Source organism: Flammeovirga sp. MY04, assembly GCF_001682195.2.
Taxonomy (GTDB): Bacteria; Bacteroidota; Bacteroidia; order Cytophagales; family Flammeovirgaceae; genus Flammeovirga; species Flammeovirga yaeyamensis.
Genome location: NZ_CP003560.2, coordinates 576715 through 807400 on the forward strand (window position 1 = coordinate 576715; position 230686 = coordinate 807400).

Here is a 230686-nt window from a genome sequence, read left to right on the forward strand (position 1 = left end):
TAGCTGACTAATATATGACCCCAATCTAAACACATTTAGAAAGTATTGCTCTCTGATAGTTCTTGAACTACTCCGTGTATCCAGTCTGTGTAACCGGTCTGTGTACCGAGGGGCTAAGGCCACCTCGTAGAAGACAAGGATGTCCCAAAGATCTATGGTAGCTTTAGAGACTTCACCTTCCCTCTTACCTTTTACTTCTTACCTTCAAAGCCTCCACGGGAATAAATTCCTGGGCTTTCGATACGGTTTCATTATTAACGAAGTAGCTTTCCTTAGTTCCTTAGTTAACAACCGAGGTCAGGAGACCTCTAACGTTTTTAGGCACAAATGACGCTAGCGCTTAACATTTGCGCCAGTTTTACCTCTTCCCTCTTACTTCTTACTTAAAACCGAGCGTTAACTTTGCTACCTGCTACCTGCTACCTGCTACCTGCTACCTGCTACCTGCTACCTACTACCTACTACCTAACTTCCTTCCCCATCACCTTATTCTTCACCTTCATCATCACCTCAAACGCCTTCGGTCCCAAAAGCTTTCTCGGAATATTCACTAGTTTTTCATAGCGAATTAGTTTGGAGTAGAATGCATCTACTTCCGGAGATGAATTATGTTCTTTAACGATGGCCCAAGTTTCCAATTTACTCGGAACTGAACTTGTCTCACTCAATCCACCAGCAGCATATTTGGCTACATTAATGGGAATATGTTGGAAAGAACATCCATCGATAAAACGGTTATAGATGAAATGGAAGTCGGCAGAGATTTTCCAGTTGTTCCAATCGAAAGGATGGTCGAGCAGCAATTGTCTTTTTACGAATATTGCTTGATGACTACAAATCATGCCCTTCCAAAGGTCTTCTGGTTTTCCCCCTTTTTTAATTTTCACAAAATGATCGTAGACCACTTCATGATCACCGTAGACTAAGTCGGGTTGATCAGTTACTTTTTCGAAGAAGTGGGATAACGTTTGAGGATCATAAAACTGATCGCCTGCATTCATGAATATCACATACTCTCCCGAAGCTAACTGAGTACCCTTGTTCATGGCATCATAGATTCCTTTATCAGGTTCTGATACCAAAATATCAATATCATTTTTATACGTATTGATGATAGAGAGGGTATTGTCTTTCGAATTTCCATCGACAACAACATACTCTTTATCAACAAAATCTTGTGCGACCACGCTTTGTAAAGTCTTTTCGATTTCGTCGGCACAATTCCAAGAAATGGTGATGATACTTACTTTTGTCATGCTGCAAAGATAGGAGAAAGATGTAAGTTGAAAGTAAAATTGATATATATTAAATAGGGAAATGTCGAAAATAGGCATCAGAAATTAAAAACTTCCCTCATTATTTTTATTTTTGCAGGTTGTCGATTGGACAAGAATATATTTATCAAAATTTAGAATGGAGCAACTTATCATAAATGGTATTGCAGAAGCGGTAAAATCACTTTACGGAGTAGAATTAGAAGCTTCACGCATTGCACTTCAACCTACAAAAAAAGAATTTGAAGGATCACTTACGTTTGTCACTTTTGGTTTGACAAAGCAGTTAGGTAAAAATCCTGTAGAAATTGGAGAGGCTATCGGTAATTATTTGAAAGAGAATGTAGATGCTGTAGCTGATTTCAATATCGTGAAAGGATTCTTGAACTTAGTTATTTCTGACTCAGTTTGGGTGTCTACTTTGGCACAATTAGTAGCTGATGAAAATTATGGTAGGGTAGCTCGTAATGGTGAGAAAGTGATGGTGGAATATTCTTCGCCAAACACGAACAAGCCTTTGCACTTGGGGCACTTGAGAAACAATTTCTTGGGTCACTCGGTATCTTTAATTTTAGATGCTGCCGGTTACGATGTTCAGAAAGTGAACTTGGTAAACGATAGAGGTATTCACATTTGTAAGTCGATGTTGGCTTATGTGAAATTCGGTAACGGAGAGGAGCCTTCTGCAACTTTAAAAGGTGATAAATTGGTAGGTAACTACTATGTTGCTTTCGATAAAGCATATAAGCAAGAAATCGCTCAATTAATCTCTGAAAAACAAGCTGATTATGCTTCTTTGGCAGGTGTAGAAGATGTGAAAGCATTGAAAAAGTCTATCGAAGCTAAGGGTGCCTCTAAAAAGAACAAAATTCCTTTAACTGATGAGGAAAAAGTTCAGATTAAAGATATCAAAGCATTATTAGAGTATGCTGAGAAAAATGCTCCTTTACTATTAGAAGCACAAGAAATGCTTCGTAAGTGGGAAGCAGGAGACGAAGAAACTGTTGCACTTTGGGAAAAGATGAACGGTTGGGTATACGATGGATTCGCTCAGTCATACAAAATGATGGGAGTGGAGTTCGATAATGTATATTACGAGTCTCAAACTTACCTTTTAGGTAAAGATATCGTTCAAGAAGGTTTAGACAGTGGCGTATTCTTTAAGAAAGAAAACGATTCTGTTTGGATCGATTTGAAAAAAGAGAAATTAGACGAAAAATTGGTATTGAGAGGTGACGGTACTGCTGTGTATATGACACAAGATATGGGTACTGCCGACTTAAAATACAAAGATTTCGGAATGAATAAATCAGTATATGTGGTTGGTAACGAGCAAGATTACCACTTCAAAGTACTGAAAGCAATCATGAAGCATTTAGGTAGATCGTATGCTGATGGTATCTATCACTTATCTTACGGTATGGTTGAATTGCCAGAAGGTAAGATGAAATCAAGAGAGGGTACTGTGGTCGATGCAGACGATTTGATCCAAGAAATGATTGATACAGCCGAAGAGCGTACAAAAGAATCAGGTAAAATCGACGGATTCTCTGATGATGAAGCCAAAGTATTGTTCAAGCAATTGGCATTAGGTGCATTGAAATACTACTTATTGAAAGTAGACCCTAAGAAAACAATGCTTTTCAATCCTCAAGAATCAATTGATTTCCAAGGAGACACAGGTGTGTATATCCAATACAACCACGCGAAGATCCAAGCGTTATTACGTAGAGCTGATAAAGACGGAATCGATTACTCAACATCCGCTTTTGATGGTCTTTCTGAGTTATCAAACGCTGAATCAGATCTAGTCGCTCTTCTTGGTAAAATGAACGATAAGATCACCGAAGCAGCGGATGCTTACGCTCCATCAATTATTGCAAACTACGCATTCGATGTAGCAAAACAATACTCTAAAGTGTACTCAGAATCGCCAATCTTCAACGAAGAGGACGATGCGAAGAAAGCCTTTAGAATTGCATTGTCGGCTCAATCTGCGAAAGCAATTAACAATGCATTGGCGTTGATTGGAGTGCAGTCACCTGAAAGAATGTAGAATTAGTTAGGAGGGAGGAGATAGGAATTAGGAGTTTTCTGATTTTACGCTCGTTTTTTAACTAATAACTTATAAGGAATAACTAAGGGCTAGTTTTTTGAATAAATTGGTTCTTTATATGAATGGCAATGTCAGTGATGATGTTGCCATTTTTTTTGTGGCTATTCCATGCCCTCAACTCCTAACTCCTAGTTCCTATCTCCTCACTGATAGTCTGTGTAAGCAGTCTGTGTATCCGGTCCGTGTAACGAGGGGCCAAGGCCACCATCGTTGAAGACGGAGTAGCTAATTGGTTTATACATATTAGATATTATGGTGAAGGCCGATAGTTTAGAGTATGCCCGTCTGTGGCTTTTATGGCAATAGTGGTAAATAGCATAGATCTCTAATCTTACATAGAAGTAATAAATAACTCGGTCTCCAACGAGGTGGCCTTGGCCCCTCGTTTACGAGCCGTGAGCACAACGAACTGCAAATTTGTCTTTAACTATTAATATTGAGTGGGTGCTCGAAGAATAATGTAAGAAAAGAGATATATCCCACTAACTACGTTTTTCATTTTTAACTTTTAATTTTTCATTTCAATTAACATTTATTAAAAATTCGTATATTTGTCAAACACACGTGCGATAAAAACTTACACTTTAATACTATGGAACAACAAACACCTAAAGGAGATTTGCTCCTAAGAACACTTGCTATGCCTGCAGACACCAATGCCAATGGAGATATTTTTGGCGGTTGGATCATGTCTCAGATGGATATTGCTGGAGGAATTCTAGCAAAGGAAACAGCTATGGGTAGAACTGTAACAGTGGCTGTGGATGGTATGACCTTCCATAAACCTGTGGCTGTAGGCGATGCTGTTTGTATTTATGGAGAAGTAGTGAAAATGGGGAAAACCTCGATGAAAATTCACTTAGAAGTATGGGCGAAACCTTTGTTGAAAGGACATAATGATCTTTCCAATTATGTGGTTACAGAAGGTATGTTTGTTTATGTAAGTATAGACGATAATAAAAAGCCAAAACCTATTGAGGTAAGAAATTAATTATTCGTTATGAGGTATCTCAATGTTCAATATAATTGATTGTTGTATCTTACAACCTATTTTTGATAACACTTTAGTGTTGTCAAAAACAACCTATCACCAGCCCACGATCTTCAGTCGTGGGTTTTTTTGTTCATTTTATTGTGGTTTTTTTGTACAGTTGTCTTAGGTATTTTTGTTCAATCTGTCTTGAGGTTTTCATGAAATTGGATCTTTAACTGTGAGAATTTTTCGTCATTTTTTATCGCTTACCTTTAGTAATTTCATGCAGTCGTATCTTTGGCTATGGACTTTCTTCCCATAATTATATCCTTTTTTACAGTTACAATATCACCCTCTCAATACCCTCGAACCATTAGGGTATTTTTTTTGTGTTAATGTTAGGCTAGAACTGTCTCCATAAAAATGCTTTTTAACTCACTGGAATTTGCCATATTCATTCCTATAGTGTTTTTCTTGTATTGGTTTGTCTTCCAGAAAAACATTAAATATCAGAATATATTTTTGGTGTTGAGTAGTTATGTCTTTTATGGTTGGTGGGATGTACGTTTTTTAAGTCTAATCTTTTTAAGTACCGTTTCAGATTTTATCATTGGTAAAAAAATAGGGGAGGTAAGAACAAAGAAGGAGAAACGAAATTGGCTGTACCTTAGTTTAGGTGTGAATCTAGGTGTTTTAGGTTTCTTCAAGTACTTTAATTTCTTTTCAAAATCATTTTCTGAGGCGATCACATTTATTGGACAAACGCCTTCTGATCCCATTTTTCTTGATATAATATTACCTGTTGGTATCAGTTTTTATACTTTCCAAACATTAAGTTACTCTCTTGATGTATATAAAGAGAAGATAAAGCCTACCCGAGATTTTGTGTCCTTTATGGCATATGTCAGCTTTTTTCCACAATTGGTGGCAGGGCCTATTGAGAGAGCCAATCACTTACTGCCTCAGTTTCTGAAACGCAGATCTTTTTCCTATGATAAATCGACCGACGGAATGCGACAGGTTTTATGGGGCTTATTCAAAAAGGTGGTAATAGCTGATAATTGTGCAGAATATGCCAATTTAATGTTTAGTAATTATCAAGATTTTAGTGCATCTGCCCTTTGGTTGGGAGTGATATTCTTCGCTTTTCAGATATACGGTGACTTTTCGGGATATTCTGATATTGCAATTGGGTTATCAAGATTATTTGGTTTTGAGCTGATGCAGAACTTTGCGACTCCCTACTTCTCTAGAGATATTGCAGAATTTTGGAGGAGATGGCACATCAGTCTGTCAAGTTGGTTTCGAGACTATTTATATATCCCTTTAGGAGGTAGTAAAGGAGGGACAAGTCAGAAAATCAGAAATATCTTTATCATATTTATAGTAAGTGGTTTTTGGCATGGAGCCTCTTGGAACTTTATCGTTTGGGGAGCCTTAAATGCATTGTTTTTCCTGCCGCTACTCATCACGAATAAGAATAGGAATCATTTGGATATTGTAGCTCAAGGGAAAGTCATTCCTTCTGTAAAAGAAGTCTATCAAATTGCTTTTACGTTTCTTTTAACATTGATAGCATGGGTCTTTTTTAGAGCAGAAACACTACCTCAAGCCATCGACTATTTAATAGGAATGTTTTCCATCGATTGGTCATTTTTCTTGTCTTTAGATCAATTTGATGTTGCATCCATACCTTATAAAAGGTTACTCACCATTCTTATGTTCTTTTTGATAATGGAATGGGTGAATAGAGAAAAACGTCACACTCTAGAAAAATTTGGAGTGAAATGGCCTCGAATTATCCGCTTTGGTTTTTATTACGGTCTACTCGTTTTCATCTTCTTATTCAGCGGAGAGGAACAACCATTTATTTATTTTCAGTTCTAACCTATGAAAAAATACTTAATACATAGTAGCATTTTTGTAGGCTTATCACTATTATTTTTTCTGCCTGCATTCGTTCTTTTAATTGTTACAAAAGAAGCTTTTGTGAATGTAGATAAGTACATTAAAAGCGATGAGCCTTATTTAATAGGTTATGGAATGAACGAAGAGAATTATAAATACCTAAAATGGCAATCGATTATCAAAAAGCCGCAAAATGAAGTGATGGCATTGGGCTCTTCAAGGGTGCTTCAATTTAGAAAAGAGATGTTTACTTCTTCCTTTTACAATGCGGGCTTCACTATCCAAAAGATGAAAGACTTTTTACCCTTCATCAAAAAGATTCCAAAAGAGAAAAGACCTAAAATACTTATTATCGGTTTAGATCAATGGATGTTTAATCCCAATACCAATCAAGTCCCAAGCCATTATATATCTAAACCTCATTGGGAAAGTAAATTCATCTATTTTCCAACAATGAATAATATATCTAAGGCATGGCGATATATTGTAGAGGAAAGAAATATGTTGTTCTTAAGACATAAAGGTCCCTTAAAAAGGGTAGGAATTAACGCAAGTGTTTATAATACTGGCTTTAGAAATGATGGAAGTAAATATCATGGCTATCAAATTTATCATTTACTAAATGAAGATAATGAAGTCTATGACTTTCAGTTTGAGGAAACCATCAAGAAGATCAAAGCAGGTAATCAAAATTTTGAATATTCTTCTGAACTTGATTTTGATGCCTACAATCAGCTTTATACTTTCCTGACATTTTGTAAAGAAAATAAGATTCATGTAATCGGTATTCTTCCTCCTTTTGCCGAAAAGGTAAATAAAGAAATGTGTGATTATAACTATGCATACATTTCAAAGATATTCCCTCGAATACAACCTATGTTTGATCAATTGGGGTTTGAAAGTTATGACTTTACCAGCATGGCGAAACATCAATCTAACGATCTTGAAATGCTAGATGGCTATCATGGTGGCGAAAAACAATACCTTCGACTGCTTTTGATAATGCTAAGAGAGAAGTCTATCTTAACAAAACACTGTAATGCAGATCAACTTGAAAATGACTTGGAGAATGCGGTGAATGATTTGAAAGTCTATTTAAATTAGCTAATAGGTATATAACATAGAATATGTGTATCAAAAGCCCGGGAATTTATTCCAGAGGAGGGTTTTGAAGGTAAGAGGGAAATGGAAACTTCTCAATCTAAATGAAAATATCAACATCCCCGTCTTCAACGAGGTGGCCTTGGCCCCTCGAGAGCTATCGGTGAATGATATAGCATGGTAGATAGGTGACGTAAATGTATCAATAAGATGAGAGTCGTAATAACTAATCTACAATACGAATATATCGTCTAAATGAAACCATCCACACCCCCGTCTTCAACGAGGTGGCCTTGGCCCCTCGAGGACTATCGATGTATAATACAGCAAGGTAGGTATATAAAGTGTGGTTCAATATAGTATCGATCAAGATACAGATATACTAATTATTTGAAGCCAACAGTTTTAAGATCAAACCAACTATTTGACAATATTATACTCATTTGAAAATGAATCGATTATTAAAAAATCATTAAAACAAGATCTTTTATAATAAAATGTTTATTCTACCAATTATTATGCTTACCTTTCGGAAGAGATTTGATAACAAACTTGATTTTTAGTTTAAAAGTTAGTCCGACTGGTTTTTTAATTGTTCTCACTTTTGATATTTCATCTCATGTTTTTATTATTTTTATTATTTGTAAGATGAATATCTTTGTAGCAAAATTAAATTACGAGACTCAAGAAGAAACTTTGAGAAACTTGTTCGAAGGTTTTGGTGAAGTTGCTTCCGCTAAAATCATTATTGATCGTGAAACTAACAGATCTAAAGGATTTGGTTTCGTAGAAATGCCAAACCAAGAGGAAGGCATGAACGCTATTAACCAATTGAACGAGTCTGAACTAGACGAACGTACAATCGTAGTAAAAGAGGCTAGACCAAGAGAGCAAAACTCAAGAGGTGGTGGCTTCAACCGTGGCGGTGGCGGATACAACCGTGGCGGTGGATACAACCAAGGCGGCGGTTACAACCGTGGCGGCGGATACGGAAACGATTATTAATCACTATCTAGTATAGTTGATCTATATAAATTATTCGTGACAAGAACGTGATACGTAAAGTATCACGTTTTTTTTGTGTCTAATTTTTTTTAAATTGTTGTGATACAGACCCTTTAGAACCCATAATGAGAACTTACATCACAATACTATTTCTGCTTTCTACCATTCCTTTATTCGCCCAAAATTCAAAAACGGAGGCACAAGTGTATAAGGAAATCCAGAGTTTAATTGTTGCCGATTCTGTATATAGAAACTACTTAAGATCACAAATTGACCGTTTGGATTCTCTTGTGAAAGGGGATCACAAAGCATTACCGAAGAATTTTGATAAAGGAGTGCCCGTCATCCCTTTTAATGATACCATCTTTTATGTGCATAGTAAAGGACATATGTCAGCCTATAAAAGGGCACATGCTATAGCCGATACCATTAGAAATATCACAGAACATTCACTTTTTGCATTAGATACCGTAGAGTTAAGTGAATTCGAGGATCATTATCAATTAGTCTTTGATGGCAGAGTAATCCACTCTATAGATTCTTTGGATGCCTTAAAAATGGGAACATCCAGAGAAAAGTTGGCGAAAACACGTCAGCAAAAAATTAATAAAACGGTTCATGATAAAATTTATGGGCAGGGGAAAAAGGCAGGGATATATGCACTTGTAGGGTTGATCGTCTTGGTATTTCTCATCAAATTGATCAATAGAATATACCGATACTCTTTAACTAAAGTCGTTCAGAAAAACTGGTTCAAGAATATATGGGTGAAGAATGTACGGATCTTAACAGAAGAAAATCAATTGAGGTTTCTCCGTTACATCATGCTTTTTATCCGATTCTCTATCATTCTATCATTAATCTATTTATACCTTCCGATTGTAGGTCAGTTTTCTCCACCCCTTCAAGATATATCAGATAAATTATTAGGGTATGTAATTGATCCTATAAAAGATATTTTTAGATCAGCTTTCGCCTTCTTACCCAACTTATTGAAGATCTTTATTATCATTGGCTTCTTCCATTATTTAATCGAACTGATAAAAATCTTTGCAGAAGCGATACGAACAGAACGTTTAAAGGTGCCCGGTTTTTATCCTGATTGGGTACAGCCGACCATGAAAATTATTCGTTTTGTATTGTACACCTTTATGGTGATCATGATTTTTCCTCTATTACCAGGAGCAGAATCTAACGAATTTAAAGGGATATCGGTATTTGTAGGTGTGCTGCTGTCTATTGGCTCTACTTCTGTCATTACCAACGCCATCTCAGGGATTGTCATCACTTACATGAGGCGATTTAAAATTGGCGATTGGATTAAGGTGGGTGATGTGATGGGAGAGGTGGTGGAACGCTCCATGTTTGTAACGCGTTTGAGATCACCTAAAAATGAAATCATCACCTTGCCCAACAGTAAAATATCCGATTCTCAGACCATCAATTATTCTCAACCTATAAATAGGTACAAATTAATTATTCATACCACGGTAACGATTGGTTATGATGTTCCTTGGCGTAAAGTTCACGAAATGCTGAAAGAATCCGCGGAGATGACCGATGGATTAATTGCAGGAGAAATTCCTTTCGTTTTACAAACATCTTTAGACGATTACTACGTATCTTATCAATTAAATGCGTATACTAAGCAGCCCGAGAAATTGGGTAGAATTTACTCTCGATTGCATCAGAATATTCAAGATGTATTTAGTCGAGAGGGAGTGGAAATTATGTCGCCTCATTATAGAGCCAATCGGGAAGATAACGAAATTACCACTCCGCCATTCGAATTGATGAAAGACGAAGAAAAACCGAAAAGTGTTCAGCAACCTCAGAAAGACGATAAAGAAGACGACGAGCCAGGCATCAACGATGCAGCCTCAGAACAACCTCCAGAGCCAGAAAAGTAAACGTAGCATTTTACAAAATGTGATTGTATTACCTCATATTATTTATCTGTTTATTGTTGGGTTAATCAAACAAAAACAGTTTATAAAAAGGTATATCCGTCCTTTCCTTCAGAAATATGATAATAATGATGGAACGTTAACCACTAAAGACTTTAAGAAAATCACCCATTATTATGGTTTGGCAGTTACAGGTGTCTTTGGTGAATCAATAGCTTTATTACGTCATCAAAAAATTACTTACCAAGAAAGGTATACGAGTACTTTTCAAGCAGCCATCACAGGTTTAATCGATGATTATTTTGATGAATATGGAATGACTCAAGAAAGAATGAAATCGTTTTATATTCAACCAAACGACTTCAAAACACAAAATGATGCTGAAAAATTAGGGATAGAGTTATATAAAGAAAGCGTCAAATACAACAAAGATTTCGATACCTTATTGACGTTAATGGACGACGTAAATCAGGCACAAACGGATAGTCTTCAGCAGGAAAAAGGAACCCTCTCATGGGATCAATTGATAGAGCTAACTATTTATAAAGGAGGAAGTTCGTTCTTATATTTCAGATCAGCGTTTCAACATCAAATGACCAAAGAGGAAGAAAAAGCCTTGTATTTATTAGGAGGAATAACCCAATTTAGTAATGATATTTTTGATGTCTACAAAGACAGAGAAAATCAAGTTCAAACCTTATTGACCTCCACAAATTCAATCAAAAAAGTAAGAGAAATCTACCTTCAGCTCATCTCCAACTTTCAAACTTTATTATTTGATTTACCTTATAATACATCATCAAAACATAAGTTCTTCCTGATGTATTCTTTAGGTGTTTTTTCTAGATGTTTAGTTTGTTTGGATCAGTATGAAAAGCTAGAGGCCAAAACAGGAGTGGAGTTTAGACTAAATGACTACTCCAGAAAGGAATTAATTTGTGATATGGAAAAGTGGGGTAACTTTTGGAGATCGGTGAGGTATAGTGTGGGGGGATGGGGCTTTGTTTGATAGGTTATAACCTTCGACCGAATACTGTGGTCCGTGTGCGATGGGTTACACCCATCGTTGTGTAGGATGAGTAGATTTAGGGTTTTGTGAATAAGTGGTCTTTTGGTAAGATAAGGCTTGGTATTCTAATAGTTCGTGTGCGATGGGTTACACCCATCGTTGTAGAGGATGAGTAGATTTAGAGTTTGGTGAAGAAGGAATTTTGGGAAAGGCTTGAGTGTATATACTACCCCAAGGAGGCGGCGCAGCCCCTCAGCACTCTCGATTAAAACACTAGTCTAAACCAACACACTACCTAAAAAATGAAACTTATCATCTACTCACCCTCCCCAAGGAGGGGTGTAACCCCTCCGTATACGGAGCGACAGTCATATGCTCTAAAAATATATAGTATGTCTACAATAAAATATCCAGAATACACCCCCACAAAAAATCCCTATGAATTACTAAGTCCATAGGGATATACAATAATGTAAGGTACAACTCCTTACTCCGCATGCTTAATCAAAGGATACGAGCTAACCGTAGCTGTCACCATAATAATTAAAGCAGCTGCTGCTAAAATCTGACTAGATGTGTTGTCTGCATGTACTACAGATTGGATAATCATGTAATCCAAAACCAATAAAGCAGCTGGGATGGCTATTAATAAGAATTTTTTCATGATAATGATATTTGAAGTTTGTAATTATTATAATTTATTTATAGAATCGTTCGTCCTTAATTCATGTGTTTGTTAACTTATTGAAATTTATATATTTATAAACGTATATTAATAGGAGTTGAGCGAAGATATTAACAAATGATAAGGATATTAACGTGTAAAGAGGATTTATTACTCTTGAATTTTAGATATTGAAACAATAACTTCGACCGAAACAATAAATATATTTTATGCTGACTAGAAGACCACGTAGAAATAGAAAATCGGCGGTTATCCGTGCCATGGTACAGGAAAACCAAGTGACCGTAAATGATTTTATCTTCCCTCTTTTCATGATTGAAGGCGAAAATAAAAAAGAAGAAATTGCATCTATGCCAGGCATCTATAGATATACTGTAGACTTGTTGGTAGAAGAAATCGGAGAGTGTCTTGATCTTGGTATCAAAACATTTTGCCTATTCCCAAGTGTAAGCGAGGACAAAAAAGACAGCACAGCCACAGAAGGCCATAATCCTGAAGGATTATATCAAGTAGCACTACGCACTATTAAAGCAAAATACCCTGAAGCTATTCTAATGACCGATGTTGCCATGGACCCATACAGTTCAGATGGTCATGATGGTATCGTACGTAATGGAGAAATCCTTAACGACGAAACATTAGAAGTGCTAGGTAAAATGGCTTTAGCACAAGCAGAAGCAGGAGCAGACATCATTGGACCATCCGATATGATGGACGGTCGTATTGGCTACATCAGAGAAGTACTAGACGATGCCGGTTACACCAATGTATCTATCATGTCTTACTCTGCTAAATACGCTTCAGCATTCTACGGTCCATTTAGAGACGCTCTAGATTCAGCACCTAAATTTGGAGATAAAAAGACCTACCAAATGGATCCTGCTAACGTAAAAGAATGCCTTGTCGAAGCAGAATTAGATTTCGTAGAAGGAGCAGACTTCTTGATGGTCAAGCCAGGATTACCTTACTTAGACATCATCAAAACATTATCAGAAAACTTCGATATTCCAATCACAGCCTACAACGTTTCTGGCGAATACGCTATGCTTAAAGCAGCCGCTCAAAACGGCTGGCTAGAAAACGATAAAGCCATGATGGAAATGTTGCTTTCGTTTAAGCGTGCAGGAGCGTCGGCGATTTTGACGTACTTTGCGAAAGAAGCAGCGGTTTTGCTAAAGTAAAAAATGAAAAGTTAAAAGTTAAAAATGAAAAACGTAGTTAGTTAAATGGTGCGTGTTCATTTTTAGTACGGACGTTGCACTGCAACGTCCTCTAGTTTATATTTCAAATAGACAGCTTTTCATAATAATTAAAAGTTAAGAATGAAAAATGAAAAACGTAGTTAGTTAAATAGTACGTGCTCGTTTTGTACGGACGTTGCACTGCAACGTCCCTACGCATACATACTACAAAAACTACCTAACATTTCACGTTTTTCATTTTTAACTTTTCATTTTTAATTCCAAAAATTCTCCACAACCATGAACTACTCCATCTCCCAAAACCTCCATTTCCTAAACATAAAAGTTTCCTACACCGTAAAAACCTCCAACTTATTAAAGTTACCTCTATGGCGCCCAGGAAGGTATCAGGTGCAGAATTTTGCGAAGAATATTCGTGGGATGAAAGCATTTAGGAGGAAAGAGGAATTGAGGGTGATGACTGTGGGTAGAAACCTTTGGAAGGTGGTTGGTGCCGAGAAGGGGGATAATCTGACCGTGACTTTTGAGTATTATGCTCAACACAAAGATGCTGGAGGTACTTGGGTGAGCGATGATTTTTGGTTGATCAATGGTATTGGGTGTGGTGTATTGCCTGAAGGATTAGAGGAGGAAGAAATTCAGTTGAAGATCAAGTATCCTAAGGATTTTGAGGTGGCTACCAATGCGAAGAAGAAAGGAGGGAAGTATCATTTCGAAAACTTTGAGGATTGGACAGAATCGCCTTTGATGTTAGGGCGACATATGCATTATAAAAAGTTTGAGATGGATAAAGTGAATTTCCATATTTGGATTCACGGTAAAGTACAGCCTGATTGGACTAAATTGGTGGATGACTTTAAGAAATTTACCCGAGTGCAATTAGATATTTTTGGAGATTTCCCTCACGATGAGTTTCATTATCTGATTTTAGTACCCGATTTTAAACATTATCATGGGGTAGAACACCATAAGAATACTGTAATTACTTTAGGACCTGCTGTAGATTTTCATTCTGAAGTGTTTTATAATAATCTACTTGGTGTAAGCTGTCATGAACTGTTTCATGTGTGGAATATCAAACAGATTCGTCCTATAGAAATGATGCCTTATAATCTGTTTGAAGAAGCGTATTTTGATACAGGTTATGTAGCAGAAGGGGTGACGACTTACTTCGGAGATGAGATATTATTCCGCTCAAAAGCTTTTGATACCCAACAATACATCAAAGAGTTAAACACATTATTGACCCGTCACTTTGAGAATTTAGGTCGACATCAATTGTCGGTGGCTGATTCATCTTTGGAGTTATGGTTAGATGGGTATGAAAAGGGTATTCCTCAACGTAAAACATCGATTTATGTGAAAGGGGCAATTGCGGCCTTAATCTTAGATGCAAAAATCAAAAAGAAATTTGCTGGGGAGAAATCTTTAGATGATGTGATGCGTTTGATGTGGACGCGTTTTGGGAAGAAGGGCAAAGGATATACTTCAAGTGATTATCAAAAAGTAGCAGAAGAAGTATATGGTGAGGATTTGACGCAATATTTTGAAGAGGTGATTTATGGGACGAAATCATTAGAAAATCAAGTGAAAAAGGCCTTGTCAGTTTTAGGATTTAAATCAGATGTACATTATAACAAGCAGAATGATCTTCAAACCAAATTTGGAATTAAAATAGATCAAAATGGGAAAGTTACCGATGTTGAAAATATAAAATCGGGAATTACAGAAGGAGATAAAATTATTGCTATTAATGATATTCAGGGAGATAGTAAACAACTCATTGCACTCACTAAAGGACTAGATAAAATTCAGATTTCCTTTGAAAGAGAGCATAAATTGCACAAAAACGAGTTAGATAAGAAGAATAAATTGTACTTTAAGAAGATTTATGTCACTAAATGGAACGATTAGACGTAAATGAACATCAACAAGTTTAAATAAACGATAATAACTACTAAATTTGTCTTGGGTGCGGAATCGTGTATCGGTTCCATTAGCAAACATGACAAACTCTAAGATCTACTTACCTATGCGTAAACTTCTTCTATTACTCTTCACATTTTTGTGTTCACTTGCTGTTGCACAAGAAAGGAATGCGGTCGACTTATTTTTTAAGAATGCTGAAAAATTTAGAGCAGCAAAGGATTATGACCGTGCTATTTTAGAATATTCCCAAGCCATTTCTATTGCCGATTCCACTGCGAAAGTGCGTTATTGGAAAGGAGTGTGTTATCTTTTAACAAAGGATAGTGCCAATGCGATAAAGGATTGGAATAGAGCTTTGGAGTTAGATAACAACTATATCCCAGCTTACCTTGGTCTTTCGAGTATTTACGAAAACCAAAAGGATTTCGATAATTACAAGAAAGTGAAATCCATGTGGTTAGAACATGAGAAAGATCCTATCAAAAAGATCAAATTATGTCTAGAGACCACCAAATTCTTTTTCGATAAAGAAATGTATGATGATGCCCGTATCTACACTAAAGCAGGTATAGAGTTATCACCAAACGACATAGATATTTTATTCCTTGATGCTAAAATTGCCAACAAAATTGGAAAAAATCAGGAAGCCATCTTAACGATTGATAAGATCCTAGGAATGTATCCAAGCTATGCGAAACCACAACAGTTGGCAAAGTACAAATACGAAAAAGGATTGGCGTTCTACTTATTGGAAGATTACGATAGAGCAATGCCTATTTTAGAGGAGGCGAACATGGGACCGTATCAATCATTGGTGGCCAAGTTAAAGCCAGATTACTATTTCTCTGTAGCAAAAGCATACGAAGACATCTACGAGTTTGAAAGATCAAAAGATCTATTACATATAGCGATGAAGGTGGATAAAACCTACATCAAAGCCAACATCCTTCTAGCAGATATCATCGTCAAACAAGAGAACCACCACAAAGGGATTCATTATTTCGAATTAGGCCTGAAAGATTATCAAGGAAACGATAAAATCTACCTTCACGCCTATAACGAATTTATCGATATCTTAATTTGCTCAAAGAAATATGAAGAAGCTTTAGAATACTCTAACAAGGCACTAGCCAACTTCAAAAGAACTCGTAGCCTTTTATTCTTCAAAACAGTAGCTCTTTTCAAACTAAACAAAAGAGAAGAAGCGATCAACACTGGATTAGAATTGTTGAGCGATACCAACATCACTCCACAAGAGTTTGTAAAAGCCTCATTATTAATGGGACATATCTACGGTATGCAAGATCCACTAAAGTGTAAACAGTCGCTACAAGCAGCTAGAAAAGGGCCTTACTATCACGTAGCGTCTTATTCATTAGACCACTATACAATGATGTCATTGAATAAGCAGGCGTTGTAATAATAAAGAATATATCCAACTCTATATTTCTCATAAATAGAAAAGGCAACCTGATGGTTGCCTTTTTTTATTTCTTTGTTTTTTGTCTTAACCGAATCATATAAAGTAATCAGTCTGTGTAGGTGGTCCGTGTATCCGGTCCGTAGCGAGTAGCCAAGGCCGACTCGTTGAAGACGGAGATGTAACGGTTTTGTCAAAGCCTGAAACTCCTAACTCCTAGTTCCTGTCTCCTCACTAATAGTCTGTGTATCGAGGGGCCAAGGCCACCTCTCTAAGCTTCCCTATTACTTATTACCTATTACCTATTACTTAAAAAACGAGCGTTAACTTCGCCCCTAAGCTTTCCTCTCCACCACAAACTCACTCTTCGTCATCCTCTGTTTCTTTGCCTTCAACTTCAACAACTTCCCTTCCTTATGGTGTCTAAAGTAGTTGACACGCAGTTTTAAGATGAGAGGAACGAAGTATAATGAAGTGAAAATACACGTGAGGAGCATCAAGTCGTTCATAAAGAAACTAGTAATAAATACAGATGTTATAAAAACGACATTGAAAATAAGAATGAAAGTACTTGCTAAAGCATGAGTGATACCTGTTCTTATTAATATATGGTGTATATGTTTTTTATCTGGACTAAATGGAGATCTACCATTCAATATACGAATAGTGAAGATTCGTAATGTATCTATGAACGGGTAAATAAATAATGCAATAGCACAACTTATTGGAGCAGTGATTTTGTAAGCGTGATCACTTGGTAAGTGGTGATCTACATTCACAAATAGTATTAATGAACTTGATATAAAGAACCCTAAAACTAATGCTCCTGTATCTCCCATGAAGATACTTGCTTTTCCCCAATTGTAATAGAGAAAACCAATGCAACCACCTGCCATGGCGATCATCATGATGGAGTACATTTGTTCTCCTACAAGGAAGAACCAAACTCCTAAAATAAAAGTTATGAGTGCAGCAATTACACCTGATAAGCCATTAATACCATCAATTAAATTGAAAGCATTGGTAAGTGCAATAATGACAAATACACTTAAGGTATAACTAATACCAATGGGGAGTTGAATATCAGGGTATAATGTATATAAAGATTCAATGTGAATGTCTCCAAATACAACAACCGTAGAGGCTGCCATTAATTGGATAATTAACTTATTTCTTGGACTCATGGCCAACATGTCGTCTCTTACTCCCATAAAGAAGACAAGCATCAACCCAAAAAATAGGAAGTTGAGATCGTACATTCCTTCTTTTGGTAACCATAAACAGGTCGAAAGGAAAAAAGCTAGGAAAATACCCACACCACCCATACTCGGGATGAGGTCTGTATGTACTTTACGTCCACCAGGGAGATCAAATACATTATTCTTAATAATTACCTTTCTAACTTCAGGAACAGCGATCAATGCAATACTTAAAGAGGTCAGAAACGTTAGTGCTATTCTTAACATACGACAGTTGAAATAATTTTATAGTAACGGGTATTTAAAGAATAAAGTGTTAATTAATTCATTGGATTTTTAAAATCTCAACAAAAATTGAAAATAATTTTAAGATAACCTAAAAATTAGGATAAATGTTTATAAACAAAAAGCCTAAGACTTAAATCCTAGGCTTTTGTTTTAAGTTTATATTAATAATTACTTAATTAATTAGATTAAATAGTAGAAATTAAATAAAACTATTATTAATCTTTAACGTTCTGCAAGCTCTGAATAATGCTCCTTAAAATCTGCATACGTCAACTCAATCCCTTCTCTCAAATCCACTTGATGTTTCCATCCTGCTTCATGAAGATTAGATACATCCATTAGTTTTCTTGGAGTACCATCAGGTTTCGAACTATCCCAAACTAATTTACCTTCAAAGCCAACTACATCTTTAATGGTTTCGGCTAATTCTTTAATGCTTAAATCTACTCCAGTACCCACATTTACAAACTGCTTTTCATCATAATTTTGCATAAGGTAATAACAAGCCTCAGCCAAATCATCTACAAACATAAATTCACGTAGGGGAGACCCTGAACCCCAAACTTCAACTGTTGGGAGATTATTCACTTTAGCTTCATGAAATTTTCTTAAAAGGGCAGGGAGTACATGCGAGTTCTTTGGATGATAGTTGTCGTTATACCCGTATAAATTCGTAGGCATTGCAGATATGAAATTACATCCATATTGATCACGATATGCCTCACACATTTTAATACCTGAGATCTTAGCAATCGCATAAGGCTCATTGGTTGGCTCTAAGGTATCTGTCAATAAATACTCCTCTTTTAAAGGTTGAGGAGCCATTTTAGGATAGATACATGAAGAACCCAAGAACATTAATTTCTTGACACCTTGTACATAACTCTGATGAATTACATTGTTTTGAATCATCAAGTTTTCATACAAGAACTGTCCTCTGTAAATGTTATTCGCTAAGATACCACCTACCTTGGCTGCTGCAAGAAAAACATATTCTGGTTTTTCTTCTTCAAAGAATTGAGTAACGGCTACTTGACTGGTAAGATCTAATTCTTTAGAAGTTCTAGTAATAATATTACTATACCCTTCTTTCTCTAATTTTCTTACAATGGCTGAGCCTACCATGCCACGGTGCCCAGCTACATATATTTTTGATGTTTTTTGCATTCTATATCAATAATGCCCATGACTGAAATCATGGGCTAGTAATAATAGTTTTAGCAACATTAAAGTGTTACTAAATAATGAAATAGTTTATGTATTCAGTCTGTGTAAGGTGGTCTGTGTACCGAGTGGCCAAGGCCGACTCGTTGAAGACGGAGATGGAATGAGAGTATAATAGCCTTCAACTCCTAACTCATAATTACTATCTACAAACTAATAGTCCGTGTATCGAGGGGTCAAGACCGCCTCTCTAGATATGTAGTCGTAGGTATTGTTGTATAGAATTCTAGAGTTAAATTTGCTACCTGCTACCTGCTACCTGCTACCTGCTACCTGCTACTACCTATCATTCATATTGATTCAACACATCATGCCCACCATCTTTTAAATACTTGTCTTTTTTAAACAACTTAAGATCAGACTGCATCATGTCTTTCACCAAACCATCTAGATCATATTCCAATTCCCAACCTAACTTTTCTTTTGATTTAGTAGGGTCACCAATTAATAAATCAACTTCTGTAGGACGGAAGTATTGAGGGTCTACTTTTAAGACTACCTGACCAATTTCTACTTGATATTCTGGGTTGCTACAAGATTTAATTTTTGCAATTTCATCAACACCTTCACCTTCAAAATCTAACTCAATACCCACTTCTGCAAATGACATTTTTACAAAATCACGAATTGTAGTAGTTACTCCAGTGGCAATAACAAAATCTTCTGCTTTATCTTGTTGAAGGATTAACCACATTGCTTTAACATAATCCTTAGCATGTCCCCAATCTCTTTTTGAGTTAAGGTTACCAAGATATAATGTGTCTTGTAATCCTAAAGCAATTTTTGATACCGCTCTTGTTATTTTACGAGTAACAAAAGTTTCTCCACGAATTGGAGATTCATGATTAAATAAAATACCATTACATGCGTACATATTGTAGGCTTCACGGTAGTTTACTGTAATCCAATAACCGTATAGTTTAGCAACAGCATATGGAGAACGTGGATAAAAAGGAGTTGTTTCCTTTTGAGGTACTTCTTGTACTAATCCGTATAACTCAGAAGTTGAAGCTTGGTAGATTCTAGTTTTTTCAGTTAAACCTAATAATCTAACTGCTTCAAGAATTCTAAGTGTACCTAATCCGTCTACATTACCTACATATTCAGGAGTATCAAAACTTACTCTTACATGAGACATTGCACCAAGATTGTAAATCTCATCTGGTTGAACCTCTTGAATGATTCTAGTAAGGTTCATAGAATCTGTGAGGTCTCCATAATGAAGTTTTAATCTTACATTTGTTTCATGTGGGTCTTGGTACAAGTGATCAATTCTATCTGTATTGAAAAGTGAAGAACGACGTTTTATACCATGAACTTCATAACCTTTTTCAAGTAATAGTTCAGTTAAGTATGCACCATCTTGACCAGTGATACCTGTTATTAAAGCCTTTTTCATTTATATTTAAAAAGTTATTTTAAAAATTGTGTAAGTTTAGATAAATTTTTAATTGCTAAGGTATAAAAACCTCCAATATTATTTTCTTTTAATGCCCAATAATCTTCTTTCATCTTCTTTTTAATGGCTTTTAAACCATTGTTACTTGCTCCACCCATTCGCATTTTTACTATTGTTTTTGGAAGATACGCTGATGTAATACGGTTTTTACCAAAGTAACGCAAAATCAATTCATAATCAGCAGCAATACGTAATTTTGTATTATATAAGCCAAACTTCTTATAACAATCATTTTTTATGTATAAAGTGGGATGGGGGGGCATCCAACCTCTTTTTAATTTATCTTCAGAAAAAGAGCTACTTACCCAGTTTCTAACTATTTTGTTAGGATCTTTTTCTGAAACATAATGTAAATCTCCATAAACTGCATCAACATTATTCTTTTGAAAAGTTTTTACTATTTCAGAAATAATTGTGTTTGAAGCAAAGAAATCATCAGAATGCATAAAACCGACAACATCCCCTGTTGCCATTTTTACTCCTTTGTTTAAAGCATCATAAATACCATTGTCCGGTTCAGATATAAATTGATGAATATATTTTCCATAAGACTGTACCATCTGAACTGTACCATCTAGCGATCCACCATCAACAATGATATATTCAATATTATTGTAATCTTGAGCTAAAACAGAGGAGATAGTTTGTTGTAAAGTTTTTTTGTTATTATAAGAAGCAGTTATTATTGAGATTTTCATTTTATATGTCTTTTTCTAATTTTTACAGCAGGATTTCCCTGATATATGGAATATTTTTCTAGATTTTTTGTTGCTACTGATTGTACAGCTAAAATACTATGACTTTCTAAAATTACATTGGGGCAAACAACACTTTTAGCACCTACCCAACTTCCGGCTTTAAGAGTAATAGGTCCTGTAATTAGATCAAAAGTGATTCTTGTATAGTCATGGTTACCACACAATAAAAGTGCACCTTGTGAAATACATACATTGTCTTCTATTTTTACTTGATCTAGGTTGTCTATCCAAACATTTTCACCTATCCAAACATCATTACCTATGGTTAATTTCCAAGGAAATTTGATATTGACAGAGGGTTTAATAAGTACTCTCGATCCAATTTTAGCTCCGAATAAGCGTAAAACAAATACTTTTGAGAATGAAATAGGATTGTATGGATTTTTTAAGAATAATAAATTACAAAAGTACCAAAGTACTTCGGTAAATATATTTTTACCTCGGTTGAAGTTTGTATTTTGGAAGTGTTTTATTTCTACTTTATTCATATATTTAATTTAATAAACCTTGATAAAATCTAAACTCCAAATTGATTAATATGAATTATTGAAATAGTTTGTAATATTCATCAATTGGGTTATTAGTGTCTAAATATTTTTGACTAAACACGGAACATCCATTACTTTTTTCTATGTAATCACTTTCATGTTCAGTACAAAGTGTTTCAATGACATGAAACCATTTATCTTCATTAAGCTCAATATTGTTTCCAACATTAAACTCCTTTAACTGATCCCATGGGGAATGAGGAGAGGTAATGACTGGAGTACCTGCTATTAGTGACTCAAAAATTACATGACCAAAATTCTCTCCCAATGTGGGAAAGACAAAATAGTCGTAGTTATTAAAAGCTTTAGAGACTTCTGAAGGAGCTACTTCCCCTTTGTATTGTATTCTATTATCTTGTTGTATTCGTGCTTGGCATTTTTCCCAATAAAAGTGATCTTTTATAGGACCTATTATATCTAGAGTTATAGGTAATGTTTTATTTTTAAGTAGTATGTTTAAGAGAAATAAAAGGTTCTTCTTTTCTGTAATTAATGAAAGGAAAACCAAGCGTAAATTTCCCTGACTATCCTTGTATTTGTTTTTTTTTAGATAGTTGGGTTTTGTATTTGGTGTGTCTTTGATTAGAGCACAACGAGCTGAGGGGAAATATTGGGTTATATCCTTTTGTTCCTGTAGATCAGTAGCGTGCCATTTGAGATTTTTTAACAATCTTAACCCTTTTATAATCCATAAATATATACGCTTTTTTGTAGTTTTTACCTGAAGTGCACCAGCGTGTAACATTCCTCTTGGGGCAATGATTATTTTTGACCTATAGTTATTTAATTGGAGTAAGGGGTTAAGGAAAAACTTATATCCGTAAATGCCATTGATATATATGGTTGTTGGTTGAATATCTTTAACTAAAGTGACGATTTTTTGCTTATCCTCATTATTTGAATAATACACCTTGGTATACTTATTATAGCTTTGCCATATGTTATTTTCAACTTCTAATAAACTTCCGTCTAAGTCATAGGCTGAAGTATATATATATAACTCAGTATTATTTAAGTTTGCTACTAAGTTATTGAGGGAACTTACGATACCTCCTGCTTTTTGAGCAGGGGAAAAATATGGATATATAATTAAAATCTTTGGACTCATTTTTTAGTCAGTATGTTTTGATATAGACGTTCATAGGCTTTAGCTTGAAAGCATTGAACGTTAATTAAACCATTTTCAATCAGTTTTTTTCTTATTCCATCTTTTTTATGATTGTTTCTAGGCTCTTTTTTATAGATGATACATCATAAGGATCAATCAATAGTGCACCATTACCTGCAACTTCTAACATAGAGCTTATATTGGAAGTTAATACAGGGCGACCAATGCTTTGAGCTTCTAAAATAGGTAAGCCAAAGCCTTCATTGAGGGAGTAAAAGCACATCATATCACACAATTGGTATTGCTCTTTGATAGCAGCATCTGATATTTGAAAATGGTTTTCTTAGTGTATATTGTATTTTTTGAAGCCTTGCTCAATGGACTCATTGAGTTTGCCAATAATTACCAATATACAACTTAGACCACTTAAAGCTTCTAAAAGAACATGAGAGCAAGTAGATGCCCCCCTTGCGAAGCTAACATATAAGGTATTGTTTGTAGTATTTTCATTTTTTATGCTTTTGAACAAGGTCCTACATGAATAGAAGTTTCTTGATCATTTTGAATATCTTTTATTAATGTAAGCAAACATTCTGCAGCATTTTTTGGGTTCCATAGGTTAACCATATCCAGATAACCTTGTTCTGCCATCATTATACGCTCGGCAGGATGGTCTAAAAGATACTTTACCTGTTGGTATAGTGCATCTGTTGATTTACTTTTGAACACCATTCCATTAAAGCCTTCCTTAACCAAATAAGGAACTGCACCAATTTCATCTGAACCAACAAGACAACATTTATTACTCATAGCCTCGTTAGCGACTGCACCCCAACCTTCTTTTTTATCAGAAGTAAATAAGAAAATATCATGTCTAGACATTGCTTGTTGAATCTGCTCGTTTGGCACAACACCTTTTAAGTGTACACTGTCAGCAAGCCCAAAATCTTTTATCAGCTTCATTGTAGTAGATTTCATCACACCTGTACCGTACATGTTAAGTTTAAAGTTATAGCCATCAACTTGTAATCTCTTTGCCAATTCCACTGCCATTTCTGGATGCTTCCAGTCAATGAAACGTGAGCACCACATGAGATAGAATGGTTCATCAAGCCTCATAAAGTTATGTGTCTCATCTTCAAGCTCATTTACTTCGGTGAAATAACCCCATTTATAGCATTTACCCTCAAACATTTTTAATTTATATTGATCACTAGCAGCAAAAGCACTACAGCAAAGCTTATATAAAGGTTTCTTACTCCAACCGCCAAAATGATAAGCTAACACCATCTTTAATATTCTGGGAGATAAAAGATTTAACCATCCACGTTTAAGCATACGCTCGCCCATATCAAAAGATAACAACCCCTTCTTCATTCGAACTTTCTCGAATGGCAAAGCTTCATGACCACCGAAAACACAAACCTCAGCATTTAATGCTAAAAACATAGCTTTTTCGTACTCTTGTTTCGATTTCCAAGAACTTATTAGATAGGGTCGTTGGGAATAATCTTCTGTAGAACCTTTTTTTTCAATACATTTTGCAGTTTCCACAAAGATATAATCATCCCCTAATATTTTATAGAATTCATCGGCTAGACAAGCCTGATGGTGATTAAGCACTAATGAATAAAATACAAGTTTCATTAATTGTTATTTTCAATATCTGCCATAATCTTATTCCAAACTTTTGTACTAAACATTTCTTGTACATCTTCAGTTTGATTGGCATATTGGAGTTGCTCTTCAGTTGGTAAATTACAAATGTTTTCAATTTGTTTTTTAAATAGTTCTGAACTTGAATCTACTTTGAAGTATTTAATTCCATCTAGTTGTTTGTATGCTATTGTTGAAATCACAATTCTATTATGAAGTAATGTTTCAATAATTTTGGAAGGAAAATTACACTGATTTTCAGGGTAGCTTTCATCACGTGTACTTAATTGGTATGTCACATTATGCATGATGTTCAAGTAACATTTAAAAGATACTGAACCATGATAATTGATATTTGGAAACTTTGCTGCATACTCCTTGATCAGTTCTTCACCCTCAAGTACATTACCAGTAATATGCAAAACACAATCTGGCAACTCAGAAAACGCCTCTAACACCATAGGAGTTGACGCAATTACAGGTGAGATAACACCAGAAAGTAAAAATTCTTTATTGGGATTGTCTATCTTAGGATTTTCTTCACTTGTGGGAGGAACAACCCCAGGAAGTAAAGCACTATTCTTAACTCTAAACAAAGGAGAATCGGCTAAACAAATTAATCCATCTGCTTTATTTATCAACTTTAAGTACCAATAATTTTGCTTCCTCCAATTATTTGCAGGAGTAAAGTCTAAAACAATGATATTCAATTTTACTGATGTTTTGAACAACTTGATCAAAACAAACAAGAGGGCATTTATAATGTTTAGATTGTAAAGCCATAAAGAATCCTTCTTTTTTATTTGCTTGAAAATATACCACTGCTCCTGAAAAATAGCAAATCTTGACAAGATGCTTCCCTTCTTTCTCCAATTTGAATAAACAACTTCATAAGCATCATCTGTTAGCCGTGGCAATTCATCTTTTACAGTCAAAGGCATTAAGGAATACAACTTATCAAAACCGCCACCACTTTTTAGATTTCGAGAGAAATTTGCAGCAGCAAAAGACAATTTGTATTTAGCTACTAATTCATCTGGCAGTAAAAAAGTTTGTAATATACGCATTATAATATTTTTATTTTAGCCATTTTATTTATTCTATATTTAGTATATTATTAACACAATAAGAGTCAGTTAGAGAACAGTATATTTGATAATTGTGTTTAATGAGAAATACTCATTAAGCAACATAATTATTATCTGTGAGAAAGCAACAATCAGGTAAGTTTCTATTCCTACTTTTTGAAACATAACAGACATATATTTAAGATGTTTGTCAATCCTCGATGACACCATAAAAATTATGAATGTACCACTTAACGCTCCTATTATCAAGGGTACTAGGGGTAAAACAGAATTAAAGCATAAATCCAGCCTCCAAAAGTATGAAATACCTGCAGTTACAAAGAATAAAATCAACATAAGCCAAAAGTTTTGAATCTGCTATTACAGAGTTGAGTCGTTTCAACTCAGCACCCATTACAATTATGAATGTAGCGAATGGTGTAGAAGACATTGTCGATGTAAACTGAATTTTATAGAAACTTAAAACACCACTAATTGTTGCAAACATAAAGGCACAACCAAATAAAAGATATCTGTTTTTTATATTATTAATTAGTTTTGCAAAAAGAGACGCAAGAAAAAGTACAGGAATAAACCATTTAGCGTAAGCACCCCATCCATTACGAATCCAAAGGTTGAAATCAACCCATCCTTTAGGTACATCTATCAATAACACAACTAATGAATACCAAAAAAGGGGAGTAATAGTGTTCGTAATTTTCTTTTAGTAAAGGTTATAAAATCTGTCTTTTGCCAGTTTGTAGTCCAACCTGATGCAATGAAAAATAAGGGCATGTGAAAAGCCCAGATGAATTTAGACAAAGCAGATGGTATTGATGTATGTCCTAATACCATTAATAGAATACCTATTCCTTTGGAAACATCCAATCATTTAAGTCGATTACTTTCCATTTGTTTGTTATTGATTTCTATACTTATTTTCTAATTGGTTGGTAGATACTGTTATTTACATCTAAATATGCAAATAACAGTAAGGTATATAATGTAAGTGGATATAACAATTGAGTGTCTGTATAGGGGCGCTGCAAATATCCTAAAAATATAATTAGAACAGCATATTTGTATTGGCGTTTGCGTTGTCCAATTATCAATAGCAATAAAAGGGGCATATATGTTACTACAACTCCGATAATACCATCAGATGCCCAATTTGTAAAAAAATTAGCACCTACAAAGCCTTCTTTGGCTGAAACAACTGTAGCCAAATTGGTAGCGCCTACGCCTGTGACTGGAGAGGTTTTGAAAATCCTCCAACATCTTTCCATTAGTTCAGATCTATTATCGCCAGCAAAGGTTCCTGTTTCTTCATTTACTGTAAAACGTCCAAAAATCGCACTATCTAATCCCTCATTAAATGAAGCTAAACCTTTTAGCACAAGAATAAAAAGAATTAATGGTAAGAGAATTTTCTTCCGTTGTTTTTTATAAAACAAAAAGAGGTATATAGTAACTTGTATAAAAAAAGCCATAGAAAGCGTAGAAATCAAACCAAAGAGCAAAAGAAATTCTATTTTTTTATTATTGATAAATAACTTATTGAGAAGCAAGGCAAAAACACCCCAAAATGCCAATGCCCCTGGTTCATCATAAAATCCAGCATTACGACTAAAACCTTCAAAAGCTGCATTCGTGGTAAACAAACCAAAAAAATATCCTGTTCGACCATCCATCTCGATAAATACTGATATAGGCTTTAACAAGCCAAATATAACAAGTATAAAACCTATAGAACCAGCAATAGCTTGGAAGGCTAACCAGTAATTATAAACGTTAATAAATTCAAATTTATTTTTATAATTTAATTGTAAGCCTAAAATACTAAATGTAATTATTAGCAGAAAAACTCTAGTAAGATAGGATGAATCTATATGAAACAAAGAATAAAAGGTCCATACTAATATTTGAAGTAAAATAATAAATGTTATTATCTTCGGTACAAATCGAAAAGTAAATTTGGATAATGTAACTACACCTGTCAGTACAAAGAGTAAAATATAATTTGTTTTATAAAACGGTAGCCAGCCCATTAAATAAAAAACACATGGCCAACCTGCTACCAATGCAAAGAAATATAGAAAGTACCTGAGTTTTAAATATGGTATTATAGCTTTGAACATCAGTTTATTAAATTACAATATTTCTATATATTTCAACAAGACGGTTGGCATTTGCCTCTCTATCATGACGAGCAAGTGCGGCTTGTCTTTCATTGGACGACAATTCAGCGAAGTCTTTCTGCTCATATAAACGCATAATGGTTTGTGACAGCATTTCTATTTCCTCGTAGCGGTACATATACCCTGTTTTACCTTCTTCAATCAAAGCTGGGGTGCCTCCACAATAAGATGCTACCGTTGGCACACCAAGAATCTGAGCTTCACAAAGACTGTTAGGTGAATTTTCAATGGCAGAGGGCATCACATAAACATTCGCATCTAAGAATGCTTGTTTCATTTCAGATTCTGTCAAATTTCCTAGAAAATTGACATTCTTTTCCAATCCAAGTTTCTTTACTAATTTGCGAAGGTAAAGGTTATAACCCTGAAAGCGAAGTAAACTTTTAAAATCTGAATTCAAAACACTAAAACCACAAAAGTTAACTTCAGTTTCAGGATAAGACCTTATGACGATAGCCAATGCCTTTAAGACCTGATGAGCTCCTTTTAAGGGGGCACCACTATTGCTTACAAATACAGTATGTTTCTTACAGTGTTCAAGCCTCCAGATAGGTTCCTCGTAAAAGGAATCCCTAAGCGTTTCATTCATAAAATGGTAATTGAGTTTTGGGTTGATTGTCATCACATGATCATGATCCCACTGAGTACGCCCGACTATATCAGTAATTTGTGTAATAACATAGTTTTCACATGCTGCACGATGTCTAAAATTTCGCTTTGTATTTAAAAGAAAAGTGTTTCTATAAAAATCAAGAGGGGTAATATTGGCAAGTTTATCCCAAAATGAAAGTCCACCTTCTGCATAGCGAGTATACGGACCTGCTAATCCTTGAATGTTTGCCAATGTTTTCACTTTAGCCTCGTTTGCCATACATACCGCTTTAGCAAGTGAGTGTTCGGTTCCATGTATATGAATCAAGTCTGGTTGAAAAAGGCTCAGTGCTTCTTTACAACCAACCCACTGTTGCTTATCTATTTTTGACATGTTTTTAGATGGCACCAAATAGTAAGTGATACCATCAATATGATATTCCTCAAATTTGCTACCGTAGGAATACACTATCACGCCCAACTGTAGGCCTGGCATATTTTTTAATAGAGCCTTCGCTGAAGAATACAACCAACCACAATGTGCAGGTACTTCTTCACCAAGGTAAGTACACAATGGAGGAAACTTTACCAAGGAAACCCATAAAGTTCTCATATTATACTCTTAACTTTTATAATTACTGACAAACTCCTGACAACTATGCTTAAGATTCTTTGCAAGTTCTCTCCAAGTATTTTTATTAGGAGGAATATTAGAAGCCGTAATTGGTAATGTAGTTTCAAATTGTGGAACCAATACTCCTTTATCCACTTTTACCACATTAAACAAACTCTTTATCCCATCTAACCTACACTTACTCTCTTCAGTATCTTGACCTTTTTCTAAATAAATAACTGGTGTCTCCATTCCAAGACTTGGAAGAGCACAATGTATACGTGACGTTATAACTAAGGAAGCTTCAGCATACTGCTTAACAAGGCGTTCCGCTTCGTTAAGGCGATCTAAATCAGTCTTAAAATGTGTCTTGTAAAAATCATTTTCTTGATTTACATATATGGACTCCATAACAACCTTTCGGCTGAATATTCTTGAGTACTCTTTAAAGTAAAGGGCTGTTTTTAAGGCTCTTAATATTAAGTTCCTCCCATTATGTAGTGAAAGTTGCTTATTACGATAAAGCGTCAATATGTCCAGAGGATTTTGTATAATCGTAGAAATAGCTTTGATCTTGTTATCCCAACTCATCTCTACATTGATATGAGGATCTACTATGTATGATTTGTTTCCCCTCTTTGATGAACGGTATTTTTCTCCAAGAGTTAAAGTAAGACAACCAGAAAAATAAGCCTCTACGCCTTTACTATTTAACATCTCCATGGTATTAAAATCACGACACCCTATTGGTTGATGACTTTTAAAAAAATCTATGCTTACAGGAGAAAGCATTTCTTCTTTAACAACACTGTTCAAATGGAAAGAAATTAATAAAGGGTCTATTAGTTTAGAAGGTGGCCATTTTTCTGGACTGTGCATGTACCAACCGTTCATAATCATTTTACATGGATCTCCATCATAATCTTTTAGTTCTTCGTCTCTATCTATAAAACCATCTATTTGAGGTATAAATTGAGATCCTGCAAGTGCTTGAACATAATCTCCAATATTTACACCTGAATTACCAGTAAATTTAGAAACGGCTAATAATTTATAGTTCATTTTCTGAATATTCATTGTTTATTATTTTTAGGCTTTGTTTAGTACCTTGTTATATACGTTCAATATCTTGACACCATAGTTATCAATAGAGAAATTTTCTTGCGCAAATTGCTGGGCGTTATGGATTATATCTTGTTGGTCTATTTCGACAGCATTTTGCATTGCTGCGACGCACTCATCTATGTCGTTAAACAACAATCCAGTTTTGCCATCAAACACGAAATCTTTAGTCCCTCCAGAGTTGCGACCAATAACTAAGCAGCCATAAAACATGGCTTCTATGGATACACGTCCTAAACCTTCATTTTCAGAACACATCAAGAAAGCAGTTGCGAGGCTCATATATTCCTTTACTTTGTCATTTCGACCTAGAAATTCCACAGCATCTGATAACCCTTCGTGCCCCACGATTTGGTTTAATTTTGACAAATATTTAGGATGAGCTTCGCCGATTATTTTCAATTTAAAACCATTGGATGCTAGTCCCGACTTTGCAAAGGCAGAAATGGCAAAGCCACACCCTTTTTGTTCTGTCAAGTATCCAGCACAAAACAGAAAATATTTTTCCTTTGGCATCACAAGACATGAATCATCTTTGCTCCTTACGGCATCCGATATAACATAAGCATTCTTGCGTTCCAAAGAAACATAATGTTCAAGAACAGGCTTAGAAATGCCAATTACAGCATCGGTTTGTTTTAGCGTATTATAATATTTTTTCCATCCTCTTAAGGGCATCCAGCCCAAGGCCAAGTCCATAAAGCCCCGAAGATGCCAGACAGATTTAGCTTTAAGTATCTTGGCTATATTATAATTAACCGACATAACTGTATTGTTGGCATGAACGATGTCTATCTTCCTTCCTTTCAAGATTTGTTCAATATTTTCTGCACATTTTCGGTTTTTACGATAGAAAGTCAACTGGTTTGGAATAAATTGTACAACATATTTGATATATTGATGGAATTTTACAGGTTTTCCTACCAAGTCTTCTTTAAAGTCAGACACGATACATTCTACACCATTTTCGGTAAAGTAATCATACACAACGCCTTCTTCTCCAACCATGACAATAGGATGGACGTATTCCTGAACTGATTTAATCAAGTCCATGAGTGAATAAGTTGCACCATCAAAATTTTTGGAAGCGAATGTTACGTATAAAACATTTATCATCTTTCTACTCATATCGTTTTGTGATTTATTTTTCGGTTAGTAATTCCCACCACATTTCCGCTATGCGTCTCTTTGAGAATCGTTCTGTAGATATGATAGCTTGCTTTGCCATACGATCCAAAAGTTTCTTATCACTCATCAATGTTTTCATTCGGTTTACGTAATCGTCAATATCACCTTCCTCTATAATTACACCATTCTCGTTATTAGTAATAATATCGTGTAATGATGCGTAGCTATCAAAAGCAATGGGTACTGTACCCATCTGTTGTGCCTCGGTTAGGGTCAACCCCCAAGATTCACTCCTTGAAGTCATCATAAAGATGGATGCTTCTTTATAGTAGGGAATGGGATCTTGCCTACCTTCAAGACTTACATCAGGGATATGCTCATCTTGGATTATGCGTTCATACAGGTCTCGATCATTACCATCGCCTACAATTTTGAGTGTCCAATCATTTGCAATTGGGTTTTGTTTCACACGTTTCCAAATTCGAAGCGCCAATGATAGTCTTTTTGATGGTTCATCGAAACGCGCTACAATAAGTACCTCTTTTTGTTTTGAGAGCTCATCAAAGCTAGATTTAACATCAAAAGATAATGCGTTAGGAATAACCGTATAATTTGAGTGGTCATGTATACCTGCAAATTCACCATAAGACTTAATGAAATTATGACAAAGTAACACCACACGGTCCGCAGACTCATAAGCAATTCTATAGGCTGAGGAAAGTTGTTTTTCCTTACGGATCGTTGTTAATGGGTACATTAGTATACTTTTAATCCATCGGGCAAAATCAATAAAAGAACCCGGTTTATATTTAATGATATCACCAAAACGCCCAAACACAAGTTCCCATCGTGGCTCAAAATGATGTGCAAAAACAACTTTACATGCTGTGCCCTCTACAGCAGCTTTGAATCTAGATACATGAATAAATGCCCCTTGTACAATAACGCAATCTATACGGTTTTCATCTATAATATTCCTAAGTGCTTGGATATTCTTTGACAATTCCTTTTGAGGTTTCCAAAGGAACTCTTTAACGAAACAATCCTCTTTGGGGGTATCAGCAGGTTTTTCATAAATAGAAAAGCATTTCGCACCATACTGTTTTGTTAAAACACTAGCTACAGTAACGGTAGTTCGCTCTGTGCCTCCTTTGAAAGAGTGTACTTTTCCGTATGTTTGGTAGAGGATGTTCATTTATTAAACTTATAGTAAATTAATTGGAAACGGTGCAGAATCAATGAGGGGTTGTAAATCGATATATCCTGGCTGCCAAGACAAAAGCTCTTTTTGAATATCTTTCAAAGGAAATTCATAATTATCGATAATAAAAGGAGTTTCTCTATCTCTTCTTATTGAGAGAAAGAAATCATGAAACTTAAAATGACCGCCAATAAGAGGCTTACCAAACTCAACCCATACATTAGGTATTTTATAAGCTTCAGCCATTATCAATCCATGAAGTGAAGCTGAAATAATATTTTCACAACTACATATCTGATCAATTATATCTGTCCATTTCTTATAATTAGATAAATCAATCACTAGTATATCTTGTCGTTCTGATATTTGTACACCATCAATTGTAAAATCATCTATTCTTTCTAGATTAGAACGATGGGGTATAAAACCTATTGAATATTCTTTTTTAACACTAGGCTTGTAATGAAGTGGTATCAATAATGCTGGGTCACCATATACCTCTGGGCATTTAACACCTTGCTCCAATAACTTTTTTCGTGTTAATGGTCCTCGAACAGCATACACTTTGTTAGGTTTAATGCTTAACACATTCTTTTCATCAATGATCCCTGCTCCCCAAATCTCAGTATTCTTTCTACTGAGCATGTCTATAACTGAACCTATTACAAGATAGTTCTTAAGATTTAGGCGGTACGCCAAAGAATATTGGTTGAATACAGTAATCGGTCGCTTGATAATTTCGCGAAGGAAAAAATAGTTAATATCATCTCCCCAATTTTCGCTTATCACCTTTCCTTTTTTATGGTATACAAAGGCATTAACTAGTACTGGTCGTTGTAATAACTTTAAATTTTCTTTTATTTTTATTAAGATTTGAATCATTTAGGACTATTATATTTATTCTTATAAATTTGTAAAAACTTTCCACCTACTTTCATTAAGGTATTCCTCATAAATAATTTTTCATTATTATTCATTCCTATGTAATAAAAAGTAGTTATACAACTACTGCACGTAGTTATGACTACTAAACTCAACCGGATTAAACTAGGGCGCATGATTAACGATAATGTCATTGGAATCATCAATGACATAATTATCACGGCAACATTTCTGACTAAAACCTCATGTATAAATTGACCAACCTTAAACTCTGGAATTAATTTTTTGATAAAAATCAACCGAAATATTAAGGCCAAACTAGCACAACTGACACTCACTATGAAAGTAAATTCCGCTGGTAAACCGATCGTAAATAAAAGATAAGTAATTGGCAAAATTAATAACGAAAATCCTCCAATTACGAATTGATACAATTTTATTTTACCAGTAGCAGATACTGCAGCCATCAAAGACCCCGAAATCGATTGTATTAATGCCTCTATTAAAATAAGTTTTATAAAAATCACGGAATGTTCAGGTACTTTTTTTAGCCAAAGTTGTAGTATATATTCTGTTTCCATAAATACAGGAAGCATCAATATAAAAAGCAAAATAAATGAGAATTTTGAAGTGCGAATCACCAAATTAGACATATACTCTTTGTGATTTGTAGCATATGATTTAATAATCTGTGGATTGCTTGCCATCTGAAAATTACTCACAAAAGACGTAATTGTACCAGAAACTTGGTTGGCAACTCCCAAAGCTGAATTTACAATAACACCGAAAAAAATATTTAATATTATACTTACTCCCTGTGTTTTTGCGACTAAAGAAATCGCTCCAAATAAATTCCAAAGAGAATAACTAGATAACTTTTTATATAATGCCTTGTCATTTACAATTAAGAACTTTGTTTCTTCAAAATATATCCTCGAATAAATACGATAAATAGCAGCTATGGCTACGCTAACACCAAAAATTAAAAGAGCGTAGAGTTCTAGTTTATCAAATGTAATGTACGACAGAAAAAACACAGTGCACAATTTTAGCAAAACATCCGTAATGCTTAAATATGCAAAAACACTCATCTTCTCGTGAGCTATAATAAGTGCACTATATGGAGCTTGGATTATTGTAATTGCAAATGACAAAACGGAACAATGATATACCCAAAGGGCTGCTTCAAGCCTTACTTCCGGCAAATTTAACTTAAAAGTGACAAACCATAATCCTATGGTTTCAGCAAATATTACAACTGAAATAGCTATACAAATGTGAATGATTTGTGCAGCATTAAATGTTTTACGTAGTTGAACATGATTATTTTCACCAATGTCATATGTTAAAAAGCGTTGTGTTGCAGAGTTCATAGCACCGCTTAAGAACCCAAACGTAATTACTACCCCACCCACAACATTATATATACCATAATCTTCAATACCTAGTACATTTATGACCACACGAGATGTATACAGTGATACGAACATAGTGAGTATCATACGTAAATACAGCATTATAGTATTACTAGCGATACGTTTATTATTTTTACTAGAGTCCATTTTATAGATAAAATTTCCTACTAATTAATTTACTGAATAACTATTGATTTTATTTCTTCCACTTTTAATAGGTTCTGATTTAACTCAAAAAACTTCAAATTCCTTTTAATTTTATCATCATTCCAATTCCACCATTTTAATTCAAGTAAATATTCAATAATTTTATCATCAAAACGTTTTTTATTTTTCTTGCTGGTATCCCACTTACAATAGAATATGGTTCAACATCTTTTGTAACTATGCAACCATTAGCTAGTATAGCACCACTTCCAATTTTTACCCCAGATAAAATTGTTACGTTATGCCCAATCCAAACATCATGTCCTATTTCAACACCTCCTTTTGTTCGCTCTTTGTTTGGAGGATCTTTAAGTGTTCCTGGGTGTTCTTTCCCAAAAAAGTGACGATAGAAAGTATACTGCATAACAGGATAATTATAATCATGATTTTCTGTGATAATATTTATATTTTCCCCAAATGCACAAAACGATCCTATTTTAACTTCTTGTGAGCCTTGTATAGTAAATTTCCCATTATGATAGCTCATTTTTCCAGCAGTAACACGCTTTGTACTTTCTATTAGGTAAGGTGCGGTATCTGCCTTAGATGATATTTTTATGATTTTCTTCAATACTTTCAACATAGAAATATATTTTTAATTTAAAAAACTAGGGTTTTAACAGCGTTTACTTTTGTATAGAGTAACTCCTTTTCGTGGTTCCTTTTATTAAATTGACATATTGTCCAGCGTTAAATTGAAAATTAACTGTAGGAGGTAAACGTAATTCTATAGCAATAACATCATCTGTGAGTTTTTCAATTTTATTTATTTTAGAAGGATAAATTTTGGAGTCGTAAATTGTGATATCTCCAAGATCTTCAATATCTAATTTAAGGTTAGATTTAGGTTTTGTATTACAAGAAAGAATGTGATTGTTTTCTTTTTCTTCGTCTGTTAGAATAAGATCCTCTTCAATTCTTTCGGTATTTCCATCTAAAAACTTTAACCTTACAAGCACTACATCTAGCTTTTAAACAGCTATGTTCCAAATGTATATTATTTCTTTTTACAGCATCAAATATTGTTTCATTTGAAGCACAATCGAATTATTTATTATTTTTTATGAAACAGTGTGTACATATTAAATTCTATCTACATTTTTCTTTTCAACAACCACTTTCAAACCAATTTCCAAAAGAATTAATTCAATCGTACCATTCTTATGCGTTCGAATCACATCACCTTCTTTCCCCATAAACGCTCCTTTTCGCATTAGCACTCGATCACCATCAGAAATTTCAGCATTAAAGATTTGATCTTCTTCTTCAATTTCACCCATAAAGCGCTTGAATGCATGGATATGAATATCTTTAATTATTGCGGGTTTACCTTGCCAGAAAACATAACGAACTGCTCCAGGATCTTGAAGTGCCTCCCAACGTTTATTCTCTTCAATTTTAATAAAGCAATAAGAAGGCATGGCTGGGATAGTTACCTTTTTTTTACGATCACTCCATTGTCGGAGAGTGGTGTACATAGGACAATAGACTTCGAAGCCCGCTTTTTCCAAACGATCTGCAACTTTTTTTTCGTTGCGTGGTTTGGTGTAGATGGCCATCCATTGTTTTTTGTTTTCTGTCAATATTATATAATTATTATCCCCAGGAATGAATACTTGGGCTTTTGATACGGTTATTTGTAAAAACTAGCCCTAATGTTGTCAGTGGCTCTATTCAAATAATTTATTAACGATTCATTTTATTTTTAAAATCTAAAAATAAATTATAATGTATAGTTCTTATATCTTGAATAATATCATTGGCAATTTCATTATCAAAAGCCTGAGAAGTGAGATTTCTGCTTTTATGCATTTTCATCCAATCAGTCCCATTACTTATAATATTGTCTTGAAAGCTTTGTTTAATAACAGGGTTTGGTCCACTGATATCAACATAGCCTTTTACTTCTTTTAAATAATCTTGAAGGACTTTCCATGATAACTCATAAGTATATTCAAAAGCCTTTATTAGACCTTGTGCCTCCATCTCATTCAGATTAGGATGCTGCATGAACCTCTCAAGTTGAGCAAAAGCTCTTTTGAAATTTTCAAACCGTTGTTGATATCTTAATTGTTCCATAGGTATATTTTACATCCCCAGGAATGAATTTCTGGGCTTTTGAAACTTTTTTATTTAAAAACAACGTCTAATATAAATTCTTGTTTCTACCTAATTACTATATGTTCACACATAATATGTGTAGACAGTCCCTGAAACCGGTATGTGTATCTAGGGCATGTAACCAGCCTGTGTAAGCAGCTCGTGTACCGAGGGGCCAAGGCCACCTCGTTGGAGACGGAGTTGTAGCCTACAATTATTTAAGATTAGAGGTATGTTTATTTAGATGTCTTTTCAATAAAATCTATTGAGAAATTATATTATTCTATCTAATTTCTTCTTTCAATATTAGGATCAAGTTCATCTATAAAATAACTTACCTGCTACCTGCTACCTGCTACCTGCTACCTGCTACCTGCTACCTGCTACCTGCTACCTGCTACCTGCTACCTGCTACCTGCTACCTGCTACCTGCTACCTGCTACCTGCTACCTACTACCTACACTCCATATCTTCAACATATTAGAAGAGTCCTTTCCATCCACCTCATCCACTCTTGTGTATGAAATAGACTTTTCAATAGTATTTTCCATTTTTAGGATCAATTGATCGAGATATACTAAATCAATATCTCCCACAAGGATTAATTCAATCTTATCGGTTTCTTTACCTAGAGCAAGATCTCCGATTAGATAGACTTCTTGTAGATTTCCTAAACGGTTTAATACGTTTTCTATAATAGTATCAATCCCTATGTATTTTTTTATGATTGCCTGTATGTCGACAAACAAGGGATGTGAGGTATTTACCTTAAAAAATTTCTTGTTTCCTTCAAAAAATGACTCGAGCATTTGTGCTTGCTCTAGTCGGTTCAATTCCACTCTTACACTGTTGGTGGATTCGGAAAACTCTGTGGCTAATCCTCTTAAATAGGAAGTGTTAGCGGGGTTTAGAAAGAATTTTAGAAGGAGTTTTAGTCTGGTTTTGGAGGTAATTAAGGCGTCGATCATACTAGGTAGTAGGTAGTAGGTAGTAGGTAGTAGGTTTTCGCTTTTTTACATAAATAAATTAACATTACCTCTTACTTCTTACCTTTTACCAATATCGTAGTTGTTTTAAAATACTAGAAATCTGATGTTTATAGAGATGTGTGGGAACTAAAAAGTGAATTTTTCCCACGGCTTCGCCCCGTCAGTCACATCTTTGTTTTTCCGTGACTGCTTCAATAAGGCAAGCCAAAAATGATAGCAATGAATGTTAATGTCAAATTTTCATGAGTATTTTTTTTACTCGAAATCGTAAATGTAATAAAATGAAACAGTTAGAGCGTTTTAAGATAAATTAAGATGTTAAAATTGATTGGATTTTACTGTTATTTTTTTGTTTTATGAGAAGAAAAGGTGTGGAGGGTACGTTTAATAACTTGGTTTTGATTTTGGACTTTAGTGTGGTTTGAGGTTATTTTAGGTAGCAGGTAGCAGGTAGCAGGTAGCAGGTAGCAGGTAGCAGGTAGCAGGTAGCAGGTAGCAGGTAGTAGGTAGCAGGTAGCAGGTTGTACTTCCCTAAATAGGGTTGACCGTTTTGGTGATAATTGAATTATATATAGTATTTTTTGTACAAATGATTGAAATTTAGTGTTTTGATGTTTACATGCTTTAAAAAATAAAGGAAATGTTTGTGTTGGGTATTTAATCATGTTAACATTGTGTCAAATAATTTTTCAATCTAGTGTAAAAAATGAGCTAACGATTTCATTACACTGACTTAACAGATTTCAAACATGCCTTTAGAAACAGACAAATTAGCACTCTTTGCAAGAGTACTTTCTACTTCTTGTACAACACAAGAGGATACTCAAAAAACGTATGATGGTATTCATCAGGAATACATTTACCACAATTCTTCAAGCGTATTGAAGGAAATCTCTTCTGAGAAAAAGAGAACTCGTTTCGAAAGTAGAACTTCGGAATTGAATGAAAAAAGAAATCAATTAACGTATGTCGAAAATGAATTATCGACTATGGATGTTTCTCATTCTAAGTACAAAGAGAAAGTGGTAGAGAAAAATAAATTGGTGGCCGATATTAGCGAACTAGAGCTAAAATTGGAGCAGAATGATGGAATGGAAGTGTATTTCCAAGAAATCGACAACATTATGTTGGATACAGAAACTACTTTATTACACGAACTTCTACACCAAATTAAAGATCATGCTGCAACAAACGCATGGACTTTAAACGATCATCAGATCAAAGAACTAGAAGTAGTCGTTTAATCTATCTATTTATAAAGAACAGTGAGTTAGCCACTGTTCTTTTCTTGTTTAAACCAATAAAACTATGTCTCAACTTAATCTATCTCAAAGAAAACAACTGGAATACCTTCTTCAACATGGTGGTGCTAAAAAACGCATCGCCCAAATCTTGGGTATTCATTTGTCTACTTTATATAGAGAGATCAAGAGAAATAGTGTGGATGGAAAATATGTAGCAGAAAAGGCCAATACTTTGGCTGTAGCTAGAAAGAAAGTGGTAGGGAGCCTACCAAAAATCAAAAGAGCCAAAACAATTAAAAGAACAAACCGATACGAACTATATGCGGATCGTAGACATATTTATTGGCATTCAGATACACCTTGGACTAGGAAAACATACTTTTTTATACGTTGGCATTTTGGAGGTAAATATCACAGATATAAAATTCGTTTAGGCTGGGAAAAGATCTATCATTATAAAAACGATATTCCTGTTCTAAAAGAATTGATGGTGCTTATGTTGAAAACAAGAAAGCCCAATAAATATGTGTCTTTTAAGGTAGAAAGAAGAGGAGAGAAATCAAAAAATGATATGATGGGTAAGTATTTGAGGGTGATGTTTTATAAATATGCTAGAGGAGCTTGAAAATCTTTTATTGAAGATGAGATTTTCTATGCTAATATAATTTTGGGCTTATACGATAAGCCCGCACAAGACGAAGCAATGAATTTCGCATTTTAATAATTCCCTCTTAAAAATCTCAAAAGAATTATCTTAAATGATAATTTAAAGGCTAAGGAAATTAAGCAAACTCAAATTTTCTTAGCCTTTCTTTTCATTAAATTAATCAATTCGCATTTGCTCACGATTTATCAATCATCTCCCTTTTCTTTTGTTGAAATAATCAGACCTGTAAATTGAGACATTTGATAAATTGATTATTCTATTTCACAAAGAATAAATTTAATCTTAAATGAAGGTTTATTTGCTGATTATGAGTCAAGTTAAATTTGTAGTTTTCCCTTACCTCTTACTTATTACCTTTTACTTCATATAATTCAATCTTAAATCGTCAAATACTATTACCAAACTCCTAACTCCTAATTCCTAATTCCTACCTCCTCCCTAAACTATCACCTTTCCAACCCATTACATAAATAATCTCATCAAAAAAGTTATTTCTTTGCATAAAACGTTAAACTCATTTAATTTCGAGTTTTCAAAAATGTAATTCATAGAATGAAAGAAGTAAAAAATATCTGCTGTATCGGTGCAGGGTATGTTGGTGGGCCGACAATGGCAGTGATTGCTTTAAAAAACCCACATATTAAAGTAAATATTGTAGATATCAATGAGCAACGAATTGCTGATTGGAATGATGCTGATTTAGATAAATTACCTATATATGAACCTGGCTTAAAAGAAGTGGTTGCAGAAACTCGTGGACGTAATCTGTTCTTTTCAACAAATGTTGATCAAGGGATTCAGGATGCGGATATGATCTTTATTTCTGTAAATACGCCAACAAAGACGTATGGAAAGGGTAAAGGTCAGGCTGCAGATTTAAAATATATTGAGCTTTGTGCTAGACAAATTGCTCGAGTAGCTAAACGAGATAAAATTGTTGTTGAGAAATCAACGCTTCCAGTAAGAACTGCGGAAGCATTAAAAGATATTTTATCCAACTCTGAAAGTGGGTTTAACTTTGAAATCCTATCTAACCCAGAATTCTTAGCTGAAGGAACGGCAATAGATGACTTAATGGCTCCCGACCGTGTATTGATTGGCGGTGATGATACTCCTTCTGGACAAGAGGCTAAAGATACTTTATCGGCTATTTATGAGGCTTGGGTGCCTAAGGAACAGGTACTACAAACAAATGTTTGGTCTTCAGAATTGTCTAAATTAACGGCCAATGCTTTCTTAGCACAAAGAATTTCATCTATTAACGCAATGTCTGCTTTATGTGAAGAAACAGAAGCAGATGTAGATGAGATTGCAAGAGCGATAGGTATGGATTCTCGTATCGGTCCAAAATTCTTAAAATCGTCAGTAGGTTTTGGAGGTTCTTGTTTCCAAAAAGACGTATTGAACTTAGTATATATAGCTAAATCTTACGGTTTAACTGAGGTAGCTGAATATTGGGATCAAGTGATCCAATTGAACGATTACCAAAAACGTCGTTTTGCGGATAAAATCATCAAGAAATCATACAATACAGTCAACGATAAAAAGATTGCGTTCTTGGGTTGGGCGTTTAAAAAAGATACAAACGATACCCGTGAGTCAGCAGCAATCTATGTAGCAGATCATTTATTGGATGAAAACGCTCAAGTGGTTGTATATGATCCAAAAGTGCCAGCTGAACAAGTATATGCCGATTTGGAATACTTGAATACTCATGATCCTGAAGAAATTCGTAAAAGAGTAAAAATTGTAAACGATCCGTATGAAGCGACTTCTGAAGCCCATGCTATTGCAGTATTGACAGAATGGGATGAGTTTAAGGAGTATGATTGGAATAAGATCTTTGCTTCAACGCTTAAGCCGGCGAATGTTTTTGATGGAAGGAACATACTTGATAAAAAGGCTTTGGAGGAGATTGGGTTTAATGTATATAATATTGGGAAATAGTTTTTCTCGATTTATGAAATTATAATAAATAGAGTCATTGGGGTAGCCTGATGGCTCTTTTTTTTAAGTGAGGAGATAGGAATTAGGAGGTAGGAGTTGCTGAATTAACGCTCGTTTTTTATGTGATGAATAAACGAGGTCGGGAGACCTCGGAAATTTGTGGGTCCGAGTGTCGCTGCGCTAAACACTCGAACCAGGGGGGATATGATTCTATCGTATTTAGTAATTCTCTCCTGAGAGGTGGTGAAACCCCTCTTTAACGTAATAACTTAGATGTATTTTCGTTAATTTTCATCTTGATTTTTTGTGATTTGTATTTATCACATTCTCCAACGAGGCGGTGTAACCCCTCGTTACAACGTATTGCTTATAATACTACCTGGTTCATATTAAAACAACGCCGTCAAATTCACAGTGCCTATATGGTTCACATTAGTATTTTCTGATTTTCTCCCATCATATTGCACTCTTAATTGAAGACCATCGAATAATGTCTGCGTCCAGGCAACATTCCAACGAAAGTTGGTGCCTGTGGAGAGTGCGTTGAGCATTTCGTAGGCGATGGCGGTGTTGGTGTCTCCTTGGAATTCTTGGATAATGGCAGAGGCTTTAGTAGTAATGGTAAATAAGTTGGCTTTGCTCCATTTAGTTTCTAATGATATCTCATGGAAATTTCCGTTTTCTTGGTTGTTTTCTGATTGAGTGAAGAGTTCTCCTAATTTTTGGGTGTAGGTGTAACTTGTGGAGAAACGGGTGAATATGTTGGGTTGGTAGGAGAGGGATGGTGTAATGCCTTGTTCTAATATGGTGTAGTTTCTGTCGTCTAAATAATCTGATCCGGAGAGGATGTTGCGTTGGGTGACTTCGGTTTTGAAGGTGAATTTTCTGCCTAAGTTTAATCTGCCTGAAACGGAATAACGATTGTCTGATCTGTTTTCTCGACCTTGGGTGAGGAGTTGTTGGTTTTCTAATAGTATAATTCTAAAGTCAGCGCCATAAATGGGGTTGGAGCGGTTGAAGAATAAGGTGTTTCTGAGGGCGTATTTGTAAGCTAATAAGTCATCTTCTGAAGTGGAGGATAAGATAGGGAGATATCTACCTTGAATGTCTTCTGAAGTGGACTTTTTATCAATTAAAAATGAAGAGGTGTTGGAGAATCTAGAAATGAAATGGGGTAATCCACTGCTTTTTTTCCATTGTCTTGGGGCGTTTAAGTTGGCTCTAAGGTTAATACTTGATCGGAAAGCGGGGATGTATTCGTTGGTGGGGGTATAAAAACGTGCATACTGTCGTTCATCTGGGTTTTGTGCTAAGAAAAACTCGTTGAGGTCTTTGATACCATCTCCATTTAAATCTCTCCAGGTATGTGTGCCTCTACCATCAGCTACTCTTACGTAAACAAATTCTCTTTGTAGTTCTCTACTACTTGAGATAGTATATGTACCACTAATTTTACCCACTCCTTTACCTAAAATCAAGTTGCCATTGATTCTACCCTGTAAACTCTCTTCGTTTTGAGGTGTAGTTCCAAGATAATCCGTCCATTTTCTATAGATGATATTGGTGTTGATTCCTCCCTTTTTGCCCTTTTTCCCAATAGTGAGTTGATAGGTATCCATTTTTGTACGAGGCGTCATTTGACCATTGATTGGGGTCTGGTCTTCTCTATAACTATAATCCAATTGATAATTCCATTGCAAACTATCTCCTTTCTTTAAGTAGGCTTTATGTTCTGTGAAATTCATCCATGAGTTGGTGATAGAGTCCGTTTCTGTAAGCGTAGTTTGTTGTTGGTCGACCTGATAAATATAGCCAGGAATAATTCCATTAAACTTATAAAACGTTTCTGCTTTCAATTGCTGCCATTGAGAGTGTTCTTTTGAGGCCAGTAAATCAGCATTCATCATAAAGGCATTTACAATGATGTGCCAATTACGTATGTGATATTTAATATCAGTTTGATGTTGCTGTCCTTGAATACTTTGTTCTTTATCTCGAATAGCGATTTGATAGGCAAAACTTTTTCCGGTGGTATCTTCAAATGCTATTTGAGATTGTATAAACTTTTCTTCAGTTTGAGGGAGACTGTCATAAGGTAAGGTCCAATTACGGTCAAATTCAATGTTTCTAAAACGATCAATAGGAAGGAAATCTTCATTGATGTACATCAACTCAGTATCAAAAAGTAACTTCCAATTACTATTTATGGGTCGATCTTTAGAAGTGAACTTCAATGACAAGGCATGTCCTTGATTGTTCTCATTATTGATATCAGAAAATAAGTTTTGATCTTGATTAGAAAAGGCACCTTCCAATCGAATAGTCTCGTGTTGATTGAATTTATAGGTGCCGTGAGCAGTGATCATCTGTTTTTGATTTGGGGCTTGAAGTTGCCTTACAGGTAAATAATCACCTTGTGATTGTCCATTGATAGGAGAGACCCATGCGTATACTCTTCCAAAAGGAGTAATTTCCTTTAATATATAATCACCTCTTTGATTCCCAACTTGACTAAAACCAGCACTATAAAGTGGAGAATCATTCGATCCCGCCCTTCTTAAACATTGAGCAGGAGTACCATTATCTGTTAAAGTATCAATTATAGTGTATAATACTCGATTCTCATCATAATTCTCTACAGAGTCGATAGCAGGAGCATAGGCATATTGCAAACTATCACCAATAGAAGCCAATACCATTTTATCAGCATCCGACAAACTATAAAACAAGCTAGAGTTTCTATCGTCTTTTTCTTGATAAACCTGAAAACCCGCTTCCCACTTTTTGGAAGAAAATTGTTGGCTGGCCTCTACAATTGTTCGACTGTAATATTGAACCGCAAATTCATAATCAATACGAATTCGAGTATATTGAGTGATCAGAATTTTTTCATTAAATGTCACTTCAGCCAGATTGTAATCGATGACATAATCGGCATCAAAACCTCTTTCTAATAACACACCATCAATATAAACCTTTTCAGACCCAGCTATCACCACAATATTGGCTTCATTATTAGGACCTGTCAAACGATAAGGTCCAAGTACTCCATCAATAGGAGTAATATTGGCAGAATAAAATTGCCCTTTGGCAATAGAAACACCTCCCGTAGTCAATGATTTTACTTTACTACTTTCATTCCCAACCATCACTTTAGCCTGAGCCCCCTGAGCATTTTTATTGTATTTTAAAAAAGTACTTTCCCGATTACGCATCACAATATCCCCCGCATTAAGCACTGCATTTTTATGAGCAATTTCAATCAATACTCTATCAAAATCCTGAATCTGCTGTGTATTCCCTTCCGGTTGAAAAGGAACATCTTGATCAGTCAATGTTGCTGTAAGTCGTACATCCTCTGTAATATTTCCTTGCAATTGCAAATTCATGGCTGAATTCACAAATACATCCTGACTATTACCCATAGACAGCCCTCGAGTCAAAGAACCCGTCTTTTCAATATTAGGAGCATAAAACAGTTCTTTCTTTTTCTGTTTCTCCTCTACTTCTATCACAAAACTTTCATTACGTTGCTCAAAACCATATCCACCCGAACGATAAATTTCTTGAGATCGCCTCTGAGTAATTTGTTCATCTTCTAACTTAATACAACGATAACGAATACGAATAATCTCATCACCTGTTACAGTATCCCCCTGAACATCCATGAAGAAAAACATACCATGACTTATTCCCACCTCATACTCCTGACCACTCAGTATCTCAATACTGCTGGGTACAATCACTTCATTCCCTACTTTTTGCCCATAAACACCCACCCACTTTTCTTTCTGTAAAAGCGTCTGAGCATTGCCAACGAAAGTGATGAAACAAAAAAAGAGGAATAGGAGTCTCAAAAAATGATTGATGTGTGATGAACGATGATATAATATAGATGTTATATATAAAGGTAGCAAAAACAATAGAACAACGGAACTAAGAAACTAAGAAACTAAGGAACGAAGGAGTGACTAAGTCTAGTCTCAAGAACTTTTATGTAAAAGATATCAGAAACATCATATCTCACATCTTACACAGACGTACTATATAACTCCGTCTTCAACGAGGCGGCCTTGGCCCCTCGGTACACGAGTCGGGTGCACAGACCGGGTACGCAGATCGGGTATGTATACTAATAGCCCGAAGGCTAATAGTCCATAGCAACGAGGCGGCCATGGCCCCTCGGTACACGAGCCGGGTACACAGGCCGGGTACGTATCATAAGCCCATGATTTCAATCATGGGGATTATGATGCCACATGATATTACCCCCAAAAATCCCCACCCCAAACTTTGTAATTACAAAAAAAAACACCTTAATTTGCCCAATGTGCTGATGCATTTCTAGATTATCTTGATCGACTAAACTTAAAAACAAAGTAATCTTCATATTATCAGCAATTTGAGAGAATAATCATTCAATAACTATTTTTTAAATTGAAATACTCTAAATTATTATACATACTTTTTTTTACCTATCTATTTAGCAGCTGTGTTTCCAACAAGAAGCTGACTTACCTAAAACATGAGGGGGAGTTGAAAGAAGAAGTGACCTACGATTCAGTGTATAGAAGTACCAAAGCGGTTCCTTTGGCTTTGAATACCTTAAGACCTTTTGATCAGATTTTAGTGGAAGTAAAAACAGTTACTCCTCCCGAGTATAATCCCTTCGCTTATGTAGAAAATGTTGCAGGAAGTACGGTGGCAAATGTGCAAAACCCAGAAAATGGTAGTTTGTTAGGCTATAATATTGATGAAGAAGGTAACGTAGATTTACCTTTAATCGGACGAGTACAATTAGGAGGTTTGACTTATTCTCAAGCTGAGGAAAAATTAAGGTCGATTCTAAAAGATATGATGGATCAACCTGCAGTAAGAGTAAAACTATTGAATTTTCGTTTTACAGTGATGGGAGAAGTGGGAAGACCTGGGATGTATGGAACTTTTTCAAGAGAAATATCTGTTTTAGAGGGTTTAGCAAAAGCTGGTGGAGCTAAGGAATTTGGAGATCGTGCAAAAATCAAATTATTAAGAAAAAATGGTGATTATGTTGAAACCATTTATTTGAATCTTAATTCTGAAGAGTTTATGCATAGTCCGTATTATTATCTTCAGCAAGAAGATGTTCTGGTAGTGCTTCCATTAAAACGTAGACCTACCTTGGAATATGTACAAAGAAATGTATCTATTATCGCTTCAATAACGGCAGCTGTTGTATCTATTGTCACTTTAATTACGGTAAATCGCTAAATGGAAAATCAAATTCAACAAAATCAACAGCAATTTCAGCAAGACCCTGAAGATAAAGCAATCAAAGACTTTAAAAAATGGTTTTATCTCTGTTTAGAGAATTGGAAGTGGATTGTATTGTCTATTGTTTTGGGATTAGGAATTTCTATCGTGGTGAGTTTATACCAAACCAACCGTTGGGAAATTTCTACAGAATTAGTGAAAAAATCTACTAAAGGTAAAGGTGGTGCTTCCGCTGATTTTATGTCGATGTTACCCATTGATGCGATGGGAGCAGAGTATAGTAAAATCAACTTAGAGTACGAAAAACGCTATTTTACATCTAGAGAAGTGTTGATGGAGCTAGTGGAGGAAATGGACTTAAATATTCATTATTATGATAAAAAGTGGATAAAATCTGTTGAGTTGTATAAACACCGTCCTTACACATTATTCTACGACAAAGAAAAATCTACTTGGGGGCCTTTTAGTGGAACTTTAGAGGTGAAAGAAATTAATCAAAATCAATTTCAATTATTGGCCTCTGAAGATACCATAGAACATTACTTTTTAGATAAAACGTTTACTTTTGGAAAAGTAGCTAATGTTCACGGTTTTCAATTTAAAATTAAAAAAGAAGGTATACCGTCTGCCTTTTTTACATCTCCCTACTTACAGCTGAATTCTATACTTGGAGAAGCTAAAAGTATTCGTCGTCGTTTAAATTTCGGTATTTTAGGGGAAAAAAATACAGATCTTCCATTAATACAGATTAAAATAGTAGGAAGTATCCCAAATAAAGAAGTGGATGTCCTTTCAAAATTAGTAGAAACAATAAAAAATAAGGATATTTTAGATAAAAACTTTGCTACAAAACAATCTGCACAGTTTATTCAAGATCAATTACAAATTATTTCGGATTCTATGCAGTTAATTGCCTCAGAGGTATATAAACTGAAGACATCGAATACGGAGCTTTCTGGTGGAGCGGAATTGGTTTTTGAAAAAATCTATAAATTAGATGAGAAACGTAATGAGTTAGAGTTGAGTATCCGTTATTGTGATTACCTTTTACAAGAAATGGAAGGAGACAATATGGATGAAGAGGTCTTAATGCCAGAAGCTTATGGTATTTCAGGATCTCAATTGACGGAGATATTGAGCAAATATTCTGAATTGAAGTTGGAAGATGCTTTATCTAATCAACGACTTAAAAAATCAATTTTGTATCAAGAAGAGGCGGTAGAGAGACAAAAAGCCTTAGGGTCACTTCAACAAAAAATTGCAGAAGCAGTAGCGAGTACGAAAAAAGCATTGAAAATTCAGTTGGATGAATTAAATAAAGAACTTAAAAAATCAATTCGTTCAACCAATACTTTATTATCAGAAGAAAAAACATTATCGGATTATCAACGATTGTTTGAAACACATGAGCAGTTATATAAACTATTGTTGGAAAAACAAGCAGAATACAATATTAGAGCAGCGAGTACAATTTCAGATTATACAATGATGTCTGTGCCTGAACCATCAGAATTTCCGATTTTCCCCAAGAGGAAGTTGAATGTATTAATTGGTTTTATTTTAGGATTATCCTTACCTATAGGGATAATGTATGTAATGGTACTTTTTGATACAAAAGTAAGGGAAGAAGAAGATATCAATGATATTGTTGATCAACCCTTCTTAGGAAACATTGCTTCTTTAGAAAATCCTAGAGAATTGATGAACCCTTTGACGAGGTCAGTAGCAGCGGAAAGTTATAGAAATAAAAGAACCAATTTGCAATTCTTGATTGGGGAGAAAGAAAAGTTTTCAATTGTATTTACTTCCTCAATTTCAGGGGAAGGGAAATCTGTGACTTCCGCTAATATGGCACAGTTCTATACTGTTTTGGATAAAAAGGTGTTGTTGGTGGGGGCCGATCTAAGAAAGCCAGTATTGGATAACTTTTACCCTCGTTTGAATAAAAATTTAGGGATGTCGAATTATTTAAGTTCAGGTAATGATATCAAAGAGTACATTCAAAAGACCGATAATGAACAATTGGATGTCCTTTTATCTGGTACTATTCCTCCTAACCCTACGGAATTATTGCAAGGGAAAAAAATGAAAGAATTGTATGATGAATTGCAAACGATGTACGATATCATTATTTATGATTCAGCTCCTATTGGTATTGTATCCGATTCTAGAAATTTAATGCGTTATGCTGATTTAGTTTGTTTTGCAGTTCGACAAGGGTACACGCCAAAAGCACAATTAGAGAAAACTATTTTACCTGTTACTCAAATGCAAGATGTAAAATTGGCATTGTTTATGACGGATGTTAAGATGCATAAGAAGGGTGGTTATCAATACTCTTATTATGGAAAAGATTACATTTCTTACCTAGAAAAGTAGTCTGATTTAATGATTTTTTATTATTTTTTTTTAATTTTAGGAAAAATTTCAAACAACGCCGATTTTAATTAACTACATGAAAAATAGGGTGTTGCTTAAACAATAAATGCGGTCATGAAAAAAATACTTTTATTATTACCAATACTGTTTTGTTTTCAAACAATCTTTGCTCAAAGTCATAGGACGCTAAACTTAATCGAAAAAACTAATTATACGTTATTTGGAGGTAGTATAGGTGGAGCATATTATTCAGGTACATACGCTAACCAAAGTTTTAATCATTTAGATTTCGGTAGTATCAAGCCAAACTTCAATTTATTTATTCAGCACAAATTTGCTAGAAAATGGCATGTGAAGTTTCAAGCTGGATATATAAGTTTAGGATCAAAAGATAATTATGAACAAAGAGTACAAGGAGAAGCAAATCCTTTCTACAATGAAAAAGCTTTTTCAACGAATTTATTTGAAGTACTTCCAATGTTTATTTTAGATTTAGGTGTAGATAGAAAATCTAAGTCAAGAGGAGCATATAAAGGTAAAAAAGCGAATCATTGGAATTGGTATTTGCAAGCTGGTTTAGGTACTTTCATTGCGGACGTAAACAACTATGTTGTAAATGATGGAGCAGGAAGCTCTTACACTAAACCAGGTGGACTTTTTGCAGGTGGATTAGGTGTAAGATATGCATTAAAAGAAAAATTAGTCTTTAACTTAGATGCATTATTAAGAGTTTCTTCAACTTCTATGCTAGATGGTTCAAGAAGTCAAGCTCTTCCTACAGATATGTATGGTACACTTAATTTTGGTGTGGCTTACAGATTGCCTGGTAGAAGATTCTTGCGATAGAAACTTAGTTATGTAAAAATATTGAAGCCCTTGCAGAGATGTGAGGGTTTTTTTGGGTTTGATAGTTTTTGTAATTGGTGAGTGTGTCTTGTTTATTAATCTATACAAGTGATAATAAGATGGTATGAAGGTTAGTACGTGTCGTGTATCTGATGCATACATATAGTCCTGGTACATGTGTATCTAGTCTGTGTACTTTGTCTATGTATGCGGTCTACCTATTTAGTCTGTGTGGCCTGCCTGTATATACAGTCCGTGAACTCGGTCTGCGTATCTAGTCTGTGTATCCGGTCTGCATATCCAGTCCATGTACTCTGTCTGTATATCAGTCTGTGTACCCTGTCTGCGTATCCGGTCCGTGGTCGAGGGGCCAAGGCCACCTCGTTGAAGACGGAGTAGCTAATTAGTCTATTAATATTAGATATATTACTGTTTTACGGTTGTTTTTTGGTCTCCCCTCTGTTGCTTTTATGGCAATAGTGACAAAAATCATGTTTCTATCATCTTGAGTTGGTGTAGTAGACGTCTCGGTCTCCAACGATGGTGGCCTTGGCCCCTCGTTTACGAGCCGGGAGTACAACGTATTGGGTGTTTGTGTCATGCTTGTATATAGTCTGTGTACCCGGTCTATATATCTAGTCTGTGTATAATACAGTCTGCATATCCATCAGTATGCTTGATATGTATATCTGTCTGAGTATGCAGTCTGCATATCTAGTCCGTGTACTCGGTCTGTATATCAGTCTGTATACCCTGTCTGTGTATCCGGTTCGTGTACCGAGGGGCCAAGTCCACCTCGTTGAAGACGTAGTAGCTAATTAGTCTATTCATATTAGATATATTGTTGTTTTACGGTAGTTTATTGGTTTTCCCTCAGTGGTTTTTTATGGCAATAGTGACAAAAATCATATTTCTATCATCTTGAAGAGAGTTAGTAGACATCACGGTCTCCAACGACGGTGGCCTTGGCCCCTCGTTTACGAGCCGGGAGTACAACGTATTGGGTGGTTGTGTATCCGGATTGTGCATCCTATCCCTCGTTTACGTACCGGGGGTACAACGTAATGAGTGTTTGTAAATTAAATTATTTTGATTTTTTTCAAAAAAAAATCGAACATTAAAATAATTGTACTATTCTAATATTTTAAATTCTATATGTTAAATGTACACTTATCGTGATAAAGTGCAATTAGGTAGTTATACGTAACGATTATTTGTATAATATTTAATTTTTTAGATAATCATACCTATTGTATATGATTAATGTGCTTGAAATTTCATTGAGAAAAGCAAGGTTAATTTATTGAAAATAAATAGATAATAATTTGTAAATAAAACTAAACAGGGTTATACTTGCATAGTTATTTCGGTAACAGCGAACTAAAATATGTTCTTTAAACAAACTTTTAGAGAATTAATTAATAAAACCAAAAATTAAAATCTATGCTCTACAAAGATTACGACTAATTAAAAACAAATTTTAAAAATGAAGACTTTAAAACTATTAAGTATTGAAATATAAATTCTAAATACTGTCAACTGTTTGATTCATAAGCTTGGTAATAATGTATTTTTATTGTTGTTTCATACAAATTGTTTGATTGACTAATTACTGTATTGTTATTTGTAATTGTGTTGATATTTAGACACTTATTGTTGTTTTAATATTAATTTCATTTACAAAATCATGATCTATTCCAATTTCATAAAATATTTATTCTAAATACAGATTTGACCGTATAAGGTCAAACACTAATTAGCGATTCTATCGCTTCATTTTGAAGCACAAATTGGTATTGCGGGGGTATTTTATATCCCTGCAAACTTACCAATGATACAATTAGTGAATAAATTATAGAAAGCGTTACTAAAAGTATGGTATATACTTAGTTAAGGCTATTTGAATGGATAATAAAAACACATTTAATTTACTGGTGTACAAGATTATTAATACAACTGTTTAACGATCAGATTGAGAAATCCATAGCAAGCAATTCTAATATTGCTTGTTGGATTTTCTCATAATAATCGAATACTAAGCGTTTATATGTAGTTGTTATTTGTATTTAGGTTATATATAATCTATCCTCATCTAATTTGATATTTAATAATGTAATTCGAAAATAATATTAATAATTATATGCTTTTATAAATATTGCAAAATCCAATGAAAGTTACATTGGTGAATTTTCAAGTAAATTAACTAAAAATTAAATCCCCAAAATGTCACTTAATCAAGATTTGAGAAAGAATATTAATGTAGAGAAATTTACTTCTGTTTTAAAATTCAATATGAAAAATGTTCCTAAGTATTTATGGAAGGCTGTATACTGGAATATTCAAGAACCTTGGGCTCGAACATTATTTAATAATGGATTCAGGATCTCTTTTATTGATGATACCTTAAGTGTTTTTAAACCGACTACAACTATTAATTTAGATTTCTCTACGATTTGTACTTTCAATTTATATATCAAAAGGGATTTTCATATTTTCTTAGATGAATTTGAGAAAAACATATTCAGAGAATATTCTTTGATGGAGGAAGATATATGGGAGGAAAAGGAAATATTACTTCGGAAAAATAAAACAGGAACAAATTCTAATAATTTAGTTTACTCATTCAAAATACCTATTCAGAGATTAATGGGAAATCCATTCTCTTTTGATATAAGAATGAATGAAAGACCGATTTTCTTATTTTTAAAGTTTAAAGAATATCCATGTGTTAACATGACTTATGATTTAGATAAATGGAGTAAGATTAGACATGACCTTTATAAAAGTACTAGACCAATAATATATAGCGAACACTGGAAATATTTAATGAATGATCAATTCCTCGATGAAAATTCAGGTAAAATGTATCAATACCTTCATTTATTAAAGCATGATGGATTACATGTTTGGAAAAAGCAATTTGGATTAACTTATCCTTTGTTATATTGAGTTAATTATTATTTATGTAATACACATAAATAATAATTAACTTTTTTTTATTGTTGTTTCAAAATTTATTAATTAGGCGCTTTTATAATTTTGATTCTTAATTTTTATAAAATTGTCTCAAAAAAAAGAAACACTTAAAATATTAAGTGTTTCTAAACAACATTATCGTCAAATGAATAGAGTGTATATAAAATTTTTTGTTTCTTTTGCGTGTTTCCGTATTTATGACAATCATAAATTTGGGTTGGACAAAAAAATGATAGAAAATTTTAAAAATATTTGAGAATGAGTGGAATTTATTTTCATATACCTTTTTGTAAGCAGGCATGTCATTATTGTGATTTTCACTTCAGTACATCGTTAAAGCTTAAAAATGATGTGGTGAAGGGCATGTTGTGGGAGTTGGATAAGCAAAAGGAATACATTAATGAAAATATTGAAACTATATATTTCGGAGGGGGAACACCTTCCATTCTATCCATTGATGAATTATCGGTCTTATTAGAAAAAGTTCATCATAACTTTAATACGAGTGGGGTGAAGGAAGTGACTCTTGAAGCCAACCCAGATGATATCACCAAAGAGAAGCTAGCATTTTGGAAAAAATTAGGCATTACCAGACTATCCATTGGCTTACAATCTTTTTATGGTCCACATTTAGAACTCATGAATAGGGCTCATAATGCGGAAGAAAGTCTGAATGCAGTGAAAATGGCACAAGATGCAGGGTTTGACAATTTGACCATTGACCTTATTTATGGTATTCCATTTCAAGATCATTCGGTATGGTACAAAGATTTAGAGACTGCTTTATCACTCAATGTACCTCACATTTCTTCTTATTGTCTGACAGTAGAAGAGAAAACTGCCTTGGGGGCTTGGACTAAAAAAGGAAAATTTAAACCCGCAGAAGATGAGTATTCGGCTGAACAGTTTGAACATTTGGTCAAGACACTTTCTCAAAATGGATACGATCATTATGAGATTTCAAACTTTGCCAAACCAGGTTTTTATAGTCAACATAATAGTGCCTATTGGAAAGGGAAACCTTATTTAGGTATAGGTCCGGGGGCGCATTCATTTAATGGTAGTGATTCAAGACAATATAATGTGAGCAATAATGCGAAATATGTAAAGTCCATTGTCCAGGAAAATATCTTGATGTTCGATAAAGAAATGTTGACTAGAGCCGATGGAATAAACGAATATATATTGACCACTTTACGCACTATATGGGGCTGTGACCTTCAATTTCTACTTGATAATTATCAATTTGATTTATTAAAAGAGATGAAGGAAGAAGTGGATCGTTTTTATGTTTCCGATTGGATTAAAGTCAAGAACAATCATTTGATTTTAACCGAAAAAGGAAAGTTGTTTGCCGATAAAATATCGAGTGAATTATTTGTTTAACATTCTGATAAAATAAATTTCAAGTTAATCCTAGATCAAATTTTACCCTGTTTGGATTCGTTTGTTGAAAAAAATGGGTTGTTTGTTGAAAATACTACTTATTCACATTATTCCTTTTCAAATTTGATGATATCAATAACAACAAGCTATTTGTTCTATTGATAAAACAAAACCATAGAATTCATCAATAAAATAGGGTAATCACTAAAGTGAACCACTAAATCAAACAACTTTACTAAGGCAATGAGATATTTAATCTTCCTAACTTCATTCATACTAATTCAAACTTCAGCTTTTGCACAACGGCCAACCGATACCGGTAAAAGAGGAGGAGCAAGACCAAAAATTGGAGTGGTCACAGCAAAAGTAACCGATGCTGATTCTAAAGAACCATTAGAATTTGTCACTGTCGCTTTATTTTCAGCCAAAGATTCCAGTTTTCTAACAGGAGGAGCCACAGATCAGCAAGGTAGAGTGAAAATTTCTGAAGTTCAGGTGGGTAGAATGTTTGCTAAATTAACCTTTATCGGATACGATGAAACCATTACAACCCCTTTTATCATCAAACCTGATGCTCCTGAAAAGTTTCTAGGAAATTTAGTCATGACGGCTTCAGCAAAAGCTTTAGATGAAGTGACAGTCACTGCAGAGCGTGATATGATGGAATTAGGGATTGATAAACGAACGTTTAATGTTGCTCAAGATTTAACAACTGTAGGTGGTTCGATGACCGATGCATTAAATAATATTCCATCTATTGATGTAGATCAGGACGGATCGGTTAGTTTAAGAGGTTCATCAAATGTGACTATTTTTATTGATGGCAAGCCTTCTAATTTAACAAGCGAATCAACAGCTGATATTTTAGATCAGATTCCTGCTAGTTCTATTGAAAGAGTAGAGGTAATTACTAATCCATCTGCCAAATATGATCCTGAGGGGACGAGTGGTATCATCAATATTGTATTGAAGAAAGATAGAAAAGGTGGAGTGAATGGAAATGCGAGTGTTACCGTGGGTAACAATAATAAATACAATGCTAATGTTGGTGTGAACGCTAGAGTAGGGAAACTGAATGTTTTTGGTAATTATTCAGGTAGATACAACGAAAGGTGGCAAGAAAGAACGCAAACTCAAAAAAATTACGATAGGGAAACGAATGCCTTTACAGGATCAAATGTTCAAAATACGAAGCGTGATGATGAAAGACTCTCTCATTTATTTAAAACAGGGTTGGATTATGATTTCAATGACTACAACAATGTGTATGTCAACGCCACTTTCAACACTGGAGAAGGGACAAATAATGAGAAGCTACTAGTCAATTATTATGATCAGAATGATGATGCTTACGATTTATTCTTAAGAGATAATGTATCGACAAGAGAGAATCAGACACAAGAATATAATTTTGGCTGGCATAGAACATTTGTCAACCCCAATCAAGTACTTGATGTATCTGGACAAATCTCTACTTCGAATCGAGTATCCAATGGTAATTTTGATGAATATGGATACGACGGCAACGGTGGTTTAGTATCATCACCATCATTCCAACAGCGTAACCGAAATGATGGACCGAGTGAATTGTATATTGCACAAATTGATTATACACATCCGTTGAGCGAAAAATCAACATTAGAAGTTGGAGCTAAATCTACCCTAAGAAGAATTGGAGCAGATTTTACCTCGGAAAGTTTACAAGGAGGAAATTGGGTATCAGATGATTCTCTGAATAACAACTTTAATTATAACGAAGATGTGCATGCTGCTTACGCCATGTTCCGACATGAAGCAGGTAAATTTGGGTATCAATTAGGGGTTAGAGCGGAACAGGCTTACACCACGTCTATATTGGACGAAAATGCAATAACAGATCGTCAGGAAGTACAAAATAATTACTTTGCACTTTATCCAACCGTGCATGTATCTTATAAATTTGCTCAACAAAGAGAGGTGTCTTTTGGATATAGTAGAAGAGTGAATCGACCAAGAGGAAGAACTTTAAATCCCTTCCCAGATTATTCCAATCCACAATCACTTAGAAAAGGTAATCCTTATTTAAAGCCGGAATTTATAGATGCTTTAGAGGTGACTTACCAACATGGTTGGGACGATATTACCTTAACTGGTTCGGTGTATTATCGTTATACTCATGATGCGATGCAAAGAGTAACAAGTGCCACTCCAGAAGGGGTAACGATTTTATCTTGGGATAATATGGATAATAAACAGAGTTATGGTTTTGAAGGGATTGCTACCTACAATATGACAAAATGGTGGAAATTCACAGGAAGTACAAATATATATAACCTTCAAATTAATGGTAATTCTGGTGATCTGGACTTATCCAATCAGGCTTGGACAATGAATGCTAAATTGATGTCCTCGACCAATTTAACCAAGACCACAACCTTACAGTTATCAGGTCGTTTTAGTTCAAGACGTGCGACGGCACAAGGACATATCGATCCAATGGGTGGACTTGATGTTGCCGTATCACAAAGGTTATTCAAAGGAAAAGGTACACTTCAAGCCAGAGTATCTGATGTATTAAACACTTATCAATTCAATGTACATAGTGAAGGCGTTGGATTTACTTCGGATATGACAGCAGATTGGGAATCGAGAGTTGCTTATCTTACTTTCTCATATCGATTCGGTCAGATGAATAAAGGAAGTAAAAAGAAACGTAAAAAATCAGATAGCAGTGGAGGAGGAGATGACATGATGGATATGATGTAAAAAATAAAATGATAGTCTGGGTGAGCACAAATTGTTTATGTGCAACTCAGACTATTTCTTTTTTTAGAGTCATAACACCGTGCAAACTAATTTTTGTGGTAGTTTATTGATAATATTACATCAATGTGTTGATTATGAGCAATTTTTTTTAAATTATGTTACGCTTGAAATACAATACATACAATATATGACTCAAGAACTACTTAACTACTATGATAATTCCCCATTAGGCGTAACTATTTACAAACGATTAGCACCACATAAATTTGAAATATATTATTATAATGAAGCTGGTCGGGAAATGGATGGATTATCAGAGAATGAAACCAAGGGAAAGTTGTTGGAAACTGTTTTCCCTAATTGTGAGGAGATAGGATTATCTCAATTGTTGGAAAAAGTATATCTAGATGGGAAAACTCAGGTGATCCCCTTCATGGGTTTTAAATCAGATAATACGAAAACTATTCATAGAACGAATAGAGTACAGAAATTGGAAGAACCTTACGTTGTAAGTGTTTTCTCCGATGAGTCTCAAACGTATTCTTATATACGTCAGATCGAAAAGGATAATAGAAAATTAAATCATGCCTTAGATTACACCTCACATCACTTAAGAGGGAATTTATCAACTTCTTTAGGAATTTTGGAGCTATTTGAAGCTACCGATGTATCTCGGGAAGAAAAACAGTTTTTACTAAATGTGATTAAGAAGAATCTTGAAAACATTGATTCTAAAATGCATCACTTGGTAGATTTACTGTATAAAGAAGTGAAAGAAGATGAGAAAATATTGAAAAAGCATAAGTTTAAAACTTTCCATTTAAAGAACTCAAGAGTATCATAAAACAAAAGGCTGTCTCTAATGAAAGAAACAGCCTTTTGTATATGTTTACTCTACCGATGATTTCGATTACATCATACCTGGCATACCACCACCCATTGGAGGCATAGCAGGAGCTGCAGCACCAGCTTCTTCTTTCTCGTTAGAAACTACACAGTCCGTAGTTAACAACAATGAAGCTACTGAAGCAGCGTGCTCAAGTGCAAGACGAGTTACTTTAGTTGGGTCGATTACACCAGCCTCAACTAAGTCTTGGTACTCCTCTGTACGCGCATTGAAACCGAAGTTACCTTCGCCTTCTAAGATTTTATTTACGATAACTGATGCCTCTAAACCAGCGTTACCCAAGATAGTTCTCAATGGAGCTTGGATAGCAGTTTTAACGATTTGAACACCAATTTCTTCGTCTGGGTGAGCTGTATCAACAGAATCAAGAACAGATGAAGCTCTCAATAGGGCAGTACCTCCACCAACTACGATACCTTCTTCAACCGCTGCTCTTGTTGCTGCTAAAGCATCATCCACACGGTCTTTCTTTTCTTTCATTTCTGTTTCAGTAGCTGCACCGATATAGATAATTGCAACACCGCCAGCCAATTTAGCCAATCGTTCTTGTAATTTTTCTTTATCGTAATCAGAAGTTGTGTTTTCGATTTGAACACGGATCTCAGCAACACGAGCAGCAACAGCGTCAGCATTACCTGCACCGTTAACAACAACAGTGTTGTCTTTGTCGATGATCATTTTCTCCGCAGTACCTAACATATCGATAGTTGCATCTTCTAACTTCATACCTGTTTCGTCAGAGATTACAGTACCACCTGTAAGTACAGCGATGTCTTGTAACATTGCTTTACGACGGTCACCAAAACCAGGAGCTTTAACAGCAGCTACTTTTAATGCACCACGGATTTTGTTTACTACTAATGTAGCCAATGCTTCAGAATCAACATCCTCAGCGATGATTACTAGAGGCTTGCCAGTTTGAGCTACTTGCTCTAATACTGGAAGCAATTCTTTCATTGTAGAAACTTTCTTGTCGTAGATCAAGATGTATGGAGATTCCATATCTGCTTCCATTTTCTCTGTGTTTGTCACAAAGTATGGAGAAAGGTATCCACGGTCGAATTGCATACCTTCTACAGTTTTCACTTCTGTTTCAGTACCTTTTGCTTCTTCAACAGTGATTACACCATCTTTACCTACTTTTTCCATTGCTTCAGCGATCATTTTACCGATCTCAGCGTCGTTGTTCGCAGAAATTGTTGCTACTTGCTCAACTTCTTTGTTTGTTTCAACAGTCTTTGAAGAGTTTTTCAACTCAGCAACGATCGCTTTTACTGCTTTGTCGATACCACGCTTCAAGTCCATTGGGTTAGCACCTGCCACTACGTTTTTGATACCTGTAGTGAAGATAGCTTGAGTAAGAACAGTGGCTGTAGTTGTACCATCACCTGCCTCATCAGCAGTTTTAGAAGCTACTTCTTTTACCAACTGAGCACCCATGTTTTCGATAGGCTCTGCTAATTCGATTTCTTTAGCTACTGATACACCATCTTTAGTAACGTGTGGTGATCCGAATGATTTTTCTAAAATAACGTTACGACCTTTTGGTCCTAAAGTAACTTTAACTGCGTTTGCCAATGCATCAACGCCTTTTTTTAATCCTTCGATTGCTTCTGTATCGAAATGAAGATTTTTTGCCATAATATTTTTAAGATTAAATGCTGATGTTCTCAGCGAAATAATGTTGTGTTAAATGTAATGTTGAAGTTTCCTTCTAAAATTTGAGTATAAATTAAACGATCGCCAAGATGTCCGCCTCACGCATCATCAAGTAATCTGTACCGTCTAAGTTTAATTCTGTACCAGAATATTTACCATAAATTACAGTGTCTCCAACTTTAACTGTCAAAGGTTCGTCTTTTGTTCCGTTTCCTACTGCTACAACAGTACCTTTTTGAGGCTTCTCTTTCGCATTGTCAGGAATAAATAGACCTGATGCAGTTTTTGTTTCAGCTGCTGCAGGTTCGATAAGTACTCTGTCCGCTAAAGGTTTAATGTTCACTTGTGACATTGGAATCTATTGTTTTAAAAGTTATTAATCATTCAAAAAATAAAGTCTCCCACTTTTCGGGATACTGACACTCGTTTTGCCAAGAGTGTGCCAATAGACTTTTTGATAAAAATTGTCAGTGAAATGTGTCAAAATGGCCGAGATGTTTTTGCGACAGGAATATTTCGATTTAAGATGTAGATAGGTGGGGTCAAAATGACACTGTTTTTTTAGGTAGGAGTTAGTAGGTAGGAAATAGGAGTTGCTAAATTAACGCTCGTTTTTATAAAACTGGCGCAAATGTTAAGCGCTAGCGACATTTGTGCCTAAAGAACGTTAGAGGTCTCCCGACCTCGTATTGTAAATAATGAACTAAGGGGAAAGGGTATACTATGGGATTCGTGTATCAAAAGCCCAGGAATTTATTCCTGTGGATGTTTAATAAAGTAAGAAGTAAAAGGTAAGAAGTAAGGGATAAAAATAAAAAAATGAAGAGAGGCGGTGAAACCCCTCGATTTCCCAAAGCAATAATTACCTTTTATTCAAGGCTATTTTTTCATGAAACTTTCGATTTACTCACCTTCCCTAGCGAGGTGGCGTAGCCCCTCGTTCCCCGATCTATTAGCCGTGATGTATTAGGAAACGAACTATGATTATTAATAATTACCTTTTAAACAAATCTATTTTTTCATGAAGCTATCGATCAACTCATCCTCCCCAGCGAGGCGGCGCAGCCCCTCGTCCCACGACCTATTAGCCATGATCTACTATCAAACACTCATTTTTTCGTCAAAATCTATCGAATTACTCGGATAAATGGGGTGTAGAAATAATCCCTAACTAATTTCAAATTATGTGATTTATGTTACACAACATTTCAAAATGAAAAGCAATATTGCAGCATAAAGTTACACTCGAATGCAAAAAAGTACCATTATACCTTCTTGGTTGAAGGGATATAAAAAGGAGTTTTTATCTGGCGATTTATCGGCAGGGATCACTGTGGGAATTATGTTGATTCCACAGGGTATGGCTTATGCTAGTTTGGCAGGGCTACCTCCTGTGTATGGTTTATATGCAGCCATGATCCCTCAGTTGATCTATGCTTTCTTGGGTACTTCGAGACAAGTGTCGGTAGGGCCTGTGGCTATTGATTCTATGTTGATCGCAGCTACGGTGGGTTCTATTGCCTCTGTTGGTCCTGATAATTATTTATCGGCTATTTTACTCCTAACATTGATCATTGGGGTGTTTCAAGTGGTTTTTGGTTGGATTGGATTTGGCTTTTTAGTCAATTTTCTGAGCAAACCTGTGATTAGTGGTTTTACATCGGCGGCTGCTTTTGTGATTGGATTGGATCAGCTTAAAAATATTTTTGGGATTGATATTGAAAGGGGGAAGTCAACTTTTGGAGTGATTAAAGAGATTATTTATCAATTCGATGTATTTAATTATTCGGCTTTGGTTGTCGGTTTAATTGGTATCTTCTTGATTAGGTTGACAAAAAAATGGAGTAAAAAAATTCCAGGTTCTTTGGTGGCCGTTTTGGCAGGATTAGGAGTGATGTTTTTTATTCCTTTGGATATTCAGGTTTTAGGAGCTATTCCTCAGGGGATGCCTACTTTTCAATTGCCGGTATTTGATATTGAATTGATAAAACATCTTTTGCCGTCTGCTTTGGCGATTTCTCTAATTGCTTATATGGAATCGATTTCTGTGAGTAAGGCACTACAAATGAAGCATAAGGGAGAATATCAAATTGATAACAATAGAGAGTTTATTGCCTTAGGGATGGCAGATATTGTGGGTTCCTTTTTTGGTGCTTTTCATACTACAGGAGGTTTCAGTAGATCAGCTGTGAATGATCAGGCAGGTGCCAATACGAACTTGGCGAATATCATAAGTAGTGGTATTTTATTCATCACTTTATTGTTCCTAACGCCTATTTTCGAATCACTTCCTAAAGCTATCATCGCCTCTATCATTTTAGTGGCAGTGTATGGCTTAGTCGATACCAAATATCCAAAATTCTTATGGAAAACGAAGAGAGAAGACTTTTATATGTTGTTGATCACTTTTGTGATTACGTTCTTTCTGGGGATACAAGAGGGGATTTTATTGGGGATGATTTTAAGCTTATTGTTGTTAGTGAAAAGAACAGCAAAACCACATATTGCTGTCTTGGCCAAATTAAAAGGATCATCAGAATATAGAAATACCAAACGATTTGATGATATCGAAGAGCGAAAAGATATACTGATAATCAGGCAGGATGCCCAGCTCTATTTTGCCAATTGCAATTACTTTTGCGACAAGGTAAAATGTGAGGTAGAAAAGAAGGAAAAAGTAAAACTTTTAGTATTGCATTTTGGTAGCGTTTCGAACATAGATTCTACTGCTCTAAGTGCATTAGAAGATCTTGTATATGATCTCAAACAGGAAGGAATTAGAACATATTTTTCGGATATGATCGGTCCTGTCCGTGACTTTCTCACTAGAGTTGGTCTGATGCATCGTTTGGGAAAAGATCATTTCTTTTTAGACGTACAATCTGCCATTGATTTTTACGATAAAAAGGGGAATCAAATAGAAATAAGACGTAACTTTGAAAGAGCGATTCAGAGTAACGATTTTGAAGAAAGAAAAATTTAAACACATTATTTAAACATATTCATCGAATACAAACATTATGAAAATCGAACAAATTTACACTGGTTGTTTAGCTCAAGGAGCCTATTACATCGAATCGGAAGGAGAAGCTGTAATTATTGACCCACTTAGAGAAACAAAACCTTATTTAGAAAAAGCAGAAAAAGAAGGAGCAAAAATTAAATATATTTTTGAAACGCATTTCCATGCTGATTTCGTATCTGGACATGTGTCTCTTGCAGAAGCAACGGGAGCAACAATCGTTTTTGGTCCAACTGCACAAACATCCTATGAGGCACATATTGCCAAAGACGAAGAGGTTTTCCAATTAGGTAAAGTTACCATTACTGTTTTACATACCCCTGGACATACACAAGAGTCATCAACATTTTTATTAAAAGATGAAAATGGTAAGGATGTCGCTATTTTCTCAGGTGATACTTTATTTATTGGAGATGTTGGACGTCCTGATTTAGCCGTGAAATCGGATCTAACAAGAGAGGACCTTGCAGGTTTATTATTCGATTCTCTTAGAAATAAAATTATGCCGTTGGCTGACGAAGTAATGGTCTACCCAGCCCATGGAGCGGGTTCTGCTTGTGGTAAGAACATGAGTAAGGAAACTTTTGATACGCTCGGAAATCAGAAAGCAACCAATTATGCTTTGAGAGACGATATGAGCAAAGAAGAATTTATCAAAGAAGTGACTACTGGTTTGGCGACACCTCCTCAATATTTTCCTAAAAACGTGAAAATGAACAAAGAGGGATATGAGCATATCGATCAGATTTTAGCCAATGGTAATACACCAATGAATCCTCAACTTTTTGAAGAGGTAGTAAATGCAGAAGGTGCTTTGATGTTGGATACTCGTTCACCTCAAACATTTAAAGATGGATTTATTCCTAATTCAATCAACATCGGTCTAAAAGGTGGGTTTGCTCCTTGGGTAGGTGCTTTGATTGTCGATCTACATCAACCCATCGTTTTGATTGCAGATGAAGGTACGGAAGAAGAAGTGATCACTCGTTTGTCAAGAGTAGGATATGATAATACTTTAGGTTTCCTTGAAGGAGGAATTGAAGCTTGGAAGGCTGCAGGCAAAGAGATCGATCAGATTGAATCGATTACTGCCGAGGAACTAAAAGAGAGATTATCAAAAGATATCCAAGTTATTGATGCTAGAAAAAAATCAGAGTATGTATCAGAGCATATCAATAACGATAAAGTAGTTAATAAACCTTTGGATTTCATCAACTCAGAATGGAATGATTTAGCAAAAGATGGTACCTACCACATTCACTGTGCAGGTGGCTATCGTTCGATGATTGCGTCATCAATTCTTAAATCAAGAGGATTTGATCACATCATTGATGTAAAAGGAGGTTTTAAAGCGATTAAAGAGGCGGGTATTGATGTGACAAATTATGTTTGTCCTTCTACAATGCTGTAGATTAGGTAGTAGGTAGTAGGTTTTGAAGTTTCTTCTTTTAGAAAGTAACTAAAACGGAATTGGATACCTGATATCTAAGATATTATCTATAAAAAATAAAGGTTAGCAATTTTCTAATTTGAATTGCTAACCTTTTTTATTAACCTGGCATTTCTACATTATAAGATTTGACATGAGAGATATTGGAAAAGATGTTTAGCCAACTTTTGTTTTTGACTCTGTATTTACTTAACAGTTTTACGATATCTAGAGTACCTATAGTATAAGATGGATTGAATTTCCCTTTGAAATCACCGTTATAGATAATCGTTTGATCCTCTTTTTCTAGAATGAGTGTTTTCTCACTATCAGAGATATAAATATTTTTGTAAACACTCGAATTTAAATTTAGTCTTTGATGCTTTGATTTAAAGCCTTTCATGTTTTTAAACATAATTGTTTTAGTTTAATTCCATTTAATTTTTGTAAACAAAAAATCCCAATTCTACGCTTTAGAAGTGGGAAAGAATAAATGGATAGTTTATTGATATTTAGCTGGTTTGTATTGAAAAGAAAGAATTTTTGTCGTATTTATTTGTAGTTGGTTTTTCTTTTCATTTACCAAAATATATGATTAATTTCATATAATACTGTTGATCCCAAATATAAGAAGAATATGTAATACATTATTATTAATCTAATCTAAAAACCATTAATTATTATAAAATTTGGGATCATGTTTTGGTAAAAAAATAAAAAAAGCTATCTCAATAAATCAAGATAGCTTCATAAATATCATAAAGTAGTTGTTACCAAACCTGATAGGTTAAACCAATCTTTCCGTATAAATTAAAAAGATTTGGATCCACTGTTTCATATCCACGAGGGAAAATTCCGTTGAATCCCCAAGCAATTTGAGCGTCGAAATTAAATCGGTTCACTTGTTTTTGAATACCGAATTGGGCACCCCAATCAAAATTAACCAAATCATGACTGTAATCATAAGGTGTATCTCGCCCGATTGGGCTTACCGTTCCAGCAACATCTTCGATTGTTCCTCCTTGATAAAGAATACCATCAAATGTTCCTTCAATCATTACTGCCAGATAAAGACCTGCAAGTACATTCCATCCGTTATCATTCTTACCTAAATTGGTTCTAAACTGAATAGGAAGTTCGATGTAGTTGAGTGAGATATTTGTCTTGACATCTCCTGTAACATATCCCAAATAGGCATCACTTACTTTAAAGTATTGATTTTTAACTGTCGCTTCTGTTGAGTTTCCTTTGTGAGTATAAGTAAGCTCCAAGTGAAGGTGATTTCTATCTCCTTTGATCGGAATATTTACATATCCACCTATTGAGGGATTAAAAGTAGTGGAGAAAGAAAATCGTTCGGGCATATTTTGAAAGTACATAGGAACTGATGCTCCAATGTTGAAACTTGCTCTCGCACCCCATTCCAATTTTTCTTCCTCTTGTCCGAAGACGGAGATACTGAAAAGGGTAGCAAAGAACATTACTACCCCAATTTTTTTATAATTCATGAAATTAGTATTCAATAGAAATTTCGTCAACAAATAAAGTACTTCCGATTGCTCCTCTGAAGAAATCGCCAGCACTTGTTGAAGTAAATACAACAATAATGTGAGTAGGAGTAGTATCTGCTGCTGCCCATCCAGTTTCTTCTTCACGAAGTTTAAAACCAGCTACAGGGTTTTCAATTTCACCATAAGTCACATCTAATGTACGTTTTGTCCATTCGGTTACAGTATCCGAATTTTGCATAGCTGCGGTACCTACACGAAGAATTTGATCACCTTCTCTTTTTTGTAAATACATATACACTAAACAAGAATCGACACCTTCAATTGTTGTTCCTAATGCACCGTCATATTGTTCATAAATAGCTCCAGGAGTATATTTATAGTTAAACGACATAGATACTGGTCGTTTTGTATAAGGAACTCCTAATTGAGCACTTTTAGCAGGATCTGAAAGGTTTAGTTCAAACTTACCAGTGTAAATTGTTGCCGCTGCAATACCTGTCAAGCCAATACCTTTAGTTTCTAACTTTGCAGCACTGCCATTAATTACATCTTCTTTTTCTTCATAAGCATTTACCACGCCTAAAAAAGTAGTTCCAGGGTTAGATGTTTCCCATCCCTTAGGGTTACCGTACTCACCTTGAGAATATTCGGTGTATTCCCAAGTATCTAAGCTTAAATTCTCTTCGAAGTCAGCAGATATTTCTTCAGTGGGGTTATTATCATCATCGGAGCAGGAGAACAAAGTAGTCCCTAAAAATGCTAAAACTATTAGTCCGTTGGTTAATTTCATTTTTTAAAAAGATTGAAGATGGTTAAGATTCAAAGGAATCATAAATAACCAATAATTAAAAAGAGATTGAAATATACATCTAAATATAGGAAAAATTGAGAAATATAAATTGTACTCCTCAAAATTATTCAAGCTGATTTAAAATGCGTTTCATTGCTTCCTCTAAAACTGATTTAGGATAAGCCGTATTCAAACGCATAAATCCATCTCCGGCTTTACCAAACATTAATCCATCTTGCACTCCCACTTTGGCCTTTTTAAAGAAAAATTCTTTGATTTGATCCTGAGTACCAAGTGCCCGGCAATCTAACCAAATAAGGTAAGTGGCATCAGGTTTCATTGCCTTAATAGGGGTTTTATCAAATTGTTCTACTATATAGTCGATATTGCCTTGAATATGTTTTAGTAAATCTTGATACCAATTTTCTCCCTGGTTATAGGCTGCTTTCATTGATTCTGTGGCCATCAATCCTCCAAAATCGAGATGCATATGTTTTACTCTGTTGACATATTTATCTTGTAATTTCTTGTTCTTAAAAATCAGATAGGCACAGTTTAAACCGGCTAAATTGAATGTTTTTGAAGGAGCCATGCAGGTAACCACCCTTTTTTCGGCTACATCAGATAATGAGGCGAATGGGATGTGTTTATGTCCATAGAACATAAGGTCAGCATGTATTTCATCAGAGATGATATTGCAATCGTATTGATCACACAATTGAAGAATTTTCTCCAGTTCTTCTTTACTCCAAACTCGTCCGGAAGGGTTGTGTGGATGGCAAAAGATCAATAATTTCAATCCATTTTTAAGTTCCTCTTCAAAAAGGTCAAAATCAATGAAATAACGATTGTCTGTATTGATGAAAGGGACTTCGACCAGCGTTCTGTCATTGCCAACGATATTGTCTCTGAACGGAGGATAAACAGGAGAGAAGATGCCTACTTTTTCTTTAGGCTGAGTGAATGCTTCTACCAAAAATCCCAATGCCGGAACAATGCCCGCTACAAAAACAAAATCTTTGCGATGCACTTTCCATTGATGTCTTTTATCAATCCAGTCGATAGCCGACTGCCAAAAAGAATCGTCCTGTAACGTATATCCATAGATGGGATGCTCCAATCTTTTGATTAAAGCTTCTGTAATTTCGGGAGCAGTAGGTAGATCCATATCTGCTACCCATAATGGAATAATATCTTCTGTTCCGAAGAGTACTTTTCGGAGATCGTACTTTACAGTGGAGAAAGGAGTGCGATCTATGTTTTTGGTGAAGTGGTTTTGCATAAATGAAAAAGACAGATTTTTATTCAAAGATAAAAATCTGTCTTGATAAAACTAATATTTAATTATCTACTGAGTAAGTTGATATTAATTAGGGTCTACACCATCTGGAAGTGTACAACCGAAATAAATATTATCTACAGCGAAATCATTACCATGCCACTTATCAGATGTTTCTTGAATACCAATTTCTACAACACCACTTTGTGAAGCAGTAAACTCGTATAATAAACCTGTCCATACTACATTGTTAGGATTTGTTTCAGGAAGGATATAATCTGAAGAATATTCTGTATTTACATTCAAGAAACCAATATTATAGGTGACATACATTCTAAGGTTAGGGTCATTGGTATCTCTGTTTGACGGTATAACATTTAATGCATCTGCGCTGAAGTAATAAGTTTCTCCTGCTAATACCGGTATATATGTTTTGAAGAACGTTTTAGAAAGAGGAGCATTTTCATCATAAGAGCTTCTAGTTTGATGATCATTTTGAGCTGCATTTACTACTAATACATTAGAACCTAAATCAACATCTATAAAAGCATTGTGAACTGATTTTGGATTATTTGTTACGGCTGCTAGCCCTTCATGATCACCTTGATCTAAACGAGGAGCCTCAGTGTAAGTACTGTAATAATCAAAATACATAGAATTGTCTCCTTCGAAATCACCGTAAGCAAAGTTTTCACAATAATCTGCGTACGCTGATACAAAATTAACATCAAATCCATCAAAAGTTCCACTACCATTATCCACTATTTTTACCCATTGGATTGGAGTGCCATTATCTATTCCTGTGCCCGCATAATCGAAAATATTCTCAGAAATATATGCATCACCCACTTCAATCCATTGACCTCCAGAACCACCTACTATCCAAGAGTCATTTACATAACGAGGTTGATTGTATGGATCGTCTGCTAACCAAACATATACTTTTGCTTTTTCATTATAAGAGCGTAATGCTTCAGCAACATAATTTGTTATACCATAGGTATCTTTATAATTTGCTAATCTATTCCAAGTAGTTTCAACTACTTGTAATCTAGAAGAAGGAGTAACTACTGTTGGTGCTCTAAACCTCATAACAGCATATCCACCTTGTCCTAATGCAGTAAATTTGTATGCTTTACTTCTTAGATCAGCGATGTCAGCATTTGCAGAGTTTTGTCTAGCCTCTGTATCCATATTAGGATTATTTGCTTCGTCTATAGTAGCTCCTGAAACCTTTGTGATTGTACCTGGTCTGTAAAGTTTCATTTCGGCTAAATTCCAATGCTCTTTTTTCCAAGGATCGGTTCTATCACCTTCAATAACTCTTCCACTGAAGTTACCATAATCTCCTTCACTTTCACCGAGATCAAATTCTTGAGTAGAAGCCATGTCACCCCAATTATGACCTTTGCCGTTATCTCCCATCCATGGGTTTCCATCGAGGTATAAAATTGGAGTATCTACTAATTCTCCATCAAGAGTCCATAAATTAATGTGTTTCTTAAAGTGGTGAGAAGTAAATACCATGTTATCACCACTTAAAGCAGCACCGGTAACTCTTCCGGTCCCTTTATATCTTCCTGGACGGTTTGGATTAGGTACTCTTAGTCTAAATACTTCAGCAGCATTGTAAGTTATTGTTGGAGTGCCACTACCATTCCAATCCCAATTTAAATCTAAAGCAATTGCTCTTTGTTTCCATTGAGTAAATGATATTAATCTTTGGCTTTCGAATCCACCTGTTTCACTATTATTTTGAGTGAATAAAATATCTCCACCCCAGAAATTAACTTCTCCAGAAATTGGATCTGTTTCAAGATCCGCTAATTCATCAAAGTAGGATTCAGGTAGATCAATTTCTTCATCATCAACATTTTCCATTTCATATTGTCCTCCATATTCATAAGCAACAACATGAGCCCAAATTTCATCTTCATAAGCAGTTCCATTCAACGAATTATCTACATCTGTCCAAATATCATTTCCATTATTGTCTGTGGGGTCGTCAGAGCCTCCTCTTCCGTTGTCTTTAATTACTCTAAAGAAACCAGATTTACCTGCTAAGAACAAGAACCCTTCTTGATCCACATCCACTTGAGTGATTTTTCCTCTAAATCTGTTTTCATAATGAGTAGCAATATCAATACCATCAGGATCATAAGTAAATAGTTTAATCTCACGTACTGTTAGGTCACTCAATTTTACTAGATAAATAGTGCTTCTGCTACTAATAACTACTGTGATGTAGTCATTATTAGGAGAGATACACATGTGACCACCACGTGGTAATTCCCATGGATCTCCATCTTTGGTGAGTTCTAGTTTGGTCATCTCAGCTATTGAATTACCATCGCCATCAGTGAGGTTGGTACCTAATCCTTGGAAATCATATTTCAATTCATAGATTGTTCCTATACCATTGTCATTGTTTAGAAGGAAGAGCCTTTGATTAAATGGCATCCTTAAGTTAGAAGCATCAGGGTCTTGATCATCATAGATCTGACTAGGCTCTTGTAGCTTGTTCGTACAAGCAAAGCCAATGAGAAGTAGCACGGCGAGCAAGCCGATTTTGGATAAAGTTTTCATAGTTTAATGAAAGGTAAAAGTTAGAAAATTTATTTAGATTTTGGATATATTAATGTGCCTTTGGATTATAAGAAATAGCAATGATGACATCAAAAAGTCGGATAAAAACTACCGCAAAATGCGGTAGTTTTTGTTCTTCTTTTTTGATAAACTAACTACTAATAATCTTTGGGTTATAATCACTTTGTACTATTTAGTTGGTATAACACTTCTTTAACTGTGTTTCTAGAGTATTCACTACCTCCAGTAAACCAGAAGCTGCAGATACTTTTCGAATATATTTTTCTTCCACCAAACTCATTAGGATGTTCCAAATGTATATCGATGTAATTCATTTTTTTATTTAAACTTTGAGGTTGAATATAGCCTGCATTGTCCATTTTATTATGGAAAGTTACCACTACACGACCTCCTTTATACGGGGCTTCTTTCCAGGCTTTTACTCTTTCATCTAGAAGATCTATTATGCCATCTCTGTTTTTATCTCTTTTATAGCTAACGGTTTCTTCTTTAATGATATCTTCCACCCAAAACTCTAACCCTTGAATGTTATTTTGGTAATATTTAGGCCAGCTAATTCTAATGCCACCGTTAATTGGGTAGTAAGTGAGGTAATGATCTGTGGTGGTACAATTAATGGTTTCGAAGGCCGCAATAAAGTTGAGATCAAATCCACCATTTTTACCTGCTTTTGTATCTAAATCGGTGGTATCGACAATTTTTACCCATTGTATCTCATGTCCCCTTAATTCTTTTAGTTTAGAGAGATCAAAGAAATTGTTATTGTTTACAGCGTGTTCAATACCAGTATGGTGATACTTATGTGCTTTATTTAAAGCAATCCAATTTCCTTTCTCAATCAATTCCTTATTGAGGAAGTCGTCTTTAGCATGTTTTCCAATGAGTACAAAAACTTGTGCCTGTTCGTACCAACCATTGTTTTTGGCTACAGATATTGAGGTGTATTCTTTGCTTTTGTCCCAGCTTGTTTCAGCGACTTGTAATGTGTGATTGGATGTTATAGGTTCATCAAATTTTAAAATTCCTACTCCTCCAGATAAATTGACAAACTTCATAGGTTTTTCATTGTCTCCTCTATAATCGGCAATATTGGCATTTTCTGAATTAAACCGTGCAGTAAGATTCACATTGTCTTCAATAGGGTCAAAACGTTGCATTTCATGTTTTTCAATCGCTGGCTTGAAATACTTTATGTTAGCATATTGACTATTGTCTTGTCTAAGATCTATCCAATCTCCTCTAATCTCTCTTTTGGTAATATCCTCAAAATAATGGTCAAATTGATTATTGTAATTCAAAATTTGCGTAGATGTGATTTCTCCCCATCGGTTTGTTCCTTTGAATGATTTTTTTCCTTGATACATCTTTGGGGAACTGATTAAATTACCTTGATGATCCCATAAAGATAGTTTTGAAGAATGATGATGAGTGATTAGTAATCGATTATTATCAATTAAAGTTAGACCTCTTGCATTTTTTAATTTAGGTTGAGAATAAAAATGCTCCTCAACAAAAGACTTTTTGATGTAATTTTCGGGTACATCTTTTTCAGTTACTTTTTGAAGTAGAGCAACATCGATATTTTTTCCCCATAGGTGATTGTTTCTTTTCGTGGATTCATCAAGAGTGTTCACCACACGGTAAGTGTGATGATCATTTCCAATTAGGAAATACCCCTGATTATCAACTTCCACGTGTGTGATTTTTTCTCGAAAGTCGGATAAGTTAGTCGAATTATCTTGATCGTATTGTAAAGGGAGAGAAGCTGTTTGATATACATTATTTCTTAGAGGCTGTTCAATATTGATGACATACATCTTTGAAAGTTCTCCAAAAAATAGGATTAAATATTGGTTAGAAGGATCAATGATCATTTTTCCGCCTTTGGGTAAAATGATTTCTTCTCCGTTATTTTCTAATTGAATAGGAGAGAGGTGTGCTTTATGCATATCTCTTTTGGCATCAAATTCAATTTCATACAAATCACTGTTGTGATTAACGGTGTTTAATATAAAATGACGTTGAGCAAAAGGCATTGATAAGCCTGTAGGGTCTTTGTCGAGCGGATTAAATAAGCCGGGTTCATCAAATGTTTGATTACAGCTTAGAAGTCCCACAATTACTAATAGTAGTAATGTAGAAGTTTTAATCATGGTAAAGAAGAAAGAATTATTGGGTAGTAAAGAAATAGTAAGAGTGAAAAATAGTCGTACGACTACGTTATTCTTGATGTTTTGTGGTTGAAAAGAAGCATAGTTACAGAGTTAAATTTGTGTGGTAAAGAATATTATTATTTATATATGCAAATATAAAATTTTGTTAATCCGCAAACAAATAATAACATCACCTTTTTAAGATTTGATTGTAAAATACCTAAAAAGGGTGATAATGAATGAGTTAAACAAAAAAGGGCCACTCCAAAGAGCAACCCTTAATTTTGAGATATTATATTCTATTGAACCACATCGCAAGCATCTTTGGTAAGTGTAACAGAAGAAGATTTCGTTAATACACTTCCATCAATGTATAATTTGAATGTTGGATTGCCTCCAGAATAAGGAATTGTAAAGAATAACTCTTTATTTGCTGAAACAGTTCCTTGGAAAACAACACCATTACCATAAGATTCCACATAAAAATCTTGATTACTAGCAGTGTGGTTTTTGACTCTTAATTGTCTAAACACATCGCCATTCGGAGCTTCAATTAATTGTTGTTGAGTAGTGAAACCATATTTATCTCCATAGTAATCTACTTCAACTTCTCCAATGACATCATGTGCTGAACAAACTATGTGTTGTTTAGGTCCACCATACCACATTTGCTTGTAGAATACTTTAGTGAAAGGAAGAATAAATTCACCAACACCTTCTACTTCGTACAACATGTTATAATCCCATCCATTTTTAGTGATTAAGCCAATCCAATTGTACTTGTATCCATCACTTACTGCATAAGATGAAGAGTTATTTTTCTTAGGTTGAGATATCAGAGATTGATTTTTCATCGCTGTTCCACCTGCACCCCACGATTGGTGTCTGATACCTTTTACAGTACAATCTGATTTTACTTCATAGGCATGTAATCTATTATTAATCTTAGCGATTAACATACCAATCAAGTTGCCTTGGAATTGTGCTTTCTGAGCTGCATCAAATACGATAACGTCGATAATCTGACCTGGTTTTGGTACAAGGAATGCATTTACTCTATCAAAGCTTTGTGCTTTTGTAGGAGGAGTGAATTTATCATAGGTGATATCACAAGTGAAATCGCCTGATGGTAAAATCATGTTATAAATGGCATTCTTATAACGAATACGACCTTCTTGTTTAGTTGCAAAAGGAACTCTTACAGTTTCACCATTTAAGTCATAAATAATATCTAGACCATCCCATTCAACAAATGAAGTAGTGATACCTGCCATTTCAGAAGTTGAATATTTACTTGGAGAATTTGGTAATGCTACGAAAGAAGTGTTCTTTCTTGCTCCACCCCATTCGAAGTGTCTTATGCCTTTAACAGAACAGTCATCATGAATTTCATATGCGTGAAGTTTTCCGTCAATTTCTGCCACAAAAGCACCAATGATTGCACTTCTTCCTGATACTCTACCAAAGTAATCTTTTTGTTCTTGAGATAACTCGATAATACTCGATTTGATCACTTGATCTGCTGTAGGGATTTTATACATTGCTTCACCTAAAATCACAGCGTTAGATGGATTGTCATCACCCGTTCTGATCGCATAACTATCTGCAGTAATACCATCACATGGTAACCAAGGGGCGTCGTCTGTAGAGATAATAGTATTACTTTCACCTTCGAAAATTGAAACAAAGTTGATATCAAAACCATCAGGAGTTTTTGAAGCGTTGTCAATGATTTTAATCCATTGTACAGTTGAGCCTTCCAAATCACCTAAGTTGAATTCGTTGTTTGCAATTGAAGCATCTCCAACTTCTACCCAAGTTTCTGATAATAAACCTTCGCTGAAATATCTAGCATTATTATTCGGAAGTACCATTACAGATGCTTGTTCAGGATACGCTACAAAAGCATCTGCAATTTCAGAATATTCTGATGCTTTGTTCCATGAAGTTTCAACAACTTGTAAAGTAGTATTTTTTGTTACTGTTACTGATGTTGGAAGTTTGAATATTGCATATCCACCACCTAATGAAACAAACTTGCTCGCATTTTTATTATAATCTGCAATATCTGCGTTCGCAGAATTTCTTCTTGATTCTTTAGATACGTTGTGGTTGTCTTCAGATAAATCTAGTACATCATATTTGTCAGCACCAATACCTGGACGGTATAGCTTAATTTCAGCATACTGATGACTTTCATAATCACCTCTGTACCAATCTACATAATAGGCACCGTCAATTTCTTTATTTGATAACTGATCATCATTAGAAGTATTTACATCGAATGATTGAGTAGATGCCATATCACCCCAATTATGAACTGTAAATCCATCGGCAGGGTTGCTAAATGTCATTTCAATAGTGCCATTCACGATTTCACATCCAATGTTCTTAATTGTAAGAATTTCGATTTGTGATGCGATGTCAATACCATATTGTCTCCAGTAAGTGCTGCACCTGTTACTTTACCTGCACTTCTGCTGCTTGTGTTTGCTTTCTCTGTTTCGTCTTGTAATTTATTCAAATCACCGAATACTTTACCGGCATCAAATGTGATGGTTTCAGAAGCATAATCCCAATGTAAATCAAGATAAATAGCAGTACCTCCTTTCCATTGTGAGAATGAAATTAAACGTTGACTCTCAAAACCGTCGGTTTCAGTAGAGTTTTGAGTGAATAAAATGTCGCCACCTTGGAATTTTACTTTTTTTGGATTGAAATTCTGATCGACATCAAAATATTCTTCTCCATCTTCAGTAGATTCCACTTGTAAGTTGTTAGCAAACTTATAATGGATGGCATGCACCCAATTTGTACCATATTTATCGGTATCTACACCGTTGTTCTCTAGATAATTTTGATCTTGTTGTTCCCAGATTTCAGACCAAATGTCACTCTTATATCCCACGTCAGAAGGATCTTGATTGCCATTTCCTCTATCTGCTACAACTCTAAAGAAGCCAGCCTTACCTGCGATAAATAAGTAGCCTTCTTGATCAACATCCACTTGAGTAATCCCGCCTACTTTTTTACCTTTTTCGTTTTTATAATTACTCATCAAGTAATTTGAAGGATTGTCAGTCACCTGATCAATAGAAACTTTATTAGGATTGTAAGCCATTAAAGTAGCTGACTTTACTTGACCTGTTGCAATTTCTACTAAATAGATTTTGTTCTTTTTAGCAACTACAACGGTTAAGAAACGGTTATCCGGAGAAACACACATGTGACCACCTTTTGGCAAGGTTTCTGAAGTGTTTACTTTTGTAAGCGTTGCACCGCCAGTTAAACCTTGGAAATCGTAATCGATTTCATAAATAACAGACGAATTGCCTGCTGAGTTTAATAAGAATACTCTTTGATTAAAAGGCATTCTCTTGTTAGATTCTTCAGAAGTCTCTTCTGAGGTGAAAACAGTTGGGTCCTCCAATCGGTTTTGACATGAAAAACCAATCAATAGCAATAGTAGCACCCAAGGGCTGATAGCTTGTTCATAAAAGAAATGTTTTAAGTAAAGAATAAGTGTTACAGTAAATGATAATTACTTAGAAAATTAAATATTTTTTGGGTAATGTATTACGTGTGCAAATGAACATATATCATGTGCGAAATGCAAATATTATATAAAATTACGCAAATAAATTTTAATCTATGAATGGGTTATAGCTTGTTAATAATCAGATAGTTTTTAAAAATAAAAAAGCTATCCCAATTTGAGATAGCCTTTCGTTTTTTGATAAACTAACTACTAATAATATTTTTAAGTACCACATAATAAATTATGTAATTTAAAAACCATAAAATAGGGGGATTTGCAATAAATTGGATTTGATTTTGTGGTTATTAATTTATCTGTGGTAAAGATTTTTTATAGTCTAATATTAATTTGCTACTAATATAGAGGTCTTGTTGTAAAATTCAAAGAATAATTGAAAAAAAATAAGAATCTCTTTAAGAATTATTGCTTATAGGAACTTTTTAGAGGCAAAAACAAAGAATTTACGCCATTAGATGATATTTTTAATCTGATTTACATTAACTATTAGTATCCCAAAAACTAGTAAAAAATATATGGTAACCCGTTTATATATTCCTTGGAAAAGACTTTTTAAAGACCTTTGGTTTTCTGTGTTGTTGATTGTTATATATATGCTTTTCTTATCAATTTTAGATGATGAACACTTATTGAGTCAACTAAGCTTACCATTAAGTATTATCTCCGTACCAGGTACAGCCATTTCCTTACTTTTGGCCTTTCGCACAAATTCATCTTATCAAAGATGGTGGGAAGCAAGAAAAGTTTGGGGAGCCATCGTAAATGACTCTAGAAGTTGGGCAAGACAACTTATTACTTATTTGCCTCAAAATGAAAATTCAAATGAAATTATCGAAGATATGTCCTTAAGACAAGCAGCTTGGTGTTTTGCTTTGGCAAGAAATTTAAGAAAGCAAGATCCGACAGCAGATGCTAAATATTTACTTAAGGCCGACGAGATAGAAGTGTTGAAGGGAAGTAAAAATGTTCCCAATTCATTACTATATACACAAGGGAAGTTATTAAAAGAGTTATTTAAGAATGGATACATAGATACATTTCAGTTGGTACAAATGGATACCACCTTGGTAAAGCTTACTGACTCTATGGGGAAGTGTGAAAGAATAAAGAATACAGTATTTCCAAGTATGTACACTTTATTGTTAGAGATATTGATCTATTTCTTCATATTTTTTCTTCCTTATGGTTTAGTAGAAACGAATGGGATGATATTGTTGGTGACAAGTGTGACACTAGCATTAGCGTTCTTAATTATTGAGAGAATTGCCACCTACTTACAAGATCCATTTGAAAACTCATCATCAGATACACCAATGCTCACTCTTTCCAGAACTATTGAAATCAATATCAAGCAAGAAATTAAATATAAAGATCTCCCAGATGCATGGAAGCCAGAAAGACCGTATGTTTTAATGTAGATCATCCATCTATAATTCTAAATTGTTTTTCTTTTCTATATTTGTAATCCCATATAAAATTTAGAAACTAATGGACTTAGAAAAACTATCGAATGATTGTATGAGTATTGCAATTGATGCAGGCCATGCAATTATGGAAATTTACAATAAAGAGGATTTAGGAGTTGAGATAAAAGATGATAACTCACCTCTTACTTTGGCTGATAAAGCTTCTCATGAAGTAATTATGAAAGGTTTATCAGAGTTTGATTACCCAATTTTGTCAGAAGAAGGGAAATCAATAGAATATGCTGAAAGAAAAGATTGGTCAACTTATTGGTGCGTTGATCCTTTGGACGGTACAAAAGAGTTTATCAATAGAAATGGTGAGTTTACCGTAAATATTGCTTTGATAAAAGATAAAAAACCTGTTCTTGGAGTGATCTATGTACCAGTTAAAGAAGTAATTTATATTGGTATTGTTGGAGAGGGCGCTAAAAAAGGAGAAGCAGGTATCTTAGATCCAATTCAGGTACAATGGAAAGACGGCGATCGTGTAGCAGTGCGTTCTAAATCACACGCTAATCCAGCCGAAGAAGAAATTATCTCAAAATATGAAGCAACAGAATCTATCTCAGTTGGTTCATCTTTGAAATTCTGTATGGTAGCTGAAGGAAAAGCTGATTTATATTACAGACATGGACCAACAATGGAGTGGGATACAGCAGCGGGACAAGCTGTTGTCGAAGCTGCAGGAGGTAAAGTGTATGTAGGAAATACAGAAGAAACAGAATTCGAATACAATAAAGAAAATTTATTGAACGGAAGCTTCCTAGTTCTAGGAAAATAATCTTCTCATAAATCAAAAAAAGGATTAAAACTTAGGGTGATTCCCAAAAGTTTTAATCCTTTTTTATATACTTTAGTTCCAAAGATTCTATCTGAATACACGGAATTATTTTTATAGCGTTTGAGTAGATTCCTCAAATTTGTAATTTTCCTTAGTTCCTTAGCTCCTTAGTAAAAAACGAGGTCGGGAGACCTCTAACGTTTATGGGCACAAATGACGCTTTCGCTTAACATTTGCGCCAGTTTTACTTCTTACCTCTTACTTCTTACCTAAAACGAGCGTTAACTTTGCTACCTGCTACCTGCTACCTGCTACCTGCTACCTGCTAAAACGCTTCCGTCATATTAAAGTAAATCAAATTCTGTCCAGCTAAAGGATCGCGACCTAAATCGACTCTAAAGTTCATTCTAGGTTGAACCTCTACTCTTAAACCAGCACCAAAGTTGGGTAATACTCCTCCAGGGTTCCATAAATCAGGACCAACCATACCTACACCACCCCAAGCGGCAAAGCCTAACCTAGATAGTAATTTAGATTTAGAGTTAATCATATGTCTATATTCCGCCATCATAAATGCAGAAGTTTTATCTCTATATTGACCTAGATAGTATCCTCTTAAATCAAAAGGAGACCCTATAAGTGACATATCGGTAAAAGGAACATCTCCATAGGAAGACCTTATTTTGGCAGTCCATGCTAATACTCTTCTTTCCCCCATAAAAGGGAGTAATTTGTATTGTCGGTATTCGGCACTAATAAATCCCCATTGACTATCTGAACCTAGCCATGTATCATAATACCTAGCATTGATATCGAAGAAAACTCCACTCCATGCATTGGCAGGAATGTCTCTTGTATCGTATGAGACTTCAAATCCTAAACCGATATTAAAAAAGTCCATTCCTTCAGGTTTACCACCTTGTTCAATATAAACAGAGTCAGTGGCCATCAATGGAGAAATTTCACTTAAATTTCTGTAAGTAACTTCGAAGGAAGGTCCTAAGAAAAAGTCAGATTCACCCAATCGGAAAAGTACCGAACCAAAGTTCACTATGGAGTTTTGGAAGAACTGTGTGGTGGAATCACTTCTTGGAATATTTTGATTGGTGTCGAAACCTACACCATAATAATTATCATAGTTATTTCTGTATTGTACTTGTCCGAAATATCGAATTTTATCGTCTTTGAAAAATAACTGAGGTTTAGCAATTAAGTTAAATCCACCAGAAGAAAGCCATGCACCTGCAATGGGCACGACAGACCTATTTAAATCAGGATCTGTTGTATCGATCTTAAAAGTGAATAACATACTTACCCCTAAAAGGAATCCGTAATCTGGAGTATACCCTGGTCCACCTAAAACACTAAAACGGAGATTTTTTTTCTTTTTCTCCTTTTTGATGTTCTCTTGAGCAGTGGAATCAGTTAATGCAGTAGTACTTTGTGCAGACACAACCTGAACTGATAAGGATAATAGTAGAATAAAAAATAAGGTCTTTTTTATTTTTCTTAGTTTCATAAAATGAAAGTTATTGACTTTTAGTCGTCAAACATTTGATAGATGATTGTCGGACGAAATTAATGAAAACATTTTAGACTTGATTCTATTTTTATGAAAATACAATAAAAAAAGGTCTTCACATGATGAAGACCTTTTCTATTTCCTTTAATAACCCAAAAACTATTTCTTATTGCTGTTTTCATAGGCTAATTAAAAGAAATAATTTTAATATTCCAATAAAAAAATGTAGAAAATACATTTTTATTTTACTCAAAGTTAAAAATGATATGTTTTATGAAATTCAAAATTCGTATAACTAAAAAAGGTCATCACAAAATGATGACCTTTTTTTTCCTTTAATAACCCAAAAACTATTTCTTATTGCTGTTTTCATTGACTAATTAAAGGAAATAATTTCATTATTACAATAATTCTTGATAAAAAAATACAACTTTATCCATTATTGTTCGTATTTCTTTAAATAATGAAAAAATAGAAAAGGCCATCACATAATGATGGCCTTTTCTTTTCCTTTAATAACCCAAAAACTATTTCTTATTGCTGTTTTCATTAACAATTAAGGAAATAATAATTAATAATCAAAGAAAAAATATAACTCTTCGTAGAATTTCTAACTATTTAGAATGATTATAAATAAAAATTTAGTGAAAACTTTTTACTAATTATTCTTCTTCAGTTTGAAGTTCAAGACATTTTTTTAACCCCAAAGTCCCTAATTGAGACACTAACTGATATACTTTTTCAAGCTCTTCTGTCTTGATGGTATAATTTGTCAGTATATATAATGTATTACCTAAAGGCCTTAGCAAAATATTATTTGATAAAGCCCAATTATATAACTCGTTTCTGATAGAATTAAAATAGGATGTTTCAGCCTCATTAATATAATCGAACGCAAGAATACTTCCCGTCACCCTAACATTAGAAAAATAGGGGAGAGTAGTTAATTTTTCTGCCATCATTTTCTGACTATTACAAAGCGTTTTTATTTGTTCTTGTCTTTCATCACCTATGAGCATTTCTAAACTTTTTAACGCTAAAGCACAAGTAATAGGATTTCCGGTAAATGAGTGTCCATGAAAAAATGTTTTCATCATGTCATCTACGAGATAAGCACTATAGACTTCTTGAGTACAAATGGTTAATCCCATTGGTAAAATTCCTGCCGTCAACGCCTTTGAACAACATAAAATATCAGGGGCATGATCAGTTAGATAATTGGTGGCAAATAACTTCCCAGTTCGGTAAAATCCTGTCATCACTTCATCGGCGATACTTAGCGTACCATAGCTTTGAGCAATACCAATTAAGTGGTCGAGTGTCTTAGCGGAGTACATTCTCATTCCGCTTGCTCCTTGTACTAGTGGCTCAAAAATAAACGCACAAACCTCTTCTGATGCACAATATTCTTCCATTAATTGATGTACTTCCTCTTCATTTTCTTCTGTTGGAAAAGGTAAATACAAAACATCAAACAAGTAATCGTCGAAAGGAGCAGAGAAAGGTGTACGTGCGGCCATTGATAGTGCCCCAAATGTATCTCCATGATAAGCACCTTCTAATGCAATTACCTTTTTTCTTTTGGTATCTCCTTTATTCCAAAAATATTGGATGGCCATTTTTAAAGCGACTTCAGTAGCTGTAGACCCATTATCAGAAAAGAAGAAACGGTGTAATTCTCCAGGTAATAGTGGTTGAAGTTTTTCTGCTAAAGCCACCGAGGGTTGATGTGCAAAGCCAGCAAAGATTATATGGTCCAAATCCAAAACTTGCTGCTTGATTACCTCAGCCAATTCTTCATTACCATGTCCATGAATATTGACCCACCAAGAAGCAATAGCATCAATAATTTCTCTTCCATCTTCCAAAGTAAGCAAGGAACCTTTTGCCGATGTCACAGGCAAAGGTGGAGGGGTGAGTGTTTGGGCAGTAAAAGGATGCCAAATGTATTCTTTATCCTTTTCTAATAATGATTTATTCATGATAATGAGTGATGTTTTTTATTAGGTTTTCTCTGACATTATTCGCCACTTCCTGAACAGTTTCTTTATTTACACTCTCTAATTGAGGTAAATGAAATAATTCAGGACAATCAGCATGTTTCAAAATTATTGATTTAGTAGCTTGGTTATTCTCTCCATTAAACACAATTCCCATCAAATTCAACCCTCTTTTTTTCAATTCATTAATGGATAATAATGTATGGTTGATGTTACCCAAATAAATATTACTCACCAAAATAACGGGCATTTGATGTTTCTGTGGGATATCAATCACCATATCTTTATCGTTAAGTGGTACCATAATTCCACCAGCACCTTCCACAATGAGTATCTCATTTTTATACTCCGGAACAATTATTTGATCTAAATCGATAGTAATTCCTTCTAATTCAGCAGCTGCATGAGGCGACATAGGATATTTTAATAAATACCCTTCTTTAATTTTTTCTTTTTGAGTAGGCAATAAACTATGAACACCTTCTGTATCTGTGGGAAATCCCGCTTGTACTGGTTTCCAGTAATCGGCATTTAATGCTTCGGTTAATATGGCAGAAACTACCGATTTTCCACTGTCTGTGCCTATGGCAGTAACAAATATTTCCATGATTATTTCTTTTTGGCGATGATAAAAATAGGGTGATAGGTTAAAGGAACTTTACCTGAAGTTTGATAGAAATTATAAGCTTCATTAAATTTTAATAGCTTATTTCTATTCCAAACACTTTTTTCAGAACTCATTCCATTTACCCCAGTCTTTTTGATGTGTCTTAAGACATCCGTTCCTTTATCAAATAGCAAGTCTTTCTTCCATTCCCACGATTTAATGACCTCAAATTGATGTTTTTCTAATAGAAATTCCCAATGTGTCAATTCATGATACTCCAAGCCATTCCCCGTAATTTCCTTGATCTGCTTAAAATTATCCGGCCCAAATGTGCTGAACATAAAATAGCCATCAGGTAAAAGACTTTGATTGACTTTTTCGATAAGTACATCCAAATCTGTCATCCATTGCAAAGCCGAAGCAGAACAGATCAAATTTAATTCAGAAGGAAAAGAAATTGATTCAGCATCTCCTTCTCTAAATTTTAAATGATCATGTTTGTCAAGAAGTTGATGCGTACAATTTCTATGTAAATCATTTACCTCATATTGCCTTACATGATCGATCAAAAGATCTGTAAGGAAACCACATCCACAACCAATTTCAAAGGCGTTATTAAATGTGATTTCATGAGTGATTATTTCATCATACAATTCATCACAAATTTCCTTTTGAATACTTGCCTCATATACATAGCTTTCCACATTCTTCCCAAATCGATGTTGTACTTGAGATTTATCTAACGGAATCATAAGCATTTGAATTAGTTTTAAACTTGGAAAGGAAAGTGATTTTATCAAAAGGGAAATGTGCACCATCGATAACGGTATGCTCACTCGATTCCCAAGCGTTTATTTGATTTTGATAGGGGAAAATTCTATCCGAATTAGAAATGAAAGCTTGTTGATAAAGCGTATGATCTTCAATGCTATTTACTTCACCTAAAAACTTTAATTCCTTTTTTAATTGATCGATAGAACGATGCGGCATTTCTAAAAACTGAGAAGCCATTGTCCTGTCTGGGAAAATTCTAAAAATAAACTTTTTCCAGTTGGTCTCAGACAATCCATCCAATGTTCCCTTAAAAATGGCAGGGGGAATTCCGAACGTATAATCAACAGGAGAGAGCGTACCATTAATGGCAATTCGTTCTCCATTTATATCATTTTGTAGTAAGAAATGAGCTCCCACCAAAACACCAAATGACCAAGAAATACAATTCACGTTATTGTAAGCATTACATAAGGAATTGATCTCGGAAAAATCAAGCGATTGATAATCATAAAGCATCAACACATCAGCATCATCTAACTGAAAATCTTGAAAATATGCTGGAGTCTGTCCCCAACCACTAAAAAATAAAGTAATTGAAGCACTATTTTCTTTTTTAAGCCATTTGTACTGCATGGGATTCTTGTTTTAATAGTGATGAAACTTCCTTACAGAGTGTTTGAATCTGGTCGAAACTATGCATACTTGTGATGGATAATCGTAACCTACTTGCGTTTTTAGGCACTGTAGGGTAACGAATCGGACTGCATACCATATCTTTATCCAATAGATTATCTGATATAGTTATTGTCTTCTGATTATCACCAATAAGAATAGGTTGAATACAGCTTCTAGAAACAACATCAAAACCGCCTTTTTGTCTCAAAAGATTATAGTATTGGATGTTTTCTTCAAGCTTCTGACGTTCATTCTCAAAACTTGGTAATCTATCCCAAACAAAACTCATCCAAGCGGCATTGATACTAGGCAATGCTGTGGTAAAAATAAATGCCCTACATTTATTGATCAGGTATTCTTTCACTACCTGACTACTCACCACCAAAGCACCCACACCACCTAATGCTTTACCACAAGGCATGATATGAATATCAATTTGATTGGCTAAATCTAAAGAGGAAGCATAACCTAATCCTTTTTGGAAAAGACCGATGCTATGTGCTTCATCAAGAATAAAATAGGTGTTGTATCTATTCTTTAAATCAACCAATTGTTGTAGGTCAGCATAATCTCCATCCATAGAAAATAAGGATTCAGAAATAATATAGACATGATTGTAATCCTTCCTTTTTTTCTTTAGGATATCCTCTAAATGATCATAGTCTTTATGACGGAAACGCTCAAATTGAGCATTCGATAACCGAATACCATCGACTATACTTGCGTGATTTAGTTTATCAGAAATTATTAAATCACCTTTTTGAGGTATACAGCTTAATATTCCAGTATTGGCGTGCCATCCACTGTTCATGAACAAGCAGCCTCCTTTCTGAAAAGATGAGGCTACTTTTTGTTCTAATTCATTAAACACTTGATGATTTCCCTCTAATAATCTAGAGGAAGCACTTCCAAAACTTAAGCTTTGTTGTTTGTCTAATTCCTTAAGAAAATCGCTTTTTAAAGAAGCATTTGATGCAATCCCTAAATAATCGTTCGAAATAAAAGAAGTCATGATCTTATTGTTTCTAAGCACATTACTTTCTGTTAATCGATTGGATTCTTTTAAAGATCTATATTGATGCGACTCTTGAAGAACTGACAGTTCGTGTTCAAGATGTTGCATGTTATACGACTACTTCTTTTTGTTTTTCATTTAAGAATGATTCGCGAGGGGTTAAACCTAATAGGTTGAACATCAATTTATCTTGATCTTCTTCTGGATTCGGAGTCGTTAATAATTGGTCCCCCGCAAAAATAGAGTTAGCACCTGCCATAAAACACAATGCTTGTGCCTCAGTACTCATTTCTGTTCTACCAGCTGATAATCGAACCATTGCTTTAGGCATTAATATTCTAGAAGTGGCAATCATTCTGATCATCTCCCAAGTAGATACCATTTTGTTATTCTCCATAGGAGTTCCTTCTACCGGAACTAATGCGTTAACAGGCACAGATTCAGGGTGAATAGGTAATGTAGATAACGTATGCAACATACTGATACGGTCTTTATCTGTTTCACCTAAACCGATAATACCACCTGAACAAACAGAAATTTTTGCTTTTTGAACGTTAGCAATTGTGTCTAAACGGTCATCAAAAGTTCTTGTTGTAATTACTTTGTCGTAGTATTCTCTACTTGTATCAAGGTTATGATTATAGGCGTAAAGACCTGCATCTTTAAGTTGTTCTGCCTGCTTTTCGTCTAACATTCCAAGAGTAGCACAAACTTCCATACCCATGTCATTAATTTCAGAAACCATACCCAGTACACTTTCGAAATCACGGTTTGTTCTTGCTTCTCTCCATGCCGCACCCATACAGAAACGAGTAGATCCGTTTTCTTTTGCTTGTTTTGCTTTTTCGATCACATCCTCTTTTTGCATAAGCTTATGTGCTTTTACATGAGTATTGTGTTTCGCAGATTGGGAACAGTAACCACAATCTTCTTTACAGCCTCCGGTTTTTACAGATAATAGCGTACATACTTGTACTTCTCCAGTTTTTTGAAATGCTCTATGGATTGTTGATGATTTATACATCAATTCCATAAGTGGCATGTTATAGATTTCAGCCACTTCTTCTCTCGACCAATTGTTTCTAATTTCAGTCTGCATAATAGTTTTGTATTGATTTATGAATAGGACATAGTGATTCTACACGATATAGAATACCGTTATATATTTCCGATAAATTAGGGGGGATGCGAAATAGTTTGTTAAGTAAATCGTAGAATGTAAAGCAGTGAGTGTCCTTATCAAAATCAATAATTGGGGGTAAACTACTACTGCTTACATCAGATAAACTATGGTTGGCCTCCGTAAGTAATAAAAGGTCGACTTCTTTGAGGTCGTCGTCGTCATCGTCTTGATCAAAAAGTTGTTGAACAGACGAAGTTTCTACTTTTAATACTGGGGCATTTAGATGCATGGAAACGTTAAGTACAGCGATTTTGATCTCTCTTTTCAGGGAGTTAAAAATTGCATATCCTGTACGTGACCATCTTTTAAAAATTGCCATAATTGAATATTAAAATATTATTCTCTTGGCAATATTATCATTCTTTTTTTAGATTAAAAGAATATTATAGTTTTTTGAGGGTAGGGAGTAGTAGTTTAGAATTGTTATGAATCAGGGAGCTTAATTTTGGTTCAACGGCTTATTGTCTTCATTCTTATAATAACGTTGCGTTACTAAAATTACTGATGCACCGAACATTAATATCATGAATAAATATTCATAAAAATTATTGAAAAGACTTAAGTCTTCTTTGTCTAGGAAAAATACATTTCCTATACCTAATATAACAGTCAATATTACTAGAAACCACCTGTAAGCATTCATAAGTAAAACAGTTAATTTGTTAGACATTTAAGGTTAATCGTATGGCTTTAACTAATATACTTAAGGATATAGTGAGTGACAAAAGTAGACTGTTAATGATATTAATTCATAGGATTGTTATATCTTTTATTTGGTTTTATTTGGAATTAAGGAGTTAATCATCGCCTTCTCCTAATTCATAGGTGTTGCCCCCAAATAGACCTTTAGGTAAGACTTTTTTCATAAAAGATTGTTCACCTTCTTCTATGCTTTTTACATCTTCTTTAGCTTCTTTAAAGGCATCTTGCCAAGCTGGACCAAATCCCATCATATTACTATTTAATTTATCAATAGCTATTTGAAAAGCATGGTAGGTCATCATTTCTTGGCGTCCAGGTTTATTCATTAATGCTTTATTGGTTACTCTTAGGTTTTCGTTTTCTCTTTTTAAACGTTCAATTTCACCCTTTTTACTGCTCATTGCCTCAGCATCTATCTCCATTTTGTCATGCAAATGAGACTTTAAACGTTTAATCTCTTTGTTTTGATAGGCCTGTTTAAACCAACCTTTAACTTGTACTACCAATGCAACGGCAAGGCCGGCTAATAAACCAAAAAATAAGGATTGTATATCGAATGTTTCCCACATAGTATTTTCTTTTTAACCTAAAATCGTTCTAAAATATAAATCAGAAAATGATGAGTTAATTTACGATTTTATCTTTCAGAGGTTGAGTTCTATTACAATAAACTAAAGATAACTTATAAAGTTATAACAAAACAATAGTTAGAAAGCTTCACCTATTCTAAAATAAATGCCCCAATCATCTCTACCGACAGCAGCATCAAGACCAACATTCATATGGTTTTTAGGAAATACAGTATATCTATAACCTACACCTGCTCCAGGTAATAAAATTCCATTTTGGGATGATTCGTTGGCTCCAGAAACCGTAGCCAAACCTCCAAAGAAGTTAAGTGCCATTTTTTTATGGAAATTCCATCGATATTCTGCTTGCAGGTTATACATCGCATTTCCTCTATATTTTGCCTGAGTATATCCCCTAATATCGGTGTCTCCAACAATAAATTGTTGATTAAAAGTCAGGTCACCAATACCAAAACCTATATAGGCTCTAGCTGCTAAAACATCTCGTCCTTCTTTAAACGCAAAAAACTTATTGAATGCTAAAGTGACTTTAGTATTGGTTTGCTCATTACCTAGAAAGTTAGGGTTGAAATCAATATTGATATCGGCAATTTGACCTTTTGTAGGGTAGTAGACATTATCCCTTTGATCGTAGGATACTATAAACCCTAAAGTTTGTAGTTCTGTGACAAATGTGGTGTCAGTACCAATATCAAATTGATTCTCGAAGTCGGTATACATATAGTTGATTCCCAAATATAAATGGTTGACAATTTTTCGTTGAATTTCACCTTTGGCAAAATTTACTCCTGTGTTATACTGTATAAATCCATTGATTGGTAGTCCTACAAAAGTCTGAAAATTGAAATTTCCCGTTCCGGCAGCAACGGTTACCCTATATTTATCTTCATTAAAATAGAACTTGGAGAAACCTAAGACAAACCAAGATTCGTTGGTGGTGTACATGCCAAGTAGACCCGATACTGATGATGGAGAAATCGTATCCTTTTCACTAAGGTTGTACATCGCCATGGGTAATGCACCTACAGATAAACCAAGTGTTCTATCATAATTGATGTAGGGGATAGGCATGAATTGAAATTTCTTATCGCTTCTTTCACCACCGCCACCTGTATCAAACGATTGTCCAAATGTTGAATGAAAAGAGCAAATAAACAGTAGAAAAGTGAAAAGGTACTTTTGCATAAGAGTAATTTGGTTGTAAATCCATAGTGAAGTTAGCATAAAAAAAAACCTCTACAAAAAGATGCAGAGGTTTCCCATTGGTTTTTAGTTTTTCATCGAAGTTGTTAAAGATCAAAATATGAAGCCAATTCCTAGTTCTAGTAAATTGTCTTCTTTTGCGGCATAGGGACCAGTTGCTCGATTATTTCTGAATTGATAATCGACTTTGAATGCAATTTCTTCCCTAGGTTTGAAGTTCACACCTACAGTAATGATGTCTGAGTTAAAATGAACCATATTGGCATTAGACTCAGCTAGTAACTTCTCATTATAATTTTTGTGAGTGTCGATATACTCGTATCTCACGAAGAATGGTACTTTGACCTCATGCGGGTCAATCATAAAGTTCTTCTTGCGAAGAAAGTTTCGGTTATTGAAAAGCGATAGAAGGTCAAAGCTTCCCTCTACCAAATAACCAATATTTTGCTTGGCCATCACTTCACCAACACCACCATTTGCTTGAGCAGTCATCTGATAAATGTCGGCTGTATTCGACATATAACCAGTAGTGGCAAGTGCAATGAATTCCCAATTTTTCTGTACATAACGAGCATAAGCCGAATAGATTTGTACTACTGATTCTGCTCTACGTACATTATTATTACTATCTGTGATTTCTTGATTATCGCCTGCTTGACCGATATAAGCAGATCCACTGAATGTCCAGTCTTTTAATCCCACATAATTGATTTGTGGGTTGACAGAGAAAGTAGTGAAAGCATTTCCATCAAAGCGAGGTTCTCTACCTGAACGTACAAAAGTTCCACTTCTAAAGGCACTACCATCAAGTCCTTGAGCGAAGCCTAATGTATAATTAAAACTAGGGGACATGATGCCATAGAAACTGACACCCATACCCATCCAAGTACTTGGAATAATGATACGTTCAACATCCGATCTGTTCACAGATCCGAACATTACAGGTTCATCGTTATTATTGATATATCCAAGGCTTAAAGGATATAAACCTGTTCTTACATTAAATGATTTATGAATAGAAAAGTCCATAAAAGCTTCTAGAATAAACTCAAAATGAGAGTTTCCATTGGGATCCATCAAGTATTCTACTAGAACTTCAGAGTTCCAGATAATCTTATCTGTAAAACGGTATCCAAAAAAGGTAGAGAAACGGTATAAATTGTTGTAAGATAATTCGATATCGTCTTCCATTCCTAGGGGTACATCATTACGATTTACCATAGAAATTTCTCCAAATCCTGATACGCTCCATGGTTTTTCTGAGAAAAATACTTTAGAAGCTGCTTTTGCCAATCCTGGCTGTTGTTTAAATTTTGTTTCGTGTTCCTCTTCTTCCTGAACCTCTTGCGCAAACACTGTATTGTTAAAAGAGATTAGAGAGAATAGAATAACTAATAAATATAGGTTTTTCATATATCTCTACGTTTGTGCATTAAGAATTTATTTCTTAAAAAAGTAGAGCACAGCGTATTAGCCGTACTGCTATTTAGCACGCACGCGGAGGGGGAGGAACAATGCCTTGAATAGGCGTAGGGTAGTTACGGTCTAGGTAAAAATGCTGTTGTGTAGTTTTTGTCTCAATAGGTTTAGCCTCATCAACTATTTTAGGTATTGATGGGTAATAACATACTATTGGAGAGAAACTTTTTGATTCATTATGAGAAAACGGATTGTCTTCGAAATCATCGAAGTTGTCTTCAAAAATGATCACAACAAAAAATTCTACGATACTTTCGATTTTATCTTCCTGTTGTAATAGATACTCAGGACTGTAGTTTGCATGAGATACAATGACAGCATCAATGTCCACACTATAGTTCAATGTGTGGAGTGCAACCCATATCGTAAAGATTGAGCGAGCAATTTTCTTATATGATAGCTGTGTATTCAATTAGATAATAAAAGCGTAGAACAATTATATTCAATACAAAGTAACGTATTTACTATAAAAGGTGATGCACTAAAAAATGTGAAAAATGTTTTTAGATCTTAATAGCTTGTATAAAAAGTAATAAAACGCCTTTTAAAAGTAAATATTACGCAATAAATGTAAAATAATTTTATTACAACTCTTATAATTAATTAGTGAATAAATTATGTATTATTTGTTAACATTGGCACTGATTATGTAGTGAATAATATGTTTTTAATTTACTTTACTTAAAGGATTTTTTTATCATGAAAAAAGTACTCTTAATCTTTCTTCTAGGCTTATTCGCAATGTCATGTTCAGAAGACGAAGAGCCAGCTCCGTGTGATACACAACAAACAATCACAGATCTTACAGCTATATATGACAAGATTGAAAGCATTCCAACAGATGCAACTTGTGAGGAAACAAAAGCGGTATTCCAAGAAGCAGTAGATTTTCATAATAACAATGAAAGCTGTATCAATGAGGCACTAGAGGAATCATTAGCAGATGACCCAGAAGCTTTAGAAGAAGCAAAAAATGAATTAGAGTCAACAGTTGAACTTTTGGAGTGGTTCTTACTTGCTCCTTGTGATCAATAAAAATTACTAATTTTTAATTTAAGGTTGTTTTCAGTATAATGAAAACAACCTTTTTTTGTATCTATTATCAATGATAACTTCAAGATTATTATAACTTTGTTGTTCAATAAATAGTATTTACACATGTCTTTACATTATCAAGAAGAAATTAATAAACTAAATCAATTCATTAGCTCGTTAGAGAAAAAATCAAATCAATATTCTTTTTTGAGACTCATCTATGTTGTTGCATCAATAGGTTTGTCATTTATAGTTTATAACTATTTGAGCGATTTTCTTTGGATATCTATTTTAGTTGAGTTTTTAGGTTTTGCCGTTGTTGTTCGTCTTCATCAAAAAATATTATCTCGATTATCAGAGTATAAAGTCAAATATCAATTGATAGAAAATGAGTTGAATACTATTAAAGGCGAAGCAAATATTTATAGTAACGGAGAAGAGTTTATCAACCCTCAGCATCATTTTGCTAATGATTTAGATATTTTTGGTGAGTTTGGATTGTTCCATTTTATCAACAGAGCTAAAACTAGATTAGGAAAAACAAAGCTTGCCTCTTTCTTTCAAGAAGTTGCTGATGTGAAATTTGATAAAATATTGGAAAGAAGAGGGGCCGTAAATGAATTATCAGATAAGAAAGAGTTTTCAAATCAATTTCAATACTTACTTTTTGATAATGAAAATGAGAAAGGATTTAAACCTGTAAATACTGATGAGATTTCTAAGTTCGAATTAAAAAATGAGAAAATTTATCTTTATTACTCTTATTTGGTTCTTGTTTTATGGTGTGTAGTTGTTTACGGTTTGGTGACCACTCAAGAATGGGTGGGTAGTTTAGGTATTGGATTAGTTATCGCTAATTTCTTTGTGATGAGTAAAGTAGGAAAAGGAGTGGCTGCTTTTATGGAATTGATTAGTAATAGTGCCGAAACTTTAGAAAAGCTTTCGCAATTGATCAAATTAATTGGTGAGGCATCTTTTACTTCCAAATTATTACAATCAGAGGTGGCAAAAATCGGAAATGGAGAAACATTTCTAAAACCATTGAAAGATTTATCCTATATGATTCAACAATTGGATATCAGAAGAAACCTAGTGGGGTTGGTAATGTTATACGCTTTTTTTCCTTTTGATATTCGATTAGTAAAAAACATAAGAAATTGGTTCAATCAATACCCCCAATTATTTGATGATTTATATGATGTGATTGGTCAGCTAGAAGCAATAAATAGTTTGGCAATTCTTCAAAGAAATAAACCTGAATGGGTAGAGGTGGAGTATACTGATAAAGAATATGTATTTGAAGGTGTAGAAATGGGACACCCCTTAATATTTGAAGGTATTTCTGGAACTCAAAATGAAGGAGTAGCCAATTCTTATCATTTAAAAAATGATAATAGAGTAAGCATTATTACCGGTTCTAATATGTCTGGTAAAAGTACTTTCTTAAGGGTGGCCGGTATTAATTTGGTGTTATCTTATATTGGCAGTGTTGTTTGTGCTAAACAGTTTTCAGTTGGTAAGCCAGTGAAATTGATTACCTCTATGCGTATATCAGATAACTTAAGATTAAGTGAATCTACTTTTAAAGCCGAGTTGGAACGCATCAAATTAATTGTAGAAGCGATTAATTCTAATCAGCGCTATTTATTCTTGGTTGACGAAATGCTGAGAGGAACGAATTCGGTCGATAAACTAAAAGGATCCTTTGCTCTTCTTGAGAAATTAAAAGAAAATAAAGATGCTTTCATTTTAGTCGCTACCCATGACCTTCAGCTTTCTGAATTTGAATCGGATAATTCGGAGATGACAAAGAATTATCATTTTGATTTTGATTATCATCAAGGAGGATTTGAATTTGATTATAAAATTAAATCAGGGGTTTGTGAAAAATTTAATGCTAGTCTCTTAATGAAAGAATTGGGCCTAAATACTTAAGAGTATTTATCAAAAAATATGTACGGACGTTGCATTGCAACGTCCTTATTATAAGTGAGATTTATGCTTTAGTAATCAAAGCAACGGCATGAACAGCCATTCCTTCTTCTCTGCCCACAAAACCCATTTTTTCAGAAGTTGTCGCTTTCAATGAAATGTCTTCCTCTTCAACTCCCATTACTTCTGCTAAACATGTTTTCATAGCAGGGATATGAGGATTAATTTTTGGCCTTTCAGCAACGATCGTACAATCTACATTGCCTAATTCCCAACCTTCTTTTCTGACAATCTTCATTACATCAGCCAAAAGGATTTTACTATCTATTCCCTTAAATTGAGGGTCTGTATCTGCAAAATGGAAACCAATGTCTCTCATATTGGCAGCACCAAGAATAGCATCACAGATCGCATGGATCAAAACATCAGCATCAGAGTGTCCTATTAAACCGTGAGTATGCTCAAATTTGATTCCTCCAAGCCATAATTCTTCTCCTTCACCCTGACGGTGCACATCATATCCTTGTCCTACTCTAATTTTCATATACAAATACTGATTTTAAATTGGTGATGATCAAATTTTGGGTACAAATATAAAGGTTAATATGAATATGTTTGAAGACTGAGGTGAGATCTTAGAAAGAAACTCCAAAAGCGACATATACCCCAAAATTATTTGATGTTGGTGTATGGTAAGTCGTTCTCCAAATAGTGTAGACTCTCAAGACCTTAAAAATATTTTCTACACCAGTACCTATCTCAACGTAAGGAGTACTAGGGTCCAAGGCTTTAGCTTCTCTGTTAGGATCATATTGTTCACCATCAAGAAGTTGGGGCCTCACCGCCTGATTGGCATTTTTACTACTCAAATCACCATACATAATATTACAAATACCTACTGTACGCCATCCTAGTTTTTTGATCAGTGGAATTCGGTTGAGGATATTTCCATCAAATCTGTGCATCAATTGCAGAGATGCCCATCTGTCACCTACAAACTCACCTAAATCCATTAAATTGAAGGCATATCGGTTATAGAGTAGAGGTACGTTATTACCAAAAGGCATGGCTAAAAATGGAAAAGGGGCCTCGGTTAGGATAAAACCACCCTGAAGCACATAACTAGATGTTCCGAATTTTCCAATATTTGCCTTCTGATCCAAACCTAAACGAATTTGTTGGTACGAATAATTACTATTTAAAACATTCGGAATGCCAATAGTATAATCAAATGATATCCTTGGGCGATTGTCTTGAGCGACTAATTTTCTATAATTGGCTCTATTGGTGACATATCGATGACCTAAACCATAAGTAAGTTTCACATAAGCTTCCGTCCCCACTAACTGATCATATACCGGAGTATTGTTTTCAAAATCGCCTTCTTGTTTGTACGGAAATAAAGGATCAATAATACGATGGGTCAATTTAGTCATTACATTGAAACCTCTTGTAATATCTTTCTCATACCAAATAGATGCGTTTTTTTCCATGTAAGGATATCGCATATCGCCCCATCTTAATGCCGCTAAGAACAATGGTCGGCTATTGAAGTTGGCTTGGTTAACACTCACCCTTCTTAAATCATTATAATAAGAAGCCCCAATTAATGCCCAATGTTTTCTATTAATAATATATCTAGCCTGTCCACCATACTTGAATTCTTTGTCCTTGGTGCCGTAGGCTAAAAATCCATTAAACGACCATTTCTTAGAAAATTCGTTATTGGTTTGGAAACCTAGTTGGAATCGATGGTCTTCCACACTATTAAAAGCATATAAGAAAGGTATAGGGCCTAATTCTATAGGACCAAATTTCTTATGTCCACTTGTAATCATATCACCCACCGAAGAAATAATCTTAACCCTTGGGGTAGATTCTGCCGAGTCGATCATACTAAAAATTTGTTGATCTTTTGTGGTGAGTTGTTCAGGGCGTTGGGTTTCCCAATATTTTTCATCATTTACTCCATTCAACGCATCTGGATCCATGATTACTGGCTGATCATAAAATTTTCTTGCCTTAGGTTGATTGACGATGAAGTCACTATTTCTGATTTTTATATTCAGTTTTACCTTCGCCCATTTATCAGCAATTTTACCAATACTGATTATAAAGTCTTGTTTCTTTGGTAGCCATCCAGTTTTCTGATTTTCCTTTAATATAGGCTCATATACCTGCATTAAATGTACAGAATCAATAAAATTGATATTGGCCTCTTTGTTTAGTTTTGCATCCCACTTCACCAAAGCAAACTGATGGGCAGAATCGGCAATATACATTGTGCCAGTAAAGGCTAAATCTTCTTCTCTTCTTGGTTCAAAGTCGATTTTATGACAATCAATACCATCAATACTAATCTTTTTTGGTTGAAGTGTATAATCATAATAATTACGCCATTCAGAAGTAATAGGAGAGATAAATTGTTTGCCAAAAAATATGAATGAGTTTTGGTAAAGGTTGAAGTCAATAAATGATGATCCTACAATCTGAGAAATCATTTCACTATCGTCAGGCCCTACACTTCGAATTCTAGATTTTTCTATTAATTCTGTCTTTGCATCAGGATTTTTGATGTAATAAATAGTGGACGAGACCTCAGAACTAAAAATTGGTATCACCGGCTGTCCTCTTTCGTCGGTTATAGGCTCAAAGTCTTCAAAGGAATCAAGAATATCAGAAACTACTTTTTTCTTTTTGAAGTTTTCGTTCACATTACCTACCCAAATATCCGATTTCGTGTAGCTTTTATATTCGTAGGATTTTAAATCTCTTGTATCGTTATCATCTTTATGCTTTTGAACGTTTCTGAGGATTTCCCAAGCAGGGTTTTCCCATTTCTTCGACTTAATGACAACCTCCTCTAATTCCGTAGAGCTTTCCTTCAGTTTGAGGATAATCTTTTTATTGTAATTCGAATTGTTTAGTTTCTTTGTACAATGCTCATATCCAGTAAATTTAGCCACCAATGTCTTTCCTTTGTAATCATCTATTGTGATGGAAAAAAGACCATTATTATTGGTTAAGGTACCAATGGTTGTTCCCTCAAAATAGACACTAGCAAAAGGAACGGGAAGATTACTTCCTTGTTCTACGACTTGGCCTTTTATAGTAAATTGTGCATGTACAGAAGCAGATAGTAGTGTTAGGCAAGTTGAAAAAAGTAAGATGAGTAGCTTCTTAATTGTTTTACTCATTAAAAGTATATGATGAATTAATTATAAGATTATCAAAAACATATTCTGTAGTCGATTTTAAAAAATGTAATCAACAAGTTTACTGATAATACTTCAAATTAGAAAAAAAAAGATGGATTAACTAAAAATCATTTGTTTGAAATGGTTTCTGCTAATTAATATGAAAGGTAAACCTTGAAATATTAATAATTATGCAAAAAAATAATACGAACGTTAATAAAATTGCGAATAAACTACTGTTTGATGAATATTATCTTGATCAATTAATTAAATTGCAACTTGAAAATCTGAGCAATCGAACAAACTGTAAGCGTACACCCGAGTTGTTCTTTATAATCAGAATAATTTTTTAGTCAGATACAAACTATGCTAGCACTTGTTTTATATCTTCCATTTCTTTTAGTATTTGCCATTTTGGGAATCTACGTAGAGCGTAAAGTTTCTGCTTGGATGCAAGACCGAATGGGACCTGTAAATGTGGGTCCAAGAGGTTTATTGCAAACATTTGCAGATATACTAAAGCTATTAACAAAGGAAGATATTATTCCAAAAGCGGTAGACAGAACAATTTTTAAATACGCACCAATAGTCATTTTTATGCCTGTATTTGCAGGCTTTGCTGTACTGCCATTTACCAATGGTATTTACGGTTCTCAGTCGATGATTGGTGTTTTTTATATTTTAGCGATTTTATCGTTAGAAGTTTTAGGCATTATAGCAGCAGGATGGAGTTCGAATAATAAATACGCTCTATATGGAGCCATGAGATCAGCTTCTCAAATGGTTTCATATGAAGTGCCAATGGGCCTGGCAGTGCTGTGTGTTGTGATGACTGCTCAAACCTTGAATACAGAGATTATTTCTACTCAACAAGGGCTTTTATCAGCAGATGTGAATTATTTATTTGGCTTAAAATCTTTAGGAATAGACGTAACTGATATGGGCGGAATTCTAACTTGGAATATTCTTAGAAATCCGTTTTTAATCCTAGCATTCATCATATTTTATATCTCATCTTTAGCTGAAGCAAATAGAGCACCTTTCGATTTACCTGAAGCAGAGACAGAACTGATTGCTGGATATCATATTGAATATTCAGGAATGAGGTTTGCCTTTATGATGCTTGCTGAATATGGTGTAATGTTATTAGGTTGTGTATTTGCCTCTGTATTATTTTTAGGCTCTTGGAACACACCATTCATTAATATTGGATCGCTACGATTGGCCGATTGGACTACAGGTGCAACTGGAGAATTATCGGGTTATGTATGGGGATTTGTTTGGTTAATGAGTAAGACATTATTCCTTGTATTTGTACAAATGTGGATACGTTGGTCTTACCCAAGGTTAAGGGTGGATCAGTTAATGACTTTGTGTTGGAAATACCTTACACCTGCAGGTTTATTGCTTGTATTTATTACAGGTGTATGGAGGTTGATGATGATCTAAATTATAAATCAAATAGTGTTTTAAGCGATAACCAAAGATCTTTTTTCTTTTCGGTATCAAATAATAGTTTTGAAAGACTGTCAGCAGCTACTGCTGGGCAATCATCAATTTCAGTAGGAACGTATTTAGGTACTTTCTGACTAGAAATTGGGCTTTCATCCCCATTAATAAAATATAGTAAGTGTTTTGGCTCAAGTTTTTTCATTAGTTGATCTAATTGATCTTTTTGTTCCAAAACATTTACCACAGCCACTTCTTGTAAGGAAAGTTGTAGGGCTCCAATAATTTTTAGCAATAACTGAAATTCTTTACTTCTATAGATATCAACACCACTGTGTTCGATAAGAATCACGATATGACGTTTGTTCTCACCGTAATAATCAGTGGGTAAAGTTTTATTGATTGATTTTTTAGGAACAGCTTTTTGTTCTTTCACCTCATTTTTAGGTGATTCCTCTTTCTTCTCAATCTGATCTCCGTTGATTTTTGCCAATTCTTCCTCTGGAATCTCAATGTCTTCTAGCTCTTCAGGGAAGAGGTATAATGTATCAAACATTTGAGATAAAAAGCCTAATTCGTTTTCCATAGATGCAAAGATAAAATCATTTTAGATAACCTGATAAGAAAATTGATCGAAAACAGTATTGAAATGCTAATAATATCTTTCACCTTGGTTTAATACAATAGAATTTAAAGATTTAGCGGTATTTTTTTTTGATATATAATATTTACAATTATTTTTGGTCTGAATTTTTTTTAAAGAACCTAATCGAAATAAGATTATGACTTTTAGTGCTAAATATAAAAATTTAGGTAAAATTGCTATCGCTTGTGGTTTAGCTACAACTATGATCGCTTGTGGTGGATCGGCTGATTCTTCAAACAACGATGAGACAAAGAAGGAAATCGCAGCAGTGAAAGAAGCATCAGTAGATTTTAATATAATCTTAAATAATGCTCCTGACCCAACTTCAATCCCTGTATTGTTAGAAAGAAGTGGAGCTGAGTTTGACGCTTCATTACTAAACTCGAAAGACAAAGCAGAATCATATGTATTAAAAGATGCGTCATCTGCATTAAACTTTGGTGTATATATTTCTGATATCGCTTATTTATCTGCTTCAAACAAGCCTCAAGAAGCTATCAATTACTTCTCGACTGCTAAGAAATTATCAGATAAGCTAGGTATCTCTGATGCTATGGGTAGCGATCTTAGTGATAAACTTGAAACAGCCCTTTCTGATAAAGAGGCAATGTTGAAAGTGATCTCTGAATCAGAAAGCAAAGTAAAAGCTTTCCTTAATACAAATTCTCAGTACGACGTTGCGGCTTTGATCGTAACAGGTACAACTTTAGAAGCTTTACATATCTCTTTAGGTCTAGTTCAAAATGCTCCTAAAGATTTGCCTGCTGAAGCTAGAAATGCAGTATTAGTAGATCTAATGACTGCAGTAGCTAAGCAAGAATCTTCTATCGATGCAATCGTAGAAATCTTGAAGCCTCTAGAAGGAACAAACGCAGATACTAAAAAGTATTATGCAGAATTCGTGAAATTACAAGGTCAGTTTGATGCTTTGAAATTTGACGAGAAGTTGAAAGAAAATAAAGGTGGTTACCAGTTGAAAGCAGAAGATCTTAAAGATATTACTGCTACTGTGGAAGCACTAAGAAAAGTGACTGTAAGCATGTAATTTAAATCTTGCAGACATTCAAGGGTCCTGTGTTTTGAACACAGGACTTTTTTTGTTTAATTAGAGATGTTTTAATTACTATAAACCTGTTTTCATTGAAAGTAGGTGATAATAAGAGCTGTCGATAAACCCTTGATGTCAATCATATATCAACATCTCTAGTCAACATTAACTATAACATCTTATCGAGTGATCGTATAGAACTCCGCGATCGCCAAATGACCTAACTTATGAACGAAAAAGTCTTAAAATCTCTAACGAAACTGTTTGCTATTATGGCTACAGCCGATGGTTCTATTGATGAAGCCATTGAGATTTTAGAAGATTACTTAACTTTTACACTCCACGAAAGCAATATCAATAAATATATTGAACTCTTTGAACATCAAGCTAGAAGAAATGCTTCTAACGATGAGATTAGAGAAATTGCAACAATGGCTGCTGAAGAGTTAACGTTAAGACAGCGTATTGTAACAATTATTGAATTGTTAGAATTGGCTTATTCCAATGATGTGTTCTCTGAAGAAGAACAACGCATCATGAAGATTATTTGTGAATCCTATAATATAGAATTCGATAGGCTTCATAGAATGCAACAGTTTCTTACAACAAATAAAATTGAGGAATTAGCCAAGATACATAACTGTTTAACGATATCGAATGATGAAGAGGGTTATGGTGGTAAACGACATTTATATAAGAGTAACATAAAAACACCACTTTCAGTATTATACATGCCTTTGGCTAGAATGTATTTTGTGAAAGTTTGTAATCAAGATCAAGTATACGTACTGAACGGTGAGAAAATGACCTTGAACCGCTGTTATGCGTTGGATGTTGGAGGTGTGATTAGAATTGGTGGTAAAGTAGGTAGTAATCTATATCACTCAGAAGTCTCATCAGTTTTTGTGGGGATTCAGAATGTTGATCCAATCTCATTTGAAGCGAATAACATCAATTATTTCTTTGGTAAAAAACATGGACTACATGATATCAATATTGCCGAAGAAGGAGGGAACATGGTGGCGCTTATGGGGGCTTCAGGTTCTGGTAAATCAACTTTATTGAATGTATTGAATGGTACGTATAAGCCCAAAATGGGTGAAGTACTTATCAATGGTATCGATATTCATAAAGAACCCGAAAAAGTGAAAGGGGTCATAGGTTATGTTCCTCAGGACGACTTATTAATTGAAGAACTTACAGTATACGAAAACCTTTATTTTGCTGCTAAACTAAGTTTTGCAAAGTCCACACCCGAAGAGGTGGAAAAGATCATTATGCGTACCATAGAAAACCTTGGTTTGTATAGTGTAAAAGATTTAAAGGTGGGTAATCCGTTAGAGAAAACGATTAGTGGAGGCCAAAGAAAACGATTAAATATAGGTTTAGAGTTACTAAGAGAACCTTCGGTGATGTTTGTAGATGAACCTACTTCTGGTTTATCATCACAAGATTCTGAAAACGTTATTGACCTATTAAGACAGTTGACTTATAGTGGAAAGCTGATCTTTGTGGTCATTCATCAACCTTCATCAGATATCTATAAAATGTTTGATAAACTTGTGGTGTTGGATGTAGGAGGGTATCCTGTTTACTATGGTAATCCAATTACTGCAGTGTCATATTTCAAAGGAGAGGCAAATTACGCAGATATTCAAAGTGAGTGTCAAAAATGTGGAAATGTTGACTCAGAGCAAGTTTTCGAAATTTTGGAATCCAAAGTACTCGATGAATATGGTCGACGTACTCGAAAAAGAAAATGGAAGCCTGAATTATGGTGGAAAAAGTTTAAAGAATCGATTAAACTTCCTCAAGTGGAGAGAATAACTTCTCCACCAAAGAATGTTTTAGAAATTCCTTCTAAAATAAATCAGTTTAAAATATTTGTATTGAGAGACCTTAATACAAAATTCAATAATAAACAGTACATGATGGTGAACTTGATTCAAGCACCATTCTTAGCCTTAATGCTATCCTTAATTGTTTATTTTTATCATTTTGACGAACTGATTTACCAAGCAGATTATGTTTTTAGAGAAAACATGAATATGCCTTCCTACATATTTATGTCGGTGATTGTGGCCCTCTTTTTAGGACTCATGATTAGTGCAGAGGAACTGATAAAAGACCGGAAAATACGGAAAAGGGAAGTGTATTTATCATTAAGTAATCAATCGTATTTATACTCAAAAGTGGCCATATTATCTGGGATGTCTGCAGTACAAGTATTGGTTTTTGTATTGATAGGGAACACTATAATGGGTATTAGAGGGCTCTATTTGGAGTATTTCTTGATGTTGTTCTCCACTGCTTGCGTAGCCAATATGATTGGTTTGAATGTATCTAGTGCCTTTAAGAATGTCGTTACAGTATATATTTTAATCCCAATTTTATTAATACCACAGCTTTTATTGGGAGGAGTAGTAGTACAGTATGACAATATCAATCCAATCTTTAAAAATAAACAGGGAAAAGTCCCTATGGTAGGAGAATTTATGGCCTCTCGTTGGGCATTCGAAGGTTTGATGGTGGAGCAATTTGCTGATAATCAATTCGAGAAAAACTTCTTCCCAATCGATATGGAAATTTATCGATCAGATTATATGCGAACGTATTATTTTCCCACCTTATTAAGTAAGCTGGAAGAAATGAAAGTGATTCTTCATAACAAGAAAGCAGACGTTTCAGAGGAAGAAAGAAAAGTAGCCATGAAACGTTTTGATGAGAATTTCCTGCTTTTGAGAAACGAATTGCACCATAATGTGGATTGGGATGAACTGGATCAAACACCAAATGTATCTTTAGATAACTTATCTTCTGAAAACTTTACATTAGCTATTGCAGATCAAATCTACGAAACGATTACACAAGGTAGACAACACTTTAATATGAGTTATATCTACTGGAAGAAGAAAAGGGAGGAGAAGGTGACTGAACTTTTAGATAAGTTTGGGAAGGAAAAGTACTTAAAGTATAAGGACAACTATACAAATAATAGAATTTCGGAATTTGTTACCAATGTGATGGCCGAGAAACGTATTGTAGAATATGGTCATCAACTGATTCAAAAGATTTATCCTGTTTATAATTTACCAACTGAGAGTAGTAATACTCTTGATTTTAGAACACACTTTTTTGCACCTAAGAAATTATTCCTTGGTCAGTATTTTAATACTTTCTGGTTTAATATCATAGTATTATGGGTGATGTTTGCTTTCATGTTTGTGGCACTTTATTTCAGATGGTTGGCTAAGTTTATTTATTGGATCGAGATTAAATTCGCTAATAAGGATACAATAAGAACATAATATTCTCGTTACTGAATAAACATTCACAAATCAAAATTTGTTATATTTCAAGTTTAAAATTGGCTTTTTGTTATAAAAAGCTGATTTTGTGAAAATCGTATGTAAATCAACTTACTTATTAACAATGAAAAAACTGTTTTATACTTTACTAGTATCAGTATTATCTTTCTCAGCGTTACAAGCGCAGACAACGACCATCGGAGACGTCGAACTAAAAAACACAGTGACTGTTGATGGTTCATCTCTTCAGTTAAATGGAGCAGGTATTCGTTCAAAATACTTCTTATCTTTGTATGTAGGTTCATTGTATGTCCCTTCAAAGATTTCTGATGCAAAGCAAGTGCTTTCAACAGATCAAAAAATGATTCAATTGGATATTATCTCTAGCTTAATCAGCAAAGAGAAGATGGAAGATACAATCAAAGAGGGTTTCAGTAATTCTATGAATGGTAATACAGCACCTTTGCAAAAAGAAATTGATAGCTTTATTGCTGTATTTAGCGAAGAAGTGGAAGTAGGTGATATTTTCCAATTCATCACAAATGGTTCTAAGTTGAAAGCTTTGAAAAATGGTAAAGAGCTAACTTCTGTAGATAACGAAGAGTTCAATAAAGTACTATTCGGTATTTGGTTAGGAGATAAGCCAGCTGATAAGAAATTGAAATCGAAAATGTTGGGTAAGTAATTTATCCATATATTGAATAAAAAAATGGCCGCTTCATTCATGAATGAAGCGGCCATTTTTTTATGCTGTTTTTACATTATCCTGTTCGATAAACTGATTTAACACATTGGGACTGTCAAAGAACTTTACTTGATGTTCTATTGAATAGTTGTTTCCAATTTGTTCATGGTTTTTCAGCAAAACGGCATTTTGTTTTTTTGCGGGGTCCAATACAATTACATTAGAAAATAAAGACGATAATTGAATTTGATATAAATGAAATGCGTACCATTCTATATAACCTGACCATAAAAAGGAAAGATTGGATCGATCAGAGATATAATGTGCTAGTTCATTAGCTTCCTGCAATTCAGTTACGGCCAAAACGACTTCTTTTATTTCATCAAAACTAGGGTTGTCTTTCCAATGACAAATGATTGCATTTTGGTTTAAAGACCACTGAACATCAGCGGCATTATTCTTAAAAATAATCATGTTGAAAGTATGGGTATAAATTATAGTTGGAAAATAAATTTATAAGCATTTAAAAAAGCTTTTATGATAATGTTAAAATTGACGATATACTTAATTTCTTAAGCTGTTGATAATATTCTCATTTAAAAACTCAGTTTAAAGTGTTGCAAATTTTGATTTAATAATGATCATGAATAATTATAAATCATTCAACAATATAGTTTAAAACTTTGTTAATTAGTAACTTACGGTGCTATAAAATGTAAAATTCAATTTTTTTGACATTCAAAGGGAAAATCAGAAACTTCAAAATGTACACCTCTGTACGAATAATGCCACCATTCTGTACTTGTTGGACCAAACCCGTATTTAAACATTGTCTTAGCTAATAATTTTCTATTTTCCAGCACCTCTTTTGGTAATTTTTGATAGGAAGGCCAGGCCTCTTTCCCGAAATAATCATAATGTGTGCCCATATCTAATTGTTTACCCTCTAAAGTACACAATGTAAGGTCTATAGCGAGGCCTCTGTTATGCCAAGATCCTTTGTTAGGATCTGCTACATATCGACGGTCTGGATAGGCTTTCCACATTCTCCATTGGGTCGTTAAAGGTCTGTAAGCATCAAAAATTTTAATACGATAACCTTGTTTAACAAGTTCTTGTTGTACCTTTACTAGCTGAAGGGCCACTATTTTTCTCAAAAGAGCTTTTGGACAGTCGTAAAGTACTTTTTTTGTGAAATTATTAGTCGTTGCGTATCGAATATCTAGAATAAACATACTATCCAATTGTTCAAGGTCAACAAACGAACTATCATCGAGAGACTCGATGGATTCCCAATATTTTTGTTGAGCCAATTCCTGATCAATCATAGCATGTATTTTATGATCAATAGATGAATGTTTTGTATCAATAGTTCCTTCGAATATCAAGGGCTTATTACTTTGAGGAGTAGTACAGGCCATCAGTGATATCAATAAAATAAAAATCGGTAGTTTAATCATGTTTTAATATGAGTTTTCATAAAGGAGAGGAAATTTTTTTAGGGAAGCAACTTTTAGGAGAATTGTACACATGTTCTTCAACCTATTTGAATGATCCTGAAGCGATGAAATCTATTATGGAAGAAGCTGCAAATTATGCCAACGCTACCATAGTACAATCGGTGTTTCATCATTTCTCCCCACACGGTGTAAGTGGAGTAGTGGTGATTCAAGAGAGTCATTTTGCAGTGCATACTTGGCCAGAACATCAATTTGTCTCTGTAGACTTCTATACTTGTGGTGCAACGGCATTTCCAGAAAAGGCAATGGAGTTTTTGGTAGATAAGCTAAACGCAAAACAATTTGATGTCAAAGAGGTGGACAGAGGACATCTGTCTAAAATCCAAGAATTTGGAAATATCAATAAATAAGAAGAATCATTACCTAAACTTTTTATTTCTTTTCATGTTTCTATAACGATGGGAAATAAAACATCACAAAAAAATGTTACTTTTGTGATAATGTAAAAGAACCAAACTTACAAAAAAATGGAAGTTACAATAGATCAAAAATCTGGATACTGCTTTGGAGTAGAATTCGCTATTCAAATGGCGGAAGAAGAAATGGAGGAGTCTGGAAAGCTGTATTGCTTAGGTGATATTGTACATAATAGTATGGAAGTAAAAAGGCTGAGAGAAAAAGGCCTTGTAGTTATAGATAAAGAAGATTTAAAAGATCTTCGCGATTGTAAAGTTTTGATTAGAGCACATGGTGAACCACCTGAAACCTACAAAACTGCAATCGAAAATAACATCGAATTAATTGATGCTTCTTGTCCTGTTGTATTAAAACTGCAGAACAGAGTCAAAAACGCCTACGATAAGTCGGAAGAACAAAAAGGACAATTAGTGATCTACGGTAAGCCAGGACATGCTGAAGTCATTGGTTTGACAGGTCAGACAGGTGACGATTGTATTATTGTATCATCGATTGATGATTTGGTGAAAGTTGATTTCAATAGACCAGTCACCTTATATTCTCAGACAACAAAAAGCACCAAAGGATTCTACGAGCTAAAAGCAGAAATAGAAAAACGAATTGATGCTGCTCAAGGAGAAGACATGCACAAAGAATCATTTAACGCAAATGATAGTATATGTCGTCAAGTATCCAATAGAGAACCACAAATGGTGAAGTTTTCTAGCGAGAATGATGTTATCGTATTCGTAAGTGGTAAAAAATCATCCAATGGAAAAGCATTGTATAATGTGTGTCTTAAAAATAATCCAAGAAGTTATTTCGTGGAAAATGAGGATGAAATTGATCTAAATTGGATAGAAGTCGGTGATAAAGTCGGCATATCTGGAGCTACATCGACACCAATGTGGTTAATGGAGCAGGTAAAAGAATATATCGAAAATCAGTTTTCAGTAGTGAACTAGAAACTACTATTTGATTTAAACACCTTATATACAAGACGGTATTTGTTAAAAAATGCCGTCTTTTTTTATGCGTATTTATGACAATATCAATACTTGTTTGCGTGTTTAGATTTATTTAATAAATATTTGAAACATAAATTTGCACGTTTATGCGTGTTCGTGTATGTTTGTGTGTGTAAAGGTAACACTTAAAACAATCTGACTTATTATCTATGTTAAAAGAAGAAAGACATCAATTTATTTTAAATGAAATCAGAGCTAATAATAAAGTACTTTCTTCAGAGTTAAGTACCCGATTAAATGTATCTGAAGATACGATCCGAAGAGACTTGAGAGAATTATCAGATCTTGGAAGTATCCGCAGAGTACATGGTGGTGCTGTAAAAAATAACAATGAAATAAATCTAGAAGAACATTCTGACTCTTCGGCTTACATTCCTTTTAGTTACGAAGATCGTGAAGTGTATAGCAAGGCTAAAAAAGAAGTGATTGCTAAAAAAGCAGTTTCCTTGTTAAGAGACGATAATGTTATTCTAATTGACGGTGGAACAACAAACCTTGAGTTGGTAAAAGCTATTCCAATGGATTACAAAGGAACAGTAATTACAAACTGTCTTCCTATTGCCACAAAATTAGTAGAACATAGGTTTGTGGAAGTATATTTCTTGGGAGGTAGAATTTTACCTAATGCCTTGGTTACCGTTGGTCATTCTGTTATTCAAGAATTAAAGGAAATAAGAGCAGATATTTGTTTTCTTGGAACTCGATCTATTGATGTTCAAAGAGGTATTACCGATATAGATAGAGAAGAAGTAGAAGTAAAAAATGCAATGAGTCAATCAGCTGTGAACGTAGTTTCAGTGGCTTCATCAGATAAGTTGTATACTACTCAGCCATTCTTATGTGTATCTTCTAAATCTGTTACAACACTTATTACTGAGTTAGATCCAAACGAAGTAACCCTAAGACCTTTTGTAGAAATAGGGGTAAAAGTACTGTAAGTACTAAAGTGCTGTAACTAACAAACGAAATGAAATAAATATTGAATTACTAAATAACATAGTTTTAAACATTTATCAAGACTTTACTAAATAACATTTAAACAATTTATCAAGACTTTATTTAATAAATCAATCTAAAATTTAATAGTAGACCACTGATTGAAAAGTAAGCGCATAACTTTATTTTAGTCGTCTAAGTGCCAATTATTTATAAATAAACAAGCTTCTAAATAGTATTGGCCTCTTTAATTTAATTAAATCTAATTTCTATTCATTAATCAAATCATGAACAAACACTTACTTTTGTTTTTGAGCATACTATTCAGTGTGTTTAATACATTGTATGCTCAAGATCGTGTCGTAACGGGTACTGTCGTTGATGCAGATGACAATTCTCCGATTCCAGGAGTAAACGTACTAATCAAAGGAACCACACACGGTAGTGTGACCAATTTAGATGGTAAATTCTCAATTTCAGTAGCTGAAAATCAAACACTTGTATTTTCTTATGTTGGTTACCAATCAACTGAAGTTAATGTTGCAAACGCTACAAATTTGAATGTTTCCTTAAATGTGGATGCAGAACAATTAGATGAGGTAGTGGTTACAGCTTTAGGTATTGAGCGTTCAGAACGTTCGTTAGGTTATGCTGTACAAGGAGTTAGTGCAGACGATATGGCGGATGCAGCAACAGCAACAGGTAACATGATGAACTCTTTAGCAGGTCAAGTTGCTGGTGTTCAGATTGCTCCATCAAACGGTGCAGGTTCTTCTTCAAGAGTTGTTATCCGTGGTACTTCAGTTTTAAGTGGTAATAACCAGCCGTTATATGTAATTGACGGTGTTCCAATGTCTAACTCTACGTTTAAAGATGGTGGTGATGGTTATGATGGAGATGTATCTTCAGGTGATGGTCTATCTTCTTTAAACCCTGATGATATTGAAAACATCAGTGTACTTAAAGGTGGTTCAGCAACGGCATTGTATGGTTCACGTGCAATCAACGGTGTGATTTTGATCACAACAAAATCAGGAAAAGATTCAAAAACAGGAGTTGATTTCTCACAATCAATTTCATTGGATGTTTTGGGTATTACTCCAGATGAGCAAAAAATGTATGGTCAAGGTACTTTAGGCGATATTACTGGTGATGCTAAAAACGCGACAGGAATGTGGGGTCCAAAAATCATGGGCCAAGATAGTAGATTTTATTACTTCAACTCTGGTGTGCCAGAAGCTGATCAAATCACAAAGCAATTAAGACACTACAATAACTACCAAGATTTTTATAGAACAGGTATTACATCAAATACTTCAGTAAGTGCTTTTGCTTCAAACGATAAATCAAATATCCGTTTGTCTTATTCAAATATGGATAACCAAGCAATGGTTGAGACATCAACTTTCAAAAGAAATACATTCTCGATCAAAGGTAGTACTGAAATCTTGAACAAATTAACTGCAGAAGGCAGAGTTAGTTATTCAAATACTCAAGGTTATAACCGTTTGATTAACGGTGGTGGTTACGGTTCTACAATGAACTTCTTAATGGGCTTGCCATCTACAACTTCAGTAAAATGGTTAAGCGATAAGCATAAAGATGAAAATGGTAGATCTTATGGTTATGACGATAGAGGACAAAACATCTACTTTAACCTAAGAGAAGGTTATAACAAAGATAATTTGGACAGAGTTAACGGTATGACTTCATTGACTTATAAGATTACTGATGATTTGAAAATCTTAGGTCGTGCTGGTATTGATTATAACAATTATACTCAAGATGTTTTAGACCCTTGGGGTGCAGCTTTAAACAGTGATGGTCGTGCTTTCAAAAGAAACTACGCTGAAATGGAGCAAAACTATGACTTCTTAGTTTCATACAATAAGAAAATAGGTAAGTTTGATGTTAATGTAAATGCTGGTGGTTCTAAAATGCACATTCTTAGAAACTCTCAAGATGTTGGATCGTCAACATTTGCTTCTCCAGATTTCCAAAACCCTACAGCAGGTCAGTCGGTATTGATGGACATGAGTACATATGAAAAAGCTATTAACTCGCTTTATGCTACTGCATCAGTTGGTTTCCAAGGATATTTATTCTTAGATGCATCAGTAAGAAATGACTGGTCTTCTACACTTCCATTAAACAACAACTCTTTCCTTTATCCATCGATCTCAGGTACTTGGATTTTCTCAGACATGGATTGGGATACGCCAGAATGGTTGACGTTTGGTAAAATTAGAGCAAACTATGCACAAGTAGGTTCTGATACGGATCCATATCAATTGGCTCAGCAATATCAAATTCACCGTTTCAATATGCCAGGAAACTTGATTTATGGTGAGATTGGAAACAATGTGATCCCTAACGCTAACTTGAGACCATCTATCCAAACATCTACAGAATTTGGTATCGACTTGAGAATGTTCAACGATCGTTTAGGTATTGATGTAGCTCGTTATAAATCAGTTTCTGTAGATCAGATTCTTCCAGTGAACATTTCACAGTCATCTGGTTATGCTCAAGTAATGATCAACGCTGGAGAGATCCTTAACGAAGGTTGGGAGATGGCATTGAACTATAAGATTTTAGATAAGTCAAACTTCAACTGGACAGCTACTTTAAATGCTGCTTATAACTATAACGAAGTAGTTTCATTAACTGAAGGTGTTGAATTCTTCTCTCTAAATGAATCGGGTAGTATTCAAGCAATTCCAGGTCAAGCATACGGTGCAATTGTAGCTAGAAAAACACTAAGAGATGATAATGGTAATATCGTTGTAAACCAAGAAGGTATTATTCAAGCAGAAGATACTCCTTCAATTATTGGTAACGGTGTTCAACCTTGGATGGCCGGTATCAGAAACACATTTACTTACAAAAACCTTTCATTAACAGTATTGATTGATGGTAAGTTTGGTGGTGATATCTACTCATCTACTAACTCATCAATGTACTCAAATGGTAAGCATAAAGATACAGTTGTTGGTAGAGATGAGTGGAACAAAGGAGACGGTCACTGGAATCCTGGTGGTTTAGTAACTCCTAAAACAGACGATAGTGGAAACGCAATTAGCGATGAAAATGGTAACCCTATTTATGAAGGATTTAATGGAAATGTAAATCCAGAATTATTCTACGGTTCAGCAAAAGCAGACCATTTCGTTTACGATGCGTCGTTTATTAAACTAAGAGAAGTATCTATTAATTATAGATTACCTCAAGAATGGATGCAAAACATCTTCATCAAAAATGTAAATGTATCAGCATCTGCCTTTAACGTAGGTTACTTATGGAAAAACAGTGAAAACTTCGATCCTGAAGCTTCATTCTCAACAGGTAACGCACAAGGTCTTGAGAATTCTACAATGGCATTGCCTAGAACTTTCACTTTCAAATTAAACGCTAATTTCTAAGAAATAATGAAACTTAAAAATATATTAATTGCCGCTTCACTAAGTGCAGCTACAATGTTTGGAACTGGGTGTACTCATAAATTTGAGGAAATGAATGACAACCCATGGACAAGTAACGATTTAAATATCAAACACATGTTGCCATTTACGCAGACTAAAGCGTATTCTAATGGTCATGAGGGTTGGAGAACATCAATTATTATGACTGGACCTATGTCTGGCATCTCTTCAACGTACATCACTACTGGATCAGGATTTGGCGAAAATGGTGAGTATACAGGTGCCTTTTTTGAGAACTTGTATAGAGATATGATCCGTAATATTGAAGATTCTAAGTTCCGTCTTAAAAAAGATGGTTCTGATGAAGCAATGGCTGATTATGGTAGATTCTCTGTAGTCAACGTGATCAACCAATTACGTGCCACTCAGTTATACGGTGATATCCCTTACTCTACAGCAGGTAAAGGCTATACAGAAGGTATTTACTACCCAGCATACGACCGTCAGGAAGATGTTCTTGAGCTAATGGTAAAAGACCTTGATGAAGCGGCAATTTTAATTTCTAAAGTAGATGAATTATCAAATTATGATGCTTACAGAGTAGGTATCCCTTACAGAGATCTATATTTGAAAATCATCAACTCATTGTACATCAAAATTGGTGTAATGATGTCTGAAAGTAACCCATCTAGAGGTGCTGAAATTTTCGCTAAAGGTTACGGTTCTAAAAACTTCATCACAGCATGGAGTGAAGCACCGGTAATTCACCACACCATGGAAGGTGGTGCTTGGGGGCACACAGTGAATGGTTATGGTGTAGCAAATAACTCTTTAGTGGGTGGTTTCTCAGGTAACTATTTTTCTCCTGAGTTATTAGAATACATGCAATCGCACCACGATCCACGTATTTTCCGTTTAGCTTGTCACTTGGATTATTCTAACTCTAGAACTGAAGCTTTCACAGATGTTTCTGTATACAAAGACTTCGATCCATTCAAACAAGCACATACAAACACACCAAATACGTTTGAAAAAGTTCACTTTAGAGGTCTTCGTTTAGGTTCTACATCTGAAGGTTCAAGATCTATCTATAAAGTCGACGGTGCAGAAGGTAATCAACAAATTGATTTCTGGGCAAACAGAACACTTGATATTGCTGAAAATGGTCAATATATTACTTTGGCTGGTATTTCTCCTGAAGTATTTAACGCAACTGCTCCTACTATTATCTTAGGTGCAGACGAAGTAAACTTCTTTATTGCTGAAGCTGCATTATTGCCAGGTTACGGTGTAAGTGAAGCAGAAGGTCAAACTTACTTGAGAAACGCAGTAACATTAGCATTATCTAAATATGATGCAGTTGGATTCGGTGGTGGATCTTTAGAAGAAGCATTTGTTGATATCTACAAGAAACAAACTGATCCAGATTATAATCATCCGGCTAACAAATCTGCTTATGTTGATGACGTGATTCAAAGATACAATGCAGCAGATAGCCAAGGTAAGAGAGAAGTAGTGGTAACTGAACACTGGGCTTCTCTAACTGGCGATTGTATTAATGCTTTTGCTTTGGTGAATAGAACAGGTTTACCTTCGTTCATCAACAGAAACCTTACAGAGACTCAAAGAAATTTCGATTTACCTGTATATGATAAAGACCCGTTGGCTAACGACGATGCAACTATCATTGGTGAAAATGAAGTTTTACTACATACTGGTGGTTCAACTGGTGGTATTCGTCCTTACCGTTTCCCTTACCCAGGTTCTGAGTTAAATGCAAACAGTGCAAACGCAGAAGAAGCAATTAACAGACAAAGAGCAGAGACTGGAGTTGGTGGAGGTACACACTTTATCGCAGTTCCACAATGGAGTAACAAGAGATAATTTTAAATAATATCTTATATAAAAAGCGAAGTTCTTCTTTCGAGGAACTTCGCTTTTTTTTGTTAAAAAAATACCAAGAATGCTTGTGAAGCGGAGACATTCTTTTCTGTATATCAATTAATAATCTCTTGCAGAACGGAATACTAACTTAATTATCAAGAAGTAAGGTTTTTAGTTTTTATAGAAAAAGATAGTCAACTATTGTAAAATATCATGTTTTTATAGCATCAAATATGGAAAAAAGAACTTTTACTAAATGCTTAATTTATTTTAGTTAAAATTAAATTTAGACTTAAATTTTAAAGTAATCCTGTTAAATAAATGCTCTCTAAATAATAGCTAGAATAACATCAATTACTTTAATTCTAAAGTAAAACCCAAAACTTAAATTCATCTGTTTATCCATAAATTATATCTAATCTAAATACACTATCTGTTTACTTAAATAGATACACACACATAATCTAAATTCTATTCATTTTTCAAATTATGAAAAAACACTTACTTCTGTTATTGAGTGTACTCCTTTGTATACTTAGTAGCTCGTATGCACAAGACCGTAAAGTAACTGGTACGGTGAAAGATGCGGCAGACAACTCTCCGCTCCCCGGTGTAAACGTTTTAATCAAGGGTACTTCAAATGGTACTGTAACTGACTTAGATGGTAACTTTTCTCTCACATTAACTGAAGGTCAGAATGCTCTGGTTTTCTCTTTTGTAGGCTACAAATCAATGGAAATGGATGCGTCTAATGCCTCTAATTTAAATGTTGCATTAGAGGTAGATGCGGAACAACTTGATGAGGTGGTAGTTACTGCCTTGGGTATTGAAAGGTCAGAAAGATCATTATCATATGCTGCTTCAGAAGTGAAGGCAGACGAACTTGGAGATGGTTCAGCAACGGGTAATGTGATGAATACTTTATCTGGTAAAGTGGCTGGTGTTCAAATTGCTCCAATTGGTGGTGCAGGTTCTTCTTCAAGAGTAGTTATTCGTGGTAACGCAGTACTAGGACGTAACAATCAACCACTCTATGTAGTAGATGGTGTTCCTATCCTTAATGAAACGGTAAAGGACGCCGGTAATAATTCCGATGGAGGAGATGTAAACACAGGCGACGGTCTTTCATCCATCAACCCAGATGATATTGAGTCAATGTCAGTATTAAAAGGTGGTTCGGCAACTGCTCTTTATGGTTCAAGAGCCATTAATGGTGTGATCTTAATTACCACAAAATCGGGAAAAGGAGGAGCCTCAGGAATTGATTTAAGTACTGGCGCTTCTTTTGATTTCGTTGGAATTACTCCACAAGATCAAACGAGATATGCCATGGGTACTTTAGGTAATGAACCTACCAATCCAAAAGCCCAAACCTCTATGTGGGGTCCAAGAATTGTGGGGCAAAGATCTTCTGCTTATTACGATGGTCAAGAAAGAACAGTTTCGGCTTTCGATAATAACTATAAAGATTTCTTTAGAACAGGGGTGACTTGGAACACGAATGTTTCAGCTTATAGGTCCAACGAAAATTCTAATGTTCGATTCTCTTACTCGAACATGGACAATAAAGGAATGGTGGATAATTCTACTTATAAAAGGAATACTTTCAATCTAAGAGGATCCACTACAGTCGTAAAGAAATTAAAAATTGACGGCAAGTTGACCTATGTCAATCAAAAGGCCCTTAACCGTATGGAAATGGGTAATTCAGTGAATAACTACATGGGTATGATGGTGGCTTTACCTACTACAATTGATCATAATTGGCTGAAAAACTATAAATCTGCAGATGGTCGTCCAATTGGTTATGACGATAAAGAAACCAACCCTTATTGGACCATGAACGAAGTGGTCAATGAAGACGAATTAAATAGGGTGATTGGTATGGCTACTGCCACGTACGAATTCACAGATTGGATAAAACTGATGGGTAGAACAGGGGTGGATTACAACTCTTTCCGTCAAGATGTGCTGCAACCATTATACACTCCTTGGTTTGAGCAAGGTAGAGCGTATCAGAGAACCAACCTTTCTATGGAGACCAATTCAGATTTCCTTATCATGTTCCACAAACAATTTGGAGATTTTGATGTTACCGCTAACGCTGGTGGAGCCTATTACAGAACTATTAATAAATATACTGATACGGGTTCCTCACAATTTAATTCTCCAGATTTCCAAAACCCTGGGGCAGGTTCACAAGTATTCCAATCGTATTCTTCTACAGAAAAAGCAATGTCTTCATTATATGCTATGGCATCAATTGGATACAAAGGTTATTTATTCTTAGACTTAACAGCACGTAATGACTGGTCTTCTACATTGCCATTAAACAATAATTCATTCTTTTATCCATCTGCTTCTGTATCTTGGATATTCTCTGATATGGACTGGACTATACCTGATTGGATGTCGTTTGGTAAAGTCAGAGCGAACATTGCACAGGTGGGTTCAGATACCGATCCATATCAACTAGCATTACAATACTCTTTAGACCCTTGGAACCATAATGGAATCAACATTGGTAGAATTGAGGGGAATAATATACCAAATAGAACATTAAGACCATCAATTCAAACTTCTTATGAGTTTGGAGTTGATTTAAGATTCTTCGAAGATCGTTTCCATTTGGATGTAGCTTATTACAGCAATTCATCTATTGATCAAATTTTACCAGTTGATATTTCAAAAGGATCAGGTTATGAGAGAGCAATCATCAATGCCGGACAAATTGATAATAAAGGTTGGGAATTCATGTTTGGTTACAAACCGATTATGAAAGAGAACTTTGTTTGGGATATGACTATCACAGCTGCATACAATCAAAACGAAGTAGTTTCTTTAACTGAGGGAGTAGAATTTTTTGAATTATTAGGTGTAAACGGAGTTTCTGTTCAAGCAATTCCGGGCCAACCTTACGGAACAATCGTTGGTTCAAAAGCATTACGAGATGCTAACGGCAACTTAGTTGTTGATGATAATGGCCGTATTCAAAAACAAGATGGTAACCACGAAATTGGTAATGGTGTTCAACCTTGGATGACAGGTTTTAGAAACACATTTACTTATAAAAATATATCCTTATCGATATTGTTAGATGGTAAGTTTGGTGGGGATATTTACTCATCAACAGAATCAAGTCTACATTCTTTAGGTAAGCATGAGAATACTTTGGTAGGTAGAGACGAATTCTATGCGAATAGAGATCAAGGAACTGGGGATGGATGGAATCCAGGTAACTTAGTTCAAGTGGATGAAAATGGAGTTTCTACACCATATACTAAATCAGTAGATCCAGAATTATATTATCCTTCTTATGCTGGTATTCACGAATTCCACATGTATGATGCTTCATTTATCAAATTAAGAGAGATCTCTTTAACCTACAGATTCTCCCAAACATTAATGGATCAAACTCCTTTCAAAAATATATCGATAACCGCTAACGCATTTAACGTGGGTTATTTGTGGAGAAATACAGACAATATAGATCCAGAAGCTTCATTTACAGCAGGGAATGGTCAAGGTGTTGAGGTATCTAACCTTGCCTTACCAAGAACATTCGGTTTTAAATTAAATATGAACTTCTAATTAATTTAAGAAAAATGAACTTAAAGAAATATATATTTAGTATCGCTATAGCTGTAATTGCATTAAATGGCTGTACGAATGACTTCGAGGAAATCAATACAAATCCTTGGACGTCGAATAACCTTGATGTACAACATTTAATGACTTTTAGTCAGTTAAAAATGTATTCAAGTGGCGCAGAAGCGTGGAGGGGAAATTTAATTGTCAGTGGGCCATTAGCTCAAAATACAGCTTGTCTATATTCAACAGGTATTGGTTTTGGTGTGGATGACGGTCACACATCACCAACCTTTGATTTAATTTATGGTGATGTTTTCCGAAATCTTACAGACGGTATTAATCGTTTAGAAGCAGAAGGAGGTAAAGAAGGGCAAGTTGCTCAATTTGAAATCATCCGAGTAGTAAACACACTTAGAGTCACTCAGTTATATGGAGATGTTCCCTATTCTGAAGCTGGTAAAGGTTTTTCTGAATTACTTTATTATCCTAAGTACGATACTCAGGAGGAAGTACTGACTAGCATGGTAGAGGATTTGAAAAAAGCAAGAACCGCATTAGAAGGAGTAAATGATAATAATTTGATTAACTATGATTTATATACTTCTGGAACTTCAGGTACCGCTAAATACATCAAGTTGGCCAACTCTTTATTAATGAAAATTGGTTTGATGATGTCAGAAGCTGACCCAACGAAAGGTGCAGAAGTCTTTAAAGAAGGTTTTAACAATGCAGGTGGATATATTTCCAATTGGTCTGAAGCTGTTTATGTACAGCACGTTTCTGAAGGTGGACCTTGGGGTGATCACGTTAACGGTACTGGTATTGCTGTTGAAGGACAAGTAGGTGGTTTCTCTTATCCTTACATTTCTGAAATAGCGATGAAATCGATGCAGGATAATCAAGATCCACGAATCTTCCGTTTGGTTTCTCAATTTGATAACTCGGGTGGTGTTAATAAAGCTATGACAGATACCACTCAATACACTAATTTCGATCCTTTCTTAAAAGCTGGAGACGAAGGCTTTTTTGTAAAAGCACACTATAGAGGGGTACGTTTAGGTGATAACGGAGACGGTAACCGTGGAGTGTTTTTCAACGAAGCAAAAGGTGGAGCACAACAAGCCGCTTATTGGGTTGATCAAAATGTGCCGGGCGATGCTGAAGATGATCCGAACCATCCATATTGGTTTAGAAATGAAGGTCAGTTTATTACCATCGCAGGTTTAAATGCAGCAACTTTTAACCAATTATCACCATCTATAGTGATTGGAGCAGATGAAGTACAATTTTGGATTGCAGAAGCAAATGAAATTCCAGCATATGGTATTTCTGATGCAGGTGCTTTCCAGAGAGGGGTTGAATTTGCTTTAGAAAAATATGATGCCGTGAAATTCCCGGGTGAAGATATTAGAGATTTGTATATCGATTTATACAAACGTCAGACGAATGCAGCCTATGATTTCGCCACTGCTAAAACAGATTATGTAACTGCTGCAGTAAATCGATATAATAGTGCTGCAGATAAACGAGATGTTGTTGTTTATGAACATTGGATCGCATTAACTGGAAATGGTTATGATTCTTACGCACTTTGGAACAGAACGCACTTACCATCTATGGTACCTGCAGTTGTTCCAGCAGCAGATAGAAACTACGATCTTCCTAAATATGCAGATGATCCATTGTTAGACAATTCTCAAGTTAAAAATGGGGTTCAGGAAGTACCTTTACACCGAGGTGGTGTAACGAACTGGGTGCGTCCTTCTCGTTTCCCATATCCAAACAGAGAGTTAAATGTAAATGCGACGAATTCAAATGATGCAATTACACGCCAAAGAGCGGGAGTAGGTGAAAGCACCAACTTTATTGCGATTAAACAGTGGTACTCAAATAAAGGAAACTAAGTTTTACTTAGATTTAAATACAGCGAAGCTCTTCTTTAAGAAGGGCTTTGCTTTTTTAAGGCAAAAAGTTGCACGTTTACAATAATTAAGATAATTCATGCGTGTTTATGCCGATTTAAGTGCTTGTTTTAGACTGATATTACTTATTTTTGCCGTATAAGAAACACTTAAAGTGTTCGACGATCAACCTAAATAATTGCAACGTGTTTTTAAAAAGCCATATAAAATCAATCACAACATGGGTATGTTTGGGCGCATCTTTGATGTCGTGTTCAACATCTACTCAAGAACAAACAACAACAACTGATCTACACTTAGTTGATTACGTAAATCCTTTTATTGGAACAGGAGAACATGGTCATACTTTCCCAGGTGCAACATTACCTTATGGTGGTGTACAATGTAGCCCGGTGAACGGTGTGAGCGGATGGGACTGGGTTTCTGGTTACCATATTTCTGATTCTTTGGTGGTTGGTTTCGGCCATCAGCACCTGAGTGGTACAGGTATCGGCGATTTGAACGATATTATTATCATTCCGACTGCTGAAAAGAAAACACTTAACGCAAAAGAACAAGATAGAACTAAACTGTCTTACACAGAAAAATATTCTCATGAGTCAGAATTAGCTACACCAGGATACTATGGTGTTACACTAGAAAATTCTGGTATACGTGCAGAAATGACTACTGGTTTGCATACAGGTTTCCATAGATGGACATATCCTGCTACAGCAACAATGCCATCCATGATTATCAACTTAGGTTTCGCTGTCAACTGGGATGGAGTAACGAAAACAGATTTAAAGAAAGTTGACGATTATACAGTAGAAGGTTATCGCTTTTCTGCAGGATGGGCACCTGATCAAAGAGTTTATTTCCAAATGAAATTTTCTCAAAAGATTGTGGATATCCGTACGCAGAAAGCAGGCGCACGTTTAGTGGCTCAAATTGCATTTGATAAAACAGACGGACAAGGTCAGATTACTGCAGCTGTTGGTATTTCTTCAGCGTCACAAAAAGGAGCAGCTATGGCTGTAAAGAAAGAAGGTAAAGGATTTGACTTTGACCAGAAAAGAATTGCAGCATCAAATATTTGGGAGGAAGCATTAGAGCAAATCAAAATCAAGACAACAGATAAAAAAGCAAGAGAAATTTTCTACACTGCTTTATATCACTCTAAAATTGCTCCTGTAACTCATTCAGACATAGAAGGAAATTACTGGTCAGCAGATCAAAAAGTAGAGAAAGCAGAAGGATATACTTATTACAGTACATTCTCACTTTGGGATACTTTTAGAGCAGTGCATCCACTTTCGACGATTATTGAATCGGAAAAAAGAAATGCAGATTTCATCAATACCATGCTAGAGCATTTTGATGCTACAGGAACACTTCCAATTTGGGTGTTAGCCGGACAAGAAAACAATTGTATGACGGGTTATCACTCTATGCCAATCTTGGCGGATGCTGTTTTAAAAGATATCAAAGGAATTGATGCTGAAAAGGTATTGCATGCAATGAAAGTTACATCAATGCAAGATCAAAGAGACTTAAAAGCATACAAAGAATACGGATTTATTCCTTTTGATAAAGGAGAAGAATCAGTAACAAAAACATTAGAGTATGCCTATGACGATTGGTGTATTGCTCAAGTCGCTAAAAAAGTAGGTGATGAAAAAGCATACAAAACCTACATGAAGAGATCTGAAGGGTATAAGCCTTTATTCGATAAAGAAACTCAGTTTATGAGAGGTTTAAATACAAAAGGTGAGTACCGCACGCCGTTTGACCCTGCAGAAGCCAATCATAGAGAAGATACGGATTACACTGAAGGAAATGCTTACCAACACTCTTGGTTTGTATTACAAGATGTACAAGGTTTAATCGATTTGTACCCATCTAAAGAAGCATTTGTAGCCAAGTTGGATGAATTGTTTACTGCTTCATCAGAATTAACAGGAGCGAATGTTTCTCCAGATATCACTGGATTAATTGGTCAGTATGCTCACGGTAACGAGCCGTCACATCATATTGCCTACATGTACAATTATGCTGGAACACCTTGGAAAACCCAAGAGAAAGTTCGTGAGATTATGGAAACTCAATACGATAACACTCCAGAAGGTATTGCCGGAAACGAAGATTGTGGACAAATCTCTGCATGGTACGTATTCAGTGCTTTAGGTTTCTATCCTGTAAACCCTGCTCAAGGAGTATATGTTATCGGATCGCCATTATTTGATGAAGCAGAAATTGAAACATCAAATGGTAATACTTTTACTGTAATAGCGAAAAACACTTCAAAAGAGAATATCTACATCGATTCAATTACTCTCAACGGAGAGAAATTAGATCGTTTATATATTAACCATAAAGAAATCATGGCCGGTGGAACATTAGAATTAGTAATGTCAAATACCCCAAACAGAACACTAGGTGTAAATACACCACCGCCATCGAATAAATTATAAATAAGAAGCGAGGACTTTTAAATGAGGGTAGTTGCAAAATCCATGAACTCAGACGGAGTGAAGTTGGGTTTGCAACAACCCAACTATTGAGAACAAAAATGAAAACGACGTTAGAAATTTGTGCATACACTGTAGATTCAGCAATTAACGCCCAAAAAGGAGGAGCAGACCGTGTGGAATTATGTGGAGGTAGATTAGAAGGTGGCACGACACCAAGCAAAGGCACAATGAAAGTGGCTAGAGAAAAAGTAACTATTGATATTTTTCCAATTATTCGCCCAAGAGGTGGAGATTTCTTTTTTACTGATTTAGAGTTTGAAGAAATGTTGGAAGACGTAAAGCTAGCAAAAGAATTAGGTATGAATGGTGTTGTTATTGGAGCACTCACAGCAGATGGAGAAATTGATGTTGAGAGATGTCAACCACTTGTAGATGCAGCAAAACCAATGCAAGTCACTTTTCACAGAGCTTTTGATATGACTAAAGATACCAATAGATCATTAGAAGATTTAATTGCTTTAGGTGTGGATAGAGTACTAACTTCTGGTCAAAGAATGACTGCTCCAGAAGGGATGAAGATATTAAAAGAATTGGTTGATCTAGCTGATGGCCGTATTGAAATCATGGCAGGGTCGGGTGTATTACCAACCAATGTAAAAGAGATAGTAGAAAAAACAGGGGTTACAGCTGTTCATTCTTCGGCATCAAAAGTAATTGATAGTGCGATGAAGTTTAAGAATGAGAATGTAGCAATGAGTAAAGAAAACCTTGATTCGGAATACCAAAGAAGTATTACATGTGAGCAAGTGGTTTCTAATCTCAGAAATGAATTAACTAAATAGACTTGATCAAATAGCATCAAAATGAAACTTAAATTTATTACCTCTTTAATTTTAGCAGCTTTTGTAATGAGCTGTGGGCCAAAAGAAATTCCATCTATTGGCAGTAAAACGTATCATGTATTTGATAACGAACATCTATTCTTCAGTCCTGATTTAAATAAAGATGGGATTAAAGAAAGTGATACTGATGCATTTTATATCGAATCGGGTAGAATTATGCTGAAAAAGCTAACGATACCAAAATTCGAAAGAGAAACGAAGGTAACTATTGTAGTAGAAGAAACTTCTGCTGGCGATCGTTGGGATAAATCAGGTTCAGTCTTTGTGATGCCCGCAAAAGGAGCCAATCTTCTTTCGGTAGTTAAAGGTGAATTTAAGTTAGCACATACAGACGATGCAGACGAAACAGATGAGTTTCCTGGAATTATTGCAGAAGGTGATTACCAACCTGCAGTAGAGTTGATGCGTTTCATGACTCCTTTTGGAGTTGGTTTCTATTCTGAAGATACTGTAACATATCCTCATAGAATGCCTTCTTATGTTGATGGATGGGCAAAGAAAGCCGTTTGGAAACAAGATATCACTCAATTGATTCCTTTATTAGAAGGAGAAATTATTGTAGGTGTACATATTGATACTTGGACCAAAGAAGGGTACAATGTAGATGTAAAACTTCATTTTGATGAGTCAGAAAATGCTTATGAACCTGCTAAGAAACGTTGGGTTTCTCCTGTTTTAAACACTGTGAGATATATTCCTCCTCAAAAAGGATGTGATAAATTCCAAAGAGCAGACGTAGGAACAACTGTCAATATTCCATCAAATACTAAAAATGTAAACCTAGCCTATATTACAACAGGTCATGGTGGACATAGTGGTGGTGACGAGTTTGTTCAGACAGAAAATATCATCAAATTAGACGATCAGAAGTTATATAGCTTTGTACCTTGGAGAACGGATTGCGCAACATTCCGTCGATTCAACCCAACAACAGGGGTTTGGTTAAACAAGAGAAAAGCATCCTACATCAATTGGGAAAAAGGAAAATATGAGGAAAAGATGGTGGAAGAACCTATTGCTTCATCCGATTATTCTAGATCAAATTGGTGTCCAGGTTCTGATGTTCCTCCAACGATTATCCCAGTTGAAAATATCTCTGGCGATCATAAGCTGACGGTATCTATGCCAACAGCTCAAAAATTGGAAGGAGATCACCAAAACTTCTGGTTTGTATCGGCTTATTTCTTTGGTGAATTGAATTAGTCAATACTAATCCGAGAATATTAAATTTAAAGGTTGTCAACCATTAAAATATACTTTATCGTAAACCCAGGAATTTATTCTTGGGCCTGCGATAAAGTACTATTGAAAAATGAGACAACCTCAACGCATATAAAAGGGTTTCTAAACAAACGGAGTTAAATGATAACCAAATGAATAAAATTACTACAATACTAGCTTTCCTCACCCTGTTACTTACAGGTTGTTCAGACAATTGGAAAGAGAACGAACTAACAAAAAAAAGCTATCCTTTAGCTTCGGATTGGACTTTCCAACAAGTAGGAAAACAAACAAAATACCCTGCTACAGTTCCAGGCACAGTACATACCGATTTATTCGATAACAAATTAATCGAAGACCCTTTCTATCGTGAAAACGAAAAGAAACTTCAGTGGATAGAAGAAGAAGATTGGACGTATGAAACGACGTTTGATGCTCCAGAAAATATCAGCAATAATAATTTTGCATTACAATTTGAAGGTTTAGATACTTATGCAGAAGTCCTATTGAACGGAGAGAAAATTTTATCTTCAGACAATATGTTTGTGGGCTATGAAACAGATATTTCTTCTTTGATCAAACAAAAAGGAAATACACTAAAAGTTTATTTTCATTCGCCCATTAAAGTAACAAAACCACTTAGAGATCAGGCGGGTTTTGAATATCCTGCAGATAATGATGCAAGAGCAGAGAAATTCTCTATTTATTCTCGTAAAGCACCTTATTCTTTTGGATGGGATTGGGGTCCAAGATTTGTGACTTCAGGTATTTGGAGACCTATCAATATCATTACTTGGAACAAAGCGAAGATCGAAGACATTCATATTCAGCAAACATCGCTAAATGATGATTTGGCTGAATTAAACACTACTGTAACAATTCAATCAGCAAAAGCAGGTAAAGCTAAAGTAAGACTAATTGCAGATAATGAACATTTCACTTCAGAAGTAAAAGAAATTGAACTGAAAGAAGGAGAAAATAAAGTTGATTTATCATCAAGTATTACCCAACCAGAAAGATGGTGGCCGAATGGATTGGGCGATCAAAAAAGATATAATATCACTACTCAAGTACTTGTTGATGGAAAATTGGTAGATCAACAATTAAATAAAGTAGGTTTGAGAACTGTTGAATTGATTAATGAGCCCGACAGCTTAGGAGAGAGTTTCTATGTGAAAGTCAATGGTCAGCCGGTATTCATGAAAGGGGTAAATTACATTCCACAAGATAGCTTCTTGCCATCGGTTACTCAAGATCGTTATGATTGGATGATCAAAAGTATGCTTGATGCCCATATGAATATGGTGAGAATTTGGGGTGGAGGTATCTACGAAAGCGATTACTTCTATGATCAATGCGACGAAAAAGGATTATTAGTATGGCAAGATTTTATGTTTGCTTGCACGATGTATCCTGGCGATAAAGATTTCTTGAGAAAAGTAGAAGAAGAAGCGACTTACAATATCAAGCGTTTGAGAAACAGACCATCGTTGGCACTTTGGTGTGGTAACAACGAAGTTGGTGTGGCTTGGGACAACTGGGGATGGCAAGATTCTTACGGTTGGAGTCAAGAAGTGCAAGACAAGCTAACAGATGACTACGATAAATTATTCAATAAATTATTACCGAAAGTAGTAGGAGAGTTAGATCCAAACCGTTTCTACTATCCATCATCACCCATTTCCAATTGGGGAGATATTAAAGATTTCTCTATTGGGGATAATCACTTCTGGGGAGTATGGCACGGAAAGTATCCTTTCGAAAGCTTTAAGGAATATGTTCCTCGTTTTATGAGTGAGTACGGTTTCCAATCGTTCCCATCTTTTGAGTCGATTAAGAAATTTACGATCGAGGAGGACTGGGGATTGGAAACAGATGTGATGAATACCCACCAAAAGAGTTATACTGGAAATGGTCTAATTAAAGTCTACATGGAAAGAGACTTTAATGTACCTACCAATTTCGAAGACTTTGTGTATGTGGGAATGTTGCTTCAAGCTGACGGAATGCGTCAGGGTTTTGAGGCTCACCGAAGCAATATGCCTTACTGTATGGGTACATTGTATTGGCAATTAGACGATTGCTGGCCAGCTGCTTCTTGGTCATCTATCGATTATTATGGCGAATGGAAAGCCTTGCATTACTCAGTACAAAGATCTTTCAGACCACAATTGATTGTCACGGATTTATCAGATAATAAGATCGAAGTGAAGTTGGTGAACGATGAGTGGAAAGAAATCCCAGTCACTTTAGAAGTAGAATGGAAAAACTTTAAAGGTGATGTCATCGCTCAAAAAGAAGTGAAAACAACTTTGGAAAGTAATGGAGTGATCACATCAATTGATGAAAAAGTATCAAAATACTTTGGTAAGATTCCATCGAATTCATTAAAAAGAGGAAGCTATTTATATCTAAAAGTGAAAGATCAGAAAGGTCAATTACTTACTGATAACTATGCTTTCTTTGTGAAACCAAAAGTACAAAAGTTACTTCCTGCAACGGTATCTACTAAAGTGATGAAAGAGGGAGATCAACTTATCGTAGAGGTTTCATCAGATGTGTTTGCAGAAAGTGTGGCATTAAGCATCGAAGGAAAAGAGGTGATCCACTTTACAGATAATTACTTCCATCTTCAGGCGGGTGAATCAAGAAAAATTGTTGTTGAAAGAACAGACTTTACTGTAAAACAATTAGAAGAGAAATTGTTAGTGAAGTGCTTAAATAACATCAAATAGATGAAGGAGTGTCACCTTAGCATGTGAAATTGTGTCATATGCTAAGGTGAGACATCGTCACTCGGTAAGGTGAAACATTGTCACTTGTTAAGGTGGAATACATCCACTCGTACACCCGGTAAATTACACTACGGACGAAACGATATAGTCGATCTTACTGCCCGGGAAATAAATCCTCATATAAAGGGTTAAAAAAGCCCTTTTTTTGAGTTAAATTAACATTGTTATAAAAGTTATTTAAAACTCCTAATAATTTAAAATCCACAATGTTATTCACTATGAACTAGCTATCTTGTTCTCCTAAATAAAGCGAATCGATTTTTTAACTGTCGATTGACTAATACGGAGAAAATACTAACGCTTGAATCAATATTAACTGCATTAAATCAATTTACTTAAATATTATTACTTATTGTTTTCCAGTACCAGAAACTGAGAAAACAACAAATTAAAATGAGATGCGAAGAAGAGATTTTATTAAAACTACAGGATTGTTATCTACAGGTATGGCATTTTCAGGAAGTCAAGCTGTAGCATCTACACTATTCACTAAAGAATTTAAATCACAAAGACCGGCAGTATCAGAAAGAAATTTTACTTCTGAAGCTGTGGAAAAAGTAATCAAGAAAGTAGCGAAGAAAATTGTCGATCCAGAATTACGCTGGATGTTCGAGAATTGCTATCCAAATACTTTAGATACCACCATTGAATTTACAGAAAAAAATGGGAGACCAGATACGTTTGTTATTACAGGCGATATCCCTGCCATGTGGTTGAGAGATTCTACTGCTCAGGTTTGGCCTTACCTTCCTCTAGCAAACGACGATAAAAACCTGAAGACAATGATCAAAGGTTTAGTGAATCGTCAAGCTGACTGTATTCAACTAGATCCTTACGCCAACTCATTTGAAAAAGACGAAACAGTGATGTCGAAATGGTCTAAGACAGATCATACAGATATGAAACCAGGAACCCACGAGCGTAAATGGGAAATTGACTCATTATGTTATGCGGTTCGTTTAGCTAATGGCTACTGGAAAACAACTGGCGATGCTTCAATTTTTGATGAAAACTGGCAAAAGTCAGCAAAGTTGATCTTAAAGACCTTCAAGGAACAACAACGTAAAGATGGAGTAGGGCCTTATACATTCTTCAGAACAACAAGTAAGCACGAAGATACTTTGGCCAATTGGGGAGCTGGAGCTTCTATCAAGCCATGTGGACTAATCGTTTCTTCTTTCAGACCTTCTGATGATTCTACAGTATTCCCTTTCCTAATTCCTTCCAATTACTTTGCAGTAGCATCTTTAAATCAGTTAGTAGATATTTATACTAACGTAATTGGGGATACTTCTTTTGCAAAAGAGTGTGCTGATTTAGCAATGGAAGTTAAAGCTGCTTTGGCTAAATATGCGGTAAAAGACCATTTGGATTACGGTAAAATGATTCCATTTGAGGTAGACGGTTACGGTAATCAATATTGTATGGACGATGCCAATGTTCCAAGTTTATTGGCCTTACCTTACCTAGATTGTATTGACGCCGATGATCCACTTTATATCGCTACAAGAAAGTTTGTATGGAGTGAAGACAATCCTTATTTCTTTAAAGGAAAATTCGAAGGCATAGGTGGACCTCACGTTGGTTTGGATTATGTATGGCCAATGTCGATCATACAGAAAGGGTTAACATCAAATGATGCGGAGGAAATTAAGTGGTGCCTTTCTAAATTGAAAGAAACACATGGTGGAACTGGATTTATGCATGAGTCATTCCATAAAGATAATCCAGAGAAATTTACACGATCTTGGTTTGCTTGGGCCAATACATTATTCGGAGAATTAGTATTTAAAACCTATCAGGAGCACCCTGAGGTATTGAAATCAAAAATATAAATTAAAGGTATCATTAGCCCACGATTAAATTCGTGGGTTGGTGATAGTTGACTTTCTAAACATTAAAGTGATTAGAAAAAAATTACCATCAACTACCAATTGAATAAATGAGATTTAATAAAGTTTTTTTGTCCCTAACACTTGTCTTTCTTTATGTTCAGTCATTTGGACAAGTTTTGCCTACACCTAAAAGTTACCTATGCTATCAAGCGAACCAACCTATTAATGTAGATGGAGCAATTGATGAGGCAGATTGGGAAAAAGCAGAGTGGACGGATTTATATGTAGACATTGAAGGGGATCATATGCCTAAGCCCAAGTACGCTACAAGAACAAAAATGCTTTGGGACGATAACTATCTATATATTGCAGCCGAAATGGAAGAGCCACATTTGTGGAGTACACTAACTACTCGCGATACGGTCATCTATTTGGACAATGATTTTGAGGTGTTTATTAACCCTATTCCAACATCACCTATTTATTATGAATTCGAAATGAACCTTCTAAATACGGTTTGGGATATGATGATGCCTAAGCCTTATAGAGATGGTGGAGGGAACATGAATTCATGGCACATCAAAGGATTAAAAACAGGTGTAAAAATGTTCGGTACACTCAACGATCCAACTGATGTTGATGAGAAGTGGACATTAGAAATTGCCTTTCCATTAGATGTATTGTCTCAAGAAAAATATCACCTTATATATCCTGAAGAAGGTAAACGTTGGAGAATAAATTTCTCAAGAGTAGAATGGCAACATGAAGTGAAAGATGGACAATATGTAAAGAAAATCAATCCAGAAACAGGTCGCCCTTATCCAGAATACAATTGGGTATGGTCTCCTCAAGGAAAGATAAACATGCATATGCCGGAACAGTGGGGTTACTTGGAGTTTACTAAAAATAAGGTAGGACAAGTAAAAGATACGGAAATTAAAGAAACAGAAGTAGAGCGTTTATACAGACAATTATATGATGTATATAGAGCACAAAGAGAGTTTAAAAAGGACAATAAGAAGTATGCTAAAAGCATAAAAGAACTTAAGTTTACAGATGCATTTACTTTTAATGGGAAAACAGTTACACCTAAAATTATCTCTATTCCACATGGATATTATGTGGTTTTAGAATTGCCTCAAGAAAAAACAACATTGATGGTAAATCAAGATAGTAAAGGAAGCATAATTAAAGAATAAATTACTTTTTCTGGTAAGAATGAAATGTCCACTTTTCTTATCAAGAAGAAACTTAACCATACTACAGAAATGAATAAAAGAGAATTTTTAAAACTAGCAGGGCTAACAACGACAGGGGTCATGATGGGGTTACCTGTCATGGGAAAATCAACTAAATTACCTAAACGTTGGATGTGGTTACATGCACACGACAATTGGACAGATGCTCAGTGGGAAGAAAAATTAGATAAGTTAGTAGAAATAGATATTGAAGCCGTTCTATTAGGAGGTAATGAAAATACCTTCAAGCGTATGTATCCTTTATTGAAAAAAAGAAATATTGAGATGCACGCTTGGATGTGGACCTTAAATAGAAATGGTGATAAAGAAGCAAAAAAACATCCCGATTGGTACACTGTAAGTGGTGATGGAAGATCGTGTTACGATTATCACCCATATGTAGATTATTACCAATGGGTATGTCCTTCGAAAGAAGAAGTCCAAGAACACATTATCAAACAAGCCGTTTCTTTAGCTAAAATTGAAGGAGTTAAAGGGGTACATTTAGATTATGTTAGATATTCTGATGTTATTCTAGCATCGTCTTTACAACCTCTTTATGGAATTGTTCAAGACAAAGAATATCCTGAATATGACTTCTGTTATTGTGATACTTGCCGTGATAAATTCTTAAATGAATCGGGTCAGGATATCAGAAAAATGGAAGATCCGACACAATCAGAAGAATGGAGACAATTTAGATACGATTCTGTAACTCACTTAGTAAATAGAATCTATGATGAGGTACACAAAGAAGGTAAGTTATTATCGGCAGCTGTGTTCCCATATCCAGAATTAGCAAGAAAAATTTGTCGCCAATCTTGGGACGATTTCAAACTAGATATGGTATTCCCAATGGTCTATAATGGTTTCTACGAAGAACCAATAGAATGGGTGAAGTTTGCCACAGAACAAGGTGTGAAATCATCTAAGCAGAAAATTAATAAACCTGTGATCACAGGTCTTTATACTCCAGATTTAAAGAGTGTAGAAGATACTAAGAAAGCCATAAAATTGGCCAAAAAGGGAGGATCTAAAGGTTTTGCCATTTTTGATCTTGGCGGAATGAAAGCACCACATTGGAAAGCGTTAAAAGACTAAATAATCAAATGAAAAAGTTACTAACAACAATTCTATTCTTTTGTACAGTTTTGAGTGGGTTTGCTCAAAACAATAGCCTAAAGTATATGTCGTTTAATATTCGATATAATACACCTCATGATAAAGAAAATGCTTGGCCTAATAGAAAAGATTGGGTGGCAGATATCGTAAAATTCTATGAAGTAGATGTATTCGGTGCACAAGAGGTGCTAGAAGGACAGTTAAATGATCTAAAGGATAGGTTACCACAAATGACACAAGTTGGTGTGGGTCGTGATGATGGAAAAAAGGCAGGTGAATTTTCTCCTATTTTCTTCAATACAAAAGAATTTAAATTATTGGATAGTGGGACCTTTTGGTTATCAGAAACTCCTGACGAACCTTCTAGTGGTTGGGATGCAGCATTACCAAGAATTTGTACTTGGGCGAAGCTGAAAAGTAAGTCGACAAAACGTACTATTTTAGTTATGAATTGTCACTATGATCACGAAGGAGATGAGGCAAGAGTTAATTCTTCTAAACTTTTAATTAAGAAGTCTCAAGAACTTTCAGAACAAGGAAAATATCCCGTAGTTTTAATGGGAGATTTTAATACGGAACCTCAAGCAGAACCGATTAAAATCTTAAGTGATTATTATCAGAATACTCGTGAGATTTCACTAACTAACCCACTTGGACCTGTGGGTACGTGGCAAGGTTTCGATTACAACAGTCCACTGGATTCTCATATTGATTTTGTCTTTACTTATGGCTATTTTAAAGTATTGAGATATGCACATATCACAGAGGCAAAAAATCAAAGATTCCCTTCTGATCACTTACCTGTTTTTGTTGAGCTACAATAAATTATAAATAAATAATGATGCGTTTAAAGTTATCTGTATTACTCATTTTAACTATCTTATCTTTCTCCTGCACACCAAATTATTTAGTGGTGACCTCGCCGGATGAAAAGTTAGCAGTAGAAGTTTCCACAAACTCTGATGGTGAAGCTTGGTATCAAGTGACCTGGGCAGGGGAACCGATAATAAAAAAGTCTTACCTAGGCTTCGAACTGAAAGATCAGCCTGCATTGGATAAAAACTTTAAGATTGTTGGAGAGTTGAGAACCACTTTCAATGAAACTTGGCAACAACCGTGGGGTGAAAATAAAACAGTGAAAGATCATCATAATGAACTAAGAGTGAAGCTACAGGAAAAAGACGGCTTGGAAAGACGTTTAGATGTAGTTTTCAGAGTATTTGATGATGGAGTTGGTTTCCGTTATGAGTTCCCAGAACAAAAGAACTTAAATGATTTTGTGATCATGAACGAGAAGACTCAGTTCCAACTTTCAGGAAATCATGATACATGGTGGATTTGGGCTGATTATGATACTTACGAAAAATTATACAATCATACTGATGTTGATTCAGCTTCTTGGGTAGCTACTCCAGTTACTTTCAAGACAAAAGAAAATTACTATATCAGTCTTCATGAGGCAGCATTGACAGATTATGCTGGTATGACATTGAAGCTAGATGAGAAACAAAAATATACATACGAATCGGTATTAGTTCCTTGGGCAAATGGTGATAAAGTAAGGACATCAGCTCCTTCGGTAACACCTTGGAGGACGATTCAAGTGGGTAGACAAGCACAAGATCTTGTGAATTCAAACTTGATTATCAACCTAAATGAACCGAACAAAATTGAAGATACTTCTTGGATTAAACCTATGCAATACTTAGGTATTTGGTGGGAATTCCATATTGGTACAAAAGAATGGAAGGAAGGTCCAAGACAAGGAGCTACAACAGAAGCAGCGAAGAAATATATTGATTTTGCCGCTAACCATAACATCGGTGGTGTAGTGGTTGAAGGTTGGAACTCAGGTTGGGATAAATGGGGTCAGAAAGATGCTTTTGATCACATTACTCCAGCAAAAGGTTACGACCTAAATGAAGTAGCAAAATACGCTAAAGACAATGGGGTAGCTTTAATTATGCATAACGAAACAGGTGGTGATATCCCATCATATGAAAAGTATATGGATGAAGCATTTAATCTTTATGAGGATTTAGGTATCAATGCTTTGAAAACAGGTTATGCGGGTGGTATCTTCCCAAGAGGCGAGCATCACCATGGTCAGTTTATGGTGAACCACTACCGTAGAGTAGTCGAAAAAGCTGCCAAGCATAAAATTATGTTGGATGCTCACGAACCAATCAAACCAACAGGTATCCGTAGAACATGGCCAAACATGATGACACGTGAAGGTGTTAGAGGTATGGAATGGAACGGATGGTCAGATGGTAACCCTCCTAAGCACACATTAATCTTACCTTTCACTAGAATGTTAGGTGGACCAATTGATTATACTCCAGGTATTTTTGATGTGAAATACGAGAATTCACCAAATAGAGTAGCTTGGAATACAACGGCAGAAATCATGAACGAAGCTAGAGTGCACACCACTTTAGTGAAACAAATGGCATTATCAATTATTCTTTACAGCCCATTACAAATGGCTGCAGATTTGGTTGAGAATTATGAAAAAGACTTAGCGGCTTTCAAATTCTTAGAAACATCAACAGCAGATTGGGATGAAAGTAAAATGCTTTCTGGTCAAATTGGTGAATATGCAATTACTGCTAGAAGAGCAGGTGATGAATGGTTTATTGGTGCTGCTACTGACGAAACAGGTAGAGCTGTGAGCGTAAGTTTGGACTTCTTAGAGCCGAATAAATTATATAAAGCCACTATCTACACGGATGCGCAAGGTACCACTTACTTGAACAATCCGAAGAAATATGAGATTCTAGAAAAGAACGTGACTTCTGAAGAAGCACTTCTTATTCAGATGAACTCGGGTGGTGGTCAAGCAATACATTTCAAGCAGTTACAATAAGTCAATTGTTTATCAAGAAGAAAGGGGAAGCTATTTGTTTCCCCTTTTTTTTATGTCTTTTTTGTATTGCATTAAAGTAAGGAAAGCTAAACTTTTAAATGGAGCCCATTTTTCACCTATCAATTTCAACTCTTTTTTACCTACTTTTTCTCTTTCAGGATAATAGAGTTTTTGCATCATATTTTTGAGATGGAAATCGTCATAAGAAAGGATATTAGACCGCTCTAGAGAATACAATAAAATCATGTCTATTGTCCAAACACCAATACCTTTAATTGATTTTAGATGAATTCTTACCTCGTTATCATCAAGTGATAACCAATCTATTGAATGTTCTGTAAAGAAGGTGACCGTATGATGTATTGTCTCGAACTTCCTTTCTGATAACTTGATTTGGCTTAAAGCCTGTTCTTCAAAAATGGGAAAGTTATCTAGTGTAAGAAGAGTAATATCAGCATTAGCTAGTAAGTTCTTAAATATATTTTTAGTACTTCTATAATGAATTTGCTGTTCGATAACACAACTCATTAAATCATGAAATATAGAATGAGTATTTTCGATAGGCTCTAATTCGACCTTATGGAGTATATTCGATAATATGGGATCAACTTCCGATAAGTGCTTATGTGCTTCTTTATTCATGGATATATAACTCGGCTTTGCTTAAAAAGTTATACTGCAAACTAAATCAAAGAACCCTAGAAAAAGGATTAATGTAAATTGTTACTAAAGTGTTAATTAATTCATTATATATCTAATAATGTATTATATTACGTACATAATTAAATACATGATTACATGCTTATTACTTCAATAACCAATTTCAGAAATAACGCAAAAGAGTGGTTAGATAAGATAACTAATAACTCTGAAGAACTTGCTATAACCACAAAAAAAGGTAATTACATTATTGTAGAAGAGGCTGAATATAGATCTTGGAAAGAAACATCGTATATTCTCAGTGACAAAGATATTGTTGATGAAATTAAACAGTCTGATCGTGATCGTAAAGAAGGCCGTTCAAAGAGTTTTGATAATGTCGATGATCTTTTTAACCACCTAGATGAACTTTAAAACTACAGCTACTTTTGATAAAGGATATAAAACCCTTAAAAAGAAAAATAGAAAATCGGATATGGATAAGATCAAGGAACTTATCCAAGACATCAGTATTAATGGTCTACTTTGTTGTAAAGGAAGTCCCGAAGCTCTGAAGAATAATTTATCTGGTTATTATTCAAGGAGAATCAATAAAAAAGATCGTCTTGTATATTATGTAGATGGTGATGACATCTATTTGTATAGTTGCTTTGAGCATTATTAAATTAAACAATAAAAAACCCATGACTTCAATCATGGGCTAATTAAAACGACCAAGAAGTTTCTTCCAACTTAGTCAAATGTATTTCCTTAAAAAGAAGCAGGAAGTACTTCCTCGTCTTCATTTCTTTTTCTCTTCCAACGCTTGTGCGTCCATAACCAATAGGGAGGATTTTCTTGAATTACTTTCTCTAAGAATCTATTATGACGTTCAGTAATAGCACCATGAGGTTCGTTTAATGGATCTTCAGTCACCACATCGAAAGTTAACTTATAATAGCCTCTTTTCACTTTAATCGTTTTAGTGAAAATAACCACCATATTGTTTTCTTTTGCATATTTCTCAGGCCCAAAGAAGCAAGCAGTTTCTTGATTCAGGAAATCAGTCCATATTACATTCTTACTGTAAGTGGGCGATTGGTCAGCTCCAAAAATAACAGCAAAAGGCTTTTCATGTTTTTTGCTAAAGAATTCTTTCGCTTCATTTTTTTCGATAAATACAGTACCGAATTGACTTCTAGATTCCTTCATACGCTTGTTGAAGAAATCGTTTGATAATTTAGAGAAAAGTGCATGGACTTCTCGTCCAACAGCCTTGGTAGCTGAAGTTGCGGCAAATTCAAAATTATTGAAGTGAGTACCAATAACACATAAGTTCCTGTCCTTATATTTATCGATCAGACCATTGTCATCATACTCAATATGCTGAAAGAACTCATCTTCCTTAATACTATAAACCTTAAATGATTCTACGATTAAATCACATAAATGCACATAAAACTCTTTTTCAATCTCAATGATTTCATCATGTGATTTTTCTGGGAATGAGTTCTTAAGGTTCGTTCTCACCACACTTGTTCTATACTTTAAGATCCTGTATAAAACAAAATAAAGGAAATCAGAAATCTTGAATAAGATACTGAAAGGTAACAATGTGATTGGTTTAATAAATATGCCGTAAATAATCTTGGTGATCATTATAAAGTATAATTGTTATGGTTGATTTCACTGAAACGGTTCGAAAGGTAATCAATAAAATCCAAATCTTAATTTATTGTTACCAAGTATTATACAATGAAATAGGATAACTCTTTGAAGTCTAGTGATAAAACTCACTAATATTTGATAATGAAAATGGAAAAAAGAGACTCGAATACGTTAACTTTACAAGTGAATCTAAAATAAAAATTACTTATTAATTATAATGACAAATTATCAATTAGGCATCTTCAACGAAGAAGCAAACGTATTTAACGTTTCAGAATTCAAGGTTACATCAAGTGATATCCCTTCGATCAAAAAGGCAATTAAAAAAGCGATTAAAACAGAAGACGAAGGGATAGAAGTAGTTGTATCTTTCGGGAAAGATGTATTAGATAAAATATCACCAGCACATCTACCAGAAAAGCTAAATTCATTTAAGACGTTGGAAGGTAAGAATGGATATTCAATGCCATCTACACAAGCGGATATTTATTTTAGAATTGTAGGTGTTGATACATCTGCAGTGTTAGATCAGACATTAAAGATTCAAGAATCGTTAACTGATGTTGCCGAAGTGGTATTATCAGAAAATGGATTTGTATATAAAGACCATAGAGACTTAACAGGTTTTGTAGATGGATCTGCCAATCCTAAAGAAGAAAAGAAATATGCTGCTGCTTTAATTCCAGCAGGTGAAAAAGGAGAAGGTGGATCTTTTGTTTTTCATCAGAAATGGGTTCATGATCTACAGAAGTTTAACGAGCTTCCCGTAAGTGTTCAAGAAAAAATTATTGGAAGAACAAAAGTAGATTCAATAGAATTAGAGGGTGATGATATGCCTGTAGATTCTCACGTATCTAGAACAGATGCGAAGCATGATGGAGTGGCTATGAAAATATGGAGAAGATCTTTCCCATTTGGATCAGCTAAGGAAAGAGGATTAATGTTTATCTCATACACATGTGATCCTTTCCGTGTAGACATTCAATTAGATAGAATGTTGGGCAATACAGAGGATGGACACTCAGATCAAATTATGAATTATTCTACTGCTGTTACGGGTGCTTATTCTTTTGCACCATCGACTAACGATCTTGCAGAAATATTGGATTAGAAATATATTATTTAAAAAAAGCCGTCTAAAACATAGTATAATGATTTAGACGGCTTTTTTATTATATATGTTTTATCACTTTGCAAGGGTTGCCTACAGCAACAGTATTAGAAGGGATGTCTTTTGTGACGACACTTCCTGCTCCGATAGTGACATTGTCCCCAATAGTCACCCCAGGTAGAATAACTACATTTCCTCCAATCCAAACTCGGTTTCCAATTTTGATAGGTTTACCAAATTCAACACCATTACTTCTTTCAATAGGATCAACGGGATGTCCAGCAGTCGCAATTAGTACATTAGGTGCGATAAAAACATGATAACCGATTTCAACAGGAGCAACATCCAAGATGGTAAGGTTGAAATTACTATAAAAGCTATGGCCAATTTTTATGTTATATCCATAATCAACTCTAAATGGAGCTTCGATATGTGCATTAAATTCTTGTCCGAATAATTCATCCAAGACCTCTTTTTTAAGATCTACAGGAGAATCATTGTATTCTTTCATTAATTTTTTCGCTCTTTTTCTATCCGCTACTAAAGAAGGTTCATCCGCATTATAGGGTAAACCATTGATCATTTTTTCTTTTTCAGTCATATTGATAACGTTAGTTTGTGTTTAAACTAAATATACGAGTTGTTGATTTTAAGTCGATTAAGATTGTTGGTGTTTTAATAATACTTAACATAATGAATAAATATTCATTTATACACCACTTAAGGTGTTAAAAAACCGTAAAATATAAAGCATCAAATAACTTATGAAATTATGAAACTCACAAAAATCTTAGTAGCTGTTGCTTTTTCCTCAGCATTATTTAGCTGTGATAATACAAATAAAATAGAACCAGAAAATATTCAACCTCAAACTGAAAGTCCAAATCAAACACCTGATGGACAAAGTGCGACCACAAATTTTGATAAAATTACATTGGGAACTCCAACAGTGGAAGATTCGAAAGATATACAATTAGTTGAAAGTAATTCATTTGCTGTCGATCGTCAGATTAACGATATGGTAGTGAATGGTAATAAAATATATGTAGTAGATGGGGGTGCTTTTGATAATCAAGTAGTGGCTATGGATATTGCAAATGGTCAGAAGACATCATCATTTAAAACGGGTAATTATTCTACTGTTACCTATAACAAGGCAGGTTTGGTAGTTGTAGAAGCTGGTGAGGATATCATACAATTGGGTTTGGATGATCAAGGAGATATCACCACTGAAACCATGAAAAAAGATAATCCATATGGTACAATGTTCTTAAACTATGTCTTAGTGGATGGTAATCATACGTATTGGTTTGACCCATCTGAAAAAATTAAAGATTATACACTTGATAATGGAGTCTTAAAAGATAATGGAACACTAGACTTTACATTAAGCTTTGGTATGAATGCTACTCAAGATGCTAATTATATTTATGCATACAGTGGGGATAAAGTGGCTATTATTAACAAGGAAACAGGCGATTTATTTAAAACTTTGTCAGGTTTAAAAGGTAAAGTAACTCTTGCTGTGAATAGTAATTATTTATTTGTTGCAGAAAGAGATGACAATACCCTAACTGTTTACCATAAAACATCATTAAAAGAAATGGCTTTAATAAAATTGAATGATATATCTGAAATTGGAGCAAATGAAGACAAAGTAGTTGCTTACTCGAAAGATGATAAAAAAGTAACTGTCTTTGATATTCAATAAAGAATTTATTTGTACTGTACTATCGATTCTAAAGAAGCCGACGAATTTCGTTGGCTTTCTTTTTATGTGATAAATGTTACAATCGACAAATAATCAATCTGTTACATTTGTATTGTACTAAAATAAACATGATATGAACTATAAAGAATTAATACAAAACGGTGCAACATTAATTGATGTACGTTCTGAAATGGAGTTTGATGAAGGACATATTGAAAATGCCATTAATATCCCAGTAAACGATATTCAAGCAAGAATACAAGAGGTAAAGGACATTAGTTCACCAATTGTTTTATGCTGTTTGTCTGGAGGTAGAGCAGGTGTTGCAAAAGCATTAATTGAGGCAGCAGGCGTTAAAGAAGTTTATAACGCTGGAGGCTGGCAAAGTTTATTATAATTAATATCGGATATAGATGAGTTAAAGCATATGTTGTTTTCAGCATATGCTTTTTTTTATATTTGTGTATTGTATCGTGATACACATTAAATTTTTTAAAATTACACCTGCACTGTTTGGACGAATGAAAGTATATTTTATTCGTTTAGCTTAGGAATACATGAATAACTTTTTGATATAATGAAGAAGACACAGTTTGTTTGGGAACAGAGGAAAATGATCGGAATGATTACGAGGATATTTTTCAAAACGATTTTTCCGTTTTTAGAATCTTCTAATAAAAAGGATATTCCAGTTCTTGAAAAAACGCTAAAACAACCAACAGATAAACTTATTGAAGCTTACTCATTATGGTCAGGTACAGACGTATCTAAATATTCAGATAGCGTCCCTCCTCATATGTTTAGTCAATTTGCACTTCACTTAGGAATGTCTTTATTGTGCATGGTGCCTTATAAAATCTCAAAAATCATTAATCAAGGTGTGAATTTAAAGGTGTACGGTAAGCTAAGTAGAGATAAGACACTTTTTGCAAAAACAGAAATTATAGGTATAACTGAAGATAATGGTAGAGCAAGAGTCAAGCAGAAATTATATGTGGGTCATCAAAAAGAGGAAACTATTATAGAAGTGACTTTATTCTCTGCTTTTATTATCGGAAAGAAAAAGAAGACCACCACTTTTGATCGTACGGAGATAGAAATGACCACCGTTGGAGAATGGTCAGTTTTAGAAGAAGCAGGATATGAGTTTGCACAGTTAACAGGAGATTTTAATCCAATACACTGGGTAGATTTTATTGCACAGAAAACACCATTTAAGAAAAAAATTCTTCATGGTTTAGGTCAATTAGCAAAAACATTTGAATCTGTGGAAAAAGAAAAAGGCCCGATAAAAGAAATTGAGTTAAAATTTATCAAGCCTGTTGTATTACCAAATAATAAAGTAGAGGTATCAATTTCTACTAATTATATCGAAAAGGACATCAATAAGTTAGTATTGAGCGATACTAATGGTAAAAATTTATCCGTAGGTCATATATCATTTATTTAAACTAAATGATATACTTTTTTGTATAATATATCTTTTACCATTTCAAATCCTGTATCTTCAATTAAGATAGGCCATGACATAAGATTCATTGGCACAGCATTGCCATCATCTGTTAAAGGTGGTTGTTCAAAATTATTGTTGTTGAATTTGAAACCAGATTTCTCGTAGAATTTAATACGTTTCTGACTCACTTCTGATGTAGGTTTTTCTACTTCTAAGACAATACAATAGTGTCTAAATTGCTGAGTAAAGAAGTTTAGAAATCTAGTGCCAAGGCCTAAACCACGTGATTCTTTTGCCATAGCATAGTACTCGATATAAATAAAATTATCAAGCTGTCTATAGGCAATTAAACCATAGAGTGTATCGTGTTCGTAAATGCCTTTGAAATGCAATTCCCCTTCATGCATTAGCTGAAGGATGTCTTCTTTACTTCTTTGTTCGTCTTCGGGAAAAGAATAGGAGTAAATATTCCATAGTTCTTCAAAGTTCCCATCAATTATTTGTATCATTTTCATTATAGTTTAGAATAATCAATAGTACGATTATAAATCGCCATTGTTATTGGGGTTTAGCATTAGTCACAATAATTTACAAAATTTCTCATCTAAAAACGTATTTTATTAAACATATTTTAAGGATGAGGTGATATAATTTAAAAATCCGAATATATAATACAAGGTATAGGGAAGGGTGTTAAATTTGAAACATCCAAAAAGTTGAAAAGTATTTAAAATGAAAAATAAAAGACATAATTACCTTATCGAAATTCAATATTGTGGATATCGTTTTCACGGATGGATGATACAGCCAGGTTTTAAAACTGTTCAAGGAATGATTAATAAAACCATCAACTTTGTTTTAGGTGGTGAAGTGAAGTTTAAAACATTGGGGACATCTAGAACAGATACTTATGTTTCGGCCAATCATTCTGCTTTTGAATTATTTGTCTGGCAAGAATTAGATGAATCAGAATTTTTTGATTTGTTCAATAAGAATCTTCCACAGGATATTAAAGGACTCTCGATTCGAAAGGTAGACGATAAATTCAACATCATTCAGGATAGTAAAACAAAAGAATATCAATACTTATTTACTTTTGGTGAGAAGATACATCCTTTCTGTTCTCCTTATATGATAAGCATCCAACATGATTTGGATATTGAATTAATGAAAGAGGGAGCAAAGTTATACGAAGGTACTCATTACTTTGGTCGCTTTTGTAAGCAACCCAAAGAAGGAGTGAGTCTTGAAAGGACAATAGATTATTGTGAGATTAAAGAGAACACAGAAATTCAAGCAACTTTCTTTCCTAAAAAATCATATATCTTTTATGTACATGGTAAAGGTTTTATGCGTCATCAAGTACGTATGATGATCGGTACTTTATTTATGCTTGGAAAAGGGGAATTATCACTTGATGATATTAGAGAAGCATTATTACCTAATGATAATCGAACACAATTAGGCTATGTAGCACCAGCTTCGGCACTAAACCTTCATAAAATCACTTTTGATAAAGATTTTGATGAAGTATAAACAAAAACAAGTCATATCCAGTGGATATGACTTGTAAATTCCTTTAATAACCCAAAAACTATTTCTTATTGCTGCTTTATGAGTATAAATATAAGACGAAAAATTTGTAATCTCCAAAGTGATATTTGGTTAAATTTAACAACACCTTAGTGTGTACAATGTTAAGTGACTGATGTGAAAATATGTTAATTGACTGATTCAAATGTAATTATTTAAAGAAATAACATGATTATATAAATATGTCTTTTAAAGTATCAAAATATTATTTGGAAAAATAAACATAATTCAAAATCGTATATAGATTCGTTAGTAGAATTATTAGTGTTGTGTTATGAAAAGTTAAAATTAATTTTTCTCATTGAATCTCTTATTTTTACATCATTAATTTTGGAAACATTTTTGAGACTAACTTTTTTAAAACAAACACTTATTTTTTATGAAAAAGGGATTACTAATCGTATTTCTATTATTTTTTGTTGGTGGTGGAGCAGCTATATTTTATTTCTTTTATGCCGGGGAAATCAAGAATACACTACAATTTGATGATAGTAGGTTTGTGAGCATTCAAGGTTTTCTAAAACAAGGAAAACTAGAAAGTTTACAACAAGCCAAGCTTCAGTTATCTTTATTGTCAAGTGATTACAAAAAGGATAGTGTAATAATTCTGAAGAATCAGTTGAATGAGACAGCCATGACTCAAGCTAAACTAAGTTTGAAGAAAGGTTGGTATGGATCAGCAGAAAAATTCTTAAGCCTCATTTCAAATGATTATAAGAAAGAGGAAGTGGATCGATTAAGATATAAATTATCTACAGCGACTTTAGAAGAGAATATCAATAAGACCAAAGTATATATTAAAGAGCGAAATGTAGATAAAGCTAGAGTATATTACGCTAAAATTGATACGTCTTATTCTAAAAAGAAAAGAGATCTATTATTATCAAAAATAGATGATTTAGACAACGAGCTAAAAATAGAAAAGGTAGAAAAACTCATGGCAGAAAAAGAATTTGATGATGCCCGAGATCTACTTGCTGAAGTTGATCAGAATTTTGATACAAAGAAAATCACAAGTTTATCTGATCAAATAAATGAAAAAGAAAAAATTGCTTCATTACTCGACGATGAAGGAGCGATTATCGCCGTAGTAGAGGAGGTGAAGAAAAATATGAACGACCCTGAGTCTTTTGAACACGTAGAAACAACAGTATACGAGAAGGGAAGAAGTCTACAAGCATCCATGAGGTATAGAGAAATAAATACTTATGGGGCCAAAGAATTAAAAGAAATTCAGGTGAAATTAAGTAAGGACGGAAACATTAAAAAGATATCAAACAAATGATAAGTTGGGACGACTTTTCTAAGATTGATATGAGAGTAGGGACCATTATTCATGCTGAAGTGTTTGAAGAGGTTAGGAATCCTGCTTATAAATTAAAAATTGATTTTGGTGAGGATATTGGTGTCAAAAAATCGTCTGCTCAAATCACTAAAGTATATCAACCCAAAGAACTTGTTGGAAAGCAGGTGGTCGCCGTGGTGAATTTCCCACCTAAACAAATTGCCAATTTTATGTCGGAATGTTTGGTGATGGGAGCTATAGGAGAAGACAAAGAAGTGAACTTAATCACAATGGACAATCCTGTGGCGAATGGTCAAAAAATTGGGTAACAAAAAAGGACACATTTTAAAATGTGTCCTTTTTTGTTATTGTGGCTCTTGGTTTGTCATTCCAAAATTCATTGGAAATTTTGGAGCCTCTTCAGTTTTACCAATTGGTCCAAACTGAGCTTCATATTTTTTTAGGTTATCCTGAAGTGCCATATACAATCTCTTTGCATGTTCCGGTGTAAGGATAATTCTTGATTTTACTTTCGCTTTAGGTAAGCCGGGCATCATACGAATAAAATCGATCACAAACTCAGAATTAGAGTGAGCAATCATAGCTAAGTTCGCATAAGTACCTTCAGCTACATCATCAGTAAGTTCAATATTGATTTGATTTTCTGGTTTCTTTTCTTGATCCATGATATCTTAACTTTTATCTTCTTTTGCTAATAAATATGCTCCAGCATGAAGCATTTCATAAATTACATAATAATAACCACCTAGAGGGTGGTCTTCATCATATTTATCACTTTCTGCAAGCATTTCAAAAGCAGCCTCTATCACTCTTTCTCTAAATTTACCAGAGACAAATTCTTTCGTGATTTTAGCAGCAGCTTCATGTTCAGACTCTTTAGAAAGGTCTTTATATTTTTTGATTAATACCGCGATTTGTTCATTCATACGGCAATTTAGTTTATTAGAAACTTATATGGAGAATTTGAAGGGAAAAACTTGTAATAAGGATCTAAATCAATTAGTTTGATTTAAAATTCAACTTAACGATTCATAGAGTTGAATAATTTTTCATTGTTCAATAAAAACTAACTTATGTTATCTTCTTCTAATCAAGATATACCATCAAAGTATATTCATCCATTTACTGATTTTGGGTTTAAAAAGATTTTTGGCGAGGAAGCCAATAAAGATTTATTAATTGACTTTTTAAATCAGTTATTACCAATCAAAGACCAAATAAAAACTCTCAATTACAAGACAACTGAACATCTCCCTAATAATATCACAGATCGAAAAGCTGTATTTGATCTTTATTGTGAGAATGAAAAGGGAGAAAAGTTTATTGTTGAATTACAAAGAATGAGACAAAGGTACTTTAAAGACAGATCGATTTATTATTCCACATTTCCTATTCAAGAGCAGGCAATTAAAGGAAACATTGAAAGACAAGCTTGGGATTATCAATTAAAATCAGTTTATGTTATTTCTCTAATGGACTTTTCTTTTGATAATCACTTTGATTTACTAAGGCATGTAAAGCTTATGGAGACATCTACGAAAGAGATTTTCTATGAAAAACTTACATACGTGTATTTAGAAATGCCCAAATTCAAAAAGAATGAAAATGAATTAGTTACACATTTTGATAAATGGTTATATTTGTTGAATAACTTAAATTCCTTTTTAGAACAACCAAAAGTTTTTCAAGAAGCAATATTTAGAAGAGTATTTAAGATCGCTGAATATACAGGCCTTATGAAAGAAGATAAAAAATTATATCACGATTCTTTAAAAACATATAGAGATTATATGAATACGTTGGACTATCTTCAAGAAGAAAGTTTTAACGATGGGTTTAAAAAAGGCAATAAAGAAGGTTTAGAAGAAGGAAAAAAAACTAAAGCAATAGAAGTGGCCAAAAATGCCCTAAAAATGGGACTTTCTAAAGAACAAGTATCCAAATTAAGTGGTTTATCTATAGAAGAAGTAGCAACATTATCTATTTAATCGTTTTATTCAAAACTATTTATATCTCAAATTTTTATACTTTAACACAAAATCCTACTTTTGCACCTACATTGAAAATCTCATAATATATAATGATTACAGTTTCAAACTTAGGCGTACAATTTGGTAAGCGTGTGCTTTTCCAAGATGTCAATCTTAAATTTACTGAAGGTAACTGCTATGGTATCATCGGTGCTAATGGTGCAGGTAAATCTACATTCATGAAAACACTTTATGGTGCACAAGATCCTACTAGAGGTAGTGTATCCATTGGTAAAGGAGAAAGACTTTCTGTTTTAAAGCAAGATCACCACGAATTTGACGAATCTACAGTATTGGATACTGTAATGATGGGTCACGATGAACTATGGGCTATAAAAAAAGAGCAAGAAGATCTTTATGCTAAAGAGGACTTCAACGAGCAAGATGGTATCCGTATTTCTGAATTGACAGAGCGTTTTGAAGATCTAGACGGATGGAATGCTGAGTCGGATGCAGCCAACTTATTAAGTGGTCTTCACATCTCTGAAGATTTGCATTACTCTACAATGGCCAACTTAAGTGGTAAGCAAAAAGTACGTGTGTTATTGGCACAAGCTTTATTTGGTAAGCCAGATAACTTATTACTTGATGAGCCTACCAACGACTTGGACCAAGAGACGATCTCATGGTTGGAAGATTACTTGGCTAACTTCGATAGAACGGTATTGGTAATTTCTCACGACCGTCACTTCTTAGACTCAATTTGTACTCAGATTGTAGATATCGATTTCCAAAAGATTTCTTTATTCTCTGGTAACTACTCATTCTGGTACCAATCAAGTCAGTTAGCTTCACGTCAGCAAGCACAACAAAACAAGAAAGCTGAGGAGAAAATCAAAGAATTGAAAGAATTCATTGCTCGTTTCTCTGCTAACGCTGCAAAGTCGAAACAAACCACTTCTCGTAAGAAGATGTTGGAGAAATTGAATGTGGAAGAAATTCAGCCTTCATCAAGAAAGTACCCAGGTATTATCTTTACTCCAGAAAGACAAGCAGGTAACAATATCCTTGAGGTAGAAGGTTTAACTAAATCTATCGACGGGGAAACGATCTTTAAGAATGTTGAATTCAACATGCAAAAAGACGATAAAATCGTATTCATTTCAAGAGACCCAAGAGCCATGACTGCGCTTTTCGAAATCTTGAATGAAAAAGACACAGATTTTGAAGGTGAGTTCAAATGGGGTGTAACTATCACAACAGCTTATTTACCTTTGGAACACGGTGAGTTCTTCCAAAACGATCTAAACCTTGTAGATTGGTTAGGTCAATATTCTCATGATACTTCTGAAGCATTTATTAGAGGTTACTTGGGTAAAATGTTGTTCTCTGGTGAAGAGATCTTTAAGCAATCATCTGTACTATCAGGAGGTGAAAAAATGCGTTGTATGATGTCTAAAATGATGTTGACTGATGCGAACTGTTTGATCTTGGATACTCCAACTAACCACTTGGACTTGGAATCTATCCAATCATTAAACAACTCATTGATTAATTTCCCTGGTAACATCTTGATGTCATCTCATGACCACGAGGTAATCCAAACAGTATGTAACCGTGTAATCGAATTAACTCCTAACGGAATTATCGACCGTCATATGCCATACGATGAGTATATCTCAAGTGAACAAATCAAAGAATTGAGAGAAAAGTTATATGCTAAATAGTAGATAACTGATAGATATATAAAAGGCCGAATCAATATTACTTGATTCGGCCTTTTTTATTTATTTAGATCAAATAGTGATTTGAACTACAGTTCTGATTTAAGTATTCCCTTTTCTGGATGCTTTCCAGTAAAGTCACTTAAATAAGTTTTGATTTTAAGAATATCAGCTTCCTTATCATCAGATGGCATGAAATAATCTCCAATGACTACTTCTTTTCTTTTAAAACAGAAACCAATCATAATAATAGGAATATTTGCTCCTCTAGCAATATGCCAAAAACCGCTTTTCCATTTAGGACTGTAAGACCTTGTTCCTTCAGGAGTTACTGCTATAATCAATTCTTCACGAGCATTAAACTCATTGATTGCTAAGTCCACTAAACGAGTGTTATTTTTCTTTCTGTCTACAGGAATTGCTCCTAACTTGATCAGTAGTTTGCCTAGAGGTCCTTTACATAGATCACTTTTGATAAAATACTTTGACTCTAAACCTAATATAGCTCGAGCAGGAACGCCTACCATAAAGTCCCAAAAACTAGTGTGTGGTCCAACTACAACAACACATTTTTTTAAATGATATGGAACCTCTCCTGTTACTTTCCAACCAAAAAATTTGAAAAGCCACACCCACAGTTTTATCATATTATTAACATTAAGTTCATTAGTGAATACATTGATAATCAACAAAAGTATGAAATTCGTCTAAAATTATTACATTTTTTTCTTAAATGAATGCAATGAGTAGTGATTAAAATGTAAAACTCTGTTACGAATAATGTAACATCAGAAATCAATATTTGCGTAACAAAATTAAATTAAGCAAAATGAATATTTCAACAAAGGGGTTGACTTTTATCACGCTCTTCTCAATTGTCATTTTTGGTAAACAACTATCAGCTCAAGAAATACTAAACACAAAAGGGAGTGATACGATGCTTCCTTTAGTCACAGCACTTGCTAATAATTACGACAATAGTAATGAGCCTGTTGAAGTAGTAGGGGGAGGTAGTTCTCTTGGTTTCAAAGGGTTAAAAAGCTTTGAAACTGAATTAGCATTGTCTTCTAGAAAGGTGAAATCAACTGAAAAAACCAATATAGAAGAGAATATCGATCAGTTAATTGAAAAGGTGATTGCCTACGATGCATTGTCTATTATTACTCATCCTTCTAACTCAGTAACAAAGCTTACGCTTACACAATTAATAAAAATATATAAAGGGCAAATTACGAATTGGTCACAACTTGGTGGAGAAAACCTCCCAATTACCGTTATTTCTAGGGATAAAAATTCTGGTAGTTATGGTTTTATGACATCCGTTGTGGTAAAAAGTGATGAACTTCCAGAAGATTATATTGAAGTACATTCGAATGCAGGTGTTGTGGAGAATGTAAGCAAGATCAAAGGGGCTATTGGTTATTGCGGTATCGCATATGTAGAAGAAGTGGTACAACCTTTATCTATTAGTGAAAAAGGAGGGAATTACGTTTACCCATCATTTAGAAATGCATTAAGTAAAACATATCCACTCTCAAGACCTCTTTATTTTTATTACAGAATTTCTGATAAATCAAAAGTAACTTCATTTGTAAGTTTTGCTTTATCAGATAAAGGTCAACAAATAATAGCTCACAAAGGATATATTCCAGTATTCTAACTCAAAAAGCCATGAAACTAACTCCCAAAAAAAGACAAGCTAAAAGTATAAAGACAAGACTAATCTGGTCTTTTGCAGCCAACATTTTAATCATTTTCTTATTATTTTCGGTATATGCTTATATTCGAAGTGTAACGAATAAAGCAGAACAAGTAGCCTTAGAATTGGATGAAATTACATCCAACATTCAAGATCTAAAATCAGATAAACAATCATTTCTTTTAACAGAGACAATTAACCCGTCTTTTTATGAAACTAAGGAAAATGATTATCTAACCACTCACGAAGAAAATTTAAATAAAATTCAAGAAAAACTAGAGGAGATGTACACTAATTCTTATGTACATTCCGCTAAGGTGATTCCTGAATTAAGGGAACTGGAAAAAGACCTTCAATCTTATTCAACGATTTTCGATAGCTTGGTTTCTGTACAGTTGAAAAGAGGTTTTAAAAGTTATGGTACAGAGGGCGACATGAGGCGTTCAATCTATTCTGTGATGAACTCTGGATACTCACTTGATCAAGTTAAAATTCTTATGTTAAGAAGACATGAGAAGGATTATATCTTGAGAAAAGATACGCAATATGAAGAAAAGTTAAGCAAAGTTGTCGATCAACTTATAGGAGATATTAGTCGAATGTCTATTGATAAATATGGAAAGATTTATCTAAATGGAGCATTAGAAAAGTACAGAGAAAATTTCCGTGCTTTAGTAAAATTAGATGAGCAACTAGGTTTTTATGGACACCCTGGAATTAAAGATCGTTTGGATACTCAATTAGCTGCAATTGAGGGTAAACTAAAAAGTATTCATCATTTAATTGTTGATTATAATAATTTTTGGAAAAAACTAAATATTGTAGTGTTAATAGTTTTTGCACTGTCAATATTATCAGTAAATGCAATTCTACTTTTCTATTTACTAAGTAGACTTGGTAAGCCTATCAATAAATTATCAAAATCTATTCAGAAAATTGTAGAGGATGATTTTATTGGCGAATTATATACGATTAAAACAAAGGATGAAATAGGTGATTTATCCAACGATTTTAATTATATGATTGAAAGGATGAATGAAAGGACTGAGGAGATAGAAATTCAAAAAGAAGAACTTGCTCAGACTTATGATAAAATTGAAACAATTCGTCAAATTGGAGCCAAAATCAGTAAGCATCTAAAAGTAGATAAAATTGTACAAGAGTTCTATCACTCTCTAAATAATACGTTAGAATTCAATTCATTTTTAATTGGTATCTATCAAGAAAATAAACTTCATTACAGAGGTTATAGTGTTGAAGGTAAACCTTATGCTTTTGATAGATCAATTTCAGAAAATAATCATTTAGGGGTTCAGTGTTATGAGAGACAAGAACCAATTGTTTCTAATAACTTTTTATCATCTCCTGAGTTGAAACATTTCCTACCTGTTACAACATCAGAAAGAGTAAATTCATTAGTGTATTTACCATTGACTTCATCTTCAAAGAAATTGGGTGTTTTAGCGGTACATAGTGAACATATTAATGCTTATTCTGATGTACAAATTAATATGTTGGGAAGTATTGTGACTTATCTGATTAACGCCTTAGATACTGCGGTGAATTATCAAAATATGGAGTCTCAAGTGGAAGCGAAAACAGCAGAGATAGACAAACATCGTCAGCAACTACTTGATAATAATGAAATCCTACAAGGTACTTTGTTACAGTTGGAAGAAAAAAATAAACAGCAGACTTCTAGTATTCAGTATGCTAAGCGAATTCAACAAGCATTATTACCTAATATTTCATTGATAAGATCTTCTTTTAACGATGCTTTTGTTTTTTACAGACCAAAAGATATTGTTAGTGGAGATTTCTATTGGTTCGAACAAAAAGGTGATCTGATCTATATGGCGGTAGCTGATTGTACAGGACATGGTGTTCCGGGGGCCTTTATGTCAATTCTTGGAAGAGAGATTTTATCTAATTTGGTGAACTCTAAAAAGTTTACATCACCTGCTGAGTTACTTGATGAATTACACGTTCGTATACGAGTAGTGCTGAAGCAAGATAAAATGAATAATAAGGATGGAATGGATATTGGTATTTGTATTTTAGACGAATCGTCCAATGTCTTAAAGTTTGCTGGTGCACATCATCCACTTTATTTAGTAAGAAGGGAAGGAGGAGCAAATTTAATTGATGTAATTGATGGTAATAAACAATCAATTGGTGGACATATCTTTAAAAAGAAAGAATACGAGAAATTTAAAGAACACACTATTGATTTATCAAGAAGAGGTGATATTCTATCTTTTTACCTGTGTACGGATGGTTATCAAGATCAATTTGGAGGTCCTGAAGGGAGGAAATTCTACAAGAAAACGTTTAGAGAGTTGATGAGCAATATTGCGGATAAGCCGATGTATGTTCAAAAATCTCTAATGGCCATAAAAATTGATGAATGGATGGGAGAACACAGTCAGACAGATGATATTCTGATTATAGGATTCCAACCAAAAAAAGAAACTAAAAGGATTACATTAGACCTTTCGAGTATTGATGAAATCCTAAATGTATAAAATCCACAGAGGTTGTTTCAACTAAAACTGAAATGACCTCTATTTTTTTGATAACCGATCTGGATTTTCTTTTAAGAATGCTGACCAAGATTTTTTAGTTGACACATTTTGACCCTTTTGGTAAGAATGACAAACGGCTACCCCCAAAGCATCAGTGGCATCCAAAAGGACATTGTCTTCAACTTTAAACTTTAGAAGTTTCATCAGCATATGAGCGACCTGTTCTTTAGAAGCATTACCATTACCTGTTACAGCAGCTTTTACTTTTTTGGGAGCATATTCTGTAATAGGTATATCACGAATTAAGGCTGCAGACATTGCAACCCCTTGAGCTCTACCTAATTTTAACGCAGATTGTATATTTTGTCCAACGAAAGGAGCCTCCAATGCCATTTCATCAGGACCATATTCTTCAATCAAATGAGTTATCCTCTCATGGATCTTTCTAAGCTTGATCGCATGATTTGCATATTTCTTCAAATGTATCACTCCATATTGTACAAGACTTAATTTTTGACCTTTCACTAAGATCAAACCATATCCCATCTCTTGCGTTCCTGGATCAATACCCAAGATTAATTTCTCTTCTACTTTTTGTCTCATTCAATACTACCGATCTTCCATTACTATGGATAATAAAACATATGATCTATCAAAATTAGACAAAAAAAATGGGATCTCCGACCTAGAGATCCCTTACAGTTATGCAACTGTGAACAAACCACCCAAAACCTTTAATGTTTTGTTATGCCACCTTAGAAATCTTTCTTTGCCAAATGGCAGCTTCCTCAGGCGAATCAAATAATGTTATTTTTAAACTTGGCTCGTTTTCTAATAAATTTTCTAAGTTGATAATTGAAAATTGAGTGAATGGATCACAATTATCTTCAATGATAACACCAAAATTTTCGACTTTAAGTAATTTGATCTTTGGTAAATACCAGCTCACCATCCATGGGTTTGAGCTCATCCAGCCTGACTCTATAAATCGAGCATCTAATAATACCGTTTTAGGTTTATTATTTTGGATACTCTGTAATGTTGTCTCTAGGTGTTCGTTAAATTGTTCGGGAAGAAAGAACCCCCTCATTCTTATACTCAGCACACCAGTTCTGGAGTTCATATCAGTGGTAAAGTTGGTCATATTCGATAGGTTTTTGAGATATTGTTTGCCTCTACTACATCACTTGCATAGAAAATGTTCACCATGCATGTACAGTTCTATGTATGATTTTGCCTTGATATTGATCTATTAATATAGAAAAATAGCTTCTAGTTAAGTTTTTATGGATGAAAAATACTCAAAACCATTAGTTTACTCGATAATAAATCGTTAAGATCATTATTCTTCATAAATCTTACATTGTATAATCAAATGATTTGATGAATCTTACTATCAAATAGTTCTTTGATATTGTTGATGAAAACTCATTTTAAATGGCAATCAAATTGAAAAAATGTCATCTTCCACCATCAATTGATTACAGTTGAGCAGAATTATTCCTTTTTCGATGCTTTAAATGAAAAAAAATCGACAATGAATTTAAAGGAAAGGCAAAAAAAGAAGTATACATCAACGAAATATATTAGTTTTGGCATTGAATGAATGATTAGAGTTTTATAATTCCCCTGATCTTCATCAAGTAATTTATATTGGCGAGTAATTTAAGCATATTCGAATGGGTAATATTGATATCATAGAGAAATATTTTGACAATCTAACCGATGTACAAAAACATCAGTTCAGACAATTACAAGATCTTTATGCAGAGTGGAATGAGAAAGTAAATGTCATTTCAAGAAAAGATATTGAGAATCTTTATGAACGTCATATCCTTCATTCATTAAGTATTGCTAAAATTATCGAGTTTAAACCTGGTAGTGAGATTCTAGATGTGGGAACTGGCGGAGGTTTTCCAGGTATTCCATTGGCCATTCTTTTCCCTAAAGTAAAATTCCATTTGGTAGATTCTATCGGGAAAAAAATCAATGTAGTCAACGAAATTGCAAAAACAATTGGGCTAACTAACGTTGTTGCAGAACAAATTCGTGCTGAAAAAGTTGATGGAGAATATGACTTTGTGGTTTCAAGAGCTGTGACTAGAATCGATGTTCTTTACAAATGGGTGAGAACAAAGGTGTCTCACCAACAAGGCCATGAATTAAACAACGGAATTATCTGTCTGAAAGGTGGCGATCTAAAAGAGGAGTTCTCTAAATTAAACAAGAAGAAATTCACTTTAACACCAATGACAGATATCTTCGAGGAAGATTTCTTTGAAACCAAAAAAGTTGCTTACGTTCCTATTGCTAGGTAAAGAATATGTCCAAGAAAGTCAAAGATTTCCAAGTACCAGTGCAAGAGCAAATGCTCATCTTCGAAAAGAAGTTTAGAGAGCATATGCGTACCGATGTAGCTCTACTCGATAGAATTATGAGCTATATTGTAAAGAGTAAAGGCAAACAAATGCGCCCCATTTTAGTTTTTCTTACTGCAGGAGCAACTGGTCAAATTGAGGATCAAACATATAGAGGTGCTTCTTTAATCGAATTGCTGCATACAGCTACACTCGTTCACGACGATGTGGTAGATGATGCCGATTACCGTAGAGGTTTTTTCTCGATTAAAGCACTTTGGAAAAATAAAACAGCCGTATTGGTAGGTGATTATTTACTATCAAGAGGTTTATTACTTGCTGTGGATAATGGCGACCATGAGTTGCTTAGACATGTATCTACAGCAGTAAAAGAGATGTCTGAAGGCGAATTGATGCAAATTGAGAAAGCGCGTCGTTTAGACATCACCGAGGATGTATACTTTGAGATTATTCGTCAGAAAACAGCTACTTTAATTGCGGCTTGTACAGCAGTAGGGGCAGCATCAAGTGGAGCATCTGAAGAAGTGATCAAAAAGATGCACAAGATGGGAGAGAAGATTGGTATCGCTTTCCAAATCAAAGACGATTTATTTGATTATGGCACCGACGAAATTGGTAAGCCGTTGGGTATCGATATCAAAGAAAAGAAAATGACGCTTCCTTTAATCTATGCATTAAACAATGCCAAATGGTTAAAGAAGAAAGAGGTGATTTTCAAAATCAGAACTCAAAATACCAACCAGAAAGTCGTTCGTGAGATTATTGAGTTCGTGAAATCTTCGGGTGGATTAGAATATGCAGAAGAAAAAATGCATGAATACATCAAAGAAGGTAGAGCGATCTTAGACGAACTTCCAGATTCTGAATATAAAACTGCTTTGCATCAGTTGATCTCTTATGTAGTAGAACGTAAGAAATAATTTACATGAGCCAACACCGTAAAGATTTACTTGTAGAAGTAGGCAACTTTGTCGAACAACTTTACCAAAAAGGAGTAAGGGATGTTGTTTTATCTCCCGGTTCCAGAGTTGCACCTTTAGCTTTGGCATTTGCAAGGCACCCTCAAATAAACACTAAAACCGTAAGTGATGAGCGTTCAGCTGCTTTTATTGCTTTAGGTATCGCTCAGCAAACAAATTCACCTGTTGCAATTGCCTGTACTTCAGGTACAGCTGCATTAAATTATGCACCCGCAGTTGCGGAAGCTTATTACCAAAGAGTTCCCTTAATTGTGATCACAGCAGATCGTCCTACAGAATGGATCGATCAGTGGGATGGACAGACAATTCAACAACAGAACATTTTTGGTAAGCATATAAAGAAAGCATACCACATGCCGGTAGACCTTTCTCATGAGGATGCTAAATGGTACCGTCAGAGAATTGGGGCAGAGGCCATGTGTAATGCTTTAGAATATCCTTCAGGCCCTATCCAAATCAATTGGCCATTACGTGAGCCTTTTTATCCTGAAGAAGGGGAACAATTCATTTATGAAAGTACTCCTCAATCCACAAGAGAAATCATTCAGTCAGAACCTTATTTAGATCAAGAAACGTGGGAAGAGAAATTGATTCCTCTTTTTGAATCAAATAAAAAGGTGCTGATTATTGCTGGTCAACAGCAGAGAAACGACTATATCGTTGAGCATTTAAATCAGCTCAATATCCCTGTTGTTTCTGATATTATCTCTAATTATGGATCTGTAGATCAAGCCATCATACATCAAGATGTTTTTTTGACGCCGACTGTAATAGAAGAGTTACAACCTGATATTGTCATTACTTTTGGAATGAGTGTCATTTCTAAAAACTTGAAATTGTTTTTAAGAAAGAATCCTCCAAAATATCAATTACATATTCAAGAAGCAGGAGAAGTGCCTGATCCTTTCCAATCATTATCCACGGTTATCCGCTCTACACCAGAAGCATTTTTCGATCAATTATCCGACTTCGAATTATCTTTTGATGATGATTTCCTAAACTATTGGAAAGAGGCTGATGATAAGGTGAAAGCGAACAAAACCGATTTCTTTGATTTACTATCTTTCTCAGAATTGGAGATCGTCAATCATCTCATCAATGAATTGCCAAAGAACGCGGTCTTGCATTTGGCCAACAGTATGTCGGTACGTTATGCCAACTTCATTGGTTTGCAAAGACCTGATGTAGATGTTCATGCGAACAGAGGTACGAGTGGAATCGATGGAAGTACAAGTACGGCCATTGGTTATGCAATATCGGATAAAGACAGACCTCATTTCTTACTCACAGGAGATTTGGCTTTCTTTTATGATAGAAACGCATTTTGGAATAATTACCTACCATCTAATCTAAAAGTTCTTCTTTTGAATAATCAAGGGGGAGTGATATTTAGGATGATTGATGGACCGACAAGGCAACCTGAGTTAGAGGAATATTTCGAAACAGAACAAAGAACCAATGCTCATCATTTAGCCAAAGAATTTGATGTTCATTATTGGGGAATCAATTCCAAAGAGGAGTTCTACTTCAATTATCAGGAGTTTTTAACGAAGAACGATAAACCTTCGATTTTTGAAGTATTTACGAATAAAAATATAAGTAAGAATACCTTTAAAGCATTTAAGAAAGAAGGTATCTATACCAAATCATAAATGAAAAAAGTCTGAACCGTTCAATACGATTCAGACTTTCTTTTTATATAATACTTTCTCCGTTCAGGTCTGTAGTTAAAACATTCGACATATAATCAAAGAATGGCCTTAATGCGATAAATGTCTTTACTACTTCTTCTACAAAGTTGTCTTTCAACACCTCTTCGTTAGAGAAATACCTCATGGCATAGAATTGTTTCTTTCGAATTAATTCGATGGCAGGGTCGTTTTTATCGTATCCCTTCGGAGCTGTTTTCACTCCTTCACCTTCTAGCGTACCAAAGTATTTCTTAAAAGTTGGATCTTCTATAATTCCTCTGATCTCCTGATCACCAAAAGTAAACTCATCTCGAATTCTCTTCAAATCATCTTTATTGGGAGCATAGAAACCACCACCAATCATACATTTTCCATCTTCCAAATGAAAATAATATCCACCTCTGAGTGCAGGTTTTAAACGACTAAAATAGCCCGAAAACCATGTTTTATAAGGGGTTTTATCTTTTGAGAAACGGACATCGCGATAAATTCTATAAATCTTATGACCTTCAATCTGATCTGTTTTATTTAATTCATCCTGTATTTGAGTAAATAACTCTTTAACCGTTTGATGATGTTTTTGATAAGTTGGTTTGTTTTCAGTGAACCAATCTTTATGATTATTTTCTTTTAAATCAGCTAAAAACTGAAATACCTCTTGTGTGATCATAGACTAAATAATGTTTTGGAAATTAAATATACCAAAACATTAGATAGAAAATAAGATATCGTTGTAATTCCCTCTGTGATCACTTAGACCATACGATGCTAAAATAGATTCCATATAATTATTATAATCATCATACTTATAAATCTTATCAGTCTGATCTTCTAACGGAAGGCTTACAGGTTGTTCATTCCAACGGATTTGAATGTATCGTTCACCATCTTTATTTAAGATAATCCACGTTAAATTAGTCGCCATTGTTGAAATTTCAGACTCTTTCCATTCTTCTAAACTTCTCTCTTTGATATTATCTAAGTTTAAAAGTACTAGAACGGGTAAAACAGTTTTAGTATGTGCAAAATTAAAATTACCAGCATAATCTGACTTTCCTTTCACAAAATCATTCATATTGGTGTGTAAATACTTTATAAAAGTGATTCCATGTTTGTAAGAAATATCACGGTTATTATAACCAGGCCCTTTTTCAAAGTAAGAATGTATATCATCAATTCTAGATACAATTTTAGAATCTTCAGCACTGAAAATTTCTAAATTAGGAGGACTTTCTAATCGTAAGTTTCTTGTAATCTTAAAACATTTGAAGAGGTTATAAATAATATCGTCCTTATTCGAAATAATTAGATTATGTTCATTATCATAAAATCTTTTCTGCTTTTCATCTAAGTATTGCAAATAGGATTTTTTGAATAAGCTATTTAATATTCTATTTCTAACTTCAATATATGCTCTTGATTTTTGATACTCTTGAACATGGTTTAGCCAACTTAATGAATCAATATATTGATTATAGTTTGGACAAATTTTAAATGCCCTTAAGATAGGATCATTAAATTCATCGTAGGTAATGTTGACGAATTTTGGATGATAACCTTTTGATTGAAGACCTTTATGAAAAGTGGTTCTAGAGTCTTGAGTCCTTGATTTAAATGTCGATGTACTCTTAATTTTTGGTTCATTATTGAAGTAATCTTCACATAGCTTACCCATTCTTTGACCAAGCACTTTATGTTCTTTTTTACCAATTTCAGATAAATCACCGTACTTATTATGTTGGTATTTTACAAGCAACTTAATCTCTTCAAAGATGTGTTTACCTTGTTTTTTTAAACCATCATTAAGCTTCGCATTTTCAAAAAGGTTGTAAAGAACAACATCCTCTTTTGGTTCCAACATATATCTTGATCCATGTCGAGACAAATACCCTATATAGTCAACGGTATATCCTTCTGGAATTGATTGTATATTCTTAAAATCATAAGGTTGATGTTTTCCAAGGTCCCACTCATCATAGGTATCTATTTCATCACTTACATTGGTAGAATGACCACATCCGAATAAATAGGATATGAAGATAAAGAAAACAATAGATCGAATTAATTTTAGTCTCATAATTATAGTGACTCTCGAATCGTAATGTAGGGTTTTGATTAAAGGAGTCTTTTGTTGTATTTGATTGATTTAGTAATGCAAAGGTAGATATTAACAAAAATCAATGGGTTCAAAAAAAGTGAAATTGTTAATAGGTAAAGATTATAATATCAAAAAAAAAATGGTGATCAGTTAAAATTTCTGATCACCATTTTAATTATTTAATGTCCTTAACAGGTTCTTTTTCAATTAGTAAGAATCGAATGCCCCATCCAGGAACGTTTTCATTAGGTTGATAAGCACCTAAATCATCTCCATGAATGTTCGATACTCGTATCTCTTTTACTTGTTTTGATGTTTCTAATGATAACTCTTTATCACCCGCAGAAGCATTTAAAACAGTCACTAATACTTGATCTTTTTTCATTGGTCTTGCCGCCGTAATGATCATCTGATTAGATGTTGGACGAACAAGTGGTAAAAACTCGTTATTGCCATTTTCACTAATCAGAAGAGGTTGAGAAACACCCGTACTAAACTTCTTCGCCTGACTAGAAACATATGCACCATGAGGTTTCAATACGAAACGGAAATCATGCCATCCATCTTGGCTTGCTTTGTAGTTTGTTTCCCAATAGTTGTTCATTAAGTAAGCATAGATGGTTTGAGTAGGTTTTACTTCATTAACCCATCCATAACTTAATGCATCTGTTGTAATTTCACCTAACTCAATCATAGGAGCATCTGGAGAAGCCCAAGTAACACCATGGTCTAAGTTAGATACATCTACATAACGCTGAACCGTGAAATAGTTTTTACAAGAACCAGGTAGTTGTTCTTTTTCTGGAATATACTCACCGAAAGGAACATCAATTCTAACAGTACCACCATCTACTTTGAAAGGGAATGCAATGTGAACACCTTCTGGATCGTAGATATTTGTTTTGTTGATTTTGTTCTCGATAGCTATTTCATTAGAGTAAGCATTAATCGTAATCAAACGCTTCCATTCTTCCGTACCAGGAGCTGATGATGAAATTTCGATAGTCGAAGTTAAATCACCTTTTTCAATATATTTGATAGTAACATCATTACCCGTAGTTAAAGGAGATTGTGGGTTTCTTCCTTTTACATAGTAATAATCATTAATACCTTTTAAAGCTTTTGTATCAGCTAACTCTTTCTTTCTGATTTTATCATATAATGAAGTGATCGCACCAGTTTCAGGGTTAATTTCTACTTTGATTTGGTCATTTTCAAAACCATTTTCATGGTTGATGACTTTTTTCACTGTAGAAGCTTCACCTGGAGTGACGAAGATCTCTTTAGAACCAAAACCAGGAATAGTAGGAATCCATACGGCCAAGTTGCCATTTGATAAACGTTGAGTAGGGAAGACGTCGCCCTGACGGTTCAAGACAATATCACCTTGTTGCGATTGCTCTGCCGAAAGGGTAATCATATCTGCTCTTTCCCAAGAAACAGTGTTGGTTAAAGTTACCCCTTTTTCATCTTTTGTCGATGCCAACGCTTTTTGTAGAATTGCATCTGCAATACTATCCGCTTTTATAGCGAATGATTGTTTTACAGCCCATTGTGAGTGTACAAAATCAGCTTCTGGTTCTGAAATGGAGTTGTAGGCACCCCAAGTATGTTCGTTATATAAAAGCACATATCTCCAAGCTTGCTCGAATTCTTTGTTAGGAATTTCAACATCATTCATTGATAATAATGTCATTGCCTGCGATAATTTCTCAGAGGCATTTCTTACTAAAGCAGTTTCTTTTGATGTAGAACCTGCGCCATCTTCCCAATAAGGAGTAAAATCACCTTTTACTACAGGAAGTTCATCGCCATATTTATCTTCAAATGCTTTAAACGATTCTGTAGTTGTCGAAAGTAATACTTTTGGAGTTTCGTACTTTTCGTTCCAAGCTTTTACTGTTTCAGAGATTCCTTGATCTACTGGTCCGTTATCAGATCCTACTGTATAACGAAGTGTTGTGATGTCGTAAGGATAATTTCTTTCGTTTAATTCATTCAGGTAATCAAAAACAGATTTTGGAGTCAATAATACTTTCAAATCAGTAAAACCTAAACCAGTATGGAAGTGAGAATAACCTTTTTCATGTACCCAAACCAATACTTTTTCTTCACCAGAAGGAGAACTCCAATAGAATGGACGGTCACCCCATGTAGAAATAGTAGAACCAATTCTATGGAAAACGTTAGTACCAGCAGATAAATATTTCACACCTGAGTGTGCTAATACAGGAACCATACCCCAAGTATAGCCAGGAACGTCAGTAATCATAGCAGACTCTAAAGGAACACCTGCTTCTTTTGAAACTTCTAAAGCATCAAAAGTAGATTCTACCAACTCTTGAGGGTTAGATAAACCAGTTAACATGTTACCATATAAACCATCCAATTCGATAGAACCGTTTTGTACTGCTTCAATAAAAGCAGCTCTTTTTTCTGGTGTTGCATTTTTAAGGTAGCTTTCAACAGCCCACATTACTTCAACTGACCACTTAAATTTAGATCCTTCAGGGAAATCTTGTGTTTTCTGACTCATCATTACTGCGTCATCCAAGTTTTTCCATTGTACTTTTTCTACCTCATCTTGAGTGTGAGTATATCCAATGTCAACATGAGAGTGGTGCAATAAGTATAAATCGTAATGTTTTACAGGATCAACAGTCAGTGTTCTATCATCAAGAATTTCTTTACCTACTTTAACTTGAACATGTAAATCTTGAGAAGAAGTAACTTTGTCTACTTCAATTCTAAAGATGTTAGCACCAACATTCAGTTTTACTTTTTTCTTCTCTTTTCCAGCAATAATTACAGCATCAGTTGGATTACCATAATGTAAAACAGTAGCTCTTAATTGTTGTTTAGGCCCTTTTTTAGTTTTGATAACTGCAGGTTCTTGTTTCCAACTCACATTGCCACCAACACCATAACGGAAGACCATCATCCAGCTTGATTTTCCAACATTTGGAGCCACTACTTTCATGCGGATAGGCTCACCTTTAGGAAGGTCTTCTGTTTTCACTTTTAAGAAACCGTAACCAAAAAGGTCACTGTAAGCGTCAATCATCGTCCCTTTAAAAGTAAATGTAGAGGCATTAGGGCCTGTTGTTTCTACATCTTGTAAAATACTTTCTTCTGGAGCCGTGAATGTAAAATATTTTTTATCGTTGATATAGATATCATAGTTATACTGAGCTCTATCGATGTCAACACCCATAATTAAGCCGAATTCAACGAATTTACCATTATAATTTTGGGGAACTTCTTCCGCTTCCCATTCCATTACTTCTTTACCTTCTTCACAACGCACAAGCATGGCTTTGTTTGCGTCTTCTTGAGGCGATTTGTAAGGCATTATGTCTCCGTGGATATAATTGGTATACCCTTTCAGGAATTTACTTTCTTGAGCAAAAGTGTTTGAAATTAGAATTAGCTGTAATAAAATGAAGCTAAATAAAATAGGTTTCTTCTTGAGATTCATTGCGGTGGACTTATTTAATCGATGGTTAGTGGATTATTGTCGAAAGTGTTAAAGAACACTCTCTAAATACCTTTATTCTCATACTTTAATTTGGTGTGATATGCTTAAGTCTATATGTTTAAACATACCTACAATGCAAAAATGAAAAATTTTGCGTAAAGTGTACACCTATTATTTGTTAAACCACATTTATTAACATTGTAAATTCAATCGGTTGAAGTTTTTTGGATGGGTGGTAGTATTGTCTGACTTAAATGTCTGTATTACAGTGAATACATTTAAAATTAGGCTGTATAAAAATCTAAATATTTGATTATCAAATGTCTTAATCTAATCATAAAAAAATGATGAATTTAATAGTCAAAACAACCATAACTTTATTAAATTGGTACATAATATAGACTGTTTTGGTGATATATTATTGAATAGAGTTGATGTTGATTTTCAACCACTCGTATGAAAAAAGAGAACTCGTTTTAAAACTAATGAATGTATTTATGAATTTTAGACATTCCCTGATAGGGTTATTATGTTTAATCAGTTTCTTTAGCTGTTCGGAGCAAGAGAAATATGTATCTAAAGAAAAAATTAACGATAACATTCTTCAAGAGATAGCTGTTCCTGTCTCAAAAGAGGAAAATCGTGTTGTTACTTATACCAATAAAAGAAGTGCCTACTTCCAAACATCTTCACACATTCTTAACTCCGAATTATACAGTTGGTTTGATGGCTGGAACGTTGGTCAGAAAAGAATATTTACAGATTATAAAATTGAAATTGATGGGAAAGCGTTCGATCGTGAAAATGCAGAGGTGATCGCTTATCCTCATTATTTACAAAGAAAAACGGATCAGGCTGTAGAAAAATTAATTCTTTTTGATGATCAAGATGTGATATATGTTTCTCTAGAAGCAGTAAAAGGGGAGAATACAAAATTAACCTTGTTAGGTGACCAAATCAAAGAAACAGGAAAAGATAAACAAGCTACTTATTATACCTCCTCGGAAGATCCTTCTAAAGTTTTGGCAGTAGCTCCTTCTCACAAAGAAAATATTGATGATGATGGATATGCAGCCGTTACAAAATCGGGTAGAGGTGGTTTTTACATTTCTATTGCAAAAGATAAAGAGGCTGCCGTTAAGCTAATTCAAGAAGCAAGAGAACATCATGGCGAGTGGTTTAAAGAAAGAACGCAAAGAATGACGGATTTGATTACGGAGAATACATACATTCACTCGGAAGATCCTCACTTTGATAAAGCATTAGCATGGTTAACACTAACGATGGATGGTTTAGTAACCCACCAAAGAGGATATGGTATTTACGCGGGTATTCCTTGGTTCAACGAATATTGGGGTCGTGATACTTTCATCTCAATGCCCGGTGGTACTCTAGTTTTAGGTGAAACAGATATCGCTAAAAAGATTCTTCTTTCATTTGCCGATGTACAAGACACTAAATCTTCATCAAAGTATTATGGTAGAATTCCAAACATTGTAAAAATGGAATCCCTAAACTACCATACTACAGATGGTACACCTCGTTTTATTGGTCAGTTATTAGAGTACATCAAATATTCAGGTGATAATACATTGATTAAAACAATGTACCCAACAGTAAAAAGATCAGTAGATGGGGCTTTAAAAAATTGGGTGAATAAGAAAGGTTATTTAACTCACGAAGATGCAGATACTTGGATGGATGCAAGAAGAGAGCCTGACAAGGTGGCTTATTCTCCAAGAGGTAGCTTTGCGAATGATATTCAGGCATTATGGTACCAACAGTTAAATGCAGCTATTTATTTTGCTGAAGTAACCAACCATAAAAGTGATGCGAAGAGATGGCAAAAAATTGCTGATAAAGTGCAAAATAACTTTATGCACGATTTCTTTGATGGTACTCATGCGTATATGGCTGACCGAATTGATCATGACAACCAACCTGATTTCCAATTCAGACCCAACCAACTTTTTGCGATGGACTTCATTACAAATGATGAGCAAAAAATGAAGTTGACTAGAGAAATTTGGGAACATTTAGTTTACCCTTGGGGTGTGGCTTCATTATCTCAAGAAGATCCTAATTTCCATCCATATCACTTAGCATGGGAGCATTATCATAAAGATGCTGCTTACCATAACGGTACAATTTGGCAGTGGAACAACGGTTATGCTATGCAAAGAATGATCGAAAGTGGTCAGGAAGATATCGCCTTCCAACTATTCCAAAACATGAACGTTCAATCTTTGGATATGGGAGCCGTGGGTAGTATGAACGAAAATGCAGATGCTTTCCCTCACGAAGGTAAAGATTATCCTAAATTAACAGGTACCTACATGCAAGCATGGTCTAATGGAGAGCAATTAAGAGTATGGTATCAATATTTCTTAGGTATTCAACCTAATGCTATCGAAAACAAATTGGTAGTGGCTCCAAGAATTCCATCTAAATTAAATCAATTCAAATTCAAAGAGAAGATTTTTAACGATCAGCTTGAAGGTGAATATCAAAATGTTGATGGTGTTGAGACCTATACTTATACTCTAAAAGAAAAAGATATTCAGTTTGTTTTTAATCATAAACTCTTCCAAGATTTAGAGATTGATGTAAAAGCTGGAGAAAGAGTAAAAGTGACAAGAGATCAAAAAGAATTGACTTTAACTGTTTTCTCAAAAGAAGGGAAACAACGTGCTCTCAAGAAAGCACATCTTGACGATGCTTTATTGGCAAGACAAGCACAATCTGATGAAATTTTTGAAGGAACTAATTTCTGTAAGCCTAACTTTGATAGGGAGTATGCTTGTATGAAAGAGACATTTCAGAAGAATTAAAGATTAGTTTAAGACATAAAAAAGGTTATTGTTTTCATAAACAATAACCTTTTTTACTTAGAGTTAATTCTAATTATTGTGCTTGACTGTAAACAGACATCGTATATTTAGCAACCCAAGACTTATTTCTTTTGTCGATATAATCGTAACCCAAAGTACCTTGCTTATACCAGAAACTATCTTTTTGATAATTTAATTTGTTACTCCCTGCAGTTACTGCTTTATAACCATGTGCTTGAACTAATTCTTGCATATAAGAAACCGAAGCTTCTCTTACAGCTTCCTTACTTCTGCCAATAAATTGAAGGTCAAAACCAACTAATCTTTTTTGAGAATCAAACTTACATTTATAAGCAATATATACATCACCCATATTTTTCTTGTAAACTTTTTTCCCGTTGTAAATAATAAAGTTCTTTTTATCTCTATCTTCTTCCTTACGGTATAATTTTTTGAACGCTTTGTAATCCATTTTATAGGTGTACTCTTTGTCCAATAATAATTTTTGTGCGAATAAGGAAGATGACCCTAGTAAGAAAACAGTTAAGATTAAAATTAATTTTTTCATTAGTTTCTTTTTGGTTTATTGAAATTCATCGTCTTTCAACGATTATATAAATATAGACAGTTTAATTAATAATTCAGACAATTTATTCCTCATCTAGTTTTTAGAAATAGGTCTAAGGAACAATTTCTATTTCTGGATTAATCAGTTTCAACTGTTTACAGAAATCGTCCGAATACTTTGGAGTAAAATAGATAGAATCATATTTATGATAATAAATAATCATTCCCTTTTTAAATGATAAACCAATTTTTAGACCAACATACATTCTTGTATTCAATTTGATTTTTCTGATTTTATCGATTTTTATTTCCCCATCAAAAGGCCCTGCTTTATAGGATACAATTTTCTTTTCCTTGTCAATAGTCATATAGGAAGTAACTAGAAATGAAACGATTAACACCAAAGATAACCCAATAATGACTAAAGGGGGAACAATTGGTAAAAGAGGACCTCTACCAAAAGTCACTATCAATTTTGAAATGACACTAAATAATATGATAAGAATTGCAATCCAAAAAAATTTAGCAACAGGTTCTATACGGCTATAAAATTTGATTTTCCTCATTGAAGTAGAAATATAGATGTGAGGGTTGTATTTTTATGTTTTAAAGTAACAACAACTACTTAAGATACAAAAAAACTTTGATTATGGAAGAATCTAAGATAAAGCTTATCAGCAAAGAAAGGGTATATCATGGACATTTGAATGTAGACAAAATCACTTTTCAACATCAAAAATATGATGGATCTATGTCAAAAATTATTGATAGGGAATGCGTGGTTAGAAATGATGCGATTGCAGTTTTGCTTTATAATTCTTCAGAAAATAATTATTGGTTTGTAGAACAAGTTAGAATTCCGACTCTTTTTAATGGAAACGGATATTTATGGGAATGTGTCGCAGGTCTAATTGATGATGGAGAAACAGCTGAAGATGCTGCAAAAAGAGAAGTTTTGGAAGAGGTAGGATATGCGGTACATCATTTAGAACATATCTCAACATTCTATTCCACGCCTGGAGGATGTTCAGAAAAGGTCCGTTTGTATTTTGCTCATATTGGTGAAAAACAGAATGAAGGAGGTGGTTTAAGTACTGAAAATGAAGATATCAAGATTGTGAAGTATACTGCTGAAGAGTTAAAACAAATGTATTTTGATAATCAAATTGAGGATGGGAAAACATTATTAGCGATACAATGGCTTTTTTTACATTACCCTCAAATATATGATAACAACCTATAGATCATTAAGTAAAGCAAGCTAACTTTGTATGTTGAAAACTGAGTAGTATTACTCTCATATCAAATCTAATAATTAGTGAAAAACGCAAAGAAGAGTTTCTTAAAAGAGGTTTGGGATATCGCATTACCTGTATCCTTACAAAGTGTGCTTCAGTTCGCTCTAAGTATGATCGATCAAATTATGGTGGGTCAGTTAGGGGAAACTGTCATTGCCTCTGTAGGTTTAGGTAGCCGTTTATCTTTTATTTTCTTGGTGGCCATAATAGGTTTAGCCAATGGGGCAGGCGTTTTTGTTGCTCAATTTTGGGGAAGAAATGAAAAGGAAAAAATCTCTTACCTATTAGGTGATTTATTCAAAATTGGTTTTTTAGTCACCATTATTGGTGTAGGCATTAGTGTGGCTTTTCCACATCAAATACTCTCTATGTTTTCAGAGGACCCAGAGGTAATAAAATTAGGTGGATTATATCAGCAAATTATTGCCATTGGATTTCCTGCAGCTTTATTAAGTGCGTCCTATAGTGCCTCCTTAAGAAGTATCGGTCAAGCGAATTTGGTGTTAAGAATCAGTTTGATAAAAATAGTAGTCAACACCGTACTCAACTATGTACTTATTTTCGGAGTTGGTTTTATTCCAGAAATGGGCATGGAAGGAGCTGTTTGGGCTACCGTAGTGGCCATGTGGTTGGAAGCCATCATTTTATATATTTTAGTCCGATACAAACAATTCCCAGGTGATATAAAATGGAAGCATCTTGTACATTTCGATAAAGATATGTTACTCCCGTTAATTAGCATAAGTGCTCCTTTAGTTTTGGGAGAAATTTCTTGGGCAATGGGAGAGACAGGTTATTCGATGATATACGGTAGAATGGGCACGGTGGATATAGCAGCCATGACGATTACCATTCCACTGCAAGTATTATTCTTTGGTTTCTTTACTGGTTTAGCTTCAGCAGCTGCCATATTAATTGGATACGAATTAGGGCAAAATAATTTCAGAAAGGCAAAACTCTATGGAAACAAGTTTACCATTAATACTTTTTTGGTAGGTATTGGAATGGCAGTGTTCATTGCATTACTCAGTCCTTTATACATTAGGCTTTATGAAGTGTCTCCAGCGGTTTCCGAGTTAACTCAGATCTTATGTTGGATCTTTGCCTTCTTATTCCCTATAAAAATGACCAATTACATTACTGCAGCAGGTGTTTTAAGAAGTGGAGGCGATACTAAATTCACCACCTCTTTAGGCCTTTTTAGTACTTGGTTATTCTCTATTCCACTAGGAGTAGTGGCTGCTTTTTACTTCGATTTACCAATTTATTGGGTGTATGTAGTGGTCTCAATAGAAGAGTATTTAAGATTATCAGTCTACATTTGGAGAAAAAATACAGGGAAGTGGGCAAGAAATCTAGTCAAAAAATAAAGGCTACTCTATCGAATAGCCTTTGCTGTAATTTGGCATACTATGCACCTGTACATCCAAAATCACAACTGAATTTCTTTAACTAAATATACAAATTTAAAGTGTTAGGAGCAACACTGTTTACTATTATAAACACAAAACTTAGAAAAAGGTTCTGAGATTATATCTTTTCTTGATACTCCTCTTTCAAAATAGACATGACTATTTTATCATGAAATTCATGATCTCTGTAAGCTGCTTGCCTTAGTCGACCTTCAAGTTTAAATCCTGCTTTTTGATAAGCTTTTAAGCCACCTGTATTGGGTTCAGAAACAGTCAACATAATTCTATTAAGTCCCAATTCAGTAAACCCAATTTTTATAATTTCAGTAGTTGTTGCTGTGCCATAACCTTTGCCCCAATAGTCTTTATCACCAATAAATATATAATACTCTCCAGATTTATTTGTGGTGGAGATATTACTGATGCCAGCATACCCAATAAAGTTGTTTGTTCCCTTAATGTAAATCCCTTTATTGAGATTCACTCGATCATCAATTACTGTGTTAAACCATTTTTGAATTTCCTGTTTACTATTCAGTTTCTGAAAAAGAGATAGAGAATATTTGATGACTTCTTCATCATTGAGCCACTGATAAAATGAGTTGACATTTTCTTTTTGTATTGGTCTTAATTCAATCAAAATAAAGTTTTGTTTATTTCTAATTTAATTTTATTTAAATGTAAAAAATCTGACCCGATAATATCAAGTCAGATTTCGTTGTTCCAATTCTGCATTATTGATAATGCAATAGATAATTCTGATTATATATTTAATTACGATGTAGTATCCTTATTTCTATTCAGAATAAGCATCAATAATTCCACCTGTTAAACGGACAATTTCCGTATTGGTCGATATCAAATTATAGATGGCTGTTAATCTCGAATTTTGAGCATCTAAATATTGAATTTGAACATCTCTCAAGTTAAATGAGTTGATTTGTCCATTTCTATATCTTTCAGTCGACATATCCATGTTCATTTGAGCAGCAGTAACTTGTTCTTCAGTCAATTCTAAAATTTCTCTTTGAAGAACATAAGTATCGTAAACCTGCATCATTTGATTATTCAAGCTATGCGACATTTGTTGTGTTTCAATGTCAGCAATCTGTTTGTTGATTACTGCAATTTGCTTTGCACGTCTTCTGCTACCTCCCATATAAATTGGAATAGATAATGTAGCACCAACAGCACCACTCATACCATCAATGTTGAAGTTGGGAATACCTTCCGCACCACCATAGTTCGCCGTATATTGGTAGTTTGCAGTACCAGAAAGGGTAGGCATAAATGCTGCCTTAGCCAACTCAATATCTTTTTGTTTGATGATCTGATTGATATAATTGTTTTTCAAAGTAGAGTTATCAGCATTCACTCTCTCAATTAGATCTGATAAAAGATAATCTTTTTCAACGGCCTCAAAACTTTCGGTAAGGCTAAATAACACTTGTTCTGCTTGAGGAACACCCATAATAAAGTTCAAGTCTCTTAATTTCACTTGAAGTTTATTTTTTTGTTCCAATGAGTTTCTTCGGTCTTCTAACCAAGCATTTTGTGCTTGAAGTACATCATAGGTTACCGCTTGTCCTAATTCTTTTTGTGACATGGTATAGTCATATCTTTCTTTCGAAAGGGCTGCTAATTGTTCGGTAACATCTAAACGTTGTTGTTCTAAAAGTGCTTCGAAATACCCAATAATGATATCCTTAATTGTATTTTCGATCACTACTTGCGCATTACCCTCAGAATAGTTTTGCAACTCTTCTAACTGACTTTTATTGATCCAAACTTGGAAACCATTAAAAATAGTAAAGTTGGTTTTTACCGAAGGAGTGATAATCCCTAAGTTGGAATTCATGGCATGAGACCAGTTATGGTTCCATCCTAAATCTGTAGATACCGTTGGATATAATCCCGCGTTTTCCAAAGTGTTATTGATTTCAGAAATATCTACATTTTCCTTAGCGATCTTAATGTCATAATTATTTTCTAAACCTTCTGAAATCGCATCAGCAAGACTTAAATTAACTGTTTGAGTGACCAAGCTATCACTTTTACTCTGAGCGAAAATACTGCTTATAGAGATCAAAGTAATTCCTAAGTATATGAATATTTTTTTCATTGAAGTCTGTTGTTAGAAATGATTCAGAAAGATGCTTTTGAAAACACCCCACATCCTTCTGAATCATCATTTCAATATTTATTAATGATTGACTAAACCTTTATGTTGATCAGTTGCCAATGCTTCATTTACTTGTTCCATTGCTTTTTCCGCAGCGATTTCAGTAAATACATTTTCTACTTCTTCTCTTGTTGGTTTCTTACCTGACAAGATATATTTTTTACCTCTTCGGATATCATTTACTACTTTCACTAAAACAGGTAGTATTAGTAGAATGAAAGTGGTACCAATCAAAATACCGTAGGATAAGGATACAGCTACAGGAACCAAGAATCTTGCTTGTACTGAAGTTTCCAAGATCATTGGATACAAACCAATAGTTGTGGTTAGCGTAGTTAATAAAATAGGTCTAAATCTTGATTTACCAGCATTGATAAGGGCTTCATCAAATGATAACCCGGCGAGTAGATCTTGATTAAATTTAGATAAGTAAACTACTGCATCATTGATAATCGTACCTGATAAGGCCACCATACCAAGAATTGAGAACATCGAAATAGCTTGACCTTCGATACCATGTCCCCACATTGCACCAATAACTCCTAAAGGAATCATCGCTAGAATCATAATTGCTTGAGTAAATGATCTGAAGTGGAACATCAAAATCATCACGATAAATAAGAAGGCAATAATGAAGTAGTTAAATAACTCTGTTGAATCTTCTTTCGACGATTTTAACTGACCTTGATACTCCGTTCGAACATCAGGATACATTTCTTTCATTACCGGTAGAACCGTTCTTTCTACTTCTTCAATGATAGGAATACTTGGATCGTTAGCATTCAATAGGAAAGCTTCTACTCTAATTTCTTTTTCACCGTTGTAGTGGTTAATGGCCACCGGACCACGTGTTACTTCGAAATCAGCTAGCTGAGCTAGAGGATACATTCCATCCATTGTACGGATACGCATTCTTTCCAGATCACCTAGAGTGCTTCTATTGTCCTTCTTGTAACGAACATATATGCGGATCTCATCTTTATTTACCTGAAGTCTTTGTGCCTCTGCACCGAAGAAACCATTTCTTACTTGTGTCATTAAACTGGCTTCCGTAAACCCAAGTGCATAAGCTTTAGGTTTCAATGTTAAACGGATTTCCTGACCACCAATTTGGTTGTTGTCCATTACATTATATAGTGCAGCTTGTTTGTTTAGTTCTGTTTTCAAGAAATCTGCAGCACCCTCTAACTGATCGTATTCATGGCCAAGTAAGGAGATCGATACAGGGGCACCCCACATATTATTGGCACCGACCGATAACTTACGAGCAGTAGGTTCCTCACCAATCATTTCATGAATCTTTGCTTGAATGGTACTCACATCAATAGGAGATTCAGAAAGATCCTCAAGAATAACGAAGACCTGACCTGTATGTGTACCAGTCTCTGCACCATTAAAGGCGTTACCGATACTCACAAAAGATGTTTTGATGAAGTCGAAATCTGTATTATTCTCTTCTTTAAGAATGTCATTGGCTTCCCAAGCTATATTTTCATATCTAATCAAATACTCTTTCGTACTGTCTTGGTGAATACCTGGTTTTAAGGCCAAATCAATATTAAAGAAATCACCCGGAGGGGCAGGGAAGAAAGTCATTTCTATCACACGGCCACCAATTAATCCAACAGTTAGAATAATTGCAGCTGTAGGGATGGATAAACCAAACCATTTATAATTTAATAAGAATCTTAAAATTGGAACATAGACTTTATCTCTAAAAGCAAAGATTACTTTGTCCAATTTCTCTCTTACAGTATTGAATTTACTTTTCTCTTTTCTTGGTGTAAGTACCTTAGGGTTACTTACGTGGGCAGGAAGAAGGAACATACCTTCGAATAATGAGAACAATAAACAGAGGATTACTACCAATGCCATTTCACTCATCATTTCCAAACCTGATTCTAAGAACAAGAAAGGGAAGAAGGCGATAATTGTCGTAGATACCGATGTTAATACAGCAGGAATTACTTCCATTGTACCATCAATTGCGGCTCTAATAGGGGATTTACCCATTTCGTAATGCGTAAATATATTCTCGCCAATTACAATACCATCATCTACGAGGATACCAATAATCAAGATCATACCGAAAAGAGAGATCATGTTTAATGTGACACCCAACAATGAAGCGAAAATAAACATACCCAAAAATGAACTTGGAATACCCCAAGCTACCCATAACGATAATCTAAAGCTTAAGAATAATGATAAAGTGATAATCACTAATACAATACCCATTAAACCGTTTTCAATCAGCGTATCTAAACGAGAATTTACGATAGTAAGGAAGTCAAAACTGATCATCATTTCTGCATCATCATGCGAAGCGTTAAATTCCTCAACATAATCATTTACATACTCAGAGATCTTTTGAAGGTCTTCCGTATTCAGTTTTTGAAGTTGGATAGAAATATTTCTTTTCCCCTTATTCCATACTGCATTTGGTACGTCTTCAAACTGGAAATGTACATCAGCTAGATCGCCTACTTTTAGAACTCTACCGTCTGCAGTAGCACGAACAACAATGTTTTTGATATCTTCAGCATCTGCTGATCTATATCTTGCCAGTACTGAAATCTCTTCACGAGAGTTTTTAATCGTACCACCTGTTACATCAATATTGTTACTCGCAATAGCCTGTTTGATATCCTCAATAGAGATATTGTATCGACGTAATAAGTCTTCATCCACCTCAATGGATATTTCCGTGTTAGGGTACCCAGAAATTGAAATCTGAGAGATGATTCCTGAAGCTAAGAAATCGTCTTCAATACGTTGAGCATACTCTTTAATAGTACGGAGGTCATCACCTTTTAAGTCCAAATACATGGCACTTGTAACTTCTCTTTTCTTGGCTACTGAAGGTTTTTCAGCACCGGCAGGGAAGTTGGAAATACCATCTACTGCGTTTTTGACATCCGTAAGTACTTCATCAATATCAGCTTTTGCTTGAGTTGTGATGGTTACCGTGGCAATGTTTTCTGCAGAAACAGATTTAGTTTCTTTAATGCCCGGAATACCTTTGATTTTATTTTCTATCAATGTAGTTACCCCTTCATCCATTTCTTTTGGTGAAGCACCTTGGTAGGCGACAGTAACTGTAATAATTCTTGATTCTAATAGTGGAAATGAAGCTTTTTTCATTTGGAAAATCGCAAATCCACCTAGTACTATGATCAGCAATAATGACATGTGGGCGTAAAACGGCCTTCTGACAAATGCTTCTACAATTTTTCTCATCTTACTTTAATTTGGATTTGATTAACCTCTGATATTTACTTTAGCACCTTCTTTTCCGTTAAAGATGGATTCTTCAACCAGAATATCATTTTGATTTAATCCCTGAATAAAATAACTGTCGTGGTTCGTTTTAATCACTACAATTTCTTTTTTTGCCAATGTGTTATTTTCTACAGTAAATACATATTTTCCTTCCATTACAGCTTCACGTGGTAATTCAATCACATCTTTAATAGTTTCACCATTAAAAGTAACTTCAACGAATTGACCTTCGTAAATCTCACTTTGTGAGTTTGGATGAATATTTACATAGATTTTAATAGTTTGTGATTGTGGGTCTACAATTTTAGACTTTCTGATCACCGTTCCTTGAATAGTTTCAGGAATACGACTTTCAGTTTTTACCATTACTTTATCACCTTTGTTAATCCATTTAGCATTTAAAGGCTCCACTTCAACAACTACCTCCAAAACATCTGTTCTAGAAATAACACCAATTTCAGAACCTGGAGAAACAATAGATCCTGCTTCTAATCTAACCGACTTGAATGTTCCATTGAATGGAGCATAGACTTTATATTTTGCTAGATTAATTTCAGCTTGTTGGATCATAAAGTATTCAGTAATGACATTTCTTGAGGCCAAGAAGAAACGCTCTTGATCCGAGTTAATTTTAGGTAATTCAGGGAGAGGTTTATCTATTTTAACTGAAGTAAAGAAGTCATACCATTTTTGATATTCATCGTTATAGTCAATTTTAATATCTGCTAAAATAGAAGCAACCGTATTCATAAAGCTCGATTTATTCGACTTTAGAGTAGCTTTCACATCCTCATCAAATACATGAACTAAGCTTTGTCCTTTTCTAAAAGTATTTCCTTCCTTTAAACGCACATTAGTCGGAACAATTCTGCCCGCAACCTCTGATGATAAAATAAATGTTTGTGCAGCGTTTACTCTACCATGGAAAGACTGGTCGTTCTTTACATCAGTAAATTCAACTTTTCCTGCTTTAATCGAAATAACTTTTTCTTGCTTAACTGCTTTTTTGGGAGTGGGTTTATCTTTGATAAGTTTAAATGAAATAAATCCAGTTATCCCTACGGTTAGGGCTATTGCAAGGAAGCTAATAATATTCTTAGACATTGCTATATTAATGATTGTAATGATATGTTTTTTCTACTTAAGCGAATTAGCATTAACCACCCGTCTTATATAAATTAAATCAACCAATGCCCTTTTATTTTCAACAAAACAAAGAACACGATCAATTTTATAGTTTATTGATGATATCTTTGATTTTGTAGATGAAAATTAACTATTGGTAGAACTTCCTATTAATTATCACTTTCAATCTGTTCATTTGATAAAAAATTAGAAAACAATGTTCGGAAAGCTGACCAAGTCATATAAATTTGCCCTTTTTACATTAGGTCTATTTCTATTCATGTTCATGATAGATTATTGGATTGGGCCTATATATTCATTTACAAAAACCTTATTAAACATAAGTGTTTTCATAATGATTGTTTTAGTCAATTCAAAAGTTCTTATACCCAAATTATTTATAGCCAAAAGCAAGAAAGCATGGTACGTAGTTTCGGTTATTTTACTTTACATTATCACCATAAAAGTATCTTTATACTTTAGCGAGATGATGTTCCCGTTATTGGATCAAGAAACATTTTTTGCAGAAAACGAACATTTAAGAGAGCCTTTAAAAGGCGTATTAGAATATAAGTGGATTTACCCTTTTGGGTTTGGAAGTGTGTTTATCTTACTTACTATTATTATATCAACTATTTTGACAGTAAGTGAATATGATAATAAACGAAAGGAGAAAGAAACAAAGTTGAAGGAAGAAAAGATGGAGGCGGAGTTAAAGTTTTTACGTTCTCAGATCAATCCTCATTTTTTGTTTAATGCATTGAACAACATCTATTCTTTGTCTTACATGAATATGCCCACAGCACCTGATAAAATTGCACAGTTATCAGAAATGTTGCGTTATTTATTGTATGATTGTAATGAAGAAAGAGTAGAACTATCCAAAGAGATCTCTTACCTTCATAATTACATCGACTTCCAACAAATGAAAACGGAAGACAATCAGAATATTCATTTTGATATTGATGTAAAGAATAATAATCGTTTAATTTCTCCTGTTCTTTTAGAACCATTTGTAGAAAATGCATTTAAGTATAGCAGATTAGAAGAAGAAGACGATGAAGGGTATGTAAAGATAAAACTTTCAGAAAACGATCAGTCTTTAAATTTTTGTGTGATAAACTCTAAGAGTAAAAACACTGCAAAAAATAATGATCCTACTAAAGGTGGAATTGGGATTAAAAACGTTCAGAAGAGATTAAAATTGATTTACCCGAATACACACCAATTAACGATATCCGAGGAAAAAGAGCATTTTGAAGTTAAATTAGTTATTCATTTTAATGCATAATAAATGAAGACCATAAAAACAATCATAGTAGACGACGAACATTTAGCGAGAAGCCTAATTAAAGATTATGTATCAAAAGTGCCTCAACTTGAATTATTGAGTGAGTTTAAAAATGCAATTGATGCTTTGACTTTTATACAAACCAATGAAGTGGATCTAATTTTTCTTGATATTCAAATGCCTAATTTAACGGGTATTGAGTTTGTTGAATCAATTCAGCTGAACAACACTTTGGTTATTTTTACAACGGCTTACTCAGAATATGCATTAAAGGGATATGAGTTAAATGCGTTTGATTACCTTCTAAAACCTATTACTTTTCCAAGATTTTTACAATCGATAAACAAAGTGATAAAACAATTCGACCTCATTCAGTCCAAAACATCTGATGAGGAACCAGTATCCGAGCAGCAATCAAAAAATATCGATCAAGTAGTACCCAAAAAGGATAGTATTAGTATTAAAGCAGATTATAAACTTCACCTTATCAAATATAGCCATTTAAGATATTTAGAAGGGCAGAAGGAATATGTAGCTTTTCATACCACTAATAAAAATATTCTCGCTTTAGTATCATTAAAAAAGTTGGAGTCAGAATTACCCAATGATCAATTTATCCGAATTCATAAGTCTTATATCGTCAATAAATCTGAGATTGAGAGCTTGGAAGGGAACATGTTAAGTTTGGGTGATGTAGAGTTACCAGTGGGTCAAAGCTATAGAAATCAGTTACTTAAATTATTTGAGTAAAATATCAAAATTATTTATAGAACATTACTTACATCTGTTGTTATTGGGTCGTAAATTAGCATTATTGACTGATTTTGTGTATATTATGAGAATAAATGTGATTGATTAGTGAGGAAATCCTCCTAATGAATCAACCATTAACTTTTTACTCATTTAAATAATCTATAAATATGAATTTTACACCAAAACGTCTCATTGAAGATCCACATGATGTTAAACCGTATCCATCGGTTGATCAGTACATGACCAAAAAACTAATCGTTTTCAAACCAGACCAATTTATTGAAGAAGCAATGGAAGTACTTGTAGAGAAAAAAATCTCTGGTGCTCCGGTAATTAACGATGAGGGAGATTTGGTAGGAATGTTATCCGAAAAAGACTGTTTACACATTGTTCTAGAAAGTAGATATCTTAACTTCCCAGCATCGCAAGGTAGAGTAAAAGATTACATGACAAAAGCGGTAATGTCTATCACCCCCGACAGAGATGTGGTAGAAGTAGCGATGCTTTTTAAGAACTCATCATATAGAAGATATCCAATTGTTAAAAAAGGAAAGCTTATTGGACAAGTAAGTAGAAGAGATATTTTAAGAGCTGCCATTGATTTAAAATCAACTACATGGTAGTCAGTTAATATTGACTTATTCTACATCCAAACTTATTTATACAGACAGGAAAGGGAACGATTTATTTCGTTCCCTTTTATTTTATATCAAAATGATAAATTATACAGATTGCTTTTTAGCAGCATAAATATTTACGGCAACTTCAATGTTGTCTTTAATTGCTTTATCACCTAAGTCAGAGAATACAGAACCCGACTTATATTTGATGTCATACTTAGTTCTATCAAATTCAATTTTTGACATTGCATGCATTTCTCCATCATGTGACATAGTTTGAACCACAAATGTAACAGGAGCAGTAATACCTTTAATTGTAAGGTCTGCAGTTACATTTAATGCACCGTTTTCACCTGATTTTACTTCTGTTAATGCCAAAGTTGCTGTAGGGAATTTGTTTACAGAGAAGAAATCATCATTTTCAAGATGACCTTTTAACTTACCATTTTTAGGATTGTCAGCAGCATAGTCTTCTACAGTAATAGAAGTCATGTCGATTACAAAAGTAGAACCAGCGGATAACTGACCTTCTTTAACGACTAATTTTCCTTCTTTGATAGAAAGCTTACCAAAATGCTCGTCTCCAACGATTTTAGAACCTTTCCAGTGTAAAGTACTTTTCTCTGCATTTACATTATAGTCTCCGTCTTCGAAGGCTACAACGTGAGAGTGTGATCCTGAACCATGATCATGAGTGTGTTCTCCGTGTTCGTGAGTTGCTTCTTCATTGGCAGTGCTTTTTTTCTCACCGCATGAGAAAATACCAAAAGAAAAGATTAGAAGAATGCTTAGAAAGTTTAAAAATTTCATAGTGTGAATTAATTATTTGCCCCATTTACCTCTTCGACGGTAATAATGTTGGGGTACATTGAAAAAATAGGAAATCTAAATCCTACAATACTAAAATTATAGGTCTTGTTTTGTTGTATTTTGGCATACACATCAGATGAATTAAATTTAAACCAAATCCATGTATCGATGTTTTCAAAAACATGGGCTTTGCCTTTTTCATCCATTGTATATATCAGATATTTTCCTAAACGGTCTTTACTTTTATTATCGTCTAAATTGCCGATACTACGTTCCGTTTTTGTAACTGTAGCTGTTATTGTTCTTCTATTTACTTTCGGGAAAATCCATACGAAAATGATAAACACAACAACTGCGATACCAATATAAAGTGCTTTTTTCATTAATATACTTTTTTAAGAGGTCCTTTTAGTCTCTGTTTACGTTTTGTATTTTTTTCAATATATCGAATTTCTATCTTTAATTCCTTAATTTCTTCGGGAGTTCTTTTTCTCAAGACCTCCTTAGTCACAGGATCAATTTCAAATTTCAAATTTGGTTCCATAAGTGGCGAAAGGGTAGATGCAACGCCAGAAAGTACCGTTTTCACCCAATAATTAAAGATAAATTTATTTTGGTTTCTCACATTATAGATGTGTCCTTGTTTCATCGAAGGGAAACGAGGATTCTCTTCTCTTATCAAAAGGTTAGCAACAGAACTGAAAAAGGCATTTCTTTTCAGGTTACCATCTTTCTTCTCTTTTTCTTTAAGAACATCCACCTCTAAGTTTTTATACCTAAACTGCATATTTCCCACCGCCAAAGAATCGTCTGCCAATACTTTAAAATACATTCGTTTTAAATGACCGTCTTTCACTTTGATCATTTCCAAACGTTCAATTAGAGGATTCAGCTTTACTAAATCCATTTCACCTACTTCACCTTCATAATAATAAGTACCCAAAGAGTCTAAAGGAGGCATTCTTAAATACATTTTTAAATCTCCGCCATTATTCATCAAAGTACCTTTTACAAACATTTCGGCAAACGGAATGGAGTCTAATGTTGATGTATTATTGGTAATATTAAAGATTTGTCCTGTAAAGTTGTTCAACTGAAATTGTCCCGAACGTCCGCCAGTAGAATCAATATCCATTTGCGCATTCTCTACAGCACCCTTAAATTCTTCGTAATCGATACTACTATCTGTAATTGTAATACTATCTAAGTTAAAAGTGATAGGAGCTTCCTCAAATAATGTATGAGGCATCTTAGGTTGTTTTTTAAATGGGTCGACAGGAATTGATTTATCTCTATATGCTGATAAATTGAGCTGATCAATTTCCAATCCATTCAAATGAAGAGAATCTCTATAGACATATTTTTTGAAATGAATTCCTCTTACCAATAAATCGGGTATATTCACTTCAATTCTATCCGTTTGAAACTCGTTCACTACTCCAAAATCCTTTTTAGAATAGTTAGGATCTACTTCGAAATTCTTTACATAAATATCTTGATACTGAGAATTATAACTAAGTGAATCGAAATTGATAGAATACATGCCGTTACTTAAGTTGATAGAGTTTTTTCCAACTTGGGCAACTGCACTTTTTAAACCAACATAATATTCTTTTTGTAGTAATTCTTGGTTGATATCGAATTCTTTAAGAGTGACATGTATATTCTTTAATGAGTTTTCTGAAGATCGAGCGAGTAAAGATTCTTTATGTGTTTTTACCACTGCAGTATCTAGTACCGTAGGAATCAAAGGGTAAATTTCAACAGTTTGACCTATAGTATCTTTTAGTATTTGATTAATTAGATCAAGTTTTTCATCTTTTGAAAGCTTGGTTTTCCTTCTAATTCTTTCTGATTTTCGTTTTACTTTAGCTTGTGTAATGTTGGATTGTTTTAGAACAACAGTAGACTTTTCTCTTTCCATCAATCGTGAGTAAGTATTGGTCTGTTTTGGCGATCTAAAACTTATTTGACTGCTGTCAATATCTATATAACCAACATGAATTGATGTAAACTTAGTAAGAAGGTCTTCTATTTTTTCTTTAGGGAAATTCTTTTCAGCAAAAGTTCCCTCTTTCACTTCTTTCTTCTTTCGTTTTGCAGGAGTGATATAATAGATGTTTTTACCCAAAACAGAATCTATATCAATTTTCTTCTCAAAAAGTAAAGGTTTAATTCCTGCACCCTTCAATTTTAAATCACCGATAGCTAATGACATTACTGAATCTAAATTAGCTACATTTTGAAAGGCCATTTTAGGAGTAAAATTCGTATTTTTTAAATATAAACTATCGCCTTTACTATCAGCAACAAAAAGTGAGGAAGTGATTTTCATAGGGTTTTCATCACTTTCTAATTGCAACCCTTTAAAAGTGACATAAAAGTCTTCTGGACGTATATCCCCAATATGATTTACACTATCAGGATAAGATTTGATCTTGCTTAGTTGAAATTCACCACCATAAAATGTAACAAAATTATTTTTTTGAGGTCCGTTATTTACCAATAATGCAATATCATCTGCGGTTAAATTAATTTTCCCAACATTAATGTATTGAAGAGGTAATGGTTTCTTTTCTTTTACTTTAGGTTTCTTTTCTACTTTAGTACTATCTTTTTGAGGTAAATTGATTGAAATAATTCCTCTTAAGCCATCAATATTTATCTCATCTGCAACTACTTGTTTTAAATTAGTAAGTAGATGATAGTCAATTCCTTTTACATTAATTTCATTGATACCACAAAGAAGGTGATAGTTTTTATTTAATTTTTCATTTGTTGGCGTGATGGTTAAACCATCTATTATTAAATCTTGCGTAGAAGATTTTAATTTAACTTCAGAAACTCGAGCTTGATGATGAATCTTTTCAAAAGGGAAGTAAAGATCATGTAATTGGAAAGTCAACTCATCCCAGTTGATAGAGTCCTTATCCAGCCTAAAATTATCCATAGTAATGCCAGAAGAATTACTCTGAACCAAAAGTGATTGATCAGGATTATATACAGATAGAGGTCCTTTTAAGAAGATAAATTGATTGATTTGAAGATGCTTAAAAGGCGTCTTCTTTGGCTTATTCTCTACAAATGTTTCTTTTATCTTCGTAGCGTCTGCCTCTTCTTGTAATTGTTTTAGAGGTAGATTAATGTCAGCACTTGGTATGTCAATAAAAATTCGCTCAACACTTAAAGAATCAGTCGCTAAAAACTTCCTCCATGAGATTTGTTCGATAAAAACCACATCTACAAATGTGTTTATTTTTACTTTTTTGTTTTCGGTATGTTGACTTGAAATATTTACACCATGTACTTCAAAAGATGAATCTGTTAATGTAAATGCGGCTTTATCAAGAATAATATCATAATCGACAACATCTTCAACTTGTACATCATAGAGTTTAACATCACCATTACTTACTTTAAAATTTAAAGGATCATGAATAGGCAATAGTAAAGTATCAAGATGAAGTTTGAAGTTTTGTACTGCTACTTTCTTATCGTTATATAAAGAGTCTTCCGGAAGGTGTAAGGTAACTTTTGCCTTATTAATTGAAGTACTGTTTATTTTAATAAATTGATGCTTTCTTGGGGTTTGTGTTTTCTTACTTTTTTCTTTCTTCTTAGGTAACCAAACTTCTACATTTGGTTGATTTAGCTCCATGGTATTTAATGCCAAAAGACTATCAAGTGGTTGTTGTAAAAAAGTGCGATAGTCCACTTTAGCCATTTTAAAGCTTTTAGCCGATGCTTTTATTTTTGCATTTTCACCAACTTCATTTGAAATACGATAGGGAGCATAATATGGTCTATATACCCTTAAATTTTGATACTTTGAGTGATAATGAACACTTCCAACGCTAACATAATGTCCATTATTTAAACTCCAAGATTGATTTTTTAATACAAAATCAAATTGAGAAAAAAGTAAAGGAATTTTATTTTTTAAAGTCGAGTTATTAACTGTAATATCATTAATATGAGTGGAGAAGTCTTTGATTTCTCTTTTGCCTAGTGCCGGACTCTCTAAAGGCACATTAGCATTGTTTAAGCTAAACTCTTGAACATGAATATATTTTATAAAAGGAGGTAGAGGTCCTGATTTCTTTTTCGTTACCTTCTTTTTATTTCCAGTTGATCCTAAGTTTAATTCAACCCTAGGCTGCGATAATTCTATTCTTCTTATATCTACAATACTATCATAAAGGAAACTCTTTATATCGATACCTTCTAAAGAAAAAAGGGGAATTGTTGCACCTGAGATAGGGGTTTTCTTATCTGAAATTTTATATAGTGAGGTATTATAAACTGTAAGTGAACTATCATAAGATGAAAAATAGAATTTCCTTAATGATATTCCGATAGGGGACTTTTCTAATTCTAATTTTAAGTCTTGAGACTCAAACTCTAAAGCACCTACATGAAACGGAACCAATTCTTGATAAAGAGTCGAAGAATCTAGATACACATCATTTATTTTTGTATCTAATTTTCCAATATTAACTTGTTGTTCAGTGCTCTTAGTGTGATCTATGAAATCAATTTTAGAATCAATGATCTCAATATTTCCAATGCGATAACGATTGAAATTCTTTTTCTGTTTAACAAAAAACTTTTTTAGCCCTTCAAACTTTTCTTTATCTGTATCCTTTAATTTGGTTTCTTCAACTTTACCGAACTTATATTTATGTATTTCAGCTTCAATACCATTAAAGACAATATTGCCGACATAAATTTCTTTTTGAAATACAGCTCTTAGTAATGAAATATTTTGAAGATTGATGTTTTGGGCATGAATATCAATTAGATTTTCTTTTTGATTCCATGGAAGACTATCATTTTTTGCAACAAATACACTGTCAGGAATAAACCGTACATTGTTTAATGTAATAGACCCACTAGATAAAAAATCATGTATTGACCATCCAGCAATAAGCTTAACATCAAGATCATCATACTGTACAGAATATTTATTTTTTGTAGCTGTTGCAACTCCTTTTTTCAGTACAATTTCACCAACAATTTCTTCTGCATAATTATTTAAGGCAACATGAACCACCCCAAAAATGATAAAAAGAAGAACAATTAAGCCAATAAAAGAGTATAAGACTGCATTGGCCACTCTTCTTCCTAAAGATTTGGCTTTCTTTGGTAAATCATTCTTAGATTTCTGTTGATCGTTATGTACGGGATTTTCTTTATCCATTCAAAAAATACATACCTAAAAGAGCAATAGCATGTATATTATGTCCTATGTTAATACGGTATGATGATCTAATTAAATGATGATTAAGCTTATTCAGTAACCATATTTTCGATAATACCATCTCTCATCCAAAGCTGTCTATCTGCTTTCTTTGCCAATTCTTTATTATGTGTTACAATCACAAATGTCTGATTGAAATTATCTCTTAATTCAAGAAATAATTGATGTAATCCCTCAGCATTTTCAGAGTCTAAATTACCACTTGGCTCATCTGCAAAAATGATCAAAGGATCGTTGATTAAAGCTCGAGCAATAGCACATCTTTGTTGTTCGCCACCCGACATTTCAGATGGTTTGTGGTCTGTTCTATGACCAATGTTCAGCATTTTCATCAGTTGAACACCTTTGTCTTTTACCTCCTCAAGTTCTTTTCCAGCAATGAGTGCAGGCATGCAAACATTTTCAAGAGCAGAAAACTCAGGTAATAAGTTATGAAATTGAAAGACAAATCCAATCTTTTCATTTCTAAATTGAGCCAATTTATCACCATTTAATTTAGTAACATCTTCATTGTCAATCCAAACACTACCTTCCTTTGGTGTGTCCAATGTTCCTAAAATTTGGAGTAGTGTACTTTTTCCGGCTCCCGAAGCACCCATAATTGAAACAATTTCATTGGCATGAATCTCTAAATCGATGCCTTTAAGAACGTTCAACTTCCCGTATGATTTTGTGATCCCTTTCGCTTTCAGCATAGTTTGTATCATATTTGAACCCAACAACCATCATGTCATCATCTTGCTCTACACCTTCTTTCCAATCATGGAAAATTTGATGTAGCTTTTTACATTGTTCAGCCATAGGTAAAGAGGATACTTCAATAAGTAACTTTTTGAATTGTACTTTTTTGAATTTTTCTCCTTCCGCATTAAACTGATTTGCAAATCCATCAGAAAATAAATAAATCGTTGCTTCCTCGTTTAATTCGAAATCAATGTTATCAAACTGAGGGGTAACATCATTAAAAACAATTCCAATACTACAAAAATTACTCTTGATTGTTCTTAATTCTCCATTTTCTATGATAATGAGCGGTCGTCTTGCTCCTGCAAAATTAATTTTTCTTGTGCCTTTTTCAAAACGACAGCAAGCGATATCCATTCCATCACTAATTAAGGTGTTGGCATCTATTTTAAGTGCCTCTTTTAGAGAGGAATCCAATTTTGTTAAAAGTTCTGCACCAGTGATATTTTCGTTATCATGAATGATTTGTTCAAGTAATTGATTTCCTACAATAGAGATCAATGCAGCAGGAACACCATGATTAGTACAGTCAATTAGTAATAGAAAAATATATTGATCATTTTCATGCATCCATACAAAATCACCAGTCACTTCACTTTTTGTAATTGTAAGGTTAAATGATCTTGGAAATAAGTCAACAAAATGATGATCACATCCAATAAGTGCTTTTTGTATAGTAGCTGCATATTGGATACTTTTTCGAACTTTAGTATTGATGACTTCTAATTCTTCACTTTTTTGCTCTATTTCATTTTTGGTCTTTTCTACTCTTTCTCTCGCTTTTACAATTTCTCGAGTTCGTTCATCAACTTTCTTCTGTAAGATTTCTTTTTGATCTCTTTCCTGTTTTAGGTAATAGTAAAAGAAATAAAAGATGATAAATAATAGTGAGAGAGTAAATAATGCTATCACACTTCTTTTTTGATAAAAAGGCTTGTCAATTTTAAAAGAAAATGACCTTTCGTCTTCTGAGGTTACCCCTCCAGCATTTACGGCTCTTAAAATGAAATTATAATCTCCTGGAGGAAGTTTAGTATAAACGGCTTGATTATTTGATGTAGGAGGACAGAAGTTATCGTCAAATCCTTCTAATTTCCACTGATACTTAATCTTATTGGGGACATTCATGGATATCCCAACAAAGTTGATAGTGAGGTGGTTGTATTCTGGTGGTAGAATTGCATTAATAGGTAAATGCGTATCAGGATCAATACCTTCAGAATAGTCTTCCCAAGGGATATTATCAGAAAATACTAAAACGTTCTTATATAAAATCTTTGGTGTTTTTGTACTGTAAACCTGATGGTTTGGATTGATCTTTACCGCTCCATCCTCAGTGCCAAACCATAAGTTGCCTTCAGGGTCGATAGATCCACTTCCTCTTTCATAACCTAAAGCACTAAATCCTTCGTCTGCTCCATATCTTTCTATTCGAACAATGTCATTTTCCAATGAAATAAGATGGTTTATAGAGGTGTTACTACCTGCCCAAATATTACCTTTTTGGTCAATATTAATCGTTCGAATGTTTGTAGAAGATAAATTCTCTTCCTGAAAACTAATTGCTGGAGAATTAATGTCTCTAATCTTGCAAATTCCACTCTCAGAGGTAGCTATCCATAACTGACCTTCTTTATCAAATTTTAAATCGTTGATATAAAGACTTGGAATCGATTTATCTTTTTTCTGAAAGATTTTTTTCACATTCCATGCCGTATCAAGATATACTAAACCTTTACCCATTGTTCCTAGCCAAATGCTTTTGTCAATAGGAGAGACCACCCCTTTAGAAATTCTATAGTTTTGTAGATATTGATTTAAGTTGACAACTTCCTTTAAAGAATCCTCTTTTATTTCATAAATATGATTTAAAGCGCATACATAAATAGAGTTGTTTTTCTCAAAGAAAGTAGATGGGTATTCGTTAATATCATTTTTTTCCTTGGGACTTAGGTTCTTCCAAAATCCATTTTCAAGACGATAAACACCGTAATCAGAACCAATAATATACCTGCCTTTTTTGTCTTGAATGATGTCAAGAGATCTTGTACTAAGCGGTAAAGCAACTTTTCCAGAGAATTTATCATTTTTGATAAAGGTTAATGCTCTTTCAGATCCAAGTACAGTAGTTGTATCAAAACTTTGATAAGTTTCTAAAATATCAGAAGCAATACTGAAATTTTTAGCATACAGTGTATAAATATCATTATTATATCGATAAAGTCCTTTTTTAGTTGCCAACCAAATTCCTCCATCATCATCCTCTTCGATATCATTTATTTGACGTGCTAATCCGTTCTCTTTAGAGATATTTCTTTTGATTTTTATCCCCTTAGTAATATATACCCCATTAAAAGTAGTACCGACCCATAAATTCTTTTGTGAATCTTCGGCCATACATCTTACTTTCTTAGATTTTAATATTTTGAAAGCACCTTTAGAAAAATTCTTCTTATTATATATTACCACACCATCGGTGGTACCTAAAGCAATTCTTTGATTGGATAGGTGTTGAATAGTAGTGATGTTGTCACGAATATTATATTGTTGTACAATAGAATCCCCTTTGTATACAAAAAGACCTTGCCTTTTAGTACCTACCCAAATCAACCCATCTTCATCAGAAGCTATTGCAGTGTACGTTATTTTTGGATTCCCCTCAAATGGATCTAACTTATAGTAGCTAGTCAGTCTAAATAATTTATGGTTAAGAGTGACTCCCCAAACAGTTTTAAGGTTTTTATCAAATGCGATTTGCTGAACTCTAAAAGATTGGGTATCATTTTCTATATAACTTTTAATTTTTCGATTATATATATAGTTTAACCCATTATTGGTAGCAACCCAAATACCACCCCTTTCATCCAGCTCAAAATCATTGACGAAATTATTAGATAAACCATTGCGTACATCAAATACATTAAATGACTGCCCATTATTAATGTTGATACCTGCATCTAATGTTCCAATAAGAATAGCACCATTATTAGCTTTAATTAAAGTATTGCAATTGTTCTGACTTAAACCGTCATGAATACCAAAAGAGGATATATTGTATTGTTGTCCAAAAATGCTTGCAGAACAAAAAAGAAAAGAAAGGAAGCAAAAGAGTAATCGGTGCATATGAAAAGTGCAAAATAATTTTGCTAGATTATATCTCACTATATGATTAAAAAGTTTATTCTTTAATTTATGATACACATCAAATTCTAATGTCATAAAGTCAATGATGATGCATGTAAATAAATTATAATACAAGATAAGTGATTAATATTACTTAGCTGATATAGACGATTAATAATTTCAAAAAATGCTTGTTTATTCTAATTAATCTAAAGAAAACAGGGGGGAAGGGTTCAAAAGGGATAGTAGAATACTAAAAATTGTTTTTCAAAAACTCAATAAAAAAAGTAGTTCATAGGGTTTGTATGAATACAAAGACCTATAAACTACTTAATTTATTAATAAGTATTGTCTTAACTATTGAATTACTTAAGACTTGATTTTCTCTCGATCAGATTGTTTTGAACCACTTTTGTAACAGGAGTGAATTCAATGTCGTTTTCTTCAGACTTTATTTGTTTAAATAAAATCTTAGCGGATTGTACACCAATATCAAATCCTGATTGTTCGATAGAAGATAATGGTGGATCTAATAATTGAGATAAACGCCAATCACCAAAGCCAACAATAGAAATATCTTCTGGTACTTTTTTGCCTAGTTCTTTAAGGGCATTCATTGCACCAATAGCTGTAACATCATTATTAGCAAAAATTCCATCGAAGTCTAAATTCTTTCCAATGATGTTTTTAACAGTATCTTTTGCTTCTGAAAGAGTTCCTTCAGGGCATGGGATGATAAGATTTTCATCAAGAGGAATGTTATTCTTAGCTAAAGCTTCTTTATATCCATTTAGCCTTAAAGAACTAATTGATAAATTATCTGGTCCACTGAGATGGACAATTTTTTCACATCCTTGTTTCACTAAATGATCAGTGGCAACAAAAGCTCCTTGAAAATCGTCAGTAATCACTTTACTAACATTTAGATTATCTGATACCCTATCAAACATCACTAAAGGAACACCTTTGTTAACAATACTTTCTAAGTGTTTTAATTTCTTGGTTTCTTTGCAAAGAGAAATAAGTAACCCATCGACTCTACTCGAATACATTGCTTTCACATCAACCTCTTCTTGTTCCGGAGATTCATTAGAAATACAGATCATTACATTGTATCCTTCTTCATAAGCTACTGATTGTACACCAGAAATGACATTGGCAAAAAAGTCGTGAACAATTTCTGGAACTATAATACCAATAACAAAAGATTTCTTATGTCTTAAACTTAATGCGAGAGAGTTTGGTTGATAGTCCATTTCCTCAGCAAGTTTATTTACTGCGTCCTTAGTTTCTTGGCTGATATCGGGATGGTTTTTTAAAGCTCTAGAAACTGTAGACTTTGATATTCCAAGCTGATTCGCGATGTCTTGCATCGTGTATTGTGCTTTTCTCATGCTGAATTTTCCTATAAGTAGAGTAAAAATTGTACTGATATGTGAAAATATATGCAATAGATGGGAAATCACCTACTCATTTTTAATTTTTTGTAAAAAATTGCGCAACCGATTGAGGAGATTTAATGAATTTAAATGTTGTGTTTTTTCATGTTGGCTTGAAAAAAAATATGAACTTTTTTTTTTAAAATGAATGGTTGGGTTTGTTTAGATATTTTTAATTATTTAAGATTTGTTTATAAGTGACTAATTTACAATTAAACAATATAAAAATTTAAAAAATTGAAATTATACAGTATAAAAATTTCAATAATGATATAAATATGGAATAATAGAGTGCACGAGGTTTTATTATTGAAATCGGTTTCGGAAGATAATTTTAATTTAATTAGTCAAAAAAAAACTTAAAATGTCAATAAATATTTCTTTGTAGTATAAATAATAGTCGCTATTTTGCATTATCAATCGGACGCAAAGTCTGTTTGGTAATTGTATTATTTGAAGATGAAATTTTGTTTACTATATATTTATTTAAATATCAATTAAAAAAAATTAACCTATATATAGTTATAAAATGATAATCTAATTTTAATACTTGTCTATTTGTCTAACTGTTTAAGTATGAAAATGAGCATTAACTCTACAAAGCAATTTGCTGCGACGATGCTACTTCTTTTATTCTCTTTAGTTGCTTTTGCACAAGAGAGATCTGTAAGTGGTACTGTAGTAGATGAGAATGGCGACCCACTACCTGGTGTTGCTGTATTGGTAAAAGGTACAACTAAAGGCGGTACAACTGATTTTGATGGTAAATTTAAAATCACTTTAGCCGACGGTGAAGATGTACTAGTTGTCTCTTACATTGGTTACAAAGCACAAGAAGTTACTGTAGGTACTTCTACTAATATTGATGTAGCAATGGAAGTGGACGCGGAACAACTTGAAGAAGTTGTAGTTATTGGTTACGGTAGTGTAAAGAAAGAAGATGCTACTGGTTCGGTTCAAGCTATTACAGCTGAAGATATGAACAAAGGTGCAATCACATCTCCTCAAGATTTGATGATCGGTAAAACTGCTGGTATTCAGATTACTACTTCAGGTGGTGCTCCTGGTGCTAATTCTACAATTAGAATTAGAGGTGGTGCATCTATGTCTGCTAACAATGAACCATTAATTGTTATTGACGGAGTACCTGTTGCTTCTGATGGTATTAGTGGTATGGCTAACCCATTAGCAACTGTTAACCCAGATGATATTGAGACTTTTACTGTTTTAAAAGATGCTTCAGCTACAGCAATCTATGGTTCAAGAGCATCTAATGGTGTCATCATTATTACCACAAAAACAGGTAAAGGAGATCAAAAATTAAGAGTTGATTATTCAAGTAAATATTCTGTTGGATTTACTTCTAACAGATTAAAAGTTTACAATGCTTCTGAATATAAAGATTTAATAAATAACACTCTACATTCAACTGATACAGAACTTGATCAAGCTGCTAGAGCTGCACTTGGTGATGCTGATGTTGATTGGCAAAATGAAATTTATGCTCCAGCTTTTGGTATGGACCAAAATTTCAGTTTTTCAGGAGGTGTTAAAAACTTGCCATACAGATTATCAGTTGGGTACAACACACAAGATGGTGTTTTGAAGTCTGATAATATTCAAAGAACTTCAATTGGATTAAGCTTAACTCCTAAATTTTTTGATGATCATTTGAAAGTTAATTTCAATGCAAAAGGAACATATGTTGAAAATAATTTTGCAAACCAAGGAGCAATTGGTGGAGCAATTTCATTTGATCCAACACATCCAATTAGATCTGGCAGTGAAGCTTGGGGTGGTTACTGGCAATGGTTAGATCCAGATACAGGTAAGCCATTAGCTTTTACTCCTGTAAACCCTGTTGCTCAACTTGAACAAGTTTCAGATCGATCTTACGTTAAAAGAGGAATTGCAAATTTAAGCCTTGATTATAAGTTTCATTTCTTACCTGATTTAAGTGCTAACATGAACCTTGGTATTGATGCATCTAATAGTAATGGTAATAAAATAACTTCACCTGATGCTTCTTGGGTATACCAAACTGATGAAATTAGAGGTGAAAGAGAAGTTTACAATCAAGAAAAGAGAAATACAGTATTTGATTTTTACTTAAAATACGCCAAAGAAATTGGGATTCATAGGTTTGATGTTATGGGTGGTTACTCATGGCAACATTTCCATAATGAAGGTAAGAATTACAAGAATGACTTCTTCAATAATCGTCCAGATCCACTATTGGACTTGCCATTTGCTTCTGAATATTATTTAGTTTCTTTCTATGGTAGAGCTAATTATACTTTAAATAACAAGTATCTATTCACTGCAACTGTTCGTCAAGATGGTACTTCAAGATTCGCCAAAGGAAATAGATGGGGCTTATTCCCTTCATTAGCTTTAGCTTGGAAACTTGATCAAGAAGCATTTATGAGTGGTATTGATTGGTTAGATGAATTAAAAATTAGAGCTGGTTGGGGTATCACAGGTCAACAAGACATAACAGGAAATGATTATGTAGGTTATGGTACATATACTTTATCTAACAATGGTGCTCAATATGTATTTGGTGATACATGGTTTAACACATATAGACCAAATGGTTTCGATCCTAATTTGAAATGGGAGGAAACACAAAACACAAACATTGGTATTGATTTTAAAGTACTTGATAGCAGAGTTTCAGGTTCATTTGACTACTACCATAGAGAAACAACGGACTTAATTAATACAGTGACAGTTGCTGCTGGTACTAACTTAAGTGATAGAATTGTTTCAAACGTTGGTAGCCTAGTAAATTCAGGTGTTGAATTAAACATCTTGACAATTCCAGTTCTAACTGATGACTTCTATTGGGAATTAGGAGGTAACTTTACTTACAACAGAAATGAGATTACAAAACTTACAACTGTTGATGATCCTAACTATCAAGGTTTACCTACAGGTGATGTAGGAAATGGTAACTTCCTTCAAATCCAACAAGTAGGTCAATCATTGAATTCATTCTATGTTTATGAGCAAGTTTATGATCAAGCTGGTAAACCATTAGAAGGTGTATATAAAGATCAAAATGGTGATGGTATAATTAATGCTGATGACAAGATCATTTATGGAAATTCAGTTCCTGATTATCTAATTGGTGTAAATACAAGAATCAACTACAAAAAATGGGATTTCTCTTTAAGTGGTCGTTTCCAGTTAAATGCACAAATCTATAATTCTGTTGCTCAAGGTAATGAGAATTGGAATAATGTATACAATGCTTCTACTAGAGCTCTTTCAAATAGATTAAGTAGTTCTGCAAATACCGGATTCTTAAATACAGATGAAATTAGAATCTTCTCATCACATTGGATCGAAAATGCTGATTTCTTCAGATTAGACAATGTAACAGTAGGATATACATTTGATTCAATATTTGGTCTACAAGATACCAACATGAGAATGTATCTAACTGGTCAGAACTTATTTGTTGCCTCTCCATATAGAGGTTTAGACCCTGAGGTATTTAATGGTATCGATAGCAACATCTATCCTCGTCCTACAACAATTTTATTTGGACTTAACTTAGGATTTTAATTGAATTCAAAATGAAAAAAATATTTAAATATATATTGGCATCTTTTGCATTAATGAGTATTACCTCATGTGTAAATGATCTAGAGGTAACACCAATTGACCCAAACATTACATTTGAATCTCAAGTGTTTGAATCTGAGGAAGGTTACTATCAAGTACTAGGTAAAATTTATGCTGGTTATCATGTTGCCGGACAAAAAGGTAATGATAATGAAAGTGATGTTTCAACAATTCCAGATGGAGGTCAGTCATCATACTTACGTAACTATTGGAACTTACAAACTTTACCTACAGGTGAAGCATTAAATGCTTGGAATGATAATGGTTTAGTTCCATTACAAAATGGTGCATGGTCTGCAGATAACCAGTATGTTGCTGGTATGTTCTACAGATTGTATTACATGATTGCGTTAACAAACGAATTCCTTAGACAAAGTTCAGATAGCAAACTTGATGAAAGAGGTCAAGGTGGTTTAAAAGAAACTTTAAAACAAGCAAGGGCAGAGGCTCGTTTAGTTAGAGCAATTACTTATTACCATGGTATTGATTTATATGGTCAAATGAGTGTTATTACTGAAGGATCTGCTGATCAATATCCAACTGCTATCAAAGGTAAAGAGCTATTTACTTGGATTATTAATGAGTTAAATGAGATTGAATCTCTTTTACCAGAAGCTGGTCAAGCAGAATATGGAAGAATGGATAAAGGTACACTTTGGATGGTGAAAGCTAAAATGTTCTTAAATGCTAGACCATTCACTGGAGAAGATAATCCATATGATGGTGTAACAAGTATGAACGAAGTGATTACTTTAACTGAACAACTTATTGCAGCATATCCTTTAGATTCTAACCTACTAGATGTATTTTCAGTTGGTAACGAAACTGCAACAGGTATTATTCATAAAGTTCCATTAGACCCTGTAAGAACTCAAGGTTTCTCAGCAACACAATATGTGATTTCAGCTGGGACAAGTTCTACTTATAATGATTGGGTAGGTGTCGCTCAGAACGCTGCTTGGGGTGGTAACCATGCTACTAGATCAATTTATGATAAATTTACAGGTAGACCTTCAGGTGACAAAAGAGGAGCAACACAATCATTAGGTGATGTTGGTGGTAATGCTAACAATTTAGATTTTTCAACTTTACTTGTAATTAACGCAGGTTTAGAAGTAGATGATCCATTGAATTACACTCAAGGTTTAAATGTATTCAAATTTAAAAACAGAAAATCTGACGGATCATTCCCTGATATTGCTGAAAAATATTTTGTTGATACTGATTGGCCATTATTTAGAATTGCTGATGCTTATTTAATGTATGCAGAAGCAAAATTAAGAGGTGCTTCTAATGGTACTGATGCTCAAGCTTTGACTTATGTTAATGCAGTGATTGCTAGAGCATATGGAAACACTTCTGCTAATATTACTTCAGCAGATTTAAACCTTGATTTTCTCTTAGAAGAAAGAGGACGTGAATTCTATTGGGAAGGTTATCGTAGACAGGATCTAAACAGATTTAACAATAGTTTTACTTCACCTACATATTTATGGCCTTGGAAAGGTGGTGTACAAGGAGGTAGAGGTTTAGATTCTTACAGAGTAATTTATCCTATTCCAACTCAGGAGTTAGCAGCAAATCCAAATGCTAAACAAAATACTGGTTACTAGAAAAAAATGTAGAGAAATGAAAAAACTATTTATATATTTTATAAGTTTAGTCCTTAATGTTGTTGCTTTTACAGCATGTAGTCCCGATAAGGAACTATTGACAATTAAGTCAGAAAGTGAAGTAGCGGCTCCAGAGATAACTAGCCCTAATGAAGGTGATGTTATTGTTTTAAGTGCTGATCAAGCATCTGAAACTGCAATCTCTATTGAATGGACTATGGTCGATTACGGTGTTGCTGTACAGACTCATTATTCTGTACAAGCAAGAAAAGAAGGTACAGAGGAGTATACTGAAATTGCAAATGTTACAACTGATTCTTTAGTTTTAGATCATGCCGGGCTTAATGAAGCAGCATTGTCTTTAGGACTTAGTCCCGATGCAGCATCTAACATGGATATTGTTATTGCAGCATCTGTAAATTATCAATTGGAAACAAAATTCAGTGATTCAGTAAAAATTAATGTAACTCCATATTCAACAATTTTCCCTTCAATTTATATGATCGGTCAAGCTGTTGGAGGATGGGATCCTGCATTAGCAGTTGAAATCGCGAATACTGGTGACCAAGGTGTTTACAGAACAAATGCATATTTTGATGCAACAGGTGATGCATATTTTAGATTCTTCAGTGCTCCAGATTGGGGAAGTAGTATAGGTGGTCCAGCTGCATTTCCTAATTATCCAACTGATTTATTAGAACCTCAACCGGGTGATAATAATGATGATAACTTTAATTTTATTGGTGCTACTGGATGGTATGATATTAATGTTAACTCTAATACTGGAACAATTACAATGACAGCTTTAGATTCTCAACCTGTTTTATATATGGTTGGAGATGTAACGGCTAATGGTTGGAATTGGAATGGTACAACTCCTACTCTTGATTGGAGCGGTCATGAGTTATACATTAAAGATATAGATTTAGTACAAAACGGATCGTTTAGATTGTTCACAAGATTTGAAGATTGGGGATCTGGTTTTGGTCATGATATTATTACAAATTATGACAATACACAATTGACACCTCAAGACGGTTCTTCAGACCCTAACTGGACTTTCTTAGGAGCATCAGGTACATATGAAGTTAAGGTTGATATGAGAGCAGCATCAATTGTTCTAACTCAAAAATAATCTAATCTTTATATAGACTACTAATTGTAATGTATATAAAGGGGATATCTCTAATAATGAGATATCCCCTTTTCGCTTTATATAGTGTAAATATATTTAAACTATTCAACCGATTGCGCTACCGTTTGCGTGTAAATAACAGAAAATCAACTAGTTAATAAGTTGAAAATTTTTAGTGTTATTCATACCTTTATCACTAAATATGACAATGAACTCTTTTTAACTAAATTATGAGAAGACTTTTACTTAAGACTGCTTACTTATTTTTGGCGACAGTATTTGTATCGTTATCTGTTAACGCTCAAGTAACAACAGATCCAACAAAAATTGATGTATTAACTAAAAATGCAAAAATCATTATAGATGTGTCAGGTACTCCTGTAGCCGCTTTTGATGATTTATATTTATGGGGTTGGTCTACTGGGGCAGGTGATTTTGTGACAAATGGGACTTGGGAGGCTTCATCGGAAGAAGCAAAATTGACAAAAGAATCAGATAATACTTTTTCGTTTACTTTCCCTATATCTTTTGATGGTAAAACCTATGAGAATCTGGCTGAAATTTTAAATTCTTCTGACAATCCAACTGCAATCCAAGCGATTGGCTGTTTAGTTAAAACAAAAGATGGAGGTCAAAAGACAGGTGACTTGAAAATAAATATTGAACCACTAGCTGTTTCAATAGCTATTTCAAAACCTTTAGTAACAGATCTATTTATCGAAGGTGATAAAATTGATATTGAAGCTTCTTCGCCATCTACATCTACTCTTGTAATTAAAGTTAACGATGTGGAAGTGGCCACTAAAGAGGGTACTTCAATCACTTACAGTATAGCAAGTGCACAAGCTGGTGATTTAAAAATTGAAGTATCAGCTAGTGCAGGAGGTTTAACTGATACTAAAACATTAAATTTTTTAGTTGGTAAGACTGTGGTCAAAGAAGATAGACCTGCTTATGCTACACTATTGGGACCAAATTTTAATGGAAATGAAGTAACACTTGTATTACAAGATCCAAATGGTAAAAAACAATTTGTAAATGTAATAGGTAGTTTTAACGATTGGGGAGACAAAGGTGCTTACCCTATGAAGTTAGAGGAAGATGGAGATGTAAATTATTGGTGGTATACATTTAATACGTTAGATGCTGATACTGAATATATCTATCAGTACTTAATTGATGGTAGTTTAATTATTGCCGATCCTTATACTGAAAAAGTATCTGATCCTGATGATAAATGGATTGATGATGTAAGGTACCCAAACCTTATTGCATATCCTGAAGGAAAAACGAGATTCAGAGCTTCATCGTTTATCATTAACCAAGATGAATATACTTGGAAAAATACGAGCTTCACTCCTGTAGCTATTGAAGATGCTGTTGTATATGAATTGTTGTTTAGAGATTTTACATCTGAGCAAACATATGATGCAGCTATAGAAAAGCTACAATACATTAAAGACTTAGGTGCGAATGTTATTCATGTAATGCCTGTGAATGAATTCGAGGGTAATTCATCATGGGGATACAATCCTAACTTCTACTTCGCTCCAGATAAATATTATGGCCCCAAAAATAAGTTAAAAGAATTTATTGATGATGCTCATGGTAAGGGATTGGCTGTAGTTATTGATTTGGTACTTAATCATTCATTTCATTCTTCTCCTATGGTTAGGATGTATAATGAGGGTGACTATGGTGATCCAACTGAAGATAATCCATGGTTTAACACTGAATCAAATTTCACAAATCCTGGATTACAGTGGGGTGCTGATTTCGATCACGAAAGTGAATTCACAAAATCACTAGTCGATAGTGTGAATGCTCACTGGATGAAATATTATAAAGTTGATGGTTATCGTTTCGATTTTACAAAAGGTTTTGGTAATAATCCAAAAACTGGTTCTGATGAATGGGGAAGTAATTATGATCAAGACCGTATAGATTTATTATTAAGAATGAATACGGAAATCAAAAAGCGTAACCCTAATGCATTGGTGATTTTTGAACATTTAGCTGAAAATAGAGAAGAAATAGAACTTGCAAAGGAAGGAATTTCAATGTGGGGGAATATGAATCATAACTTTAGGGATATTGTAAAAGGTCAAAATTCTGATATTAGAGGTCAATCTCCAAAAGATAGAGGAATGCCTATACATGGATTGATATCATATATGGAATCTCATGATGAAGAAAGATTAATCTATGAGTCAGAAACAAATGGAACAAATTCTCAAGAATATGATTTAAAGAAAATTGAAAACGGTTTAGATAGAGCTAAATTAGCCTCAGCATTTTTCTTTATGGTACCGGGACCAAAATTAATTTGGCAATTTGGTGAAAGAGGCTACAATGTTTCTATTAATCAAAAAGAATATCAAGGAGAGGTAAGTGGTGATCATAGAACTTCGGAGAAACCATTAATTGAAGAGTTCGATACTCAGAATGATGGAATAAGAAAAGAACTGTATGATGTCTATGCAGCTTTATTGAAATTACGTCATGATTATGATTTAGGATCTCTAGCAGATAATGATTATTCATTTGATCTAACAAATGATTTAAAAACTATCTCTTTAAACGGAGCATCTTTAAAAGTAAAAGTGATTGGTAACTTCACATTAAATGAAGTGGATTACACTTATGATTATTCATCGGATAGTGAAAAATGGTATAGCTACTTTAACAATGGAACAGAAACGGCTTCATCAGGGACAATTACTTTAAAACCATCTGAATTTATTTTATTGACAGATAAACAAGTTGATGTACCTGTTGATGGATTAGTAAAAGGTTATACACGATTATTTAAGGTGACACCATATGGTTTTGTTGAAGATGAGGAAATAAAAGTTTATTTCGATCCAAGTGCAACGGAAGATAATTTTGAAGGTACGATTACATTAGAAGCAGGAGTGGTTTTAGATGCGTATGGTTCTGGAAATATTACTAACACAAACACTATAACAATGACTAGGGAAGGAGATAAGTTTGTGGCTTCATTTACCCCTAGATCATTCTTTAGTTTGGAAGAATCTGATGCACCATATCAAATGTCATTAATGGCTACGGATGGTACACATACTACTACAACATCATTCCTTTCTTTTGTTGAAAACAATAAATCGCTATATGTAGTAGGAGATGTTTTAGGAATTGACTGGAATCCAGGTAATTCTATAGAAATGACTCCTGATGAAATTGGGGGCTTTATACTAGTGGATGTTAATCTAGAAAAAGGACAAATTTTCAAGCTTATCGATCAAAAAGATTGGAATGGAGGTCAATGGGGATATGCGAGTGAAGGTAAATTAAAGGAATCAAATGGAGAGGGTAGTAACATCCCTGTAAATAGAACTGGTAAAGCGACAATACGTGCCAATATTAACAATTTAACTTACTCAATTTCGTACGACATTACTTCAATTGAAGATAATGAATTGAGTAAAAGTGTAATTGCTTCTCCAAACCCTACTTCAAGTGAGGTGACTTTAACAAGTACTTCTTTGAAAGGTGATGTAGAGTGGATTGTAAGAGACCAATCAGGTCGAGTACTTCAGTTAGGTACTCAACTTCAAGTGAATGGTCAATTTAAAACTGATCTGTCTATGTTCCCTGCAGGAATTTACTTTGTTGAATTATTTACTTCTGAAGGTAGAGTAGTGAAGAAAGTAATTAGAAGATAATTTATGTTTTCTGACTAATTTGAAAAGCCTATGACGAAAGTTGTAGGCTTTTTTTATTTTTATAGTTTACTAATGATGTTTCTTTATGATTCAGAAAATTGAACCCCCTTATTGGTGGAAATCCTTCGAGAATAAACAATTACAGTTGATGGTTTATGGTCAAAACATCAGCCAATATGATGTAAAAACAAAAGATGCAGATCAAATACTAAGATTGGATGGTACTGAGATAACCCATAACCCAAATTATCTGTTTATCAACTTTACCTTAAAAGAAAATATTTTAGCGGAGTTTTTTACCATTCAATTTTTTAAGGGCGAAGATATTGTTGAGGAAATTCGCTATGAATTAAAAGAAAGGAACATTCAAAATAAGTATGAGGATGACAACTTAACAATTCAACCTAAAGATGTTGTTTATCTCATTATGCCAGATCGTTTCTCAAAAGGAGGTCAGTTTAAATCAGAAAGATTGTATGAAAGAGAAAATAGAGATAAACCTTTTGGAAGACATGGGGGAGATCTACAAGGGATTATTGACCATATAGATTATGTAAAAGATTTGGGTTGTTCTACACTTTGGTTAACTCCCGTTTTGGAAAATAATGCAAAGGAGTATTCTTATCATGGATATGGCATCACCGATTATTATCAAGTGGATGTGAGATTAGGTTCGAATGATTTATATCTTGAACTTTCTCAGAAATTACATCAGAATAAGATGAAATTGATCAAAGATGTTGTTTTTAATCATATAGGAATTCAACATTGGTGGCTATCTGATATCCCAGATGATAATTGGTTAAATAATCAGCTATACATTGCTCGATATGAAGCTAAAAATTATTTAGGTACAAATTATCATGTGAATACTTCTTTTGATCCCTATGCATCTTCTGAAGATAAATTAAGCACTCAAGAGGGATGGTTTACGGATCAAATGCCTGATCTAAATCAAAATCATCCATTATTAGCCAAATATTTGATCCAAAATACGATTTGGTGGATAGAATATGCACAATTAGATGGATTAAGAGTAGATACGTTTGGTTATGTATTTAAAGAGTTTAATGATCAATGGTGTAAAGCAATTTTAAAAGAGTATCCATCACTTTACATTGTGGCTGAAGTGCTTGTTGGAGAAACAAGTTATGCTGCAAGATATAATACATATAATAAGCATAATACTTCAGCAGTGACAGATCTTCCGTTAGCTTTTACTGCTTGTAATTCATTTTCAAAATCGGATAAATCTAAATATTGGGAGAGTCAAATGCATCAATTGTATAATCAGCTTTCACAAGACTTTTTACATAAAAATCCATATCAGTTATTGACTTGTTTGGATAATCATGATATAACAAGAGTTTTTTCCAAGGTAAAAACAGTTGAAAGATTAAAACTAGCCATTGGTTTTTTATTAACTACAAGAGGGATACCTCAACTGTATTATGGTACTGAACTACTTTTCGAAGGGGAAGAAAGTGATCATTCCTCACTTAGAAATGATTTTCCTGGCGGTTGGGATAAAGATAAGGTCAATGCTTTTACTGCAGAAGGAAGGAGTGATGCTCAAAATGAGATTTGGAACTTCATTTCTAGATTACTGAATTGGAGGAAAAATGCTAAGGCAATAGCAGAGGGGAAGTTAGTTCATTTTATACCTCAAGACGAAGTCTATGTTTATTTTAGAATCTCAAAAGCACAGAGAATTATTGTTCTCATTAATAATAATGATAAAGATGAAGTAGAAATTGATTTCTCAAAATATAAAAGCTGTGTAAAAGGATATGAAATGGGTAGAAATATTTTGAGTAATCTGGAATTTAATCTAAACGAAAAAATGCTCTTAAGTCCTTTATCAATTTCTATTTTAGAATTAAAATAAAAAAGAGATGGTATCATTAATTTATGACACCATCTCTTAAATGAATCAAATATTAAAAAGCATTTATTTCAAACGCCTTTTTCTATTAATATCTTTTCGTATCCATCAAATAGTTTTTGACATAGTCCTCAACACCTTCTTCTAAGGAAGTGAAAGGCTTGTCATATCCAATAGATCTCATTTTTTGCATTGTTGCTTCAGTAAAATACTGATATTTATCTCTGATGTCTTCTGGAGTAGGGATATAAGAAATATTCTCCTCAATGCCCATTGCTTTAAAAGTAGCTTTAGTTAAATCAAGGAAAGTTCTTGCCTCACCAGTACCAACATTGTAAATACCTGAATCTTCAGCTTTTCTATGATGCATTAAGAACATCATCATTTCTACAACATCTTTTACATAAACGAAATCACGTTGTTGTTCTCCGTCTTTATAATCTGGGTTGTGGGATTGGAACAATTTCATTGCATCTGTTTTTCCAATTTGATTAAACGCATGGAAAATTACAGAAGCCATTCTTTCTTTATGATATTCATTAGGCCCATAAACATTGAAGAATTTCAATCCAGCCCAGAACATAGGTTGTCTTTCTTGTTGTAAAGCCCATTTATCGAACTCATTCTTTGACTCTCCATATGGGTTAAGAGGTTTCAAGTTTGGAATAATTTCCTCACTATCTTCATATCCTAATTCACCTAAGCCATAAGTTGCAGCTGAAGAGGCATATACTAAAGGAATTGCATATTGAATAGTTGCATTCCACATTTTCTTAGTGTATTCCGTATTCAAATGAGAAAGGATATCTCTATTGAACTCCGCTGTGCTTGTTCTTGCACCTAAATGAAAAATAAATTCAACCTCAAGGTGATTTTTATCTAACCAATCAAAAAACTCTTCCCTTTCTACACGTTCCAATATTTTTTTTCCTTCTAAATTTTTATTTTTCTCAGGAAAAGAAAAGTCATCTACAGCGATAATATGGTTAAAATTATCTTCATTTAATCTAGATATCATGCAACTACCAATAAAGCCAGCCGCACCCGTAACTACGATCATAATTTCTTAATTTTGAATATTTGATTGGTAAAGTCATTTTGAAATGTTTCTTTTCAAAAGACAAGTGCGAAGATACAATAAAATAATAAAGTTATTGAGCTTACTGTGTCTTAATGACCTTGAATTCCGTTCTTCTGTTTTTTGCTCGACCCTCTTCGTTTGTATTCTCTGAAATAGGTTGGGTATCACCAAACCCTTTTGCTTGTAGTCGATATTCAGGAATTCCATTTTGATTGAGGTACCTTAAAATTGCATCAGCTCTAGTATTGGATAAATTCTGATTGTATTCTTTATCTCCTACATTATCTGTATGACCCTCAATTAATATATTTACTTTATCGTTTAATAATAAGAAGTTGAGTAAGGCTCTTAACTCAGGAATAGATTTATCTTTGATGACACTCGAATTGGTATCAAAAAATATATTTTCAAGTGTGACTTTCTGATTTAATTGGATAGGAGGAAGTTCAATAATTATATTTGATGTATCTCTATCAATCTCAAAATTTCTTGAATAGAATTCATACCCCTTTTTTAGAATATTACCACCAAGATCCACTTCGCTAGGTAAGTCATTAAGGATGACATGTCCGTTTTGATCTGTAATTTGATTCCTTAAAAGAACATTTTCTTCAAGATTATATAATTGTATCTGTGTTGCTCTAAGCGGCATTTTTGTTTCAGCATCTACTATCGTTAGCTCAATTCTATTGACATGAGGAGTAATGATTTTTTCAAGAACAAGTTCATCCTTATCATTATTGCCATCTGATATCTCATAAATATCATAATTTCCTAGACCGCCCAAACGATTTGACGCAACATATTTAATATTTCCTTCTTCATTGGCTGAATAAGAGATTTCATCAAATGGACTATTTATTCCTAATCCTAAATTGACTTTTTCACTCCAGTTGTTACCTTTTTTTACACTATAAAAAATATCATAACCTCCTATACTTTTCATGTCATTTGACGCAAAGAAAAGTGTATCTCCATTAGTAGAGAAGTACGGGTTTAGATGTTCCGAATCACCTTTAAAAATAGGGGTTGGCTTAGTCCACTTTTTTCCACTTCTTTTTGAAATGAAAATATTTGAGTGCATATCTTTTTTTCTTTTACCAGAGAAATAGAACTCTTTACCATCCGGAGTAAAGGTACCACTTCCTTGGGTGAAGAAATAATTATTAATCTGTTTTGGGAGTTTAGTTTTTCCTTTTGGGGTATTCTCTCCATTTATATTTTCAAATCGACTGTAACTTACCACACCTTGTAATGCTCCTTGATACATAATTAAGGTTTTGCCTGATTTGGATATTCCAGTGACACTACTATTTCCTTCTGGATTGATTATATGATCTTTGATTAGCTTAACTTGGTTGGAATCAGAGTTAAAATAATAGATGTTGTCATAATACAAACCATCTAATTTTGGAGTTACACTATTTTGAGATGCTCTATTTGAAGTGAAAAATAGTTGATTGGTTTGAGGGTGTAAGTGTGCTTGGAAATCATCTGATGAAGAATTGAGCTCTTCGAGGTTTTTAATAGTAAGCGAGGAGTTGTCTAAAGTTTTGGCAAACTTGGTTTGAGAAAGTAAGAAGTCTACCTCACTTTTTGATGGTGAAACAATACCATCATGAAGAGAATTATATTTCTCATATAACTCAATGGCTTTATCCCATTTTTCTTCTAAATGAGCCACTCGAGCAGCTAGAAAAACTGTTTTTAAATTATTTTTATCAAGTGCTAATGAATTGCATAGGCGAACATCTGCACTATCTAATTGATCTGATAAATAAAATGCTTGTCCAATTTTAAATTGTAATTGTGCACTCTCAGAATTTAATTGTTCTGCTTTTTTATAATAAATCAGAGCACTATCATATAAGTGATAGACATTCTTATAATTGTCACCGATTTCAATATTTCGAATGGCAACTTTTAATTCTTTTGTCTGATTTGGAAAATGAACCTTCTCGAATGATTTGTCACCTTGCCCATACATAATTTGAGGAGCAAGAATAGAAAGTAAGAAAGATGTGAAATATAAACAGTATGAAACAATTCTATTCATTGTTTAAAAAACAAAGGAGATGTGAAAATTCAACAAATTTAGAATAAAGGAGAAATCTGATGGAATTTCAAATTCGCTCTTTATATCAAGTTACCAATAAAAATTTGATAGGTATAAAAAAATCAAAAAAAATAGGAAGAAATCGAACTAAAATTGTCTCAAAAATGTCACATAATTAGATGCTTTTTAAAGATTTTGTACTATTTAAAGAAATGCATTTCAATATTTAAATAAGATGTTAAATTTTGAAATATTTTTTGTCTAGGTCTCGTACATAATTGTAATAATTGTAGATAATCAACCACTCTTATGAAGACATTAGTAAAAATATTCACCATCATTTTTCTCATAGGATTATTCCTTATGTTCAACCGTGTAAGCCATACTGAGGAAGTGAATATTACTATTGAAAAAACTTCAAAACCAGCGATGCCGGAAGCAGCATCATTATCAAGATAAGATAATAACACAAATACTATATATATAATCCATTAGGGATAAAAAAAGAGGCTGATCATGAAAATGATTCAGCCTCTTTTCTATTTATGTGAAATTGATTAATTCGGGACTCTTGGAAAATAGATTCCAGCACCCATCAAAATTTAGATTTTAAATCTATTTTGGTGGGTGTTTTTTTGATCTTTCCTTTGAATCTTATTTCAATCTGAAGTTTTTCATCTTATCAGAGTACAAAATGAGTTAAATTTTCAATTTAAGAACTCTATAGACACACCTATCCAGGGAACATTTTGTAATGACTCCTTTATGCGACTAATTGAAGCTGATCTCCATAGGTTGATTTCTCGTGTTTCTTCTCTTTCTTTTTGGACATTATCACAGCATTTGAAGTTAATATTCCGAAGGTGATCCATAAGATTTCGTTTGCTTGGGTTCTTGCTTTTATTTTACTTAACCCGTAGTTCCTTTTATGTGTTCCGAAAATACCTTCCATGCGAGTTGATCGCTCTTTTGCTATGATGGATCTTATTGCTTTTTCTTCTTTAGTTAAAGCTCGAGGACCTTTCTTTTTGAAATTGGTGATTATATTTTTAGACGTAATAAAACAACGGTTTTTATTCGTTGCATAAATTCCATCTGCTCCAATATGAGTAGCACTTCCAAAAATTTTTTGATGCTTATAAAAGCTCTGTTTAAGACGAGTACTTTCATTAAAAGCATTGGCTGCTAGATGGTCAATAATACATATTCCACCGGCTTGTAAAATATGTGCTTTAAATCCGAATTCTACCTTTTTTGTTTCTTTTCCTCTCACAATTGGTCGAAGCCATGGCTTAGCTAGAGACACAATACGCTCATCAATACGTTCTACTTTATTATCGAACATATATTGTTGCTGAAAACGTACCTTCTTGATTGTTCGTAGTTTAGCCCTTTCTTTTTCCGTTAAATGGACTGATCCTAAATTTAAAACTTCCTGTAGTTGATTTAACCCTTTATTCAAAAGATAAAGTAATGAACCCTTTCTTTTTCGGGTTAGTTTATATCCCTTTCTTCGACGTTTTGAATAGTTCAAATATTTTTCTCTTTGTTCTCTGTATTTATTTCTTGGACGTTTAATATTGAGATCTTTACAAGCCTTGAATAATAATTTTTCAAAAACGAAATAGCAGCACTCCCATAACAGTTTTACATCTGTAGGGTGTCTTATATCACTTTCATAACAAGTTGCATCCATCAGAAGCATATTAAAATATTTAATGTCTCCTTTCCAATGTTTCAATAATATAAACTGAAGTTTGTCCATATCAATATTGGTAGAAAGATAAGACCGGATAGTACTAGGTAAAGTGATATCTTTAATCTCTTCATGATCTCCTAATAAACGAAAGCAAAACATCTGATAAGCCCAATCTGTATTAATTCTTTCAATTAATTTTTCATCACTTAATCCAGAATAAGATTTCAAAAACATTAGGGCTAATTTGCCTTTATTGTTAAGCCATGATTTTCTACCAGAATTTTCCTGAGTGGTGGGAAAAAGTTGCTCCAATTCTTCCCAAGGAATACAGGAATGTACTTTTCCTAATTCAGTATTCTTGAATTTGTAATATTTTAAAGGTTGAGCTTCTTCTGGCTTGAATATTAAAAGTTGCATACTATATTTGAGCTTGGTTTGTGATAGATTTTTGTGTCGTAACTCAAATTTAAACAAGCTAAAACCCCGAAAAAAGCCAATTTGGACATTTTTCGGGGTCTTTTATATAAAATACATCTAAGTAGAAGACTTGTTTACAGTTAGTTAACTATTTACCAAGACTCCCTAATTCGAAATCAGAATTTTCTGATGAACTGTTTTACCATCATTAGTTTTAATATATAGGATATACATTCCATTTGTTAAAGATGATGTAGATATTCGGGCTTTACCTTGCTCATTACTGTATTGTAATGTGTGAGCCTGACCTGATACATCAAATGCATTTAATTGCTCTATTTGATATCCATAATTATCAATGAATAGGTAATCATCAGCTGGTTGAGGATAAATATGTAATTTAACTAACTCATCTTCCAGGTTAGTAACATCGTCTTCACCTAATGAATAATTAGGTGATAAAGCCGAACAACCATTCTCATTAATTGCTTCTACAGTATAACTTCCTAAACGTGTAGGTAACATACTACTAAACACTTGATCCAAAGGTTCTCCATCCAAATACCATTGGTATGTCATGTTATCATAAGTATTACTTACAATCAGAGAGTCACCATTAAATACGACAATTGGCGTTTCAATAATTTCAGATGTTGTAATATGAACTGTGTCCGATAAAGCTATACACCCATTAGCATTACGTATTCTTACCGAATAAGCACCTGCTTCATGAACAGTTAAATTAGCAGCATTCTGTAATTGAAGAGGAACATCACCTTTATACCAAGCATAAGTGACATTTTCATCAGAAACAGTTGTTGATATTGTAGCTGTGATTTCTTCATTGTAACAGAAGTCAGTAGAAGAAGTTGGTTCAATAGCAACAGAAAGGTTTTCTGAACAATCAAAGCCAACACCAATTTCTGCAATCTTGATATTCAAATCAGACCAGTAGGTATGAGAAATGAAACAAGAATAAATACCGACATCAAGGGCTGACATATTCTCTAATGTTATTTGGTTGTTTGTAAACGTACCTTGAATAACTCCATCTTTATACCATGTGAAAATGTATTCAGGTTTAATTTCAATAGGAATTTGTACCGAATAAGAACCGCCTTCAATTAAGGCAATATTTTCGTAGTAAATAGGGTAGTTCTGTGGTATATATTTTACAATTGATGACTTATCAAACCCTTCGAAATCATCAAAGAATAAATAGTTGTCAGCAATATCAAGTAATATTGTGTTTGGAACGTTAATTAACGATTCTAACTGATTACTGTATAAGATCAATTCTTCGAATCCCGCCGGTAAAGCGCTACTCCAAGAAGTAAGATTATTATTTGATAAATCAATCTTCTTTAAGTTGATCATATTAGAGAAATCGGCAGTTATAGAATTGATATTATTACCTGATAATGATAAATGAATCAAATTAGTTAAAGCTGATAAATCGAAATCTACATTAGAAATGTCATTGTCATCTGCAATTAAATATAGTAATTGATTCAAATTACTTAGATCAGGTAATGTAGTGAGATTGTTTTCACTTAACCAAAGAGTTCTTAGATTAAATAGATTATCTATTCCTACAATATCTTCATCATCAAAATCATTTTTAGATAAATCTAAGTAATTAAGCATTGGTAATGACCATAATTCGTTTGGAAGATCTGTTAGATTACTTTCGTATAATTTTAGTGATTCAAGATCATCGAATAAACCAATTGTTGAAGTCAATGCAGTAACACCTTCAAGTTCATTTAAGTCTAACCCTATGATTTTTCCTGTCTCAGGATCAAAAGAAAATCTTGGCCACTCAACTATTCTTTGAGTGTCGTCAAAATCAACATTCATTTCTGTGAACAATTGATGTAAGGCAAGTGAATCTTCTTCAGTAATAAGTGATCTATAAACTAGATTTAAAGTTGCTACTTGAATTTCTAAACCAGGCCAGTTATTCAAGGCTTCCGTAACTTTTAAAGTGTATTGACCTTCATCAGAGAAAGTGAAATTATCTATACTGAAGTTCTCTCCATTAGAATAAGGTTCACCATCTAAATACCAAATGTAATCCAATGAGATACCTGGGATTTCTACACCCATTTCGGTATTTGAATAACTGTTATATTCTAGAACTTCTGCCGTTATCACCTTTTCTTGATATGACTGAGGAATTACTGTTGTAATTGCTTTAAGATCAGCTAATTTATTTAATTCATCATAGAAAAGAATGTTGTCGCTTAAATCTAAGGCCGATAGTGAAGTGAAGCTTTCTAATCCAACAGGAAGAGATGTTAACCCTAAACTTGATAAATCTAAAGAAGTAATTTTACCGAAGTCATCAATTACTGTTTCGTTAGCTAACCAATTTCTGAATTCATCTTCTATATTAAATTCAATGGAATTATTTTCTAAGAAAGTTTGAAGAACAAGGGAATCAGCATCACCTAAAGCGTATTGTAAAGTGACTTTGTCTGTAACGAATTGATAACCGGGGTGTCCAGAAGATGTTACTGTTACATAAAATTCTCCAGCATCGTCTGGTGTCATGTTTACAATAGAGTAGGTGTCACCAACATTTTCTATTAGGGTTAAAGCAAGGTCTGAATACCAAGTAGTACTAACAGTTCCATAAGTATTAGATCCTTTTAAGTCGGCATTGTCACCATGCTTAACTTTAACTGTAGTTTCAATAGTCTCAAAAGACTGATTTCCTACTGTAGTGGATGTTCCCTCTAATACAAATAGATCATCAAAATCGTCAAAATATAATAAGTTATCGGATACATTAAGTGTTTCTATATGTCTCATTTCTAAAAGGAAACCAGGGATATCTTTAATTTTATTTTTCGCTAATGACAATTCTTTTAATTGCGTCAGGAACTGAATATCATTAGGTATAGATCTTAAAGATAAATCATCTAAGTTGATAGCAGTTATATACCCCATATCATCCACAGTAGCTTCTGGATACCATTCCCAGAAAGGAAGTTCAGCATCAAAGCTTATTCCTGCTTCTGTTAAAATGTTACTAAGGTATTCTTTGTCATTATCACCTCTTTCTATGGCTATTGTAAGTTTCATCTCAACCTCAAAATCATGAGAAACCATTTTGTCTTTGAGAATCACTTTATACTCACCTGCTTGAAGTACATTATCAATATTTATTGATGATGCAGATAGGGGAATAGATTCGTATATGTCATCGATATCATTATACTTAAACCACTCATAGGTTTCACCATAATATCCTTCTTCCTCAAAAGAGAATATAAATGAAGTGTTTAGAACATAAGATTTATCAAAAAGCTCGAATGGAACACCTGGAGTATAATTTAATTGAGGGGAAACTCCTGTAATGTAATCATAAAACTGATCGAAGAACAAGTAGTTTCCGTCAGCGTTAATGATAACATGACTATAGCCTGATGAAACAGGAGGTCCTTCAGGTATTTCTTCGACAAATAAAGGTTGGTCATCACCTCCGTCAATACTTTGAGGTTCGATTGGAGGGCCAACTAAACCGTTAAGAGTGGCTATATTCCAACCGTTAATATCTTTGTTTTCAATATTAATTTTTGATAATCCACCTACTTCATCTAACTCAATAATATTTTCAATTCCAGGGAAATCACTCATCTTACCTGACCAAGAATACAATTCAGAAGGATCCCAAGTAACACTGAAGTTCGTTCTAAAATCTTCGTTTCTGAAAGTAAGTGAGTTAAGGAAATCGACTACAGGAAGAAGGTCTTGTCCATCGATATATCCTTCAGGAAGGAATTGGTAAAGAATACCTTGAGCAGGAGTTTTTAAGCTTGTATATGTTGTGTGATTTAAATAAACATCTAATCCAAATATACTAGGTTCTGTAGTTATGATACTTGAAAACTCAGACATAGGAATGCTCGCTACTGTAAAATCAACAGAGCCAAATTGATCTGTTAACGTTACTTCTTTTAAGGTGAAATTAGTGATAGGATTACCACTAAGCTCTATAACAACATTCTCCTCTTTATCTAAGTTTCTTAAATTTCCGGTTATAGGATCATTTACTCCTAAGAAAACTTCTACAAACTCTGTTGAGTTGGTTACAATAGGTTGTTCTTCAATTAAATTAGAAGAATTGACCACCAATTGTGGAGAAGCCAAAAGGTTATTGACGATATGCTTTATTGCACCTGTATTGAACCCTCCTTCAGTACCTCGGATGACATATAAAGTATCACCAATAGAATTGATTTGGGAAATATTGGCATCAACTAAATAGGCTCTATTTTGAGAGGCATCTACTGAAATATTAATTTTTGATGGGATAGAAGATGGTGATAAGCCAGCAAATTCTCCAACTTCCAATAGGAAAGGGGTAGTATTTGCAGTTTTTGATTTATCATCTTCTTCACCATTAATTGTAATAGAAGCATTTTCTTCTAAATATACACCTGTTGCTCCTTTTACATACATAGAGTCTTGGATGACAGCAGGAGTAATAAACACAATGTCATTAGTACTGTAAGCTTCGAAGTTTCTAAATTCAGGTGAGTTGTCTCCAGAGAACGATAATTCATAATCTCTTGGGATATTATCAATTCTGTTATCAATAATAAAATGACCACCTCTTCTGATTTTAGAGTTTTCTAATACTAAGTCGTTTGTAAGTTTAACTTTAGTAAGTCCTTCAACTTCAAAGTAACCTCCATTTCTTACTTTCAGTTTTGCATCAATATTTACTTCTTTTGCTCCACCTTTATTTCCAATGGTAATATTAGTATAATTAAGTTGAGCCTTAGTTCTATCAGCAGTAGAAATAGCATCTCCGTTGAAAATTAACTTTGGAGTTGGTCGAGGTGTAGTTTCTGTAATGTTATGAATATCGCTTAAAGTATTATCTATATTTAAATTATTATTGATAATAAGATCAACATAGTTTGTAGTTAAAACGCCTGTATTGTTGAGGATTAACTCTTCTAACGTGACTATCTCAGGAACGGATGGATATCCTTCGATATTTGTATTCATAATCAGAGAATCACCATCTTCTACAGTGATTTTTTTGAATGTCTCGTTATTATAAATATCAAAATGCACTAAGTTTTTGACGATGATTTCATCTTGCTCTGTGGAAGGAACAGTTCCTAAATCCCAAGTAGAAGGATTATCAAAATATGAATCAGCAATCGAAGTATATTTTTTACCAAAACTTGTTGTTAGTAATTGAATTTCAAAGAATTGGTTTGTTGCAGGGCTCATTTTAGAGAACACAGCATTATTTAAGTCTCCAGTTGCTGAAAAAATAAGATCTGTTTTTGAAGCATTAAGTTTTAATTCAGAAACATCTGTAATATTAAAACCATTGGTATTTCCCAAATTCGTAGTGAAGTTTCCTCCAAAAGAGTCTACATTTTCGCCTCCTTCTAAGTACCAACTTTTACCTGGTAATACTCCATACTTAGTACCACTAATATCAATAATAGGGTTACTGTAAGCATCATAATTATTAAGGAATAACATAAGTCCATTACCTCCATCGCCAGATAAATAATTGATTTCATCAACAGTAAATGAGAATGCAGCATCTGTAAATGGACCAGGGCCATCTTCCATGATTTGACCTTCAATTGGGAAATTTAATTGGAAAGGAGCAGAAACCTTTGATCCTAGGTCAACATAAATATATGAATCATAACCAGCCACAATACTTACAGGATGTGTACCTTTTATGATATCAGGAGATGAGTTATAATTTAATTCTAAGTTTGTTGCTTCTAGTACAAATTTCTCGTTTACTGTTAAAGCGTCAGTAACTTTTAAAATACCTCCAGAATAGCTTTGGTCAGTGATTTTTGTTGAGGATTTAACAGTAAGGTTTTTGAAGGTTAAATTATTGATGTAGCTATAATTAATGTATGAGAGAGTACCTTCAAGACCGTCGCCCATTGTTAAACTGGCATTTGAAAAATCTGCAATGTCACTTAGAATTCTTAATTCATTAATTATAGTTGTGGAGCCATTAATTGTTACTGTTGCAAGACTTTCATTTAAATCTTCAAACTCAAGAAATGTTTGAATTAATATATTTAGACCTAGATTGAAATTTTCATAAGGGTTTACTTTAATACCTTTAGTGTCATCTAAGAAATCAATAAGTCCTGAAAAGTTTGATTCGTATGCTATTACAATATCAGAATAAGTATTTATTCTGCCATTTAAAATAATTCCTAATTCATTGTAAACGTTTTTTCCTAAATTAATAAGATTGTTATTTAACATATTTTGTAAAACCAAACCTGAATTATCATTTGCATTAATATTACCATTATTAAGACCAGCTTTAGTTTGTAAATAACAATCTTGATTTATTTCAATAGTACTATTATTGTTTAAATTATTTGTGTAAAGGGAACCTCCACCTTCAATGAACGGGTTTAAATTTAAAACACCATTATTATTCATTTCATCAATAGTAACACCATATACTAGATTAACGTTATGACCAAATCCAATATTTACTTTTGCATTAGTGTCATTTGGTAAAGGTCTTATGTCATTTACCCATGTAGCTCCATCATCCCAATTACCAGTACTTTTGGTAGTGTATGGCAAGCGATAAGTATCAATTTGATTAGTATTTGTATCCGTAAACAAAAAGTTTAGTCCATTAGAATAATAACCATTACCAAACTGAGACCAATCATCAGACTTGTCTATTGAATTATCACCTCTATACGCAAATTCATAATCATTACCTAAGTTGAAAAAGTAGATTTTTTGTGCATTACGAGAATAGATAGTGTACCATTCTTCTGTAAGTTTTGTTATTTGTAATTGCCCTGTTGATGTGTTACCAACATTATTCATTACATATGAGCCATTTGTTACAATATTGAAATTATAATTATCAAAAGTAACGTAAGTTTCTACAACTTCCTGCGTTCCACGAACACCTGCAATATGTACATAAATTTCACCGAAATCTTCGTAAATCTCAACATCATAAATCTCATCAAACTCTGTGGAGTTTACAGGTAAGTTTTCGACAACAAAATCACCAAACTCGTAAGTAGTGAAGAATAAATTTTGTTTTCCTGCTGTCTCTTGTACAGTAAAAGAACCAAATGCTGAACCACTTGAGTTAAAATAATAGGGGAATGATTTAACTATTGATGGAACAAAACCTTGTACTTTGGAATATGCAATATTTCCAGATGTGAAATTATATGTACTAAAAATTTCATCAACACCGAATACTTGTAGTGACTTTTCTGATTGATTGTTTCTAGTAGCGTATTCAAAGAATAAACCAAATTGTTTGAAATAAGGGACATTAGTAGGAATGAATGATTCTAAAGGTTTTTCCACCCATGAACCATTTTCCATAACGTATTTAACAATTCTACCTCTATATCCATTGTATTGAGGATCATTGATGTATACAGTGAAATCATTTTCGAAAGAGACATGACTACCAAATAAACTTAAGTCCTTTTCAATAGGGTTTAAAGTATAAGTAATGTCAAAAGGAAAAGGACTACTACCATCAATTGTTTTTGAAACATTTAAATCTCCAGAATACTTTAATATTTCGAAAGATGAACTAACTACAGAATAAGAAATGTCCTGTACATCAACTTTGATGTAAAAGTAAAAAAATCCAAGTTTAGAATCAGCAACCCAAATTTCATCTCCTGAAATATTATCTAACTCAAAAAGGGTATTGTTAGAATCGTTATTGTTTGAAATAACTCTACCTTTTTCCACAAGGGGGTAGAATGTAAAGTCTTCACCATTCACACTAATCACTCTTTTTTGGTAATTCTGAGTAATTAAAGCTAGATGTTTGAGGGTATTGTTTCTGTATTCGTAGAAATTTACTTCACCTTGATCATTGTGAACAACTAAATTTTCTCCGTTAGAAGAATAGGTTAAAGAGTTGCCAAATGTACCATTATTAGTAGATTTTACCGAACCTAGAAACTCAACATTTTGCCCATAAATATTACTTGAAGTAGAGAAAACAACAATTATAATAGTTAGAGCAGCAATAAAACTATTGTATAGCTTATTCATGTTAGTCATTGAAGTTATAGAATGAAAAATTAACTTAGCTTCGTTTGTTAACGAATGTTATTACATAAAGTTATGCAAATTAACCTTATTCTTTATAAAATGCTATTAATTTGATGTTGGAATCAAAAAAATGTCATTATTGATCTTTACTAATTTAAATTTTCTTAACTTCTGTGAGTGTAATTATAAATATACCGAGCATGTATCAAAGAGTTCTTTTAATTTTTTCCTTGTTTATATTTTCTATAACAGCATGTAAACAAGAAAAAGTTTCATTAAATCAAGTTGATTTTAAATCAAACCTAATAAATCAAGAAATTTCGGATAATAAAGAGATGAATTCTTTCATCGACCCTTATAAAACAAAGCTTGATAAAGAAATGAATCAAGTGATCGCCACTGTAGATGAGGATTTAGTTATATCAAAACCAAATAACCTGTTAGGGAACTTTTTGTGTGATTTAAGTTTGGATATTGTCAAGAAAAATGGATTTGACGCTGATCTAGTTGTTATGAACAATGGAGGTTTAAGAGCTCCAATTTATAAAGGTGATATTACAAACAGAAGTGCGTTCAAATTAATGCCATTTGATAATATGTTGGTTATTGTAACTATGAAAGGAGAAGCAATGACTGAAATGTTTGAGTATTTAGCAAAATTCCAAGAACCTACCAATGGTTTAACTTTAGGAATTAAGAATAAAAAGCCTATTCACCCGATGATAAATGGGAAGAAATTTGATCCCAATAAAGAATATAAAGTGGTAACATCAGATTACTTGTATACAGGTGGAGATCAAATGTTTTTTTTCCAAAAGGGATCAAAAATGGTAAAAACGGATCTTTTAATTAGAGATTCAATTATCGACTATTGTAAAGCAAAAAAAGTTATAAAGGTAGAGCATAATAAAAGACTGTATTACGTTAAATAATCATCATGAAAACAAGAAGAGAATTTGTAAAAATATTATCGAAATCTACAGCTTTATCTAGTTTGGGATTTTTAATGCCTTTAGAGTCTTTAGCTTTACCAAATAAGCCGGTAAAATTGACAATATTACATACAAACGATACGCATAGTCAGATTGATCCATTTCCCGAGAAACATAAAAAATACCCTAATATGGGAGGTGTCTCCAGGAGAAAAACATTTGTAGATAAAATAAGAGCAGAAGAGGATCAAGTTTTACTTTTAGATGCAGGAGATATTTTTCAAGGAACTCCTTATTTTAATTTCTTCAAGGGAGAAATAGAATTCAAGTCGATGAGTATGCTAAAATATGATGCCGCCACTTTAGGAAATCATGATTTCGACAATAAAGTAGATGGTTTATCTAATATGCTGCCTCATGCAGAATTTCCTTTTTTAATAGCTAATTATGATTTTACCAATACTTCTATGGACGGTAAAACCAAACCCTATAAAATTTTTAATAAGGGAGGAATTAAAATAGGAGTTTTTGGAATAGGCATAAAACTAGATGGTTTGGTCTCTAAGGCTTGTTATCAAGAAACGGTTTGGAGTAGTGGTATTGAAGCCGCTCAAGAATACAGTCAAAAGTTAAAGCATGAAGAAAAATGCGATTTAGTTGTTTGCCTCTCACACCTTGGTTATAAGGCTTATATTGATGGAGAGGAGGATGATTTACACCTTGCAGAACAAACCAAAGATATAGATGTTATTATTGGAGGACATTCTCATACTTTTTTAGATGAACCTACCATCAGAAAGAATCTTGATGGTAAAGATGTTCTCATTACACAAGTAGGTTATGCCGGTATTAAAGTAGGTAGATTGGACTTTTATTTCGATAACGGCAAAAAAATTGCTTATTCTTCAGATAACTATGATAGTTACCCTGTGGTATAAAAAGTATATGTGATCAAAATATCACAAAAGAAAGATCAAAAAGTGAATCTATGAGCGAACAGAGAAGTTTTGATGTAATAATAATAGGAGGAGGTCAAGCCGGCCTTTCTGTTGCATATTATCTACAAATGCTCAGTATCGACTATCTGATAATTGATGAAAATGACCAACCTGGAGGTTCATGGACAAGAGGTTGGGATTCACTTTTACTTTTTTCACCAGGAATTTATTCTTCATTATCAGGTTGGATGATTCCTACTCCTCAAAATATAAAATATACGAGTAAAGACGAATTTGTAAATTACTTGTCTAATTATGAAAAGAGGTACGACATGCCTATTGAAAGAGGAGTAACAGTACACAATGTTGAGAAGTCTGGAAAAAACTACATTATTAATACAGGAAAGGAAAAAATTGTTTCTAAAATTGTCGTGGCCTGCACGGGGGGTACAAGTACTCCGTATATACCTAAATACGAAGGTATAAGAGATTATAAAGGACAGATTCTACATTCTTTTTACTACAGAAATATTAATCAGCTTAAAGGAGATAATATTTTGATAGTTGGTGGAGGTAATAGTGCAGCACAAATTGTTTCTGAAGTCTCTAAATCAAAAAAAGTACAATGGGCAACCAAAGTGCCTCCTAAATTTTTGCCTGATGATGTCGATGGTCGTTATCTTTTTGACTTAGCGAATAAAGATTATCCTGATGAGGAAAAGATAAAGCAAAAACAATTGCTTGGTGATATTGTAATGTTGGAGGAGGTGAAACTCGCTAGAGATAGAGGTGATCTTACCTCACGAAGATCTACATTTACTTTTACAGAAAGGGGAGTAATGTGGGAAGATAAAATAGAAGAACCTTTTGATGCTGTTATTTGGTGTACTGGATTTAGACCAAATTTCTCTTTTCTCAAAAGTCTAGAAATTGTTGATGGCTATAAAATTAAAACATGCGGTACCAAAATTCTTGGACATGAAGGATTATGGGCTGTAGGATATGGTGATTGGACGGGGTACTCTTCTGCAACAATTTATGGGGTTGGTAAAACAGCACAGAAAACAGTAGAAGAAATCTCTCTTTATTTACTTAATTACGACGAATTTGATACCGTATTGTAATTTTTTTTACAAATATTGAGTACAACTTCCCAAATACACTCTATACTGAATATAACTTATTATTTATTTCTTAAAACTACTCTATGAAATTATTTAAATGCATATCATTATTGATATTATCGACTACTTTATTTTTTGCTTGTAGTGACTCAGAAGAGGTAGATAACACTACGCCTACAACCTTGCCAAGTGATCAAAATAACGATGATTCATCTGATGATCAAGATGATGAAACACCAACTGCAGATGTTCCAGATGTATACAAGAAAATCTATGGAGCCACAGATATTTATTTAGAAAATGACATGGTGGTTATCGAAATGGAAGGAATTCCGGATCACAATAGTCCATATTATCAAAATACAGAATGGGCCTCGGAAAGGTATGAAGCATATAATAATCAGGATTTCGCAAAGAACCCTAATGTAATTGCCTCAGTAGATAGAACCGTAAAAATACCTTTAAATCCAACAGTAGCTTCTAATCATCAAGAAACACAATTAGGAACTATGGGTATTGCGTTAAATGGAGTGGCATTTTATAATCAATACGCAGGTCCAAATAATCAGCCATTAACCGATGAGATTTTTTCATTTGATCAATACAATGGTCACCCTCAAAATGTGGGAGTGTATCATTATCATTTAGAACCTACATTTTTAACGGCTCAGGACACAATTGGCAGGGAAGGATTGTTAGGTTTCCTTTTAGATGGATTCCCAGTGTATGGACCAATGGAAAATGGTAGTGCAGTAATTAATGATGATTTAGACGATTACCATGGTCACACTCATGCAACAGAAGATTATCCTGATGGAACATATCATTATCATGTAACATCAGAGGCTCCTTACATAAACGGAAATGGATATTATGGCACGCCAGGTTCTTCTACAGATTAGTTTTTTCCTTTGTCTATTTCAGTCTTCATGTAACTCAGCCTCAGAAAATAAAACAGCGACATTAGCAAGAATTAACCATATGATTCTTGCTGATGATCATCAAATTGTTTTAAAAGGAGGGAACTGTTATGTTGATGGTAAATTGTACTCTGGACAAATTTATTGGGTGTACCCAAACACTACTGATACTTTGAAAGTGAGGAGTTATCATCAAGGCAAAAAGGATGGCGAGTGGAGGAAATTTTATCCTCAAAATACTATAAAAGAAAAAAGATATTTTATTAATGGTAAAAAAGAAGGAGTACATATTGGTTACTATCATAATCATAAAACACAATTTCTATATCATTTAGAAAATGATTTATACCATGGGAATTGTAAAGCATGGAATTTTGATGGACAATTAATTAGAGATCAGAATTATGTCAATGGACAAGAAGAAGGCTCCCAGAAAATCTGGTATGATAACGGGAAAATCAAAGCCAATTATGTTAAGAAAGACGGGAGACGATTTGGTTTATTAGGGACTAAAAATTGTATAAATGTTTATGATGAAAAATTTTAGTTTGTTCTTATTATTGTTCATATCAATTAGTAGTTGTGAAAAGCCAAAGTTGACTTTACCCTTTTACAATACTCCAGATTTTTCGCCCATATTCATTGATAACGAAGAGAGAGTGGCTGATGTAATCACACATCATATTGGTAATTTTGAAATGAAAAATCAAAACAACCAAAGTATCTCTAAAAGTACAATTAAAGATAAAATTCATGTAGCGAATTTCATATTCACTAGCTGTGGAAGTATTTGTCCGGTGATGACGGAAAATATGAAAATAGTCCATCATCAGTTTGAAGATGATAATAGTGTGAATATTCTTTCCTTTTCTGTAACTCCATGGATAGATAATGTTGAAGTTTTAAAAGAATACACCGAAAAGAATAATATCAAATCGGATAATTGGCATTTTCTAACGGGTAAAAAGTCTGAAATATATTCTCTAGCAAGAACATCTTATTTTGCTGAAGAAGACCTTGGCTTTACAAAAGATTCTACAGAATTTCTCCATACAGAACATGTGATACTCGTAGATCAAAAACAAAGAATTAGAGGTATCTATAATGGGACGTTACGATTGGAAATGAAACAGTTAATTCAAGATATTAATGCATTACAAGAAGAACAGACTCAATTTTTTTAGTATATTGAAAGCATTGTTTAATTGATATTATCTACTATGAACTTTGAGAACATCAACTTCTTAGCTGTATTTGTCGCAGCTATTGCAGCATTTATTTTAGGAGCCATCTGGTATTCTGCAATTTTTGGAAAAGCTTGGCAAAAAGAATTGGGCTTTACTGATGAATATCTTCAAAAAGCGAATATGCCTTTAGTTTTTGGCAGTAGTTTCGTTCTAATGCTAATAACTTCATTTGGATTAGCTATGTTTAATGCACATTCCGGACAAAGTTTAGATGCAACTTTAGGAGCTTTTCATGGTTTAATGGTAGGATTAATGTTTGTAGGTACTTCTATGGGTATTAATTACCTCTATCAACGTCGCTCAATAAAATTATGGTTGATAGATGCCGGTTATCAGATTTTGTTTTTAACTATTGAAGGTGCTATTATCGGAGCATGGCAATAAATAAAAGGCTGTTGTAAATCACGAAATAATCGTATTCTACAACAGCCTTTTTATTTTGCATAATATCTATGCACAGCAATTATATTTAGGAATATAAGCGTTGTTTCTGTTGAGCTACTGCCTCTAAAATGCTATATCTCAACATCATCAAGCCTTGGGTTATTTTCTCAAGAAAATCATCCCATGCGGCATTTACCTCATCGAGATGTTGTTCTGCAAATTTTTCATCATTTAGATTGTAAATGAATTGATAATTTGCTTGTTTTAAAATGTCATCAACAGACATCTTTTTTTCAAAAATGCGTTCATCAAATGAATCATCATTTTTACTTTGGAGCATCACATGTCGTACTACTTCATGTGATAATTCATTAATAGGGAAGTTCATGTAGGATAACAAGTCATTTAATGAAATTGGCATCTTTGAAACTTCCGGTACTATTAATGAGTAACCAAGGTGGATTTCCTTCTTTAGAATTAAATGCTTCATGGTTTTAATAGTTGTGGTTTATCTATTATACGTATTACATAACATAGAGATTCGTTGATAATGTTAAAAAAGGTCATATTATTGAAGTAATCATGGAAATTAAACAAATAAACATATATCCTATTAAATCTTTAGATCCTATTGCTGTAGATCAAGTTGAAATTACTGAGGGTAAAACCTTAGAATTTGATAGGAGATGGGGGATTTTCAGAAAAAGTGATGGGAGAACAGTCAATGGTAAAAAGTATCCTGCTGTTCATCAATTAAGAGCAAAATTTGATTTAAACACCAAGAGTATTGAATTAAGGTCAGAAGCTACAACTCAATTTTTCTCATTAGAAGATGATATCCATATTCTGAATCAGTTTTTATCAGATTATTTTGAAGAATCGGTAGAAGTAAAAGAAAATCCTCAAACTGGATTCCCCGATCACAGTGGAGGAAATGTTGGGGCTTCTTTAATATCAGATAAAACCATTCAATGGACCTCCCAATTATATGATTTACCCGAAGAAGAGGTAATTAGAAGAATGAGAATGAATCTAATTATTTCAACTGAAAGAGCCTTTGAAGAAGATGAGTGGATTGGAATAGATAAAGAACACCCGAAGGGAATCTTTAGTAATTCAATTCGATTAAACGCTTATAAACCTTGTGAACGTTGTCCTGTACCCACAAGAAATTCTTATACTTCAGAGGTCATGAGAGGTTTCCAAAAAATATTTGTACAAGAAAGAACGAAGTTACAGCCTCAACTTTTGGATCATCCGCTTTATGCACATGCTTATATGTGCGGCATTGTTCTTAATATTCCAGAAGAATCGATTGGTAAAATTTTAAAAACAGGAGATCAAATCACTTTGTAGGTTAATGTTGAAATAATTGAAGAGTTTTAACCAAAAACTTTTCATAAAATAATTAACATTAAGTGCCATAATCACATTTTTATAAGTTACTGATAGACTTTAAAGTGTAACCTTACTTTTTTGATATAGAGTATATATATCAATTTTAAGTGTCTATTTTAAGTTTATAAAAGGGTGATAATCATCGTTGTAATTCAAAAAAAACTTTTAATTTTACATAGAATTTAAATCAAATAATAAAACAATCAATATATGAAAGTTGCTGTATTTGGAACCAAGTCATACGATAAAGAATTCTTTAAACTAGAAGGAATTAATACCACACACGAATTAGTATTCTTTGAATCAAGATTAAGAGTAAAGACAGCTCAGTTAGCCAATGGTTTTGATGCCGTTTGTGTATTCGTAAACGATGTGGTTGATGCTGAGACGATTGGTATCCTTGCAGGTTTTAATATTAAAGTGATCGCACTTAGATGTGCAGGTTTTAATAACGTTGACCTTGAAGAAGCAGAAAAGCACAATATTGCCGTATTGAGAGTACCTGCTTATTCTCCATATGCAGTTGCCGAACATACATTAGCGTTAATTCTTACTCTAAATAGAAAAACACATAAAGCTTACAACAGAGTTCGTGAAGGTAACTTTTCATTAGACCGTTTAACGGGTTTTGATATTCATGGTAAAACTGTTGGTGTTATTGGTACTGGTAAAATCGGACAAATTTTCGCCAATATCATGAAAGGTTTAGGTTGTAAAGTGATTGGTTTTGATTTATATCCTAACAAAGATTTAGAGAAAAGTAAACTACTTAAATACGTTACTCTAAATGAGCTGTTAGAACAATCTGATATTATTTCATTGCACTGTCCATTAACTCCACAAACGCATCATATTATTAATGATCATACAATTTGGAGAATGAAGAAAGGAGCAATGTTGATCAATACATCAAGAGGTCGATTAATTGATACTGAAGCAGCGATTAGAGCGTTAGCTAAAGGTCATTTAGGATACTTAGGAATTGATGTATATGAGCAAGAAGAAAAATTATTCTTCAGAGATTTATCAGAGACTTTGATTAGAGACGAAAAAATGTTGAATTTGATGTCTTTCCCTAATGTTTTAGTAACAGGTCACCAAGCCTTCTTTACTGATACAGCATTAACACAAATTGCAAGAGTAACATTGGGTAACTTAACCGCTTATGAAAATGGCGAAGAGTTGGTCAACAAAGTAGGTTCAGAAGCTATAAAGGGATAATTTTTATAGTGAAATAAGATATGTTAACGCTTCAAGAAATTGAAGCGTTTTTTTGTGTTTATATGGTAAGTGTTTGATCTTAAACGCCTTGTTTGATTGGTGAAATGTAATTAATGTTAAAATTGATAATCTATATCAAAATAATTAATGGTTTTTTGTAAACAAATACTTCTTTTCCTCGTATCTTAAATAGAAATAAGATAAACCAAAAAACTTAAATATAGATATGAAAAAAAGACAAGCAACTGCATTAGTTACTGCAATCGCAGCGGGAGCAGCACTTACTACAGGTGTTGTAATCAAAACAAGACAATACATGCAAAAAAGGAGACTTGATGAAAGTGATTATCTATATCCTTACCTTGATTATATCAAAGAAAAATTAAAAGCAGGAAAAGAAACTATCATCATTACTCCAGAAGATTCACCATTTAAATTTATCACACTATCTGTGAAAGGTGAAGGGAGTAAAAAATTAATCATTGCTGATTATGAAGGAGTTGCTTTAAACAGAGGTCGTAAAGATCTATTAAAATATAAAAATGGTAAACTGTCGTTTATCAAGCCAATCAATGAGTACGCGATGTAATATTTATTGATGTAAATAAAAATGCCGATACACTTAACATTGTATCGGCATTTTTTATATAAAATTTTTAATGATTTAAAATATCAATCCTACTTTTAAACTTAAGTATCTAAGGTTTAAATATTCACTTTCTTCATCAAATAGGTGGTTATATTCTACAGCACCATAGAAATTGATGGTGTTAAATACTTTTGATCGTACACCAACTTCTGGTTTTAAACCGTACTTCCAATAAGACATAGTGGTAGAATAGGTAGGTCCAAAATCCATTAGTGGGGAAATATATATATCGTTAGTCATATAATAGGCACTGAAATTTAACCCAAAATATGGAGTTAAAAAGCGACCGGAATGAATAGTATAATTAAACTTTAGATCAATAGGTACAATGGCTATATTCTTTAGATTAGTTGATATAAGTCCATTACCAATCATACCATTTTGAGTAGATTTTCCAGATGATAAATAACCTACCCCTAATCCAGTGTTAAAGTTTGAATTGCCAATTTGATAAAACCAACCAATTTCAGCCCCTTTCAAGTCGATGGTATTTTCATCACCTACTGAATGTGCACTAGTGTAACCCGCAAAAAATTGATGTTTTTTTTGTGCGAAAACACTATTTGATATAATTATTAGTAACCCTAAAGTGAAACTTAACTTTAAAAGGAGTTTAGTCATAGCTAATAAAATTCTGATTCTTAAAGTGTATCCCCCAGAAGTCTTAAAAAAGAGATAACATCACAAAGATAAAGAACACGGTTAAAATCTTTAACTTTTTAATATTTTATCACATAATTATTACGATTAATTTACAATTACGATTTTCTTCAGAATAGATTTTTCATTTTTTGAAACATTGCCGATGATTATTTTCAAATTTAAACAAATCACAAGAGGGTGTGTATTTAACTAACTTTATTGTATTTTGCCATAAATTTTACTGAGGGATACAATTCTCCCCAAAAAAGCTAACAAATTGTGACTTATAATTTTTAAACTAAATAATGAGATATTTACTACTTATATTGTTTCACTTATGTGTGTTTACTTCTCACGCACAACATATAACAGGTGTTGTACTAGACCAAGATAACGAAGACCCTCTACCATATGTTAATGTAGCATTGGTAAAAAATGATAGCATCCTATCAATGACTATTACTGATTTTGACGGAAATTTTGATCTAGAAGTCACTCAAAAGGATACCTACGTCATCCGATTTTTATTTACAGGCTATAAGCATTTCGAAAGAGCATTGAATATCAATGATGATCTAAATGTATCACTAGGTAAGATAAAATTGGAATCAACGGTAACGGAATTAGAAGGTGTTACCGTAACTGCCGAACGAGAAAACGTAAACATGACCTCGGAAGGTATGAGTTTCAATGTAGATTCCGATGGGGGTACAGACATGGAAGATATCATTTCTTCAATGCCTTCTATTTCAATGGATGAAAATGGAGAAGTATCGGCTAATGGCGAAAGTGTGGTGATTTTAGTAAACGGTGAAGAAACGGATATCGAGAATCCTTTGGAAGATATTCCAATGCAATTAATTGATAGAGTGGAGTTACTTAATAATCCACCTGCAGAGTTTACTTCGGCCACTGCTGCGATTAATATTGTTTTAAAAGAAGATGTGAAATTGGGTAATCACCTTAGAGCTTTAATAGAAGGAGGTTCGCCAACACAGCACAAAGCGAACATAAATTACTCTATGTCTAAAAATAGATGGTCGTCTTCCATCAACGCAGGTTATAGACATCAGGAAATGAATTATTATAGAGAAAACGAACGATTAAACTATAATAATAATCAGCGTTCGTCAACTCGAGATGATTTATATAAAACAACGAATTATCATGTGAATTGGAACTCAACTTATGCCTTTTCACCTAATGATAAATTGAGGTTTAATGTTAGCTACCAAAGAAAAGAACAAGATAATAGAGGTGATGAAAATGAATATCTTTTTAATGTAGTTGGAGATCCAAACTATAGAAATAATTATAGAACTATCCTTAACAAAAGAAATTCGGATAGAATTAGAGCGCAGCTTAATTACGATAAAAACTTCATGCAAGAAGGAAGGAAGTTTCAAGTGCGATTACGTTATTCTATGGATGAATTTGAACAATATAATGGCAATACTACTAATACAGAGTATTTATTGGATTCGTCTTGGAAATACAACGATGCTAGAATTACGGAAAGAAGCCGTCCATCACAAAACTATTTTGTTTCCGTAAAATATGTGCATCCTTTTAACGACAGAAGTGTTTTAACTACTGGTTTTAGAAATAGTACAACTGTACAAACTATTGATGAATCATTTTATAACCTAGCTACCGATGGTACGCAAACAGAAAGGGGAGCGGGTAAGCAGGATACTGACTATTTAAATCAAAGGTTCTCGGGTTATACATCTTGGAAATATTCCTTCTATAACGATTGGAATTTTAGAGCAGGTGTTTCTGTAGAAAATTCAAAAGTAGAGTCAAACATAGTTCAACCGGACACTACTTTTAATACGAATAATAACTTTTGGGTGATCAACCCTAATTTCAATTTATCTAAAAAGTTCAACGAAAAATGGATGGGTAATATCTTTTATACTTTCCGTTTAACTCCTCCATCAGATAGAGCCTTGAACCCAACGATTAATGATAACAATCCTTTGTTTATCAGTTTTGGTAATCCAAATCTATCGATGCAGAAGTTCCAGAAGTTGAATATTCAAGTAACCAACCAACAAGAAAAAGTATCGACGAGAGTAGGTTTATTCTATAGAAATTTAACTGATGGTGTTGAGAGAGTCTACGAAACGAAAGGTGATACTATTATTGCCACTTATGGTAATATTGTCAATAAACACACTTTAGGGACTAACTTTTATGTACACTGGCACTTAGCAAAAAATCAATCCTTGATTTTATCAGCGGACGTATATAATGATATCTATAACCAAAGAATTGATGAAACCTTACCAACTTCAGAATGGATGCTAAGTGGTAAATTAACCTATAAAGCTAAATTCTTTAATCATTACCGTTTAAGAGTGGTTGGATATTACACTTCAGAGAGAATAGAATACAATGGTACGGTTATTCCTGCAAGTGGAGTGGATATAAGTATGTCAAGATATATTGCCAATAGGAAAGGAAAGTTGTGGGTTGTCGCACAAGATGTTTTCCAAACAAGAACATGGTTCAGTAAAACAAGGTCTCCACAATTCGAATCCACTAGTTTTACAGATTTACCATCAGTAGTTCGATTGGGTATGTCTTGGTCATTTTATGGAGGCTAAACAATAAAGAATATAAAAATCAAAAAGGCCGTTTCTTAATCATAAGAAACGGCCTTTTTTATATTTATGAGCTCAATTAAATTCTAAGCCAGCTTAATTTTCTGAGAAGAGTTATCAATTTGTCGAGCATTAATGTTACGCTTAACCGCTTCTTCATTAATAAATTGATCAATCATTTCTTGAACGTCCGTGTGTAAAGACTGACTTTTTGATGAGTCAATGATCACTTCTCTATTATTTGGAACCTGATCTAAAATCTTCTTGATCTTTGCTTTATTTAAGAAAGAAACTTGATGCGAAAGTTCAATAACAATAGGAACTGAATGTTGTTCAGGTTTAAATTCTACTTCAACAGGCGATTTGATGGAGTTGTAAACAATCTCTACGATAGATACCAACAAGCCTAACGCAATACCTTCTAATAAATCAGTAAATACAACACCAACTACAGTAACAATAAAAGGAATAAATGATGTTAAACCTTTATTGAACATCATTTTGAAGTTCTCTGGTTTAGCCAACTTATAACCCACTTGTAAAAGGATGGCAGCAAGACACGCCAAAGGAATAAAATCTAATATTTCAGGGATGGCCAATACACAAACAAACAATAATACACCGTGGAAAATAGCCGATAACTTAGAAGTACCTCCCGAGTTTACATTTACAGAAGAACGTACAATAACTTGCGTAATAGGTAAACCACCAATTAAACCGGATACGATATTACCTGTACCTTGTGCTATTAATTCTCTATTGGTTGGCGTATGTCTATGCTGAGGATCTAGTTTATCTGCAGCTTCTACAGATAATAACGTTTCTAGTGAAGCAACAATCGCCATTGTAAATGCAATAGTATGAACTTCAGGATTCGTGATAGCCGAGAAGTCTGGGAAATGGAAGGTAGCAACAAATTCAGCCCAGTTATGAATAACAGGGATTTGTACTAACTGTTCCGGCATAATTTGTAATGTACCGTTGTTGATAAAGTATAAATGGTAACCAATACCAAAGGCAACAACAACTAGAGGAGCGGGGATCTGAGAAAGGAATTTGTGCTTCTTAATAATTGGTTCTTCCCAAAGTATTAATAATAACAATGAGACAGCACAAACTATCATTGGTCCTGTAGAAACATTAGACATAGCTATTGTTAATTCATCTGCTGGACCAACATATCCTAATGCATTGGGAATTTGCTGGAAGAAGATATTGATACCAATACCTGTCAACATCCCTTTAATCACAGAGGCTGGGAAATAATAGCCAATTACACCTGCTTTTAATAAACCAAGTATAATTTGTAAAACACCTGCTAATACAACAGACATTAAGAAGGCTTCAAAAGAATGAAGGTCGTCTATAGCGTGGAATACAATAACTGCTAAACCAGCAGCAGGGCCACTTACACCAATAGCAGATCCACTAAAAGTAGCTACAACTACACCACCAACAATACCAGAAATAATTCCAGATAACAGTGGGGCTCCAGACGCAAGTGCAATACCTAAACAAAGGGGTAAAGCTACTAGAAAGACAACAATACTTGCGGGGAAGTCTTTATTGACGTTTTTAAATATAGAATTAGTTTTCATTATTCGTTGTAAAGAAAATAAGGTAACAATTTGTGTTAATTGGGTGCAAAACAAACTAATTCTATTTACTTATTAAGTGATTTATGTTTTGAGTTAGATTACATTAACTCAATAATGTTTAAAAACAAACAAATAAACAGTGACTATCATCACTTAAAAGCTATAATTGTTCTATAACATAGTGAATAAATAAGATGATGTTAATGACCTTTTATGATTAATTTGAGTCTAAACCAATTTATTTCATTAAAAACATCAAAATTATAGTACTATGTGACTATTATTGTTAAGTGTATAACAAAGTGAAGTGGTGTATTATATTCTAGCTTGATATTTATATAGTTGATGATATCGTCCTTCCTTTTCAATTAATTCATCATGAGTTCCCTGCTCAATAATATTTCCTTGATGTAAAACGAGGATTTGATCTGCTTTTTGAATTGTACTTAACCTGTGTGCGATAACGATCGTGGTTCTACCTTTCATCAAACGATCAAGCGATTCTTGAATAAGCGCTTCACTTTCGGTATCTAAATTTGAGGTGGCTTCATCTAAAATAATAATTTTAGGATCAGCAATAATTGCTCTAGCAATAGCGACTCTCTGACGTTGACCTCCAGATAGCTTGACTCCACGTTCTCCGATGATAGTTTGAAGTCCTTCTTCAAAACGATCTGTAAATTCACTAACGTAAGCAGCATCCACCGCATTTTTAAATTCTTCTTCTGTTGCCGTTGGGTTAGAGAACTTGATATTCTCTTCTATGCTTCCTTCAAATAAGAAATCGTCTTGTAAAACTACACCTAAGTGTTGACGGTAACTGTATAGATCTACAAATCTAAGGTCTTGATCATCAATAAATATTTTACCAGAAGTTGGATTCAGAAAACTTGCAATAAGACTAGCAATAGTTGTTTTACCAGACCCAGAGGAACCTACTAACGCAGTAATTGTACCCGCTTTGGCTTCAATGTTTATATCATGAAGAACTTCTTTATTTTCTTCATATTCGAAATTGACATCTTTTAAAATAATGTTTCCCTGAATAGTATTTGGTACTTCTTCTTTTCGTTTATCATCATCATTTTCTCCGCTTAGATTCATTAATTCTTCTGTTCTATCTAAACCGGCGAAGGCCTCTGTCAATTGAGACCCAATGTTACTCATTTGAACAATAGGAGCGATCATGAATCCTAAATACAAGGTAAAAGCCAAGAAATCACCGATCGATAATTCACCTTGGATTATTTTATAACCACCAATACCCATAATTCCGGTAGACGCTACTCCAAGCAGAAAAGTAGAAGAAGAGGTCATGATCGCAGTAGAAGTCAAACTCTTTTTTACATTCTCGTATAAACGAATAGTACCTGCTTCGAATATCTTATTTTTTTGTTCTTCGGCATTAAACCCTTTAATAATTCTCACACCATTTAACGATTCCGTCAACCTACCAGTAACCTCAGCTCTTATTTTTCCTCTTTTTCTAAAAATAGGTCGGATAAATTTAAACGCCTTCAAAGAAATTAGGCCGAATATGGAAATAGGCACTAAAACAAAGAAAGTCATTGAAGGGCTAATATTGATAAGAAGAAAAAATGAAATGATAGCGGTAATCGAACCGCCAATCAATTGAACTAAACCTGTTCCAACCAAGTTTCTAACGCCTTCCACATCACTCATAATTCTAGAAACCAAAACACCTGATTTCGTATTATCAAAGTAACTGATAGGGAGAGACATCACATGTTTTTGAACTTTTACTCTAAGTTGAGCAATTAAGCGTTGTGCTTCAACAGAAAGCAAACGAGTTAATGCAAAACTACTTATCGCTTGTACAAATATGGCTGATATCACAGCAATAACAACCGTTTTAAGCATTTCAAAATCCTTATTGACGACCACATCATCCATTAAATATTTACTTGCTCCTGGCAAAACAAGTCCACATAATCGATTGATAATAATTAGGATGAGACCAATCAAAAGTAGTTTCCATCTTGGCCAAACAATATCTTTAAATACTTTGGTAATAGATACCTTTTTGGGGTTAGTTTGATTTTCTTTCAAAGTGTTCTGTAGGATAGTGAAAAAATATTTCCTTTAATAAAGTTACTCCAATTTTCGATAAATGAAATAAAAAAACCTATCCTTTAATGGATAGGTTTCAACACTTAAAGTGTTTAACAGTTAGTATTTGGGTTGTGTGTAATTTTTTCGCGTTGTGTGGGTTATTATTGTTAATCAAATTTAATTTTTTCTTAAACAGATGAAAAATAATGACCTCATATTCTTTATATAGTTCACACAATTCTAGTTATCCTTCAATTCCTTAAATTGTTTTTTTATCAAAATTAGAATTTGGTACATTTTCAATGATAATATTTTGACATTGAATAAAGTGCCTTGCATCATGGGCTATTAAAAACCGAAAAGTATCACCTGTTTTTAATCTTATAAACCTGCTAATTGATATTGGAATTTTTATATTTTCTAAATTCAATCCCTCACTTTGATTCAATAAGCTTTGTAACTCCTCTAGTTGTTGTTTTCTAATCTCCAAAACTGTAAGATCTAATTGACTTCCTATTGGATTTTTATCTGAAGGAGCAGGCATTGGGTTCTTTATGATATTATTTTTCGGTGATAACAGCTTAGTGAAATAATTTCCTATCATTCCACTCTTAAAGCTTTTTTTCTGTGTTTTATCAGATTTTTTGATGGCATCACTCAGTAATGGAATATAGATTTCACCATATAAATTCAAATGATAGAGACATTCTAAAACCGACCAACTTTTTTCATGACTTCTTCTGTTGAGCTCTTCTTCGGAGAAATCGGTAATTTTTTGCAATATTTCAAGATTATTTTGTACATCTTTCTTTAATTGATCGAGTAATTCAGTGTATTGGATTTTCATAAAACTAAAATTTTGAAGTGAGCAATGATTTTGATTTTCTTGAAATTTATATAAAACAAAGATGTTACAATTTGAGACGCTAATTCTTGATTGGAATCAAGATTTCATTATTCTACTTAAAGTTTCTGGAGACATTCTTAAGTATTGAGCAATGTATTTATGGGGGACTTCCTGGAAAAGTTGTGGACTTCTCTCAAATACTCTTTGATATCGCTCTTGTGGTGTACTGATTAGCAAGTCTATTTCTCTTTCCGATTGTTGTCTTATCAAATCTTCTAATACAGTGATGTAAAGGTCCTTCATTTCCATGTTATTTTGAATGAGTTGTTCAAATTCTCTTTTCTCAAGTATTGAAAAGGAACATTTTCTAATCACTTCAATATCGTAAAGCGAAGGCTGATTATTAAAGAAAGATGGGACCGATGCGATAATTGATCCTTTATAGCCAAGACGAATAGTAATTACATGTTCATCACCTAAAGTCACCCTAACCGCACCAGAATGAATTAAATATATTTTTGAAGCCATCTCCCCCGATTTCAAAATAAAACTTCCCCTTTGGTAGACTTTTTGATTTTCACCTAAAGAAAAATATTGATGGAGGAGTGTTCTAAAATCATTTTTCATGATATAAATGCTTGAAGAGATATTATTCATCTAATTTTAATGAATGAATAAATTCTAAATTAAAAGTAGTATTTTGCGACAGATTTTTTTGCTCATCTACATGAGCCATACAATTAATTAAAATTATGACTATCCAACGAGTAATTTCATTTTTTACGATCCTATTTTTATCGATTCCTTCTTTTGCACAAGATTTTGTCTTCGAAGGTTTAATTAATTCAGAATTAAAAGTAAGGATCAGATACAATTTAAGCGAGGATAAGAAAGCCGAGGGGTACTGTATTTTTGAAGCCACTCAAGAAAAACACTTACTATCTGGCGAACAAAAAGAAGATGGTTCGATCATTTTAAACCAAAAGAATGGGGAGA

Annotated in this window: 175 protein-coding genes (1 of these 175 cut by a window edge); 87 read left to right on the top strand and 88 right to left on the bottom strand. The window is 34.0% G+C overall.

Features of this window, described 5'->3' with window-relative positions; all coding sequences use genetic code 11:
* Positions 1–461: 461 nt before the first annotated feature.
* Positions 462–1256, bottom strand: a complete 795-nt coding sequence (locus MY04_RS02375) for a glycosyltransferase family 2 protein (RefSeq protein WP_066205769.1) — start codon at positions 1254–1256, stop codon at positions 462–464.
* A gap of 157 nt (positions 1257–1413) precedes the next feature.
* Here MY04_RS02375 and MY04_RS02380 point away from each other — a divergent pair, with 157 nt between their 5' ends.
* The 7 genes from MY04_RS02380 to MY04_RS02410 all read left to right on the top strand — a co-directional run bounded on the left by MY04_RS02380 (position 1414) and on the right by MY04_RS02410 (position 11293).
* Entirely contained in the window at positions 1414–3330 is a 1917-nt protein-coding gene (locus tag MY04_RS02380; protein ID WP_066205772.1) for an arginine--tRNA ligase, read from the top strand.
* Between the two features lie 652 nt (positions 3331–3982).
* Positions 3983–4381: an acyl-CoA thioester hydrolase YciA gene (gene yciA, locus MY04_RS02385; RefSeq protein WP_066205774.1), complete on the top strand. Its 399-nt coding sequence runs from the start codon at positions 3983–3985 to the stop codon at positions 4379–4381.
* Positions 4382–4786: 405 nt separating this feature from the next.
* Positions 4787–6250: an MBOAT family O-acyltransferase gene (locus MY04_RS02390; RefSeq protein ID WP_066205777.1), complete on the top strand. Its 1464-nt coding sequence runs from the start codon at positions 4787–4789 to the stop codon at positions 6248–6250.
* Between the two features lie 3 nt (positions 6251–6253).
* Entirely contained in the window at positions 6254–7375 is a 1122-nt protein-coding gene (locus tag MY04_RS02395) for a D-alanyl-lipoteichoic acid biosynthesis protein DltD (RefSeq protein ID WP_066205779.1), read from the top strand.
* Positions 7376–8020: 645 nt separating this feature from the next.
* Positions 8021–8377, top strand: a complete 357-nt coding sequence (locus MY04_RS02400; protein WP_066212968.1) for an RNA recognition motif domain-containing protein — start codon at positions 8021–8023, stop codon at positions 8375–8377.
* A 125-nt stretch (positions 8378–8502) separates the two neighbouring features.
* Positions 8503–10287, top strand: a complete 1785-nt coding sequence (locus MY04_RS02405) for a mechanosensitive ion channel family protein (protein ID WP_066205781.1) — start codon at positions 8503–8505, stop codon at positions 10285–10287.
* Between the two features lie 19 nt (positions 10288–10306).
* The gene (locus MY04_RS02410) at positions 10307–11293 is read left to right on the top strand and encodes a hypothetical protein (protein WP_066205787.1); all 987 of its coding nucleotides are present in this window, start codon (positions 10307–10309) and stop codon (positions 11291–11293) included.
* A gap of 487 nt (positions 11294–11780) precedes the next feature.
* On the opposite strand, the gene MY04_RS02415 is transcribed toward MY04_RS02410, so the two are convergent.
* Positions 11781–11957: a hypothetical protein gene (locus MY04_RS02415; protein ID WP_158297525.1), complete on the bottom strand. Its 177-nt coding sequence runs from the start codon at positions 11955–11957 to the stop codon at positions 11781–11783.
* 230 nt (positions 11958–12187) lie between these two features.
* Between MY04_RS02415 and hemB the strand changes: the two genes are divergently transcribed.
* From hemB to MY04_RS02430, 3 genes are all read left to right on the top strand, one after another.
* Positions 12188–13159, top strand: a complete 972-nt coding sequence (gene hemB, locus MY04_RS02420; RefSeq protein WP_066205790.1) for a porphobilinogen synthase — start codon at positions 12188–12190, stop codon at positions 13157–13159.
* A 300-nt stretch (positions 13160–13459) separates the two neighbouring features.
* Positions 13460–15094 carry a M61 family metallopeptidase gene (locus MY04_RS02425; RefSeq protein WP_084005734.1) on the top strand — a complete coding sequence of 545 codons (1635 nt, stop codon included), beginning with the start codon at positions 13460–13462 and terminating at the stop codon, positions 15092–15094.
* Positions 15095–15185: 91 nt separating this feature from the next.
* On the top strand, positions 15186–16529 hold the full coding sequence (locus tag MY04_RS02430) for a tetratricopeptide repeat protein (protein WP_066205798.1): 1344 nt from the start codon (positions 15186–15188) through the stop codon (positions 16527–16529).
* 335 nt (positions 16530–16864) lie between these two features.
* On the opposite strand, the gene MY04_RS02435 is transcribed toward MY04_RS02430, so the two are convergent.
* The 11 genes from MY04_RS02435 to MY04_RS28315 all read right to left on the bottom strand — a co-directional run bounded on the left by MY04_RS02435 (position 16865) and on the right by MY04_RS28315 (position 26691).
* Positions 16865–17995 carry a glycosyltransferase family 4 protein gene (locus MY04_RS02435; RefSeq protein ID WP_066205799.1) on the bottom strand — a complete coding sequence of 377 codons (1131 nt, stop codon included), beginning with the start codon at positions 17993–17995 and terminating at the stop codon, positions 16865–16867.
* Between the two features lie 243 nt (positions 17996–18238).
* Positions 18239–19183, bottom strand: a complete 945-nt coding sequence (fcl, locus tag MY04_RS02440; RefSeq protein WP_066205802.1) for a GDP-L-fucose synthase — start codon at positions 19181–19183, stop codon at positions 18239–18241.
* Positions 19184–19526: 343 nt separating this feature from the next.
* Positions 19527–20639 (bottom strand): GDP-mannose 4,6-dehydratase, encoded by a 1113-nt coding sequence (gene gmd, locus MY04_RS02445; RefSeq protein WP_066205804.1) that lies wholly within the window; start codon positions 20637–20639, stop codon positions 19527–19529.
* 14 nt (positions 20640–20653) lie between these two features.
* Positions 20654–21397, bottom strand: coding sequence for a glycosyltransferase family 2 protein (locus tag MY04_RS02450; RefSeq protein ID WP_066205807.1), 744 nt, complete (start codon positions 21395–21397; stop codon positions 20654–20656).
* The gene (locus tag MY04_RS02455; protein WP_066205810.1) at positions 21394–21945 is read right to left on the bottom strand and encodes a WcaF family extracellular polysaccharide biosynthesis acetyltransferase; all 552 of its coding nucleotides are present in this window, start codon (positions 21943–21945) and stop codon (positions 21394–21396) included. Before MY04_RS02455 ends, MY04_RS02450 begins: the two co-directional genes overlap by 4 nt.
* A 55-nt stretch (positions 21946–22000) precedes the next feature.
* On the bottom strand, positions 22001–23113 hold the full coding sequence (locus MY04_RS02460; protein ID WP_066205813.1) for a glycosyltransferase: 1113 nt from the start codon (positions 23111–23113) through the stop codon (positions 22001–22003).
* Between the two features lie 91 nt (positions 23114–23204).
* Positions 23205–23399, bottom strand: coding sequence for a glycosyltransferase (locus tag MY04_RS02465; protein WP_084005735.1), 195 nt, complete (start codon positions 23397–23399; stop codon positions 23205–23207).
* 227 nt (positions 23400–23626) lie between these two features.
* A complete protein-coding gene (locus MY04_RS02470; protein ID WP_066205817.1) occupies positions 23627–24760 on the bottom strand; it encodes a glycosyltransferase family 4 protein in 1134 nt (377 codons plus the stop codon).
* Positions 24760–25836, bottom strand: a complete 1077-nt coding sequence (locus MY04_RS02475; RefSeq protein ID WP_066205819.1) for a hypothetical protein — start codon at positions 25834–25836, stop codon at positions 24760–24762. The genes MY04_RS02470 and MY04_RS02475 overlap by 1 nt, the downstream gene beginning before the upstream one ends.
* Positions 25837–26128: 292 nt before the next feature.
* Positions 26129–26512, bottom strand: coding sequence for a hypothetical protein (locus tag MY04_RS02480; RefSeq protein WP_066205822.1), 384 nt, complete (start codon positions 26510–26512; stop codon positions 26129–26131).
* A 2-nt stretch (positions 26513–26514) separates the two neighbouring features.
* On the bottom strand, positions 26515–26691 hold the full coding sequence (locus MY04_RS28315) for an acyltransferase family protein (RefSeq protein WP_442899786.1): 177 nt from the start codon (positions 26689–26691) through the stop codon (positions 26515–26517).
* Between MY04_RS28315 and MY04_RS28150 the strand changes: the two genes are divergently transcribed.
* On the top strand, positions 26645–26782 hold the full coding sequence (locus MY04_RS28150; RefSeq protein ID WP_236941092.1) for a hypothetical protein: 138 nt from the start codon (positions 26645–26647) through the stop codon (positions 26780–26782). The two genes, MY04_RS28315 and MY04_RS28150, sit on opposite strands and share 47 nt — an antisense overlap.
* Here MY04_RS28150 and MY04_RS02490 read toward each other — a convergent pair.
* The 13 genes from MY04_RS02490 to MY04_RS02550 form a co-directional block, all read right to left on the bottom strand.
* Positions 26772–27974: an O-antigen ligase family protein gene (locus MY04_RS02490; RefSeq protein WP_066205833.1), complete on the bottom strand. Its 1203-nt coding sequence runs from the start codon at positions 27972–27974 to the stop codon at positions 26772–26774. The two genes, MY04_RS28150 and MY04_RS02490, sit on opposite strands and share 11 nt — an antisense overlap.
* Before the next feature lie 7 nt (positions 27975–27981).
* Complete coding sequence (locus tag MY04_RS02495; protein WP_066205837.1) at positions 27982–29238, bottom strand: glycosyltransferase family 4 protein; 1257 nt, start codon at positions 29236–29238, stop codon at positions 27982–27984.
* Positions 29239–29247: 9 nt separating this feature from the next.
* Positions 29248–30315 (bottom strand): polysaccharide pyruvyl transferase family protein, encoded by a 1068-nt coding sequence (locus MY04_RS02500; protein WP_084005736.1) that lies wholly within the window; start codon positions 30313–30315, stop codon positions 29248–29250.
* Positions 30316–30327: 12 nt separating this feature from the next.
* Positions 30328–31488 (bottom strand): glycosyltransferase family 4 protein, encoded by a 1161-nt coding sequence (locus MY04_RS02505; RefSeq protein WP_066205839.1) that lies wholly within the window; start codon positions 31486–31488, stop codon positions 30328–30330.
* 13 nt (positions 31489–31501) lie between these two features.
* The gene (locus tag MY04_RS02510; RefSeq protein ID WP_066205841.1) at positions 31502–32683 is read right to left on the bottom strand and encodes a glycosyltransferase; all 1182 of its coding nucleotides are present in this window, start codon (positions 32681–32683) and stop codon (positions 31502–31504) included.
* Positions 32684–32692: 9 nt separating this feature from the next.
* Positions 32693–33571, bottom strand: a complete 879-nt coding sequence (locus tag MY04_RS02515) for a polysaccharide pyruvyl transferase family protein (RefSeq protein WP_084005737.1) — start codon at positions 33569–33571, stop codon at positions 32693–32695.
* Entirely contained in the window at positions 33568–35133 is a 1566-nt protein-coding gene (locus MY04_RS02520; RefSeq protein WP_066205844.1) for a lipopolysaccharide biosynthesis protein, read from the bottom strand. The genes MY04_RS02515 and MY04_RS02520 overlap by 4 nt, the downstream gene beginning before the upstream one ends.
* Before the next feature lie 136 nt (positions 35134–35269).
* Complete coding sequence (locus MY04_RS02525) at positions 35270–35776, bottom strand: CatB-related O-acetyltransferase (protein ID WP_066205847.1); 507 nt, start codon at positions 35774–35776, stop codon at positions 35270–35272.
* A gap of 43 nt (positions 35777–35819) precedes the next feature.
* Positions 35820–36152, bottom strand: coding sequence for a hypothetical protein (locus MY04_RS02530; protein ID WP_066205850.1), 333 nt, complete (start codon positions 36150–36152; stop codon positions 35820–35822).
* On the bottom strand, positions 36106–36216 hold the full coding sequence (locus MY04_RS28320; protein ID WP_084005997.1) for a 2Fe-2S iron-sulfur cluster-binding protein: 111 nt from the start codon (positions 36214–36216) through the stop codon (positions 36106–36108). The genes MY04_RS02530 and MY04_RS28320 overlap by 47 nt, the downstream gene beginning before the upstream one ends.
* Before the next feature lie 59 nt (positions 36217–36275).
* Entirely contained in the window at positions 36276–36776 is a 501-nt protein-coding gene (locus MY04_RS02540) for a UpxY family transcription antiterminator (protein WP_158297526.1), read from the bottom strand.
* 103 nt (positions 36777–36879) lie between these two features.
* Positions 36880–37272, bottom strand: coding sequence for an HI0074 family nucleotidyltransferase substrate-binding subunit (locus MY04_RS02545; protein ID WP_066205855.1), 393 nt, complete (start codon positions 37270–37272; stop codon positions 36880–36882).
* 467 nt (positions 37273–37739) lie between these two features.
* Positions 37740–38261: a hypothetical protein gene (locus tag MY04_RS02550; RefSeq protein ID WP_066205859.1), complete on the bottom strand. Its 522-nt coding sequence runs from the start codon at positions 38259–38261 to the stop codon at positions 37740–37742.
* 770 nt (positions 38262–39031) lie between these two features.
* Here MY04_RS02550 and MY04_RS02555 point away from each other — a divergent pair.
* The 3 genes from MY04_RS02555 (at position 39032) to MY04_RS02565 (ending at position 42140) form a co-directional block, all read left to right on the top strand.
* The gene (locus MY04_RS02555; RefSeq protein ID WP_066205861.1) at positions 39032–39526 is read left to right on the top strand and encodes a hypothetical protein; all 495 of its coding nucleotides are present in this window, start codon (positions 39032–39034) and stop codon (positions 39524–39526) included.
* A gap of 64 nt (positions 39527–39590) precedes the next feature.
* Positions 39591–40151 carry a helix-turn-helix domain-containing protein gene (locus MY04_RS02560; RefSeq protein WP_066205864.1) on the top strand — a complete coding sequence of 187 codons (561 nt, stop codon included), beginning with the start codon at positions 39591–39593 and terminating at the stop codon, positions 40149–40151.
* A gap of 594 nt (positions 40152–40745) precedes the next feature.
* Positions 40746–42140 carry a nucleotide sugar dehydrogenase gene (locus MY04_RS02565; RefSeq protein WP_066205867.1) on the top strand — a complete coding sequence of 465 codons (1395 nt, stop codon included), beginning with the start codon at positions 40746–40748 and terminating at the stop codon, positions 42138–42140.
* Between the two features lie 389 nt (positions 42141–42529).
* Here the strand turns inward: MY04_RS02565 and MY04_RS02570 are convergent, their stop codons facing one another.
* A complete protein-coding gene (locus MY04_RS02570) occupies positions 42530–45997 on the bottom strand; it encodes a hypothetical protein (RefSeq protein ID WP_158297527.1) in 3468 nt (1155 codons plus the stop codon).
* A 580-nt stretch (positions 45998–46577) separates the two neighbouring features.
* Between MY04_RS02570 and MY04_RS02575 the strand changes: the two genes are divergently transcribed.
* The 7 genes from MY04_RS02575 (at position 46578) to MY04_RS02605 (ending at position 58569) form a co-directional block, all read left to right on the top strand.
* Positions 46578–47390, top strand: coding sequence for a polysaccharide biosynthesis/export family protein (locus MY04_RS02575; RefSeq protein WP_084005738.1), 813 nt, complete (start codon positions 46578–46580; stop codon positions 47388–47390).
* Positions 47391–49772: a polysaccharide biosynthesis tyrosine autokinase gene (locus tag MY04_RS02580; RefSeq protein ID WP_066205876.1), complete on the top strand. Its 2382-nt coding sequence runs from the start codon at positions 47391–47393 to the stop codon at positions 49770–49772.
* 114 nt (positions 49773–49886) lie between these two features.
* A complete protein-coding gene (locus tag MY04_RS02585; protein ID WP_066205878.1) occupies positions 49887–50618 on the top strand; it encodes an outer membrane beta-barrel protein in 732 nt (243 codons plus the stop codon).
* A 2223-nt stretch (positions 50619–52841) separates the two neighbouring features.
* Positions 52842–53567, top strand: coding sequence for a hypothetical protein (locus MY04_RS02590; protein WP_066205881.1), 726 nt, complete (start codon positions 52842–52844; stop codon positions 53565–53567).
* A 285-nt stretch (positions 53568–53852) separates the two neighbouring features.
* Positions 53853–54980, top strand: a complete 1128-nt coding sequence (gene hemW, locus MY04_RS02595; protein ID WP_066205883.1) for a radical SAM family heme chaperone HemW — start codon at positions 53853–53855, stop codon at positions 54978–54980.
* Positions 54981–55223: 243 nt separating this feature from the next.
* Positions 55224–57725, top strand: coding sequence for a TonB-dependent receptor domain-containing protein (locus MY04_RS02600; protein ID WP_066205887.1), 2502 nt, complete (start codon positions 55224–55226; stop codon positions 57723–57725).
* A gap of 187 nt (positions 57726–57912) precedes the next feature.
* Positions 57913–58569 (top strand): hypothetical protein, encoded by a 657-nt coding sequence (locus tag MY04_RS02605; RefSeq protein ID WP_066205890.1) that lies wholly within the window; start codon positions 57913–57915, stop codon positions 58567–58569.
* Positions 58570–58635: 66 nt separating this feature from the next.
* On the opposite strand, the gene groL is transcribed toward MY04_RS02605, so the two are convergent.
* Together groL and MY04_RS02615 are read right to left on the bottom strand one after the other, a co-directional pair.
* Complete coding sequence (groL, locus tag MY04_RS02610) at positions 58636–60273, bottom strand: chaperonin GroEL (RefSeq protein WP_066205893.1); 1638 nt, start codon at positions 60271–60273, stop codon at positions 58636–58638.
* 91 nt (positions 60274–60364) lie between these two features.
* Positions 60365–60643 carry a co-chaperone GroES gene (locus MY04_RS02615; protein WP_066205895.1) on the bottom strand — a complete coding sequence of 93 codons (279 nt, stop codon included), beginning with the start codon at positions 60641–60643 and terminating at the stop codon, positions 60365–60367.
* Between the two features lie 897 nt (positions 60644–61540).
* Here MY04_RS02615 and MY04_RS02620 point away from each other — a divergent pair.
* Both MY04_RS02620 and MY04_RS02625 read left to right on the top strand, forming a co-directional pair.
* Positions 61541–63274, top strand: a complete 1734-nt coding sequence (locus MY04_RS02620; protein ID WP_066205899.1) for a SulP family inorganic anion transporter — start codon at positions 61541–61543, stop codon at positions 63272–63274.
* A 37-nt stretch (positions 63275–63311) separates the two neighbouring features.
* Positions 63312–64724: an MBL fold metallo-hydrolase gene (locus MY04_RS02625; RefSeq protein ID WP_066205902.1), complete on the top strand. Its 1413-nt coding sequence runs from the start codon at positions 63312–63314 to the stop codon at positions 64722–64724.
* A gap of 139 nt (positions 64725–64863) precedes the next feature.
* On the opposite strand, the gene MY04_RS02630 is transcribed toward MY04_RS02625, so the two are convergent.
* The 8 genes from MY04_RS02630 to MY04_RS02665 all read right to left on the bottom strand — a co-directional run bounded on the left by MY04_RS02630 (position 64864) and on the right by MY04_RS02665 (position 76554).
* Positions 64864–65157 carry a hypothetical protein gene (locus MY04_RS02630; RefSeq protein ID WP_066205905.1) on the bottom strand — a complete coding sequence of 98 codons (294 nt, stop codon included), beginning with the start codon at positions 65155–65157 and terminating at the stop codon, positions 64864–64866.
* 355 nt (positions 65158–65512) lie between these two features.
* On the bottom strand, positions 65513–66250 hold the full coding sequence (locus MY04_RS02635) for an outer membrane beta-barrel protein (protein ID WP_066205907.1): 738 nt from the start codon (positions 66248–66250) through the stop codon (positions 65513–65515).
* 4 nt (positions 66251–66254) lie between these two features.
* A complete protein-coding gene (locus tag MY04_RS02640; RefSeq protein WP_066205909.1) occupies positions 66255–67043 on the bottom strand; it encodes a PCMD domain-containing protein in 789 nt (262 codons plus the stop codon).
* Between the two features lie 124 nt (positions 67044–67167).
* Entirely contained in the window at positions 67168–68325 is a 1158-nt protein-coding gene (locus tag MY04_RS02645) for a MalY/PatB family protein (protein ID WP_066205912.1), read from the bottom strand.
* An 84-nt stretch (positions 68326–68409) separates the two neighbouring features.
* A complete protein-coding gene (locus MY04_RS02650; protein WP_066205915.1) occupies positions 68410–70908 on the bottom strand; it encodes a hypothetical protein in 2499 nt (832 codons plus the stop codon).
* Between the two features lie 179 nt (positions 70909–71087).
* Positions 71088–73082 (bottom strand): hypothetical protein, encoded by a 1995-nt coding sequence (locus MY04_RS02655; protein WP_066205918.1) that lies wholly within the window; start codon positions 73080–73082, stop codon positions 71088–71090.
* Between the two features lie 299 nt (positions 73083–73381).
* Positions 73382–75436 carry a hypothetical protein gene (locus tag MY04_RS02660; RefSeq protein ID WP_066205920.1) on the bottom strand — a complete coding sequence of 685 codons (2055 nt, stop codon included), beginning with the start codon at positions 75434–75436 and terminating at the stop codon, positions 73382–73384.
* Between the two features lie 14 nt (positions 75437–75450).
* Positions 75451–76554 carry a hypothetical protein gene (locus tag MY04_RS02665; protein WP_158297528.1) on the bottom strand — a complete coding sequence of 368 codons (1104 nt, stop codon included), beginning with the start codon at positions 76552–76554 and terminating at the stop codon, positions 75451–75453.
* Between the two features lie 599 nt (positions 76555–77153).
* On the opposite strand from MY04_RS02665, the gene MY04_RS02670 reads away from it, so the two are divergent.
* The gene (locus MY04_RS02670) at positions 77154–78056 is read left to right on the top strand and encodes a bestrophin family protein (protein ID WP_066205926.1); all 903 of its coding nucleotides are present in this window, start codon (positions 77154–77156) and stop codon (positions 78054–78056) included.
* Positions 78057–78126: 70 nt separating this feature from the next.
* Positions 78127–78885 carry a 3'(2'),5'-bisphosphate nucleotidase CysQ gene (gene cysQ / locus MY04_RS02675; protein WP_066205929.1) on the top strand — a complete coding sequence of 253 codons (759 nt, stop codon included), beginning with the start codon at positions 78127–78129 and terminating at the stop codon, positions 78883–78885.
* 325 nt (positions 78886–79210) lie between these two features.
* Here cysQ and MY04_RS02680 read toward each other — a convergent pair whose 3' ends face one another.
* From MY04_RS02680 to MY04_RS02735, 12 genes are all read right to left on the bottom strand, one after another.
* The gene (locus MY04_RS02680; protein ID WP_084005739.1) at positions 79211–80404 is read right to left on the bottom strand and encodes a BamA/TamA family outer membrane protein; all 1194 of its coding nucleotides are present in this window, start codon (positions 80402–80404) and stop codon (positions 79211–79213) included.
* A 665-nt stretch (positions 80405–81069) separates the two neighbouring features.
* Positions 81070–82389 (bottom strand): adenosylmethionine--8-amino-7-oxononanoate transaminase, encoded by a 1320-nt coding sequence (bioA, locus tag MY04_RS02685; protein ID WP_066205931.1) that lies wholly within the window; start codon positions 82387–82389, stop codon positions 81070–81072.
* The gene (bioD, locus tag MY04_RS02690; protein WP_066205935.1) at positions 82382–83014 is read right to left on the bottom strand and encodes a dethiobiotin synthase; all 633 of its coding nucleotides are present in this window, start codon (positions 83012–83014) and stop codon (positions 82382–82384) included. Before bioD ends, bioA begins: the two co-directional genes overlap by 8 nt.
* A 2-nt stretch (positions 83015–83016) precedes the next feature.
* Positions 83017–83772: a methyltransferase domain-containing protein gene (locus tag MY04_RS02695; protein ID WP_158297529.1), complete on the bottom strand. Its 756-nt coding sequence runs from the start codon at positions 83770–83772 to the stop codon at positions 83017–83019.
* Positions 83750–84421 (bottom strand): DUF452 family protein, encoded by a 672-nt coding sequence (locus MY04_RS02700; RefSeq protein ID WP_066205945.1) that lies wholly within the window; start codon positions 84419–84421, stop codon positions 83750–83752. The genes MY04_RS02695 and MY04_RS02700 overlap by 23 nt, the downstream gene beginning before the upstream one ends.
* Positions 84402–85586, bottom strand: a complete 1185-nt coding sequence (locus MY04_RS02705; protein WP_066205947.1) for an aminotransferase class I/II-fold pyridoxal phosphate-dependent enzyme — start codon at positions 85584–85586, stop codon at positions 84402–84404. The genes MY04_RS02700 and MY04_RS02705 overlap by 20 nt, the downstream gene beginning before the upstream one ends.
* Before the next feature lies 1 nt (position 85587).
* A complete protein-coding gene (gene bioB, locus MY04_RS02710; RefSeq protein ID WP_066205949.1) occupies positions 85588–86577 on the bottom strand; it encodes a biotin synthase BioB in 990 nt (329 codons plus the stop codon).
* Positions 86567–86980: a hypothetical protein gene (locus MY04_RS02715; RefSeq protein ID WP_066205951.1), complete on the bottom strand. Its 414-nt coding sequence runs from the start codon at positions 86978–86980 to the stop codon at positions 86567–86569. The genes bioB and MY04_RS02715 overlap by 11 nt, the downstream gene beginning before the upstream one ends.
* Positions 86981–87458: 478 nt before the next feature.
* On the bottom strand, positions 87459–87932 hold the full coding sequence (locus MY04_RS02720) for a hypothetical protein (RefSeq protein ID WP_066205956.1): 474 nt from the start codon (positions 87930–87932) through the stop codon (positions 87459–87461).
* 138 nt (positions 87933–88070) lie between these two features.
* Positions 88071–89138 (bottom strand): BamA/TamA family outer membrane protein, encoded by a 1068-nt coding sequence (locus MY04_RS02725; protein WP_066205959.1) that lies wholly within the window; start codon positions 89136–89138, stop codon positions 88071–88073.
* Positions 89139–89249: 111 nt separating this feature from the next.
* On the bottom strand, positions 89250–90569 hold the full coding sequence (locus tag MY04_RS02730) for a hypothetical protein (protein ID WP_066205961.1): 1320 nt from the start codon (positions 90567–90569) through the stop codon (positions 89250–89252).
* 73 nt (positions 90570–90642) lie between these two features.
* Complete coding sequence (locus tag MY04_RS02735) at positions 90643–90966, bottom strand: hypothetical protein (RefSeq protein ID WP_066205965.1); 324 nt, start codon at positions 90964–90966, stop codon at positions 90643–90645.
* Between the two features lie 368 nt (positions 90967–91334).
* Here MY04_RS02735 and MY04_RS02740 point away from each other — a divergent pair, with 368 nt between their 5' ends.
* On the top strand, positions 91335–91670 hold the full coding sequence (locus MY04_RS02740; RefSeq protein ID WP_066205968.1) for a hypothetical protein: 336 nt from the start codon (positions 91335–91337) through the stop codon (positions 91668–91670).
* A 123-nt stretch (positions 91671–91793) separates the two neighbouring features.
* Positions 91794–93605, top strand: coding sequence for a MutS-related protein (locus tag MY04_RS02745; RefSeq protein ID WP_066205970.1), 1812 nt, complete (start codon positions 91794–91796; stop codon positions 93603–93605).
* A 61-nt stretch (positions 93606–93666) separates the two neighbouring features.
* On the opposite strand, the gene ispF is transcribed toward MY04_RS02745, so the two are convergent.
* On the bottom strand, positions 93667–94146 hold the full coding sequence (gene ispF / locus MY04_RS02750) for a 2-C-methyl-D-erythritol 2,4-cyclodiphosphate synthase (RefSeq protein ID WP_158297530.1): 480 nt from the start codon (positions 94144–94146) through the stop codon (positions 93667–93669).
* Positions 94147–94237: 91 nt separating this feature from the next.
* Entirely contained in the window at positions 94238–96799 is a 2562-nt protein-coding gene (locus tag MY04_RS02755) for a DUF5686 and carboxypeptidase-like regulatory domain-containing protein (protein ID WP_066205975.1), read from the bottom strand.
* Between the two features lie 366 nt (positions 96800–97165).
* On the opposite strand from MY04_RS02755, the gene MY04_RS02760 reads away from it, so the two are divergent.
* Positions 97166–98248: a complex I subunit 1/NuoH family protein gene (locus MY04_RS02760; RefSeq protein ID WP_066205977.1), complete on the top strand. Its 1083-nt coding sequence runs from the start codon at positions 97166–97168 to the stop codon at positions 98246–98248.
* A 1-nt stretch (position 98249) separates the two neighbouring features.
* Here MY04_RS02760 and MY04_RS02765 read toward each other — a convergent pair whose 3' ends face one another.
* Positions 98250–98834 carry a hypothetical protein gene (locus MY04_RS02765; RefSeq protein ID WP_066205981.1) on the bottom strand — a complete coding sequence of 195 codons (585 nt, stop codon included), beginning with the start codon at positions 98832–98834 and terminating at the stop codon, positions 98250–98252.
* Between the two features lie 196 nt (positions 98835–99030).
* Here MY04_RS02765 and MY04_RS02770 point away from each other — a divergent pair, with 196 nt between their 5' ends.
* The 3 genes from MY04_RS02770 to MY04_RS02780 all read left to right on the top strand — a co-directional run bounded on the left by MY04_RS02770 (position 99031) and on the right by MY04_RS02780 (position 103935).
* Positions 99031–99939, top strand: coding sequence for a hypothetical protein (locus tag MY04_RS02770; RefSeq protein WP_066205984.1), 909 nt, complete (start codon positions 99031–99033; stop codon positions 99937–99939).
* 230 nt (positions 99940–100169) lie between these two features.
* Positions 100170–103250 carry an ATP-binding cassette domain-containing protein gene (locus tag MY04_RS02775; RefSeq protein ID WP_066205987.1) on the top strand — a complete coding sequence of 1027 codons (3081 nt, stop codon included), beginning with the start codon at positions 100170–100172 and terminating at the stop codon, positions 103248–103250.
* Positions 103251–103374: 124 nt separating this feature from the next.
* A complete protein-coding gene (locus MY04_RS02780; RefSeq protein ID WP_066205989.1) occupies positions 103375–103935 on the top strand; it encodes a chalcone isomerase family protein in 561 nt (186 codons plus the stop codon).
* A 60-nt stretch (positions 103936–103995) separates the two neighbouring features.
* Here the strand turns inward: MY04_RS02780 and MY04_RS02785 are convergent, their stop codons facing one another.
* Together MY04_RS02785 and MY04_RS02790 are read right to left on the bottom strand one after the other, a co-directional pair.
* Positions 103996–104409, bottom strand: a complete 414-nt coding sequence (locus tag MY04_RS02785) for a hypothetical protein (protein ID WP_066205991.1) — start codon at positions 104407–104409, stop codon at positions 103996–103998.
* Between the two features lie 248 nt (positions 104410–104657).
* Positions 104658–105395, bottom strand: coding sequence for a M15 family metallopeptidase (locus MY04_RS02790; protein ID WP_066205993.1), 738 nt, complete (start codon positions 105393–105395; stop codon positions 104658–104660).
* Between the two features lie 8 nt (positions 105396–105403).
* On the opposite strand from MY04_RS02790, the gene speD reads away from it, so the two are divergent.
* The 16 genes from speD to MY04_RS02870 all read left to right on the top strand — a co-directional run bounded on the left by speD (position 105404) and on the right by MY04_RS02870 (position 133069).
* Positions 105404–105805 carry an adenosylmethionine decarboxylase gene (gene speD / locus MY04_RS02795; RefSeq protein ID WP_066205996.1) on the top strand — a complete coding sequence of 134 codons (402 nt, stop codon included), beginning with the start codon at positions 105404–105406 and terminating at the stop codon, positions 105803–105805.
* A gap of 117 nt (positions 105806–105922) precedes the next feature.
* Positions 105923–106816, top strand: a complete 894-nt coding sequence (locus MY04_RS02800) for a 4-hydroxy-3-methylbut-2-enyl diphosphate reductase (protein ID WP_066205998.1) — start codon at positions 105923–105925, stop codon at positions 106814–106816.
* 212 nt (positions 106817–107028) lie between these two features.
* On the top strand, positions 107029–107817 hold the full coding sequence (locus MY04_RS02805; protein WP_066206001.1) for a DeoR/GlpR family DNA-binding transcription regulator: 789 nt from the start codon (positions 107029–107031) through the stop codon (positions 107815–107817).
* Between the two features lie 285 nt (positions 107818–108102).
* Positions 108103–111237, top strand: a complete 3135-nt coding sequence (locus MY04_RS02810) for a SusC/RagA family TonB-linked outer membrane protein (protein WP_066206004.1) — start codon at positions 108103–108105, stop codon at positions 111235–111237.
* A gap of 6 nt (positions 111238–111243) precedes the next feature.
* Entirely contained in the window at positions 111244–113121 is a 1878-nt protein-coding gene (locus MY04_RS02815) for a SusD/RagB family nutrient-binding outer membrane lipoprotein (RefSeq protein WP_066206007.1), read from the top strand.
* Between the two features lie 489 nt (positions 113122–113610).
* A complete protein-coding gene (locus tag MY04_RS02820) occupies positions 113611–116712 on the top strand; it encodes a SusC/RagA family TonB-linked outer membrane protein (protein WP_066206013.1) in 3102 nt (1033 codons plus the stop codon).
* A 14-nt stretch (positions 116713–116726) separates the two neighbouring features.
* The gene (locus MY04_RS02825; protein ID WP_066206015.1) at positions 116727–118616 is read left to right on the top strand and encodes a SusD/RagB family nutrient-binding outer membrane lipoprotein; all 1890 of its coding nucleotides are present in this window, start codon (positions 116727–116729) and stop codon (positions 118614–118616) included.
* A gap of 203 nt (positions 118617–118819) precedes the next feature.
* Positions 118820–121087 (top strand): GH92 family glycosyl hydrolase, encoded by a 2268-nt coding sequence (locus MY04_RS02830; RefSeq protein ID WP_084005742.1) that lies wholly within the window; start codon positions 118820–118822, stop codon positions 121085–121087.
* Positions 121088–121185: 98 nt separating this feature from the next.
* Positions 121186–121929 (top strand): copper homeostasis protein CutC, encoded by a 744-nt coding sequence (locus tag MY04_RS02835; protein WP_066206022.1) that lies wholly within the window; start codon positions 121186–121188, stop codon positions 121927–121929.
* 21 nt (positions 121930–121950) lie between these two features.
* A complete protein-coding gene (locus MY04_RS02840; protein ID WP_066206025.1) occupies positions 121951–123192 on the top strand; it encodes a PNGase F N-terminal domain-containing protein in 1242 nt (413 codons plus the stop codon).
* Positions 123193–123362: 170 nt separating this feature from the next.
* Complete coding sequence (locus MY04_RS02845; protein ID WP_066206028.1) at positions 123363–125945, top strand: beta-mannosidase; 2583 nt, start codon at positions 123363–123365, stop codon at positions 125943–125945.
* A 458-nt stretch (positions 125946–126403) separates the two neighbouring features.
* On the top strand, positions 126404–127840 hold the full coding sequence (locus MY04_RS02850) for a glycoside hydrolase family 125 protein (RefSeq protein WP_066206031.1): 1437 nt from the start codon (positions 126404–126406) through the stop codon (positions 127838–127840).
* Positions 127841–127947: 107 nt separating this feature from the next.
* The gene (locus MY04_RS02855; RefSeq protein ID WP_066206034.1) at positions 127948–129039 is read left to right on the top strand and encodes a carbohydrate-binding family 9-like protein; all 1092 of its coding nucleotides are present in this window, start codon (positions 127948–127950) and stop codon (positions 129037–129039) included.
* 69 nt (positions 129040–129108) lie between these two features.
* Positions 129109–130179 (top strand): putative glycoside hydrolase, encoded by a 1071-nt coding sequence (locus MY04_RS02860; protein ID WP_158297531.1) that lies wholly within the window; start codon positions 129109–129111, stop codon positions 130177–130179.
* Between the two features lie 8 nt (positions 130180–130187).
* On the top strand, positions 130188–131024 hold the full coding sequence (locus MY04_RS02865) for an endonuclease/exonuclease/phosphatase family protein (RefSeq protein WP_066212980.1): 837 nt from the start codon (positions 130188–130190) through the stop codon (positions 131022–131024).
* A gap of 14 nt (positions 131025–131038) precedes the next feature.
* Positions 131039–133069 carry a glycoside hydrolase family 97 protein gene (locus tag MY04_RS02870; RefSeq protein ID WP_101958129.1) on the top strand — a complete coding sequence of 677 codons (2031 nt, stop codon included), beginning with the start codon at positions 131039–131041 and terminating at the stop codon, positions 133067–133069.
* Positions 133070–133099: 30 nt separating this feature from the next.
* On the opposite strand, the gene MY04_RS02875 is transcribed toward MY04_RS02870, so the two are convergent.
* A complete protein-coding gene (locus MY04_RS02875; RefSeq protein ID WP_066206040.1) occupies positions 133100–133711 on the bottom strand; it encodes a DNA-3-methyladenine glycosylase family protein in 612 nt (203 codons plus the stop codon).
* Positions 133712–133867: 156 nt separating this feature from the next.
* Between MY04_RS02875 and MY04_RS02880 the strand changes: the two genes are divergently transcribed.
* Both MY04_RS02880 and MY04_RS02885 read left to right on the top strand, forming a co-directional pair.
* Entirely contained in the window at positions 133868–134143 is a 276-nt protein-coding gene (locus MY04_RS02880; protein ID WP_066206043.1) for a type II toxin-antitoxin system Phd/YefM family antitoxin, read from the top strand.
* Positions 134133–134393 (top strand): Txe/YoeB family addiction module toxin, encoded by a 261-nt coding sequence (locus MY04_RS02885; protein ID WP_066206046.1) that lies wholly within the window; start codon positions 134133–134135, stop codon positions 134391–134393. The genes MY04_RS02880 and MY04_RS02885 overlap by 11 nt, the downstream gene beginning before the upstream one ends.
* Positions 134394–134479: 86 nt before the next feature.
* Here the strand turns inward: MY04_RS02885 and MY04_RS02890 are convergent, their stop codons facing one another.
* A complete protein-coding gene (locus MY04_RS02890; RefSeq protein WP_066206048.1) occupies positions 134480–135367 on the bottom strand; it encodes a lysophospholipid acyltransferase family protein in 888 nt (295 codons plus the stop codon).
* Positions 135368–135593: 226 nt separating this feature from the next.
* Between MY04_RS02890 and MY04_RS02895 the strand changes: the two genes are divergently transcribed.
* Positions 135594–136487 (top strand): Dyp-type peroxidase, encoded by an 894-nt coding sequence (locus tag MY04_RS02895; RefSeq protein ID WP_066206051.1) that lies wholly within the window; start codon positions 135594–135596, stop codon positions 136485–136487.
* Positions 136488–136548: 61 nt separating this feature from the next.
* Here MY04_RS02895 and MY04_RS02900 read toward each other — a convergent pair whose 3' ends face one another.
* Positions 136549–137088 carry a sugar O-acetyltransferase gene (locus MY04_RS02900; protein WP_066206053.1) on the bottom strand — a complete coding sequence of 180 codons (540 nt, stop codon included), beginning with the start codon at positions 137086–137088 and terminating at the stop codon, positions 136549–136551.
* A 171-nt stretch (positions 137089–137259) separates the two neighbouring features.
* Between MY04_RS02900 and MY04_RS02905 the strand changes: the two genes are divergently transcribed.
* From MY04_RS02905 to MY04_RS02915, 3 genes are all read left to right on the top strand, one after another.
* Complete coding sequence (locus MY04_RS02905; RefSeq protein ID WP_066206056.1) at positions 137260–138198, top strand: hypothetical protein; 939 nt, start codon at positions 137260–137262, stop codon at positions 138196–138198.
* A 133-nt stretch (positions 138199–138331) separates the two neighbouring features.
* On the top strand, positions 138332–138595 hold the full coding sequence (locus tag MY04_RS02910; protein WP_066206063.1) for a rhodanese-like domain-containing protein: 264 nt from the start codon (positions 138332–138334) through the stop codon (positions 138593–138595).
* 180 nt (positions 138596–138775) lie between these two features.
* Positions 138776–139648, top strand: a complete 873-nt coding sequence (locus MY04_RS02915) for a MaoC/PaaZ C-terminal domain-containing protein (RefSeq protein WP_066206066.1) — start codon at positions 138776–138778, stop codon at positions 139646–139648.
* Here the strand turns inward: MY04_RS02915 and MY04_RS02920 are convergent.
* The gene (locus MY04_RS02920) at positions 139645–140160 is read right to left on the bottom strand and encodes a GNAT family N-acetyltransferase (protein ID WP_066206068.1); all 516 of its coding nucleotides are present in this window, start codon (positions 140158–140160) and stop codon (positions 139645–139647) included. The genes MY04_RS02915 and MY04_RS02920 overlap by 4 nt on opposite strands.
* A gap of 223 nt (positions 140161–140383) precedes the next feature.
* On the opposite strand from MY04_RS02920, the gene MY04_RS02925 reads away from it, so the two are divergent.
* The 3 genes from MY04_RS02925 to MY04_RS02935 all read left to right on the top strand — a co-directional run bounded on the left by MY04_RS02925 (position 140384) and on the right by MY04_RS02935 (position 142858).
* Positions 140384–141187 (top strand): tRNA pseudouridine synthase A, encoded by an 804-nt coding sequence (locus MY04_RS02925; protein ID WP_066206070.1) that lies wholly within the window; start codon positions 140384–140386, stop codon positions 141185–141187.
* A gap of 436 nt (positions 141188–141623) precedes the next feature.
* On the top strand, positions 141624–142529 hold the full coding sequence (locus MY04_RS02930) for a hypothetical protein (RefSeq protein WP_066206076.1): 906 nt from the start codon (positions 141624–141626) through the stop codon (positions 142527–142529).
* Positions 142526–142858: a tRNA-binding protein gene (locus tag MY04_RS02935; RefSeq protein WP_066206078.1), complete on the top strand. Its 333-nt coding sequence runs from the start codon at positions 142526–142528 to the stop codon at positions 142856–142858. The genes MY04_RS02930 and MY04_RS02935 overlap by 4 nt, the downstream gene beginning before the upstream one ends.
* A 36-nt stretch (positions 142859–142894) precedes the next feature.
* Here the strand turns inward: MY04_RS02935 and MY04_RS02940 are convergent, their stop codons facing one another.
* The gene (locus tag MY04_RS02940; protein WP_044226643.1) at positions 142895–143215 is read right to left on the bottom strand and encodes a DUF3467 domain-containing protein; all 321 of its coding nucleotides are present in this window, start codon (positions 143213–143215) and stop codon (positions 142895–142897) included.
* A gap of 6 nt (positions 143216–143221) precedes the next feature.
* On the bottom strand, positions 143222–143476 hold the full coding sequence (locus tag MY04_RS02945) for a hypothetical protein (RefSeq protein WP_066206081.1): 255 nt from the start codon (positions 143474–143476) through the stop codon (positions 143222–143224).
* 147 nt (positions 143477–143623) lie between these two features.
* On the opposite strand from MY04_RS02945, the gene MY04_RS02950 reads away from it, so the two are divergent.
* Together MY04_RS02950 and MY04_RS02955 are read left to right on the top strand one after the other, a co-directional pair.
* The gene (locus MY04_RS02950; RefSeq protein WP_066206084.1) at positions 143624–144538 is read left to right on the top strand and encodes an Rpn family recombination-promoting nuclease/putative transposase; all 915 of its coding nucleotides are present in this window, start codon (positions 143624–143626) and stop codon (positions 144536–144538) included.
* Between the two features lie 92 nt (positions 144539–144630).
* Entirely contained in the window at positions 144631–146247 is a 1617-nt protein-coding gene (locus tag MY04_RS02955) for an ABC-F family ATP-binding cassette domain-containing protein (RefSeq protein WP_066206088.1), read from the top strand.
* Positions 146248–146333: 86 nt separating this feature from the next.
* Here MY04_RS02955 and MY04_RS02960 read toward each other — a convergent pair whose 3' ends face one another.
* The gene (locus tag MY04_RS02960) at positions 146334–146891 is read right to left on the bottom strand and encodes a 1-acyl-sn-glycerol-3-phosphate acyltransferase (RefSeq protein ID WP_066206089.1); all 558 of its coding nucleotides are present in this window, start codon (positions 146889–146891) and stop codon (positions 146334–146336) included.
* Between the two features lie 182 nt (positions 146892–147073).
* On the opposite strand from MY04_RS02960, the gene MY04_RS02965 reads away from it, so the two are divergent.
* Entirely contained in the window at positions 147074–147904 is an 831-nt protein-coding gene (locus MY04_RS02965; protein ID WP_066206091.1) for a PstS family phosphate ABC transporter substrate-binding protein, read from the top strand.
* 11 nt (positions 147905–147915) lie between these two features.
* Positions 147916–150468 carry a SpoIIE family protein phosphatase gene (locus tag MY04_RS02970; protein WP_066206095.1) on the top strand — a complete coding sequence of 851 codons (2553 nt, stop codon included), beginning with the start codon at positions 147916–147918 and terminating at the stop codon, positions 150466–150468.
* 39 nt (positions 150469–150507) lie between these two features.
* Here MY04_RS02970 and ruvC read toward each other — a convergent pair whose 3' ends face one another.
* Positions 150508–151071 (bottom strand): crossover junction endodeoxyribonuclease RuvC, encoded by a 564-nt coding sequence (gene ruvC, locus MY04_RS02975; RefSeq protein ID WP_066206098.1) that lies wholly within the window; start codon positions 151069–151071, stop codon positions 150508–150510.
* A gap of 142 nt (positions 151072–151213) precedes the next feature.
* Complete coding sequence (locus MY04_RS02980) at positions 151214–151612, bottom strand: hypothetical protein (RefSeq protein ID WP_066206100.1); 399 nt, start codon at positions 151610–151612, stop codon at positions 151214–151216.
* Between the two features lie 535 nt (positions 151613–152147).
* On the opposite strand from MY04_RS02980, the gene rsmG reads away from it, so the two are divergent.
* Genes rsmG through menD form a run of 3 tightly spaced genes read left to right on the top strand, consistent with a single transcriptional unit; the run spans position 152148 to position 155478 of the window.
* Positions 152148–152786, top strand: coding sequence for a 16S rRNA (guanine(527)-N(7))-methyltransferase RsmG (gene rsmG, locus MY04_RS02985; protein WP_066206102.1), 639 nt, complete (start codon positions 152148–152150; stop codon positions 152784–152786).
* Positions 152787–152791: 5 nt separating this feature from the next.
* The gene (locus MY04_RS02990) at positions 152792–153766 is read left to right on the top strand and encodes a polyprenyl synthetase family protein (RefSeq protein WP_066206105.1); all 975 of its coding nucleotides are present in this window, start codon (positions 152792–152794) and stop codon (positions 153764–153766) included.
* Positions 153767–153771: 5 nt separating this feature from the next.
* Positions 153772–155478, top strand: coding sequence for a 2-succinyl-5-enolpyruvyl-6-hydroxy-3-cyclohexene-1-carboxylic-acid synthase (gene menD, locus MY04_RS02995; RefSeq protein WP_066206108.1), 1707 nt, complete (start codon positions 153772–153774; stop codon positions 155476–155478).
* A gap of 43 nt (positions 155479–155521) precedes the next feature.
* Here menD and MY04_RS03000 read toward each other — a convergent pair whose 3' ends face one another.
* From MY04_RS03000 to MY04_RS03010, 3 genes are all read right to left on the bottom strand, one after another.
* Positions 155522–156187 (bottom strand): DUF2461 domain-containing protein, encoded by a 666-nt coding sequence (locus tag MY04_RS03000; RefSeq protein ID WP_066206112.1) that lies wholly within the window; start codon positions 156185–156187, stop codon positions 155522–155524.
* A 39-nt stretch (positions 156188–156226) separates the two neighbouring features.
* Positions 156227–157594: a histidine-type phosphatase gene (locus tag MY04_RS03005; RefSeq protein WP_066206115.1), complete on the bottom strand. Its 1368-nt coding sequence runs from the start codon at positions 157592–157594 to the stop codon at positions 156227–156229.
* A gap of 196 nt (positions 157595–157790) precedes the next feature.
* Positions 157791–161093: a glycoside hydrolase family 38 C-terminal domain-containing protein gene (locus MY04_RS03010; RefSeq protein WP_066206117.1), complete on the bottom strand. Its 3303-nt coding sequence runs from the start codon at positions 161091–161093 to the stop codon at positions 157791–157793.
* Positions 161094–161590: 497 nt separating this feature from the next.
* Here MY04_RS03010 and MY04_RS03015 point away from each other — a divergent pair, with 497 nt between their 5' ends.
* Entirely contained in the window at positions 161591–163924 is a 2334-nt protein-coding gene (locus MY04_RS03015) for an amylo-alpha-1,6-glucosidase (RefSeq protein ID WP_158297532.1), read from the top strand.
* A gap of 73 nt (positions 163925–163997) precedes the next feature.
* Here the strand turns inward: MY04_RS03015 and MY04_RS03020 are convergent, their stop codons facing one another.
* Positions 163998–164492 (bottom strand): hypothetical protein, encoded by a 495-nt coding sequence (locus MY04_RS03020; RefSeq protein WP_066206122.1) that lies wholly within the window; start codon positions 164490–164492, stop codon positions 163998–164000.
* A 112-nt stretch (positions 164493–164604) separates the two neighbouring features.
* Positions 164605–165057 (bottom strand): PH domain-containing protein, encoded by a 453-nt coding sequence (locus MY04_RS03025; RefSeq protein ID WP_066206124.1) that lies wholly within the window; start codon positions 165055–165057, stop codon positions 164605–164607.
* An 83-nt stretch (positions 165058–165140) separates the two neighbouring features.
* On the opposite strand from MY04_RS03025, the gene MY04_RS03030 reads away from it, so the two are divergent.
* Positions 165141–165734 carry an NUDIX domain-containing protein gene (locus MY04_RS03030; RefSeq protein ID WP_066206127.1) on the top strand — a complete coding sequence of 198 codons (594 nt, stop codon included), beginning with the start codon at positions 165141–165143 and terminating at the stop codon, positions 165732–165734.
* 75 nt (positions 165735–165809) lie between these two features.
* On the top strand, positions 165810–167159 hold the full coding sequence (locus MY04_RS03035) for an MATE family efflux transporter (protein WP_066206129.1): 1350 nt from the start codon (positions 165810–165812) through the stop codon (positions 167157–167159).
* Between the two features lie 160 nt (positions 167160–167319).
* Here the strand turns inward: MY04_RS03035 and MY04_RS03040 are convergent, their stop codons facing one another.
* The 4 genes from MY04_RS03040 to MY04_RS03055 form a co-directional block, all read right to left on the bottom strand.
* Positions 167320–167841: a GNAT family N-acetyltransferase gene (locus MY04_RS03040; protein WP_066206131.1), complete on the bottom strand. Its 522-nt coding sequence runs from the start codon at positions 167839–167841 to the stop codon at positions 167320–167322.
* Between the two features lie 156 nt (positions 167842–167997).
* The gene (locus MY04_RS03045) at positions 167998–169323 is read right to left on the bottom strand and encodes a TolC family protein (protein ID WP_066206136.1); all 1326 of its coding nucleotides are present in this window, start codon (positions 169321–169323) and stop codon (positions 167998–168000) included.
* A gap of 81 nt (positions 169324–169404) precedes the next feature.
* Complete coding sequence (locus MY04_RS03050; RefSeq protein WP_066206139.1) at positions 169405–172623, bottom strand: efflux RND transporter permease subunit; 3219 nt, start codon at positions 172621–172623, stop codon at positions 169405–169407.
* Positions 172624–172644: 21 nt separating this feature from the next.
* Positions 172645–173769 (bottom strand): efflux RND transporter periplasmic adaptor subunit, encoded by a 1125-nt coding sequence (locus tag MY04_RS03055; RefSeq protein ID WP_066206142.1) that lies wholly within the window; start codon positions 173767–173769, stop codon positions 172645–172647.
* Between the two features lie 376 nt (positions 173770–174145).
* On the opposite strand from MY04_RS03055, the gene MY04_RS03060 reads away from it, so the two are divergent.
* The 3 genes from MY04_RS03060 to MY04_RS03070 all read left to right on the top strand — a co-directional run bounded on the left by MY04_RS03060 (position 174146) and on the right by MY04_RS03070 (position 176457).
* Positions 174146–175081 (top strand): sensor histidine kinase, encoded by a 936-nt coding sequence (locus MY04_RS03060; protein ID WP_066206145.1) that lies wholly within the window; start codon positions 174146–174148, stop codon positions 175079–175081.
* A gap of 3 nt (positions 175082–175084) precedes the next feature.
* Positions 175085–175831: a LytR/AlgR family response regulator transcription factor gene (locus MY04_RS03065; RefSeq protein WP_066206149.1), complete on the top strand. Its 747-nt coding sequence runs from the start codon at positions 175085–175087 to the stop codon at positions 175829–175831.
* Between the two features lie 170 nt (positions 175832–176001).
* Entirely contained in the window at positions 176002–176457 is a 456-nt protein-coding gene (locus MY04_RS03070) for a CBS domain-containing protein (protein WP_066206151.1), read from the top strand.
* A gap of 99 nt (positions 176458–176556) precedes the next feature.
* Here the strand turns inward: MY04_RS03070 and MY04_RS03075 are convergent, their stop codons facing one another.
* From MY04_RS03075 to MY04_RS03100, 6 genes are all read right to left on the bottom strand, one after another.
* Entirely contained in the window at positions 176557–177264 is a 708-nt protein-coding gene (locus MY04_RS03075) for a YceI family protein (protein ID WP_066206154.1), read from the bottom strand.
* Between the two features lie 8 nt (positions 177265–177272).
* Positions 177273–177647, bottom strand: a complete 375-nt coding sequence (locus MY04_RS03080) for a DUF1523 family protein (RefSeq protein ID WP_066206157.1) — start codon at positions 177645–177647, stop codon at positions 177273–177275.
* Positions 177647–182464, bottom strand: a complete 4818-nt coding sequence (locus tag MY04_RS03085) for a hypothetical protein (RefSeq protein ID WP_066206162.1) — start codon at positions 182462–182464, stop codon at positions 177647–177649. The genes MY04_RS03080 and MY04_RS03085 overlap by 1 nt, the downstream gene beginning before the upstream one ends.
* Positions 182465–182553: 89 nt before the next feature.
* On the bottom strand, positions 182554–183219 hold the full coding sequence (locus MY04_RS03090) for an ABC transporter ATP-binding protein (protein ID WP_066206165.1): 666 nt from the start codon (positions 183217–183219) through the stop codon (positions 182554–182556).
* On the bottom strand, positions 183167–186391 hold the full coding sequence (locus MY04_RS03095; protein ID WP_066206168.1) for a two-component regulator propeller domain-containing protein: 3225 nt from the start codon (positions 186389–186391) through the stop codon (positions 183167–183169). Before MY04_RS03095 ends, MY04_RS03090 begins: the two co-directional genes overlap by 53 nt.
* Before the next feature lie 365 nt (positions 186392–186756).
* Entirely contained in the window at positions 186757–187785 is a 1029-nt protein-coding gene (locus MY04_RS03100; RefSeq protein WP_066206171.1) for a LacI family DNA-binding transcriptional regulator, read from the bottom strand.
* Between the two features lie 627 nt (positions 187786–188412).
* On the opposite strand from MY04_RS03100, the gene MY04_RS03105 reads away from it, so the two are divergent.
* From MY04_RS03105 to MY04_RS03125, 5 genes are all read left to right on the top strand, one after another.
* Positions 188413–191403 carry a SusC/RagA family TonB-linked outer membrane protein gene (locus MY04_RS03105; protein WP_169055519.1) on the top strand — a complete coding sequence of 997 codons (2991 nt, stop codon included), beginning with the start codon at positions 188413–188415 and terminating at the stop codon, positions 191401–191403.
* Between the two features lie 11 nt (positions 191404–191414).
* On the top strand, positions 191415–193076 hold the full coding sequence (locus MY04_RS03110; RefSeq protein WP_066206177.1) for a RagB/SusD family nutrient uptake outer membrane protein: 1662 nt from the start codon (positions 191415–191417) through the stop codon (positions 193074–193076).
* A 16-nt stretch (positions 193077–193092) separates the two neighbouring features.
* A complete protein-coding gene (locus MY04_RS03115) occupies positions 193093–194211 on the top strand; it encodes a SusE domain-containing protein (RefSeq protein ID WP_158297533.1) in 1119 nt (372 codons plus the stop codon).
* A 230-nt stretch (positions 194212–194441) separates the two neighbouring features.
* Positions 194442–197897 (top strand): alpha-amylase family glycosyl hydrolase, encoded by a 3456-nt coding sequence (locus MY04_RS03120; protein WP_066206183.1) that lies wholly within the window; start codon positions 194442–194444, stop codon positions 197895–197897.
* 85 nt (positions 197898–197982) lie between these two features.
* Positions 197983–199785 carry an alpha-amylase family glycosyl hydrolase gene (locus tag MY04_RS03125; protein WP_066206186.1) on the top strand — a complete coding sequence of 601 codons (1803 nt, stop codon included), beginning with the start codon at positions 197983–197985 and terminating at the stop codon, positions 199783–199785.
* Positions 199786–199870: 85 nt separating this feature from the next.
* Here MY04_RS03125 and rfaD read toward each other — a convergent pair whose 3' ends face one another.
* On the bottom strand, positions 199871–200842 hold the full coding sequence (gene rfaD, locus MY04_RS03130) for an ADP-glyceromanno-heptose 6-epimerase (protein ID WP_066206189.1): 972 nt from the start codon (positions 200840–200842) through the stop codon (positions 199871–199873).
* Positions 200843–200942: 100 nt separating this feature from the next.
* On the bottom strand, positions 200943–202919 hold the full coding sequence (locus MY04_RS03135; protein ID WP_066206192.1) for an OmpA family protein: 1977 nt from the start codon (positions 202917–202919) through the stop codon (positions 200943–200945).
* Between the two features lie 309 nt (positions 202920–203228).
* On the opposite strand from MY04_RS03135, the gene MY04_RS03140 reads away from it, so the two are divergent.
* Positions 203229–203378 carry a hypothetical protein gene (locus MY04_RS03140; protein WP_158297534.1) on the top strand — a complete coding sequence of 50 codons (150 nt, stop codon included), beginning with the start codon at positions 203229–203231 and terminating at the stop codon, positions 203376–203378.
* 304 nt (positions 203379–203682) lie between these two features.
* Here the strand turns inward: MY04_RS03140 and MY04_RS03145 are convergent, their stop codons facing one another.
* Both MY04_RS03145 and MY04_RS03150 read right to left on the bottom strand, forming a co-directional pair.
* On the bottom strand, positions 203683–205035 hold the full coding sequence (locus MY04_RS03145; RefSeq protein WP_066206195.1) for a hypothetical protein: 1353 nt from the start codon (positions 205033–205035) through the stop codon (positions 203683–203685).
* A 165-nt stretch (positions 205036–205200) separates the two neighbouring features.
* Positions 205201–213108: a T9SS type A sorting domain-containing protein gene (locus MY04_RS03150; RefSeq protein ID WP_158297535.1), complete on the bottom strand. Its 7908-nt coding sequence runs from the start codon at positions 213106–213108 to the stop codon at positions 205201–205203.
* Between the two features lie 335 nt (positions 213109–213443).
* Here MY04_RS03150 and MY04_RS03155 point away from each other — a divergent pair, with 335 nt between their 5' ends.
* The 7 genes from MY04_RS03155 to MY04_RS03185 all read left to right on the top strand — a co-directional run bounded on the left by MY04_RS03155 (position 213444) and on the right by MY04_RS03185 (position 218653).
* Complete coding sequence (locus MY04_RS03155) at positions 213444–214040, top strand: 5'-nucleotidase C-terminal domain-containing protein (RefSeq protein WP_158297536.1); 597 nt, start codon at positions 213444–213446, stop codon at positions 214038–214040.
* A gap of 5 nt (positions 214041–214045) precedes the next feature.
* A complete protein-coding gene (locus MY04_RS03160; protein WP_066206207.1) occupies positions 214046–214978 on the top strand; it encodes a bifunctional metallophosphatase/5'-nucleotidase in 933 nt (310 codons plus the stop codon).
* 50 nt (positions 214979–215028) lie between these two features.
* Entirely contained in the window at positions 215029–216102 is a 1074-nt protein-coding gene (locus tag MY04_RS03165) for an NAD(P)-binding domain-containing protein (protein WP_066206210.1), read from the top strand.
* A gap of 83 nt (positions 216103–216185) precedes the next feature.
* Positions 216186–217004, top strand: a complete 819-nt coding sequence (locus MY04_RS03170; protein WP_066206212.1) for a YHYH protein — start codon at positions 216186–216188, stop codon at positions 217002–217004.
* Positions 216976–217569, top strand: a complete 594-nt coding sequence (locus MY04_RS03175) for a toxin-antitoxin system YwqK family antitoxin (protein WP_158297537.1) — start codon at positions 216976–216978, stop codon at positions 217567–217569. Before MY04_RS03170 ends, MY04_RS03175 begins: the two co-directional genes overlap by 29 nt.
* The gene (locus tag MY04_RS03180; protein WP_066212988.1) at positions 217553–218206 is read left to right on the top strand and encodes an SCO family protein; all 654 of its coding nucleotides are present in this window, start codon (positions 217553–217555) and stop codon (positions 218204–218206) included. Before MY04_RS03175 ends, MY04_RS03180 begins: the two co-directional genes overlap by 17 nt.
* Positions 218207–218227: 21 nt before the next feature.
* Positions 218228–218653: a DUF1761 domain-containing protein gene (locus tag MY04_RS03185; RefSeq protein WP_205960489.1), complete on the top strand. Its 426-nt coding sequence runs from the start codon at positions 218228–218230 to the stop codon at positions 218651–218653.
* 85 nt (positions 218654–218738) lie between these two features.
* On the opposite strand, the gene MY04_RS03190 is transcribed toward MY04_RS03185, so the two are convergent.
* Positions 218739–219143: a hypothetical protein gene (locus MY04_RS03190; RefSeq protein ID WP_066206221.1), complete on the bottom strand. Its 405-nt coding sequence runs from the start codon at positions 219141–219143 to the stop codon at positions 218739–218741.
* A gap of 92 nt (positions 219144–219235) precedes the next feature.
* Between MY04_RS03190 and MY04_RS03195 the strand changes: the two genes are divergently transcribed.
* The 3 genes from MY04_RS03195 (at position 219236) to MY04_RS03205 (ending at position 221861) form a co-directional block, all read left to right on the top strand.
* Complete coding sequence (locus tag MY04_RS03195) at positions 219236–220009, top strand: MOSC domain-containing protein (RefSeq protein WP_066206223.1); 774 nt, start codon at positions 219236–219238, stop codon at positions 220007–220009.
* 252 nt (positions 220010–220261) lie between these two features.
* Complete coding sequence (locus MY04_RS03200; RefSeq protein ID WP_066206226.1) at positions 220262–221272, top strand: 2-hydroxyacid dehydrogenase; 1011 nt, start codon at positions 220262–220264, stop codon at positions 221270–221272.
* Between the two features lie 226 nt (positions 221273–221498).
* Positions 221499–221861 (top strand): hypothetical protein, encoded by a 363-nt coding sequence (locus tag MY04_RS03205; protein ID WP_066206229.1) that lies wholly within the window; start codon positions 221499–221501, stop codon positions 221859–221861.
* Between the two features lie 75 nt (positions 221862–221936).
* Here MY04_RS03205 and MY04_RS03210 read toward each other — a convergent pair whose 3' ends face one another.
* Positions 221937–222542, bottom strand: a complete 606-nt coding sequence (locus tag MY04_RS03210) for an outer membrane beta-barrel protein (protein ID WP_066206231.1) — start codon at positions 222540–222542, stop codon at positions 221937–221939.
* A gap of 326 nt (positions 222543–222868) precedes the next feature.
* On the opposite strand from MY04_RS03210, the gene MY04_RS03215 reads away from it, so the two are divergent.
* Positions 222869–225175, top strand: a complete 2307-nt coding sequence (locus MY04_RS03215) for an outer membrane beta-barrel protein (RefSeq protein ID WP_066206234.1) — start codon at positions 222869–222871, stop codon at positions 225173–225175.
* Between the two features lie 83 nt (positions 225176–225258).
* On the opposite strand, the gene MY04_RS03220 is transcribed toward MY04_RS03215, so the two are convergent.
* The 4 genes from MY04_RS03220 to MY04_RS03235 form a co-directional block, all read right to left on the bottom strand.
* Positions 225259–226770: a SulP family inorganic anion transporter gene (locus MY04_RS03220; RefSeq protein WP_084005747.1), complete on the bottom strand. Its 1512-nt coding sequence runs from the start codon at positions 226768–226770 to the stop codon at positions 225259–225261.
* Positions 226771–227085: 315 nt separating this feature from the next.
* The gene (locus MY04_RS03225; RefSeq protein ID WP_084005748.1) at positions 227086–228840 is read right to left on the bottom strand and encodes an ABC transporter ATP-binding protein; all 1755 of its coding nucleotides are present in this window, start codon (positions 228838–228840) and stop codon (positions 227086–227088) included.
* A 262-nt stretch (positions 228841–229102) separates the two neighbouring features.
* The gene (locus MY04_RS03230; protein ID WP_066206238.1) at positions 229103–229690 is read right to left on the bottom strand and encodes a DinB family protein; all 588 of its coding nucleotides are present in this window, start codon (positions 229688–229690) and stop codon (positions 229103–229105) included.
* A 96-nt stretch (positions 229691–229786) separates the two neighbouring features.
* Entirely contained in the window at positions 229787–230317 is a 531-nt protein-coding gene (locus tag MY04_RS03235; protein ID WP_066212995.1) for a Crp/Fnr family transcriptional regulator, read from the bottom strand.
* A gap of 125 nt (positions 230318–230442) precedes the next feature.
* Between MY04_RS03235 and MY04_RS03240 the strand changes: the two genes are divergently transcribed.
* On the top strand, positions 230443–230686 hold the beginning of the coding sequence (locus tag MY04_RS03240) for a hypothetical protein (RefSeq protein ID WP_066206241.1). The gene runs 656 nt beyond the window's last position; only the first 244 of its 900 coding nucleotides appear in the window; it begins with the start codon at positions 230443–230445; the stop codon falls past the right edge of the window.

Coding starts and splice junctions, on each gene's coding strand:
- MY04_RS03195 (WP_066206223.1), top strand. CDS start 219,236: ATGGAAATTAAACAAATAAACATATATCCTATTAAATCTTTAGATCCT.
- MY04_RS03105 (WP_169055519.1), top strand. CDS start 188,413: ATGAGCATTAACTCTACAAAGCAATTTGCTGCGACGATGCTACTTCTT.
- MY04_RS02930 (WP_066206076.1), top strand. CDS start 141,624: ATGAAAAAGGGATTACTAATCGTATTTCTATTATTTTTTGTTGGTGGT.
- MY04_RS28150 (WP_236941092.1), top strand. CDS start 26,645: ATGAATTTAGACAAAGCAGATGGTATTGATGTATGTCCTAATACCATT.
- MY04_RS02525 (WP_066205847.1), bottom strand. CDS start 35,776: ATGTTGAAAGTATTGAAGAAAATCATAAAAATATCATCTAAGGCAGAT.
- MY04_RS02655 (WP_066205918.1), bottom strand. CDS start 73,082: ATGATTAAAACTTCTACATTACTACTATTAGTAATTGTGGGACTTCTA.
- hemB (WP_066205790.1), top strand. CDS start 12,188: ATGCTGACTAGAAGACCACGTAGAAATAGAAAATCGGCGGTTATCCGT.
- MY04_RS28315 (WP_442899786.1), bottom strand. CDS start 26,691: ATGGTATTAGGACATACATCAATACCATCTGCTTTGTCTAAATTCATC.
- MY04_RS02805 (WP_066206001.1), top strand. CDS start 107,029: ATGTTAAAAGAAGAAAGACATCAATTTATTTTAAATGAAATCAGAGCT.
- MY04_RS02835 (WP_066206022.1), top strand. CDS start 121,186: ATGAAAACGACGTTAGAAATTTGTGCATACACTGTAGATTCAGCAATT.
- MY04_RS03175 (WP_158297537.1), top strand. CDS start 216,976: ATGGCACGCCAGGTTCTTCTACAGATTAGTTTTTTCCTTTGTCTATTT.
- MY04_RS02695 (WP_158297529.1), bottom strand. CDS start 83,772: ATGCTTATGATTCCGTTAGATAAATCTCAAGTACAACATCGATTTGGG.
- MY04_RS02810 (WP_066206004.1), top strand. CDS start 108,103: ATGAACAAACACTTACTTTTGTTTTTGAGCATACTATTCAGTGTGTTT.
- MY04_RS02925 (WP_066206070.1), top strand. CDS start 140,384: ATGAAAAATAAAAGACATAATTACCTTATCGAAATTCAATATTGTGGA.
- MY04_RS02845 (WP_066206028.1), top strand. CDS start 123,363: ATGAATAAAATTACTACAATACTAGCTTTCCTCACCCTGTTACTTACA.
- gmd (WP_066205804.1), bottom strand. CDS start 20,639: ATGAAAAAGGCTTTAATAACAGGTATCACTGGTCAAGATGGTGCATAC.
- MY04_RS02725 (WP_066205959.1), bottom strand. CDS start 89,138: ATGCAAAAGTACCTTTTCACTTTTCTACTGTTTATTTGCTCTTTTCAT.
- MY04_RS02435 (WP_066205799.1), bottom strand. CDS start 17,995: ATGTTAAGAATAGCACTAACGTTTCTGACCTCTTTAAGTATTGCATTG.
- MY04_RS03115 (WP_158297533.1), top strand. CDS start 193,093: ATGAAAAAACTATTTATATATTTTATAAGTTTAGTCCTTAATGTTGTT.
- MY04_RS02390 (WP_066205777.1), top strand. CDS start 4,787: ATGCTTTTTAACTCACTGGAATTTGCCATATTCATTCCTATAGTGTTT.
- MY04_RS03145 (WP_066206195.1), bottom strand. CDS start 205,035: ATGCAACTTTTAATATTCAAGCCAGAAGAAGCTCAACCTTTAAAATAT.
- MY04_RS02455 (WP_066205810.1), bottom strand. CDS start 21,945: ATGAATAAAGTAGAAATAAAACACTTCCAAAATACAAACTTCAACCGA.
- MY04_RS02715 (WP_066205951.1), bottom strand. CDS start 86,980: ATGGCAATTTTTAAAAGATGGTCACGTACAGGATATGCAATTTTTAAC.
- MY04_RS03160 (WP_066206207.1), top strand. CDS start 214,046: ATGAAAACAAGAAGAGAATTTGTAAAAATATTATCGAAATCTACAGCT.
- MY04_RS02395 (WP_066205779.1), top strand. CDS start 6,254: ATGAAAAAATACTTAATACATAGTAGCATTTTTGTAGGCTTATCACTA.
- MY04_RS03000 (WP_066206112.1), bottom strand. CDS start 156,187: ATGATCACACAAGAGGTATTTCAGTTTTTAGCTGATTTAAAAGAAAAT.
- MY04_RS02450 (WP_066205807.1), bottom strand. CDS start 21,397: ATGAAAATCTCAATAATAACTGCTTCTTATAATAACAAAAAAACTTTA.
- rsmG (WP_066206102.1), top strand. CDS start 152,148: ATGGGTAATATTGATATCATAGAGAAATATTTTGACAATCTAACCGAT.
- MY04_RS03085 (WP_066206162.1), bottom strand. CDS start 182,464: ATGGATAAAGAAAATCCCGTACATAACGATCAACAGAAATCTAAGAAT.
- MY04_RS03155 (WP_158297536.1), top strand. CDS start 213,444: ATGAATTCTTTCATCGACCCTTATAAAACAAAGCTTGATAAAGAAATG.
- MY04_RS02770 (WP_066205984.1), top strand. CDS start 99,031: ATGACTTTTAGTGCTAAATATAAAAATTTAGGTAAAATTGCTATCGCT.
- MY04_RS02635 (WP_066205907.1), bottom strand. CDS start 66,250: ATGAATTATAAAAAAATTGGGGTAGTAATGTTCTTTGCTACCCTTTTC.
- MY04_RS03180 (WP_066212988.1), top strand. CDS start 217,553: ATGATGAAAAATTTTAGTTTGTTCTTATTATTGTTCATATCAATTAGT.
- MY04_RS02625 (WP_066205902.1), top strand. CDS start 63,312: ATGAAAATCGAACAAATTTACACTGGTTGTTTAGCTCAAGGAGCCTAT.
- MY04_RS02475 (WP_066205819.1), bottom strand. CDS start 25,836: ATGCGTATATTACAAACTTTTTTACTGCCAGATGAATTAGTAGCTAAA.
- MY04_RS02915 (WP_066206066.1), top strand. CDS start 138,776: ATGAAGAAGACACAGTTTGTTTGGGAACAGAGGAAAATGATCGGAATG.
- rfaD (WP_066206189.1), bottom strand. CDS start 200,842: ATGATCGTAGTTACGGGTGCGGCTGGCTTTATTGGTAGTTGCATGATA.
- MY04_RS02945 (WP_066206081.1), bottom strand. CDS start 143,476: ATGAATGAACAAATCGCGGTATTAATCAAAAAATATAAAGACCTTTCT.
- MY04_RS03100 (WP_066206171.1), bottom strand. CDS start 187,785: ATGAGAAAAGCACAATACACGATGCAAGACATCGCGAATCAGCTTGGA.
- MY04_RS02645 (WP_066205912.1), bottom strand. CDS start 68,325: ATGCAAAACCACTTCACCAAAAACATAGATCGCACTCCTTTCTCCACT.
- MY04_RS03210 (WP_066206231.1), bottom strand. CDS start 222,542: ATGACTAAACTCCTTTTAAAGTTAAGTTTCACTTTAGGGTTACTAATA.
- speD (WP_066205996.1), top strand. CDS start 105,404: ATGAGTTTTCATAAAGGAGAGGAAATTTTTTTAGGGAAGCAACTTTTA.
- MY04_RS02720 (WP_066205956.1), bottom strand. CDS start 87,932: ATGTGGGAAACATTCGATATACAATCCTTATTTTTTGGTTTATTAGCC.
- MY04_RS02555 (WP_066205861.1), top strand. CDS start 39,032: ATGCCTTTAGAAACAGACAAATTAGCACTCTTTGCAAGAGTACTTTCT.
- MY04_RS03110 (WP_066206177.1), top strand. CDS start 191,415: ATGAAAAAAATATTTAAATATATATTGGCATCTTTTGCATTAATGAGT.
- MY04_RS02755 (WP_066205975.1), bottom strand. CDS start 96,799: ATGAGTAAAACAATTAAGAAGCTACTCATCTTACTTTTTTCAACTTGC.
- MY04_RS02990 (WP_066206105.1), top strand. CDS start 152,792: ATGTCCAAGAAAGTCAAAGATTTCCAAGTACCAGTGCAAGAGCAAATG.
- MY04_RS02950 (WP_066206084.1), top strand. CDS start 143,624: ATGTTATCTTCTTCTAATCAAGATATACCATCAAAGTATATTCATCCA.
- ruvC (WP_066206098.1), bottom strand. CDS start 151,071: ATGAGACAAAAAGTAGAAGAGAAATTAATCTTGGGTATTGATCCAGGA.
- MY04_RS03030 (WP_066206127.1), top strand. CDS start 165,141: ATGGAAGAATCTAAGATAAAGCTTATCAGCAAAGAAAGGGTATATCAT.
- MY04_RS02375 (WP_066205769.1), bottom strand. CDS start 1,256: ATGACAAAAGTAAGTATCATCACCATTTCTTGGAATTGTGCCGACGAA.
- bioA (WP_066205931.1), bottom strand. CDS start 82,389: ATGAATAAATCATTATTAGAAAAGGATAAAGAATACATTTGGCATCCT.
- MY04_RS02760 (WP_066205977.1), top strand. CDS start 97,166: ATGCTAGCACTTGTTTTATATCTTCCATTTCTTTTAGTATTTGCCATT.
- MY04_RS03060 (WP_066206145.1), top strand. CDS start 174,146: ATGATTGTTTTAGTCAATTCAAAAGTTCTTATACCCAAATTATTTATA.
- MY04_RS03205 (WP_066206229.1), top strand. CDS start 221,499: ATGAAAAAAAGACAAGCAACTGCATTAGTTACTGCAATCGCAGCGGGA.
- MY04_RS03055 (WP_066206142.1), bottom strand. CDS start 173,769: ATGTCTAAGAATATTATTAGCTTCCTTGCAATAGCCCTAACCGTAGGG.
- MY04_RS03075 (WP_066206154.1), bottom strand. CDS start 177,264: ATGAAATTTTTAAACTTTCTAAGCATTCTTCTAATCTTTTCTTTTGGT.
- MY04_RS02940 (WP_044226643.1), bottom strand. CDS start 143,215: ATGGATCAAGAAAAGAAACCAGAAAATCAAATCAATATTGAACTTACT.
- MY04_RS02745 (WP_066205970.1), top strand. CDS start 91,794: ATGTCTTTACATTATCAAGAAGAAATTAATAAACTAAATCAATTCATT.
- MY04_RS02880 (WP_066206043.1), top strand. CDS start 133,868: ATGCTTATTACTTCAATAACCAATTTCAGAAATAACGCAAAAGAGTGG.
- MY04_RS03020 (WP_066206122.1), bottom strand. CDS start 164,492: ATGAAAAAATTAATTTTAATCTTAACTGTTTTCTTACTAGGGTCATCT.
- MY04_RS02780 (WP_066205989.1), top strand. CDS start 103,375: ATGAAAAAACTGTTTTATACTTTACTAGTATCAGTATTATCTTTCTCA.
- MY04_RS03170 (WP_066206212.1), top strand. CDS start 216,186: ATGAAATTATTTAAATGCATATCATTATTGATATTATCGACTACTTTA.
- MY04_RS02825 (WP_066206015.1), top strand. CDS start 116,727: ATGAACTTAAAGAAATATATATTTAGTATCGCTATAGCTGTAATTGCA.
- MY04_RS03140 (WP_158297534.1), top strand. CDS start 203,229: ATGAAGACATTAGTAAAAATATTCACCATCATTTTTCTCATAGGATTA.
- MY04_RS02875 (WP_066206040.1), bottom strand. CDS start 133,711: ATGAATAAAGAAGCACATAAGCACTTATCGGAAGTTGATCCCATATTA.
- MY04_RS02460 (WP_066205813.1), bottom strand. CDS start 23,113: ATGAGTCCAAAGATTTTAATTATATATCCATATTTTTCCCCTGCTCAA.
- groL (WP_066205893.1), bottom strand. CDS start 60,273: ATGGCAAAAAATCTTCATTTCGATACAGAAGCAATCGAAGGATTAAAA.
- fcl (WP_066205802.1), bottom strand. CDS start 19,183: ATGCAAAAAACATCAAAAATATATGTAGCTGGGCACCGTGGCATGGTA.
- MY04_RS02600 (WP_066205887.1), top strand. CDS start 55,224: ATGAGATATTTAATCTTCCTAACTTCATTCATACTAATTCAAACTTCA.
- MY04_RS03015 (WP_158297532.1), top strand. CDS start 161,591: ATGAATTTTAGACATTCCCTGATAGGGTTATTATGTTTAATCAGTTTC.
- MY04_RS03200 (WP_066206226.1), top strand. CDS start 220,262: ATGAAAGTTGCTGTATTTGGAACCAAGTCATACGATAAAGAATTCTTT.
- MY04_RS03025 (WP_066206124.1), bottom strand. CDS start 165,057: ATGAGGAAAATCAAATTTTATAGCCGTATAGAACCTGTTGCTAAATTT.
- MY04_RS02870 (WP_101958129.1), top strand. CDS start 131,039: ATGATGCGTTTAAAGTTATCTGTATTACTCATTTTAACTATCTTATCT.
- MY04_RS02865 (WP_066212980.1), top strand. CDS start 130,188: ATGAAAAAGTTACTAACAACAATTCTATTCTTTTGTACAGTTTTGAGT.
- MY04_RS02900 (WP_066206053.1), bottom strand. CDS start 137,088: ATGACTGAAAAAGAAAAAATGATCAATGGTTTACCCTATAATGCGGAT.
- MY04_RS03090 (WP_066206165.1), bottom strand. CDS start 183,219: ATGCTGAAAGCGAAAGGGATCACAAAATCATACGGGAAGTTGAACGTT.
- MY04_RS02765 (WP_066205981.1), bottom strand. CDS start 98,834: ATGGAAAACGAATTAGGCTTTTTATCTCAAATGTTTGATACATTATAC.
- MY04_RS02550 (WP_066205859.1), bottom strand. CDS start 38,261: ATGATCGACGCCTTAATTACCTCCAAAACCAGACTAAAACTCCTTCTA.
- MY04_RS02855 (WP_066206034.1), top strand. CDS start 127,948: ATGAGATTTAATAAAGTTTTTTTGTCCCTAACACTTGTCTTTCTTTAT.
- MY04_RS02850 (WP_066206031.1), top strand. CDS start 126,404: ATGCGAAGAAGAGATTTTATTAAAACTACAGGATTGTTATCTACAGGT.
- MY04_RS02515 (WP_084005737.1), bottom strand. CDS start 33,571: ATGATTCAAATCTTAATAAAAATAAAAGAAAATTTAAAGTTATTACAA.
- MY04_RS02730 (WP_066205961.1), bottom strand. CDS start 90,569: ATGAAAAACCTATATTTATTAGTTATTCTATTCTCTCTAATCTCTTTT.
- MY04_RS02605 (WP_066205890.1), top strand. CDS start 57,913: ATGACTCAAGAACTACTTAACTACTATGATAATTCCCCATTAGGCGTA.
- MY04_RS02700 (WP_066205945.1), bottom strand. CDS start 84,421: ATGCAGTACAAATGGCTTAAAAAAGAAAATAGTGCTTCAATTACTTTA.
- MY04_RS02670 (WP_066205926.1), top strand. CDS start 77,154: ATGGTAACCCGTTTATATATTCCTTGGAAAAGACTTTTTAAAGACCTT.
- MY04_RS03045 (WP_066206136.1), bottom strand. CDS start 169,323: ATGAAAAAAATATTCATATACTTAGGAATTACTTTGATCTCTATAAGC.
- MY04_RS02840 (WP_066206025.1), top strand. CDS start 121,951: ATGAAACTTAAATTTATTACCTCTTTAATTTTAGCAGCTTTTGTAATG.
- MY04_RS02660 (WP_066205920.1), bottom strand. CDS start 75,436: ATGACATTTAGCAACCCTGCCGATGGATTTACAGTTCATAATTGGGGT.
- MY04_RS02815 (WP_066206007.1), top strand. CDS start 111,244: ATGAAACTTAAAAATATATTAATTGCCGCTTCACTAAGTGCAGCTACA.
- MY04_RS03125 (WP_066206186.1), top strand. CDS start 197,983: ATGATTCAGAAAATTGAACCCCCTTATTGGTGGAAATCCTTCGAGAAT.
- MY04_RS02860 (WP_158297531.1), top strand. CDS start 129,109: ATGAATAAAAGAGAATTTTTAAAACTAGCAGGGCTAACAACGACAGGG.
- MY04_RS03080 (WP_066206157.1), bottom strand. CDS start 177,647: ATGAAAAAAGCACTTTATATTGGTATCGCAGTTGTTGTGTTTATCATT.
- MY04_RS02970 (WP_066206095.1), top strand. CDS start 147,916: ATGAAACTAACTCCCAAAAAAAGACAAGCTAAAAGTATAAAGACAAGA.
- MY04_RS02790 (WP_066205993.1), bottom strand. CDS start 105,395: ATGATTAAACTACCGATTTTTATTTTATTGATATCACTGATGGCCTGT.
- MY04_RS02965 (WP_066206091.1), top strand. CDS start 147,074: ATGAATATTTCAACAAAGGGGTTGACTTTTATCACGCTCTTCTCAATT.
- MY04_RS02430 (WP_066205798.1), top strand. CDS start 15,186: ATGACAAACTCTAAGATCTACTTACCTATGCGTAAACTTCTTCTATTA.
- MY04_RS02400 (WP_066212968.1), top strand. CDS start 8,021: ATGAATATCTTTGTAGCAAAATTAAATTACGAGACTCAAGAAGAAACT.
- MY04_RS02560 (WP_066205864.1), top strand. CDS start 39,591: ATGTCTCAACTTAATCTATCTCAAAGAAAACAACTGGAATACCTTCTT.
- MY04_RS03095 (WP_066206168.1), bottom strand. CDS start 186,391: ATGCACCGATTACTCTTTTGCTTCCTTTCTTTTCTTTTTTGTTCTGCA.
- MY04_RS02980 (WP_066206100.1), bottom strand. CDS start 151,612: ATGACCAACTTTACCACTGATATGAACTCCAGAACTGGTGTGCTGAGT.
- MY04_RS02495 (WP_066205837.1), bottom strand. CDS start 29,238: ATGAGAACTTTATGGGTTTCCTTGGTAAAGTTTCCTCCATTGTGTACT.
- MY04_RS02650 (WP_066205915.1), bottom strand. CDS start 70,908: ATGAAAACTTTATCCAAAATCGGCTTGCTCGCCGTGCTACTTCTCATT.
- MY04_RS02580 (WP_066205876.1), top strand. CDS start 47,391: ATGGAAAATCAAATTCAACAAAATCAACAGCAATTTCAGCAAGACCCT.
- MY04_RS03190 (WP_066206221.1), bottom strand. CDS start 219,143: ATGAAGCATTTAATTCTAAAGAAGGAAATCCACCTTGGTTACTCATTA.
- MY04_RS02565 (WP_066205867.1), top strand. CDS start 40,746: ATGAAAGAAGTAAAAAATATCTGCTGTATCGGTGCAGGGTATGTTGGT.
- MY04_RS02640 (WP_066205909.1), bottom strand. CDS start 67,043: ATGAAATTAACCAACGGACTAATAGTTTTAGCATTTTTAGGGACTACT.
- bioB (WP_066205949.1), bottom strand. CDS start 86,577: ATGCAGACTGAAATTAGAAACAATTGGTCGAGAGAAGAAGTGGCTGAA.
- MY04_RS02800 (WP_066205998.1), top strand. CDS start 105,923: ATGGAAGTTACAATAGATCAAAAATCTGGATACTGCTTTGGAGTAGAA.
- MY04_RS02380 (WP_066205772.1), top strand. CDS start 1,414: ATGGAGCAACTTATCATAAATGGTATTGCAGAAGCGGTAAAATCACTT.
- MY04_RS02935 (WP_066206078.1), top strand. CDS start 142,526: ATGATAAGTTGGGACGACTTTTCTAAGATTGATATGAGAGTAGGGACC.
- MY04_RS03230 (WP_066206238.1), bottom strand. CDS start 229,690: ATGAAAATCCAATACACTGAATTACTCGATCAATTAAAGAAAGATGTA.
- MY04_RS02740 (WP_066205968.1), top strand. CDS start 91,335: ATGAAAAAAGTACTCTTAATCTTTCTTCTAGGCTTATTCGCAATGTCA.
- MY04_RS02785 (WP_066205991.1), bottom strand. CDS start 104,409: ATGATTATTTTTAAGAATAATGCCGCTGATGTTCAGTGGTCTTTAAAC.
- MY04_RS02890 (WP_066206048.1), bottom strand. CDS start 135,367: ATGATCACCAAGATTATTTACGGCATATTTATTAAACCAATCACATTG.
- MY04_RS03215 (WP_066206234.1), top strand. CDS start 222,869: ATGAGATATTTACTACTTATATTGTTTCACTTATGTGTGTTTACTTCT.
- MY04_RS02505 (WP_066205839.1), bottom strand. CDS start 31,488: ATGAGTAGAAAGATGATAAATGTTTTATACGTAACATTCGCTTCCAAA.
- MY04_RS02465 (WP_084005735.1), bottom strand. CDS start 23,399: ATGATGTGCTTTTACTCCCTCAATGAAGGCTTTGGCTTACCTATTTTA.
- MY04_RS02490 (WP_066205833.1), bottom strand. CDS start 27,974: ATGTTCAAAGCTATAATACCATATTTAAAACTCAGGTACTTTCTATAT.
- MY04_RS02510 (WP_066205841.1), bottom strand. CDS start 32,683: ATGAACATCCTCTACCAAACATACGGAAAAGTACACTCTTTCAAAGGA.
- MY04_RS03120 (WP_066206183.1), top strand. CDS start 194,442: ATGAGAAGACTTTTACTTAAGACTGCTTACTTATTTTTGGCGACAGTA.
- MY04_RS02895 (WP_066206051.1), top strand. CDS start 135,594: ATGACAAATTATCAATTAGGCATCTTCAACGAAGAAGCAAACGTATTT.
- MY04_RS02520 (WP_066205844.1), bottom strand. CDS start 35,133: ATGGACTCTAGTAAAAATAATAAACGTATCGCTAGTAATACTATAATG.
- MY04_RS03070 (WP_066206151.1), top strand. CDS start 176,002: ATGAATTTTACACCAAAACGTCTCATTGAAGATCCACATGATGTTAAA.
- MY04_RS02910 (WP_066206063.1), top strand. CDS start 138,332: ATGAACTATAAAGAATTAATACAAAACGGTGCAACATTAATTGATGTA.
- MY04_RS02630 (WP_066205905.1), bottom strand. CDS start 65,157: ATGTTTAAAAACATGAAAGGCTTTAAATCAAAGCATCAAAGACTAAAT.
- MY04_RS02615 (WP_066205895.1), bottom strand. CDS start 60,643: ATGTCACAAGTGAACATTAAACCTTTAGCGGACAGAGTACTTATCGAA.
- MY04_RS02955 (WP_066206088.1), top strand. CDS start 144,631: ATGATTACAGTTTCAAACTTAGGCGTACAATTTGGTAAGCGTGTGCTT.
- MY04_RS02960 (WP_066206089.1), bottom strand. CDS start 146,891: ATGATAAAACTGTGGGTGTGGCTTTTCAAATTTTTTGGTTGGAAAGTA.
- MY04_RS02415 (WP_158297525.1), bottom strand. CDS start 11,957: ATGAAAAAATTCTTATTAATAGCCATCCCAGCTGCTTTATTGGTTTTG.
- MY04_RS03065 (WP_066206149.1), top strand. CDS start 175,085: ATGAAGACCATAAAAACAATCATAGTAGACGACGAACATTTAGCGAGA.
- ispF (WP_158297530.1), bottom strand. CDS start 94,146: ATGAAAATTAGAGTAGGACAAGGATATGATGTGCACCGTCAGGGTGAA.
- MY04_RS03010 (WP_066206117.1), bottom strand. CDS start 161,093: ATGAATCTCAAGAAGAAACCTATTTTATTTAGCTTCATTTTATTACAG.
- MY04_RS02425 (WP_084005734.1), top strand. CDS start 13,460: ATGAACTACTCCATCTCCCAAAACCTCCATTTCCTAAACATAAAAGTT.
- hemW (WP_066205883.1), top strand. CDS start 53,853: ATGAGTGGAATTTATTTTCATATACCTTTTTGTAAGCAGGCATGTCAT.
- MY04_RS03050 (WP_066206139.1), bottom strand. CDS start 172,623: ATGAGAAAAATTGTAGAAGCATTTGTCAGAAGGCCGTTTTACGCCCAC.
- MY04_RS02470 (WP_066205817.1), bottom strand. CDS start 24,760: ATGAAACTTGTATTTTATTCATTAGTGCTTAATCACCATCAGGCTTGT.
- MY04_RS02680 (WP_084005739.1), bottom strand. CDS start 80,404: ATGAAACTAAGAAAAATAAAAAAGACCTTATTTTTTATTCTACTATTA.
- MY04_RS02775 (WP_066205987.1), top strand. CDS start 100,170: ATGAACGAAAAAGTCTTAAAATCTCTAACGAAACTGTTTGCTATTATG.
- MY04_RS03220 (WP_084005747.1), bottom strand. CDS start 226,770: ATGAAAACTAATTCTATATTTAAAAACGTCAATAAAGACTTCCCCGCA.
- cysQ (WP_066205929.1), top strand. CDS start 78,127: ATGGACTTAGAAAAACTATCGAATGATTGTATGAGTATTGCAATTGAT.
- MY04_RS03005 (WP_066206115.1), bottom strand. CDS start 157,594: ATGAGACTAAAATTAATTCGATCTATTGTTTTCTTTATCTTCATATCC.
- MY04_RS02905 (WP_066206056.1), top strand. CDS start 137,260: ATGAAACTCACAAAAATCTTAGTAGCTGTTGCTTTTTCCTCAGCATTA.
- MY04_RS03165 (WP_066206210.1), top strand. CDS start 215,029: ATGAGCGAACAGAGAAGTTTTGATGTAATAATAATAGGAGGAGGTCAA.
- MY04_RS03135 (WP_066206192.1), bottom strand. CDS start 202,919: ATGAATAGAATTGTTTCATACTGTTTATATTTCACATCTTTCTTACTT.
- MY04_RS03235 (WP_066212995.1), bottom strand. CDS start 230,317: ATGAAAAATGATTTTAGAACACTCCTCCATCAATATTTTTCTTTAGGT.
- MY04_RS03150 (WP_158297535.1), bottom strand. CDS start 213,108: ATGAATAAGCTATACAATAGTTTTATTGCTGCTCTAACTATTATAATT.
- MY04_RS02405 (WP_066205781.1), top strand. CDS start 8,503: ATGAGAACTTACATCACAATACTATTTCTGCTTTCTACCATTCCTTTA.
- MY04_RS02885 (WP_066206046.1), top strand. CDS start 134,133: ATGAACTTTAAAACTACAGCTACTTTTGATAAAGGATATAAAACCCTT.
- MY04_RS02500 (WP_084005736.1), bottom strand. CDS start 30,315: ATGAATATTCAGAAAATGAACTATAAATTATTAGCCGTTTCTAAATTT.
- MY04_RS02545 (WP_066205855.1), bottom strand. CDS start 37,272: ATGGAACAATTAAGATATCAACAACGGTTTGAAAATTTCAAAAGAGCT.
- bioD (WP_066205935.1), bottom strand. CDS start 83,014: ATGGAAATATTTGTTACTGCCATAGGCACAGACAGTGGAAAATCGGTA.
- MY04_RS02705 (WP_066205947.1), bottom strand. CDS start 85,586: ATGCAACATCTTGAACACGAACTGTCAGTTCTTCAAGAGTCGCATCAA.
- MY04_RS02590 (WP_066205881.1), top strand. CDS start 52,842: ATGTCACTTAATCAAGATTTGAGAAAGAATATTAATGTAGAGAAATTT.
- yciA (WP_066205774.1), top strand. CDS start 3,983: ATGGAACAACAAACACCTAAAGGAGATTTGCTCCTAAGAACACTTGCT.
- MY04_RS02585 (WP_066205878.1), top strand. CDS start 49,887: ATGAAAAAAATACTTTTATTATTACCAATACTGTTTTGTTTTCAAACA.
- MY04_RS02920 (WP_066206068.1), bottom strand. CDS start 140,160: ATGATACAAATAATTGATGGGAACTTTGAAGAACTATGGAATATTTAC.
- MY04_RS02620 (WP_066205899.1), top strand. CDS start 61,541: ATGCAAAAAAGTACCATTATACCTTCTTGGTTGAAGGGATATAAAAAG.
- MY04_RS02820 (WP_066206013.1), top strand. CDS start 113,611: ATGAAAAAACACTTACTTCTGTTATTGAGTGTACTCCTTTGTATACTT.
- menD (WP_066206108.1), top strand. CDS start 153,772: ATGAGCCAACACCGTAAAGATTTACTTGTAGAAGTAGGCAACTTTGTC.